The sequence below is a fragment of the Paenibacillus sp. J22R232 genome (assembly GCF_056269165.1).
On record NZ_JBWDNK010000006.1, the window covers coordinates 1 to 230,686 of the forward strand.

The 230,686-nt window shown below is 48.9% G+C and carries 170 protein-coding genes (1 of these 170 cut by a window edge); 38 read left to right on the forward strand and 132 right to left on the reverse strand.

What is annotated here, in order from left to right:
* Window positions 1–854: 854 nt before the first annotated feature.
* The gene (locus tag AC0YN3_RS19040; RefSeq protein ID WP_475776792.1) at window positions 855–1,532 is read left to right on the forward strand and encodes a Crp/Fnr family transcriptional regulator; all 678 of its coding nucleotides are present in this window, start codon (window positions 855–857) and stop codon (window positions 1,530–1,532) included.
* Window positions 1,533–1,756: 224 nt separating this feature from the next.
* On the opposite strand, the gene AC0YN3_RS19045 is transcribed toward AC0YN3_RS19040, so the two are convergent.
* Window positions 1,757–2,299, reverse strand: a complete 543-nt coding sequence (locus tag AC0YN3_RS19045) for a hemerythrin domain-containing protein (RefSeq protein WP_475776551.1) — start codon at window positions 2,297–2,299, stop codon at window positions 1,757–1,759.
* Window positions 2,300–2,390: 91 nt separating this feature from the next.
* Complete coding sequence (gene mobA, locus AC0YN3_RS19050; RefSeq protein WP_475776552.1) at window positions 2,391–2,993, reverse strand: molybdenum cofactor guanylyltransferase; 603 nt, start codon at window positions 2,991–2,993, stop codon at window positions 2,391–2,393.
* Between the two features lie 469 nt (window positions 2,994–3,462).
* Between mobA and AC0YN3_RS19055 the strand changes: the two genes are divergently transcribed.
* Both AC0YN3_RS19055 and AC0YN3_RS19060 read left to right on the forward strand, forming a co-directional pair.
* A complete protein-coding gene (locus AC0YN3_RS19055; RefSeq protein WP_475776553.1) occupies window positions 3,463–3,894 on the forward strand; it encodes a hypothetical protein in 432 nt (143 codons plus the stop codon).
* Between the two features lie 12 nt (window positions 3,895–3,906).
* Window positions 3,907–4,443, forward strand: coding sequence for a hypothetical protein (locus AC0YN3_RS19060; protein ID WP_475776554.1), 537 nt, complete (start codon window positions 3,907–3,909; stop codon window positions 4,441–4,443).
* Here the strand turns inward: AC0YN3_RS19060 and AC0YN3_RS19065 are convergent.
* Together AC0YN3_RS19065 and AC0YN3_RS19070 are read right to left on the reverse strand one after the other, a co-directional pair.
* Window positions 4,430–4,723, reverse strand: coding sequence for a hypothetical protein (locus AC0YN3_RS19065; protein ID WP_475776555.1), 294 nt, complete (start codon window positions 4,721–4,723; stop codon window positions 4,430–4,432). The two genes, AC0YN3_RS19060 and AC0YN3_RS19065, sit on opposite strands and share 14 nt — an antisense overlap.
* Before the next feature lie 28 nt (window positions 4,724–4,751).
* Entirely contained in the window at window positions 4,752–5,105 is a 354-nt protein-coding gene (locus AC0YN3_RS19070) for a hypothetical protein (RefSeq protein ID WP_475776556.1), read from the reverse strand.
* Between the two features lie 289 nt (window positions 5,106–5,394).
* Between AC0YN3_RS19070 and AC0YN3_RS19075 the strand changes: the two genes are divergently transcribed.
* Together AC0YN3_RS19075 and AC0YN3_RS19080 are read left to right on the forward strand one after the other, a co-directional pair.
* The gene (locus AC0YN3_RS19075; RefSeq protein WP_475776793.1) at window positions 5,395–6,195 is read left to right on the forward strand and encodes a polysaccharide deacetylase family protein; all 801 of its coding nucleotides are present in this window, start codon (window positions 5,395–5,397) and stop codon (window positions 6,193–6,195) included.
* Between the two features lie 264 nt (window positions 6,196–6,459).
* Window positions 6,460–7,320 carry an arylamine N-acetyltransferase family protein gene (locus AC0YN3_RS19080; protein WP_475776557.1) on the forward strand — a complete coding sequence of 287 codons (861 nt, stop codon included), beginning with the start codon at window positions 6,460–6,462 and terminating at the stop codon, window positions 7,318–7,320.
* 62 nt (window positions 7,321–7,382) lie between these two features.
* On the opposite strand, the gene AC0YN3_RS19085 is transcribed toward AC0YN3_RS19080, so the two are convergent.
* From AC0YN3_RS19085 to AC0YN3_RS19095, 3 genes are all read right to left on the reverse strand, one after another.
* Window positions 7,383–7,655, reverse strand: a complete 273-nt coding sequence (locus tag AC0YN3_RS19085; protein WP_475776558.1) for a DUF2277 domain-containing protein — start codon at window positions 7,653–7,655, stop codon at window positions 7,383–7,385.
* Between the two features lie 348 nt (window positions 7,656–8,003).
* Complete coding sequence (locus tag AC0YN3_RS19090) at window positions 8,004–8,780, reverse strand: Imm51 family immunity protein (protein ID WP_475776559.1); 777 nt, start codon at window positions 8,778–8,780, stop codon at window positions 8,004–8,006.
* Between the two features lie 106 nt (window positions 8,781–8,886).
* Window positions 8,887–10,785 carry a beta-L-arabinofuranosidase domain-containing protein gene (locus tag AC0YN3_RS19095; RefSeq protein WP_475776560.1) on the reverse strand — a complete coding sequence of 633 codons (1,899 nt, stop codon included), beginning with the start codon at window positions 10,783–10,785 and terminating at the stop codon, window positions 8,887–8,889.
* Between the two features lie 145 nt (window positions 10,786–10,930).
* Here AC0YN3_RS19095 and AC0YN3_RS19100 point away from each other — a divergent pair, with 145 nt between their 5' ends.
* Complete coding sequence (locus tag AC0YN3_RS19100) at window positions 10,931–11,809, forward strand: helix-turn-helix domain-containing protein (RefSeq protein WP_475776561.1); 879 nt, start codon at window positions 10,931–10,933, stop codon at window positions 11,807–11,809.
* Between the two features lie 91 nt (window positions 11,810–11,900).
* Here the strand turns inward: AC0YN3_RS19100 and AC0YN3_RS19105 are convergent, their stop codons facing one another.
* Complete coding sequence (locus tag AC0YN3_RS19105; RefSeq protein ID WP_475776562.1) at window positions 11,901–13,031, reverse strand: glycoside hydrolase family 88 protein; 1,131 nt, start codon at window positions 13,029–13,031, stop codon at window positions 11,901–11,903.
* A gap of 178 nt (window positions 13,032–13,209) precedes the next feature.
* On the opposite strand from AC0YN3_RS19105, the gene AC0YN3_RS19110 reads away from it, so the two are divergent.
* Window positions 13,210–14,055 carry an AraC family transcriptional regulator gene (locus AC0YN3_RS19110; protein WP_475776563.1) on the forward strand — a complete coding sequence of 282 codons (846 nt, stop codon included), beginning with the start codon at window positions 13,210–13,212 and terminating at the stop codon, window positions 14,053–14,055.
* Window positions 14,056–14,069: 14 nt separating this feature from the next.
* Here AC0YN3_RS19110 and AC0YN3_RS19115 read toward each other — a convergent pair whose 3' ends face one another.
* The 3 genes from AC0YN3_RS19115 to AC0YN3_RS19125 all read right to left on the reverse strand — a co-directional run bounded on the left by AC0YN3_RS19115 (window position 14,070) and on the right by AC0YN3_RS19125 (window position 17,437).
* A complete protein-coding gene (locus tag AC0YN3_RS19115) occupies window positions 14,070–15,293 on the reverse strand; it encodes an MFS transporter (protein WP_475776564.1) in 1,224 nt (407 codons plus the stop codon).
* 27 nt (window positions 15,294–15,320) lie between these two features.
* Window positions 15,321–16,352, reverse strand: coding sequence for an ROK family transcriptional regulator (locus tag AC0YN3_RS19120; protein WP_475776565.1), 1,032 nt, complete (start codon window positions 16,350–16,352; stop codon window positions 15,321–15,323).
* Between the two features lie 158 nt (window positions 16,353–16,510).
* Entirely contained in the window at window positions 16,511–17,437 is a 927-nt protein-coding gene (locus tag AC0YN3_RS19125; RefSeq protein WP_475776566.1) for a nucleoside hydrolase, read from the reverse strand.
* 141 nt (window positions 17,438–17,578) lie between these two features.
* Here AC0YN3_RS19125 and AC0YN3_RS19130 point away from each other — a divergent pair, with 141 nt between their 5' ends.
* A complete protein-coding gene (locus AC0YN3_RS19130; protein ID WP_475776567.1) occupies window positions 17,579–18,343 on the forward strand; it encodes an AraC family transcriptional regulator in 765 nt (254 codons plus the stop codon).
* Window positions 18,344–18,441: 98 nt separating this feature from the next.
* Here the strand turns inward: AC0YN3_RS19130 and AC0YN3_RS19135 are convergent, their stop codons facing one another.
* From AC0YN3_RS19135 to AC0YN3_RS19160, 6 genes are all read right to left on the reverse strand, one after another.
* A complete protein-coding gene (locus AC0YN3_RS19135) occupies window positions 18,442–19,335 on the reverse strand; it encodes a carbohydrate ABC transporter permease (protein ID WP_475776568.1) in 894 nt (297 codons plus the stop codon).
* A gap of 26 nt (window positions 19,336–19,361) precedes the next feature.
* Entirely contained in the window at window positions 19,362–20,273 is a 912-nt protein-coding gene (locus AC0YN3_RS19140; RefSeq protein WP_475776569.1) for an ABC transporter permease, read from the reverse strand.
* Window positions 20,274–20,351: 78 nt separating this feature from the next.
* Window positions 20,352–21,971, reverse strand: coding sequence for an ABC transporter substrate-binding protein (locus AC0YN3_RS19145; RefSeq protein WP_475776570.1), 1,620 nt, complete (start codon window positions 21,969–21,971; stop codon window positions 20,352–20,354).
* A gap of 287 nt (window positions 21,972–22,258) precedes the next feature.
* Window positions 22,259–23,641 (reverse strand): ABC transporter substrate-binding protein, encoded by a 1,383-nt coding sequence (locus tag AC0YN3_RS19150; protein ID WP_475776571.1) that lies wholly within the window; start codon window positions 23,639–23,641, stop codon window positions 22,259–22,261.
* Between the two features lie 21 nt (window positions 23,642–23,662).
* Complete coding sequence (locus AC0YN3_RS19155; protein ID WP_475776572.1) at window positions 23,663–25,519, reverse strand: sensor histidine kinase; 1,857 nt, start codon at window positions 25,517–25,519, stop codon at window positions 23,663–23,665.
* Window positions 25,520–25,537: 18 nt separating this feature from the next.
* The gene (locus AC0YN3_RS19160; RefSeq protein ID WP_475776573.1) at window positions 25,538–27,142 is read right to left on the reverse strand and encodes a response regulator transcription factor; all 1,605 of its coding nucleotides are present in this window, start codon (window positions 27,140–27,142) and stop codon (window positions 25,538–25,540) included.
* 339 nt (window positions 27,143–27,481) lie between these two features.
* Between AC0YN3_RS19160 and AC0YN3_RS19165 the strand changes: the two genes are divergently transcribed.
* Complete coding sequence (locus tag AC0YN3_RS19165; protein ID WP_475776574.1) at window positions 27,482–28,024, forward strand: NADPH-dependent FMN reductase; 543 nt, start codon at window positions 27,482–27,484, stop codon at window positions 28,022–28,024.
* An 86-nt stretch (window positions 28,025–28,110) separates the two neighbouring features.
* On the opposite strand, the gene AC0YN3_RS19170 is transcribed toward AC0YN3_RS19165, so the two are convergent.
* From AC0YN3_RS19170 to AC0YN3_RS19205, 8 genes are all read right to left on the reverse strand, one after another.
* Complete coding sequence (locus AC0YN3_RS19170; protein WP_475776575.1) at window positions 28,111–29,217, reverse strand: Gfo/Idh/MocA family protein; 1,107 nt, start codon at window positions 29,215–29,217, stop codon at window positions 28,111–28,113.
* Window positions 29,218–29,683: 466 nt separating this feature from the next.
* On the reverse strand, window positions 29,684–32,704 hold the full coding sequence (locus tag AC0YN3_RS19175) for a GAP1-N2 domain-containing protein (protein ID WP_475776576.1): 3,021 nt from the start codon (window positions 32,702–32,704) through the stop codon (window positions 29,684–29,686).
* The gene (locus AC0YN3_RS19180; protein WP_475776577.1) at window positions 32,704–33,963 is read right to left on the reverse strand and encodes a TRAFAC clade GTPase domain-containing protein; all 1,260 of its coding nucleotides are present in this window, start codon (window positions 33,961–33,963) and stop codon (window positions 32,704–32,706) included. Before AC0YN3_RS19180 ends, AC0YN3_RS19175 begins: the two co-directional genes overlap by 1 nt.
* 14 nt (window positions 33,964–33,977) lie before the next feature.
* Window positions 33,978–34,613 (reverse strand): beta-mannanase, encoded by a 636-nt coding sequence (locus tag AC0YN3_RS19185; RefSeq protein WP_475776578.1) that lies wholly within the window; start codon window positions 34,611–34,613, stop codon window positions 33,978–33,980.
* Window positions 34,614–34,632: 19 nt separating this feature from the next.
* A complete protein-coding gene (locus tag AC0YN3_RS19190; RefSeq protein WP_475776579.1) occupies window positions 34,633–35,922 on the reverse strand; it encodes a vWA domain-containing protein in 1,290 nt (429 codons plus the stop codon).
* Between the two features lie 58 nt (window positions 35,923–35,980).
* On the reverse strand, window positions 35,981–38,383 hold the full coding sequence (locus AC0YN3_RS19195) for a transcription initiation factor TFIID (RefSeq protein WP_475776580.1): 2,403 nt from the start codon (window positions 38,381–38,383) through the stop codon (window positions 35,981–35,983).
* A 2-nt stretch (window positions 38,384–38,385) separates the two neighbouring features.
* Window positions 38,386–41,775 carry a tubulin-like doman-containing protein gene (locus tag AC0YN3_RS19200; RefSeq protein WP_475776581.1) on the reverse strand — a complete coding sequence of 1,130 codons (3,390 nt, stop codon included), beginning with the start codon at window positions 41,773–41,775 and terminating at the stop codon, window positions 38,386–38,388.
* Window positions 41,776–41,799: 24 nt separating this feature from the next.
* A complete protein-coding gene (locus AC0YN3_RS19205; RefSeq protein ID WP_475776582.1) occupies window positions 41,800–43,578 on the reverse strand; it encodes a vWA domain-containing protein in 1,779 nt (592 codons plus the stop codon).
* A gap of 303 nt (window positions 43,579–43,881) precedes the next feature.
* On the opposite strand from AC0YN3_RS19205, the gene AC0YN3_RS19210 reads away from it, so the two are divergent.
* Both AC0YN3_RS19210 and AC0YN3_RS19215 read left to right on the forward strand, forming a co-directional pair.
* Window positions 43,882–44,832 (forward strand): hypothetical protein, encoded by a 951-nt coding sequence (locus AC0YN3_RS19210; protein ID WP_475776583.1) that lies wholly within the window; start codon window positions 43,882–43,884, stop codon window positions 44,830–44,832.
* A gap of 409 nt (window positions 44,833–45,241) precedes the next feature.
* The gene (locus AC0YN3_RS19215) at window positions 45,242–45,640 is read left to right on the forward strand and encodes a hypothetical protein (RefSeq protein WP_475776584.1); all 399 of its coding nucleotides are present in this window, start codon (window positions 45,242–45,244) and stop codon (window positions 45,638–45,640) included.
* A gap of 90 nt (window positions 45,641–45,730) precedes the next feature.
* On the opposite strand, the gene AC0YN3_RS19220 is transcribed toward AC0YN3_RS19215, so the two are convergent.
* On the reverse strand, window positions 45,731–46,459 hold the full coding sequence (locus AC0YN3_RS19220) for a ThuA domain-containing protein (RefSeq protein WP_475776585.1): 729 nt from the start codon (window positions 46,457–46,459) through the stop codon (window positions 45,731–45,733).
* Between the two features lie 196 nt (window positions 46,460–46,655).
* Between AC0YN3_RS19220 and AC0YN3_RS19225 the strand changes: the two genes are divergently transcribed.
* Window positions 46,656–47,603: a helix-turn-helix domain-containing protein gene (locus AC0YN3_RS19225; RefSeq protein ID WP_475776586.1), complete on the forward strand. Its 948-nt coding sequence runs from the start codon at window positions 46,656–46,658 to the stop codon at window positions 47,601–47,603.
* A gap of 12 nt (window positions 47,604–47,615) precedes the next feature.
* On the opposite strand, the gene AC0YN3_RS19230 is transcribed toward AC0YN3_RS19225, so the two are convergent.
* On the reverse strand, window positions 47,616–49,706 hold the full coding sequence (locus tag AC0YN3_RS19230) for a beta-galactosidase (protein ID WP_475776587.1): 2,091 nt from the start codon (window positions 49,704–49,706) through the stop codon (window positions 47,616–47,618).
* 125 nt (window positions 49,707–49,831) lie between these two features.
* Between AC0YN3_RS19230 and AC0YN3_RS19235 the strand changes: the two genes are divergently transcribed.
* Complete coding sequence (locus AC0YN3_RS19235; RefSeq protein ID WP_475776588.1) at window positions 49,832–50,689, forward strand: AraC family transcriptional regulator; 858 nt, start codon at window positions 49,832–49,834, stop codon at window positions 50,687–50,689.
* Window positions 50,690–50,842: 153 nt separating this feature from the next.
* Window positions 50,843–51,220, forward strand: coding sequence for a PH domain-containing protein (locus tag AC0YN3_RS19240; RefSeq protein ID WP_475776589.1), 378 nt, complete (start codon window positions 50,843–50,845; stop codon window positions 51,218–51,220).
* Window positions 51,221–51,346: 126 nt separating this feature from the next.
* Here AC0YN3_RS19240 and AC0YN3_RS19245 read toward each other — a convergent pair whose 3' ends face one another.
* From AC0YN3_RS19245 to AC0YN3_RS19260, 4 genes are all read right to left on the reverse strand, one after another.
* Window positions 51,347–52,171 (reverse strand): ABC transporter permease, encoded by an 825-nt coding sequence (locus AC0YN3_RS19245; RefSeq protein WP_475776590.1) that lies wholly within the window; start codon window positions 52,169–52,171, stop codon window positions 51,347–51,349.
* On the reverse strand, window positions 52,168–53,202 hold the full coding sequence (locus tag AC0YN3_RS19250; RefSeq protein WP_475776794.1) for an ATP-binding cassette domain-containing protein: 1,035 nt from the start codon (window positions 53,200–53,202) through the stop codon (window positions 52,168–52,170). The genes AC0YN3_RS19245 and AC0YN3_RS19250 overlap by 4 nt, the downstream gene beginning before the upstream one ends.
* 121 nt (window positions 53,203–53,323) lie before the next feature.
* The gene (locus AC0YN3_RS19255; RefSeq protein WP_475776591.1) at window positions 53,324–54,028 is read right to left on the reverse strand and encodes a response regulator; all 705 of its coding nucleotides are present in this window, start codon (window positions 54,026–54,028) and stop codon (window positions 53,324–53,326) included.
* The gene (locus tag AC0YN3_RS19260; protein ID WP_475776592.1) at window positions 54,021–55,184 is read right to left on the reverse strand and encodes a sensor histidine kinase; all 1,164 of its coding nucleotides are present in this window, start codon (window positions 55,182–55,184) and stop codon (window positions 54,021–54,023) included. The genes AC0YN3_RS19255 and AC0YN3_RS19260 overlap by 8 nt, the downstream gene beginning before the upstream one ends.
* Window positions 55,185–55,596: 412 nt before the next feature.
* Here AC0YN3_RS19260 and AC0YN3_RS19265 point away from each other — a divergent pair, with 412 nt between their 5' ends.
* A complete protein-coding gene (locus AC0YN3_RS19265) occupies window positions 55,597–55,950 on the forward strand; it encodes a response regulator transcription factor (protein WP_475776593.1) in 354 nt (117 codons plus the stop codon).
* 153 nt (window positions 55,951–56,103) lie between these two features.
* On the opposite strand, the gene AC0YN3_RS19270 is transcribed toward AC0YN3_RS19265, so the two are convergent.
* On the reverse strand, window positions 56,104–56,994 hold the full coding sequence (locus AC0YN3_RS19270; protein ID WP_475776594.1) for an ROK family protein: 891 nt from the start codon (window positions 56,992–56,994) through the stop codon (window positions 56,104–56,106).
* Between the two features lie 208 nt (window positions 56,995–57,202).
* Here AC0YN3_RS19270 and AC0YN3_RS19275 point away from each other — a divergent pair, with 208 nt between their 5' ends.
* Window positions 57,203–58,000 carry a Nif3-like dinuclear metal center hexameric protein gene (locus tag AC0YN3_RS19275; RefSeq protein ID WP_475776595.1) on the forward strand — a complete coding sequence of 266 codons (798 nt, stop codon included), beginning with the start codon at window positions 57,203–57,205 and terminating at the stop codon, window positions 57,998–58,000.
* A gap of 137 nt (window positions 58,001–58,137) precedes the next feature.
* Here AC0YN3_RS19275 and AC0YN3_RS19280 read toward each other — a convergent pair whose 3' ends face one another.
* The 3 genes from AC0YN3_RS19280 to AC0YN3_RS19290 form a co-directional block, all read right to left on the reverse strand.
* A complete protein-coding gene (locus tag AC0YN3_RS19280; RefSeq protein ID WP_475776596.1) occupies window positions 58,138–59,109 on the reverse strand; it encodes a proline dehydrogenase family protein in 972 nt (323 codons plus the stop codon).
* A 78-nt stretch (window positions 59,110–59,187) separates the two neighbouring features.
* Entirely contained in the window at window positions 59,188–59,994 is an 807-nt protein-coding gene (locus AC0YN3_RS19285) for an AraC family transcriptional regulator (protein WP_475776597.1), read from the reverse strand.
* 12 nt (window positions 59,995–60,006) lie between these two features.
* Window positions 60,007–60,621: a TetR/AcrR family transcriptional regulator gene (locus AC0YN3_RS19290; protein WP_475776598.1), complete on the reverse strand. Its 615-nt coding sequence runs from the start codon at window positions 60,619–60,621 to the stop codon at window positions 60,007–60,009.
* A 237-nt stretch (window positions 60,622–60,858) separates the two neighbouring features.
* On the opposite strand from AC0YN3_RS19290, the gene AC0YN3_RS19295 reads away from it, so the two are divergent.
* Window positions 60,859–62,343, forward strand: coding sequence for a DHA2 family efflux MFS transporter permease subunit (locus AC0YN3_RS19295; protein ID WP_475776795.1), 1,485 nt, complete (start codon window positions 60,859–60,861; stop codon window positions 62,341–62,343).
* 283 nt (window positions 62,344–62,626) lie between these two features.
* Here the strand turns inward: AC0YN3_RS19295 and AC0YN3_RS19300 are convergent, their stop codons facing one another.
* The 8 genes from AC0YN3_RS19300 to AC0YN3_RS19335 all read right to left on the reverse strand — a co-directional run bounded on the left by AC0YN3_RS19300 (window position 62,627) and on the right by AC0YN3_RS19335 (window position 71,853).
* Entirely contained in the window at window positions 62,627–63,754 is a 1,128-nt protein-coding gene (locus tag AC0YN3_RS19300; protein ID WP_475776599.1) for an SGNH/GDSL hydrolase family protein, read from the reverse strand.
* A 211-nt stretch (window positions 63,755–63,965) separates the two neighbouring features.
* Window positions 63,966–65,225 carry a glucuronate isomerase gene (locus AC0YN3_RS19305; protein ID WP_475776600.1) on the reverse strand — a complete coding sequence of 420 codons (1,260 nt, stop codon included), beginning with the start codon at window positions 65,223–65,225 and terminating at the stop codon, window positions 63,966–63,968.
* Between the two features lie 145 nt (window positions 65,226–65,370).
* Window positions 65,371–66,801 carry a nickel pincer cofactor biosynthesis protein LarC gene (gene larC, locus AC0YN3_RS19310; RefSeq protein ID WP_475776601.1) on the reverse strand — a complete coding sequence of 477 codons (1,431 nt, stop codon included), beginning with the start codon at window positions 66,799–66,801 and terminating at the stop codon, window positions 65,371–65,373.
* A 1-nt stretch (window position 66,802) separates the two neighbouring features.
* On the reverse strand, window positions 66,803–67,477 hold the full coding sequence (gene larB / locus AC0YN3_RS19315) for a nickel pincer cofactor biosynthesis protein LarB (RefSeq protein ID WP_475776602.1): 675 nt from the start codon (window positions 67,475–67,477) through the stop codon (window positions 66,803–66,805).
* A complete protein-coding gene (larE, locus tag AC0YN3_RS19320) occupies window positions 67,474–68,289 on the reverse strand; it encodes an ATP-dependent sacrificial sulfur transferase LarE (protein WP_475776603.1) in 816 nt (271 codons plus the stop codon). The genes larB and larE overlap by 4 nt, the downstream gene beginning before the upstream one ends.
* Before the next feature lie 26 nt (window positions 68,290–68,315).
* On the reverse strand, window positions 68,316–69,821 hold the full coding sequence (locus AC0YN3_RS19325) for a gluconokinase (RefSeq protein WP_475776604.1): 1,506 nt from the start codon (window positions 69,819–69,821) through the stop codon (window positions 68,316–68,318).
* On the reverse strand, window positions 69,818–71,095 hold the full coding sequence (locus AC0YN3_RS19330; protein ID WP_475776605.1) for a nickel pincer cofactor-dependent isomerase, group 22: 1,278 nt from the start codon (window positions 71,093–71,095) through the stop codon (window positions 69,818–69,820). The genes AC0YN3_RS19325 and AC0YN3_RS19330 overlap by 4 nt, the downstream gene beginning before the upstream one ends.
* Window positions 71,092–71,853 carry an SDR family oxidoreductase gene (locus tag AC0YN3_RS19335; RefSeq protein WP_475776606.1) on the reverse strand — a complete coding sequence of 254 codons (762 nt, stop codon included), beginning with the start codon at window positions 71,851–71,853 and terminating at the stop codon, window positions 71,092–71,094. The genes AC0YN3_RS19330 and AC0YN3_RS19335 overlap by 4 nt, the downstream gene beginning before the upstream one ends.
* Before the next feature lie 170 nt (window positions 71,854–72,023).
* On the opposite strand from AC0YN3_RS19335, the gene AC0YN3_RS19340 reads away from it, so the two are divergent.
* Both AC0YN3_RS19340 and AC0YN3_RS19345 read left to right on the forward strand, forming a co-directional pair.
* Window positions 72,024–73,016 (forward strand): LacI family DNA-binding transcriptional regulator, encoded by a 993-nt coding sequence (locus tag AC0YN3_RS19340; protein WP_475776607.1) that lies wholly within the window; start codon window positions 72,024–72,026, stop codon window positions 73,014–73,016.
* A 1,205-nt stretch (window positions 73,017–74,221) separates the two neighbouring features.
* Complete coding sequence (locus AC0YN3_RS19345) at window positions 74,222–74,872, forward strand: hypothetical protein (RefSeq protein WP_475776608.1); 651 nt, start codon at window positions 74,222–74,224, stop codon at window positions 74,870–74,872.
* Window positions 74,873–75,365: 493 nt separating this feature from the next.
* On the opposite strand, the gene AC0YN3_RS19350 is transcribed toward AC0YN3_RS19345, so the two are convergent.
* Both AC0YN3_RS19350 and AC0YN3_RS19355 read right to left on the reverse strand, forming a co-directional pair.
* Window positions 75,366–76,004, reverse strand: coding sequence for a hypothetical protein (locus AC0YN3_RS19350; RefSeq protein ID WP_475776609.1), 639 nt, complete (start codon window positions 76,002–76,004; stop codon window positions 75,366–75,368).
* Window positions 76,005–76,532: 528 nt separating this feature from the next.
* Window positions 76,533–77,369: a phytanoyl-CoA dioxygenase family protein gene (locus AC0YN3_RS19355; protein WP_475776610.1), complete on the reverse strand. Its 837-nt coding sequence runs from the start codon at window positions 77,367–77,369 to the stop codon at window positions 76,533–76,535.
* A 142-nt stretch (window positions 77,370–77,511) separates the two neighbouring features.
* Between AC0YN3_RS19355 and AC0YN3_RS19360 the strand changes: the two genes are divergently transcribed.
* On the forward strand, window positions 77,512–78,411 hold the full coding sequence (locus AC0YN3_RS19360) for a helix-turn-helix domain-containing protein (protein ID WP_475776611.1): 900 nt from the start codon (window positions 77,512–77,514) through the stop codon (window positions 78,409–78,411).
* Between the two features lie 243 nt (window positions 78,412–78,654).
* Here the strand turns inward: AC0YN3_RS19360 and AC0YN3_RS19365 are convergent, their stop codons facing one another.
* The 15 genes from AC0YN3_RS19365 to AC0YN3_RS19435 all read right to left on the reverse strand — a co-directional run bounded on the left by AC0YN3_RS19365 (window position 78,655) and on the right by AC0YN3_RS19435 (window position 105,023).
* Window positions 78,655–79,458 carry an ABC transporter ATP-binding protein gene (locus tag AC0YN3_RS19365; protein WP_475776612.1) on the reverse strand — a complete coding sequence of 268 codons (804 nt, stop codon included), beginning with the start codon at window positions 79,456–79,458 and terminating at the stop codon, window positions 78,655–78,657.
* Window positions 79,458–80,489, reverse strand: coding sequence for a FecCD family ABC transporter permease (locus AC0YN3_RS19370; protein WP_475776613.1), 1,032 nt, complete (start codon window positions 80,487–80,489; stop codon window positions 79,458–79,460). The genes AC0YN3_RS19365 and AC0YN3_RS19370 overlap by 1 nt, the downstream gene beginning before the upstream one ends.
* Window positions 80,486–81,457 carry a FecCD family ABC transporter permease gene (locus AC0YN3_RS19375; RefSeq protein ID WP_475776796.1) on the reverse strand — a complete coding sequence of 324 codons (972 nt, stop codon included), beginning with the start codon at window positions 81,455–81,457 and terminating at the stop codon, window positions 80,486–80,488. The genes AC0YN3_RS19370 and AC0YN3_RS19375 overlap by 4 nt, the downstream gene beginning before the upstream one ends.
* A gap of 61 nt (window positions 81,458–81,518) precedes the next feature.
* Complete coding sequence (locus tag AC0YN3_RS19380; protein WP_475776614.1) at window positions 81,519–82,595, reverse strand: iron-siderophore ABC transporter substrate-binding protein; 1,077 nt, start codon at window positions 82,593–82,595, stop codon at window positions 81,519–81,521.
* Between the two features lie 298 nt (window positions 82,596–82,893).
* Window positions 82,894–83,724 (reverse strand): carbohydrate ABC transporter permease, encoded by an 831-nt coding sequence (locus AC0YN3_RS19385; protein WP_475776615.1) that lies wholly within the window; start codon window positions 83,722–83,724, stop codon window positions 82,894–82,896.
* Window positions 83,721–84,587 (reverse strand): carbohydrate ABC transporter permease, encoded by an 867-nt coding sequence (locus AC0YN3_RS19390; protein ID WP_475776616.1) that lies wholly within the window; start codon window positions 84,585–84,587, stop codon window positions 83,721–83,723. The genes AC0YN3_RS19385 and AC0YN3_RS19390 overlap by 4 nt, the downstream gene beginning before the upstream one ends.
* A gap of 84 nt (window positions 84,588–84,671) precedes the next feature.
* Window positions 84,672–86,030 (reverse strand): ABC transporter substrate-binding protein, encoded by a 1,359-nt coding sequence (locus AC0YN3_RS19395; RefSeq protein ID WP_475776617.1) that lies wholly within the window; start codon window positions 86,028–86,030, stop codon window positions 84,672–84,674.
* Between the two features lie 151 nt (window positions 86,031–86,181).
* On the reverse strand, window positions 86,182–87,690 hold the full coding sequence (locus AC0YN3_RS19400) for a response regulator (RefSeq protein WP_475776618.1): 1,509 nt from the start codon (window positions 87,688–87,690) through the stop codon (window positions 86,182–86,184).
* A complete protein-coding gene (locus AC0YN3_RS19405; RefSeq protein ID WP_475776619.1) occupies window positions 87,683–89,452 on the reverse strand; it encodes a sensor histidine kinase in 1,770 nt (589 codons plus the stop codon). Before AC0YN3_RS19405 ends, AC0YN3_RS19400 begins: the two co-directional genes overlap by 8 nt.
* 243 nt (window positions 89,453–89,695) lie before the next feature.
* Window positions 89,696–90,733, reverse strand: a complete 1,038-nt coding sequence (locus AC0YN3_RS19410) for an S-layer homology domain-containing protein (RefSeq protein ID WP_475776620.1) — start codon at window positions 90,731–90,733, stop codon at window positions 89,696–89,698.
* A complete protein-coding gene (locus AC0YN3_RS19415; RefSeq protein WP_475776621.1) occupies window positions 90,730–95,856 on the reverse strand; it encodes a glycosyl hydrolase in 5,127 nt (1,708 codons plus the stop codon). Before AC0YN3_RS19415 ends, AC0YN3_RS19410 begins: the two co-directional genes overlap by 4 nt.
* 24 nt (window positions 95,857–95,880) lie before the next feature.
* Entirely contained in the window at window positions 95,881–97,431 is a 1,551-nt protein-coding gene (locus tag AC0YN3_RS19420; protein ID WP_475776622.1) for a glycosyl hydrolase, read from the reverse strand.
* Window positions 97,432–97,719: 288 nt separating this feature from the next.
* The gene (locus AC0YN3_RS19425) at window positions 97,720–98,616 is read right to left on the reverse strand and encodes a nicotianamine synthase family protein (protein ID WP_475776623.1); all 897 of its coding nucleotides are present in this window, start codon (window positions 98,614–98,616) and stop codon (window positions 97,720–97,722) included.
* A gap of 212 nt (window positions 98,617–98,828) precedes the next feature.
* Window positions 98,829–99,908 carry a glycoside hydrolase family 172 protein gene (locus AC0YN3_RS19430; RefSeq protein ID WP_475776624.1) on the reverse strand — a complete coding sequence of 360 codons (1,080 nt, stop codon included), beginning with the start codon at window positions 99,906–99,908 and terminating at the stop codon, window positions 98,829–98,831.
* Window positions 99,909–100,745: 837 nt separating this feature from the next.
* A complete protein-coding gene (locus AC0YN3_RS19435) occupies window positions 100,746–105,023 on the reverse strand; it encodes an S-layer homology domain-containing protein (RefSeq protein WP_475776625.1) in 4,278 nt (1,425 codons plus the stop codon).
* Between the two features lie 151 nt (window positions 105,024–105,174).
* Here AC0YN3_RS19435 and AC0YN3_RS19440 point away from each other — a divergent pair, with 151 nt between their 5' ends.
* Window positions 105,175–105,321 (forward strand): hypothetical protein, encoded by a 147-nt coding sequence (locus AC0YN3_RS19440; protein WP_475776626.1) that lies wholly within the window; start codon window positions 105,175–105,177, stop codon window positions 105,319–105,321.
* A 9-nt stretch (window positions 105,322–105,330) separates the two neighbouring features.
* On the opposite strand, the gene AC0YN3_RS19445 is transcribed toward AC0YN3_RS19440, so the two are convergent.
* The 8 genes from AC0YN3_RS19445 to AC0YN3_RS19480 all read right to left on the reverse strand — a co-directional run bounded on the left by AC0YN3_RS19445 (window position 105,331) and on the right by AC0YN3_RS19480 (window position 114,202).
* A complete protein-coding gene (locus AC0YN3_RS19445) occupies window positions 105,331–105,834 on the reverse strand; it encodes an MgtC/SapB family protein (RefSeq protein ID WP_475776627.1) in 504 nt (167 codons plus the stop codon).
* A 13-nt stretch (window positions 105,835–105,847) separates the two neighbouring features.
* Window positions 105,848–106,900, reverse strand: a complete 1,053-nt coding sequence (locus tag AC0YN3_RS19450; protein ID WP_475776628.1) for a LacI family DNA-binding transcriptional regulator — start codon at window positions 106,898–106,900, stop codon at window positions 105,848–105,850.
* 57 nt (window positions 106,901–106,957) lie between these two features.
* On the reverse strand, window positions 106,958–107,995 hold the full coding sequence (locus AC0YN3_RS19455; RefSeq protein WP_475776629.1) for an ABC transporter ATP-binding protein: 1,038 nt from the start codon (window positions 107,993–107,995) through the stop codon (window positions 106,958–106,960).
* Window positions 107,992–109,035, reverse strand: a complete 1,044-nt coding sequence (locus AC0YN3_RS19460) for an ABC transporter ATP-binding protein (protein ID WP_475776630.1) — start codon at window positions 109,033–109,035, stop codon at window positions 107,992–107,994. Before AC0YN3_RS19460 ends, AC0YN3_RS19455 begins: the two co-directional genes overlap by 4 nt.
* Before the next feature lie 32 nt (window positions 109,036–109,067).
* Window positions 109,068–110,213 carry an ABC transporter permease gene (locus AC0YN3_RS19465; protein WP_475776631.1) on the reverse strand — a complete coding sequence of 382 codons (1,146 nt, stop codon included), beginning with the start codon at window positions 110,211–110,213 and terminating at the stop codon, window positions 109,068–109,070.
* Between the two features lie 4 nt (window positions 110,214–110,217).
* Window positions 110,218–111,216 (reverse strand): ABC transporter permease, encoded by a 999-nt coding sequence (locus AC0YN3_RS19470; RefSeq protein WP_475776632.1) that lies wholly within the window; start codon window positions 111,214–111,216, stop codon window positions 110,218–110,220.
* A gap of 93 nt (window positions 111,217–111,309) precedes the next feature.
* On the reverse strand, window positions 111,310–113,277 hold the full coding sequence (locus AC0YN3_RS19475) for an ABC transporter substrate-binding protein (protein WP_475776633.1): 1,968 nt from the start codon (window positions 113,275–113,277) through the stop codon (window positions 111,310–111,312).
* Between the two features lie 397 nt (window positions 113,278–113,674).
* The gene (locus AC0YN3_RS19480) at window positions 113,675–114,202 is read right to left on the reverse strand and encodes an HAD family hydrolase (RefSeq protein ID WP_475776634.1); all 528 of its coding nucleotides are present in this window, start codon (window positions 114,200–114,202) and stop codon (window positions 113,675–113,677) included.
* A 294-nt stretch (window positions 114,203–114,496) separates the two neighbouring features.
* Here AC0YN3_RS19480 and AC0YN3_RS19485 point away from each other — a divergent pair, with 294 nt between their 5' ends.
* The gene (locus tag AC0YN3_RS19485) at window positions 114,497–115,165 is read left to right on the forward strand and encodes a hypothetical protein (RefSeq protein WP_475776635.1); all 669 of its coding nucleotides are present in this window, start codon (window positions 114,497–114,499) and stop codon (window positions 115,163–115,165) included.
* A 117-nt stretch (window positions 115,166–115,282) separates the two neighbouring features.
* Here AC0YN3_RS19485 and AC0YN3_RS19490 read toward each other — a convergent pair whose 3' ends face one another.
* The 5 genes from AC0YN3_RS19490 to AC0YN3_RS19510 form a co-directional block, all read right to left on the reverse strand.
* Window positions 115,283–117,397 (reverse strand): DUF5054 domain-containing protein, encoded by a 2,115-nt coding sequence (locus tag AC0YN3_RS19490; RefSeq protein WP_475776636.1) that lies wholly within the window; start codon window positions 117,395–117,397, stop codon window positions 115,283–115,285.
* A gap of 394 nt (window positions 117,398–117,791) precedes the next feature.
* Complete coding sequence (locus tag AC0YN3_RS19495) at window positions 117,792–118,853, reverse strand: metallophosphoesterase family protein (RefSeq protein ID WP_475776637.1); 1,062 nt, start codon at window positions 118,851–118,853, stop codon at window positions 117,792–117,794.
* A 118-nt stretch (window positions 118,854–118,971) separates the two neighbouring features.
* Window positions 118,972–119,715 (reverse strand): glycerophosphodiester phosphodiesterase, encoded by a 744-nt coding sequence (locus tag AC0YN3_RS19500; RefSeq protein WP_475776638.1) that lies wholly within the window; start codon window positions 119,713–119,715, stop codon window positions 118,972–118,974.
* Between the two features lie 379 nt (window positions 119,716–120,094).
* Window positions 120,095–122,140, reverse strand: a complete 2,046-nt coding sequence (locus tag AC0YN3_RS19505; protein ID WP_475776639.1) for a hypothetical protein — start codon at window positions 122,138–122,140, stop codon at window positions 120,095–120,097.
* Entirely contained in the window at window positions 122,140–123,540 is a 1,401-nt protein-coding gene (locus tag AC0YN3_RS19510) for a glycoside-pentoside-hexuronide (GPH):cation symporter (RefSeq protein WP_475776640.1), read from the reverse strand. The genes AC0YN3_RS19505 and AC0YN3_RS19510 overlap by 1 nt, the downstream gene beginning before the upstream one ends.
* Before the next feature lie 114 nt (window positions 123,541–123,654).
* Between AC0YN3_RS19510 and AC0YN3_RS19515 the strand changes: the two genes are divergently transcribed.
* Window positions 123,655–124,902 (forward strand): helix-turn-helix domain-containing protein, encoded by a 1,248-nt coding sequence (locus AC0YN3_RS19515; protein WP_475776641.1) that lies wholly within the window; start codon window positions 123,655–123,657, stop codon window positions 124,900–124,902.
* Window positions 124,903–125,049: 147 nt separating this feature from the next.
* Here AC0YN3_RS19515 and AC0YN3_RS19520 read toward each other — a convergent pair whose 3' ends face one another.
* The gene (locus tag AC0YN3_RS19520) at window positions 125,050–126,087 is read right to left on the reverse strand and encodes a glycoside hydrolase family 88/105 protein (protein ID WP_475776642.1); all 1,038 of its coding nucleotides are present in this window, start codon (window positions 126,085–126,087) and stop codon (window positions 125,050–125,052) included.
* Window positions 126,088–126,236: 149 nt separating this feature from the next.
* Here AC0YN3_RS19520 and AC0YN3_RS19525 point away from each other — a divergent pair, with 149 nt between their 5' ends.
* From AC0YN3_RS19525 to AC0YN3_RS19535, 3 genes are all read left to right on the forward strand, one after another.
* Window positions 126,237–127,076 carry an AraC family transcriptional regulator gene (locus AC0YN3_RS19525; protein ID WP_475776643.1) on the forward strand — a complete coding sequence of 280 codons (840 nt, stop codon included), beginning with the start codon at window positions 126,237–126,239 and terminating at the stop codon, window positions 127,074–127,076.
* A gap of 155 nt (window positions 127,077–127,231) precedes the next feature.
* Window positions 127,232–127,594 carry a hypothetical protein gene (locus AC0YN3_RS19530; RefSeq protein WP_475776644.1) on the forward strand — a complete coding sequence of 121 codons (363 nt, stop codon included), beginning with the start codon at window positions 127,232–127,234 and terminating at the stop codon, window positions 127,592–127,594.
* A 70-nt stretch (window positions 127,595–127,664) separates the two neighbouring features.
* Entirely contained in the window at window positions 127,665–128,150 is a 486-nt protein-coding gene (locus AC0YN3_RS19535; protein WP_475776645.1) for a nitroreductase family protein, read from the forward strand.
* A gap of 68 nt (window positions 128,151–128,218) precedes the next feature.
* On the opposite strand, the gene AC0YN3_RS19540 is transcribed toward AC0YN3_RS19535, so the two are convergent.
* Together AC0YN3_RS19540 and AC0YN3_RS19545 are read right to left on the reverse strand one after the other, a co-directional pair.
* A complete protein-coding gene (locus AC0YN3_RS19540) occupies window positions 128,219–129,205 on the reverse strand; it encodes an aldo/keto reductase (protein WP_183568612.1) in 987 nt (328 codons plus the stop codon).
* Between the two features lie 351 nt (window positions 129,206–129,556).
* A complete protein-coding gene (locus AC0YN3_RS19545) occupies window positions 129,557–131,578 on the reverse strand; it encodes a beta-galactosidase (protein ID WP_475776646.1) in 2,022 nt (673 codons plus the stop codon).
* 187 nt (window positions 131,579–131,765) lie between these two features.
* Here AC0YN3_RS19545 and AC0YN3_RS19550 point away from each other — a divergent pair, with 187 nt between their 5' ends.
* On the forward strand, window positions 131,766–132,623 hold the full coding sequence (locus AC0YN3_RS19550) for a helix-turn-helix transcriptional regulator (protein WP_475776647.1): 858 nt from the start codon (window positions 131,766–131,768) through the stop codon (window positions 132,621–132,623).
* 146 nt (window positions 132,624–132,769) lie between these two features.
* On the opposite strand, the gene AC0YN3_RS19555 is transcribed toward AC0YN3_RS19550, so the two are convergent.
* The gene (locus AC0YN3_RS19555; protein WP_475776648.1) at window positions 132,770–136,546 is read right to left on the reverse strand and encodes a polysaccharide lyase family 8 super-sandwich domain-containing protein; all 3,777 of its coding nucleotides are present in this window, start codon (window positions 136,544–136,546) and stop codon (window positions 132,770–132,772) included.
* Between the two features lie 439 nt (window positions 136,547–136,985).
* Between AC0YN3_RS19555 and AC0YN3_RS19560 the strand changes: the two genes are divergently transcribed.
* Window positions 136,986–137,876, forward strand: coding sequence for an AraC family transcriptional regulator (locus AC0YN3_RS19560; RefSeq protein ID WP_475776649.1), 891 nt, complete (start codon window positions 136,986–136,988; stop codon window positions 137,874–137,876).
* A gap of 4 nt (window positions 137,877–137,880) precedes the next feature.
* On the opposite strand, the gene AC0YN3_RS19565 is transcribed toward AC0YN3_RS19560, so the two are convergent.
* From AC0YN3_RS19565 to AC0YN3_RS19575, 3 genes are read right to left on the reverse strand one after another with little or no spacing between them, the layout of a single operon-like run.
* Window positions 137,881–138,741 (reverse strand): proline racemase family protein, encoded by an 861-nt coding sequence (locus tag AC0YN3_RS19565; protein ID WP_475776650.1) that lies wholly within the window; start codon window positions 138,739–138,741, stop codon window positions 137,881–137,883.
* 17 nt (window positions 138,742–138,758) lie between these two features.
* Window positions 138,759–139,778 (reverse strand): proline racemase family protein, encoded by a 1,020-nt coding sequence (locus AC0YN3_RS19570; RefSeq protein WP_475776651.1) that lies wholly within the window; start codon window positions 139,776–139,778, stop codon window positions 138,759–138,761.
* Window positions 139,747–140,967: an NAD(P)/FAD-dependent oxidoreductase gene (locus AC0YN3_RS19575; protein ID WP_475776652.1), complete on the reverse strand. Its 1,221-nt coding sequence runs from the start codon at window positions 140,965–140,967 to the stop codon at window positions 139,747–139,749. Before AC0YN3_RS19575 ends, AC0YN3_RS19570 begins: the two co-directional genes overlap by 32 nt.
* Window positions 140,968–141,051: 84 nt before the next feature.
* On the opposite strand from AC0YN3_RS19575, the gene AC0YN3_RS19580 reads away from it, so the two are divergent.
* Window positions 141,052–142,062, forward strand: coding sequence for a sigma-54 interaction domain-containing protein (locus AC0YN3_RS19580; protein WP_475776653.1), 1,011 nt, complete (start codon window positions 141,052–141,054; stop codon window positions 142,060–142,062).
* Between the two features lie 36 nt (window positions 142,063–142,098).
* Here the strand turns inward: AC0YN3_RS19580 and AC0YN3_RS19585 are convergent, their stop codons facing one another.
* Window positions 142,099–143,193: a M24 family metallopeptidase gene (locus tag AC0YN3_RS19585; RefSeq protein ID WP_475776797.1), complete on the reverse strand. Its 1,095-nt coding sequence runs from the start codon at window positions 143,191–143,193 to the stop codon at window positions 142,099–142,101.
* A gap of 180 nt (window positions 143,194–143,373) precedes the next feature.
* Between AC0YN3_RS19585 and AC0YN3_RS19590 the strand changes: the two genes are divergently transcribed.
* From AC0YN3_RS19590 to AC0YN3_RS19600, 3 genes are read left to right on the forward strand one after another with little or no spacing between them, the layout of a single operon-like run.
* The gene (locus AC0YN3_RS19590; protein ID WP_475776654.1) at window positions 143,374–143,637 is read left to right on the forward strand and encodes a (2Fe-2S)-binding protein; all 264 of its coding nucleotides are present in this window, start codon (window positions 143,374–143,376) and stop codon (window positions 143,635–143,637) included.
* Window positions 143,634–143,990, forward strand: coding sequence for a (2Fe-2S)-binding protein (locus AC0YN3_RS19595; protein ID WP_475776655.1), 357 nt, complete (start codon window positions 143,634–143,636; stop codon window positions 143,988–143,990). The genes AC0YN3_RS19590 and AC0YN3_RS19595 overlap by 4 nt, the downstream gene beginning before the upstream one ends.
* A complete protein-coding gene (locus AC0YN3_RS19600) occupies window positions 143,987–145,198 on the forward strand; it encodes an NAD(P)/FAD-dependent oxidoreductase (RefSeq protein WP_475776656.1) in 1,212 nt (403 codons plus the stop codon). Before AC0YN3_RS19595 ends, AC0YN3_RS19600 begins: the two co-directional genes overlap by 4 nt.
* A gap of 76 nt (window positions 145,199–145,274) precedes the next feature.
* Here the strand turns inward: AC0YN3_RS19600 and AC0YN3_RS19605 are convergent, their stop codons facing one another.
* The 18 genes from AC0YN3_RS19605 to cyoE form a co-directional block, all read right to left on the reverse strand.
* The gene (locus tag AC0YN3_RS19605; RefSeq protein ID WP_475776657.1) at window positions 145,275–147,488 is read right to left on the reverse strand and encodes a LamG-like jellyroll fold domain-containing protein; all 2,214 of its coding nucleotides are present in this window, start codon (window positions 147,486–147,488) and stop codon (window positions 145,275–145,277) included.
* Window positions 147,489–147,586: 98 nt separating this feature from the next.
* Window positions 147,587–148,903 (reverse strand): RNA polymerase factor sigma-54, encoded by a 1,317-nt coding sequence (rpoN, locus tag AC0YN3_RS19610; protein ID WP_475776658.1) that lies wholly within the window; start codon window positions 148,901–148,903, stop codon window positions 147,587–147,589.
* Between the two features lie 24 nt (window positions 148,904–148,927).
* Window positions 148,928–150,364, reverse strand: coding sequence for an aldehyde dehydrogenase family protein (locus AC0YN3_RS19615; protein ID WP_475776659.1), 1,437 nt, complete (start codon window positions 150,362–150,364; stop codon window positions 148,928–148,930).
* A gap of 26 nt (window positions 150,365–150,390) precedes the next feature.
* Entirely contained in the window at window positions 150,391–151,263 is an 873-nt protein-coding gene (locus AC0YN3_RS19620) for a dihydrodipicolinate synthase family protein (RefSeq protein ID WP_475776660.1), read from the reverse strand.
* A gap of 40 nt (window positions 151,264–151,303) precedes the next feature.
* Window positions 151,304–152,374: a M24 family metallopeptidase gene (locus AC0YN3_RS19625; RefSeq protein WP_475776661.1), complete on the reverse strand. Its 1,071-nt coding sequence runs from the start codon at window positions 152,372–152,374 to the stop codon at window positions 151,304–151,306.
* A gap of 13 nt (window positions 152,375–152,387) precedes the next feature.
* Window positions 152,388–153,212 carry a carbohydrate ABC transporter permease gene (locus AC0YN3_RS19630; RefSeq protein WP_475776798.1) on the reverse strand — a complete coding sequence of 275 codons (825 nt, stop codon included), beginning with the start codon at window positions 153,210–153,212 and terminating at the stop codon, window positions 152,388–152,390.
* A gap of 20 nt (window positions 153,213–153,232) precedes the next feature.
* Window positions 153,233–154,135 carry a carbohydrate ABC transporter permease gene (locus tag AC0YN3_RS19635; RefSeq protein ID WP_475776662.1) on the reverse strand — a complete coding sequence of 301 codons (903 nt, stop codon included), beginning with the start codon at window positions 154,133–154,135 and terminating at the stop codon, window positions 153,233–153,235.
* Between the two features lie 100 nt (window positions 154,136–154,235).
* Window positions 154,236–155,645 (reverse strand): ABC transporter substrate-binding protein, encoded by a 1,410-nt coding sequence (locus AC0YN3_RS19640; RefSeq protein ID WP_475776663.1) that lies wholly within the window; start codon window positions 155,643–155,645, stop codon window positions 154,236–154,238.
* Between the two features lie 146 nt (window positions 155,646–155,791).
* Complete coding sequence (locus tag AC0YN3_RS19645; RefSeq protein ID WP_475776664.1) at window positions 155,792–157,369, reverse strand: response regulator; 1,578 nt, start codon at window positions 157,367–157,369, stop codon at window positions 155,792–155,794.
* Between the two features lie 9 nt (window positions 157,370–157,378).
* Complete coding sequence (locus AC0YN3_RS19650; protein ID WP_475776665.1) at window positions 157,379–159,190, reverse strand: cache domain-containing sensor histidine kinase; 1,812 nt, start codon at window positions 159,188–159,190, stop codon at window positions 157,379–157,381.
* A 34-nt stretch (window positions 159,191–159,224) separates the two neighbouring features.
* Entirely contained in the window at window positions 159,225–161,183 is a 1,959-nt protein-coding gene (locus tag AC0YN3_RS19655; protein ID WP_475776666.1) for a glycoside hydrolase family 127 protein, read from the reverse strand.
* 328 nt (window positions 161,184–161,511) lie between these two features.
* The gene (locus tag AC0YN3_RS19660; RefSeq protein WP_475776667.1) at window positions 161,512–161,862 is read right to left on the reverse strand and encodes a hypothetical protein; all 351 of its coding nucleotides are present in this window, start codon (window positions 161,860–161,862) and stop codon (window positions 161,512–161,514) included.
* A gap of 132 nt (window positions 161,863–161,994) precedes the next feature.
* Window positions 161,995–162,498, reverse strand: a complete 504-nt coding sequence (locus AC0YN3_RS19665) for a DinB family protein (RefSeq protein WP_475776668.1) — start codon at window positions 162,496–162,498, stop codon at window positions 161,995–161,997.
* Between the two features lie 122 nt (window positions 162,499–162,620).
* Window positions 162,621–163,160 (reverse strand): DinB family protein, encoded by a 540-nt coding sequence (locus tag AC0YN3_RS19670; RefSeq protein WP_475776669.1) that lies wholly within the window; start codon window positions 163,158–163,160, stop codon window positions 162,621–162,623.
* Between the two features lie 166 nt (window positions 163,161–163,326).
* Window positions 163,327–163,812, reverse strand: coding sequence for an NUDIX domain-containing protein (locus AC0YN3_RS19675; RefSeq protein ID WP_475776670.1), 486 nt, complete (start codon window positions 163,810–163,812; stop codon window positions 163,327–163,329).
* A gap of 73 nt (window positions 163,813–163,885) precedes the next feature.
* Window positions 163,886–164,392, reverse strand: coding sequence for a GNAT family N-acetyltransferase (locus tag AC0YN3_RS19680; protein ID WP_475776671.1), 507 nt, complete (start codon window positions 164,390–164,392; stop codon window positions 163,886–163,888).
* A gap of 89 nt (window positions 164,393–164,481) precedes the next feature.
* Window positions 164,482–165,204 carry a metallophosphoesterase gene (locus AC0YN3_RS19685; protein WP_475776672.1) on the reverse strand — a complete coding sequence of 241 codons (723 nt, stop codon included), beginning with the start codon at window positions 165,202–165,204 and terminating at the stop codon, window positions 164,482–164,484.
* A 236-nt stretch (window positions 165,205–165,440) separates the two neighbouring features.
* Entirely contained in the window at window positions 165,441–166,361 is a 921-nt protein-coding gene (gene cyoE / locus AC0YN3_RS19690; RefSeq protein ID WP_475776673.1) for a heme o synthase, read from the reverse strand.
* A gap of 299 nt (window positions 166,362–166,660) precedes the next feature.
* Between cyoE and AC0YN3_RS19695 the strand changes: the two genes are divergently transcribed.
* Window positions 166,661–170,809 carry an S-layer homology domain-containing protein gene (locus AC0YN3_RS19695; protein ID WP_475776674.1) on the forward strand — a complete coding sequence of 1,383 codons (4,149 nt, stop codon included), beginning with the start codon at window positions 166,661–166,663 and terminating at the stop codon, window positions 170,807–170,809.
* Between the two features lie 118 nt (window positions 170,810–170,927).
* Here AC0YN3_RS19695 and AC0YN3_RS19700 read toward each other — a convergent pair whose 3' ends face one another.
* The 6 genes from AC0YN3_RS19700 to AC0YN3_RS19725 all read right to left on the reverse strand — a co-directional run bounded on the left by AC0YN3_RS19700 (window position 170,928) and on the right by AC0YN3_RS19725 (window position 179,092).
* Complete coding sequence (locus AC0YN3_RS19700) at window positions 170,928–171,932, reverse strand: AraC family transcriptional regulator (RefSeq protein WP_475776675.1); 1,005 nt, start codon at window positions 171,930–171,932, stop codon at window positions 170,928–170,930.
* 19 nt (window positions 171,933–171,951) lie between these two features.
* Complete coding sequence (locus AC0YN3_RS19705; protein WP_475776676.1) at window positions 171,952–173,529, reverse strand: response regulator; 1,578 nt, start codon at window positions 173,527–173,529, stop codon at window positions 171,952–171,954.
* Between the two features lie 23 nt (window positions 173,530–173,552).
* Window positions 173,553–175,412, reverse strand: a complete 1,860-nt coding sequence (locus AC0YN3_RS19710) for a cache domain-containing sensor histidine kinase (protein WP_475776677.1) — start codon at window positions 175,410–175,412, stop codon at window positions 173,553–173,555.
* 87 nt (window positions 175,413–175,499) lie between these two features.
* Window positions 175,500–177,164 carry an extracellular solute-binding protein gene (locus tag AC0YN3_RS19715; RefSeq protein WP_475776678.1) on the reverse strand — a complete coding sequence of 555 codons (1,665 nt, stop codon included), beginning with the start codon at window positions 177,162–177,164 and terminating at the stop codon, window positions 175,500–175,502.
* 67 nt (window positions 177,165–177,231) lie between these two features.
* Entirely contained in the window at window positions 177,232–178,116 is an 885-nt protein-coding gene (locus AC0YN3_RS19720; RefSeq protein ID WP_475776679.1) for a carbohydrate ABC transporter permease, read from the reverse strand.
* 16 nt (window positions 178,117–178,132) lie between these two features.
* Window positions 178,133–179,092 (reverse strand): ABC transporter permease, encoded by a 960-nt coding sequence (locus AC0YN3_RS19725; RefSeq protein ID WP_475776680.1) that lies wholly within the window; start codon window positions 179,090–179,092, stop codon window positions 178,133–178,135.
* A gap of 292 nt (window positions 179,093–179,384) precedes the next feature.
* Here AC0YN3_RS19725 and AC0YN3_RS19730 point away from each other — a divergent pair, with 292 nt between their 5' ends.
* Entirely contained in the window at window positions 179,385–180,959 is a 1,575-nt protein-coding gene (locus tag AC0YN3_RS19730) for an alpha-L-rhamnosidase-related protein (RefSeq protein ID WP_475776681.1), read from the forward strand.
* Between the two features lie 66 nt (window positions 180,960–181,025).
* On the opposite strand, the gene AC0YN3_RS19735 is transcribed toward AC0YN3_RS19730, so the two are convergent.
* The 9 genes from AC0YN3_RS19735 to AC0YN3_RS19775 form a co-directional block, all read right to left on the reverse strand.
* On the reverse strand, window positions 181,026–182,732 hold the full coding sequence (locus AC0YN3_RS19735) for a sensor histidine kinase (protein WP_475776682.1): 1,707 nt from the start codon (window positions 182,730–182,732) through the stop codon (window positions 181,026–181,028).
* Between the two features lie 79 nt (window positions 182,733–182,811).
* Window positions 182,812–183,693, reverse strand: coding sequence for a carbohydrate ABC transporter permease (locus AC0YN3_RS19740; protein WP_475776683.1), 882 nt, complete (start codon window positions 183,691–183,693; stop codon window positions 182,812–182,814).
* A gap of 15 nt (window positions 183,694–183,708) precedes the next feature.
* Window positions 183,709–184,599, reverse strand: a complete 891-nt coding sequence (locus tag AC0YN3_RS19745) for an ABC transporter permease (RefSeq protein ID WP_475776684.1) — start codon at window positions 184,597–184,599, stop codon at window positions 183,709–183,711.
* 85 nt (window positions 184,600–184,684) lie between these two features.
* A complete protein-coding gene (locus AC0YN3_RS19750; RefSeq protein WP_475776685.1) occupies window positions 184,685–186,367 on the reverse strand; it encodes an extracellular solute-binding protein in 1,683 nt (560 codons plus the stop codon).
* Between the two features lie 97 nt (window positions 186,368–186,464).
* Window positions 186,465–188,015: a response regulator transcription factor gene (locus AC0YN3_RS19755; protein WP_475776686.1), complete on the reverse strand. Its 1,551-nt coding sequence runs from the start codon at window positions 188,013–188,015 to the stop codon at window positions 186,465–186,467.
* 75 nt (window positions 188,016–188,090) lie between these two features.
* Window positions 188,091–190,538: a glycoside hydrolase family 38 N-terminal domain-containing protein gene (locus AC0YN3_RS19760; protein ID WP_475776687.1), complete on the reverse strand. Its 2,448-nt coding sequence runs from the start codon at window positions 190,536–190,538 to the stop codon at window positions 188,091–188,093.
* Window positions 190,539–190,806: 268 nt separating this feature from the next.
* The gene (locus AC0YN3_RS19765; protein ID WP_475776688.1) at window positions 190,807–191,730 is read right to left on the reverse strand and encodes an ROK family protein; all 924 of its coding nucleotides are present in this window, start codon (window positions 191,728–191,730) and stop codon (window positions 190,807–190,809) included.
* Between the two features lie 12 nt (window positions 191,731–191,742).
* Entirely contained in the window at window positions 191,743–193,488 is a 1,746-nt protein-coding gene (locus AC0YN3_RS19770; protein WP_475776689.1) for a class I mannose-6-phosphate isomerase, read from the reverse strand.
* Window positions 193,489–193,563: 75 nt separating this feature from the next.
* On the reverse strand, window positions 193,564–194,337 hold the full coding sequence (locus tag AC0YN3_RS19775) for a DeoR/GlpR family DNA-binding transcription regulator (protein ID WP_475776690.1): 774 nt from the start codon (window positions 194,335–194,337) through the stop codon (window positions 193,564–193,566).
* 176 nt (window positions 194,338–194,513) lie between these two features.
* On the opposite strand from AC0YN3_RS19775, the gene AC0YN3_RS19780 reads away from it, so the two are divergent.
* From AC0YN3_RS19780 to AC0YN3_RS19790, 3 genes are read left to right on the forward strand one after another with little or no spacing between them, the layout of a single operon-like run.
* Entirely contained in the window at window positions 194,514–195,986 is a 1,473-nt protein-coding gene (locus tag AC0YN3_RS19780; protein WP_475776691.1) for a spore germination protein, read from the forward strand.
* Window positions 195,987–196,012: 26 nt separating this feature from the next.
* Window positions 196,013–197,071: a Ger(x)C family spore germination protein gene (locus AC0YN3_RS19785; RefSeq protein WP_475776692.1), complete on the forward strand. Its 1,059-nt coding sequence runs from the start codon at window positions 196,013–196,015 to the stop codon at window positions 197,069–197,071.
* A complete protein-coding gene (locus tag AC0YN3_RS19790; protein ID WP_475776693.1) occupies window positions 197,071–198,165 on the forward strand; it encodes a GerAB/ArcD/ProY family transporter in 1,095 nt (364 codons plus the stop codon). The genes AC0YN3_RS19785 and AC0YN3_RS19790 overlap by 1 nt, the downstream gene beginning before the upstream one ends.
* A gap of 144 nt (window positions 198,166–198,309) precedes the next feature.
* On the opposite strand, the gene AC0YN3_RS19795 is transcribed toward AC0YN3_RS19790, so the two are convergent.
* From AC0YN3_RS19795 to AC0YN3_RS19810, 4 genes are all read right to left on the reverse strand, one after another.
* Window positions 198,310–205,611, reverse strand: coding sequence for a DUF5695 domain-containing protein (locus AC0YN3_RS19795; protein ID WP_475776694.1), 7,302 nt, complete (start codon window positions 205,609–205,611; stop codon window positions 198,310–198,312).
* A 36-nt stretch (window positions 205,612–205,647) separates the two neighbouring features.
* Entirely contained in the window at window positions 205,648–206,517 is an 870-nt protein-coding gene (locus tag AC0YN3_RS19800; RefSeq protein ID WP_475776695.1) for a carbohydrate ABC transporter permease, read from the reverse strand.
* The gene (locus AC0YN3_RS19805) at window positions 206,514–207,437 is read right to left on the reverse strand and encodes a carbohydrate ABC transporter permease (RefSeq protein WP_475776696.1); all 924 of its coding nucleotides are present in this window, start codon (window positions 207,435–207,437) and stop codon (window positions 206,514–206,516) included. The genes AC0YN3_RS19800 and AC0YN3_RS19805 overlap by 4 nt, the downstream gene beginning before the upstream one ends.
* A 72-nt stretch (window positions 207,438–207,509) precedes the next feature.
* The gene (locus tag AC0YN3_RS19810; protein WP_475776697.1) at window positions 207,510–208,904 is read right to left on the reverse strand and encodes an ABC transporter substrate-binding protein; all 1,395 of its coding nucleotides are present in this window, start codon (window positions 208,902–208,904) and stop codon (window positions 207,510–207,512) included.
* Window positions 208,905–209,521: 617 nt separating this feature from the next.
* On the opposite strand from AC0YN3_RS19810, the gene AC0YN3_RS19815 reads away from it, so the two are divergent.
* On the forward strand, window positions 209,522–210,412 hold the full coding sequence (locus AC0YN3_RS19815) for an AraC family transcriptional regulator (protein ID WP_475776698.1): 891 nt from the start codon (window positions 209,522–209,524) through the stop codon (window positions 210,410–210,412).
* A 225-nt stretch (window positions 210,413–210,637) separates the two neighbouring features.
* Here AC0YN3_RS19815 and AC0YN3_RS19820 read toward each other — a convergent pair whose 3' ends face one another.
* The 14 genes from AC0YN3_RS19820 to AC0YN3_RS19885 form a co-directional block, all read right to left on the reverse strand.
* Window positions 210,638–212,461, reverse strand: coding sequence for a hypothetical protein (locus AC0YN3_RS19820; RefSeq protein WP_475776699.1), 1,824 nt, complete (start codon window positions 212,459–212,461; stop codon window positions 210,638–210,640).
* A 952-nt stretch (window positions 212,462–213,413) separates the two neighbouring features.
* On the reverse strand, window positions 213,414–216,560 hold the full coding sequence (locus AC0YN3_RS19825) for a polysaccharide lyase family 8 super-sandwich domain-containing protein (protein ID WP_475776700.1): 3,147 nt from the start codon (window positions 216,558–216,560) through the stop codon (window positions 213,414–213,416).
* A gap of 21 nt (window positions 216,561–216,581) precedes the next feature.
* The gene (locus AC0YN3_RS19830; protein ID WP_475776701.1) at window positions 216,582–217,475 is read right to left on the reverse strand and encodes a carbohydrate ABC transporter permease; all 894 of its coding nucleotides are present in this window, start codon (window positions 217,473–217,475) and stop codon (window positions 216,582–216,584) included.
* Between the two features lie 19 nt (window positions 217,476–217,494).
* Window positions 217,495–218,385: an ABC transporter permease gene (locus AC0YN3_RS19835; RefSeq protein WP_475776702.1), complete on the reverse strand. Its 891-nt coding sequence runs from the start codon at window positions 218,383–218,385 to the stop codon at window positions 217,495–217,497.
* A gap of 71 nt (window positions 218,386–218,456) precedes the next feature.
* Window positions 218,457–220,163: an extracellular solute-binding protein gene (locus AC0YN3_RS19840; RefSeq protein WP_475776703.1), complete on the reverse strand. Its 1,707-nt coding sequence runs from the start codon at window positions 220,161–220,163 to the stop codon at window positions 218,457–218,459.
* Between the two features lie 128 nt (window positions 220,164–220,291).
* Window positions 220,292–221,710, reverse strand: a complete 1,419-nt coding sequence (locus AC0YN3_RS19845) for a response regulator transcription factor (protein WP_475776704.1) — start codon at window positions 221,708–221,710, stop codon at window positions 220,292–220,294.
* Window positions 221,703–223,439 (reverse strand): sensor histidine kinase, encoded by a 1,737-nt coding sequence (locus tag AC0YN3_RS19850; protein ID WP_475776705.1) that lies wholly within the window; start codon window positions 223,437–223,439, stop codon window positions 221,703–221,705. The genes AC0YN3_RS19845 and AC0YN3_RS19850 overlap by 8 nt, the downstream gene beginning before the upstream one ends.
* 194 nt (window positions 223,440–223,633) lie before the next feature.
* Window positions 223,634–224,059, reverse strand: coding sequence for an ATP-binding cassette domain-containing protein (locus tag AC0YN3_RS19855; protein ID WP_475776706.1), 426 nt, complete (start codon window positions 224,057–224,059; stop codon window positions 223,634–223,636).
* A 48-nt stretch (window positions 224,060–224,107) separates the two neighbouring features.
* On the reverse strand, window positions 224,108–225,166 hold the full coding sequence (locus AC0YN3_RS19860; protein ID WP_475776707.1) for a Gfo/Idh/MocA family protein: 1,059 nt from the start codon (window positions 225,164–225,166) through the stop codon (window positions 224,108–224,110).
* A gap of 158 nt (window positions 225,167–225,324) precedes the next feature.
* Window positions 225,325–225,711 carry a cupin domain-containing protein gene (locus AC0YN3_RS19865; RefSeq protein ID WP_475776708.1) on the reverse strand — a complete coding sequence of 129 codons (387 nt, stop codon included), beginning with the start codon at window positions 225,709–225,711 and terminating at the stop codon, window positions 225,325–225,327.
* A gap of 130 nt (window positions 225,712–225,841) precedes the next feature.
* Complete coding sequence (locus AC0YN3_RS19870) at window positions 225,842–226,858, reverse strand: glycoside hydrolase family protein (protein ID WP_475776709.1); 1,017 nt, start codon at window positions 226,856–226,858, stop codon at window positions 225,842–225,844.
* Between the two features lie 158 nt (window positions 226,859–227,016).
* Window positions 227,017–229,311 (reverse strand): chondroitinase-B domain-containing protein, encoded by a 2,295-nt coding sequence (locus tag AC0YN3_RS19875; RefSeq protein WP_475776710.1) that lies wholly within the window; start codon window positions 229,309–229,311, stop codon window positions 227,017–227,019.
* 141 nt (window positions 229,312–229,452) lie between these two features.
* On the reverse strand, window positions 229,453–230,583 hold the full coding sequence (locus AC0YN3_RS19880) for a glycoside hydrolase family 88 protein (protein ID WP_475776711.1): 1,131 nt from the start codon (window positions 230,581–230,583) through the stop codon (window positions 229,453–229,455).
* Window positions 230,584–230,604: 21 nt separating this feature from the next.
* A protein-coding gene (locus tag AC0YN3_RS19885) for a carbohydrate ABC transporter permease (protein ID WP_475776712.1) crosses the window boundary here: on the reverse strand, window positions 230,605–230,686 show its 3' end. Its footprint extends 794 nt past the window's final position; 82 of the gene's 876 nt are visible here — the last part of the coding sequence; the start codon falls outside the window, past its right edge; the stop codon is at window positions 230,605–230,607.

Below are 230,686 nucleotides of genomic sequence, written 5' to 3' on the forward strand. Positions count from 1 at the left end.
TCCAGCCGTTATTCGCTCATATCCGTGATTCTGCTGCACTTTGTACAACGTAGCTTCGCCAGTTGGCTGCCATGTTAGGTTTCTATTGCATTTATTGCAACGTACGCTTCATGCCATAATTGATTGGCAGTTGCCACAAAACTATTCGTTCTACGTAGAACCAAACACGCCATAATCGATTGGTGAGTACAATTGGGCTATCCACCATACGCGAGACCAAGCTACGCTGCACTTTATACACTCTATTCGTCGCTTATGTAACCTCTCTCTTGCTACGCTGCAGTTTCTGCAACAGAATGCTGCTTTTCCAGCCGTTATTCGCTCATATCCGTGATTCTGCTGCACTTTGTACAACGTAGCTTCGCCAGTTGGCTGCCATGTTAGGTTTCTATTGCATTTATTGCAACGTACGCTTCACGCCATAATCGATTGGCAGTTGCCACAAAACTATTCGTTCTACGTAGAACCAAACACGCGATAATCGATTGGTGAGTGCAATAAGACTATTCGCCATACGTGCTACCAAGCTACGCTGCACTTTGTACACTCTACTCGTCGTTTAAGCATCCATTTAAGCTAGCACCCATTAAATTAGGGAAAACCCTGATCCCCCTATCAGGGTTTTCTCCTAGTAGAAACTCCATGCTATAAGGGAATTAACTGTGATTTTCATCACACTCTCGTAAGAAATTTCAAAAGATCAGTAAAACTCCCGATAAACAATAGCGGCTCATTCCACTATGATTAAGGTAACAAGAAACGTTGAGGAGTTGGTCCACTTGGCCATTCAATTTCCGTCACAAGAAGATAAACCAGCATCTAATCCAGCAGATGCCCTTCGTCATACAGGCATTATGGCCTTTTTCTCGGAAGCAAACTTCGATAAACTAAAAAGCATCATGTACCCGAAGCAAGCAAAGAAAGGCGAACATTTGTACAGGGAAGGTGACACCGCGGATAAATTATTCTTTGTCATGCAAGGCGGGGTTCGCATCACGAAAATGTCGGAAATGGGTAAAAGCTTTATCTTATATTTGCATCAAGCGGGAGATTTATTTGGCCAAATTGACCCTTTTCAAGATTCCATTCAAAGCTTTAGCGCTGAGGTTACCGAAGATAGCGAAGTAGGCGTTATTTTGAGAAAAGACCTAGAGGTTCTATTATGGCAGCATGGCGATTTAGCGATCGAATTCATGAGATGGATGGGCCTCGTTCATCGCATGACCGAATCCAAATTCCGCGATCTAATGATGTACGGAAAACCAGGCGCGCTATGTTCGTTGCTGATCAGGTTGAGCAACTCCTATGGCGTTGCAAGCGGCGAGCATGTGCTAATTGATTATAAAATCAATCATTCGGAACTGGCTGACATGATCGGCTCGACTCGCGAAAACGTGAACCGGTTGTTAAGTGACATGCGCAAAGAAGAGGTGCTCGAGCTTCAAAATGGCTATATCGTAATTAAAAACGCTGCCTACCTGCGCGATATATGCCATTGTGAAAATTGCCCCATGGGGATCTGCAGAATGTAAGCCTATTTTTCAATGCAATCGTTCCGAAAGCAAGTACACTAATTAAACCTACTCGATTAGTGCTTTGTTTTTGATTAACATCCGTTTTTTAATTTAGCTTCAGCTTTGTTACTTCGGCTTTGTATTAATTTAGCTTCAGCTTTGTTTCAGACTAACTTCGACTTTGTTTCACATTAACTTCAGCTTTGGTTGTGTGGTTCCGATCAACGTCTTATCCGTATCTTCTAAGAAAAAAACGATTCTAAATCCATGAGTACCTTCTCCGTTAATGGGAAAATAACCTGTTCCTCCATCGTGAAATGGTCATTCAACAATAAACAAGCCTGAACCAGATGAGCTGCGGCTTCCGCAAGCTGTTTTTTGACGGCAACCGGCTTAAACGCATGAACCTCTTCGTTAAACGAATGTATAAACGAAACACTCAGCTGGAGATCCTTCTCGAGCACCCATAAAGAAGGCCGTATGGTAGGAACGGGCTCCCGATTGAAATACGATACGAGGAACGGAAACAAATCCGCTTTTTCCCATTCAAAATGCTGCTCCAGCTCACGCATAAATGGTATCAAATCACGGCTAAGCTGTTTTATGAGCTGCAATCCTTTATGCATATCATCAGTCAGGCTGACTTCTTTGGCATGCGATTCAAATGTCTTTAATTGATTTCGCAAATGCTGGTGCTCCTCCTTCAAGCGGTCGGTAGCAAAAGAAAGCACTGCCGGGTTAGATGATGCAAGCCCTGAACCATTGCGTAAGACATTTACCTCCATTTCAAATCCCTCCGATTACCCAATTGAATTTTCTTATTCACTTAAGTATATCCGCGCGGGCTCACGCTGCCTGTGCGCTACATCACACTCGCTATACTTTTAAACGCTGCATGGCCTCGTAATCCGCAATCGTTTTTATGCTGGAAACCAAATTCAGGTCAACGCCGTTCTCGTCCAAATACCGATCATCCAGCTCAATCCAGAAAACATACTCTAGCAAAGCTGAAAGCTGCGTTTCTCCCTGCTGTAGAAGCGGAATGATACGTGCGGCACATGCTCGGTCATAGATGCCGTGCAAAGGATAAATTTCGCCAGCAATCCGCGGAACGGCCGCTTCAAAACCATTCCGTTTCCTCTCCAGCAATAACCGCGCTGCTTTGCTAGAAATGAACGGCATGTCGCACCCTACAACCCACACGGATGCATGCTTGGCGAGAGACAATGCTGCATGCATGCCCCCCAAAGGGCCATGACCATCATAGAAGTCGGTAATAATGCGCACAGACCGATTCACGATATTTAAAAACGGCTTAGGGTCATGGGTTACGACAATTAATTCATCGCATATTTCACGCATCCTCTCCAATTGCCACGCAATCAATAGTTGTCCGCCAAAAGGAAGAAGTGCCTTTAGCTCTCCATTGATTTGACGGTTCGAGCCGCCTGCCAAGACCACTCCCGAGAGCATCGCCATCACTTCCCCTACCCTATTTTGTTTAAATAAACTATAGACAAACGAACGCGTTTTGTAAGTGAAAAATGTCACACTTCGTGCAACCAAATGAATTCAAGCGAATTTCCCCATTCACATAAAAGCATCCATCACCGGAACGCCTTCCTCTTTAACCCGTTTGGAACATACCACCAACCAAGCAGCAAGCTGCAAATTTCAAAAAAACAAGCAAAACCGCCGAGCTTGTACACTCGGCGGTTTTTATAAGGTTTAACGGCAGGCCACGCAGCTTACTACTCTCCAATTACGCCTAGCAGATCTCACAACCTCTTCGCAATCTCTTCACGAGATACATTTGTCATAAACATAGACATAGATACGTTAATCGTCGCCTGGCATGGCATAAGTCCAAGTACTCATTAGGATCTTCCATATACTGTCTTGAGCTACTGCAGCAATCGGGTCATTCAAAAATAACGAGGTGAGTACTGTGGGCAAAGCAGCACTGAAAAAACGGGCTTCCCGAGCTAAGAAAACGGTATCCAAATGTCCGGTTAGGCGTTGCAGACCTCGCCGGCTAACGATTACGAGACAAAAAATGATTGTTTTATCTCAAATCTTGCAATCCTTGAATGGGCAGCTTCAGTCGGGCATTACTAATCTGAGTGCCGCTAGAATTGAAGAGCTGCGGAATGATTTAATCAACCTGCGCGCTTTTTTATGTTCCATTAACGTAACGATCTCTATCCAAGCAGCTTTGGTTGAGTTGGATTTGGCAAGAAGCAATGCTCCTGATTACTCGCCGTTTGCACTAAGCCTTGCACTGAAAGAGATTTATTATCAGGTTGATAGCCTCATTCGTAGCTTTCAATTATCAAGCGCAGTCGTCGAGGAGTTAACTACAGCAATTAGAACGATTTAGATTGAATTAAATTTGGTGCTGCAACAGTCGCTCCAAGGTCCACCAGAGCCGCAAGGACCAGCCGGACCGCAAGGGCTAGCAGGACCTGCCGGACAAGGAGGCCCAGCGGGAGCAACAGGCCCTCAAGGTCCTCAAGGCAATAGTCCCGTCTTAGAGGAGTTTGCCACAATTGACGGAGGATTTGTCGGCGATGTGCTTAATAATCAACCAATCCCATTCAATTTCCCGCCAGAAATCAATGGGACTTTCATCTCGCAGACGCCGCCATCTCCCGATATATTCCTAAAAGGTGGCCAAACCTACCTGATTAATCGTGAAATTGGCAATATTACAACGACCTCGGCTCCCGTGCAGTTCGTCTTGACCTTGAACGGAACAGAAATCCCTTATAGCTTTACCTCCGCCGTTCAGGCTTTGGGTTCTTCAACAGGGGGAACGAGTATCGTTACGACTCCTGCGGGAGAACCAAGCGTTCTCCAATGGGTGAATCGTTCAGGCTTTACGATAAATAACCTAGGAGCAACTATGACCATCGTTACGATTGTATAGCATTGCTCTGTATGGCCAGTACAGACTTAGAAAGAACGTATAATTTAGCCAAGGCCTCCCCCCGTTTAACCGTGCACTTTCGCAATGGTTCAAATGCGATCGGTAAACCGAGATGCTGCTGGACGGATTTCATGGAAGGTCCTGCGAGCAGACCGGGATGTACGATAAATTTCGCTTCAGCCATCTCTATCGGTTGGATAAGAATTAGATAATCCTCGGGTACATCGACTGTCCAGCCTAATCTCCACTCCAACGTTCCATCACCATTCGGTATGAACATCGAACGGTAACGATCCTCGTATGCATATTCATGTACCTTGTACCAAGCCGAGGGCTTGACGCCAAGCCGAGGGCTTGACGCCAAGCAGAATATCGTCTTTTTGAACCCATTCATCCATATCGGTCAATTGCTTGAGTCTGGCGAACTCTTCCGGTTTATCAAATATGGTTTGAATCTCTTGGAGGGGATGGATCTCCACGTCAATAGGAGAATAAATCGTCCATCCCAATTCCTTTGCACTCCGATAAGGCAAGCAAGCACCTTTGATTCTGCGATTCTTGACCCATCTCGCTTCGGCATCGTTTTTGGGCGGGAGCATTATTTTATCCTTGCTTGGGAGAAGCGCTGCTTGTATTAGACGCTGAAAGGTAACAATCTCCACGTTAAACCTCTCCTATCGTTTGGATACTTCACATCAATGAAGCATGCGGCTGAATGAATTCCCCAAAAAGAGATACAACGGATTGTTTTACATAAAATGCACGCTTATCCGTTACGTTACGCTTGAAATACCAGTATATGTATGAAAATCCAAACGGTCACTAAGAGGGCTGCTGCCTAGGGCTATTCTCATAATCATGGATTTGTTCATTGACCAAATAATACGGAGAATAGTACCCTTGTGTAGAGACCGATTGGCTATCCTAATGAAGAAGGTGACCTACTTGAAGGTGCAATTAAATTGTTTTCCTGGCGGGCGATTCAAAGCGCTAACGATGAGTTATGATGACGGCAAAGAGCATGATAGAAGGCTCGTCGAAATATTCAACAAGCACGGGATCAAAGGTACGTTTCATTTGAATTCGGGCAATCTCGGTCGCGACAGCTTTGTCTCGCCTGACGAGATTAGCCAACTATTTAACGGTCATGAAATATCGGCCCATAGCGTAACGCATCCGTTTCTTGACTTATGCACGAGGGAACAGATCGTCATGGAAATGATGGACGACCGCAGAGCGCTGGAGCGCCTTGCCCGCTATCCCGTTCGCGGCATGTCCTATCCATACGGTACATATAATGAAGAAATCATTTCGATTCTAGCAACAATCGGCTTTCGGTATGCACGCACGACGCAGAAAGCTGTTAATTATGACCTGCCTAACCAGCCCTTAGCGTGGCATCCAACCTGCCATCATAAAGAAATGCTCGAGCAAGGTGAAGCTTTTCTGAATTTATCTCCGCCATCATGGAAAATAATGCCTCAGCTTCTATACGTTTGGGGTCATAGCTATGAATTCGAAAATGATCAAAATTGGCAGGATATTGAGCGTTTTTGCCAATTGATAGGCGGCAAGTCGGACATCTGGTATGCGACAAATATTGAAATTATCGATTATATGGATGCGGTCGCTAGGCTTCAGTTTACGCTGGACAACTCCGTCGTCCACAATCCTAGCAGTATAGCGGTATGGATTACTGCCGAGGGGCAGCCTGTTGAGATCGCATCCGGACAAACCGTGCAGCTCGATTGAATGATTCAAAGCTATCAAAAAGCCGAACAGGCTGTCACTTCCTGTTCGGCTTTTTATGATGCAGTTTCGTTCCTGTTGGCGAACCTTACATTCGCCGAGCTGTCCTCCTTCAAAACCAAAGACAATAAATCCCGTTAAACTGTACCGGTACAGATTAGTCTTTTACCCATTGTTGCTTTCCTTCTTATCGTTTACGCTAGACCTACCAGCTTCAGCGAACGACCTGCTGTGGCGTAACTAGTGAATCCGGCGAGGTGGCCCAATATGATTACATTGACTGCGCAAGAAATACGAGCTTATTTAAACCGGATTGGTATCGCCGACATCAAGGCTCCCACTCCATCATTTTTATTCGAGCTTCACAAAGCGCATGTGAGAACCTTATCCTGGCAGACTGTCGATATCTACGGCGGTAAGCCTGCTTCCATCGATGTCAAGCAATCGATTGCGCTTATCATTGGAGGCCGCAGTGGATATTGCTTCCATTTGAATGGGGCGTTCAGCGCTCTGCTGCATGCCTTAGGCTACGACGTTTCGCTCCACCGGGCAGGCGTGCAGCCGATTGGAACGGAGCCGCGCATCAATTCTTTTCATCTCGGCGTATTGGTTAGACTGCTGGATAAAGCCTGGATTGTTGACGTCGGGCTTGGCGATATGCCTTACGAGCCCTTGCCACTGATTTATGGGACATACGGGCAAGCACCTTATGAGTACCGAGTAGAATCGTCCCCCGTTGCTCCAGACGGCTGGCGTTTGGCTCATGACCGGGATGCGTCCTTTGTCGGTGTGGATTTCGACCCAAATGTCGTAGAGGATATCGGAATTTTCAAAGAAAACCATCATTTTTATAGCACCTCGAAGAACTCTCCGTGGCATAACATTTTCCTGCTTAGGAACCGGAACGAAAAGGAAGGGCATGAGCTGCGCGGATGTATTTGGAGAAAACGCGACAAAGATGGTATTCAAATGACGGAATTAAATCAGAAATCGCTCTGGCTTGACGTCATGGCTGAGCAGCTAGGCGAGACACTTGCGCACTATAACGCCATGGAGAGAGAGGAGTTATGGAAACGGGTTCGCGAGGATCATGAAACGTGGAAAAAACAAAATAAGCAAACCATATGAACAGTGGCGGGTACTGTGCGACATTCAGCGGCCCGCCTTGCAATTGCGGTAATAGCTTACGCTTATACCGAGCCGAATCTTTTCGCATTTCGGATACGGGCGCGTTCAAGCTCTATTTCACGGTCGCGCGGCTCAGCGTTTGTGACCAATGAATCCAATAGCTTCTGTGCCGCAGCCGTTACTTCAAGAACCGCGAGCTGGAAAGCTGCTTCATTGGCTTTGGACGGCGCTTGAAACCCGGACAGCTTCCTTACGAATTGCAGCGAGGCTGCTTCTACCTCGTCTCCCGTAGCCGGCGGTTCGAAGTTGAATAACGTTTTGATATTTCTGCACATAGCCTATCTCCTCCTTCATCCGAATAGGTTTTTTATAAATTATAAAAGCTAGTGAAAGGATTAGCAACCACGTGAATCACCTTCATTCTATCAAAAAAAGCTAAAAACGCAGAGCTCGCGGCTCTGCGTTTTCGGCGCTTATTATCATTAGGTCCGTATAAAACCATCGTAACGGCCTACTTCCCACGTCGAGATATCCGCCATTAGCTGGACGCTGGCTCTTCTATTGCGGCAATACGCTACGAGATCCGATAATGGCTCGCCACTCGGTCTTACCCGATGAGTACTATCAGCCGATCGCATCTTGCATTTCGCTATTTATCTTCAAGCTTCAAAGGAGCTTCTCGTTCAGTCCAGCTCCGCACGCGAGAACAAATCGCCGATTAGCGCGTCGTTATCGCAAGCTTCCTTAAAAGCTAGCGCGAAGCTGATCATCGCTTCTTTATTGTCCGTGTAAGCTGCGAACATACCCGCTTCGGGATCAAACTTTATGGCATCAGCCAGCTCAGGCTTCTGTTCCTGCAGAAATACAGCGGCTAGCGAAGCCCAATCATAGCCGTTGCCTTCGAAGCCCTCTTCTGCCCTTGCACCGAATACCTCGCTTTTGTAGCTGCCAACGTTTAAGATTAGCGAGATGCTGCCGTTATTATGCGAAACCAGCTGAAAAGGGGCCAGCTTTCCTTCCTCCGGAAAACCCGCTTCCTCTGGCATATTCGCTGAAAACAGATGCTCTGGTTGCTTGCCCGCGGCATTGCGGCTCAGCCTCAGAAACATCTGGCTGTCCTGATCTTCAGGATTCAGCTTCAAAGCCTGCTCGAAAGACGCCTCCGCTGCTTCCGGCTTGCCTCCGTAATAATACGCATAGCCCAGTCGATAATGCCAGAGTGGATCGCTAGCTCCCTGTTCTTCCACAGATAGAAAACAAGCTATTGCTTCCTCATAGTTGTCTAAATTATTCCATGCCCTGCCGAGGTATGAGACAAGCGAATAATCCCGTTCCGCCACCGGAATGTCCGAAATTGTATGAATAATGTTCTGGTGCTTATCCTTTTTATGCCATAGATCAAGCTGCTTCTTAAGCTCCTTCTCCAAATCATTGCCCTCATTTCTATCATTTTTTTCCAAAACCCCACTTAACTATAAACGCAACTCGGACTAATTAAAACAGCCATTAGCACCAATTCAGGCATATACAAGAAGAAACGCCTGACGATATCACCGGATGCCCGAGCTAGTCAATCCGCTCTCCATTAGGCTCAATCGGGAAATAGACGCTATAGCACTCATCCTTTATTTCGTACAACGGAATGAAGCGCAGTCCCCGCTCCTGACCTTTCGTACGATAATAACCCGGATTCCACCAGCTGTGATTGCGTTCCCGATCCGGCACCAGCAGCTTGCTCGCCTGCTCGGGCTGACCGGCTAGCCGCCTTTCCTCATCCACTAACCCGGCAAGAACGATTGGCCCGTCCATAAAAGCGTACATGCCCGCATCGCCTGGCAGCGGTACAGCTATGAGCTTTTTCTTCATCTCAACGCGTACGCTATCGCCATCCGACCATTCGCGCTCAAGCTCGGCATAAGCTGACGGAAGCCAATCCCCTTCCTGCTGAACGCCATTTATAGCAATGATCGCACTTCCATCCATCCACCATGGCAAACGCAGCTTCAAATGGAATGACTTGCTGGATGCCAACGAAAGCTTGATTTCGTAAATAAAGCAATCCGGCCGCCGAGGCGGAATTGGCGGCATGTCCACCTTTGTAATGGCCGTCATTCCAGCCACGTTCCAGCCATCAAGCGGGTAAAGCCCGTTTTGCCCATCTTGATGCATGGCGATTGCGACAGGGAAATCATCAATCCTTGCATGGAGTGTCGACGGCATCCACTGCATAATGGCGATTCCATCCCCATCACGCAAATAGATTTGTTCTTGATAAGCGGCATTTGCCTGCAGCAGCGTACCATGACAGCACCAGAAATGCTGCGTCGGGGAGCCCCATTTTTTTTTGCTCCCTGCTCCGATGCCAAGAAAATACGATATCATGCCTGTTTCGCTATGCTGATGAGCAAGGACGCCGTTCAGAAATCTTCTTTCCCAATAATCAGCGTAAGCTGGATCACCGGTCCAGCGAAGCAGAACATGCGCGAGACGCATCATATTGTAATTTACGCAATGTTCTTGGCCTACGCCCATTCTTGCCATCTCGCCTCTCGGCATCCAAAGCTCCGCATCGTCACCCGCTCCTGTTGCAAGGTACCCGCGGTCGTCAACCGCAATTTTCCAGAAGGCTTCAACGATTTGACGGTACCGGGACTCGCCTGTTACCTCCCAAGCCTTTGCAGCACCTAATATTTCAGGAATTTGCGTATTCGCATGCTTATTGGTCACGACATCCTCGCCAGACAGAAGCGCATTGAAAAACCGGCGCCGATCATACCGCTCAATTAACTCACGGTGCTTCTGATCCTTGGTTAACTCATAAAGATCAGCCCAAGTCTCAAGCATCCCGCCTGTCTCCTGGTCTAGCAAATCATCCATTTGCGTTCGGGAAAATGTGCCTGTCCAGCGATGAAACCACGCTGCCATATCAACCATCATTTTCAATGCTTGCCCATTCCCGGTGAGGACATGCATCTCGCTTAGACCCATTAACAGCTTATGGACTGTATAGTGGGGTGCCCATACCCATTTGCCGTTCATGATCCGATGCATATAGGTTTCTGGGAAAGCCGCTAAAAATCCCGTGCCTACCGCTTCTTGGCATCTTGCAAGCTCGGCGACAATATAATCAGCTTTTACCTTAACCATGCTGTCACCCGTTTGCTTAAAAATTCGGGCTGCGGCTGATAACCAGTGACCCATGATATGCCCACGCAGCTCGCAGGTTGGCGATTCCCAGCCCCAATGCCAGCTATCCGGTCCCTCCAAGCTCGTTGTGGTCGCGCTAGTCGTTCCCCCGTTTCCGCTATAGCTCCATAAGCCAGCCTCTAGATAAAAGCTGCGCAGCAGGTTTTCGTTAGTCAAGCTCATCACATAGTTTTTGTTCAACTGAAACCGAGCTTGCAGCGGGCCGGAAGATAATCGGCTGCTTCCGGCTTCAAATTCATGAAATGCATACCTTTCCATCTTATAACCTCCCCTTTTTTTGTTTAATGAGGTTATCATATAATGAATGGATACAAGGTAAAATGCACGAAACCACAGAAAACATATCTTTTTTTCATGTAATGGCTGCATCATAACCCAACTTGAATGGGCGGAGTTGATTGCTATGGATTATAATGTATACTTGTGCGCAGACCGACTCCCTCTCGTCAGAGACATCGGAATGAATAGAACCGATACCGTCTATACGCACCCTAACCGAATCGCGGATTTCGATGTTTTTCTATTTGTCTTGCAGGGCTGCATGCAGGTCATCGAGGAGGGAAAAGAATATCAGGTACGCGCGAATGAGCATTTATTTCTCAAATCAGGAAAGCATCATTGGGGACTTCCCGCCACTTCGCCGGGGACCACATGGCTTTGGATTCACTTTCATATTCCGTTTGATCGCAACGGCGACTACCGCGAGCATATGCCGCTCCCCGAAATTGACTATTACCAGCTGGATCATTACAAATACTTGATCCCGATGCCCAAATACGGCGTTTCTGCCTTTCATTCCGCAATGGAGCATCGATTGAAAGCGTTAGCCGCAGATTACGCGATACCAACGGAACACGGAATGACTCAAATTAGCATCCGGGTATTTCAGTTATTTCTGGACCTGCAGAAGGAGCTCGCGCTGCAAAGCAACGGGAAGGAAAGAAAATCGGGTAGCTCTGAAACGATTTCCAAGCGTGTCATGGCTTATTTGATGGAGCATTGCGAGCAGGATTTTGATTCTACGCGCCTTGCCGGCCATATGAACCTCAACTATAGCTATCTTTCCTCTGCATTTAAAGCACAGACAGGCCAAACGATTGTAGATGCGCATGCCAGGCTCCGTATAGGCAAGGCCATAGATTGGATGCGCAACACCTCGCACAATGTTTCCGAGATCAGTGAACGGCTGGGCTACAGCAATCCCTACTATTTCAGTCGCGTGTTTAAAAAGGTCGTAGGTGAATCGCCCTCTGCTTATATGCGCAGCCTTTATAGAACGTAGTGCTTGCATTGCATGTACAGCAGTAAAAAATGCCCGCGCGGCCCAATGCTATATGCATCGCCACACGGGCATTTCATTCAAAGGATCCGATTTATAATTCTTTCTTCAGCTTGCGGATTGCTTCAACGAAATAATAATCGCCATAGATCAATGCTCCGTTCTGAACGGACGCCCTCTGGAAATCACCGTCAAAATAAGCAGATGTCCCATCGGTCAACAGGCATGCGTCCGAATCATCCCACACCGCGCATTTCTCATCCAGCGCCTTCAACATAAGGAGCGCCGATTGCAAATACAGATTTTTTTCCGAATCCGGCACCGCGTGGGCAATTTCGATCAATCCGCAGGCCATGATTGCACCTGCGCTGCTGTCAAGCTTCGCAGGCCATGCGGGCTGCCTATAATCGCAAGGAGGCACATAGCCGGTTAAAGCCAGCGATGACAAGGCATAATGGGCGATTCGCTTGGCGGCATGCAAGTATTCCGGTTTCTTCGTCCAATGGTAAGCCTGCACGAAGCCATAGATCGCCCAGCTTTGTCCTCTTGACCAAGAGGATCCGCTCTCGTATCCCTGTCCCCTCGGCGTATCCAGCACTTCGCCGTTATTCTCGTCGAATATGACGATATGATTAACCGATCCGTCTTCACGGACGAAATCCTTTAATGTTTTGTCGGCATGCATGATGCCAATATGCTTGAATCTTGCATCGCTGCTCTGCTCGCTTGCCCAGAAGAGCAGCGGAATATTCATCATGCAGTCAATAATCGCCCAGCCTCCATTGTCTCCGTTCCATGCGCGAATATAACCTCCGGCAATATTCGCTCTGGCAGACAGTACGTTTGCAGCAAGCATCGCTCGCTTTCTCGCTTTCTCGTCCCCAGTCAGCTCATTGTTCATGACACTCGACAATAACCACATAAATCCCACGTCATGATGCAGCTCGTCATAGCCGTGCAGCACTTCATCCATCTTTTCTTCAATGCTTTGCGCGTACTGCTTGTACGCATCGTCTTTGGTTTCCGCGTACATATGCCATAGTATTCCTGTCCAGAACGTGTTGGTCCACCACGATGCATGATCCTGCCAATCGTCATAATGGCCATCGCGCGTCGTGTAAGGCATGCCATCCTTGATTTGCTTAGAGGTTTTGGCTAGCTTAGCTTCGATTTTCTCCCACGTATGCTGAATAAAGCTCTGATTCTCCTGTAAGATGTTTCCCATTCCTATCTCCCCCGTCACCTTAAGTAATGAAAACGATCATTGACTTGTACACAAGATTAGTATAATTTGAACGCAGGGCAGTCGATATGGCGTTTCTTGCGATAAACATTGCATAATTTGTTTTTTGATTTTAAGTTTAGCGAAAAATTTTTCACCATCGAGAACAGGAGACTTTGCGATGAACGAAATTCTAACTCACATCAACCTTCATCACGGCTCCTTCACCTATTTGCATTCACTCACCCGTTATCCGCATGACGATCAGCATTCAACATATATGCAAAATGTTTACGAAATCTATTATTTAATATCGGGCAGCGTCGTTTATCAGGTTGAAGATCAAAGCTACCCGCTTAATCCCGGAGACTTGCTCATTATTAACAATATGGAAATGCATAGGCCTTATTTCACCTCTGACTCCAGCTATGAGCGGATTATTATCTTTTTCAAGCCTGATTTCTGCAGTCACTATATTCAGGAGGGGTACTCCCTTCTCCAATATTTCGATCGCAAAAAACCAGGCAGCTTTAATCGCTTGCCTGGTCCTTTAGTCGAGCAAGCCCAATTAGCTGCCCATTTCATGGATATCGAGGAGCTTCATCGCAGCCAATTGCCCGAAAGCAGCCTGCTCATTGAATTAAGCTTCATACGCCTGTTAGTCAAGATCAATCATATGATTGCTTCCCATATCGATAGCTTCGAGCTTGAAGGCAACGTCAATGCCAAGATCGAACAAATCATTGCCTATATCCATGACAATCTCTATGGCTCGCTGACGCTGCAACATATTGAGCATGCTTTTTTTGTCAATCGGTACTACTTCTCGCACCAATTCAAAAAAATAACCGGCTGCAGCTTCAAGCAATACGTCATCCAGAAGCGTATCACCAAGGCTATTGAACTGCTGAAGCTTTCCGTTCCGCCAACCGAAGTATGCAGCATGGCCGGCTTCCAAGACTATTCCAATTTCTACCGCGCCTTCAAACGCATAACAGGCGTCTCCCCTGCGAATTATGGTCAATAAGCCGCAGTTTAGGACTAATGCTTAACCGAAACTTGATTTTGATTAGGTTTGCTTTTCAAAAAGGCATTCAACTTTTCCGAGAACAGGAGCATAGCCCCTGCAGATAGGACGAGAAAGACCGGGAACACGCCGATGGTTGACGAGGCTGCAAGAAAGCCGAGAAAAGGCGGCATAATCGTGCTTCCCGTATAGGCAACCGCCATTTGGTAGCCCATGATGGTCTGAGCGTGGCTCTTCCCGAAGCGTACCGGCGTTTCATGCAGCATGCACGGATAGATCGGCGCGAGCCCGAACCCTACAAGCATAAAACCTGCTAGCGAGAATACAGGCGGGAGCGGCAGCAGCATGAGCACTGCGCCGGCTAGTGCTGTTAATTGACCCGTGCGAATAAGCATACGGTTGTTTACCTTGAACGTAATAAACCCGCTTATAAACCTTCCAACCGTAATGCCTGCATAAAACAAGGATACCCATTGCGCGGCGGTTGCTGCTGGCAATTCCTTTACGTTCACGAGAAAGCTGCTCCCCCATAGCCCCATCGTTGCTTCCACGCCGCAATAGAACAAAAAGGACGCGAGCGCCAATTTAACGCCCTTGATACGAATAGGATTTACGGGATGTTTGCTAACGTCTGCGGCTTCCGATTGCGTGTCTTCGCGTTCGGCTTGCTTATCCTTGTGCTGGCTGACGGCTGCCTTTTTCCATAAAGGCAGCGTTACGAAAAGCAAGATTACTAGTCCGAACTGAATGGCGGCAACGGTCAGATAACCATCCCTCCAAACGTTTTGACCCGTCATAAACCGAGACATGACGATAGGACCGAGCGTTGCTCCTACGCCCCAAAAGCAATGCAGCCAGCTCATATGATGCGCTTTGTAGTGCTCAGCGACATAATGATTCAAACCCGCGTCTACCGAACCTCCCCCGAGTCCAAGCGGAATGGCGCATATGACTAACCATATCAATGAAGGCGACAAGCCGAAGCCAAGCAGCGCGACGGCAGTCATGATGCAGCTGACAAGAGTAACTTTACCTGTCCCGAACCGCTTCAGAACGGCACCGCTTGCCAAGCTGGATACAATCGTGCCGGCAGCTATCGTCATATAGAGCAAGCCTGCGGTCTCAAGCTGCGCGTCAAAATCCTTTTGCATGACAGGCCATGCCGTTCCGAGCAATGAATCAGGCAAGCCTAAGCTGATAAAAGCCAAATAAATGATGATCAAAAAGAATGTTGCCATGTTGTTTGCTCCTATCCAAGCTGCTCATTAGATTGTCTCTCCCGCGAGCATGAGATCAAGCCCCAGCCTCTGCAATCCGAACAAATAATCTTGCTTCCAATCGCTTATCACAAGCATAGGGAGATGCTCTTGCGGCGCATAAGTAGCACTCCTCGAGGCGATCTGGGCGATCGCGGAATCGTTCATTTCATCCTTGCAAAAAATAATCGCATGCGGGTTAATGATAGCAGTGAATGAAGCGACCAGCCGGCTAATGGCATCCAACCTGTCATGCTCGGCGGAGTCTGAACGCCTGCTAGCCTCTCCTATGTTCAATGCCTCCCCAAAATTCATACCATCATATTGCGGCACGTAAGAAACCTCTCCGGAGAAAAAAGTGCTGCCTCTCAGCACCTGCCCGTTAATGATGATGCCCGCACCAGGTCCATTCTGTCCGAAATACAAGTAAATGAACGACTTCTGGCCTTTACCCGCTTGATGAACGTTATAGCCCAGAACGGCTGCGTTCATGTCATTCTCTACTACAACTGGCATGGAGAAGCGCGTCTCCAAGTATCCTTTCAAATCAAAATCATGAAAGTGCCCATAGCTCGGAATATGAATAATCCGTCCGCTGTTTACCGAGCCTGGCACGCCGATGGCAATCGATTTGACCTTCGGATATTTAGCAAGGATCGCTTCGATATTGCTAGCTAGGCTTTGAACGTCATCCGCGATGGCAGCATGGGAGCTGCCCGTCTCCTTCACTTCGCCCAAGCAATTAAATAGCCAATAATTCATTTCTGTTTTTTCCAAAAAAACGGCAAGTCCGAGCATATGCTCGGGATTATACGCATAGCGATTCGCTCTACGCCCGCCGCTTGAATGATCAAGCCCTACGATAAGCAGCTCGCCCTCTTTGTCCATCTCGCTTAAAAATTTGGATACGGTAGGAAAGCTAATGCCCAATCTATGGCTGAGCTCGGCTTTCGTTGCGCTGCCAAGCATAAGCAGCGCTTCACGGATATTGTGCAGAATGACTTTCTTCATCTCTTTCGCCGATGAAATCCGATCGCTCAAATCAATCACATCCTCCCTGCAAGCCACTTATTAAATTCGTTTAATAAGTCTAGTTGATAATAGCAGATTGCTCAGCAAATGAAAAGTCATTTAACTGCTGTACAATCTGCTGCTAGGTGCACAATATCCGTATTCGCTTAATGCCTGCTTGCTAAGCTTCAGTTTGAGGCTATTTTCAGCTTCGTAAATAAATCATGAAATACAGCATCGCGGTCGATATAGCTTGCGCAGCGAATCAAATGCCGGGTGGAATCGATGCTCCAGCGACAGTCTGCGGATATTCTTGGGCTCGGAATAAGCCTCGATGGAACCGTATTGGATTGATCAAGCCAAGCGATAACCGAGATGTCCCAAATCACTCTGGAGTAGGCAAAATGATCATCCTTGCAGTTTTTGTAAGTCTCATAAAGATAAGCGCCGATAGCGCCAGAAGGCAGCACGTAGTCCCGAACCTCCGACAGGGTGGTTCTAAGATTGGATGCAACGCCCATGCAAGGAATCAGCATGAGCGGAACGCCGCTGTCCAATATCACCCTGGACGCATGCAGGTCCTGCTCAAGATTAAATTCACGGGTATCATGCCAATCGATCGCATGGCCGCCGAGCCACACCACAACGATTCGCTCTATGATGCGCGGCTCCAGAAGGATTGCACTGGCAATATTCGTGATCGCTCCGATTCCGACAACGTACAAGGGATGTGCTGGATCGCATGCCATTGCACGCTCTACCAGATTATTGGCTGCCTCGCTGTTGACAGGAGTATGCGGCGCTGCCAAATAACTCTCCGATCCCCGGTAAACCGGGACATCTTCCCGATCCATCAGCTTCAGAATTCGGATTATTTCCTCATAGCTTTTCTCCATTCCGTCCTTCGGTCCCGTTGACAGATCATTATGGAAAGGAGCGGCATAAAGCGCCTGAAGCTCGATTCTCTCCGGCGAGAGCAGTGCATAGATAACCGCGAATTGATCATCAATTTCATTAAACGTGTCCGTATCGAGCACCATTTTAATCTGGCCAGCCGGTGGTTCAAGCTTGCGGACCCGCTCCCCGTCTGTCATTGCTGGATAAATGATTTCCATAATGAATTCCTCCGTCTATATAATGAATTGGTTTTTCAAGCATGCTATACTACAATCATTCTATAAGTATCCCTCTACTTTCTGTAGCATTAATCGGTTATCCTATATCACGAATTGGCTATATTGAAAGGAGTTGCATCGATGTCCGCTACATTGGACTTCTTCTATCAGGAAACGCGAGCTAAGCATGAGTATATCGCGCTGCACAACCATCAAAGCTATGAGCTTGTCTATTACGTAAGCGGACAGGGAACGACCCGAATTGGTCAATCTGATTACACCTTCAAAGCGGGAGACTACGCCATTATTGCGCCGCGCACGCTGCATGATGAACGACACCAAGTACTAGCGAAGGTCCTCTTCGCTGGTTTCAGCAGTCGGCTGTACCCCTCACTAACCGAAGGAATCTATCAAGATTCGCCGGCGAGGCTCGTCTTCGCGCAGATGCATGCCATGGCAAACGAGCTTCGCGACAAGCAGCCCTATTACAAGCAGATGCTGGATTCTCGCATTTCGCATCTCTATGTAGAGCTGTTGCGAGCCCAGCCCGCTCAGGAAACAGACAGCCGCGCAAGCATTGTTCAATTCGCCAAAACCTATATCGACGAGTACTACATGCACAAAATCGACTTTCAGGCTTTGGCGGATCAATCCGGCTATAGCTATGACCGCTTTCGTCATTTATTCAAAAGCAAGGTCGGACTCTCTCCAAGCCAGTATATTTTGCAGCGAAGGATCGAGCAGGCCCAATCGATGCTCCAGCAAACGCGGTTGCAAATATCTACCATCGCGATGGAATGCGGTTTTTCAACGGACGCGCAGTTCTGTAGCTTATTCAAGCGGGAAACCCGGCTAACGCCTAAGAGCTATAGAGAGCAAACCTTAGCTGGCGTTATTAGAGCGTAAGCTCATCCCATTCATTTTCTTGCGGAATGGCGAAAAGCCGATACCGAGCTTACCTGGTATCAGCTATTCGTGCGCCATGAGAAGGGCAGCGGGATCAATCAGCCTTTGACCGAGCCGATCATGACCCCTTTCTCGAAATACTTCTGCAAGAAAGGATAAAGCATCAATATTGGCAAGGTTGATACGATAATGACGCCGTACTTGATCTGGTCCGCGTATTTCTGCGCATAGCCGCCTGCGTTCCCGCCCGACCCGGCACCATTCTGGAATACTTGGTTGGACAGCAGAATGTCTCTTAGAATGATTTGCAGCGGCTGGAGATTATTGTCCCGAATATAGATCAAACCGGTGAAGAAATCATTCCAATGGCCAACCAAGTAGTAGAGCCCGACTACGGAAATCAATGCTTTGGACAAAGGCAGCGCGATTTTGATGAAAAATCCGAAATGCGAGCAGCCGTCGATTGCCGCAGCCTCATACAATTCCGAGGGCAAAGATGACTCAAAAAACGTTCGTGCAATAATAAGATAAAACACGTTGACGCAAAAAGGTAAAATAAACATCCAAATCGTATTCGTCATATGCAAATCCTTCATCAATAGATACGTTGGAATTAAGCCTCCGTTGAAAAACATCGTAATGACAAATACGAGCATGATGATCCGTCTAGCCCGGAATTCACGTCTGGACAGCACGTACGCTGCGGGAAGGGTAACGAGTAAATTCACGAGCGTGCCTGCGAACGTGTAGAATACCGTATTTCGGTAACCATTCCAGATCCGGTTATCCTGGAATATTTGGTCGTAGCCGAAAAAGCTAATGTTCCGCGGCAGGAACAATACCTTCCCGGTCGAAACAAGCGTTGAATCACTGATTGAGGCGATAATGATGAAATAAAGCGGATATACGATCGCCAGAAAAATGCCGGCGCATATGACGAACAATACAAGCCGGAAGACCCATTCACTACCGCTGACACGGTTTCGCACCATACCTACCACTCCTCCTTGCAGCCTGCTTAGAATAAGCTCGTATTGGAAGCTTTTTTGGCGATTGCATTCATCGCAAATAAGAAAATAAAATTAATCAGCGTGTTAAACAAGCCGATAGCCGAAGCATAGCTGAACTGGTTGGAGACAATCCCGATTTTGTACACATACGTGGCGATAACCTCTGAAACGGGCAGGTTTAATGAATTTTGCATCAAAAATATTTTTTCAAAGCCCGTGCTGAGTATGTTCCCCATGCTGAGAATGAACAAAATGACGATCGTCGGAATCAACGCCGGAAAATCAATATATCGGATCGTCTGCCATCTGCTTGCGCCATCCATCTTGGCTGAATCATATAGCTGCGGGTCTACTGTAGATAGGGCCGCTAAGTAGATAATGCTGTTCCAGCCGCAGTGCTGCCAAATATCGGACACGATATTGACAGGGATGAAGGTCGAGGTGGAGGCTAATAAATTGATATCCCCAAAACCGATAGATTTCATGAAATATCCGACAATGCCCGTTTCCGGCGAGAGCAGGACATTCATCATACCCACCAGTACGATAATCGAGATGAAGTGAGGCAAATAAACAGTGGTCTGCATCAAGGTTTTAAATTTTTTTCTGCGGATTTGATTCAGAACGAGCGCCAATATAATCGGAGCAGGAAATCCGATAATGATAGCTGTGAAGCTGATTAGAAACGTATTGGTCATCAGATCGGCGAACAGGAAGCTCTCGATAAACTGCTTGAAATAAAATAATCCGCGCCATTCCCCGCCCGTAAGCCCCTTGCTGAAGTCGAAATCCCGGAACGCAAGCTGAATGCCGTACATAGGGATGTAGTTGAAAATGATAATGGCTGCTATAGCCGGGAAAATCATCACCCACAATTGAAAATCACGTTTGAAGGCATTGAAGACCGTCCTTGTGCCCATAGGAATTCCCCCTTTCTCTTATAAAAAGAAGCTATGCCCTGCTTGTGAGCGGCATAGCTCCCTTTCATGCGCAGCCTATTATTTGCTCATATACTCATCATAATATTTTTGCATGATTTCGAGATTTTGGTCTAAGCCCGCTTTTTTGCTTTGATTCACATATTGCTCCCACTCTGCTTCGACGCCGCCTTTGGTTACCCATTTGGCAAAACTCGTGTTCGCGAGGTTCATAATATTCGTATTGCTTAGGCTCATCGTGTTATTATCTGCCGTTGTGTATTTGATGAACATGTTCGGGAACACATCCTTCTCCGTATCAACCGTCAAGGCGTCCTTCAGAGGCTCTGACTGAACGAGCACCTCCTGCATATCCTTTCCAAGCGTCAAATTAAGGGTATCCGGAAGATACAGCGCTCCGTTATCGGCCCATGTAGAGGTCCATTTCCATGTGCCTGGATCCATTTTGGAATCGGCTGGCGGCAGCACGCTATAAGAGCCGTCTCCGTTGTCCTTAATATTCGTTCCGATTGAACCGAATAGCACCTGCATGCTTACTTCTTCTTTGTACAGCTCGTTAATAAACCGCATAGCCGCTTCTTTGTTTTTCGTTTTCGCTGACATGACGATTTGATTTACCCCGTAATTCAGCGTATCGAAATCGTAGCTCCACGATACTTTGCCGGAGAATCCAGCCGATTCCTTAAGCGGGGACATCGATGCATATTGCGGCGCCAGCTGCTCACCGAATCGGTCAGACGCCACCCAGCCCCATGTAAAGCCAACCTTCGCATTGTCGCCTTCGCCGCGGGCAACCGACTGGAACTTCGTATAATCATGGGTAAAGACCTCTGGATTGATCAATCCCGCTTTATAGAGCTTGCCAAGGAATACGACCATTTTTTTGTAGCGCTCATCGGTCAAAAAGTTTTTCACTTGGCCATCTTCTACGAAATAGCCTTGCCCGCTTCCGTCCGTTAAGGTAATGCCTAAGCCTCCAAGCAGGACAGCCGGGTTAAAGAAGCCGCCGATACCGCCTGGCCAGTCCATTGGAATTTCATCGCTCGCGTCTCCGTTGCCATTCGCGTCCTTCTCTTTGAAGGCAACTAAAACGTTATAGAGCTCATCCCATGTCGTAGGCATGCTCAGACCCAGATTGTCCAGCCACGTCTGATTAATAAATTGCCGAGTGGCGGATGCCGGCCAGAATCTTTGGTATTTCGGCAGCCCGTATATCTTGCCGTCCGGCTGCGTCGCAATGACCTTTGTCTCCGGCTTCGTATCGAACATGCCCTGCACGTTTGGCGCACCTGCAACCAGCTCCGTCAGATCTTGAAACAATCCTTGGAACTGAGCGAAATCGGCATCCGTAATTACATTGGGTCCGACAAACAGATCCGGCGTATCACCGCTTGCGAGCATTGTTCCTTTTTTCTGAGCCCAATCCGCTGTAATTTCCTGCCACTCAATATCTACACCTGCGGCATCCTCCGCTTTTTGCAGCCATTCCATCTCGGCGAGCGGTTTCGTTAAAGGATGCTTGGTTATAATCGCGGTTAGCTTTACCTTCTCCCCACTGGAACCTCCTTGATTAGTGCCGGCATTCGGGGATGCTTGATTATTGTTGTTGCTGCTGCAACCTGCTATAAGCAGTGAAGTACATAAGCATGCTGTCAGAACGAGGTTCAACGATTTTTTCATTCGACATCGACTCCCTTTTCTTTTCTGATATCACTTACAATACGCTATGCAATCTCTATGGCACGTTGCCAGCTCACTGGCTTAATGTGCTTGTCTATCGCTTGTCTTTCGCTGCAGCTCCTGACAGCCCTAATGTTAGCAAGCGTTTTCATAACGAACAATACGTAATATCATTGGATTTGGGTGACTATCATTAGGTACATCCTTATGACGGCATGACCGTTGTTTTCGTTGAACATACAGAAAAGGCCTCCGGCAACAGCCGAAGGCCTTACGTCTAGCTCTCATTACGGGTACGTGCCTTTGAAAGCGGCGTCGATCTTCGCGGCTACGCTCTCGAAAGCTTCCTTCACGCTTTTCTTGCCCAGCCACACTTGGTCTAACGCCGGATTTAGAATCGCGGTAATATATTCGTTGTTTTTGAGATAGAAGTCGTAAGAGTTGACTCCATTCTCGATCGTCTGCCGCATGACTGCATCTTGATAGCCGCTCGGATGGCCAGGCTTCACGTCCGCCCAGCGTGCGATTAATTCAGGCTTCTCGTAGTAATCCTTAAGCAGCGGCATCCATAGGCCGCTGGCATGCAAATCGATGGAATTCGCGGAATCCAGCTGCCATTTGTAGAACAGCCATGCTTCCTTCGGATGCTTCGTCGTAGCGGACATCACCAGAGGCTCCCCGAATTGCACCGTTTTGCTCGACTTCAGCTTAGGCAGCACGCCGACCCCGAAGTTGACGCCTGCCGCTCCGAGATCGAGCTGCACCCATTGACCGTCAAGGTCCATGGCGACCTTTCTGCTCTGAAGCGCAAGCGCAGGCTGCGGCAGATTCTTCTCTTGCACCGGCGAAGGCGAAACATGATGGACATAAATAAGGTCGGCTAGCTTCTGCACGGCATCAATGACAGCCGGATCATCGAGATTCATGCGGCTTCCGTCAGGGGTGATCACGCTCGTATTGTTGGAAGGCACCATTAAATGCCACATCCATGTGTTGAATCGCACGCCAAACTGGACAATATGCGCAGCATCGAACTCCGGACTAAGCGCGTTGCGCCCATTTCGGTCCAATGTCAGCTTCTTCGCCGCCTCTAGAAACTGGTCCCACGACCATGCATGCTCTGATTTGGCCGGAGGCAGCTCTACCCCCGCTTCATTAAAAAGGTCGGCATTGTAATAAAGAGCGAATGCCTCCTCCGCAACTTTGATGCCTGCAACCTTTCCCTCATCCCAATACATGACCGCGTTCGGAATAAGGGTTTCCTCATTGATCTCCGCATCCTCCTCCAGGAAGCTTTTCAGATTATAGAACTTGCCTTGCTCCGCCCACTGCAGCGCGGTATGCTTGTACATCATAAAAACGTCGGGCGCTTTGTTGCTCGCATACATCGTCGTAAGCTTTGTCGTATAATCGCCGGGCTCATACATGTACTGAATCGTAATCCAAGGATATCGCTCCATAAATTTCTCGATCATCCGCTCCTTGGCTTGCTTCTCGTTAGGGGAGCCCCAAGAAGCATACGTTAACACGACTTTATCTTTGTTCCGTTCAGCCGATTTGTCACGTAGATCAGCGCCGGACGAATCCGCACCGCTTTCACTGCAGCCCGCTAACAATAATATTGCGCATAGGAACAGCATAAAAGACAATCCGCTCCTCGTTCGGTTCATCCGTTAGCCCCTCCTCTCCGCTCACTTTATTTCCACCATGTCACGCCTGCTGGCAATCAAGCCCATGCGAATATGAACAGTCGTACCGCCGTCTTCACTGGAATGTATGTCAACGCCATACTCGCTGCCATACAGCAGCTTAATTCTTTTATCCACATTCGGCATGCCCGTCGAATTCATCTTGCCAGTCTTTAACTGGTCGATAAGCGCTTTATCCATCCCGCACCCATTATCCTCAACGGAGAAATAAACCATCAGGCTATCCGACCAGCCATTAATCACGATCGTTCCGTCCTCTTCTTTCTCCGCAAGGCCATGGATAATCGCATTCTCGACAAACGGCTGCAGAAACAGCTTCGGGACTTCCATGTCCATAAGCTCCTCTGCCACATCGATTTGCACATGAAACACATTCTCGAAGCGGCTGGACATGATGTATATATATTTGTTGAGCCAGTCCAAATCCGTTCGAAGCGGCCACGTTTCCTTTTTGTTTCTTGTCGAGGTCTGAAGCATATCGGCCAGATTATGGATGATCAAGCTCATCTCCTGCTGATTGTTCTCGACAGCAATCCAGTATAACGTCGTAAGCGTGTTATATAGGAAATGGGGATTGAGCTGCAAATTCAGTGCCATAAGCTCAGCTTCCTTCTCCCGTAGCCTTGAAGCATAGTTCTCCTCGATTAGCGTCTCTATCCGGCCATTCATATGATTGAACGTACGGATCAAATGGCCGAATTCGTCACGGCCATGCTCGGGTATATGGATATGGAAATTACCCCGCTCCATCAGCTTCATGGCCTTCTTCATCCGACTGATCGGCTTCGTGATGAACACGGACATGGCGTAAGCCAGAATAATCGAAACGATAAGCATGATGATTAGAAACAAAGTCGAATACCTGCGCAGCGCATTCAAATCCTGCAAGGCGTCCTCTACCGGAATTTCGATATAGGACATCCAACCCGTGCTCTCCATGCGGCTAAAGCTAATGACGACCGGTTTGCCGTCAATGACCTTCTGTATGCTGCCATTGTTCCTATCCGCGGCTTCTTCCAACCAGACAGGCGGATTATGTTTCGCGATTAGCGCCTCGTCCGAATGGATGACTACCGCCCCTCCTTCATCTACGATTCCGTAGGCCAAATGACGGTACTCGCTATGCTGCGCGTAGTCAGCGAATAATCGCCCGATATAATCCGTCGTCAAATTAACCATGAGCACCGGCTCGGGGATCGTGTCCGGCAGCGAGTGAAAGATCCCCTTCTCGTCGACAAAGGTGAGCTTGAGCTGCTTTACCGCGGAAGCGAGCTTATTGAACTCGAAATTCAAGCCGGACATATCCTTTTCACCGAGCGTTTCGGCATAGCGATACGTTGGAATCCAGACGAGATTCCCCTTCCCTTCAATTGACTTGCGATACAAAGAGGATGCCAAAAAACCGTCAGGCATGACGAACATTCTTGCCGTGTTCCCGAAATTATAGGATGGAGTCACTATAAATGAAGCGTAAATATCCATATCGCCGCCAAAATATTTGAATAAAATTTGCGTAATTTTGCGGTCTGCCTTCAGCAGCGACTCATTGTCCGTCGCATCTGTCTCGGTAATGACGCGATACAGCTCATTGTCGATGGGGAGCATTTCGCTTTTGTCCCGAATCGACTGCAGCTTCTCATCAAGCAGCTGATTATTGTTAATAACGACGTTGCCTAGGCTCTCTTTCACGTTCGACAGCATATTTCTGGCACTAATTTGATAATAGGCAAAGCCTAGAATGAGGATGATAAAGCTTACCAGCAAGAAATAAGAGACCAGCAGCTTGATTCGAAATTTTGCATTGGCAGCCATATCTGCCATTTTTCCCAGGATGCGCATCGGTTTGGCCTCTTTTAATTAGGATGAGAACATTCTTCGGAATTCTTCCGGGGAATACAAGAACGTTTTTTTGAACACCTTGTTGAAATATTTAATGTCTTTATAGCCTGACTGCCTGGCTATATCCTGCACCTTCAGATCCGAGTGCAGCAATAAGCCGCGCGCTTTCTGCATCCTCATTTTGACGAGGAAATCAGTAAACGATACGCCGACGTTATTTTTGAATAAAATACTGAAGTACGACGGGTTATAGAAAAACTTTGTCGCAACGAGCTCAAGTCCCAAATCCTCGTGCAGGTTATCCTCGACAAACTCCCGGCATTTCTGCATGATCAGGTCGCTGCGCGAAGACTTATCCTTTTTCATCTGCTTCGTCATATCCGCAAGCAGCTGCGCCGCGATATCTTTCATGGACTTGAAGGACTTCGCTTCAAATAGCTCCTGGTCGATTCGTCCCGCAAGCAATCGGTATCCTTCCTCATCAATGACCAGCTGAGCCCGCTTCAGACAGGTCGAAAGCAGCTGAGCTGCGCTGCATTGCAGCCGGAACGGGGCTGGATATCCCACAGCCATCCGTTCGAGCAGCGATACTAAGGTCGAGACCGCCAGCTCCGTTTGAATCTCTGCGACCGCCAGCTCCATATCGTCAATGTCCTTGGCGGTTAGCGGTGAGCTGTGCTCTTTGCCTTGAAGGCTTCGCAGCTCATTCGCCGAGAGCCACATGCCTTCCGGGAAGTAATACAAATACTGCAGCGCATGCTTAGCGCCGTCGCAGCAGTGACGCATATCAGCTTCGATGCTCTCCGTTTCTTCTCCAATGCCAACGCTGATTGACCTGCCATACAGCATTTCCAGCTGGTTTAACGCTTTACGCAGCTGCTGCAAGCACGCCGTTCCCGTCGTCCCCGCTTTCCATGCAGCCATAATATAAAGGCGGTCTTTCTCATGCTCCGGTGCGACAATGACCGCATCCGCACAGCTCGATAAAGCTTGCGTGACGGCCCGTTTCAGAATGCTTTTCCATTCGGCATCATGTTGTGGACGGCCATCAGAGTTGGATTCTAGGATCAGCACCGTTCCCTGGCCGCTTAGCGCGCAATGGCTTCGCAATTCGCTGCGTTCGGCTGCCTGAAGTTCTTCCGTCAAGCATTTGTACAGCAAATGCTCGAGATAGACAGGCTTTGTATGTGCAAGCTGATCACTCAGCCTCTTCTTCTCTAATTGAAGCGCGCTCTCCTGCAGAAGCTGCTGCTCCAGCTCGCATATAATCGGCTCCAGCTGCTCGGTTATGACCGGCTTGACCAAATAGTCTTTTGCACCAAGCCGAAGTGCCTGCTGCGCATAATCAAACTCATGGTATACGCTTACAAAAACAACTTTTGGCATGTCCGAGCCTTGATTGTTTAACGCTTTCAAAAAATCGATCCCATTCACCAGCGGCATCTGAATGTCCGTAAATACGATATCCAGCACACGCGTCTCAGCAAGCTCCAGCGCCTCTTTTCCATTTTTTGCCTCATGGACCTTATACTCCGGCCGAAGGGAACGTACCATTGCCGCTAACCCGCGGCGCTGCTTGGGCTCGTCATCCACCACTAGAATTTCCATTCGATTCGAAATCATAATCACATCCCACTAGCGGTATGGTTAAACGATTGTCTACCTTTATTGTAGCGCCTACACGCGAAATTGGGAATGAAGCTAAAGGAGAAAATAGTTGGATAAGGGGAATCCTATTAGATCATTGTTGCATACATAAAGAAGCTTTTATACAAACTTTTTGTAAGTAGCTTGACATTAGGTATCCTGACCGCTATCATATTTGTCGTACAAGCAATTGGAGAATAAAACCAACGCTTACACATTGTATCGCAACATCCTGCATAATTCTAAGAGCTGGTTGACCATTCTAATGCTTGAAAGACTATTTAGAAGCAAACTACTTTAGAGGAGGCAATAACAATGTCAAAGCTAAATATCGGTATTATCTTGGGAAGCACCCGTCAGGGTCGCTTAAGCCCGCAAGTCGGCGAATGGGTGAAGAGCGTTGCTGACAAGCGCGATGATGCCAATTACGAGATCGTGGATATTGCGGAGTACAAGCTTCCTTTGCTCGGCGAGGAAGATGCGACTGTGCAGGCAACGGCATGGAATACCAAGCTGGCAAGCTTGGACGGCTTCGTATTCATCGTGCAGGAATATAACCACAGCATCTCGGGCGCCTTGAAGAATGCGCTTGATTATGCGCGTGATGCTTGGAACAATAAAGCAGCTGGCATCGTTAGCTACGGATCGGTCGGAGGCGCTCGCGCCGCTGAGCATCTCAGAGGCATACTTGGCGAATTGTCTGTCGCAGACGTTCGCGTGCATCCTGCGCTTTCCCTGTTCACGGATTTCGAGAACGGCTCCGTGTTCAAGCCTGCTGACCTCCACCTTACGAATGTCAACGGCATGCTCGACCAAGTACTCGCTTGGAGCGGCGCGCTAAAAACACTGCGTTCATAATGAAAACCTCGGCTCTTTAAAGAGCCGAGGTTTTTTTGATTACATATCCTTACATTTTACAATTGCCCATTTAAATCTTGCATATGCTATTCCTCCGTTAATTCAACCGTTTTCCCGGTTTCCGCCGATTCGTAGATAGCTTCCAGTATTCGAGTGACCATATACGCTTGCTTCGGCATAACAACGGGATCGGTATCCAGCATGATCGCATCGATCCATTGCCCGATTTCGCGGTCTGCAATCGTCTCTTCCTCCGGCGAAATATACGCTATGCCTGCTGCGGTTTGCAGCTTCGTTTCGACCAAATTGCCGAACATTTCACCGTTAAACACGAGCTCATCGGTATTCGTCAGCGCATTTCTGCGCATCTCCGCCCCGCCCCGGGTGCCGGATAGCGTCGTCATGGCTTCACGTTCATCAAGCGTATTGAGCGCCCAAGCCGCTTCCAGATAGATCGTCGCGCCGTTCTTCATCTTAATGAAAGCAAAAGCCGATTCCTCCACGTTGAAATCCTCAGGCTCCCAAGGACCGAACGGATTCGCCTCGTTCTGTTCCCTTAATTTATTGTGGGTTACTCCGGTCACCGATTCAACTTCATAGTTGTCCATTAACCATAACGTCAAATCCAGCGCATGGGTTCCGATATCGATGAGCGGGCCTCCGCCCTGCAAATCCTTGTCCATGAAAACGCCCCAGGTAGGGACGCCCCGGCGGCGCACCGCATGGGCTTTTGCCACGTAAATTTCACCCAGATCTCCCCTTACGCAAGCGTCCTTTAACAAGAGCGAGTCTTTTCTGAAACGGTTCTGATAGGCAATCGTCAATTTTTTGCCGGTGCGCTCCGCAGCATCCAGCATTCTTTTCGCTTCATGCGCATTAATCGCCATCGGCTTCTCACACATGACATGCTTGCCGGCTTCAAGCGCGGCAACCGCCATCGGTGCATGATGCACGTTAGGCGTGCAAATATGGATGACATCAATGTTGGCGTCCTTGACCATATCCAGATAATCCGTATATAAGGCAGCCTGCGGTGCATACTCGTCCGCCGCTTTGCGAATCGTCTCCTCGTGCCTGCCGCAGAATGCGACCAGCTCTACTTTGTCGCTGAGCTTTGCAAGGGCGGGGAGATGCTTCTCCAGCGCGATGGCTCCGCAGCCAATGATTCCTACTCTCAGTTTGCCCATATCCATATGAGCACCTCCTTTTTGCTAAACGCTTCGTTTTCACGCGACCGAATGATTCTGATCCCATTGCGTTATACTGTATTTAACCGATTTAGAGGCTACGTAAACTTCTAAAAATGATCGCTTTCTCTTTTCGCCTGCTTGCGAAAGCACGGCATTCCGTTCATCCCCCATGGCAGCCAATGCTTCCGGAACAGAAAACTTCTCTGATGAAATAATAGGCATGTAAGCAAGTGTTATTTGGTTCATCACGGTTATGAACGGAACTGGTATAAAAAACCTGCCCAGCCGAATGAATTCGACTGGGCAGGTTTGCTGTTCTATGACTGGATCATTACTCTAATAATGAACGAGTTCTCATACTCATAAACTCGTTTACTCAACTACGGAAAGAGAATAGTCAGCTCGAATGTTAGACAATCCGATTCGCCGATTTGCGCTACTCCTTTAGGGGAATGCTGCAAAGCCTTCATTAAAGCTTAGTCAGCCTATATTCCGTCTCACCAATCATAATTTCGCTATCGTCAGGAAAATCAACGAGTTTGCCAAGCTGTATGACCACCCGGCTTTCATAATTTGCGAACAGCGTGTCCGGCGTACCGCTCGGCGAAGGCTGCGGACTCGTGTCTGTGGCGCTATCCGCCGTGCCGCCAGCATCGGCTTGATTGCCTGTAGCCGAAGTTCCGTCCGTAATAGGCGTTTCCGAAGGCGTTACCGCCGGGGATATCTGAGCTTCTGTCTCAGTAGGATTAGATCCAATCGATCCTTCAGTTCCATTTAATCCATCAGAGCCATCTGATCCATTCGTTTCTTCGGTGCCTCCAGGATTAACCGTATTCAAGTCCGCATCAGACGTGTCCGCGCAATTCGCAAGCAGCTCCAGCTCCTTATACTCAACCGCCTCCGCGCTTGGCGCCTGAATCTTCAACGTGTTTGGCGCAAATGCGGCGCATGCTGCACCGTCCTTGAACAAAAATACGAGCGAGGTAGTCGCATCTTCCCCTTCGGCCGCCTCACTATCCTCCGCATATACAAGCGTATCCGGCTCGTCGGAGCCCGCTTCGGCCGTTGGCGTAGCTCCAGGCAATATGGCTCCTTCGTTTTTCGAATCTCCCTTATCGGATAACGAAAACATAATGCCTGCGGTTACCAGAACAACGCCGATAGCAGCTATTGAAGTAATCAGCGTCCCTTTGCGGTTCTGCTTGAAAAGCTTGGCAAGCGGAGAGGCGAGCTCCCGCTCCGCCTGTTTGTATACGGCCTTTAAGGCTGGGCCAGCCTTTTCGAAAAAGAGCTTCCGATTCATGCGTTTTTTGAACGCATTCCGATCATGCTTTTTGAAGTAGCCGACAACTGCCGCTGCATAGGCCGGCACAAAACCCCTTGCCTTAATAAAGTCAGGCTCCTTCTCCGTCCATTGGAAGAACCGGTAAATCAGCTCTTTGCTTTGAGCGTGCTGCTGCCAGTAATCAATCAGCCCCGCGTAATCGACCGCTTCCAAATCCGAGCTGTTTAGAAAGGCCATAGTAAGTCTTGGAGCTTCCTTCAGCTCCAGCTGATCGGACAGCATCCGGCGGCCAGCCTGCTGAACACGGTCCACCTCCGCGGGCGCCAACCGGCCGAAAAGGTCGGCACTTGGCTCTGGAAGCATCAACCAGTCATATAGCGAAAGCAGCATTTGGGCTGACGATTTCTGCCTTGGATCACGCAGCTCGCTCTCCCACTGCTTAAGCTGATCCTTATGGCTAAGAAAAGACGCTTTGCCGAGCTGTTCCTTGGTCAGCTTATCCAGATTGAGCTCCGTCAGCATGCCGCGGTATACGGCTAGCTCAAGCAGCTCATACAAGTCGGCTGCGGGATAAGCCGCCGGTTGCTTTCTTGACTGCGCTCGCGCCTCCCCAGCCAGCTTGCTCAGTTGCGTCAATACGCTGCTGCTCGCCGTAATCGAATAGCGCTCGCGTTCCAGCTTTGAAGCGAGCTGCTGGCGGGCAAGCTCTTGAAACGATTCATAACCGAACAACGCCGGGTGTGTGCTTCCGAGGCTTTCCATTTGCTCAAGCAAGCTCTTTGCGCCGGTCAAGGCGCTTAGCTTCTTCTCGATAAAAGGCAGCAACAAACGATCAGCCAGCCTCTTATCGAACAACAGCTTGGCGAAAAACGCCTGGCTTAAAGCGTGGTTGCTTTCGACGGCAGCATAGATGGAATCAATCGTCTCCTGCCCGTTTCGCTTTGCCGCATCATTAAGCGCATGGACAAAATAGGTTACGAGCTTGCTTTCGATATTCGGACGGTCAATCGCATAATAGTCCTTAAACGCCTCAATAATAAATGCTTCCGGCACTAAACCTTGCCTAACCCTGTCAAATTCATAATCAAATCGCGATAGCATCAAATCATTCAGGCGGAGCTTGTTATCAAGCGCTCCTGCCGGTCGCAAATAATCGAGCAGCACGCGAAGCACCATCGGTTTATGCGCTTCATACAGCGCTTCGTTGCCTTCCTCGATCTGATACAGCACGCTAAGCTCATGATAGCTCGCAGCTGCAAGGCGACGAGCCGGATCCACGCCAGCGAGCATCGACTCCGCGAATTGAAAGAAGCGGTCCGTATGCTCGGGATTGTCCAAATGGTTCCAGACATCATCCAGAAACGGATGCTCCGCGCCGTCCAGCTCGACATTCGATATACGCCCGCTTACGAAATCGAACGTATAATCCTTCTCGATGCTTCGGTCTCCCGGGCGCAGACTTCCTTGCTCCACAAACGTAAGATGGATCGATTTACGGCTCTGGGGTTCCTTCGCATAGGTAATGAAGCCGAGTTGGTTACGGTAAGCATACGGCAAGCTTGCATAAAGCACATGCAGCAGCTGCACGGCCTTCTCAGGCAGCTGCCCGATCGGAACGTCAAGCGAAACATACATTTTCTTCTTGCCGCTGACCGCTGACATCACCGCGTACAGCAGCTGCTTAAACGGCTTCTCCCCGATGTTCAGCAGCGACAGCAGCGAGCGATTCGACGGTTTGACCGCAGAGGCCGCATGGACCGGAAGACTGCTGAGCTCGGAGAGCTCCATTCCCTGATCGATATCATAGCTATTCGAGAATTCGGCTTTCAGCCAGCTCTTATAGTCGTTAGCAGATTCACGGCCCGTCTCATTCGGAATCAAGTAGTTATGCGTATAGAAAGCGCTGCGCAGCCCGGTGAAATCCGCTGCTTGATAGATGCTGCGTCCGAGGAGGACATCGCCATTGTCCAGATGAAGCAAGTGCATCGTCTCGGGATACAACGCTTCGTCTTTCTCGCCGCGAGCAGCCAGCTCGGTCGGCGCATCGTACACGCAATAAGGATGGAACATTTTTTTAACGAAAGAAGGGTCTAAGCCGCTTGATTTGGCAATCGTATCGTACCCTTCCGTGGATCTGAAAATACCGCGTCTCTCCCGTGCGTACATCTGCTGCTGGATCATCCTGCGGGGCATGGAATCGCGCACTATTCTCTTCTCCCTTCAATGAAATTCAGCTTGTAAAGCAGCCAGATGAAGGGCTCGTCCACGCGGATCGGGCTAACGACCGTTTGCAGCTTCTGGTCAACGGGATTGCTGCCGAGAGCCGATACCGCATAATAGGCCGTATCCTTGAAGTAGACGTCCATTGTGCCTTTGAAGGGCCGATCGACCTTCTCTATGAAACGGCGGATTTCCCCATCGATATTTTCGAATTCCGTCAGATTGAAATAATCGCGGTGGACCATATTATTGAAAATATTGCTGTTGGATTTAATATATTCGCCATCCTCATCCTTTAGGGAATGAAGCATATCGCTTTTTGTAAGCACTACGGCTGTCGGAATGTCCGTTTTGTTATTGTCCTGGTAAGCAATAAAGTCGCCGAACATCGTCAGCACGACGTCGCGCGGCTCATCATATTGGGAAACCCACTCGCCCGGCTTATCGCCCAGCTTGATACGGATTTTTTCCCGAATGGAACGGATTTGGAGCGGATCAACCATGAGCAGGATGCCAGCCGAATTTTTAATATGCTGGCCATGCAGCCCAAGATAATCCTGTTCGACCATGCCCTCGCCCGCGACATCGAAAAAAACAAGCGTAAGCGGAGGCTTCGATTCATCCTTAAAGACGAATTGGAAAATAAACGGCTCCTGCATCTTTTCTTTCTGCGTGGACGCCAGCAGATCGCCGCGCTCGAACAGCGGCTCCTCGTAATTGGTGCGGAACTTGCGGCTGATCTCCGCATTCAGCGGCATGCAAGCCGCATTGAAATGGTCGGCTGTCGTGTTCTGAAGCGTATGGATCAATGCGGTCATATAAACCGATTTCCCGACTTGGGATGCGCCGATAATCGAAATGATGTTGCTTGGCACCTTGCCTGCCGTTACCGGAATTTCATTATGGCATTTCGGGCAAAGCCTTCTTCGCGTCAGCTCCCCGTAGCGATCATTGATTCCGATCAGCACATGATCCGAATATACCCGGTGCTCCTCAGGCACGTCATGCGGATAAAGAACCGCCTCCATGTCATGCACGGAATCGAGGCCGAAGCGCTCACGGTATTTGTTCAGCTCCTCATCCTCGCCTAGAGCATAATCCTCGTCATCCTCACGGGAGTGAGCAGCGCGGAATACGACCTCGTCCGGCGTGAATTTACTAAAGCAGTAAGGGCAGACAATATCGTAATACAACGGTCGCTGCTTCGTTTCCGGCTTTTTTTTGAATAGATCGAACAAGCCCACGCAATCTACCTCCTTTAAACTGAAATCAATTCATACAATTGCCCGTATACTTTGCCGTCCGTGAAAAATAGCCGAATGTAATCCTCTTTGCCAATCTCTATGGCAGGCAGCGTGTTTTTGCCCGCGTCAAAAGGGGCTACGAATGGGTATGCCATGCCATCTTCCTTATTGGCGGGATAGCCGCCTTGTTTCTTGACGTAGCACAGGACATCCTTCGCGATCGGCACTTCAGCCGACACTTGGATGTGTACCGTTTTGAACTTGCGGAACAATCCGATTTTGCTCATGACCGAATAATGGATTTTGGCTCTGCCCGCACTGATTTCGATCCGATTCTCGCGGTTAGCCTGCTGGACAAGCAGGGGGCCGCCATCCCCCTCTTCATAGGCATACACCGTAAACGCTACTATGCCGATTCCTTCTATCCGGGTATGATAGCCGTTATTCGCTTTATACTCCGCCCTCGTGTAAAGCTTGGGCTCGCCTTTGCTTCCCAAACCGTCCGCGGATTGGTCGGCAGCCATTTTCCCAATATATACGGCATCTATGCCGCTTGGCCAAATCCAGCGCAGCGTGCAGCGATCCTCCTCCATGAAGCGAGTCAAGCCGGTGATGGCCGGAGAACCGTCCTCTGCATCAACAAACCGCATCTATATCCGCCTCCCGCTTCTATTTAAATCCATGGCTGCGGCTATCTTTCTTCCGCCCGCCGATGCCTGCCGAGCCGGTTCGATCCAAACTGCTCGTTCTGCCGCCCCCGCGCGGCTTGGATACGTTGTTGTCTCGAATCGGTACGACTAACGTAAACAAGCCAATGATTGCCGCGAGCACAAGCACGGCAATGAGCCTGGACATCGCATCTGTTAGCACGTGGCCGGACAAACCCGCATCCAGGATAATACCGGCAAGCAGACCGCCAGCAGCGCCTCCACTGCCAAAGCTTATCGCCAAATACCTGTTGTCGAACAACAGCCCTAGAGCTACTCCGATGGCTGCACCAATGATCACGAGCGATACGATTCGCAGAATCGTATAATACGTGCTCTCGGCCGCTTCGCCAGTCCGCTCTGTCAGGAGCGTCTGCTTGTCGAGCTTATCGTAAATATTTTGAAAAACGAGCGATATCCCATTCGCTTCCGAAACGTCATAGTAACTGCCGCCAGTCGCGGCAGCTAATTGCTGGAGCAGCTGGGCCCCTCCGCCGTTCAATACGCTAAGTCCAACCGTATTCACGGCGACTTGCTTCTCTTGAAATGCCGCAATCTGCTCGTCGAGGCTGGATTCGCTAAACCCGTCTGACAGCAGGATGACCATCGTGCCGCGTCCCGGGTTCTCTTTGCTTATGATCGTCTTCATTGACTCCGCCAAAGCAAGGCTGAAGTCCGTTCCGCCATTCGTTGGCTCAAGTGAATCAATAGCCGCGTTGACAAGATTTTTCTCGGCTTCGCTTCCTACCTTGACGAACGGCTGCAGCAGCTCCGCCGTATCATTAAACACGACTACCGCTACCCGGTTATCGCTCTCCATGTTGCTGATCAGCTGCTTCGCAGCTATGTAACGCTCATTATCCGGGTCTGTCTCGGACATGCTGCCGGAATTATCGATGGCAAGCACGATGTCCTTCACGGGCTTAGCGCCGCCGAACTGCATGCCGTAAATAAGCTGAACCAGCCCTCCCACGACGAACAGCAAAGCTAGCGTAGACGGAATCAGCAGCTTCCAGGATAAATCGGTGTAGCGCTGCCGCCATGAAACCCCGTTCAAACGCGGAGCTATTAATTCCGCGATTAAACATGACAATCCGATACATAGAGCAATGATTCCGAAATATAGGCCAACAACGACGAAGCGCGGCCATCCTTCCGACAGCTTGCCCAGCGTGAATTCTCCGATTGCAAATCCGGCTGCCCCTCCGACTAAACTAAGCAAGAGGAGCAGCGCATTCATTTTCCGTTGCATAATTGACAGCATCCTTTCCGCTTGCTAGTGGAGCGCTCTGAATATCCATGCAAACCGTTCAACGAAGCTCCGGCAGAAGCGCTTGGTCGACCGCATGGAATTCATACCCGTTCTGCTGGTAGGTTTCATAATAAACCTTGCCGTTTCTGTAATACATCAAATCTTCCAAGTGAAAGCCGCCCATCAGATTCAGTTTCTCCACGCCGCTGCTGCGCTTCTCATGCACGCTGCCAAGCTTGTAGATGCGGGTTGTTTCGTCAACCCCAATCGCGTAGCGGATAAAGTCGCTTTCTTGATCCCCGAATACGTATTTCTCTTCATAGCGGTGCTCATGCGTATAGTCGAGAAGCCGGATATGGATAGCCGCCTGCTCCTCCAGCGTTCGGTACAGCTGGTGAAACAGCTCATCCTTGGACAAAGCTTTGCGATTGCTATAGGCAACGGATACGTTGGCGCGCAGCAGCAGCTCCTGCTCGAAGCTCTGATGGAACGGCTCCGCGCGCAGCACGTACTTGCGGCATACTTCGGTCAATCTCTCCAAGAAAGCTTGCTCCCCTTGATCGAGCAGCCCCGACACATTGCCGAGATACCTCTCTTCGAAAAGAAACGAAGCGCCGCGTTTTTCTTCCGTTTCGAGCATTACGCCATGAGTGACCCGCTCATAATATTCAAAAACGTTTTGACCAATGTAATCATCGGCTGAACGGATGCTCTGCAGCGCCGCTTCCTTAAGCTCGGACGCCAGCCCGTTCATTTGAAGCACTCGAAGCCGAAAGGACTCATGAAGCAGCTCAAGCTCCGCGACGAGCCTTCGGTGCAAAGCAAGCTCTGTCTCCAATCGGAACAGCTGCCATTGCTGACGGTAGACCGTGTCGAAAAAAGCACGAATAAAAGCGCGAAGATTTTGCTTATCCATAAACGGCAGCCGCTGAAATTTCAAATCCTCGACGCGCGAGTCACGGATGCGTGCAAGCTCCTCGCCGGCTAACGCAATTTCTCTCGCCAAATCTTTCATCCGCAAGCGAACCATATTCAGCACGCTTCCTTCTTTGTGCTCATCGGTCCAATCAGAAACCTGATAGAAGGTGACTAGCGTCTGTTCGCTCATATGACGGGCGACCGTACGGCGTATTTCATCCGTTGCCTTAATCTCGCTAAGCCGCAAATCGGTTGGTTCCACGAAATGCCTTTGGAAAAAGACCTCGCTGCTATCGCCGAATAGAACGCCTTCTGCCTCGCTGAGCGACATTCGGCGAAGCTGCTCATAGCGAACACCGCTCGTTAATAGACCGGTCATGTCCGTCAGTCTCTCTTCTCCGGGAACCAGCTCCGCGATCCTGGCATCCATCGCCGAGTTGTCGAGACCGAAAAAGGCTAGCTTCGCTTTGCTGTCAAGCTCAGGCTCGCGCTGAAGTCGCTCGGTCATATGCTCGAATAAGTGATAAAGCACGGTCAATGCAATGGAATAAGAAGGACGCATGGCCTTGGCTAGCCCCGCCGAGACGAAGCCTTGCCTGCCAGATTCCGCAACCAGGCTGTTTCTGAACGATGAATTGTTATAGCTTCCGTCGTTTGCATGAAGCGGACTTTCCTTCCGCTTCCTGTTCTTAAGCAGCAGTATGCGGCAAATCATTTCATAATTGTCCTGCATGCCGTTTGGCGTAGTCATACCGCGTTCGTTGCGGTCAGAAAACAAGTAGACGAGATCAAATAAAGGAGCATGCTTGTGCTCTACCGGAATGGCAAGCCCATCTCCGGTAACCTGCAGCTTAGCTGAATACGAATAATCCGGCTGCTGCATGCCCTCGAGCTCGCGGAGGAAGCTGATCCCTGCAGCGCCCGCATAGCCGAAAGTCTCCGATTGGTCACTCTCTTTGATCAAAGCGTATAAATCCATCTGCACCGATTTGAACATCTGCTCAAATATCGATTGCGCGAGCAGCGAAATTTCCGGTATAAGCACATTCATCGGATCGTCGGCTTGCGTAATGACCGCAAGATGCAGTCGATCGAACGACGCATAAAGCCGACCATAATCAGCAATGGTATCGCTGACCTGCCGCAATGATTGATTGAGCTTGCTCAAATGGCTGCCTTGCTTATGGAATGCAATGCTTATTTCCTTGCGAATGGACCGTTTATCGCTATCGGCTGGCACAAGCCCATGCAAGGCTGAAACCCAAATCTTCGATACGTGACGCTCTTGCATGCCGATCCCGTTCGACGGCGACTCTATCGGAGCAGCTGCCCTCGATGATACATGCAAGTAGATAACGCCCGCATTGTTGTCCCATTTCTGCTCATTGGAGCGCATCATCGGCTCTATCGCATGTCCGGCTTCATCACCCACGAATAGAAAAACGGTTGGATAGTGAATGCTGCTCTGATCATCCTCAAGCCCTTTTAATTGATGCTCCGAGACCGAATAATCGGTCGCGAAACGATTCAGCAATTCTCTCATCTCTATTTCAACTTTCTGCGGATTTCATTTAGTTTGGAAGTCATTTCTTTATAGAACCTATGCAGCTCTTCGCCGTTCGCAAGCTCCAGCTTCTCGTATTCAAGACGCTCGCGCGCATCAAGGAATTGGCCAAATAGCTCCTCCAGCTTATGAAGCAATAGCTTCGTGTCCTCTGTTGCCGTGAGCTCCGTCACTCTTCGCGACGCTTTGCGCATCAGCGTGCTGCGGCTTTTCTCGTCCAAGCGCCGGAAGCTCTCGAATACCTCATGCTCCACATAGCTGCTGCTTTTCATTAGATTGGCGAATGGCACCCAAGCCTCTTCTTCCGGATCACGGTCGTACACGTAAAGCGCGCCTTTTTTGCAAATCGTATCCGTATAAAGCGCCTCGATAAACTGGTCAAACCATTTCTCTTCGCCTTGATGCAAGAGCAGAAGCTGTTCAAGCTCATCCGATTTGGCTGCAATCCGCTCGTATTTGGCTAATTCTTCGCGAACCCGCATCAGCTGCTCCGGTGATCGAATCAAGTTTTCTTGGGCAAGCTCCGCGGAGAAGCTTCCGAAAATATCCTTGGTCGACTCCAGTTCCAGCCCTTCTGCCAGCATGCGTTTCAATTCAATCAACGCCCGTTTCACCTCGCCCAAATTCGGCTTCGCCGCATCCAGCTGCATATTGAATGGTTTCAGATGCTCGGAGAGCGTAAACGGCTTCGTGAAGCGAACCGAATAACGGTTGCTCGTATTGTGGTCGACGCCCTTCTCGGCAATGATCTGATAGCTCTCCGCTTTCGCAAACTCGGCACGGACTCTAGCGTTATAGCTTTGCACCCGAGCATTCACATACGTATCTCCCCATGACTTCTCGGGAATCGGAGACGGCAAATACGTCCAGTTGTTGCGGTCGGTCTGCACCAAATGGCGACCGATGCCTTCCTTATCCAGAATCGTGCGCTCATAGCTTTCCTCGTATACCTTAAGCGGCGTATATACGAACAATGGTACGCCATTCCTCGTATTCAGCCAGAATATCCGGTTTTTCACTTCGCTTTCCTTAATCGTGAAATGTGATTTGCCGATCGAGTTGTTCTGGTAGTTCCGAATGCCGCGCAGTATGCTCGGTGCTTGTACGGGAACCGAAACGAAGCCCCATGACGGTACATGCAGATTGCCGGAGCTGTTGCTCAGATGAAAGACGGGCACAGCCTCTTCGTCCAGCTTGCTTGCGATGTGGCGCTCAACGAATTTTTCGATCGACTCATCGTTCCCGTACTTCATGACAAGAAATTCTTCCATCGATTTCATAATGAGATCGCCGAATTTATCGGTCAAAAACTCCGAGATCGAGCTGACGATATCAATTTCCTGCTCCTTCACCCAAAGGTTGGAATGGTCGAGCAGCTCCTGCGTGAAATCGCGGATGAGATCGTCGCCGTCTTTCTTGTCCATCATGCGGCTAATCACATCGGATATATCGGGCACGCCGACAATGTTCCAATAATACGTTTTGTTTCCCTTATGATCCGCTTGCTCATCGCCTTGCATAAGAAGATCGCCGTTTTTCGCAAAAATGGCATTAAGCGTATTTAAAATTTCGGTAAATACGTTGTAGATCCGATTGTTCTCGTTGTTCAGAAGCTGATGAAGATCCTCGTAAAATTCGATTAATTGCTCCATGCGCTCGACGTCGGCATGCAGCCAGTACTCATTGATTTTTGCTTCGATATAGTTATTTTTCTTTTTATCCTTCGACACGAACGCGCTTTTGGCATCGCCCATGCGCTCATCGGCCTGTTCCTTTGCCGCTTCGATTTCACGCGGAAGCCTTAGCAAGCCCTCGCGCAGCGTCTCGATATAAGAAAGCAGCATTTTTAACAAACAGAATCCTTTCTCGGTATAGAGCAGCCGCGACACATAGAAAGGGCCTTGCTCCGGATGCAGGAACGTTCGCCGGATTTGGTCAGTAAATTGCCCAACGATTTCGCCGGGCAGCTGTTTCTTGGCCTTAATGTACTCCTCACGGGCTCTTGCAAGGAAATTCTGCTCCAGCTCGGTGTCCATGTTGACCGCTTGCAGCTTAATTACGTTATTGTAATTCAGTCGTTCGCTGTTCTCGAAGCCAGGAAGCGGCTCTGGCACGCGCGAATCGAAAGTTTTCATCATCGTTTCGAGGTCGATGCCAAGCTTGCGCGCAAACTTCTCGACATCATCCTGGCTCGGCGCTTTCTCGAACATCTTATCCATTTTATTGAACAGTCGATATGCCAAGTACGTCGTCATTTCCTCGATTGGCAACACTGCCGAGGAAGCTCCGATAATATTGTAATCGTAGTTGGCCGGGTACATCTTGTTCATTTGCGCGATGTTCGTCCGGATGTTGCTGATATAGTCATGTATGGCGAATTCTTCGCCCGACTGCTTTTCTTCGCTTGAGATGAAGTTCGTAATATTCTCTGCCGTTACGTTCATGCAATAATCGTATGCATTCTCAAGCAGCTTGCCCTCCGCGTTCGTGGCAGAGATAAGATGGCATAGATTAAACGGCGGAAGCGGCGAATTAACAGATAGGATACTGCCGTACTGCTGCTTGAACCGCTCGCCGCGGCCGTCCACGTTCATCCAGTAGTCGAGCTCCTTCAATGCGGCGTAGCCATTCTTTTTAATATACTCGCGCGTATGGTCACTCAAGCTTTTGTTCGCCAGATTGATATCCGGCGTGAACAGGTAGCCCAGCGTATTTACGCGGTCAATGCCTGCGGAGCCGTGGTCGCGCTCGATGATCCCTCTTACGATATACGAAATATCGAGGAAGCATCCGCTGCCCGTGCCTCCGGATAATCCGGTCAACAGAAATACCATTAGCTTCTTGTTCGTACCGACAGACAGCGTTTTAATTTTCTTGTCGATGCTCTGCACGACTTGGTTAATCTTCGTGAACAGCAGCAGGCGCCCAGCCTGGCGTACGCCCGCGGCACCGTTCATCCCGTCCGTAATGCTCAGCTCGGGTGACAGCCAATCGGTAATGTAAGGCTCCAGGATGCTGCGGTTTTGAAGGAGTCCCCCAACCTCGGCATTGGACAGCAGCACGAATTCATTAATCGGATCGAGTCCGATCCCCTTGTATTTTTTATTGCGGTCTTGTTCATTTGTTTCAAAAGCAAGAAATTCAACGTTATCCGGCTTATCGCGTTTGCGCTTGGAGATTGGATCCTCCGGCAGCTTGAACCGGCGGTTAATCTGGTATTTCAGGCGCAGGAGCGCATCGATGCCGGTACCCCCGAGTCCAATAATCAGAATCGGGTTGTCGATGGTATCAACCCGGATTTTCTCGCTGACGATGCCTCCGCCAAGCGATACGTCAAGCTGCTGTATATGTTCTCTTACGATCGGTTTCATGTTTATTTCCCTCCAGGGCTCTATTTATACCAAATATTCAATGAATATCGTTTTGTCCACTTGCTTCAGAGACACCGTGATGCGGTCTCCGCTTTTCATTTCGAATGCATGGGATGCATCGATGGTGCGCCCTGCTTTCTCGATCGTGCATAAGGAGCCGTTTTGCAAAACAATACGATCGTTGCTGCCTGGCTTGAATACTACCTTCTCCGTTTCCTTAAGCTCAGGTGCGAGCTGCAGCAGTTGATGAAGCAGCAGCTTGCCTTTAAAGGCGGACAGCTTCTTGTACTGAGGCGACGTTTTGTCACCGGTGTTCTCGTCCCTAATTTCTATAATAAGCTGCCCAACGAAGCCTCTGTTCGCCTTTTTCAGAAGCCGCAGGATGAAAAACGCTGCCGCAAGCACAGCTGCGAGACCAATTACACCTAATATGACAGGTACGACCGGAAACGGCTTCTTTTCTTCAACGGCAGGCTGGTCCGGTGTTGTCTGCCCTGATCCTGCCCGTTTAGCCGTAATCGCGACCGCCTCGGTTTCACGGAAGAAGCTCTCTTCTTCCGCCTTCACTTTGATTTCGTAGTCATGTTCATCCTCGATCTTGTACGTTCCTTCGAAATGGTCGCCTCCATTGTCCATAGGCACTTCCTTCGTCGTTCCCGTATCCAAATCCTTAACGAGCAAAACCGCGCTCATGTTGCTGTACTGCTCTTCATCCTTCAACTTTTGTCCGCCGCTGATCAAATAAGAACGGACTGTAACGGCATCCCCCTTTGAATAGGAGGTTTGGGCAAGGGGATCTATCGCCAAACCCAGATCGTAGTTGAAAATAAGATTGATATCGATTTTGTCGCGGTTAACGCCTTTTACTTGCAGCGTCCAATCACCTTCGACCGGTGTAAGCAGCTTAATCAATGAATAGATCTTTGACTTCGACAGCAGGATATCATCCGATGGAATGGCGACGCTGTTGCCAGACGGGTCGATTAGCTTCGCTTCCACGGGCTGGGATGACATAATCGAAATATTCGCTTCCAGCACGTTCGCGTTGGGAACGGAGATTTTCACGTTTTGGTAGTTTCCGTCCGCCGTAAAAGAATCCACCGGAACGACATTCAAATCGAGATGGCTGGCAAATATCTCACTCAGTATTTGCGGCAGATCATCCGCCGAGTCGGTGGAGAACGACTTGCCTCCGGTCATATCCGATAGCTCGGCGAGTGCCTCCTTATTCAATTTCCCATTCGCATTCAGCCCAATCGTGTAGATCGGCACGCCGCTGTCGTTCGCTTCTTGAATGGCCTTATCCATGTCTGCATCAGACTGTGCTTGCGTTCTGCCGGATGCATCATTGAAATCGTTGTTTCCATCCGCCAGCAGGATAATCATTGGCTCATGTGCAGGATCAGCGCCATCCTCCAATATTTGCACGGCTTCCTTAACCCCAACGGAAACGTCAGTGTAGGCACCGCGGTTCAATTGGTCAATGAAGCCTTTCAGATTCGTTTTATCCGCAGCTGATTCAATTTCCAGCAATGCCTTCTCGCGCTGAATCTCATCCGTATAGGCAACGATTCCGACCTGGTCACCCTTTGTCGACAGCATGTCGATGAACATCTTCATCGCTTCGTTGCCGATTTTGCCCGGATCGCTCGTGCTCATGGAATTGCTCACATCAAGGACCAGAACCGCGTCGATTCGCGACGTTCCCTGCGCTGCCTGAGCAATAGAGAGACTGCTGAATGAAAACAAGCATATTGCGGAAGCCAATATAAGTTGTCGTGTAACTCGTTTAAGTCTTTTCATGTTTGTACTCCTTTGTAGTGGGACGAACGGGCCCGATCTGCTAGTCCTATAGTCGCTGTTAGTCATGGCTCCCAGTAAGGTGGTATACTACTAAGTAAGTATACCTGATAGATTTCCATAAATCACTTTTACTGTAAGAGAGGGACCATACATGGTTACATACGTCTGCCTAGGGTTATTGTTTCTTTTTGTCGTCATCAATGTCATCCGATATCGTTCCAAACAAAAACAGGCCCCATCTCCGGAACAGCTTAGCAAACTGGTCTTATCTATTCTAAAAAGCAGCGGGCAGCGTGACCGCGAATGATAAAAAAACAGCCGGTGCTCCTTACTCCTTATATTAAAACACGCTTTCCTTACAATAAGCTTAAAATTTGCCGCAGCTGCAATCACTTTACCGTTCTTGGCGAAGAAAAATGCCCGGTATGCGGCAAATCGGCACTGCAGCAGGTGGAGAAACGAGCCGCTTCCACGTTGCGCCGCTCGCTATGGGGATCGCGATTGATCGTATTGCTGCTAATAGCAATCGGCCTCTTCATGAGCCAGTCTGCGATGCAAACGACATTGCTCGCTCTAGGAGGCATGTCGCTACTCGCTCTATTATGGACGATGCAAAGACGGTCGACCCCTGCACTTTTGCAAATAGAACTTGAAACATTATTTCGCAAGGAGGCATACCCTCTCATAGCGGGGCTTGCCCATGACCGCGAAATGGCCATTGGCGTCTTTCAGAGCGGCAACAAAACGCTCGCTTACGAGATGCTCCGGGAGATCGGGGCTCTCGTTCATACGGACCAGCTTCGTATCGAACAAGTCTTGCTGCTCCAGTCCTTTGTGCTGCGCAAGGACATGGACTTAATGCTGGATCCATTGCTTATGGACCAATTCGATCCCGATCTCGTCGAATATATTGGCGAGCTCGCCAAAATTAGACGCGACCTGCTGAAAGAAAATACGTTCCGGTACGTATTGCTCCATGAGTCGCAAATTCTAAAAATGGAGCATGGCGAGAGCATCCTTGTGAACGTCGCAAGTGCTGCAGTGCGGTTGAAGAGGTATACGACACTCTATCCCTATTTGATTCTTCGGTATGCGCGCAAGCTGCCAAAAGACCGCTTCCTGCGGCTGTATCGAATGCTTCAGAGCAATGCGCAAGCCAGCAATGGGCCGTTATATGAAGAGGTCATGGCTATTTATAACGAAAAGTATACATTTGACGAGGATTTCCAGCTCGGCAGTCGGAATCGCGACTAAACAGAACGATCGAATGGATTTGAGCCATAATAAGCGATGGGAATAAGCCTAAACGGCTGAAGCCGTCCTCTGGCGGCTAGCTTACGTTTCGCGGAGAAATATAGAAAAAGTCGGCAAAATCATATGCTTTCCTATATTTCAAAGAAAATGGCTGTACAGGCGATCTATCCTGTGCAGCCATTTTGTGTCTTCTGGTGATTTCTATTAAAAGCAGCACAAGGCTAATGTCGTAGATTAAAAGTCTCGGTAACAAATATCCAATCATAGCACGAGGTCCGTACATATGTTAAATAAAATACGAAAAAGGAGGTACAAATAGCCGCGAGAGAATCAATTCCGCTAGCTATAAGCTATCCAAATCGTTTAGAAGCTTTGACGCAAATCATGAAAGAAAGGAAAGTGATGGATAGTGAAACGAATAAAAAAGGCTCGTACCAGCGCTATTCTTCCAACAGGAAGCGAGTCACTGATGGATATTACCATGTCACCCGTATCGCCCGCATTGCCGGCAATGCCTGTAGCACCTGCAGCACCTGCAGCGGCGCTTCCTGAAAGCGAACGCCCTTCCTTTTCCCGAATAGGCGTTTTTGGCGGCCTCGACGGAATGATGTCCATGATGAGCAAAGTCCAGCAATTTTTCGGCATTTTCCAGCAAATGCGGCCTGCACTCAAAATGGCAGGCAATCTATTCGGTGCAAAAGCTTTCGTCAAAAGCGTGCCTTCTCCTTCAAAAACGACTAAAAAACAAAAACATAGATCAAGAGCCGTCGCGGCATCACGCAGTAAAGCCAATCGAAAACGCCGCTAACCGATTAAGCCTCCGGACATTTCCTGGAACTAAAAAGGCTGCACGCCACCGATGTCGGAGGCATGCAGCCTTGCAGCTTGCATAATACGTTTAGTTGTCTTTAGCCGAAATTTTCTCTAATGGCTGTGCATTCCCATATACGGGACGCTTGCGGTCAACCGGCTTTGCCCACTTCACGGCATTGACGATGACGCGCTGAATGTCTTTGTTATAATAGGTAGGATACGTTTCATGGCCGGGCCTGAAATAAAAGACTTTGCCGTTTCCGCGGGTGAACGTACAGCCGCTGCGGAATATCTCGCCGCCTTCGAACCAGCTCGTAAAGATAAGCTCATCCGGCGCAGGAATATCGAAATGCTCACCGTACATTTCTTCCTTCTCCAGCTCGATATACTCACCAATGCCTTCCGCGATCGGATGGCTCGGAGCCACTACCCATAGACGCTCTTTCTCGTCCGCTTCGCGCCATTTCAAATCACAGCTCGTGCCCATCAGCAATTTGAAAATTTTCGAGAAATGGCCCGAATGGAGAACGATCAAGCCCATCCCGTTGAGCACGCGCTGTCTTACTTTTTCAACCACTTCGTCCGTAACGTCTCCGTGTGCTAGATGCCCCCACCAAATCAATACGTCCGTATCGTTCAAAACATCATCCGTCAGGCCGTGCTCCGGCTCATCCAGCGTTGCCGTCCCGGCATCAAAGCCCGCTTCTGTTAAAAAACCTGCAATGGCGCCATGTATGCCGTTAGGATATAATTCACCGACTAGCGGATTTTGTTTCTCGTGGCGATTTTCGTTCCATACCGTTACCTTTGCCATTCTGTTAGCACTCCTTATTAGCTCGATTAGTCTCAGTATAGGAAATCCGCCTCTTCAGAGAAAGGCTAAATCATGCCGATTTTATGTTCAAAAGTGTCTTCCTATTCGAGAATCTCTCAAAAAATGCACAATAGCCGTCTTTTTGATGCTTCACTCATCTCCAAAAATGATATACTCCGAATAGGAGGTTGTACCGATGACTATAATTGAAACGACTGCTTCCGGTGTAACCGAAGCGATAAATGAAGAGGTCATTTATCAGAATCCCCTGCTCTTCCTGAAAATATGGGAGATCACCGCCGACGCTCCCCTGACTAGCGGCATGGAGAAGCATCCCTGGCATTTTCACAAGGAAGTGGAATTCCTTGCTATTCTGAAAGGCCATCTCGGCGTACAAAGCAAAAATGATTATCGCATCCTCGGACCTGGCGATGTAATTGTGCTAGGCGCTTCCCAGCCTCACCGAACGCATAAGCCGGTTGCGGAAGCACTGCATTATATCGTGTTTCAAGTCGATTTGGGGAAGCATTTTGACCAGAGCACGATGCCCTACCTTTACTGCTTCTCGGAGCTGACTGAGCCGCTTGACAAGCTCAACTATATATTCGGTCTCAGCGAGGCAGCCAAACGCGAAACGCATTCTTTCATACTCGACATATTCGCAGAATCCCAAACAAGGCTGAAAGGCTATGAGATATCCATTAGCTCGACGATAAAGAGAATGCTGCTCCTATTGTTAAGAAACGATACGCGCAACGTGCTGAACTATACCGTCGAAGCCGAAATTAACCGCTTGCGCCCGGTGCTTGATTATATTAACAACCGCCTGAATGACAAGCTCTGCGTAGAGGAAGCCTGCGCCATGCTTAATTTGAGCTACCACTATTTCATCAAATATTTCAAAAAAACGATGGGCGTCTCCTTCGTAGAGTACGTCAACTATAAGCGTATCAAGCGTTCTGAGCTGCTATTGCTGACGAGCGATCTTAGCATCATCGAAGTAAGCCTTGAAGTGGGCATATCCAATATGGCTCAATTTTACAAGCTGTTCAAACGGCATAATCAGTGCTCGCCGCGGGAATTCAAGCTGCGCATGCGAAGCGAGTCCAAAGTCGCGATGGAAAGGATACAAGCCGTTCTCTAATCGCTCATTATTTTAACCGTACGGGGCAGACTGCTGCGAGCTTCTGTTTGCTTCTCGCTTTAAGATCTGGATCCCGTGTGTCTCCAGCACAACGTTTCGGGCCATGGCCTCGCTTGACTCCATATCGACGTAGAGCCTATCATCCAATCGCACCGTTTGCCGTTGACCGCTAAAGTTCATCAGGAATACATAATCAAACATGCCGTCCGTTCGCGCTTGCGCGGTTACGCCTGGAGGAAGCTCCGTGTTCATAGCCTTCTCCAGACCGGTATCTTCCGCTAATTTACTGTAGAAAAGAGTTAGGAAATCCTCCTTCATACGTGTTGCCATATAATAGGCTTGCCCCATGCCTAGCCGATTGACGGTTATCGCAGGCTTTCCCGCGTAGAATTCATCCCTGTATATGCCTATGATCTCGGCACCTTCGGTGTGGATTACCTCGCAGATCTCATGCGATTCAAAGGTTCCTGCTAGTCCCAACGCATGAGACTCGATCAGGGATACCCTATTCGTATCTTGATCGTATAAGCCCTCAATCTCCTCTGCCCATATGCCTAGCGTCCTTCTTAACGGGCCAGGAAATCCCCCCAGATGGCATAGATCATGTTCGTTTACGATCCCTGACCAATACGTCGTAACGAGAGTGCCGCCATTTTCCACGAATTTCTCCAGCTTGCGTCCAGTCTCCTCGGTGCATAAGTAGAGCATTGGCGCTACGATTAACCGATACGGCGAGAAATCTTCTGCTGCTCCAATGACATCTACCGGAATGCCCTGCTGCCAGAATGCCCGGTGATGCATGAGCACGGTTTCCTCATAATGAATGCCCGTATTGCGCGGGCCAGACGCATCGTTAATCGCCCAGCGGTTATCCCAATCAAATAGTATCGCTGTCTCGGAAGGCGTAACCGTGCCTGCAACCTGTGAAATATCCGCTAACGTATGGCTTAGCTCCGTTACGTCCTTGAATACGCGAGTGTGCTCATGTCCGGCATGATCCACCACAGCACCATGGAATTTCTCGCTAGCCCCTCTGCTTTTGCGCCATTGGAAGTATTGCACCGAGTCTGATCCGTGTGCGACCGCTTGCAAGGAAGAAAGCTTATGCATGCCTGGCCGCTTCAGCTTACTGACTGCCTGCCAGTTCGTCGCGCTAGGAACGCTTTCCATCAAGAGAAACGGCTTTCGCTTTAATGATCGGTACATATCATGGTGAAAGGCAAAGGTTGACCCCAGCTCGCTATCGTCTTTATGTTCATGCCACATCGGATAGGCATCCCAGGAAACGACGTCTATAATGGCTGCTAGCTTTCGATAATCCAGGCTGTCGATCATATGCATATTTGTGGTGACGGGCAAGGTGGAATTCATCGCTCTTACCGCTTCGATTTCATGCCTGCAGAAATCGACGGTCCGATCCGTGACAAACCTGCGCCAATCGAGATTATGCCCATGCATCGCGAATTCGCCGTGCGGTGCCGGTGATTCAATCTGCTCCCAAGCCGTAAACGTGCGTGACCAGAACGAAGTCCACCAAGCTAAATTCAGCGATTCCAGCGTTCCGTATTTCACTTGCAGCCATTGCCGGAATTGTTCCTGGCAAAGCTCGCAGTGGCACTCGCCATGGTACTCATTGGAAATATGCCAGCCAATGACCGCCTCGTGGCTCCCGTATCGTTCGGCCAGCTTGCCGTTCATGATGGCTGTCTTTTCCCGGTATACCGGCGAAGAGTAGCAATGGTTATGCCTCATACCATGCAAGTTGCGGACGCGGTTCGCCTCTGTTCGCAGCACTTCTGGATATTTCATGGACATCCACGTCGGCCGTGCCCCGCTCGGTGTCGCTAGCCAAGCATACAGCCCGTTATCTGCAAACGCATCCAACACGCGGTCCAGCCATTCGAATGTAAAGCGTCCTTCCTCCGGTTCAAGCGCCGTCCATGCAAAAATGCCGATAGCCATCACATTGCATCCCGAAAGCTTCATTAGCCGAATATCCTCCTCTAATATACCCGGCGCATGCAGCCATTGGTCTGGGTTGTAATCGGCGCCATGCATGAAGAATGGGATCTTCTCGCTTATTGGCGGGTACTTTTCAGTCATCTGTTTCCGCTCCTTCTACAATCGTCATTTTCTCTCATTAGCTTTATCATAGTTCACGATTCCTTTATACTGATAGGATAGAACGCTCCAATAATCGTACGATCCTAACGTGGAGTTGAACGCCAATGATGCCTTTTTTGCTCGCAGAGTTTGCGAACCGCGAGAAATTTCTACCGCTCTACGTCTGCTGCGTTGGCAGCCATGAACAAAAGCAGCTGACCCGCCCGGTCGGGCATTCAGCGCACCAGCTGTTCCTATCCAGAGGCGGCACAGGCGTTTTCCGTATCGAAGGCTACCCGGATCTCGTCATGACCCCTGGCACGGTTCTTATTCTGCCTGCCAACATTCCGCATTCCTACTTCCCTCAGTTATCCGGCAACGCGATGTGGGACCTAGGCTTTATCGCTTTCCAGGGACAAGCGGCCGCTCCTTTGCTTGAGCAGATGAACGCGTTCGTTCTAAAAGTGCTGCACGCGCCTAATTTCCAAGCTTTATGGAATCAGCTCTCTTCCCTTTGGCATCTCATCAGCTTAAATGGCGAGCATGCCTATTGGGAAACCTCAAAGCTGCTTTACGATATTACGCTCACTTTGCTGGAGGGCCAAACCAAGTTCAATAAGGATTACACCAGCCCTTTGCCCATTTCGCAGCCGAACAGGGCTCTCAATTCGGCTATTAAGCTCATTCATGACCATTACAATGAGCGGTTATCACTCTCGAACGTAGCCAGGGCGGTCGGATATTCCGTCCAGCATTTCCACCGCTTATTCGTCGCAAGCCTCGGCATTACGCCGCAGCAATATATTTTGCAGCTGCGCATGCGCAGCTCCATTCAGCTTTTCCATGACCATCCGGGCATTACGATCGAGAGGGTAGCAGAGCGGGTAGGCATGGATACAAGCTATTTCATTCGCATGTTTAAACGGACGTATGGCTCCACGCCTAAGCAGTATGTGAAGGAGAACGGCAGCCAGCTTCTTTAATAGAAGAATTTAATTCTCATTTCTGGAATCGATCATACAATGTAGTCTACAACGGGGCACATACTAAGGTATAATGAATGAGCAATACATAGAAATATTTGTCAGCTGGGCTCAAATGGATGGATCAATCGTAGTCAGTGGAGGAATGGAATTATGGGATTTTTAGACGGTTTGATGGGAAATGCATCAGAATTGAAAATGGAAGAAGTGCATCGGGAGTTCAATCACTTGCTAGGAAGCACGGAAAACTTCGAGAAGGCGTACAAGCTTATCAGAGATTTGTTTATTTTCACGAATAAGCGGCTTATTCTCGTTGACAAGCAAGGACTCACAGGAAAAAAAGTCGAGATCCATTCTTATCCGTATAAGAGCATCACGCATTTCAGCATCGAAACAGCAGGCACATTCGATATGGATGCCGAGCTGAAAATTTGGATTTCGGGAGCGTCGGCGCCTGTCGAGAAAAAATTCAATAAAAGCCTAAACATATACGAGCTGCAGAGCGTTCTCGCCGATTACGTAATGAGATAAGGAATGGGCCACTCTTTCTCGGTTTTATAAGCTAGATAAGCATAAACAAAAAGAAATGCTGCCGGCTCTGACTGCCGATAGCATTTCTTTTTGTTTGTTCCGCCTTTCCTGTTAAAGCAGCATCCTTTATGTTCGGCGCATATAGGCACGAACCGTAATCGGAGCAAAGATCGCCACAATGACGGCTGCACCGATCAGGGAGATGCCGAGATCCCAACCTACGTGGCCCGTGTTGGCAAGATCGCGTACCGCCGTAACAAGATGCGAAACCGGATTAATGTTAACAAACCACTGCAGCCAATTGGGCATCGTGTCTACAGGCACGAATGCATTGGAGAGAAACGTTAGCGGAAACAGTACAAGCATGGATATCCCTTGCACGCTTGAAGCCGTGCGTGCAATGACGCCAAAAAACGCGAATATCCAGCTGATTGCCCATGCGCACACTATGACGAGGATGCCTGCAAGCGCCACATGCTCCAGGCCGCCTTCAGGCCGATACCCCATAATATAGCCCATCGTAAAGGTAAGAACCGTCGCAATGGTATACCGAACGGTGTCTGCAAGCAAAGCTCCCGCGAGCGGGGCAATGCGTGCAATGGGCAATGACTTGAATCGGTCAAACACGCCTTTATCCATATCCTCGCGCAGCTGGACACCCGTGACGATAGAGGTGGTAATGACCGTCTGTACAAGGATGCCGGGAATGATAACGGGCAAATAGCTACCGATATCGCCCGATATCGCTCCGCCAAAAATATAGGTGAACATTAAGGTGAATATAATGGGCTGGAGCGTAACGTCGAACAATTGCTCTGGCGTACGCCGGATTTTAAGCAGGCCGCGGTAAGCCATCGTCAGCGAGTTTCGCAACGTCTGCCCGAAGCTTGTATAGTTTTTCAGTTCTCGCTCCGCGCCTGGTTTAATGGAAGTAATGGCATTCGTTCTCATATGCTTGCCACCTCTGCTTTCTGTGGTTCACTAGGCGAGGAACCCGCGTCCTCCTGCACGCCATGGCCTGTGATCGTTAGAAATACCTCATCCAAAGTCGGCTTCTGCACGCTGATCTCGGCCAGATGCACTCCTCTTTCGCGCAGGGCGTTCAGTACGTCAGTAACCACGTCCACATTGGTAATCGGCGCAGTCATTTTTTCGGTTTCTTGCTGCGATACCTTTAGCTGAATACCGAGTACCTTCTCAATAGCATTGCGCGCGACTACTGCGTCATCCGGATTCTGAACTCGCAATTGCAAGGAAGAGCTGCCTACCGATGCTTTCAATTCATCGACTGTCCCCTCTGCAGCGACCTTGCCGCGATCGATAACCGCAATCCGGTCGGCAAGCTGGTCCGCCTCTTCCAGATATTGCGTTGTAAGCAGCACAGTCGAACCCGTCTTCACCAGCCGGCGAATCGTATCCCACATCTGCGCACGGGTTCGAGGGTCCAGACCGGTTGTCGGTTCATCCAGAAAAAGCAGCGGCGGCTGTGCAATCAGGCTTGCTGCCAGATCCAGCCTGCGCCGCATGCCGCCTGAGAAGTTTTTGAGCGGCCGCTTCGCTGCTTCCGTTAATCCAAACTCTTCAAGCAGCTCCCCTGCTTTTTTCCGTGCCTCGGCACGTCCAAGCCCGAGCAGCCGCGAGAAAATAATCAGGTTCTCGGTAGCGCTGAGAGACTCGTCAACTGAAGCATATTGCCCCGTCACGCCGATTAATTGACGTACGATCTGCGATTCCTTTACGACATCATGACCGAAGATCGTTGCCGAACCCGCATCGGGCCGAAGCAATGTTGCCAGCATTCTAATGGTCGTCGTCTTGCCTGCTCCGTTCGGGCCAAGCACGCCATAAATCATCCCGGCGCGCACGTTCAGATCCACATGATCCACCGCCCGGAAGCTGCCGAACGTTTTAACAAGCCCGCTCGCTTGGACCGCCCAATCACCATTGTTAGGCTCTATCTTCTTCTTGAGTCCGTAATCCATTGCCATTCCTCCATTATGTGATGATGTAGTCATCCTAACTCACCTATTTAAACGGAATATAAACGACATGCTTATGAACAAAAAAAACCACATGCAGCCTAAACCCGCATGTGGTATTCGCTCACCGCTCCTCCTCTTTCACATCATGAAGATAGGCCATTGCTTCCGCTCGACTTGCAACATTCAGTTTTTTGTATATTGCGCTTAAATAATTTTTCACCGTACCCGTTGTTAAAAACAATTCAGAAGCTATCGCTTGGTTGGAACGCCCTTGTTTCAACTGGATGACAATATTCCGCTCCCGTGAAGACAAGCCGTTCAACCGGTCGTCCTGCTGTGGATCAGCATAAGAATCCGTTGCTTCCTTCACTGATTGTTGTTCAATTTGTTCAGAGAAACGCAGTGCTTGCACAAGCCTGGTTTGAATGCGGCTGGGATAATTGATTCGTCCTTCTAAGCAGTCCTGGACAATCGAGAAAAGCTTCTTCGTCTCGATACCTTTCACTAAAAACCCGCTGGCACCGTGACGTATCGCCTCCCATATGTATTCCTCATCCTCGAACGTGGTTAGAATCAACACTTTTATATCAGGAAATTCCGATTTGATCTGCTTCGTCGCTTCCAATCCATCGAGCTTAGGCATATGAATGTCCATCAAGACGAGCTCAGGGCGATGCAACCGTACTTGAGCGATCGCATCCAATCCATCGCCGGTCGTAGCTACTACGTCATATTCCTCCTCCATGCCGAGCATAGCCGCCAATCCATCGCGAATCAAAGGCTGATCGTCTGCTATCAGAATGGTTCTTTTTGAAATGTTAATCACTCCGTTCCATCGGTTTCGTTGGGAAAGGGATGCTTATATCTAATGTGACACCACCCGCTGATGTATCGTTCATAATCATTAGCTCACCGCCAATCTCCTTCACCCTCTCGCTCATGGCCTTCAAGCCAAAGCCGGGGGCAAAGTGGGAAGGGGCCTTGCCATTATCAGATAGCCTGAACTGGATATGCCCATCGCGATAATTCAGCAAGAAATGAAAAGCGGTGCTGGCGCCATGCCTAATGCCATTTGTCAGCCCCTCTTGCAAAGCCCGGTATATCGTTAACTCCGTCATTGGCACTAAATCTGGCAGACGCGCGTCAATCTCGCAGGTAATATTCACCTGTGTCTGCAGCTTCGTTTCATCGATAAGCTTCATAAGCTCGGGTATGAAAGGCTGATCCAGCCTATGCTCATGAAGCAAATGCACGGAGCTGCGCACATCGTCCAAACCGCTGCGAATATACCCCTTCGTTCTATCGATCATATCTTTGGCTATGGCATAGTTGTTTTTCTCTATTGCATAGGTTGCTGTTTGCAAGCCCGTTAATGCCGCTGTTAATGTATGTCCTACCGAATCGTGAATTTCGCGCGAGATTCTGGTCCGTTCTTGTAATTTTGCTTTCTTTTCCAACTCGATAGATGCAATTCGCAGCTGTTCATTGTCACTGACCAACTGATTTTTTTGCTGAACAGCCATTTTGGCAAGCAGGCTTATGCCAAATATCGCAAAGTATTCGACGATACGCGGCAGCAGATAGAATATCTCTTGAAAAGGTGGAAATTGACGATACACCAACAGGCCTAAAACGCAGCTAACGTAGCTTGCCATAGTAAAGAGCAAAGAATGGCCTCTACGGTGATGAAAGCTGAATTCTCCAACGAGGACTAAAATATAGATTTGCGCAAAAAAGCTTTCCGACCCTATCGAAATCAAAGAAGCCAACGACAGCTGAACGATTAAACATAGCATGCCGACCTTGCTTTGCAGATTGACCTTCAAGACGTAGTTCCGAACGGAAACCGTTAATACGTACGCGCATAATAGTAAAAATAGCCCAGCAGAGTATTGATTGGTATGAAACAACAAGCAAATTGTTGCACCGATTACGATGATAAACAAAATGTGAGTCATTCTTTGATTTAATTGAACATCCATATTAAGTCCCCGCAGAACATGATAGATTTACCAAACATTCTATCATAAACATGACTTTAGTCATATGGATTAGCATGATTCGCCATAATTCTACGGAATAATTGTCTTTTTAGTGAGCTTCTTCATCTAGAATAAGTCTTAATCATTATTTATAATGGATAAAAGCAAGGTGAAATGAGACCTTTGAACTACTTATGCAACAGCTCCACTCATCCGCCGTGAAACAAAAATTAGCTATTTATTGGAAGAACCAAAAGGATTGGACCTTACTTATCTTCTGCAGATGAGAATAAAACTTCAAGGGAGAACCTAACGACATGCTATGGATACTCTGGAACGTATTAGGCGGCTTCCTGCTCCTCTCAAGTATTTTTTTCTCCATCCGTTTGATGCTTGAAAGCAAGCATAATAGATGAAACTCACATATGAAGACAAGAAAACATCACATGAAGAAGCGATAGTCAAAAAATGCGGAGCAGCAAATGATGCCTTGGAGCATTCTGCTTCACTAAAGCTGAACCGCGCAATGGAAGAATTTGCACGGACTTACCGCCTGACGCAACGGGAATCGGAGATGCTCAACTTATCCGTTATCCATGGTTTTTCTAATCGCGAAATTTCCGAGAAATGCGTCATCAGCGAAAAAACGGTCAAAAACCATCTGGCCAATCTCATGAATAAGATTGGTGTTCATTCCATGCGGAAATTGTTCTCCATGCTGCTTCACCATGCACTATCCTCAAAGAAAAATCATTCAGACGTCTAACCGTTTCGCGCATATCGTCCAAGCTCCTGTACTCCTGCCAGCCAACAGCCACGGACCAAAATAGAAAATAGCGGCACAGGAATAGATACCTGTACCGCTATTCGTTTATCTTCTACTTCTATCTGTTTTCAACAAGCTATCATACCAAAGTGCTTATTTCGATTGGTCCTTATTCTCCCATGCAGCAAGGCCAAGCGCGAGTGAGCCGCACAAGCCCGCATTGTCGCCAAGTCCAGGCAAAACGATATATTCGTTCAATCCGGTCAACAGCTGCGCTGCGCTGACGTAACCATTTAGATTTTTGCTTACCTCGCTACGAATCATTGGTAGCAGCTGCTTTTGATGCATAACGCCTCCGCCTAGAATGACCCGCTCCGGCGAGAGCATCAGAATCGCGCTTGTCACAGCTTGACCTAGATAATAAGCCTCCATCGCCCACGCAGGATGATTAGCATCAAGCTCGCTGCCCTTCACTCCCCAGCGCTTCTCAATCGCAGGACCTGCCGCCATCCCCTCCAGGCAATCGCCATGATATGGGCAGTTCCCCTCATAGCGGTCGTCTGGATGGCGTCGCGGCAATATATGTCCGCCTTCCGGATGAACTAAGCCATGAACCAGCCTTCCTTCGGAATAGACGCCAACCCCAATTCCTGTCCCGATCGTGAAATACACGCAGCTATCCAGTCCCTGAGCAGCGCCCCAGACTGCTTCTCCATATGCTGCGGCATTAACATCCGTATCCCACCCGAACGGTACATGAAATTCACGCTTTAGCGTATCCAGAAAGGGATACCCCGACCAACCTGGCTTTGGAGTCGTCGTAACGCTGCCGAACGTCGGGCTCTTACGGTTGATATCAATCGGGCCAAAGGTGCCAATGCCTATCGCTTCCGGGTTTTTATTTTTAAAATAGGAAATAACCTGCTCCATTACCTGTTCAGGTTTCTCCGTCGGAAAGCTAATCCGGTCCTCGATCTCACCGCTTTCGTTCCCGATCCCGCATACAAATTTCGTGCCGCCTGCTTCAATTGCTCCAATTCGCATGAGTACGCCTGCTCCTCTATTCGTATTTACGCCTTAACGTAATCGTTTTTCTGATTATAGAAGCTTCGTTCATTTCTCGTCAACCTTTCACGCTCCTTCGTTTCGCCCTACCTATCGTCAACTAGATTCCTTCTGCGAAAGGAGTATGCTTCCTTCTATCGAAGTGTATAGGGAGATGGTGTTCACTCATCCAGAAGGGATTATATCTATGACAATAACGATTAGAAATGTGGTTGATGCCATCCGTTCCTCCGTCCGTTTTATTGAGAATACGGTCGATGGATTGGAGTTTGGCTCCCCCGATACGGAAGTACGCGGAATTGCGACGACGTTTATGGCAACCCAGCAGGTCATTGATCAAGCTTTGTTATTAGGCGTGAACTTGCTTATTTCCCATGAAGCCGCCTATTATAGCCATCGAAAGATCGACGGGCTGCTGATCGGCGATCCGGTATATGCGAACAAAACAAAGCGATTGCAGCAGGCGGGGCTTGCTATCTATCGACACCATGACTATTGCCACAGAGCACAGCCTGATCCGATTATGATCGGCCTGCTTCAAGATTTGAAGCTGGAAGCCTGCGTAGAGGACATGCTGCCTACAGCTGCTGTAATCCGTATACCCGGCGAAATGCGTGCCGGTGAGGTTGCCGAATATGTCAAAGCAAAGCTAGCTATCCCCTATGTGCGTTTAGCCGGCGACCCGCACATGATTTGCAGGCGCATTGGCATCCTTGTAGGCTACAGAGGCGGAATAGCTAACGCCATCCCGCTCTATCGCGACAAGGGAGTTGATTTGATCATCTCCGGTGAAGGGCCTGAGTGGGAAACACCCGAATACGTGAGGGATTCTGTCAGTCAAGGCATTCCAAAGGCCTTAGTAAGCATCGGGCACGCAGAGAGCGAAGAGCCCGGCATGCGTTATCTGGCCGAACAGCTGAGGAACGCATACCCGGGACTGCCTGTTCACTTTATGCCGTCTAAGCCGGTATTTCATGTGCTGTAAGACGTCCCTCATCACTTTACATCTATTTTCTCTCCTCCTACATTGACCGCATCTGACGCATTCATCACCGTCTTTAGTGATCAAGACGAACTAAACCCGCCGGATATTCGGCGGGTTTTAATTCGGCAGCATTGCTTTTACACATACGCTCGAACAGACTCTACTTTCTTTTTGCTCACCATGTCAATGAAGGCTTGGAAAAGGTTCGGAGGGTACTCAGCAATCCGGTGGCAAAGATACAAATACCATTCATGGCCATAAGTCACATAAATTCGTACGGGATACCCCTCAGCTTTCAGCCTGCTGCCGAGGTCCGGGCGGATGCCGTACAACATCTCGAACTCTGCACTTGAGTTGATCAGCCATTTCTGCGCAAGGAGTTCTTCAACGATGCGTTCATCATGTGTGGCAATTGACACGCGATGCCCATGGCGAATCGAGCTCTCAATAAGCTCGACATACCGATCATTAAGTTCGGAAGAACGAGGAATCACGCAGTCATCCGGTTCTTGGTAAGCGCCTTTGACGATCCGGATTCGACGAGGCGTGGCGTGCAGAGCGGCCAAATCCTGAGGCGTTCTTATTAACTGCGCCTGCAACGTTATTCCGATATTCGGATACGTTATGACAGCCCGTTCATAAATAGAGAGAATCCTCTCCGTCTTCGAGGATTCCTCCATGCTAATGAATAGCTCAACGCCAGCCTTCTGTGCTTGATAAGCTAGATTCATGAGATGCGAAAAAGCTAGCTCGGTATCCAGCAAAAGTCCGATATGCGAGAGATCGAAAGATACTCGCGCCGACACCCCATTCTGGCCAACATCATGAATCAAAGCCAGCAGCTCCATAGCTGCTGCCTCGCATGCAGAGGCATCGGCCGTGTTTTCCCCAATATACTCAACGGATGTCTCGTAGCCTTTGGCGACAAGCTTCTCTGCTGCTTCGAGACCATCTTGACGCGCTTCACCTGCGACATACCTAGCAGCCGCAAGCTGCAGCATATGCTTCAGCTGCGGTGTATTCTCCGCGTAAGACTTAAGATCTGCACGTCGAGCCATTGTTTTGAGCGCAGCGGTAAATGATCGATCCAATTCTGTTCCAAGATACATGGTTCTACCTCTCCTTCTTTCAAGTAAACCTAGTTTACAAGCTAGATAGGAGACGGTATTGTAAAATATTGCTCAAATTCAAAGAGATAACGCGTATTTTTGCGGGGTTGTCCCCACTATTTTAAAAAAGGCTTTCGCAAAGTGACTTTGGTCATAAAAGCCTACTTCTCCCGCTACATCGGCAATGGGTCTTTGCTTCGCCAGCTCTGCCTTAGCATGATTGATTCTTAGCAGGATTTGATAAGCATGAGGCGGAAGATGGCTCCATTTCTTGAATAACCGTACGAGATGAAATCTGGTAATACCCGTTTCATTCTCCAGCATCTCTAATGTAACTTGCTCGGCAAAATGCGCGTGCAGATATTCTTTTATGCTTTTGACATATTTTTGGTCGTTGCTGCACGGGACTTTATGTTCGAGATCGGAAGCATTGTGGCTTACGAGGGCATGTAGGAGCTCGACTACGATCGTTTCAATTTCAAGAGGTGTGCCTTTTCTAGCGATTGCATCCATCGTACGGTTTAAACGCAAACGGCAAGCTTTGTTTTTACCCTGTTCCAGCAAGTAAGGGATATAAAGCCGATCAATCTCTCGCTGCTTCAGCCCTTGAAACCATTCGGGCTTGATATACAGCATTTTGTACTCCCAATCTTCAGCTTCTTGAGGCTGGCAAGCATGTATCATCTTCGGCGGAAAACTGATCAGTCTCCCCTCTTCAACCTGAAGCAGCTTTCCGTCGCACCAAGCGTTCGTTGTCCCTTTGTCAATCAACCCAATCGAATATTCCTCATGGAAATGCTTATGATAAGCAAGATCGCTTCTGCTGCTGTGCTTCGCTTCCAAAAAAGGCAGCAATGGATCGCGGTGAAAGGCCACTACTGACATAAAGATGCCCTCCTATTTATTCGGATTTACCGACTTCGCAGATGTTGTCCGCAGCAAAACAAATTGTTTGGCGAGATAAAGCGGCGTATACGGCATATCGTTGCGAAGCCAAGCGATAATCGTACCGATCAAAGCCGAAGATCCATACCAAATGGCAATGTCCTTCTGAATATTCAACGAAGAACGAACGGAATCGATCTCCTTTTTTTCAATTCTATCGGTTACTAATCCCGCAAGCAGCTTTAACAAACGGTCAGAAAAGATCGTCGTTCGATGCGTGGCGAGAATGACCTTGTAAAATTTCGCGTGCTTGGAAAGATGCTCGAGCAGATTCACGAGCAATGGCCAAGACTCCTCCTCGTTCGAATTCGGATTCAGATGAAGCGGCGTATCGTTCAGAACCTGTTGAATGTCCTCGACCATCTCATCAGCCATTTTCTCCAGCATATCCGGAATATCCCGATAGTGCAGATAAAAAGTAACACGATTGATGGTGGCACGTTCTGCCAGCCGGTTGACCGAAATTTTCTCAATATCGATTTCCTGCAGCAGCTCAATAAAGGCGTCCCTCAGCAATTGTCGCGTTCGCACAATACGAGGATCTGTTCGCGGTGTTGCATGCTCCATATCTTTCTCCTTTCTGATTACAAACTACACATTCCGTCATTTCGTAGAACATTTCAAAGATAAGCCACAAATATACTTTAGTTGTAAAGTAATTTACACTTTCCGCAAATTCTGTCGCTTGTAAACCTATCGATTCTGCTTATAATCTAATTTATACATTGTCCATTATATAACACAGTGTAAATTAAGTACACAAAGAGAGAAGATTGGAAAGGATGGCGTACATTGAGTAAAAGCATGGCAGAAAACAGCAGCTCGATAAAAAAGGGGCCGATCTTGTTCATTATGATTTTGGGTGCCTTTCTAGCGACGCTGAATCAAACCGTTATGAGCGTTGCTACCCCCGAATTAATGATGGATTTCAACATTTCGGCCGCAACTGCACAGTGGTTGACTACGGGGTATATGTTGGTAAACGGCGTATTGATACCGATCACGGCTTATTTGATGCAGCGATTTACCACGCGCGAGCTTTTCCAAGCTTCCATGTTTATCTTTCTTGCCGGAACGATTGTATCGGCGCTTTCGTCAAGCTTTCCAGTCCTGTTGACAGGCCGTTTGATTCAAGCAGCCGGCGCCGGCATTATTATGCCACTGCTCATGACCGTTATTTTAACGCTCTTTCCTCCGAATAAAAGGGGAGCAGCGATGGGCATGGTTGGTTTCGCTATTATTTTCGCCCCCGCCATTGGACCAACGCTTGCCGGTTATATCCTAGAACATTATAAATGGGAAACGATGTTTTACGGCATGATTCCACTAGTTGTTATTGTAATCATTTGCGGGTTTATTTATCTAAGGAATGTCTCAGAGCGCATTCATGCAAAAATTGATATCATGAGCGTCATCCTGTCTACAGTCGGATTCGGTGCTGTGATGTATGGCTTCAGCCGAGCAGGCAGCTTAGGCTGGTCTAGTGCTGAGGTAATCACGTTCCTGATAACGGGGATTCTTTCCCTCGTTCTATTCACCTGGCGGCAATTAAAATCCGATAATCCGCTTCTGGATTTGCGTGCTTTCAAATACAACATGTTTTCGCTTACTACCGTCATAAATATTGCGGTTACGATGGTTATGTACGCGGATATGATGCTGCTTCCCCTTTATTTGCAAAATGCCCGAGGCTTTACGGCTCTGGAATCTGGCTTATTGATGTTCCCGGGCTCGCTGCTTATGGGCCTAATGATGCCAATTACAGGCAAGCTGTTCGATAAGTTCGGAGCCAAATGGCTGTCCATAATTGGAATGGCGATTACGATTATCACTACTCTAGGCTTTATTAATTTGACGGACGCAACCAGCTATTCCTATCTGGTCCTTATGTCGACAGGCCGTCGTTTCGGTATGGCCATGCTCCTCATGCCTATCACGACCGCTGGTTTGAATCAGCTTCCAGCTAGGCTGAATGCGCATGGCACCGCCATCTCCAATACCATCAAGCAAGTAGCAGGTGCCGTGGGTACCTCATTGCTCGTAACCGTAATGACCAGTCGTACCACCACTCATATGCAGGAGTTGCTGACATCAGGCGGGACTGAAGGAGCAACGCAAGCGCAAATGGTTACAGCAGCTTCCATTCAAGGCATCAACGACGCCTATCTCGTTATCGTTGGAATTGGCATAGTCGGCTTGCTGCTTTCCTTCTTCATTAAGCGTGCGGATCAACCCGTTGTTGAAGAAACGAAAACGAAATTAAAATTGGCAATCGTCAAAGAAACATAAAGATTGCGCAGCGTATTCAGCTGTCCAAGCTTTTTCACGATCTACATTCCCTTCTTTCCATGCTATATCTGAACTACTATACACAAAATACGAGAAAGAAAAAAAGCTCCGTTTTAAAGCATTTACTTTCAATTTTTAATGTTGACAGCAAAATACTAGCTTCTGGAGCACCTTTTCCAATAACTAAATAAAAAACGAGCCAACTCGAAGGTTGGCTCGTTTCTTATTTACTGTAACTATCGCCCATATTTCGCAATTCGAACGGATTTGTCGGGATTCGCTGCTATCTTTCCGACAAAATCTCCTTCACATACCCCGATAATGCTTTGGCCGCATGCTGGTGAGCTAAGATGCCTGGATGGTTTCTTGCGCCTACGGTTTCATCCGTGGTAGTCGGAAGCTGGAATACGGACACCTTGCGATCGCCCGATTTCTTCGCATATGCATCCACGGCGCGGCAAATTGCGGGCATCATCGGAATTCCCAGCATGCCGTATGCCCATACGATATGCGCGTCCTTGTTATATTTTCTAATTTTCACGAGAAAATGCTCGGCTGCCCGTTCAAAAGCTTGAATATCCTCTTCCATGTAGCTGCCGTCTTCATTGAGCCGTTGTTTATGGGTTTCTCCCGTTAACTCATCTCTCCATTCCGGCGTACGGAAAGCACCGCCGTCATTTGTACCAAGATTGACGACTACGACATCCGGCTGCCAAGCGGCAAAGTTATTTTCTTCAAACGCGCCTAGAGCCTTATTTTTTTCTCCGGCAAGAAGACCGCAAACCTGCTCATAATAGTCGGGAATATTGGCATGCGGATTATTATCCCAGCTTGTCAGCACGCCCCATCCGCTTTGCGAGATAATCCGGTATTCCGCGTTCAGCGCCTCTGCGGTTATCGTGCTGTAATTATGAATCGCGCTAAACCACATCGGAATCCAATCCTCTTCGGCTTTTGCCCCTACGGCGCCTTCGCCGGAGGTAATGCTGTCTCCGATGAACTCCAGCTTATAAGGCTGGTCCTTCACTGGCATAAATTCGCCGTCGCTCTTCACGGCATGGATCTGCAGCGAACTGCCCGGATCCGCGTTCATCGCCTGCACGTCTTTTACCACCCGCACGTTTTTTAAAGCGTTCCCATTCATCCCCCTAAATAAGCAAACCCAGTACCTTCCGGCTATTAGCATCTGTCTGCTTACGGGGACCTCGTTAATTAAAACGCTCACCCAAGGCTCGTAATGATCATAATCAACCTCAACTTCAATCCATAGCTCTGAACCTGTAACATTGCATTCAATTGCGCTTCCCGTCCAAAACAACGTTAAAGGAGAAAGGTTACCCGTCGTTCGGCCATGAACCTTTATATGCTCGGTCTCTGATAGCAGATGCACCTTCAGTCTAGTATCAATCATTGATTTTCCCTCCTCGTTCCTCTCATTTGACAGATGAATCCATTATACTTTCATTGACGCGGCAACTTCTACTTTTAATATCGTTGGGCGTCTAGCCCAAAATAAAAGACAGAGGCTGGGGGAAACTCCCCCTGCCTCTGCTCACGCGTACGGTTGATGCTTATATGCTTCATTATCGAGCCCCAGCCCATGCTTCTACGCTCACATCTGATTACGCTTTGCCAAGAAAGCGCCAGAAATTCCGGTTCAGCAAATCGTCCAGGTCTCTTTGAATTTCTTCTTCCGTCACGCTCCACCCGCTGTGATGCAGCTTCTCGTATTTATCTGCGAGCACATTCCCGATGATTTTTCTGGAATGTTCCCATTTATAGATTAACTGCTCGAAGACGCGGCAATCAGAGTGCTGCGGAATCATCGAAGTGCCCAGAAGCTCTAAACGGAAACGCGTCATTTCTTCGACCATTGACTCGATGTGAAGAAACCACCAGCAGCCGAAAATCATCAAATTGCGGAATTTCCGGGCAAGCACCGTGAGTTCATGCTGGTTTTCTCTTGCCAGCATCGTGATAAGAAACTTCTGATCGGGATATTGGCGGCATAACGCTTCCACTGAGGAAACGTCGGCTTGCATGCTCATATCCCCAGCCAATCCAAGCGAGGGGTTCACTTTTCTTCGAACGCCGATCATGAGTGCAAACGGAATATTTTGCTCCTGGCATACCGGAATCATGACCTGATCTATCATTTTGTTTCGATGGTCATCCGCTGGATATTTGAAATCGCCTGGCATAGAAACCGCAAGGTACAGAGCGTCCATGCGAATGATCCATTCCGATAGAAACCGGCGTGTTTCCTCTTTTGTTCGCTCTGTCCACTCTGCCTGTACGTCATAACCTAGGCTTTGAAGCTCGTTTACGGCATGTGGCCAGTCATTTAGCAATGTATCCACACGCAGCGCAGCGTAAAAACGGGGGTCCGTTTTACCTTTGCCGGATTGCCAGACAGGACGTTCAGCAGCGTCAAACGGGTCGTTTGTCATGACGATTTTCTCAATTCCCGCAATCTGCATGACCGTATTTACTTGCTCGTGCACCGTGCGCTTCTCAAGTGCCTGACGATAATCGTCCAAATTCCGCGAGGAAACGTCAAGCCCTAGCCGCTTGAGAATCGTAATGAAGCCGGATGCCGCTTCGCTTACCGGTGAATGGTCCAGGAAAAGAAGCTTCCAGATCCAGTCCGCTTGCTCCCTTTTGGACATGGACCAGAAGTGGCTGTATTCTTCCTCCGACCACCGGAAGGATTCTGAGATCAAATAATGGTAGGTCAATAAATCATCAATGCCCCATAATAGCAAATCTCCAAATTCCGGCGCATACAAATGCGTATGCATGTCGGTAACCGGCGTGTTAAGTGCCAAACGTTCAACCGTCTTCCTGAGATCAATTAAACTCAAATCCAGCTTCGTGTTCATGATCAATTCCCCTTTGCTAAGTTATTCCGTTCATATGGTTATGAAAAAGGCTATTGCACATTCGATAGATAACAACGTTGGTAAAGATGGCCAACATGCTTCTCTATTCAAGGTACATGAAGCCTGCTAGGCTAGATTCCGATTTTTATTCATTGAGCTGCTTATAAACTTCGCGGTATACCGCCTCCAGAGGAACGCCGAACGATCTTGCGGCTTGGGCAGCATCCTCGTATTCCGGCGATTGGCGCAGTATTTTTTCTCCTTCAAGAGCCTGTTTCACTCTTACCGGTCCGAAAAGCGTTTCCGCCTGAACCCACCGGCGCGCAAGCGCCCTGCGCTTCCATTCGGTCCTGCGTACGCCGAACGTCGATGTTTCTGCAAGCATCGTCTCCTCGCAGCGCGCGCTGCTTGCCGGATGGCATAGTACGGTGACAAGGACGCCGGGACGGTTCTTCTTCATATAGACCGGCGTATAATACACATCCAGAGCTCCCGCTTCGAACAGCCTTTCCATTGCAAAACCAAGCGTCTCACCGGTTGAATCATCCACCTGCGCTTCTAGTACGACTATCGTTTCATACCATGCTTTTTCTTGCTCCTGCTCGTATAATACCGCTCGGACAACGTTAGGATGCTCGAAGTTTTTTGTGCCTGCGCCGTATCCGATTCGCTCAATCGTTCCCGCGGGCAATGGCCCAAAGCCTGAGGCAAGCGCTTTGACGATCCCTGCGCCGGTCGGCGTCGTCAATTCCCCTTTAGCCGTGAACTCGGCTAATGGGACCCCGCGCAGCAGCTCTGCCGTAGCAGGAGCCGGAATCGGATATAGACCGTGAGCCATACGTAGCTTGCCCGTTCCTGTTGGCACGGGAGAAAAGATGATCGTCGAAGCATCCAGGCTCTCCAGTGCAAGACACACGCCAATCACATCCAAAATGGAATCCATCGCCCCTACTTCGTGAAAGTGAACGTCGGCCGGGTCCATGCCATGAATCTTGCCTTCCGCATCTGCTATTAATCGAAAGATGGACAAGCTTCTCTCTTTCACGCGATCCGGCAGAGCTGAAATCCGGATCATTGTTAAGATGTCCGACGCTTTTCGATGTACATGCGAATGGTTATGGCTGTGATCGCGTGGATGGTCATGCTTGTGATCATGAGTATGCGTTTGCATATGATGGTCATCATGGCTGTGATCATGTTGATGGTTATGTTTATGGTCACGCGCATGATTATTGGCGTGGTTATGGTCATGCTTGTGATCGTGGTCGTGATCATGTTGATGGTCATGCTTGTGATCGTGGTCGTGATCATGTTGACGGTTATGCTTGTGATCGTGGTCATGATGAAGTTTATAATCAGGTCCCTCACCATTCTCACTATTATCAAAGCTGAGCTTCAGCCAGTTCGCGGTTATACCTCGTCGGTCTACCTTAACGAACTCCATCGTGAAAGGATCGATCGGCAGCTTTGATAAGTGGTTAACGATGTATTTCTCGTCTGCGCCCAAGTCAACGAGTGCGGCCAGCGCCATATCTCCTGCGATGCCTGAAATACAATCCAAATAGACCGTTCTCATGTTATGTTCCCTCCGCTACCAGTTGTAAAATCATTGCTGCTTGAAAGCCTGCTCCGAAGCCGTTATCGATATTGACTACCGTCACGCCCGCTGCACAGGAGGTCATCATCGCCAGCAGCGTCGTAATTCCTTGAAGATTGGCGCCGTAACCAACAGAAGTCGGTACCGCAATTACCGGCCTGCGCACAAGCCCTCCGACAACGCTGACCAACGCGCCTTCCATCCCTGCTACCCCAATGACGACGGATGCTTCCCGTATCCGTTCCTTATGGCTAAGCAGCCGATCAATGCCCGCTACTCCGACGTCGTAAATCCGATCGACCTCACAGCCCATCCATTCCGCCGTTCCTGCCGCTTCCTCTGCTACCGGTATATCCGTAGTCCCGCCGGTCAGCACCGCCACTTTTCCTGGGAGCTTGCGCGCGGATTGGCCCAGCGAGATCAGGCGCGATCCATTCTCATAGCGTGCCTCAGGATACTTCGCCATTACCCGCTCCGCCATCTCGGCTGTTGCCCGCGTGACAAGCGCTCTGCCATGAATCTCTACGAGCCGAGTGAAGATCGTCTCCACCTGATCCACCGTTTTCCCCTGTCCAAAAACGACTTCCGGATGACCTGTCCGCTCATATCGACCCACATCCAGCTTGCAAAATCCAAGATCCTCGAATTCGTTCATATCGCGGAGCCCCCAAGCTCAAGCACTTTATTCATACTCCCGCTGCGGTAACCGGCAAGATCCATAGCCACATAGATAAAGCCTAGCTCTTTCAAACGGTCCGAAATAACGGTTGCGTGACTAATGAGCTGCTCCATCGCTCTCGGTTCTACTTCGATCCTCGCGATATCGCCATGGCTCCTGACCCGAATTTGCCCGAAGCCTAATGAACGAATATAGCGCTCGGCTTCTCCGACACGTCCAAGCTTCTCAATCGTAATCGTCTCGCCGTATGCTATCCGTGAAGAGAGACACGCAAAAGATGGCTTATTCCAAGTGGGCAGTCCATGCTCACGAGACAGATCACGGATTTCATCCTTATAAAGACCCGCTTCCTGCAAAGGCCCCCGCACGCCCCGTTCCTTCGCCGCCTGAACGCCAGGCCGATGCTCATTCATGTCATCAGCAATGAGCCCGTAGACGATCTGACGATAAGCTCCTTCGCGAACGAATGGCTCAATATGCTCGAATAAACTCTTCTTACAGAAATAGCAACGGTTTGCATTATTCTCTTTGTAGCCAGGAATGCTTAATTCAGACGTCTCGATCACATTATGTGTCGCCCCGATGCTCTTCGCCAGTTGAATCGCCGCCTCAAGCTCTTCCGTTGGATAAGTTTCCGAGTCGGCCGTAACCGCCAAGACCCGCTCGCTTCCCAGCGTTTTAATTGCCGCATCCAGCAGAAAGGTACTGTCTACGCCACCTGAGAACGCGACCACAACCGATTCCATTTCCGTCAAAATAGTCTGCAGCCTGCTGTATTTATCATGCATAGTAATGACACCGCCTCCAGTTTAATTCATTCAACCGACGTATGCTGCAGCTTCGATATTTCCCTCATGGGCTCTTTCAATCGATCGTATAAGCTTAAATATAACGGCAATATTTTTTGATAAAGCGCATGATAGGCCAGATCAGGCTCATAAAGGCTGCCCTCCTGCTCCATCCACCTCAGCAGCGGACCATTGCAGCCATCCATGGCGTATAACCCAAGCTGAGCGGCTCCAAGCCCTGAGCTTTCTACTGATTCGGGCACCCTTACGGGCACGCCAAGCATGTCTGCCAACATCTGGCACCATAGGATAGAACGCGCAAATCCCCCGGAAGCTCTTACCTCTCTTGGCCGTTGGCCTGCTTGCTTCATTAAAGACACGATTGCCGTAATCTGATATAGCACGCCCTCCAATGCCGCGCGAAGCATATCCGCCTCCTTATGCGCCAGCGTCAACCCGAACATGACTCCTTTGGCCTCGGCATCCCAGAAAGGGGCCCGTTCTCCCGACAAAAGAGGCAGAAAAAGCAGGCCGTTTGATCCAGGAGGAACGGCAGCAGCCAATGGCAGCACCTCGTCTATCGATTTCCCCGGGTATAGACGATCCGAAATCCACCTCGCCACGATAGCGCCATTGTTCGATGGACCGCCTACAATCCAATGGTCATTCGTCAACGCGTAGCAGAACAGCTTTCCTTCCTCATCGAAGGTAGGCTGTTTCACGGTAGTCCGCACCGCTCCGCTCGTGCCGATCGTAACGGCAAGTACGCCTTCCTCTAATGCGCCTATCCCCAGATTAGCTAATACTCCGTCCTGTGCGCCAACAATGAACGGCGTATCCGCTGCAAGCCCCATGCGATCAGCCGCTTGCTTTTTGAGCCCAGTCATTCGCTCGGTAGACGGTACAAGCCGTGGCAATTGATCCTCGCGAATGCCTGCTACCAATAACGCTTCCTCATCCCAAGTTAACGTTCCGAGATTAAACAACCCGGTAGCGCTTGCGATCGAATGATCCATCAGCATGATTCCGAATAGCCTATTCAAAACATATTCCTTTATCCCTACAAAATAATGCGCGGATTCGAACAGATCCGGCCGCTCCTCTCTCATCCATACCAGCTTGACGAGCGGTGACATCGGATGGATCGGCGTGCCTGTTCGCGAATAGATCGATAAGCCCGATCCATCCTTTATTAACCGTTCTGCCTGTGCCGAGCTGCGCAGATCCGCCCAGGTGATGCTCGGCGTGAGCGGTACTCTATTTGCATCTAGCAGAATTAGGCTGTGATTGGCTGAGCTGAAAGAAACACATTTTATTTGGCCAGCCACTTTTCTTGCAACTTGGCCAACACTATCCATAACAGCCTCGCAGATGACATCGGGATCCTGCTCGGCATAGCCTTGTATGGGCGTGTGAAGCGGGTATTCGATGGAGTGGCTGCCAAGTATCCGTCCGTTCAGGTCGACTGCCAACGTCTTTGTGCTAGTCGTTCCGATATCTATGGCGATGACGATTTGGGGATCCGTATTCATTTCGGCAAATATCCTTCCTCATCGAACTTCCACTCATAGGGCCCTTCCAAAATCTCGATACGCGGATTTTTTTTTGCCTCTTCAAGCAGCGATTCGGAAATCTCGATCGTACCCAGATGCAGCGTATCCCGAATGCGTACCAGCTTACACGTTGTATAATCTAGAATGTTACAGGTTTTGATCGCAGCCTTAATGGCATCACGGTCATTCTCGAGCGTTGTCGCTTGTTTCGTCGGCGCACAGACCGTAGAGGTTAAGCCATTCGCATATGTAGCAGGCCAATCTGTCTTGCTTACTAATCTGCTTGTCGTGAAATCGGCTGTGCCTACCCCGTTTGCATTGCCCTGGGACTCTGGCGTTAGATCGAGAACAACCATTTTGTTCACCTCAGGGCCACCATGCGCGTAAGGCGTCGGATACCTGCCCGTAATATTCGGATCCGCTCCGTCACCGCTGATGTTTTTACCGATATAGTCAATGACAAGAACGTCGAGATCGGTGAAAAAGATTTGTGGGAGCCGGCTTTTCGCTTCTATTAACAGCTCCTTCTCCCTTTCCTCCATCGTATCCGTTCCGAGTACTTCAACCCGGCAGATTTGGTCATACGCGTTTTCTACGATAGCGACCCCGAACCGGATGGGCAGCTTATTAATCATTACCCGAGCCATTGCCGGTACATTCTCGGCCATATATTTGAAGCCCAGCTGATGGCAGGCTTCTGCTCCTTTTTGCTTGCCTAGTCCGATCGAGATCATTTTTAACATGCCGCTTTCAACCGTCCCGCGAAAAGCCGTATGCGGTTTTATTCGGTTGATGACAATAATCGCATCCGACTCCGTAGCGGTGATTCGATCACAATAAATCGGCAACCCATTCGGCAGCCGATCAAGCTCTACGACCTCCATTGACGAACGGACCGGGCAGCCCATTCGCTCCTCGTCTATGCCAAGATGGGCAAGCACCTCCGTTTGCCCTTCTGCTGTCGCCCCTCCATGGCTTCCCATGCATGGCACAATGAAAGGCTCCGCCCCGATTCTTTTCAACTCGTCAATAACGGTCCTCGTTAGCTCGTCGATCCGAGAAATCCCCCGGCTTCCAACGGCCACCGCAACCTTCTGCCCCGCAGCAATCCCAATCATCGCATCTGCGGTACGCAGCCGCGCGGTCAACTCTCCAATGGGGTCCGCCAGGATCGTGTCATCGAACGACTGGCGAATTTTCACCAGCTTCGGAATCGGCGTATGTTCGACTAATCTGCGCAGTAAATCACTCATATCGTCATCGCTCCAAATCCCCCGTCAACCCGGATCATGGCTCCGGTGACAAATGATGATGCTTTGGCTGATGCCAAATAAACGATCGTGCCCTTCAGCTCCTCCGGATCTCCGAAGCGGTTCATTGGCGTATGCTTCATAATCGATTCCACTCGATCAGGCGATAAGATTTTCTTGTTCTGCTCTGCCGGGAAAAAGCCAGGTATGATCGCGTTAACTCTTACCTTGCTTGGCGCCAATTCTCTGGCTAAATACTGCGTGACGCTATTTACTCCCGCTTTCGATACGGAGTAAGTAAATACCCGCGAGAGCGGAGGCGCTGACGATACGGAAGAAATGTTGATAATGGAGCCGCCTTCCCCCTGCTCGACCATTTGTTTGCCAAAAACTTGGCTGGCGAGCACGACGCTTTTGAGATTAACATCCATAATTCGATCCCATTCATCCATCTCGAGATCAAAAAATGGTGTCGCGCTATTCGTCCCCGAAGCATTCACGAGCGTATCGACACGGCCGCCCCATTGAAGCACATCATTCAAAACCGACTGCAGCTCCGCTTTTTGTGTCGCGTCCGCCTTCAAAGCCATTGCCGTTCCGCCATTGCGTTCAATCTGCTCGCAAACGAGCCGGGCCTTCTCCATGTCTCTGCCGATGACCGCCACTTTCGAGCCCGCTTCTGCAAGCGCAGCAGACATGGCACTGCCTAATACGCCGTTTCCCCCAATAACAACCGATACGGTATTGTGTAATTCAAACATGAATAGGCCACCTTTACATTCAAATTAACAACGTTGTTATTTTATGATATCCGAATAATCCGTTGCTGTCTATACGATAAATATGACGCTTTCATTTGCAAAAAAAGGATTCTGTGATAAAGTGAACGTCATCAATTAGAACTCGGACTAGTGCCTTCCGGAGGGAATCCATGGTAACGATTAAAGACATCGCAGACCGAGCAGGCGTCAGCTTCTCCACCGTCTCCAAGGCGCTCAGAGATAGCCCGCTCGTACAGAACAAAACAAAACAGCATATCCTTTCGATTGCAAAGGAAATGGGCTACCAGCCAAACCTTGCTGCACGAAGCCTCGTCTCCAGAAAAAGCGGGGCGATTGGCGTCGTTTGGCCATCTATTGAACGTGCAGCGCTTTCCTCTCTCATTACGAAGATCAATGAACAGCTTGAGAAAAAAGGGTATATTACCCTACTCTCGATAAGCCACTTGGAATCAGCGGTAGAAATTTTCCGCCGATACCAAGTAGATGCCATCCTCGTCTTTGGAGACAGAGAGAGCATTTCTAGCTTTAACAGCATAAGCCCGCTGCAGATCCCTATCCTCACCTACGGCGCTGCCGGGTATACACCATTCTCCACAGTAGACGTGAACCGAGGCCAAGCCGTTCGTCTTGCCGTTCGTCATTTGGCTGGGCTGGGGCACAAAGATATCGCTTATATCGGCGAACCCGAGACACAAGATCCGTTGCAGACGGTCAAGATCGAAGCCTTTCGTGACGAAATCGTCCGTCTGGGCCTGCAGGTCAGAGACAACGCGGTTCTACAGATGAACGGCTTGGAGTTTCACGATGGATACCTGGCCGCACGCGCGATGCTGGGGCAAACGCCTCGACCTACAGCCGTCATCAGCGGCGGCATCGATCTGACACGCGGCATTCTTCGTGCCATAGGGGAGCATGGACTAAACGTGCCGCAGGATATTTCCGTTGTTAGCTATGACAATCTGCCTCAAATGGAAGACATCGGCGTACCGATGACAGTCGTAGGCGTCGCCATAGCAACCATAACCGCACATATTACAACGGCCATTCTCGAGCTAATCGATCAGCCCGAATCGCTTAAAACGGTATACTTGGAACCAGAGCTGGTTGTCCGCGCATCTACTTCTCAGCTGCTAATGGAATGAGCAGTAATTTAGACATTCATTAACATTTTTTGCCGCCTAAAGCGCAGCTGTTACACGAAATCTTTGCTACTAGCTACGCTACATAATTGGGCCAGTCCCTAGGTTATACAGCAAGCTGCGCTTTCGAATGTTCTTCCGGTCGCCATTGCTCGGGGATTCCTCTTTGATAGCTGCGCTGCATAGATGAAGCCCCTCCTAGGTTATACAGCAAGCTACGCATTCGAATGTTCATCCGATCGCCATTACTCGGAGATTCCTCTTTGATAGCTGCGCTACATAGATGAGGCCCTCCTTGGTTATACAGCAAGCTACGCATTCGAATGTTCATCCGATCGCCATTACTCGGAGATTCCTCTGAATCAACCAGCTAAGGTAGGAATCCCCTCACAAAAGCGAACGCTAACGCTTCTCCAGAATCATTCGAATTGCTCCGCCTGCCATTAACCTCTCTTCTACATGCAAAAAAACACAAATAAAAATGAAGCCTATCCTTATTAAAATAGCGGTGCCGTCTAACTATTTTTTTAAAAAAAGATTTTTTATTTACATTCCTGATGGTGGAATCGTTTTTCACTATGAGCGTTGATTCTTCAGCCAGCTAACGCATGAAGTCTTTGCTAGCTGCGCTGCATAGATGAGGCGCCTCCTTGGTTATACAGCAAGCTTCGCATTCAAATGTTCTTCCGATCGCCATTGCTCGGGGATTCCTCTGAATCAACCAGCTAAGGTAGGAATCCCCTCACAAAAGCGAACGCTATCGCTTCTCCAGAATCATTCGAATTGCTCCGCCTACCATTAACCTTTCTTTTTACATACAAGAAAACACAAATAAAAATGAAGCCTTTCCTTATTAAAATAGCGGTGCCACCTAACCATTAAAAAAGAGAGCTTCTTATGTCGCTTACTTATTGAAGTAGCGTTAACCGTTAGCTGCTGCGGATCGCATTTCCTCCATGATCCACTAAACTAAAGAGAGAACTCCCCGTAACAATAGTGAGATTCAATTCTTTTGCTTTTTGTTCCATGTACTATCACTTCAAAATTCGAGATAAATTTCACGGGAAATGCTTTTTTACTTATTGGAACTTCTAATGATTCTATTTCTATTAGTGGTTAGGGCTTTCTAGTTCATCACCCACACCGATTCTTTTGGGTTCACATATGTTGTGAGAGTACACACCAATCGAATCGAGGAAGTGATAGCTATGCCCGGACTGCTACGAACAGTCAACGGAACGACTACCCTTTGTGCAACAGCAAGCATAAAATCCAAGCAAGAAGGCGTCTTAAGCGCGAACATCGAATTGGTTTTAAACGCCCGTCGTGGCGTCTCCGACATCTTCCTAAACATCACGCAGAATGCATGTAACTTAGCAACGTTCAAAATACAATCTCTGAATCGCACAAGCAGCAGACTCACTGCCTCCTTTGGAAAACAAGTGAACGGCCTCTCCAGTGCCAACATCCTTCTCCAAGATAAGAACAGCAATATTACTGCTAGAGGATTCATTAATAAGAAGGCAATTATTCCAGTTAGTTTTGAAAGCGGCTGTCAATGTGGCTGCTCTTGCAAGCGTTCAAAAAAAATAAGCTTCAAAGACGGCACAATATTAAAGATCAGTATCGACAAATCGCTCCAACTTGCCCTCAAACGGCTATTTACTAAGCTTGAGCGTGTATTAAAAAGGCTAACACCGCAAGGACGCAAAGGCGCGACCGCTGATCCCGAATGCAATGCAAGATGTATTCGTATCGGAAACTCTTGCCGGGCTGCATGCGGTATCTTCGCTATCTTATGCACTCCAATATGTTTGAGCGCGCAGGCGGTTTGCCTTATTAGCTGTTTACCGACGTAGCTATTGAATATCAATCATTGCCTATTGGGTTGGTTATAACACGTAAAAGACCAGCAGTAGATCACTTGCCCAAACGCTGTCATACTTGAGCTTCCATCGAAAATCATTATCTCCTCTATTCTTATCTTACTTATAGTGATAGGCTTATATTTTGCTACTCCTTTAGAGTAATATGAATTAAAAGAGAAGTTCGACCCAAAGAAACCACTCTATTGGCAAGAGTGGTTTTGTCTTTAAATGCTGATATTAAAATTTTGGTCAAAATAACCTTTGCGCTTAGATACATTACGATGACCGTTATGACAATAATGTTAATTGGTCCTTCCACTATGCTCTACTGCCATTTAGCTAAATGAAGTATAGTCAGTCCACTACTTTATTTATTAGACTAGAATTTATTTTCTTGTGACAGTAGACTCGTTTTTCAAAATGCTAGCTAATTCATCAGTGAACTAATTCACGAAATCTTTGCCAACTTCGACACCTCTAATATTTAAATATTATTGTTTAATTGCATTTCGTTACATGTTTCAATTGGGAGACAACTTGAAACATTTCTTTGTTTATCGATAAAGATTTGAACTCCCCTTCCATTTATATGATCTGAGAAACTTATTTTCATATCGCCAAAAGGTAAGTATTTAACAACATTCTGAATATCTTCTTTTGTAAGTTGTTCATCTGTGTATTTAAGTACCATAATGGAAATATAACCGTTATCTTTCGATAAACTCAAACTTTCTTTTTCAAAAATACTAAACGGCAGGTTATGATCGTTAATCATTTTACTAATAGTTTGAATTTCCTCTTTATGGTTAGTACGTAACATTCTCTGTATGTCATCAGGAAAACTAATAATTGCTGGTACAATAGACGGGGTTCCTATTACAAATATAAGAGAAATGAATCCACTCATCAAAATTATTTTCTTATCTGATACTTTAATTATTAAAATCGTATACAATAATAAATCAATAGCTAATAAAACAGAATATAATCCCATTTTTCGAGAATCTTCTTCAACAAAAAGAAATCCACTAAACGAAAAAATAAGAAATATTAAAACACAAGTAAAATAAACTAAAATGAAGCCCAGAAGCCCAAAGAGAATATCCATTTTCTTTTTATTCATCGCAGTATTATCTCCCACCTTAGTGTAAGTTTTACAACATATACCATTATAAAGCAGGATTCATTCACGTCATTACATATAACGCTTCCCGATATACATGTTAGTACATATTCTAGTTGATGTTAGTGCATTACAATAGTACTATTTTCACATAGTACCAAAAAATCTCAATAGAATACAAAAAGACAAACCTTGAGAACCCCTTCGGCTACTGCAGTCAGAATTGCCTACTGCGCCCACTCCGGAATATTATCCTTGTCGCCAAAAGTCAACGCACTATCTTCTTTGCTTATCAATGTCCCAGACATTGCAGCCTCACGCGAAATCGTTAGCGTATACGGTTTGAGATTAGCAGGTTCAGATCCTGCCTCGGCAACCAACTTACCATTCTAGCACGTTACAAATATGAAAATACCACTAAACCGCTGAATGAGCGTTAGTGGTATTTTAACTTCATTTGGTTCAATCCCATTTCATACATATCAGGGACTGGCTGACTCTGTCTCGGCAAACCTAGCGGGACACCAACTATCTCTTGAATAGAACGGGAAAGTAGTCGTTCGCAAAAGCTTGGCCATGATTGGGCCGAGGGCCTAGCAAACGAATGTTGTCATGTCGTTGTATTCCCGCCCGGTAGCTGGTACCGCCTTTCATTACGTGAGCTACAATGGACAAACGCGGATCATTCGTACGGTTAGCCCCGGAACCGTGAAAGGTGAGACCGTGATGGAAGCTTGCTTGACCCGCCTTCAGAATACATGGCTCTTCTATCCAATCATGTCCCCCCGAATATTTCTCCTTCAGCTCCTCCATGTTCTGATTAAAGAAAGAGTTGCTGTCAGGAATCAGCCCCCACTTATGAGAGCCAACAATCGTCATCATTCCGCCGTTCGTCAAATCCGTGTCCTGAAGCGCGATCCATACCGTAATCATGTCCGGTGAATCCGAGCATTGCCAGTAGCCATAGTCCTGATGCCAGCCTACGTTGCCTGCCCCGGAGATTTTGTCGCCAATGCCCGGTTTGTAAATGACTTGATCATGCCACAGCCTTATTTCATCGGATTCCAGCAAATCCGCGGACAACTCACCGATAAAAGGATCGGTTACGACCTTTCTCACCTCGTCGTTAATCCACCAGCCATTATCTAATTTCCGCAGCGCGTCTGGATTATCGCTGAGACGAAAACCGTTCATCGGTATTCCGTCCCCATCGTAATCGCCAGACCATATACGCTCATGCGCCTCTCGCAATTTCTCGATCTGCTCATCGTCAATTAGCTTTGGGCTAATCCAATAACCGTCCCGGTTAAAATCCTCCTTATCCTTTTGCGTAATCCGATACTGCCGTTCTGTTTTGAAAGTCATCGACAAATCCTCCTTTTTTGTGGTTGCCACCATCTTAACCGAAGTAGATGCGGTTTGACGTTCAAGTGATCACGAAGTAGGATTAGAAACATAGACGATAATAGAAACAAACGAGAGGACAATGAAAAGGATGAAACCGCATGTGGAAACCAGTAGAATACATGCACTTGAAACCGGGCAAGCCTCCCATTCCCACAGTGCGCGCTGGACCTTCGATATAGAAAACGATCCGCTTATTCGCGGTGTACCGGAGCTAGTCATGCTCGGAAGCGATGATTTGCGCAAAGCATCGCCACTCTTTGAGCATGATCATCCTGGCTGCTATGAATTCGTCCTCATTGAACGGGGAAAAGCGAGATGGGAGCTCGACAGCTGCATCTATGAAACCCATGCTGGGGATTTGTTTCATACCCGCCCGGGGGAGAAGCACCGCGGAGGCTTTAACGTCATTGAGCCATGCAAATTTTGGTGGTTTATTGTGAAAGCTCCGCTTATCCAAGATTGGCTAAGTCTGCCGCTTGAGGAGATTAGGCAATTGGATCAAGCCATGTTGCAGTTGCCACGCGTGAAGAACATTGGCTTAACGCCTGTTGAGACTTTCAAAAAATTCAAAACCGCTCTCATGGGTGATTCTCCGCTCAAAAGCACGGTTGTTCGAAGCGCCATTCTCGAGCTTCTCATTGCCTTTATTCAGCCAAGCGGCGGCACTTCCGCTATCGCACCGGATTTGCTTAGCCAATATAGCAAGCTAATCGATAAAATGGCTAAAGAACCGGAGTGGCGCCCAACCGTTGATGAGCTGGCTTCTTTTGCGGGAGTCAGCGTATCGCATTTCTATCGAACCTTTCAGGATTATACGGGTGAACCGCCAATTACTTTTGTCGAACGGCTTCGTATTAGAGCTGCCTGTAGTCAGCTAAAGGAATCCCAAGATAAAATAACGGATATTTCTCATCGGTTAGGCTATCAATCCAGTCAGCATTTCGCGACCGTCTTCAAGCGCTTCGTAGGCGTAACGCCATCTGAGTGGCGCTGCACTTGAACTCCATTCCGCTTCTTGTGATTAAACACCGATACATCTAAACTGCAGATTACCGTTCACACGAAGAATTCGCTTAGCTGCGAATCAAAGGTTTCCTGTCACTTGTATCTCTCATATCCCTTTATCCCACTATGCAAAACGCCCCAATACCGATTTGGTATTGGGGCGTTTTGCAACAACGATAGGAGCGCCTAAAAGGCTCCTCGGGAATGTTAATATCCGAATTCCCTTCCAAAAAGCGTGTTAGACATTAACATGATAACGTCCTTTCGGCACAACCATGGGCGAACCAGACACCGGATCTTCAATGACGGTGCAGTCCAGCCCGAAAATGTCTTTTACGAGAGTACTCGTTACGACCTCGGTCGGCTTGCCTTCGGCGACAAGCCTGCCTTCATGCAGCGCGACAATATGGTCGGCATATCGCGCAGACAAGTTAATGTCATGGAGCACCATGACGATCGTGGTGCCGTGTTTGCGGTTCAAGTCGGTGAGCAGATCCAGTATTTCGACTTGATACGTGATATCCAGAAAGGTCGTAGGCTCATCCAGGAATAGAATATCCGTCTCTTGCGCCAGTGCCATGGCAATCCAGACGCGCTGCCGCTGACCGCCTGACAGCTCATCGATATTGTGATTAGCGAATTCAGTAATCTTCATCGTTTCCATTGCCTCTGCTACTGCCGCATAATCTTTGTTCGTCCAGTTGCCGAATAAGGATTGGTGGGGGAACCTTCCTCGCCCAACCAAATCCGTCACGGTAATGCCCTCAGGGACAATGGGAGATTGAGGCAGTAGTCCGACAACCCGTGCCAATTGCTTGGGCGAGATCTTGTTTAACGGCTTGCCGTCTAACGTGATGGTGCCCGAAGCGGGCTTGATCAGTCTAGCCAGCGTTTTAAGAAGCGTGGACTTACCGCAGCCGTTTGAGCCGATAATGACGCTTATTTGATGGCTGGGAATGACGAGATCAACGCCATGGATGACGGTTTTGTTCTCATAGCCTGCTACGATCCGTTCGGCCTGGAAGTGATGCGTCGGCTTCATTATAATTCTCCCTTCCTATTCATTCGGATTAACAAGAAGATGAGATAAGGCGCTCCGAGCAATCCGGTAATGACGCCAACAGGAAATCTGTACGGGAAAGCGAATTGTCCGATGAGATCCGCCGCCAGCACCAAATTAATACCCACTAGCCCCGCTGGAATGATGTTCGATAAACCGATTCCGACTAACCGAATCGCAATTGGCCCAGCTAAAAATGACACAAAGGCGATCGGACCCGTTGTGGCGGTTGCGATAGCAATCATGCAGACAGAGCTCACAATCAGTACGATTCGAGTCTTGTCCGTATTTATGCCCAGGGAAGTAGCCGCTTGCTCTCCGAGCTCCAATAGGCTCAGCTGCCTGCCAAGTACGAGAAGAATAGGCGTGCAGATCAATACGGTTATCATCAGAGGCGGCAATCTGTCCATCTGAGCGCCGTTAAGGCTGCCCGTGAGCCATCGGATCGCCGCAGGAAGGTCTTGCTCCGCGCTGACCAGCATCAGATAGGATATAACGGCATCAATCATGGCTTGTATGCCGATTCCGACCAGAATGAGCCTTCCGATTGAGAATGACTTGCCTCTGGATAATAGATAGATCAAGATGACGGTGGCAAGTCCTCCAATGATAGATGCGACCGAAATAACGGCTCCGCTAGCTTGAAGAATAATAATGCAAAAAACAGCCGCCACGCTGGAGCCTGACGTAATCCCGATCACGTTAGGGTTAGCAAGGGGGTTGCGCAGCATGGTCTGGAACGTATACCCGGCAATGCCGAAAGCGAATCCGGCGAACAGTCCCGCTAGCATTCTCGGCAAACGGATCGTATGGACCGCGAAGGAAACGCCTTTGAGCTGCTCGCCTGAAATCGCCCGAATGACGTCTTGGACAGGATAGATGGTATTGCCAAGCAACAGCATGGTACAACTCAATATGCATGCCAAAACCGCCAGCAAGCTGGTCACGAGTATCCATCGGCGGCGCCTATGCTGCCGGCCAGCTTTTATTCGTTTAATAGTTGGATTGGTCATAATGAACGCACTTTCGATCTCATAGCGACTATGATTAGTATTGGTGCTCCGATAAACGCCGTAACCACACCAACCTCAAGCTCTCCGGGACTGCCGATCAGCCTGCCGCCTACATCCGCTATGGTCAGAATGATTGCTCCGGCAATAGCGGACATCGGGATGACAAACCGTAAGTCAGGCCCAAGAATAAGACGAATGACATGAGTGGACAATAGCCCGATAAATCCAATTGGCCCTGCCAGCGCAGTCGTCGCTCCGCATAACAGGACGCCTGCAAGCGCTGCGATAAACCGCAGTTTTCCCGTCCGAACGCCCAGTCCGGTCGCTGTATCATCTCCGAGCGCCAGCGCATTCAGTGCCGGAGCTACGAGAAAGCCAATCAGGAGCCCGACGACTAAGAACGGGACGAACGTGCCGATACCGCCCCAACTAGCTGAGCCGACGCTGCCGACTTGCCAGAACCGGAACTGATCCATGACGTAAGAGCGCGGAATCATAATGGCAGTAATTAGAGACCCAAGAGCTGCGCTCGTGGCTGCTCCTGCCAGAACAAGCTTAATGGGCGTGGCACCGCCACGCCCCATTGAGCCGATTCCGAACACGAATACTGCAGTAATCGCAGAGCCTGCCAAAGCTAGCCATATATATTGATTCGCGGTGCTTATGTTCCAGAACGCGACGCCACACACCACGAACAAGGATGCGCCCATATTGACACCCAATATGCTAGGGTCGGCTATGGGGTTGCGAGTGACTGATTGCATTAGCGCTCCCGACACGCCTAACGCTGCTCCGCAGAATAGGCTGAATACGGTGCGGGAGATGCGCTTGCGAACGATGTTGGCCGTGTAAGAGTCCACGTCCTGACGGAATAATCCGTCCATCAGTTCGTGAAATCTTAAAGGCCGGGAACCGAAAGCCAGCGAAGCGCATACGCTTAAGGCAAGCAAAACCAGGCACAGAACCATGACTAAAGCGAAACGATTGGGGACATGCGCTTTTATCCTGCCCGTACCCGTACCCGATAAATTACTCATTGAGTTTATCGATTGCTCCGCCGATTAGTGCTAGGTATTCATCAAGGGTATAGGCAATGGATAGCGGATTTGGGTTACCGGAGGCAGCCAGTGGCGTGCCGTTGCCGATGAACACGACGGAACCTCTTTGGATCGCCGGAATTTTGCCTAGCAGAGAATCTGCTTTCACCGCTTCATACAAGCTCTCGTCGCCATAGCCGATGATTATATCGGCATCGTTCAGCGCTTCGGCATTCTCGGCGCTCAATTGCAAGGAGTAGCTAGTTGGGTCAGTAATCTGGCTCGTGATGCTCTCCGGATATTCCATTCCTAGCTCGATCAAGAATGCGCCGCGCGGGTCAGCAGGCGTATACAAGTGCAGCTTGGACATATCTGTCGCCGAGAAGTTGACCCAAACGACTTTTTTGCCTTGCATCTGAGGATATTTGGCAGCCCCTTCTTTCACTAGAGCTTCCGTATCCTTGACGAGCTGTTCGCCTTCCGCTTTCATGCCCATACCTTCAGCTGTGAACAGAACTTGCTCGCGCCATGTGGTTGCCCAAGGCTTCGTTTGGTAAGCGACGACAGGAGCGATTTGGCTAAGCGTGTCGTAATCTTCCTGCGTGATACCGGAATAAGCGGCAAGAATAACATCCGGATTCGCATCCGAGATCGCTTCGAAGTCCAAGCCGTCCGTATCTTGGAAAATATTCGGCTTAGTTTCGTTAAGCTCCTTAAGCTTCGCTGCCGTCCATGGCAGAAGTCCGCTGTCGTCCTGAACGCCATAGTTCGCTGCCGAGAACCCGACAGGAACAACGCCTAGCGCGAGAACGACATCATGGTTCGCCCATTGGACGGTAACTACGCGTTCCGGCTTGCTCTCGATAACCGTTTCGCCAAGCGCATGTTTGATTACGATCGGATATTGCGTATCGTCTTGGGAGGCTGGTGCCTCGGTAGCCGGCGCTTCGGCGCTTGCTGTCGGAGACGGAGTGGAATTATTGGACTGGCTGGAGCAGCCAACCAACGCAATGACTAGAATAATGGCAACAAGCAATGTTGCAAATGAGTACTTACTTTTGTTTTTCATGAACGTACCTACCTTATCCTGAATTGTGTTTGTCGTCGATAATGATTATCAACATCAATCACTATAATATTTATCTATACGAATGTCAACGCAATAACGGTCTGATTTCACAGGTTAATCAGCATTTCCTAAGCCAAGTATGCTTGACGGGACCTGCCCCGCAGCATATGGCCTGTCCTTAGTCTCGGCTTGACTCTCGGTCCCTCCATCGCAAAGAACTCCTCCAACTGGCGTTGACGCGCCTATTGGAGGAGTTCTTTGCGATTCAACGCCTATTCACGAAAGAATTCGTATTTAATTAGCCTTTGACAGAGCCCGCAGTCATCCCGGCTACAATTTTCTTATTGAAAAAAATGAACAAAAGCAGCGGCGGAATGGTGATGATCAGAATATTCGTAAACAATAAATTCCATTGCGATACGAACTGGCTAGTGAAATTATAGAGCGTTAATTGCACCGTTGCGTTTTTTGATCCAGGGAAGAAGTACAGCGGATTCGTAAAATCATTAAAAATAGCAACCGATGAAGTTACAATTACCGTAGCAGTAACGGGCTTAAGCAGCGGGAAAATCATTCGGAAAAACAAACGGTAGCCGCCAGCCCCGTCTATAATTGCCGCTTCGTCAATCTCTCTTGGGATACCCGACATAAACCCTCTATAGAGCAATACGCCAAAAGAGAATCCTAGCGCAACCTCCACGAATACGATGCCGGCAAGCGTTTTGTATAACGCGAGTCCATCCAAAACCCAGATCGTCGGTACGATTGCAGGGGGAATGATAAGCCCGGCAAGAATGAAAAAGCTGATCCAAGGCGTCGCTTTATCCCGTCTGCGCTGCAGCACGAACCCTGTCATCGCACAGACCACAACTAATATCGCAATCGATAAGACGGTAAGAAGCGTACTGTTATAGAATGCGCGCATCAACATATAATCCCGGGCAGAGACGACTTGCGATACATTATCCCAAATATGATTAACGGATGGCCACGAAAGATTCAGAAGCGATGCCTCTTTGGCATCCTTCATCGCATTGACAATGATGAAATAAAACGGGACCCAGAAGATTACGACTGATAAAATAATGGCGGCCGCTTCAACGCTGAAGCTTCGAAATCTCCGGCTCATAGGTCAACCTCTTTTCGATTTAAAAATGAAGTCAGCGGATACACCAATATGGTTACAACTAGAAATAAAATAACGTTGCCTGCTGTGGCTAGTCCGTAGAAACCGCCTTGATATTGCTTATAGATGACCGACGCAAGCACATCCGTCGTAAAACCTGGGCCGCCCTTGGTCATCGCCCAGATCAGATCGAACGAGCGCAAGCCGCCTATGAAAGCCAATATGATGACAGAATTAGTAGCCGGACGGCTGAGCGGGACGATAATATTCCAGAACTTATTAAACGCATTGCCTCCGTCGATTTGGAGCGCCTCGTAATACTCCTCCGGAATGGACATAATGCCTGCAATATAAATGACCGTTGCAAAGCCTACGCCTTTCCATACGTCCACGAACGCTACCGACAATAACGCCCAGCGCGTATCGCCAAGCCAATCGGGCCCGTTGATGCCCACTGTGCTCAATGCCGTGTTAATGAGACCTTCGGACGGGTGCATCATCATGCTGAAGGTAATACCGATAGCAATCGTACTAACCAGAGTGGGGAAAAACACGACAGACCGAAGATACGATTTCACTTTAATTTTCGTCGTCAAAAAAACGCCGAGCAGCAATCCTAAAGTAACTTTTAGAACACAGGTCACTACCGCATAAACAAACGTATTCTTGAAGCCAATCGTCAAGGAAGGCTCCTCGAAAAAGGTAACAAAATTATCAAAACCGATAAATTCATAATCAAGCAATGTCCATCTCGTCATGCTGAAGAAGAACGACATTACGGTAGGCAGCAAAAAAATAATAAAATAAATGATAGCTCCGGGCAAAAGAAAAGTATAAGAATAATTCCTTTTCCACACCTTGTTCATAATGTCTCCTCCTGTTCCTTCCAGTAAATCGGCCCTGTATCATTCACAGGGCCGAATTCGTGCAGTTATAAAGGAATGATAAAGTTACCAGCCCTCAAGCCCAAGCTGTTGTGCCTGCTTCTCAACATCCTTGTCATAGAGCTCCGCGCCTTCTTTGGCCGGCCTAAATCCTGCCCCGACCTCTGTTGTAATTTGCGGCAAGCTTGGTCCTTTAATCGGAGAAACGAATTCAAGAGCCGGAGCCGTTTTGTTATTGTCGAAGTATGGAAGCATATCCTTTACGACTTGAGCGACATCATCCGGAATGGTCGCGTTTTTGATTAAATACGGACCTGTAGGTTTTGAAGCCTTCGCCCATTCAACCATGCCCTCTGGGGATGCGATAAATTCCACCAATTTCTTCGCTTCTTCCAAGTGCTCGGAGTTTTTATAGATGTATGTCCCGCCTGGCATCCAAATCGTCAAGCCGTTCTCGTCCGCATTGTCACCAGGCTGTGCAAAGAAGCCGATATCATTGATGGCATCCGGATAGTTCTGTTCGAATACAGGAACGGCAAATGTGAGCATGGGGTAATGCGCCCCTTTGCCTTCCGCCAGCATTTTAACGCCGGCATCATACGTTGTAGCTTTAAAGTCTTTATTCATATAGCCTTTGTCAAAGACCTCCTGCAGCTTCTCAAACCCTCTCAAAGCAGCTGGCGTGTTTGCGAATTTTGATTTATTGGCCGTATAATCGTCTGCGAATGTTGGTGATTGCGCTTGCACGTTGTAGTAATCAGCAAGCAGGATCAACTGGCTGGTCCAATCATCCTTATATGTGCCTATGACTGGCGTGATTCCAGCAGCCTTAATTACTTCGCTGTTTGCCATCAGCTCCGCCCATGTTTGGGGAACGGACAGACCAAGGTCTGCATACACTTTTTTATTATAAAACCAACCTCCACCCATGGCTGCGCCTGCCGGTGCCCCGAAAATCTTGCCATTGGACGACACGGTAGTCTTAAATGAATCAAGTACATTGGCCATGAAAGGCTCATTCGTCAAGTCAACCAAATTTTGCTCCGGATTCAATGCCTGCATGAGCGAGCCGGAATTATAGATGAAGACATCATTCATATCGCCTGTGGACAGTCTTGTTTTTACGAAGCTATCCCCTTCTCCGCCGCTTGGGCGCGTCTCATGCTCTACGGTAATGTTTGGATATTTCACTTGGAATGCTTCAATGATTGCTTTCGCTGTATCAACGGCGTCCTGCGTGTTATCGGTGAGAAGCGAGATTGTCACTTTCTTGTCAATGGCTTCATTGGTAGCGCTTGAAGCGTTTTCGGTAGCTGTTGCAGCCGTATTATTGTTATCCGTATTCGATTTGCCGCATGCGGCCAGCATAGTTAAACATAAGACGATGCATGAAAGCATAGCGAGCATTTTTCTTGTTTTCGGCATTTCATTAATCCCCCTGAACATTCATTTTTTATTGGAACTGAAGGGACCGGTCCCCCTGTGCTTTCATTATAAACCGGTAGGGGTCATCGCTTGCACTGCTTCATTTTATAGTTTCGCGTCCGTTTTTTTTGGATTTCGCGAAAAGAGGGAATCACGGGTGACTCCCTTGATTCCCTCTTTCCTCTTTATATTGTCCGGGCGTTAATCCGGTAGATTTTTTGAACACCTCTGAAAAATGCCTGTAGGTGTGATATCCGACCTTATCGCTTACTTCATTCACTTTCATTCCTCGCAAGAGCCATGCTTTGGCTTTCTCCATCCGGCAACGAGTCAGAAATTTAATATAAGATTCTCCGACTACGTCTTTGAATAGCACGCTCAAATAAGTCGCATTCAAGCCTACATAGTCCGCCACCTCTTGTAGAGACAAATCCCGATACAGGTTCTGTTCAATAAATACCCGAGCCTGATTTACTGTCGAATGCTTTGTCTTCTCGCGAGATTCAATCGAAAGATCCGCAATGGTATGCATTTGACCACGAAACCATTGCAAGACCTGACCTCTCACGGCAGCTTGCTGAATTTCCAAATGAGGCATGTAACGGCTTTGAAATTCATCAGCTTTATTATTCAAGCCTGACTCTCTTGCTGCTTGCAGCGCCATATAGATAAACTTCAGCATTTCTCTCTCCACAATCTCGGGATCTGGCTTTTCCAGCTGTACCCAACGAATGAATTGCTCGATCTGTTCCATAATTCCAGCCTTATTGCCAGCCCTTATGCTCAGGAGCATGGACTCTTCCCACTCCAGGCTTCCTTTGGGTACCGTCATCGTAACTCCGAGCTCTTCGAACCGTACGATGCCCGTTGTATCCAGCAAACTCGCCGATCTTAAAGCGCGAATAGCTTCCTTATAGCTGTCAGCTGCCTTTCCCGGCTCCTTGTAAGTGCTTCCAATTCCCATTGAAGTATGCGTTTGGTCGAATTCATACTCAAGCTTATCCCAGATTTGACCCGCAGGCGCTCCAAAATGAAAAACTACGATCAGTCTTTCCTGTCCGTAGCGAATGTTTATGGCATCATAATCTTCATGCTTTGACAGCATAAAATGTCCGGAATAAGCAATCACGGTTACGCCTGTCACTTTCTTTGCATCCTCCCCATAAAACCCCGCCCATCTCGGCACCGCGTCATCCCCGAGAAGCAGCAAATCCAAAATCGACTTTTCGAGCAGCTCCAGATGGCTGTCATCCCATCTTCGCTTAATCGCAAGCGTTTGCTGCCGTTCGGTAAATTTTTGTTGCACTTTTCGAATGGCTTTCTCAATGCTTGCGATGGTAATCGGCTTATCCAAATAATCGGCTACGCCTAATTGGATGGCACGCCGGACATACTCGAATTCATTAAACCCGCTGAATACGATGCAATAGGTTTCCGGTGCTTCTCGCATCACTTCTTCAATTAATTCTAGGCCGTTCATGCCTGGCATGCGAATATCGGTCAATATAATGTCAGGCCGAACCTCGCGAAACAGCGCGAGCGCCGAAAGGCCGTCGCTGGCCGTTCCCTGCAGCTCAATCCCGAATAAAGACCAGTTGATCATGGTCTGCAGGCCTTGCAGGACAATATATTCGTCATCAAATACAACCGCCTTAAGCATGTACGGGTCCCCCTTCTTTGCGAAGCTTGAATCGGAGCTCGATCCTCGTGCCTGCGCCTATCTCGCTCGTTATTCGAATAGAGCTTGACGGTCCGTAATACAGCCGTAATCGCTCCTTGACATTAGAGAGCCCGTAGCCCTGCTCCGTCCTGCTCATATCGGCAATCCCTACCCCGTCATCTTCCACGATGAACAAAATGAACTCTCCTTCAATTCGTCCCGTCAACTGGATCTTCCCGTTTCCTACCTTCGGTTCTAATCCGTGATAGATAGCGTTTTCAACTAAAGGCTGCAATAATAGCTTCAAAATATCCATGCCCATAATCGCGTCTTCAATGCTCTCCTCATACACAAACCGATCCTTATACCGAATATTTTGAATCGTCATGTAGTGCTGGATATGCATTAATTCTTTATACACGGATATGGTTTCTTGGCCTTTGTTCAAGCTCAGCTTGAAGCTTTCGGATAAGGAGACAGCCATCTGCGCGACATCATGATTATTTTGAATCGTAGCCATCCAATAGATGGAATCAAGCGTATTGTACAAGAAATGGGGTTTAATTTGTGCTTGCAGCGCGCGCAGCTCCGCATCCCGCTCTTTCAGTTCGGAGAGCAGGAGCTTCTCGTTAAGCTCCTCATTCACCGATGCCATCCGCTTAAAGGATTCGCCGATTGCACCGACCTCGTCATGCTCGAAGGTCTCATCGAAAGCTCTAATGCCTTTCGTCCATTTCACCATCATTTTTTTGACCTGCAGCAACGGTTTGGTAATGCTTCCTGAAATAATGAATGAAATGACAAGCGCAACAAATGAAATAATGGATGCGATAATTCCCGTTGCCCAGCCGATTTTTGTAGATTCCTTCAGTAAATCCCTTAATGCTACGACATGGATAAAAATCCAGCCTGTTGTCTCATTTTTGTATTTCACACTCAAATATCCTTGCTCCTGCAGCCTGCCGTAAATAGCCGCTAAGTTGTCATCAATGATATGCTGCATGATGCGTGATTCTTGCGGATATATGAGCTGTACCTGGGAGTTTGAAGAATCGATAGCCAAAAACTCGCCGTTGCTGTTGCTCCCCGTAAAAATCGTATCAAAGATGGATTTGGAAATATTAATGATTAATAATCCGATCGGATCGCCGTCAATCGAGTCCGAATCGCGATATAGCTTGGCGGTTGAGAACGTTTTGGACCGATCTCCCAATACGTTTTGACCAAAGAAAACGATGGCCCCTTGTCGCTGCAGCGTGGACGCATACCAATTCGCTTCCGTAATCGGCTCCTTCTTATCCGCTCCTTCATAGATGCCCGTATCGTCGGAACGCCCCAGACAATAAGCTTCGAAATGCAGGTCAAACACGCATATGGAGTCAACATATCTGGAATCCAGAAAATTGTTGTTAATCATCTTTTGGAGCTCGTCTACCGTACGGTCCTTGATTAGGCTTTTCTCTTCTGCCGTGGCGGAGATGCTTGTCCTCAGGTCGTCCCTGATTCTTTCATTTAGAACAACGGAACGATTGAGATTAATAACGTTGCGGAACATTAAATCGGCAACCTCGCTGGACGTTCGCAAATGGTCCTTCGTTACCTGTTTGTTCGTTTCCAATAATGCGTCCTTTGATATATTAAACGAGATATATCCAACAAGCGCGAGTGGAGGAACAGACAATAAGATAAGCGCTGCTAAGAAACGACTTCTAATTTTTCGGAAACGGAATTTACGTATCCAGTCGAAGAGCCACTTCTTCATCAAATCCCGCCTCAAAATAGTCTGTAATCTAATTATTCATCCATATTACTTCACTCCTTCTACGATGCACAATAGAAGTTTCGCCTGAAAGACGCCGACCTAAATAATCCGGACATAAATCCAAAAAATCCGTACATGTAACGATTCGCCTTCACGAGCTTTTGGATTCGCTGCACGAGCAAAAAAGACTGTCCCCATCACCGAGATGAGGGGACAGCCGCTTTATAGGTTCGGATTAACTTTTCATGTTGAGCTTTTCTGCATAAAAGAGAGAATCATAGTGACGGCCTCTGCTCTGGATGCATGGTGAAGCGGTGCAAACTGACGACCGCCCTTCCCAGCGATAAGCCCCGCTTCAGCCGCAGCCTTTATTGTTCCCTGTGCATAAGCCGGAACCGCGCTTGCATCCACGAAATCCCGAGCTGTGAGCCCGGAAGCCTGCGGCTCCAACCCGAAAGCCCGGGCAAGCATCATTACCGCTTCGGTACGCGTCAGCTTCCTATCGCCGCGGAACATGCCATCCTCATAACCGGTCACGATTCCCGCAGCGTAAGCGGACTTAACCGCCGGCTTTGCCCAGTCTGGAATGCTGTCAAAGTCAGTTGGCAGCCGCTGGTCTTCGCTATTGCTTGGAAGCTTCAAAGCCCTCGCCAACAAGACGACGAACTCAGATCTCGTTACCTGCTGATTGGGACGAAACGAGCCGTCGGCATAGCCGGACACAAAGCCGAGTAAGGCAGCTTTCCGGATCGCGGACTCCGCCCAATGACCGGTAATATCGGTCAATGAGGGCTGCCCGATATTCACGGAGGCCCTGGTTTCAGGCTTCAATTCGATTACTTTCAAGTCCGACTGAACGAGCTTCACTTCATTCAGGGCGATGAATGCCTCTCCTCCCCCTGCGGCTTGAAAACGTATGCTCAGCAACGCTTTTTTTCCGCTCTCGCCAGCCGCTTCTCCTACCTTCGTATGCGCGAACCGCAGCTGGCCAGCTGCCTGCGACTTCGGATTGACGCTAAAGCCTGCCAGCTCGGATTTCGCCTCCAGAACCGCGAGACGCTTGGCATCGTAAGTTATCCCTATTTCAAAAGCATATACATCTTGAAGATCCATCCCCTCGATCACAACCTGGAACGTTTGGTTGACCTTCGGGTTCCCTTCCACTTGCAGATGGAACGATGGACCTGCTGCAGCTCCTGCGATCCCGGCTGTCAAAGTCATTGCATAAATCATGCCCGCCAATACAAGGATGCCTGAAAATAAAGTCCGAAGTTGTTTCATGTGTTCAACCACTCGCTTATGATCATTTTGGCGACTGCCGCTAGAACTTGGATATCAATCTCGCCTTTATTAAACAAATCAGCCGCTTGGACAAACTGCCAATCGGGATCGGATGACCGCGCCCCGTAATATTTGGCGATGATGGACAGATCATTGATCGTGATGCGAGCAGCCCCTCCCACGAGCGAAATAAGCGTTCCGGCAAAGTGCTGAACGGATGCCCGAAGCCCGTTCGCTGCGGCATCTACTTGCGACTGGCTGGCGTAAGGGTTGTTGCGGACGGTTTGTGCAAGTTGAATCGCTTGCTCCAAAGCCGCTATCGAAGCAGCCGGATATTGACCGATTTTGTTGCCGGGTTTTGCCGCGCTCAGACTAAGCTTCGCCTTATCGATTGCTTCGTCTAGAGCGGTTTTGTCCGTTATGACCGGAACGGCCGGATTCATCGAGCTCTTAAACGCCTCGACGCCTTCTGTCAGCTTGCCCAGCGCATCCGCTACCTCTTGCTCCGTAGATCCCGCAATGTTTTTGACAGCTGTCGCCGCTTCAATAATCGCTAACAGCTTGGATTTCGAGCCGACCGGATATTGTCCGGCATGGCTGCCTTCTACAGCTGCGTCCAGCCTGCTTTGCGCCTCGTCGATTGCAGCCGCCAAAGCCGCTTTATCCGCTATCACAATCGGTAGAGTAAGCGTGGAATCTGCGGCGTTTGTTGACAACCCCTCATAGGATAAAACAACATCAGAGAAGGTCAACTGCGTATCGCCGGCCGAAGCCATCGACCCTATTCGCAGATGAAGCGATAATAGATCACCGCCAACTCCTGAAAAACCGCCATTGTCATGGCTAGCTAGAATGAAAAGAATTTGGCCGGCTTCGACTTTAACAGCCGTACCCAAAACCATGAAGTGCTCCGCTAACGGCTGGATCGCGTTTTCCGCAAGTGACAGCGAGCCGTCTGCATTCGTAACGGTGTCGAAGCTCACAACGGCCGGATCGTATTTCAGAACCATCTGCATGGTCGTGAAACGGTTCGGCATTCCGTTAATTCCCATTGCGATCGTCAGCGCATGGCTTGGATAAACGTAATCGGGACCGCTAATGGTCGAGACAGGATCGATGTCAGCTTGACCGCTGATCGACACGATTAGCTCCCCAGTAATGCCCGAACCGTCTTTTGCGGCAGCGACAACCTTCACCTGTCCGTCCTTATGGGCAGTAAGCTTGCCGTCCTCTGAAATCGAAGCAATCTCGGTCTCCTCGCCGTTCAGGCTAAAAGCATGCCACTCGACCGCTTTCTCGTATGCTTGAGCAGGCAACACTGCAGCGGACATTTGGAGCACGCCGTTCTTAACTGCGATAGCAGCCGATTGTCCTTCCCCGCTGACCGAGATAGACTGAACGAGCCGTTTGACCGGGCCAAACACGTTGAGCTCATTGATTGACCATCTCCAGAATCCATCATGGGCCGTCTGCGTGATTTTGACATATCTGGCCGTTTGAGGCGACCATGACTGCTTCAGCACCTGCGCGCCTCCTGCGCCTTCGGCAGCTTTTGACCAATTCATTCCATCCAATGACAGCTGAATTAGGTATCCCCTGGCGTAATCGTAAGGCGCGCCTGCTCCGGTATCAAGCTCCACGCCGCTGACGAGCTGCGCATTGCCCAAATCCAATTGAAACCATTCTCCGCCGGTTTGCCCGGCTTCCGTTGACCATTGCCTGCCTGTATCTCCGTCAAAAACGAATTGGGGCAGCGTTCCGAAGGCCGTGGTGGAAGCTGAAGCGCTCCAGCCTGTTCTAACCAGCTTCTCATCCGTCACTGGCTCGGGTACGCTGTATGGATTTTTGAACGCCTGCCCGACTGGCGTTAGGGAATCCTCGCTGTCATACAACGTGGTGTAAGAACAGCCTTGATCATGGGCACAGTTGTCACCGAACCATGCATAGCGTTCGACAAACGGCAGCCCTTCAAGCATTGGAACGAGTTCCTTTAAAAATTTCACGGCCATTGCTTCTGAAGGCGTTTGGTAAGTCGTCCCAAATGGAATAGCGCCGATTTCGGTAATCCAGATCGGTTTTTCGTATTCGCCGTAAAGGGCCTCGAGCGTGCTCTTCAGCTTCGAAACGGCGCCCGGGTCTGTGAAATCAGGATAAAAATGCAGCGTGATAAAGTCGACGGGGTAGTGTTTAATCTCTATCTGCTCCATAAACTGCTTAAGCCAGTCTTTGCCCGCTGCATAGGAATTGTCATACGTATAGGCTACCGCGGGACTGCCCAATCTAAGTTCCGTCTCCATTAATCGCGGCCAGTCTTTAATCGCGTCATTGACGCTTGTATTCGACTGCTGCACCAATTCCGGCTCATTGTAGCCAAGCAAGCTGTCATATCTGCCTTCTGTTTTCCCTTCCTTAAGCTTATCGATCGTTTCATCCGTTATTGCACCCGGTCCCCACAGCATGGGCACGTAATCCATGGCTAGTGCGTCCCCCGTATAATCAATGGACCAATTGTACGTCCAGCCTAATCCAAGATCCGCCAGCTTGGAAGGTTCCGCAGCTAAATATTTGATGGCTGCCGCTCCTTTCTTATTGGCAATCGGCTGCGGCTGCTTCTCCCCTTCGGCAACGGTAATCGATGCCTCGGCTGTTAGATCCCCATCAATCGTTCTGACTGTAATGATAGCGCTTCCTGCATTTAACGCGGTGACCTTCCCTGTGAGGTCAACGGCCGCAACGAATGGGTTGCTCGAGCTCCAGCTGACGGATTTATTCGTCGCTTCCGCGGGAGTCACGTCTGCCGTTAACCAAGCCGATTGCCGCTGCTTCAGATTCAACGTTCCCGGCGAGACCGTAACCTTGCTTACTGCTGCAGCAGGCTGTTTGACGGAAACATTTAATTCGTTCAACGACCACCAATTCGAAGCAGCCGTCCCCGTCTGTACGATGCGCAAATATCTAGCAGTCCGTTTCTCAAAGGTTGCAACGGAAGCAGCCGAGCCTGTCCCTGAAGCTACTTCAGACCAATTTAATCCATCGTTAGAAATTTGTATGAGGTAGCTGCGGGCATAATCGCCTCCGGACTCCATTCTGACGGTATCGAAAGCAGCAGTCTTCCCCATATCGATTTGAAACCATTGGTTGCCTGATGGATTCTGCGCTTCTTGATTCGCCCAGCGCGAGCTTGCGTTTCCGTCTATCGCACTCGCTGGCGCAGCGTCTGAGCCTGTTGGCCTATATGCAGAGGCCGTCCATCCTGACCGATCAAGCACAAACTCGACCTCACCCGCTTCTTTGCCTCCGTATTCCGAAACGGTTTGACGGACATTGCCCAGCGTTGCCGCGGAACCCGTCTGGTTAATAACATGGGTTATTTCGCCGTTTCCGGCTAGGAATATGGATGTCGCGTGATGAATTTTCACGCCAGGCACATCTGGCACCTCGATTGCGCTATGCGCTTTCACGTTGGCATCCCTAAAGTAAGAATATACGCCTAACCCCCATGCTTCGTGGGTTTTAACCGTATCTGCCACCTTATAGGAGGCGTATCCATTCACAGTTCCCCCATTACTCATCCAGGATGCCTGATCGGGAACCTCATACGGAATTTCGGACTGATAGAAGTACAATCTGCCGCCTTCTCCGTTCCAGACCGTCTGGTATTCATTGTGATGCTCATTGAACAAGCCATAGATGGTGACGTTATCGCCGTTAACGATTAATCCGTTCAACGAATCGTTTGTCGCCCAGCCGCCGGCGCTAGCGCCATGGTCGGCACGCCATATCCAGAAGTGGTCGCCGATGACATGATTGCTGTTGATCTCGAGATTATTATCCGTCGTTCCCGCATGCGCTCCTCCTACGCGGAAGAACAGGTCATGTAGCGAAGCCGGATTGCTCGAATGATCCAGCTGGCTCCCTCTCGGCCCAACCTCCAGCAGGACGGGAGAAACCTTTTCGCCGGCATCGAATAGAAGGCTTGCGATGACGATGCCGTCAACGTCTGCGGTCGTCATCACCTTCTGTCCATGATCCGGAATCAAAGTCGCAAAGCCGAGCCCCATCACTACCGTATCAGGCTTGGTAACGTGAATCGTGTCCGACAGATGATAGATTCCAGGCGTGAACAGCACATGCTTCCCTTGCTCCAAAGCTTCATTAATGGTTGCCGCGCTCGCGCTTTCCGGCATTGCAATGTAGAACTGCTCAATCGGAATGGATTTGCCAGGCGTTGGACCGTTTAGCCAGCTTATGCCCTTGGCATCCTTCTGCAGCGACGGAACGAATACTTGATAGTTTCCGGCGTTGTCGATATAGAGATAAGGTTTTTCCCTGACAAGCGGGGTTTTCTCTACAACCGTATAGGGAGAAGCCGGGAAATCTCCCGATGGGGGCTGCTGATCGCCAACGAATACCATATTCCATACGCCATTAGACCAGCTGGCATACTGGTTGTTTCTTGAAAACCATTGCTGCTGGGAAGCCGGAACGATTCCTCCGTCCACTTTTGTGTCGGCGAGAAAACCGCCGCTGGCATACCCCGCGTTCCACGACGAGTCGAAATCGAACAATTCCAGCTGGCCTTTAATATGCACGCGGCGCATGGGGGCAGCCTGCGCAACCGCCCATTGCGCGGATGAGCCGCTTGGCGGAGCCACGCTGAAGTTTTCGGCTGACCGCCAGAAATTGACTAGCGCGTTCCCATTATTCCAATCCGCATTCGAGTTCACGGAGCCCCGGATCTCAACGTCATCGGGATTCTGCCCAAGTCCCGATACTTGCGTATAGAAGCCTACCTTTACGTTTACCTGGTCATAAATTCCCGGTTTGAATAGGATCGCATGTCTCTCTGCGCTAAATTCGCCTCTCTCTTGCGCGGTGAATATGGTGCCCGCTTCGGCTTGAATTTCGGATGTCGGCATGGAAGGATCCATAATATGAACATTAGGCCCAAATGGGTGATTGGCGGTCATGTCGGTAGATTCCAGATCAATTACCGGCGATTCAGCCGCTGACACAGCATTCCTTGCTGGGATAACAACCGCGAGTGAGAGAATAAGCAATAACGATAAAACCAGGCGGAACATCCTTCGGCTTGCCTGCAAACGGTTCGAATGGTGCAACATGGTCATGCCTCCTGAAATATGGATTTAGTTATAGACGTTGAGCTCGTGCACGGACCAATAATTAGCCGGAGCTGAGCCGGTCTGAACGATCTTTATATAGCGGGCGCTTACTTGAGGGAAGTCAATGGTAATGATAGGACCTGCTCCCGCTCCGCTGGCAATCGGGCTGCCCCAATTAACGCCATCGCTCGAAACGTAGACCTGGTAGCCTCTTGCGTAGTCGCCACTCCCGTTCGCATCCATCACGATTCGGCTAAAATGGCGTGCTCCAGTCATATCGACTGCAAAATACTGTCCCGTCGCTTGTGCCTGGCCCGTACTCCAGCGCGTCCATAAATCGTTGTCAAACATGTTCGCCGGCACGTCTCCGCTGGACGTACCGGACGTAGCGGTCCAGCCGTAACGGAACAACGGCGTCATCGATAACGATTTGTAGGTACCTCCAAGTACCGTCATATTGTCACTGGAATCGTAGAGCGTCGTATACGCGCATCCCGGATCATTCGAGCAATTATCATCGAACCAAGCATATCGCTCGACGAAGCTCAGGCTCTCAAGCATAGGAATCGCATTTTGCATAAACTGCCGGGCCCCCTGAACCGTTGGAGCGGATGACAACTGACCTGCATGAATTGCGCCAAGCTCTGTAATCCAGATGGGCTTCTGATATTGATTGTAGAGGTTGGTGAGCGAGACTCTCAGATTCTCAGCCGCATTCGGATTCATGAAGTCCGGATAATAATGTACGGCAATAAAGTCAACGTGATAGCCCCTCCCGGCTGCTGCATTCATGAAATCCTCTAGCCAGGTCTGTCCGTATGCGTACGTTTCGGCAGATAATGCGACGGCAGGACTGCCTAAGCGGAGCCCCGTATTCATCAAGGTTGGCCACAAATCGATTGCCGACTGTACGGTCATCCATGATTGCTCGTAAATATCCGGCTCATTAAACGCAAGCAGGTGTTTGAACTTCCCGGCGGCTTTACCTTGCGCAAGGGTGTTCAGTGTCGCCGAGGTGACGGCCCCCGGTCCCCAAATTTGAGGCACATACTCGATTGAGGTATGGTTTGTGCCCGTGTAGTCAATGGACCAGTTATAGGTCCAATCCACATCAAGATTGGTCAATTTGGAGAAATCAGCTTGTGGCAAGCCGCTCGCCAAATATTTGGAAGAGCCTACCCCTTTTTTCGACGCCGAGACTACCGGCACCGGAGTCGTCGTTGCACCGGTCGTTTTGCTGAATGCCGATTCATTGCCTGCTCCATCCTTCGCTTTGACTGCATAGCTATAGGCAGTCGAAGCCGTCAGATTCATGCTGCTGTACGAAGTCGTCGTTGTGGATGCAATTTTTGTGCCGTAGCGGTACACGTCATATCCCGTTACGGCTACATTATCCACAGATGGAGCCCAGCTTAAGTTGATTTGCGTTCCCGATACGGCCGAAGCCGCAAGATTCGTCGGCGCAGTCGGCGCTTGCGTGTCGGCTGCCAAGACAACCTGATATCCATCCTGTTGAACAAACAAACCTCCCCATACGAACATGAATGTGAAAAGTAGCTTAATGCCACGCTGCATTTCATTGCCCCCTTAAACGAAATGGATCATGCATTTATAATGTATACGTTTTCATTTTTGGGAACAATTGCTTCATTCTTTTGATTGATGTGCTTATTTTTTGGGTGGTTCCCTCTACGTCCTTCCGAAATACTAGAAATTAAAAAAAGGAGAACGCTGCCGGTCACAAGTGACGGCTGCATTTCTCCTAATTCCGTGCATACTATTTCGCATTCCCTTCCGGATCAATGAATCCTGGAGGCAGCATAGCTGTAATTCCATTGCATTAAACGCCATGTAATGATCAGTCTAACTATCCATCCTATTAGGATTAATATCGCGATCCATAAACAAAGTGGAATTGATCACGAGATGGCCATCCGGACAAGTTTTTCCCACAATCCGCCATCCTTGCTTATTCAACTGTGATTCATCAATCGCTTCATACATAATTTGTCTCATTCCCTCGGCCGTACGAATAGCCACAAGCGGACTCGAGGCCGTTCGAGTGATTTGTTCAAGCACCGCCCGTTTGTTTCTTACGAGACTAGCTACAAAAATCCGGTTATACGAGCCGTAATCGAACTCTGCTCCGTTCTCCATAATGACGTTCACTTTAGTCCTTAAGCCCATTTTTTCGAGGAAAGAGCTGGATGCTTCACAAGCCGCAGCATCGATATCGAGACAAATAACCTCAACGCCGTGGAATAGATGAATCATAATCGGACTTAGCGGCATTGGCCCGCTGCCAACAAACACTATCGGCGAATGCTCCGTCTGACCGCCTTCCCGAATCAGCTGCCTTAGCATGGACAGCTCCTCGCTGACCAAGGCCAAATATATGGACCAATAAGGCAAACGTGTGACAATATCCATGATGGAATCTCCCGCTCTGCAAAGCGACTGAGAATCAGCCAGCTCGACTTGGAATTCGGCTTTTGACAGTTTATCCTGCAGCGGTCGCTGGTTGAAAACCATATAATCATGGCTTAGAACCGCCTTCACCTCCTCGGGCGAGTAATAAGTGCGTAATTGCTGCGAAAGGCGCCCGATCATGCTCGTCACCCGTTGATTGGCAGGAGAGAGATCTTCTTCGATGTGAAGAAGTTCATTTAGCTCGCGAATAAACGCGATAAAGTCATCCACCTTTTGCAGGCTTGGGCTATTCCTTGTTTGTATAGCGGCAGCGTTAGGAAAAATCTCCATTTGCCCACTTCCTCCTTCATACAGCATCCTCGTTGTTCTCTCTTCGAATATATTCGTAAGGTCGACAATCTAGACGAGTCCTCTGATTGGATCACTAGCGAACGTTGCTGAGCGAACAAATGGGGAATGCGTATACTCAAAGGTTAAAAAAGACGATGAAACGGCCATACACAACAATCGCCCCGCTTCCATGCAAGGAAACGGGGCGATGATTAAATGATTTCGAGCTCATCAATGCCCGGCATGGCCCTATGTGGCGAATGCGGCTCCAGCTGGTACCAGTACGCTACGGATGCAATATCATCCTGCAGCGGTAAATATCGGCCGTGGGAGCGCCAGCCAAGAGCCTGTACCGTTACCTTCAGATCCTCATTGAAACGAATCGGATCCATGACATGGAACCGGTACATCCCGAAGCGTTGATTGGCTTTGTACAACCCATCGGGCTTAATCGCTTGATGCATGCCAAGAAACGCGGTCGAATACGTCACATATTGTCCGTTCATATCCCAGTTCCAAGCGCCACCGAAATAATCTTCCGTTCCTGTTCCGCAAATGGTTGGGTATTCCTTATCGCCGTCCATGAAAAACTTCAGTTCGCCTTCGCCCCACCAGTTATTGCTGTTTACTTGCCAGGCAAGGTAAGTGCCCACATAATGGCCTTTCCCCTTGATGCCGTCAACGATGGTATGAACGTCCTTGTATGGAACCGGGTTGCTGCGGCGCCACTGTGCATGGAAATAAGCCATGTCGCCCGGCACCTCCGTCAGCGTGTAATTGATTTGGTAATAGAGCTGCGTCGCTTCATGTGAAATGTTTTCCATTACGATGCGCGCTTTTTTGCGGAACGGCATTTCCCAATAGCTATTAAAGCCGCCTGCCGGGTTCACGGCAATCGGAAGTGCGTTTACGAGCGCCCGCTCGCCCCAGCCGTTGCAGAAGAAGTCGCCTACCGGCACGTATACGGAAGGATCCGTTTCATCATCCCAATATATTTTGAAAATCAATGAGCGGACCGACTGATGCGGACAGGTTAGCCAAATGTTTTGGATAACGCCTGGACCGTCCATTTCCGCCATCGTAAATGCAGTATTCCCTTCTATTTTTACCGACGGGGAAACCTTCCAGCCCACGCCTAGATCACGAGCCGCTTGCGCACCCGTACCATCGGCAGCCATAGCTCCCTTCCCTTTCTCGCCCGTGAAGTTTTCAGGCGATATCGATCGCGTCAGCGCATTCGATACGCGCGCCAAATTGCCTAGCCCCATTCCGAGTCCATTAAAATGATTCATCTTCTATTCCTCCTGGTTTGTTTATTTTCACCACCGGTCATTCACTTGTACTCTCGCTTTAGATGATCATGTAAGCGCAACCATATTTCCGGGCGGACCATTCATTTTCCGTTAACGTCCGAGCGTCGACAACCATCAACTAAACCGTGAAGAATATCCTTATCGCACCAGCCAACGTTTTAAACCACTCATCCCATGAATCCCTTTCAAAAAGAGAACGGCATTTCCTTCGGCATCACCTTCCTATTATGAGCAGGAGCCACGACATTAACATTAACTTTAAAGTTAACCTAAAAACCAATTTGCTATTCAATTCATTAAAAATATGCACTTTTCTATGATAAATGATGTTGTTATCAGAATGGAAGCCCCTATAAGACTCATATTTTGAATGTTCAGGTTAATGAATGCATTCCAGCGTTTTTCTAAATCATTATGTCTTGGCAAAAACGGCAAAATGGGCTGCCTAATAAGTCATTCATTTAATGATGGAATATCCCCTTTGTTATTTAAGGTAAAGAGCAAACTGCACATAAACTGCACATTTAAATATTCTTCCGATCGCCATTGCTCAGGGATTCCTTTGAATCAACGAGGATAGGCCCCAATCCCTTCACAAAAACGAACGCTGACGCTTCTCCAGAATCATTTAAATGCTCCGTTTACCATCATTTGCTGAAGAGATCAGCAACAGACCAAAATTAAAAAAAAGCGTTGCAGGATAACCTTCTGCAACGCTTTGTTTCATGGAATTTAGTTCTTATTTTCGATTGTTAGAGCTGTTTCTTTAGCGAGCGGATACCTTTTGAGTCAGCCTCATCCTTTATTCCGTCATGCTTATTTATTGCTGTGAGCCAACACTTTAAGCAGAACAGTCACTGCTTCGGCTCTTGTTGCAAGGTCTTTAGGAGCGAATGCATTATTTCCTTTTCCTTGCATAAGCTCTGATTGCTTCATGAAAGCTATGCTGCCTTTTGCCCAAGCCGGAATGCGTACTTCATCTGCAAATCCGGTCACAGCATTCGCTTCGCTTGCATGACCTAATGCGATTGCGATCATTGCTGCCATCTCGGCACGTGTAATCTCGGCATTCGGACGGAAGCTTCCATCTTCATAACCGTTAATTATACCTGCTTGCAAGGCTTGTCCAACCGCTATCCGAGCCCAGCTTCCAATACTCGCGGCATCCGAGAAAGACAACGCCTTTCCATCACCTTGCGGCTTTAACGCATTCATCAGCATGACGACGAATTCCGCACGAGTTACAACTTTAGCTGGTTTAAACGTGCCGTCTACATACCCGTTTACGATGCCGCTGTTCACTGCCTGCTTAATATTTGCCTCAGCCCAGTGACCGGAGATATCGCTAAAGTTAACGTTTACCGGATTAGCATCGACTGCTAATACTGCAAACTTCGTAAAGTGATCAACGGTTACGGTAATTGTATTGCCGCTTACTTTGCTGCCGATGACTTCCACCCAAACCTTGTTCGCTTCGTCATAGTAGAATATGGCAGCTCTTTGATTGCTCGTTACGCTTGTCGGATCGAACGCTAAGCTCAATGATACCGGTTTTTTGAAGTTCCCCGTTACATTTTTCAGAAGCTCGTACACCGAGCTGAGTAACATTTCTTGCTTCGTTAACAGACTTTGAGCATTCTGTATTTTCTCAATCGTAACCTTCAGTTCTTGATTTACCGAATCTGCCGGAATAGTCACTTTAATGTCATCCGTTAAGCTTACCTCGCCTGCACGACCTACTGGCACAGTGATAGCGCCATTTGTAGATGTGATGATGTTATTTGGCGTTGGCGTAGTTGACGGTGATGATGGCGTTGGAGATGCTGTTGGACCGTCTGTTGGCGGCGCAGCATTTACTGTCACCGTATATGTGACTTTCGTAGTTCCATCCTGTGCCGTCACAATCACTTTCACGCCTGTTGCCAAAGCTGTTGCTACGGTTGCCCCGTCCGCTTCGTACACGCCGAACGACGCATGTGCTGCTGGCGATATCGCATTCGAAAACGCAGTTAACGTCGTTCCGAACGGTATGCCCGTAATCGTCTCATTCTCTGATCCGCCTGTGCTTACCGTACCTATTGTCGAAATCAGCGTTGCTGCCGAACTCGCTGGTTCCGTCGCTGGGAATACCGCGGTTACAATGCCTGGATTCACTGCATTCGTTGCTAATGCACCAGCTACTGTAAAGCTATTCTCTTCCAAACCTGTTAATGTGTATCCTGCCTTCGGCGCGATCGTGATCGTTGCTGTATACGCTGTATTTGGAGCAAAATGCTCGCCCTCTGGCGACCAACTGATTGCTGCTGCGTACTCCGTTGTATCCATTAGGGTAGTTACTGGTGCTTCTTCATGGACGGGTACTGTTACTCCAGTTATCGCCGTGGCCGTAATGACTGCTGCTGTTGCAGGGAATACCGCGGTTACAATACCTGTTTCTATATCATTTGATGCGGATGTCGCTCCGAATACGGTATAGAAATCTTCGTCAACGCCTGTTAACGTGTGTCCTGGCTTAGGGTTAATGGTTATTGCTGCTGTGTATACCGTATTTCCAGCGAAAGTACTGTCAGCAGGCAACCAATTAATCGTCGCTGTATAATCATCCGTTTCCGGCAGCACGGCTACTGGTGTTTCACCTGTTACTGGCACTGTAACGCCAGCAATAGCCGCTGTCGTAATCGTCGCTGCTGTTTCTGGGAATACCGCTGTAACAACGCCTGAATCCGCATCATTCGTTGTCGTTGTTGCTCCAGATACCGTAAAGAAGTTTTCTTCTACACTCGTTAATGTGTACCCTTCCTTTGGTGTAAGCGTTATGGTCGCCGTATAGGCTGTATAAGTTGAGAAAGTGACGGATACAGGTGCCCAAGCTATTGCAGCCGTATATTCGTTAGTATCTGCCAAGACGGTTACCGGAGCTGCTCCTGCCTCAGGTGCCGTTACGCCAGCAATGGCCGCAGTCGTAATTGTCGCTCCTGTCTCCGGGAATGCTGCTGTTAAATCTCCTGAACCCGTTTCATTGGAAGCTTGTGCCCCAGCAACGGTATAATAGTCGTCGGTTACACCTATTAATGTGTATCCATCTTTAGGAGTAAGCAAGACAGTCGCTGTATATTCTGTGCTAGGCGCGAAGGTTGCATGGTCTGGTGACCAGCTGACCGCAGCACTGTACTCATCTGTATCCAGCTTGGTTACTGGCGTTGCGCCAGCCACTGGCACGGTTACTCCAGTAATGGCTGCGACAACCGTTGCATCTGTTGCTGGGAACAATGCTGTAATTACGCCTGCATCCGTATCATTTGATGCAGCTGCTCCAGCGACTTTGAATACGTTTTCCGTTACGCCCGTTAATGTGTGACCATTCTTCGGCGTAACCGTTATTGTTGCCGTATAAGCTGTATGGGTTGCAAATGTGGTATGAGCGGGCAGCCAAGCGATTGTTGCCGAATACTCCGTCGTATCCGCTAACGTTGCTACCGGGGCTTCACCTGCTGCTGGCACAGTTACTCCATCAATCTCAAAGCTTGTAATGGTGACAACCTTGATATGATCTGCAATGACATTTAACAGTTGTTCATAAGATGCCGGCTGGTCGCTTGTTTCCGCTGTTCGGACATAAATTTTATCTCCTGCACTGACAAGGATATTGTCCACGCTTATTTCATTTGCGTTAACCATTGTGTATGATCCATTATTGATCTTATACTCCAGCTCATCTGTCACATCTATTAACATCGTTGTTCCCGGATTTGTTCCGGCTTCCAGATCTGCTTCTGGTGCCGCTTCCGGCTTGATATCCGCTCTGCTTACCGTAAATGTTTTTGCAACTGTATGATTTGCTGTTAACCGTACAATAATTGTGTCGTTAATACTAACGCTAATATCATCTGAAGAACCTGCGAAAGGAATGTAGGTACTACCATCCGTAGAATACTCCATGCCAGTTACAAAGTAGTTCAGCTTTGCCGTTCCGCTTTCCGTTCCTTGCGACAACGAACCTTTCCATAATTGAGGGTACTGACCTGATACAAAATACCAAATCGATTGATCCCAACCGCCGAATGTGGCAGCATCTTGCATTAGGGCGGTTGATTTAGGATCACCTTTACCCGTATCCGATCTTCCTGATGTTGTGCTGTTATAGTAGCTTCCGTTAAAAGATGTAGATCCTGGATAAATCCCTAACAAGCCGCCAACATCATAACCAGTTCCGGTTACTACGCCTGTGGAATAGCTGTTGACGACTGTCCCGCCAAAATAACCGTTATTTAATCCAGCCAACCCGCCTACATTATTTGTACCTGTCACACTTCCAGTGGCATAACTGTTTCTTATCGGACCTTCCATATTGTAGCCGACTATTCCGCCTACGTAATCTTCTGTTCCCGTTATATTCCCAGTGGCATAGCTTTGGCTAATCGTACCTTGGTTTTGTCCAACCAGCCCTGCTACATATCCGAGCCCCGTAACATTAATGGTCGTAAAACTGTCTATTATCGTTCCATTGTTCAGCCCTGTTAATCCTCCAACTCTATTAGCGGGGCCTGCTCCAGTGACAACGCCTGTTCCGGTTACTTGGCTATTACGAATCGTTGACCCGTAGTTATTTCCAACCAGGGCACCAACAGCACTACCCGTTTGATCCCCTTTCGAACCTTTAACATTCACGTTCTCCAGGATCATATTGCTCAAGGAACCGCCTTGTATAATTCCGAAAAGCCCTACCTGGTTAGCATCTCTATCTATTTTTAAATTTTTAATTTTAAAACCATTGCCGTCATAGTTTCCTTGAAACATTTTATCATCATACCCATAACCATTGAAGACATGATACCCGATCGGATCCCAGTTTGCGTATGCGCTTAAATCAATCTCTGCGGTCTGTTTAAAATAAAGACCCCAATCCAAATAAGTTCTCATCTCGTCAAGTTGAGCCGCCGTTGCGATCAGATAAGGGTCGTTTGCCGTTCCTGTCCCCCCTGCAAATGCTGCCGCATGCGCCTTGTCGCCTCCAACAAACAGCCCGCTAACCCCGCCTAAAACCATCAACATGACTAACGTGATGGACATTCCTTTCGTAAACCTCGTACTCAATACTGTTCCTCCTCAACATTTTTACTCACAATCCAAAACAAGCATAGCAAACGACAATGACGGGGAAATGACAAGCTTCGACAAAAATAGACTTTCGTTATAGATTGACTAAAGCATACTAATCCAAATAATAAAAATGGAGCAAACATGAATGAAGAGACATGGCATTGGCATTGTAAAAGAAAAAGAAGCAATTCAGGCAATGCAAAAATCCCGATTACAAAAATGGCGCGGCATGCGCGTTTTTTGTAATCGGGATTTATTGATTCCCAGTAGAACCCTCAAACTATTTAATTGAGGCTCCTCTTTATGCCGACAAGTCGATATCGTCTTTGGCATGGAGCCGGTCATGCTCCTTCTTCTCGATCCACCCGCCTACGCGGATAAAGAAAAAGGCGGTAACGATCGTGAAAATGACGATACCGTAAAATCCTGCCCCAATGCCGATTCCAACCCCGCCAGCGAATAAGATCATTGCCGCTGAAGTAAGCCCTTTTACCTCGAAGCCTGTTTTCATAATAAGTCCCGCGCCAAGAAATCCAAGACCCGAAACAATCTGGGCGGTTAAGCGCATCGGGTCCATCATCGTTCTTTCATGCATATGGCCGTATCTCGCTACGCTCTCAATCGATACGATCGTGATAAGCGCGGAAGCGACAGTCACGAACGTATACGTCTTCACGCCAGCAGGCTTGTTCTTGTGCGTACGGTCGAACCCGATCAGCAGCCCTAGGATCGCGCTGATCAAAATACGGAAATACATTTCAAACTGGGTAAAAAAATCAACAATAAATGAAATAATCTGTGTCATTAACCCGCCTCATTTACTTAGAAACACTCCCGTTTCCACCGGAAACCGGCGAACACGAGCTTCGTTCAATAATTTTGCTGCTTACCGTAACGTGGTCCGCATAATCGCCTTCAAGCACGCCGAGCTTATGCATCAGCTGTTTGACCGATTGCGACCCAAGCTCCGATGGTTGAAGATCCATGCCCGTAAGGGATGGCGTAACTTGGTGCATCATCGACAAATCGCCGCATATAACGAATAGCGAAATGTCCTCGGGTACGCTCAAGCCTAGCTCATTAATCGCATTCAATACGCTGAATGCCGTGCGGTCATCATCGGCGATTATGGCCGTCACCTTTTCTTTGCGTTCGCCTAGCATACGGATAGTCTCATCATAGCCATAAGTCATATATTCATCGGAGTGAATGTCAGGCTTATAGTGTACCATATGCGGCTGCAGCCCAATCTGATGCTTCTGCATCGCTTGGGCAAACGCTTTTGTTCGCTCAATGGAAACCGTCATGTTCCTTCCTGCGTTGAGGAACATCAGGTTACGGTGACCAAACCCGATCAAATAGTCGCAAATATCCAAAATAATCTTGTTGTTATCGTTGTTTACCGTTGTCGCTTCATGCAGGCCGTCGTTGATGATTTGGCCAACCGTGACGAACGGTACCTGGTTTTGATGGAGAAGATTGATGCGCTCATCCTGCTCCGTCGGTCCAAGGACGATAGCACCGTCAATCGGATAGCTTGCTAGCGACGGCGTTTTGACCTCCTCGATCGGAATCATGTCCAATAGGACGCGATAGCCGTAGATGGAAGCCTCCAGTACGACGCCATTGATAAATTGGTTATGGAATACGCTGAAGAAAAAATTTCCGTGCGGTATCGTAAGCCCGATCGCCATCGTTTTTTTGGTGACCAGGCTGCGTGCAATATGGTTTGGAACGTAATTTAGTTCCCTGGATACCCGCAGCACCTTTTCAGTAACCGTTTTGCTGGTGCGTCTTTTCTGGCTGAACACATTGGAAACCGTACCTTTTGAGACGCCCGCGAGCCGGGCGACATCATCGATTTTTGCCATTTTTGCCTGAACATCCTCTCACAGCATGCTAAACCTCGTCCCCACAAGCAGCCTGAGTCAAGCCTCGTTTGCAAGCTCGTTGTGAACGCCTTTCAGCTTCAATTCCTCCGCGTAATGACAAGCTGTGAAATGATTATAGCCTACTTCGCGCAGCTCGGGAACTTCTTTCACGCATTTTTCGGTACGATAGGCGCATCTTGGATGGAAATGGCAGCCGCTGGGCGGATTAGCCGGATTCGGAACCTCCCCCTCCAATATGATCCGATTTTTTTTCAGCTCCGGGTCGGGCTGCGGAACGGCAGACATCAGCGCTTCGGTATAAGGATGCTTAGGCTGTCCAAACAGCGACTCGCTGGTCGCTAGCTCTACGATTCTCCCTAGATGCATGACGGCTACCCGGTCGGATATGTTCTGCACGATGGAAAGATCATGCGAGATAAAAATGTACGTAATGCGGAATTGCTCCTGCAAATCCTTAAGCAGATTGATGATTTGCGCCTGAATGGATACGTCCAAGGCAGATACAGCCTCATCGCATACGATAAGCCGCGGCTGCGTAATAAGCGCTCTGGCGATGGCAATCCGCTGCCTTTGCCCGCCGGAGAAAGCATGCGGATAACGTCTTAAGTAGCTCACGTTCAAGCCTGTTTTCTCCGCAATTAACGTAACCTTTTCTTCCACCTCGGATTTGCTCAGCTTGAAATTAGCGATAAGCGGCTCGGAAATGATGTCGAAGACGCTCATCCGCGGGCTAAGCGAGGAATAAGGATCCTGGAAAATCATTTGGATTTCCCTGCGATAGGTTTTCGAGCCCTTGCCCTTCAGCTTCAAAAAATCGATTTGCTGCCCGTCCTCCGTATGGTAGATGACTTGGCCCGAGGAAGCGTCCATCCCCCTCACGATGCAGCGGCCCAGCGTAGTCTTGCCGCAGCCGGATTCACCGACGATGCTGAGCGTCTCTCCCTCAATCAGCTCGAAGGAGATATGGTTAAGCACCTGAACAGAAGCAGGCTTGCGGAAAAGCGCGGTTTTGGATTTCACTTGGAAATCCTTATTCATATCGACGACATCTAAAATAGGCTTAGGCTTGGTCATTGCGCTGCTCCTTCCTGACGGTCCGAGTACAGGAAGCATCGGACGGAATGCTGGTCCGTAATCCGGGTCTTCGGCACGGCGCTCTTATTGCATACGCCTTCCATTCGATCGCTGCAGCGGTCGTAGAACCCGCACATCGGCGGCATGTTGATCGGAATGGGAACCGATCCTTCAATCGAATCCAGCCTCTTGGTCTTGTCGCCGCCTAATCGCGGCATCGACTTCAGCAGCCCCTTTGTATACGGGTGCTTCGCATTGGCGAAAATCTCTTTTACGGGTGCCTGTTCAACGATTTTCCCCAAATACATGACCGCAACCTCGTCGCACATTTGAGCGATGATGCCCAGATCATGGGTGACGAGCAGAATTGCCATACCGAACTCGGACTGCAGCTTTTTCATCAGCTCCAGCACTTGTGCCTGAATCGTTACGTCAAGCGCTGTCGTCGGCTCGTCGGCGATCAGGATTTCCGGGTTGCAGGATAAAGCCATCGAGATCATTGCCCGCTGGCGCATCCCGCCGGAGAACTCATGCGGATATTGGTCGAATCGTTTTTCTTGATCGGAAATGCCGACCTTCGCAAGCATTTCCAATGCGATTTTTTTCGCTTCTTTTTTATTTTTCGTGCGATGGATTCGGATTGCTTCCATCAGCTGATTCCCGATCGTGTACATCGGCGAGAACGCGGTCATCGGTTCTTGGAAGATCATAGCGATCTTCCTGCCGCGAATCGAACGGATTTGCTTGCCGTTTGGATGGAGCGACAACAGGTTCAGCCGATTGAGCGATGCTTCCGACTCCGAATGGTATACGATGTCCCCGGTCGTTTCGCATTCTTTCGGGTTGATGCTAATAATCGCGCGGCTCGTAAGGCTTTTTCCGCAGCCAGACTCTCCAACGAGGCCTAAGGTTTTGCCTTTATGAATCTCGAAATCGACCCCGTCTACCGCGTTCATTATCCCATTGTCCATCTTGATTTGAATATTCAGGTTTTGTACGGACAATAAAGGTTGCCCGGTCTGAGCAGCTTGAGCCGTCATGCTATCCCCTCGCTTGCCTATTATTTAATCGCTTATTTTTTGTAGGGATCTGCGGCATCGCGCAATCCGTCGCCAAGGAAATTGTAGGTTAACACCGTTAGAATGACGATTCCCAGCGGAAATAGCTTCCATGGGTACAATGCGACATTTTCGATCTTCTGGGCTTCTTGCAGCAATACGCCCCAGCTCGTTGCCGGAGAACGGATACCGAGTCCCAGAAAGCTCATGGCCGTTTCGGCAAGGATCATGCCGGGTATGGCAAGCGTCGTCGCCACTACTAGATAGCTGATAAAGCCGGGCAGCAAATGCTTGACAATGATTTTCGTGCTGCCAACGCCTGCAATTTTCGCAGCAATCACGTAATCCTCGTTTTTAAGCGAGATAAACTTGCCTCTGACTACCCTCGCCAGATCCGTCCAGCCAATAAAGGCGAAGATAATGACAATGTACAAATACATCGTAACGACAGGTATGCGCGGCGGTATGGCAGCGGATAGCGCCATCCATAGCGGAAGCGTAGGAAAGGAACGAATAATCTCAATTATCCGTTGGATAAGCGAATCAAGCCAACCTCCGAAATAGCCGGATATGCCTCCGATGATCAAGCCGATCACCAGACTGATGCCCACCCCAACAAGCGGGATGCTAAGCGAGATTTGGCTTCCAAGAATGATGCGGGAAAATAAATCCCTGCCCATGCCGTCCGTGCCTAGCAGGAATACGCGTCCCGGCTCTTTTACGCCTATTAAATGAATCGATGTCTTGATTGCGCCGAGAAACTTATATTCCTCTCCCTTGACGAAAAACTGCAGGGAATGCCGCTTTTCCGTGTCCGGCACGAATATTTTCCGCATCGTTTCCGGGTCGCGCGTCGATTTCAGCTCATAAACGAATGGCTTGATATGGAACTTGCCGTCCGCGTCTATAAATTTAAACCCCATTGGAGGCACATTCACATATTTGCTATCGTAGCTTTGCAGACCGTACGGAGCGATGAATTGCGCAAACAGCGCAACCGTATAAAGCAGCGCCAATATAAACAAGCTGATCTGCGCTAATTTATGCTTTTTAAATCTGAGGTACATCAGCCGCCATTGCGAGCTGTAATTGGCATCGGTGTTTTTCTTGGGACGAAGGGTCTCCGGCTTTTGCCTTTTGAACGCAGGTATTGTTCTCATCGTATTAATTACCCCTGAATTCTGTACGAATTTTTGGATCCAGCCATGCGAGTAGAATATCCGAGATTAACGTTCCGAGTACGGTGAGCAGCGCCATGAACAGCAGCCACGACCCTGCCAGGTACATATCCTGACCGAGCAGGGCGTTATACATAACCGGCCCTTGAATCGGTAGATTCAATACGATTGCCGTTATGGTGGAGCCCGTAAAAATCGAAGACAACGACCAGCCAATCGTACTCACGATAGGGTTCAATGCGGCGCGTGTCGGATATTTGAGCAAAATCCGCGTTTCGGACAAGCCTTTCGCTCTCGCCGTCACCACGTTCGGCTTGTTCAATTCATCCAGCATTTGCCCCCTCATGACCCGGATCAGGTCAGCGGTGCTCGCTAGTCCGATTACGATGACAGGGATGACCAAATGCTTCATTAAATCGACCGCCTTATCCATCGACCATGGCGCGTTCGCGTACTCATTCGAGAACAGGCCAAGCAGCGGATCGCCAAACCAGGTATAGGATAAAAACATTAAAATGATGGCTAACAGAAAGTTAGGCGTGGCCATCCCGATAAAGCTGATGCCGGAGAAAAAATAATCGCCCGCCGAATACTGCTTGACTGCCGTATAGATCCCGATCGGAATCGCGACCACGTACTGAAAGACCATCGTGACGATTGATACGACTAACGTCAGACCCATGTATTGCTTCACGACTGCAAGCACCGGCTTATTGTAGTTGAACGAGAAGCCGAAATCTCCGTGCAGCACGATTTTTTTCACCCATACCAAATACTGCTCGTATACCGGACGGTCCAAGCCTAGATTCGATCTCATTTCATCCATTTCCACCTGCGTCATAACATCGCCGGCAGCCGACATCTTTGCGGAATAACTGGAAACATAATCGCCTGGCGGAAGCTGAATGATGTAAAACACGACAAAGGAAATAAACATGACAACGGGTATGACCAACAGAATTCGCCTTATTATATATTGAAGCATCTCATATCCGTCCCTCTCCGCTACAAGCTGAATCTTAGTACGGCAAAGGCAGGGAAGCAGCTTCCCCGCCTTTGCCGCTGACAGTGCTGCAACTTATTGTTTAATGAAGAATTGCGATGGATGTCCTTGGCCGAGTGAACGGTATTCGTCTGCCCATACCATGTCGGTAGGGATGTTGTGAATGCTGTTTGAAGCGGTAATCAGCGTTGGCGTAGGGCCAGCATAGCCGATAACCCATTGGTTTTTCATATGCAGCTTAATAATCTCATTGCTGTATTGATCGATTTCCTCTTGCGTTTTGCTTGCTTTGATCTTTTCCCAATTTTCAAGAATCAAGGCAATGTCGCCTTCCGGCTTCACGCCTTCTTTCCCGCCTGATTGCGTATACAAGCCATAATGGCCGAACCATGGAGTGATCACCCGAAGCGGAACGATCGCATCCGGACGGAACGCCACGTTGGCAACTGAAATATTTTCGGTCGTGATTGGAATTTGGTTGGCGTATTTCATATCGAAATGCGTACCGCCGTCAACAACCTTCAGGTTCGTTTTCAAGCCCATGTCTTCAAAATACTTTTTCAACAGCTCCAGGAAGGCAGCCGTGTCCGTACTGGATTCAATAATAGTCAACGTCAGTTCGGAGCCATCGGCATTTAGCCGGAAATTGTCCTTATCGCGTTTTGTCAGGCCAAGCTCATCCAAAATTTGGTTTGCCCGCTCCGGATTGAATTCCGTCCACTGATCTTTCCAGCCCTCCTGATAGCCCATTACGCCTTCCGGTACGGATGCTTGGATCGGCTCGCCCAATCCGTTCGTTACGATCTCGGATATTTCGACGCGGTTCACCCCAATGGATAATGCTTCTCTGAAGCGGATATCCTGGAACAGCTTCCGAAGATTCGGATCCGGCGTCGTTTGGTTTAATTGAATGCCTGCGCTGCTCCATGCCGGCTGCGTCCAAGGTATGATGCGGTAATCGCCTTTTTTCTCGTTTTCCTTCAGAACCGTGAAGTCATTAGCGCCAAATACAACTAAGTTGTAGTCGCCAGCCAATGTTCCGAGCACTTTTTGACTCGGGTCTTGGATTTTTGTTGCCACTAAGCGATCGATATATGGAAGCTGCTTGCCTTCGGAATCCGTCTTCCAGAAGTAAGGGTTGCGCTCCATGACGAACTGGTCGCTGTTCGGATCGGTTGTCGGCATCCATGCCCTTAGCGTCGGAATTTCCTTGTGCAGCCAATCATAGTAGCCCGTTTCGACCAGGAATACTTTCGGATCCTCGTAGCCCCATGATTTCGTAATTTCCAGCGTTTTTGCATCGCCTACGAATTCGGGAAGAATCGTTTCGTGGAAATGCTTAGGCGCGAAAAACCATTTGTTATCGATGGCCACGCGCTCCAAAAATTGAACGCTTGGATATTTGTGCGTAACGGTGAACGTGTAGTCATCAACCTTTTTCACTTCTGCCAAGGCTCTGTCGCCGCTTACCGGATCTACCGAGTAATAAGCGTCATAGATTTTTTTGCCGAACGTTTCTTTTTTCAGCATGTGCTCCCAGTAGAAGATGACGTCTTCCGTTGTAAACGGCACGCCGTCCGACCACTTCATGCCTTCCCTAAGGTGGATCGTAAACACGGTCGAATCGTCGTTCACTTCATAGCCTTTAGCTACGTTCGGTTCGACTTTATTGCCTTCTTTGTTGAAACGGAAGAGCGCTTCCTCAGTTGGCTGGCCTACTCCCCATTTGTCGGAAGGGCCATTCCAAGGCATTTTCCACTCGCCTCCGTATTGGCCGATTTCATCAACGACCTCTTCGATTTTGATGTCCGCCGCTACAGGCATGCGATCCTCCAGCTTCGGCAATTTGCCGTCTTTGACAAGTGCGGCGAACGCCGGAGCTTCCTTTGCTCCCGCTTGCGCGTTGTCTACCGGCGCTACCGTTTCCGTCGGCTTTTCTTTCGATTCGTTCGTTGCTTTCGGACCTGAATTGTTGTTCGTGCACCCTGCGGCAATAATCGCGATCATAACGAATAAGACCAACATCATTTTGCTTCGCTTCAAATTTACCCCTCCAAAAATTGATTAGTCATTTTGAATCTTTGCAACGGCTCTGTGTCTAAAGACGGACTTAAACCGGTTTAAAGGAGGGATTTACCGAATCCCAGTTATGTATGCTACACGTATCATGATGATTAAACCGGTTTAATAAAGCGTTAAAATGTAAGCGCTTAATGTAAACGCTTTAGTTGTATGATACATTGGATAATTTATGTAATCAAGGGGTAATGTTAAGAATTTGTAAATTTTTTTTGGTGGCTTGTTTTATCGCTTGCTTTGCCTTTAGGCATCCTGTTCCGTATTCCGCTCGCCGCCCGAAGACAGGGAAATAGCCCTTCAGCCAGCCTGAAGGGCTTACATATTGCTCCATAAAAATAATGGCGATGCTTCGCTGCGCGTACTAGGAAAGCTCGGCGTTCAGCCGCTCGATTAGCTCCACCAGCTCAAGCGGTTCGCGTACCGTGTAAGTAGGACGCTCCGACTCGTCAGCAGGCAAATGCGGGTAGCGCGTCGTCCAGCTTTGGAAGATGCTCGTAATGCCCAGCGCATTCGCGCCTTTCATGTCCCGGCTTAAATTGTTGCCGATCATGACGATGCGCGGCAAATCCGCCTCCGACAAATCCAAGGCGCCAACGGCCGCTTTGAACATACGGGGACTCGGCTTGCTTGCTTTCACGGTTTCAGAATAAATCATCGTCGTAAAATAATCATAGAGCCCGTGCTGCTTGAATACGTTCTTGAATGATTGTGCGTCGCCATCAGCGACCAGCGCAAGCGTATAGCCTTTGTCATGTAACGTTTTGACCATGACGTCAGCGCCCGGAATGACCTCTGCGCGCAGCACGATCCCCTCATCGTCCCTTACTTCCGTTGATTCATCGATAATGGTGTCGCCGCTGTCCAAAAATACGATTAATTTTTTCTCCATGTGTCAACAACCTTCCCCCATATAAGTTTGCCGGCATACTCGTCGATTCTGAGACGATCAGCTCCGGCCGCATGACGATCCTTTACTTGTTCTCGGCCATAGTCTTTATGGAACGGATCAGCAAATCAAATGCCAGCTTGTTCCTTTGGTCCATCTGCGAGCTAAGCGCTATTCATATTAGCGCTTTCAAAATAACCAATTTTAATATTATAATAACAAGGTAAAGCGCTTAATCTATATATTACATATATGCACAGCGCAAATCAATCCTAATTTATGGAGGCCTTTTCCAACATGACTAATTCCGTTCTACAGACGCACTGGGATACCGTGCTTCAGGTTTCACCCCTTCTGTACTTGGATCGTCTTGAGCCGTTCTTGCCCATTCGCGTCGGCGTTACCGTATTCGAAACTCCAGCGCCTTCCCCCTCATTCGAGCGCTTCGTCCAGTTCGATACGACCCGCATACGCACCGTCATCGAATATGCGATCTATTGGGATTACGACATCCAGCATATTTACGATTTGGAGCATGTGTGGATCTACATCGATCACGAAGGGGCAATTGCCTCTTGCGAAGCCAGCTTCCATGGCCGATATTTCCTTAGCCTGCTTCCCGATCGCAGCAATTTAGCGGACGGCAAGCAAGTCAAGCTATTCGTTCAGCCTGGAAAACATGCGATGATTCCCATACAGGACGTTTTCCGGTTGCTGCCTAATGTCGATAGCTGCTGCCAATCGGAAGCCGGCATTGACGGCGTACTGGAGCCTGCCATGTTCGGCGGCCAGTTCAAAAGGGGCCAAGACATCGATCAACTTGCCGAAAAGCATTTGCGTGAATTTAGCTTCCAGCCTAGCTTTGAATACATCCCCTTTGAATGGGCTTCGGACGCATTCGTCCCGTGGGCAGAACTGGCCGAGGAAATTCCGATTCGGATGCGAGCATTGCTCGCCGAGCTTTAACGCTGCTTAAGGATTAGTCTCCGAAAAAAGATACACCCCTGCCTTAGACATCGGAAAAACCGCTAGGTTAATCCGTTACCAATCTACGGGGTGTATTTTTTTCTGTTTAGCCCATGCTTATTTCCGATTCGATGTTAGTCTTAGCCGGAACCGGAATTTCGCATGATCTCCATACCACATCGGAAAATTGGTTCCCCAAATATTATTATGCAGATTGAAATGCCATCCCGTATCCAACGAGACAAAGGAATTGTCGAATTGAAGCAGTCTTTTTTGGCCTGGAGCGACAAGCGCGGAGTCAAGCGGTACGATCGCAGCCGAACCATCCGTGCCTTCATAGGCAACGCCGTTATTCAACGCATGCAGGTTGCGATTGCCGTCCTTAACGACCCGTAACGGCGAAACCGCGTATCCAAGCTTGTCCATCGTCCATAGGTTCGGATTATCCAGCTTTAGCGCGCAGCCGAACCAGCTTGCTTCAGGCAGACGGTTCGCGTCTTTGTCGAACCACTGCAAACAAACGTCGATTTCCCCCGTCTCGTGGAACGCATATTCAAGCTCCAATTCCTTCGGCGCACCGTATTGTTCATAAGCCGGCTCCGGCATCCGGAGCCGAAGCGTGTAGCGTTCGACAGATTCGCCGCCGAGCCACCGAAGGTCGATTACTTGCGGATGGAATAGCTGGTTGCTTGGAAGCGGCCTTACGAATTCAAAGCCTGGCTTGCTGAAATCAGCATCCGCCCATGGATGCGTGACCGGTAAATTCTGCATATAAGTGCGGAAATAACGTCCATAATCGTCCGTACCGAAATTTTCGTATGCATAAGCGCCAAACGGATGGTTCTCGTCTACCCATTCCTTGCCGTTGCTGTCCGTTAAACGGATCAACGCTCCGTTCTCGCCGAACGCCAGCTCATAGCCTCCGCTGGAATACGTCTGGCGGATGCTGCGCTGCTCCAAGCCCGATACATCCGTCTTCGAAGGCACTAACTGCTCCAGTGCACGCAATGCTTCCTGCTGTTTGTCCTTCTCCAGATGCGAGACAGCCTGATCGACATACTGCCGCTGCTCCTTCCAAGAGCTCTCGATCATCGAATAGGAGCGCACGCTTTGCTCCGCGGAGAACAGATCGCTGGAATGCCGATCGAACTCGTCCATGGCGAACGCGCCGATATAACCGAATTTTGCAGGCATGTCTTCAAGGTTCACAATGTCTATGCGCCTTGCCTCGTTGAAATCCGCTTTCGAGTAGTTTCGGAAATCGGGAAGCCATTTCTTAACGTCCAGTCCCCACGTATGCTCGGCAACGAGCATGAGCGCCTTGCTCATCTCTTTGTATTCCGGGTCAGATACCTTCATCCGTCCCTGTGCCAGCCATTCCTTGCGCAGGCGGAGCAGCTCCCGGTAACGGGCAAGCTTCATCGGGTCCGTGCCGGCCCCGTGAATCCATGTATCCCCTAGCTCTTCGCGAACGACAGGCAAGCCCCCGCTTACCGCAAGCAAACGCTCGGCGAAAGCATCCATCGTCGAAGCGGCGACCTCAGCGCCAGGATACGCCTTGCGGAACTGCTCGAACTGCTCGCGAATCTCTTCTGTGCTAGGCGGGCCGCAATTGTCGCCCGTATGCGCGAATACGAGTACTTCGTCCAGCTCGTCCAGCTCCAGCGCTTCGCCATATGTACCTGCATAGTTGACAATGATTTCCGAGCCGTCATCCGCCTGCCATCGGAATAGACGGGGCACATCAGGGCGCTTCGAAGCCGGATTGACGCCTAAGTGAAGGTAGCGCAAGCCAGCCTGCTGCATATAGGGAACCATGCCAATCGTATGCCCAGGCACATCGGTCATTTTGGCTGCAATCGTCGTTTTGCCAAAACGCGCGTCCAGCTCTTGGCTTAGCGATATCCCGAAGTTCAATAGCTCGGGGTCCATAAGCTCCGTATGCGTCGTAAAAGGCAATCCGTGCCAAGCGATATGCCCCTTGGCAATCGCGTTCTCCATGCGTTTTATTCCCTCGGGGGAAGCCGCTTCGAGATAATGGTGGATGAGCCACGAGCCAGTGGTCCATACAAAACGTTCGCTTCCGCCTGCCGATTCCAGCTTTTCTGACAGCTCGATGGCTTTCGGAATGTATTCCTCCATGTACTGCTTAATGACATGCTCAGCCAAATGAGTGAAACCGATATCCAGATGCGTTTTAAAAATGACATGTACCTTCTTGATCTTTCCCATGCTGTTTATCTACCTCCAAGGTTCTTAATTTCTTAGCCCCGAACGAAGCCGACTCATTCATTAAACCGGTTTAAAATTTGTCCGTAATCGCCCCCGTTGACGTGGAAGGCTCGGTCATGAGTCGCTCTTGGACGTCAGGCTTCGTAAAAATCATGCAGAGCAAAGCCTCTTCCTACATCGTAGGATAAGCTTGTTTCCGCAAATAAACAAGATCCCTGCCCAAAAAAAGTTCCCCCATAAATGCTGTACGAGCCATATTACCACTATCCGCGGTGTACGAATCGGTTAACCAGCATGCATTTTGCTGCCTATCGTAATGCAATGGACACCCCCCTATGAAACGTTTTCAAAGAAAAGCACGCAAATCGGTAACGCCGCCATACACAAGCTGGAATCAATAAACGATCATGCGGTGCTGGCCCGCTCCTACCCTGTAAGCCTTGATGCGAGACTGTTCTAAGTCGACGGCCATGATGTCAAAAGCAGTCTCTGATTCCGTGCCTTCCTCGCGTTCAGGGGATTCGGCAAACTCTTTATGCGTACAAGCGTTTAACGATGAAACCATAGGTATTTCATCCCTATATACGATCTGGTCATGATGGACATGTCCGAAAAAGCAGCTTATGACCGTTCCAATGCCTTGTCCAGAGAAATCGGCAGCCACTTGGTAAGTGAAATCCCCTTCTCCGCCTTCCGAAATGAAGCTTCCCCCTTCACGAAAAGCTTTAAGGATTCCCCAAAGCGCGCTTCCGTTGCGCACCGAATGGTCAGCTCCGAATATTCCGTCCTGTGTAATGGCAATATGTGACGCCACCAGCACTCGCCAGCCAGCATTACCTTTAAGTGCAAGCGCTTCGTCCGCCAACCAATTCATTTGGCTATTGGAAAACGCATAATCCCATTGTCCAGCATACTTTAATGTCCCATTATCCGTATGTGCGTAAGGAATATCGGTACAATCCAGCACGATCACTCTCGTTTTTTTATCAGGGAAGTCCATATAATAATATAAACCGGACGGTTGATTGCGATTAAATTTGGCCTTGCCCTGAACCGGTGCGAGCGTAATCTCGCGAAATTCATCCGGGTACACGACATTTGCCGCGCTTCCGCTGCGAAGCTCGCTGTCATAGATCGAGTTGTCGTCATGATTCCCTTTCACCATAAGGAAAGGGGCATCGGAGGCTGCCAGCGCTTCAACGATTTCCTTCTGGGCGGCGATAACCTCGGACTTCGGTCCGTTGATGCTGATATCGCCACCGCAAAGAATAAAGTCGAGTGGCATTAGGCTCGCTACTTGCTGAATCATAGTTGCTGAGCGCAGCATATTGCCGCCTTTCCGATGATGCAGGTCGGTAATAAAAACAAAATTCAGCGTATTATCGGTCAGGCAGGTTGATAGTTCTTGGACGGCTGTGTCAACGAAATTCGAATAGATCTCCTCAATGTTTCCCATTTCCATTGTCCCCTTCATCATTTATTGACGTACAAGCAGCATTTATTTCAGAAATGGTATGGACTCGGCTGCTTGCAGCAATGTCACGGGTCTAGCAATCCACTGCTTGTGCCCCGCTTCAACGGCCCGGCTTGAGCCCCATCGCCAAGTCTACGCGGCGGGTCGTAATGGAGCGAACGCCGCTCGCGGCCAAAGCCGCCATTTGGTCGGAATCGTTAACCGTCCACGTGTAGATCAACAGTCCGCGGTCACTCGCAGAGGCGAGCAGCTCTTCCCGAACGTAGCGGTGCTGGATGTTGATTCCGAAGCAGGCTGCGGCCATCGCGTCCTCAATTGTCCGCTTCACCGCTTCAGAATACGCCAGAGCATCGAACAAATCAGCGTCGGCATTGAGCAGTCTCGGAAGCCAAGGTGCCTCGGCTTTCGCCAGAAGCGCACGGTTCGCGCCGCAGCCGCTCAGGAAAGCTCGCTCTTCCAGACCGAATTTGCGCACGGCGGCGGCTGTCGGGGAGATGGCTTCGTCTACTTTGATATCCAGATTCACATGGCAGCCGGCGCTGTGAACGATTGCAAGAAGCTCGTCGAGCGCTGCGAGGCGGATCGTCTTGCTGCTTGCGCCATGCGCCGGAATGATGTCCAAATGGCGAAGCTCGTCGTAGGTTGATAATGAGATGCCTACCCGATTACCATCCTTCAGCGATATCCATTCGTCATGGAACAGCACGGGAACGCCGTCCCTCGTAACCCGAATATCATCCTCGACAATATCGGCCCCCAGTTCGATTCCAGCCAGGGCGGAGCCAGCCGTATTGTCCGGCTCGCCCATGCAGCCGGTATGCGCGGTAATCAAAGGAAATGTCATTACTGATTTACTCCTCTCTTTAATATGCCGCTTAGCAGCAGCAACTGCAGCTTGGCGTTGCTGTCTGTTTCCCTGCATGATTGAAATAGAAAAACATCACTTGGTTTCGCAAGGAAGAGTGCCGAATTCCACGCTGCCGTACAGAAGTGATGTCGTCACCATCATAGAACAAACGTACATCTTGATCAACTGCAAAATGTTAAACAACCGTTTTTTCAACCATTACGGTTTTTCAAGAATCAAACGACATGCTTGCTTCAACGAGATGGTATTTTACACAGATGCCACATCTTTCATGTTTGATCATTTCTAGACAAACAAAGGCCGTTAGATATGGCATGAACCATATCTAACGGCCTAGTCTTACAATTTTATCGGCTTACTTTACTACGACGCGCACTCGGCATAAGTTCGGCACCTGCGTAAAGTGATCGCTGCCGCTCCTGTTCGAAGCTGCCCGCAATACGACAAAATACGTGCCTGGCTTGGAGAATGCGTACGTTCCTTCAATGACGGCTTGCGATCCCTCTTCGTTCAAATGGCGTATATGGGCCTTAACCGGGAAGTCAGCCTTCCCTTCAAAATCCCATTCCGCGGCAACGATCCTACCCGTATTCGGCGGAACTTCGACTACCGCTTCGAAATGAACGGTTTCGTGAACCAACGCTTCTGCACGTTCACTGCCATTGGCCGTGAGGGCTATGACGGGTTGAATGCCTTTGCGGTCCGCCGCGCCGGAGGGAACCACGACTTGTCCGTCTACAACTTCGTAGTTGGTGCTGGCTGGAGGAACAATGCCCCGCTCCACCCAATCGCTCAAATCCAGAAGCGCCTGATGCAGTGCCGGTACATATGTCACGATATGAAGCCCGTCTAGCGCGCCGTTCGAGCTCGTATCCGCGTGCAAAGCGTGATCCACATACCAGAGCCTGAAGCTTTCATCCAATTTCTCGCCTAAATGTTCTTGTACTTTGCTGCGATACCAGTCCGCTTGCCAAGGGAATGCGCTCTCGTCCAAGAGTGTCTGCACGACGATCATTTTTCCTTGAAACCGGCCGCTTTGCACGGATCCCGCGCCCCCGAAAGCAACGGCCGGCCCCACGAGAAACGAACGCTGCGGATACAACGGATCGCCGTTCTCATTCCTGAATTGATCCCATACCGCATAGTCGCTGGAAGGAACCTGGTGCCGGTGATAGGTTTGAATGGCGATGTAATCCGAGTTGTCGAGCACGATTTCGTCGCCTGCTTTCACGGCTTCCAAGGCTTGAACCGACGCGAAGAAGCCGAATGCCGAACCAATCGTGACAACGTTCCCGTCAACCCGACCGAGCGGGATTTTCAGACCTGCCGCCTCACCTGTAGTGACCCTGATGAACGCGCCATCGAGATAAGCCTCCCCACCCGGTACGCTCTCCACTTTAAAATAAGGAATGCTCTCCTCCGCTTCCGTCAGCATTTTCCAAGCTTCGTCAACCCCCATATTGCTCGCTGAAGAGGACTCCGGCGTCCCTTGCTTACGCGGTCGCACAACCTCTGATATGACCGTCTTGAATTGGAGCCGGGCCTTTGAAGCCGAGCTTTCGGGATCGGCTCCAAGGTACCCGGGAACAGTCCAGTACTCATCGAAATAGCCTGCATCCATCTTCATCACGGCAGGCGTCAGAACCTTAAGGGCGCCGTCCCCAATCTCTTCGTGAGCAAACCATGCTTTGGGAGGAAAGCCCAATCGCGTTATTTCTTCAAGGGCTTGCCGTTCTTCCTCGTTCAAGTCGGCATACATGTCCCCGCTGCCTCCGGGCTCGATCGCGTCGATAATGCCAGGGAATTTATTTTTGAGAATTCTCATGGCGTGGACGCGAGCCGTGAACACGTTGGGGATCGCCATAGGCGTCCCGATGACGAACGGCACGGCACCGTCCCATATGCCGGTCGTATTTTCCAAGAAGCTCATCGTTTTGAATCCGCCGCCGCTTCCGCCATAAATGTAGCCGTATGGACGATGCGGTCCGAACAGCTCTACCGCTTTCACCCGCGAATATAGCGCCACCGCAGCGCTTGCTCGATACACGAGCGTAACGTCAGAGGATGCGCCGCCCATATTGGTTTCTACCAGGTAAGAGCCGCTGGTTATTGCAAAGCCAATTTTGTTGTCAATGCCTTCCACCTGGGATTGAGCCGCGTTCTCGCTGCCTTGCACAGGATAGACCGGTTGAAAGAATCGTTCCTTATAGTTCTCTTCGAGCGGAAAATAAAACGAAAACCTCGTTTCGGTGCCTGTGAATCCGCCATGCATATACCGGTGGCGCACGGGCTCCTCCCTCCACTCGTCAATGTCGACATAAGGACTCTGGAATTGAGGGTTCTGTTGACCGTCATATAACGTATTTTGGTTGTTTGCTTGATTCATATCATGAATGGACATTAAGCATTTCTCCTTCTTTCCGCCAGTTCTTTTGAAATACGCGACTGCTTCTCCTCCGTCAGATCAAACCAGACCATGCATATGGCGAATGCGCCGAACAAGGCAGGGAGCACCCCGATCAATATTTTCAGCCCGAACAATGTTCCGTCGCTTTGCACCACGTCCGGCACGTATCCGATCACCGTCAGCGCTCCTGCCGCGATCGCCCCGGACAACGCCGTCGCAAAGGTTTGGATAAAGCCGTTGAATGAGCTCATAAACGCATTTAAGTTCAGCCCGCTCTTCCACTCGGTATAATCGATCGCCGCGGGCATCATCACTCCCTGCGCCGGGCTCGCGAATCCGCCGATAAGGCTGGTGATTACAGATACCGCAATAAGCATCACGAGGCCGGTCGTGCTGGATGGGATAAATAAAAAGACTGGGCATGTTAGGAGATTGATGAATACGCCTGCGAGTACCGTATTTCTCAGTCCGAAGCGCCTAATTACCCTTTGGCTGAACGCTACTCCGAACAGCGTAGGGATGAGGACAACGATTCCTATGATCGCCATTAAACCTTCATTGTTGAAAAAATATTTGTAAAAATGAATTTGGACCCCGGAACGAATACCGGAGGATATGGCGCTCGAGAACAAAAAGACATATAAAATGATCGCGTATTTGTTCGAGAACGTAGCAGCAAACATCTGCCTGAAAGAAGGCGATTTTTTATCTTTTTTTACGGCTACAAGATATCGTTCCTTCACGCGTACCGATTGGAAAACGGATATCGCAATGGTTATGGCTGCCGCTGCTGCCATGAAAACGGAAAAGCCCTTGCTATCATCTCCTCCGCCTAACGCTTTGTACAAAGGAACCGTTCCCACCTGCACAATTAGCGCACCAATGAGAATGAACAGAAAACCGAGCTGGGCGATCGTGATTCGCTCCTCGATTCGCTTGGTTACGGCCGGCACCACGGCTTGGCTGGGGATCGTTATGACGGAAGCGAACAAACTATAGATCACATAGGTCACGACAGCGTAGACCATTTTGCCGGATTCGCTTAAATCGGGAACCGTAAAGGTTAACCATCCTGAGATGGCGAAAGGTACGCCCAGGATAAGAAACCAAGGCGTATATTTCCCCCATGGCGTGGTGATTTTATCCAGCATCGCTCCAAAAATCGGAGCCAGCAGCGCATCCGCTATCCGGGAAATAAGGAATAAGGCCGCTATAAAAGCCGGATTGATTTTCATAAAATCCGTGTAGAAAAACAATAAGTACATTTGAATCATTTGATAATGAAACGTATTGGGCGCATTCCCGATGACCAGCCCAATCTTCTCGCTTAATGTAAGCCTCGGCCGTTCGCCGCCATCGTCAATCTCTTGTCCAATTACCTCAGCCGCTGCCATAAATCTCCCCCTCATGATGCATTCATGTAAGCCTTTACATTTGAATTATGCCACATGCAACCTTTCAAGTATGGTATGTTACGTATATTAATTGTACGAAATGAGGATGAAGGAATGGATTCCGCGGGAGATTTAACTGAACTGGGCTACTTGTGCAAATACGTTCATGAAAGCTTGCAGCTGCCTGTTTTCTGCAAACGGACGATCGACAACCAGCAGGAATTCATCTGGAGCGCCGAGCTTGCCGCTCATCCAACGTATCCGGACTCAGCCGATCTCTTCCGGTTGGCCGCAGCGAAAGGAAAGAAATTAAACCGCCCGATTATTTTCGAGACCCATGATTTGGAGCAGTTTGCCGTAGTACCTGCGATGCGTAATGGGCAATGTCTGGCGGTCATCGTCATAGGTCCGACCATCAGACGGAATAACAGCGAATTAAACCGCGATTGGTTGATAGAGCACGGCATCCCGGTCCAGGATAGGCCGAAATGGGTGGAATATCTCACGAGCCTCCCGCATGTCGACCACTTTCGTTTCCTTCATATTTGCGTATTGGCGAACTGGATCGTGAATCGCGAGCCTCTTGACATTACGGACGTTATCCAGTCCACCATGCAATTCAGACTAACTGCTCAACAGCGGGAGAAGGAATTGGAATTGGCCGACCGGCGGGAGTATTCTATTTTTCATGATGGAATCGCTGGCGTGAATCAGATGTTGACACTCATTAGGCGCGGGGACAAAAAAGAGCTGATGAAACAATTGGTGAAAGCGACCAGCGGGAACAACCCGGTTGGGGTTCAGTCGAAACGAAGCCATATACGCAGCGTCAAAAACCTAGCGATTTGCGGAATAGCCTTAAGCAGCCACGCGGCCATCGAAGGAGGCGTGTATCAGGAGCTGGCGATGACGTTATGCGACCTGCATGTTCTGCATATCGAGGAATTGAACGAATTAGGCGCGATCGAGACCGCTGTTTTCACTGCCATTTCGGATTTTGCCGATCGAGTCAGCCAATGCCGGAATAGCAACCTGTCTAAGCCGGTCCAGATATGCAAAGAGTATATTTATTTGCATATCTTCGAGGAAATAACCTTGCAGCTGTTATCTGAGATAGCCGGACTTAACCCTCAGTATTTGTCTCAATTATTCAAGAAGGAAACGGGCTTGGCTCTGATGAGCTATATCCAGCGGGAACGAATCGAGGAAGCCAAGAAGCTGCTCGACCACTCGGGCGACACGATGTCGAGAATCGGTGAGCGACTAACCTTCTACGACCAAGCTCATTTCGTCAAAGCGTTTAGAAAGCATACGGGCATGACGCCGAAGCAGTACCGTAACCGCCAGCGGTTAAACCAATAAGGATGGCCGCTTCTTTATCCGCATGCAGCGCAAGACATCCTTCAAACGACAACAAGCCCTGCGCGTCACGCAGGGCTTTCTTTGGAGATTGCAAGCGAACAATCATTGATGCTAGATGCGGGAAAAGCGTGGCACGAGGTCCGATCGTCAAGCCTTGTCCGATTCTTTATTAATTTCGTCGATAGCCGAGGCCAAGAACGCTAGCCCAAGTCCCTGCCCCCAGCCCTGCGCCCATTTCCGGTCGATGCCAAGGTAGCCGGCGATATCGTTCATAACGGCGGTGCCGCCTGATACGTTCTTTACGCGGCCGTTATCCGCGATGTTCGCGAGTAAGCCGTCAAGAGCCTTCTGCACATGCTTCCCATGCAGCGGGTTTCCTTGCGTGATCATTGCCGCCGCGATGCCCGCCGTAGCTGACGCTTCCCCATAGGCTTCCGGATAATCAAGCACGGTGCCCCAGAGCCCGTCTTCCTTCTGCAGCTTCTTAATCGCAGCCAGCTGATCGCGCAATGAGCTCCATATATGCATCATCGGAGGATATAGGTAAGCTTCCGGCAATATGTTGGCCGCTCTGGACATCGTATAGGCCGCCCACGCGTTGGCTCGCGCCCAATACATGCCGGACATGTGATCCTGTTTGATATGGTTGTAGCCGTGATACCACAACCCGTCGTTCTCGTCCTGCAAGTAATTGATATGCCAGAAAAATTGATGCAGAGCGTCCTCTACGAGATGCTTTTTGTCAAACATGATACCCGCGCGCAGCATGAAATACGCCGCCATGAATAACGTATCCGCCCAGCACTGCTCAGGGAAATCGTTTTTGGCCGACACCGTGTGCTGGAGCACCCGGTCGCCGAAACGCAATGCTTTGTTTTCCAGATAATCGATTTTGCTGAAAATGAGCTCCGCATACCGCTCGTCCTTCGTTTGCTCGTATAAAGTGAGCAGCATATGTCCCATCGCGCAAGTATTGACCGTCCATACCGGAAGTCCAGCCTCGATGTATTCGTCCACCCAAGCGATCATTCGATCCAAATAAGCTTGTTCTCCCGTCACTTCATATGCCCGACTGACGCCGTAGTAGGCGACTCCGCCCGGCCAGTCCCATGTCAGGTCCATGCCGAACGTATACTCCGCCACGCGTCCGACGATTTGCTTCAAGTCGCTTTCTTTTGCGTTCATTTTCAACTTGACCATCCCTTCTTAATCAATACTTATGTTTAATTGATTTGTATGATAAAACCGCAGTATACTTTTTCATTGTAAACCTTAATTTAATGCGGTCCCATATAAAAATACAGAAATGGCATATAAGAATATGGAGGTTTCTCATGAAAAAACGAATCGTTCCGCCGTCCCCCGCGGAGCTGCTGCCGCTGCAGCTCGAATCGATTGGGGTCAGTCCCAAACAAGAGATGATGGACCGCCCGAATGGCTACCCCTATTTTCACTGGCTTCAAACGCTGGCAGGCGAAGGCGAGCTATCGGCGAATGGACGAATCTGGAAAATGACGGAGCACTCAGGGATACTGCTATCTACGGGAACGCCTCATCGCTACGAAGCAAAAAACGGCTTTTGGCATACCGGATTCATAACGTTTCACGGGAGCATGGCAGCAAGCTTCGTCCAAACTTTCGGATGGAAAATAGCGGAGCGCTTCCAGTGGGAAGCCGGCAATGACCGAATCTCGAAATTATTGGCACACATGCTAGTGACCGCCGAGTCTGGAGGCGACCCGTCGGGATGGCAATTTTCATCGGATTTGTACCGTTTCCTAACGCTGCTGCGAACCGATGCCCGAACGGATAACCGGCCGTCTATATCGAAGCGGCTGGAGCGGATTCAAATTTTGCTGGACTGGCTTGAAGCAGAGTTCGCCGATCCCGGAATCGGCTTGGCCGAGATGGCAGCCTTGCTCGATATCGGCGAGAGGCAGCTGAACGAGAAGTTTCGGGAGCTGTTTGGCCTGACGGCCTACGCGTACTTGATTCAACTGAGGATCCGGAAAGCGAAGGAATGGCTTCCATCCCATCCTGACTGGACGATACGCCGAATTGGCGAAGCGGTCGGGTTCCGCGATGCGAGCCATTTCGTGGCGACGTTTCGCCGGAAGGAAGGCATGACGCCTGAAACGTATCGCAGGCTGTATGGTACGGAGACGAATTCATGACTCCATTGCGTAAAACTAGCTATACTTGGTCAGATCATGATTGGCTATTGACACAGACGTATTCATTGGTATACATTTGTATACATATATACAAGGAAATGATCAGATCTCTTTAAAAAATGCATTCACGTTCGAAAACAGGAGGTTATACTCTCATGAAACTTGATGAACGTCACGATCACAGGAAACGCGGAAGACATCACGATGGACATGGCGGCAAGGGACATAAGCATGCGGGAGCTCAGACATTTCGCCGCGGGCGGGCGCTTGAGTTTTTGCAGAGGTTGGACGTGAAGCGCACAACATTAATCCAACAGCTAGAACAGCCTGAATTGAAAGCTATCCATCAGGTTATAGCCGGAGAGTTAAAAGCAATTGAAATGGTACGGAACGAGTTTATCGATCTATTTGGCCTTCATGATGAGAACATAATCGTCGGAAGCGAATTCGATGAGAACCAGTCATCTGCTGCTCCACATCAAGGTGAATCGGAAGCAGGAAACGGGGAAAGCGAATAAATCCCTACAAGGCGCTAACCTGCAGGATCATATTTTTAAAAAACACGAAACCACAAGGAGGTTCTTTAACTTGGATATTATAGAAATCATCTCATCCCGCCGCAACATCAAAAACTTCAAATCTGATCCGGTGAATGTAGAACAAATGAATACATGGCTGCAAGCCGCCACAATGGCTCCTAATCATAAACTGACCGAGCCATGGGAAGTGTATTGGGTCGGTGAGGAGACAAGAGCAAAGCTCAATCACAAAACCAATTTCTTCAATGCCCCTATCGTTATTGTCATAGTCTCTAAGCATGGCGCCAACGAAATGGAAACGAAAGAAAACGCGATTGCCACTGCTTGCTTCGTGCAAAACTTCAACTTAGCCGCATGGGCAGAAGGAGTAGGGACATTCTGGTCCTCCATGGCAATGGCTCCAAAAATGCGGGAAATTCTAGGTGTCCCAATAGACTATGAGGTTATCGGGATATTTGGTGTAGGTTATCCAGAGGAACTCAATCCGCCAAGAGAGCGCATAGCTATTCAACAAAAAATGAAGCACCTTTCGTAAAATAAACAGGAAAAACGCCCTTGGACAATAAAAGGGCGTTTTTTGTTATTTTATATGCCAGGCCATCCTTACATCCGAATAGCTCCAACGACAGCATGCGGAACGTACGTCTCCTCCAGCGAAGCAATTTCCTCTGGTGTCAACGTTATGGACAGCGATGCAACCGCATCTTCCAGATGGGACATTTTCGTTGCGCCGAAAATCGGAGCCGTTACCGGTTCCTTCTGCAATAACCAAGCAAGGGAAATTTGAGCGCGGGGAACACCGCGTTTTTCTGCGATTGCTGCAAGCCGCTCTACTACGGATCTGTCTGTAGGGGCAGCCGCATCGTACTTGGATTTTTGGGCTAGATCCGTTTCGGAGCGGTATGTCGATTCCGACCAATCACGCGCCAACCTTCCCGAAGCGAGCGGGCTGTAAGGAATGACGCCGATCTTTTCTTCCTTGCACAGCGGCATCATCTCTCTTTCTTCTTCGCGGTAGATAAGATTTAAATGGTTTTGCATGGATACAAACCGGGTCCATCCGTTTTTTTCGGCTGTAAACAATGCCTTCTGGAACTGCCAGGCAAACATGGCAGATGCACCAATGTATCTGGCTTTGCCAGCCTTCACGACATCATGCAAAGCTTCCATCGTTTCTTCAATCGGGGTATGGTAATCCCAGCGATGGATTTGATATAGGTCTACGTAATCCGTCCCGAGTCTCTTAAGGCTCTTATCTATCTCGCTCATAATTGCCTTGCGCGAGAGGCCGGCGCCGTTTGGACCTTGATGCATGCGGAAATGAACCTTCGTCGCAATGACGATTTCATCTCGGTTCGCATACTCTTTCAAAGCGCGGCCAACGATTTCTTCGCTTGTTCCGTCTGAATATACATTCGCGGTATCAAAAAAATTAATGCCAAGCTCAAGCGATTTTTTGATAAAGGGGCGGCTCTGCTCTTCGTCAAGCACCCAAGGATGCGTCCAACGCTCCGCTACGCCATAGCTCATGCAGCCAAGACAAAGCCGAGATACGTCCAAGCCTGTATTTCCGAGTTTCACGTATTCCATTTCATTGTTCCTCTCTTTCAACTTCCTATTTTTTTCGTCAATTGCCGCTACCCGTTCCCTCGACGATCGTGTTTTCTAAGTCATAGATGTAATGGCGGCAAAACTTGTTCGCAATAGCCATCTCTTCCTGCACCTGCGCACCTCCGGAATCATATGTCGCCTGCCGTTGGTATATAGTACCACTAATGCTGCAAGTGTCAATATTTTTTACCTTCCTGCTAGAGAATATTACGTTCGGTCTGCGAGCAGCTTTGTTGCGACAAAAAAGAAGAACTACCCTTTACGGATAATTCTTCCCGGAACTATTAGGAAAACGCCATGCCATTGCGCAATCAAGCCTCCTATTGCTGCTTATGCTACAGGGATTATGCTTTCCTCTACAATGGCGAACCCCCATCTGTCTAACTCGATTTGCTCGCCCGAAATGATGTTCCGGCCTGACAGCAGCTCTATCCCGTTCCCATGAGGGTAAGGGAAGGACTTTGAATCGCTTGAATAGTTAAAGTAATATCGGATGGTCCGCCCCGCTTCATTCACTCCGCTCTTGACGATCAACGGGAAGCGAAGGTCCTGGTCAGGACCGTATAATCCTGCCGCTTTGCAAGCTCTCTCTAACACCTTGCCCGCAACTTCAGGACTTGGCATGCAGCCGATGTAAGTAGCCGTGCCAAGGCCGTGCCGGTTTTCCGTTATAGCCGCATAAGTCCCCCAGTGGGGATGGTCATACCATGCGAGGACCTCCGCCGTTGTTGGCGTAAGAAGCTCCATCCACACCTCGACGCGGTTTGACTCCTCTACGACGTCAAAAGGATTTCCCTTTAGCGAAACCTTGTTGGGTTGCACGAACTGACTATACCGAACGCCGCAAGCCTTCTCTATTATTCCGGGCTGCATACCCGTCCGGACCTTAATATGTTCGTTAGCGAACCCGCTCTTGAACGTGTATACGACATGGCCGCCATTCTCCACATATTGGTTTAGCTTCTCCAGAAGATTATCTGAAGCCGCGTAAAGCGCCGGCACGACGATCAGGTCATACTTCTCAAACCTTTCGGCAGAACTTGGATTCAATATATCGCAGCCAATATTCATCTCATACAGCCGGTCATAGAGCAAGCGTACGATTTCGTTATAGCCTACTTCTCCTCCTGGCAGCTTAAACCATTCAATCGCGGTTAACGCTTCATTGCTAACCAGCAATGCGGCACGGTTTTCCTTTTTCAAATGAATGAGCTGGGAAGACAGCCGCTTGAAATCCCGGCCAATCGTTATCGCTTCTTCATAAGTCGGATTCGTGCCCATGTCATGGCTGAGCAAGCCTTTCCAATACGTTTCGATGGAATTATGAATCGAATGCCAGTGCCAATATTCGACCATATCGGCACCGGAAGCCAGATGGCTAAAGGCTTGAAGCCGCAGCTGTCCGGGATACGGCGTCCAATTCGGAAAGGCTTGCGCTTGTGTCTCAAGCACATAGTAATTACTCCCCTTCAGGGAACGGGTAGAGTCGCCTCCAAACGAGATTTCCTTGCCTGTCAGCTCATCCTGCGAGGGATGATAAATATCTACGCCTGCAATATCGAGTGCCTTCGCCGCTTCGAAGTGGTCTACGTCCTTCTGGACGCCAAATGAATAGCCCCGCCAGTCAAAATCGAAGTTATGCGTCACAAACTGATCAGAACGTTTATACTCATTCACAATGGAAACTTGCCATGCTAGAAATTCGGTAACCAATTGACGCTGGAAACGGGAGAACTCGGCACCGAGACTGCCATTGATCGTACCGACGGCAGACGGGAAGTCTTCCCAGCTATTTATTCGGTTGCTCCAGTAATCGAGGCCAAAATGCTGATTCAGACGCTCTACCGTACCGAACTTTTCTTTCATATATTTAATGAACCGAAATTGAACATTAGGGCCGCTCGTCCCGTAATGCTTCGTTTCGTTGTCCACCTGATAACCAATAACCGCGGGATGGCTGCATACCCTTGCAATCAGCTTGCGAATGATCCTCTCCGCATAAAAAAGATAAGTCGAATTGATGATGTCCATGTTCTGTCTGGCGCCATAACGGCCTGGTCCGTTCGGCGTCTCGGCGAGAACGTCAGGATGCTCTTTAACCATCCATGTCGGCACGGCATACGTCGGCGTTCCGACGATAACATGAATGCCAGCCTTATACATAGCGTCCAGGACGCGGTCAACGCTCGTGAAGTCGAAGATCCCGTTTTGCGGTTCGTGAGTGCTCCATGTCGATTCAGCAATGCGCACGAGATTAATGCCTGCGGCCTTCATCATACGAATGTCTTCCTCAAGCCGCTCATAAGGCATATATTCGTCGTAATAAGCTACGCCGTATAATAATTGTTGCATTTTCCGTCTCTCCTTTTATGGCATCTTATTTTTTGGTCACTTTTATTTTAATGGATGATCGATCGTGTATAAATGACAAAAACATGCGACCTCTATTAAAATATTGTCATTACTATCATTCTAATCAACTAATGAATAGTGTTATTATTAGTAATCATATAAAATATTGCGATACAAGGAGATCGTCATGAACGAACATATCTTTCTGCCTAAGCCGCTATTCACAAGGCATGTTTGCTTTCCAGATTATATCGGCGGTTTCAGCGATTATCCCGATCATATCGTCAACCGTGAATTTCAAACCAAAGAATTTGATCTCCATCGCAACTATAATTTGCATATCGTGCTGGGTGGCAAAGGTTACCTGGTCACGGAAGGTAAACGTTATGAGGTAGTGAAAGGTCAAGGCTTTTTATATGGGCCCGGCATGCGGCAACGATATCATTCGGATACCAGCGAGCCTTGGAGCATTCGGTGGGTTCATTTTTTCGGGGAACGGCTAGAGGAGCTTTTAGATGGCAGAGGCCTTGACGAGCCTTGGTTATTTTCCTTAACTGACTTATTGCCCATCGAGAGCTTAATCCATACATTGCTAGCATTAGGCAGAACGTATCAGATTGATGATGAATATGCCGTAGCTGCTGCTTTGTACGAGCTTTTAACAAGGCTCCAAACAACCTCTGACCGACTGAATGTTCCGATTAATTATGCTTCCGATAAAATCCGTGCCGCAGCCAATTACGTTCGGACCCATAGTCATGAATCTTTCTCTATCGAAAAAGCAGCCGCTCTCGCCGGATACAGCACGCATTATTTCAGCCGTAAATTTGGCCAGACGTTCGGGCAATCTTTCCCGGATTTCTTGCTGGAATCCCGCCTTATCCAAGCTAAACGCCTGCTTGCTTCAACCCGGTTATCCGTTAAGCAGATCGCACTCGAAACAGGCTTCTCCCAAGCGAGCTACTTTAGTTCCTGCTTCCGACAGCTTGAGGGAATGACGCCTTTAGACTTTCGAAGCATGCATCTTATCGGCGAAGAGCAATAGCGAACGACAAAAGAAGCGGATGTCTGAGACGATCCGCTTCTTCATTAAGAAAATGGTAAAAACAGTTATTGCACGCATGCTTTTCGCAATCATTTTAAGACATGGTAGGCTATCGTTTTAAGCTTTTTTTCAAATATTGCTCGCTATTACGTTGTTCCGGCAGCTTTACTTGTAATGGTAACTTTTCCTATTTGCGGATTCCAAGCGTTGGTCGTGTTTTGCATGAAAACAATTTTCAGGTACTTGGTCCCCGCTGGCAGCGATTCATTAAAGCTTGCTTTATTCCAATTTCCAGATGTGCCAAGCAATTCATTTTTTATAGGTGTAATTTGCGTGTAGGTGATATTATCCGGCGACGAGTAAAAGTGAAAGTCTGTGATTGGCTCACTAGGCAAATACCAAGAATCTATTGCAAACTTTTCCATGTCCAGGTTTGCAAATGACTTGTAGACGATATGCTCATTCAAGTTTTTATACCGTGCCACCCTGGATGCGTCGCCTTCCATCCTATGCGCATTTGCCGTGTCAAACAACAGGCTTGCCGTGCGGGAAAATATATTCGTGTAATCATTCAGGTCATCGACTACCGTCACCGTACTGATCGGCGGAGAAGGCGGTGCTAACGGATCGTACTGAATGGATAACTTATGGGATCTCCCATCCTTAACTTGTGTGTTAACTTCGAACTTGAGCGTAGGACTGAGCTGCAAGATCGTGACTGACGGGTCTTTTGCAAGAACAGAAATACCGGATTTGGCAACTTCGTACGTAACCTTGTTCTGCAAATGCGTCGGATCGGAAACGGCGATATCCAGTACCCCCGCTTGCTCCTTCAGCATGATAGAGGAAGCATTATACGCGACAAGATCGCCAGCAATGCCTGCCGTCCAGAAATTAGCGCCCGTAACACCCAATGCTTTATCCTTCACCGCTTGCACATTCGGATCATTCACGATAATTTCAATATCCGGATTGCTGCTGTAAGCGGCCGTTTGCGCTGCATTCTTGTTCGGCAGAAGGACGTAAGCATAATCCTTATTGACAGGGTTAACGCCGTGATCAAACCAAAGCGTCGCATATTTTTTGGTTACGAAACCGAGTCCCGTGTTGCTTATGTCCAGCCAACTGCCTTTTCTGGCTTCTCTCAGCCCTTTAATTGCCGCAGGCTGCGGGAAATAATATCCGCCTGTGCCTTCCAAATACACGGATGAGACAACGGTCATATCCTCCTTCCAGCCGAGCCCCGCCGGTTTGGCCACTCCATTAACGACCAGCTCCTCGTTCCCGTTATATTGGACCGTATGATGCAATGGATTCAACACCGCTCCAAGCGGATTAGGCGCATAGAATTGAATTTCTGAGAGCCGGTTGTAAAGATCGGCATCATTCCCGTGGAATACGATTTTCATATATCTAGCCGTTGTATCCGGAAAATCATAAGCGACTATTTCCGAGGTCAACACATTGTTCTGGCCGCTGAATACAGTCGTCCATGTGGCGTCATCGGTAGAGGCTTGAATGTCAAAAGAATAATGCCTTGATAGGCCAGCAAAAAAGCTTATTCCCGCATATCCGACCTGCATGCTGCTGCCAAGGTCATATTTCAAAAACTGTCCATCGCCTAACGATGAATACCGCGTAAAAATATCGGAATCGATCGTTTCTAGACGGTTCGTCGTAGACAGCGCGGTCAAAGGGGCCACCGAAAGCGGGATAATGACATTCCCCTGCGTATTCGGAGCATAAATATGAAGCTCGTTCATGTGGATAAAATCGTTCGATGTATTTCCATAGCCAATAACCTTTACGTATCTGGCCTGAGTGTCAGGGAAATCGTACACGTTCATATCCGCCGCGCTTCCCCCTGTCGTTGACTCGCCGCTAAAGACCGTGGTCCATGTGGTATTGTTGCTCGACACTTTGATATCGAATGTGGTTGCTCTAGCTGTCTGGCTGAAGAAGTTAATACCCAAATACCCGATTGGCTGCACTTTGCCAAGGTCATATTGGATCCACTCCCCTTCGCCTAAGGAGGACCATCTGGAATCCAAGTTGTTATCCAGCGTATTGTGCGGCAGATTGCCATCGTTTCTGCTGTCGCTTACGGCATATACTTTATGCCGCAAAGGTTCATTTGCGATTGGAGTAGACGCTGGAGAATAAATATCAATTCCCTTGGCCGTGCTCGCTTTGTTTAGCATCCGATTCTCAATCGTCGTCTCGATTTTCCTGCCGTCCGTGCTGTTGATTCCACTGCCTAGGGCGACAATTTCATCGTCAAACATAAACCAGGATTTTTTGGCTTTCAGCGAGTTGCCTGCCGCTTTCAAGTCCATTCCGGCGGTTGCGTAGGATTGGAGCAGCTCCGTTCCCCCTGTCCATGTATTGGGGCTTAAATAATTCATGTTCGAATTATTGGCTCTCGTCATCGTATCCACCGTTGTGCCGGGCAAACGGTACAAGTTAACCGTTGGCCAATAATCGGTATATTGTATGAGGTCTTGATTATATAGGTATGTCATGCCTTCGCTCGTATACCAGCCCTTTTTATTATCGCCGATGCCATCCGTTGAAATGACGGATTCGTAATTGGCCATACGTTTCGAGGACATGCTGACACCGAATCCAAACCCCTCCTTCAGATGGACCGCTCTATCCATCCCCGCGAACACTTTCGTCAATACCTGCTCGCCTCTCGGAGTGACATTCGGGTCATTCAACACGGACTTTGCCAATAGCATAATGCTCAAATTCAGATCTTTATAAAATCCGACCAAGCTATTCTGCTGCATCCAATACTTCACCATTTCTTTCATTCTCTGTCCATCGGCAGGTGGCGCTGACTCCGATAACCGCAATATCGCACCCATAATTCTATGTCCCGTCACCTGATCTTGATTGTAGGATCTAGCAATCTCCCGGCCTCTAACCATATCCATCATGGCACCTTTGTATATCAAAGGCTCATACGAGTCATATACCCATTGGTACACATTGTCTAGTCCCGCGTAAGTCGGATACCATTGCGAGCCGCTCAGCAGGTAGATGATATTCGAGATATCCTGAATCAGGGCTGCTCCGTACCCGCCATTATAAGCAAAATTCAAATGCTGCACGAAAGAGCCGTCTTTGTAAAAGCCGTCTCCTGATGTGACGTAATCCATCACTTGGGATAACGCATCCCTTGCGTTCGACAATTTGGTATCCGATTTCAGAATAATGCCTTGCACGGCGAGATAGGAAGCTTTCCAGACGCGGTTAGCGCCCGTAATTTCCGCACTCGGAACATTAGGATTATGCATCGTAACCTTGGTATGATCCGGCGAGAAATGTTGAATCATGCTCATGTAATTGGTTATTCTCTCCGGTGTCTCCATCAATTCATCATACATGAGCAATACGGCATCCGAGAGCTGTATCGGCGTACCAATCTCCAAGTCATACCAGTTAAGCCACGTATGCTCCGGATACACCGTTTCATTGTAACGATTCACATGCATCCATTCCAGAGCCTCGAGAATATCCGTTTTTAGTGCTGCATTGCCATAAAGACTTGAGCCGACGCTCTTATAAGCGATTGCCATCTCCTTGATTCGCAAATAGTTCTGCGTCAAATACTTTGGATTGCTAATTAAATTGGCTTCATGAATATCCTCCCACAAATAAAGCCTGTCAGGCGTCTTATTCAAGCTACCCCAGCTGGTTTGATCCAGCATATTGACTTTATGGGCCACGTCCGGATCAGAGGTATCATATCCTGTTCCTCCGGTCAGAGTAGCCATGTACTTGATTCTTAGTTCGTCGTATGCGTCATTCGTGTCTGCGCTTACGCTTATATTCAATGTACCCGCTTGTCCAAAAACCGAGAAGATTAGAGCCAAAATCAAGAGAATGCCTAGCCTTGGCCAGAATTTTTTCAACATACGAAACACCGTTCCTCTCAAATTAAACGATTCATCATTTTTAGTGCTCCTAACATCTTCCGCGCTGTTTTGTCTGCAGCCTTAATTTGAATGCGTTTTCATTTTGCGTGAAGCCTATTCGTCATCCGTACACCCCCTTTCGACTTTCATTATTTCATCCAATATGAGGATTGAACATGGCTGCTTTTCAATAACATGAACTTATATTAGCCATCATGAGCAATGAAAAAGGGAATCCATTATATGGACTCCCTTTTTCATTGCTCATGTATCTCAACCAACCAACTTCTACGCTGTTCCGTTTATGCAATTAGTCCCCGATAGGCTCGTACGTAAAGACAGACGCCTGGAAGGGATTTCAAGTAAGCAGTGTCGAATATGTAAATGGCAGATCCCTTGCTCGAAACAGCTTCAAACCATCCGGAAGGAGTGATCCTACTTGCGGTTCCTGAGAGCGGATATTCGCCAACCGTTAGCATTTATTTCAGCAGGACATTTGCATTCGCGTCGCTCTTGGACACATTCCCGCCGCGTGATCGACAGCTTCGAGATTATAATCGGCGTCAAGGGAACGCAGTATATCCAGCAGCAGAACGATCGTTTCGAAGTCGGACCGGGAAACGCGCTGCTTATTTTGCCAGGCGAAACGCATTTCGGTTACCAGCCGAGCGAAGGTGAGCTTACGTTCTACTGGGTGCATTTCCTATGTCCCGGGAACGCAATCATTTGCAAGGAGGAGGAGTGGCTGGAGGATAGGATCCAGAGGGAGTCCGAAGGGCAGCATGCGGTCAAAAACGAATATGCGTATTTGCCTCTATTTTTCCGATGCGGCCATCCAGACAAAATTGATATCCTGTTCCACCAGCTTCAGCATTTGGCCAATTCCAAGCTTATTCACCATTCTGCCCTGCACTATAGGATGACTTCTTTATTTTTGGAGCTTGCAGAGCAGGCGGATTCGGGCCATGCAACCGGCGCCCTCATACCGCCTGATCCGTTGGTTGCCGAAATCGTAGAATGGATTCGCATCCATACGGCGGAGCCGCTTACTGCTTCCATTATCGCTGACAAATACGGCTACAACCGGGACTATCTTTCCAGACAATTCAAGCGCTTTTTGGGCAGAAACCTTCATGAGTATATTTTGGCGCAAAAATTGTTCAAAGCAAAGTCACTGCTGGCCGGAACCAACCGTACCGTCAAGCAGATTGCGCATGACGTAGGCATCCCGGACGAAAAATACTTCATACGCCTCTTTCGCAAGCATGAGCATCTTACACCAACCGGATATCGCAATGCCTACTATCTGAAACATATGAACGTCGAATAAACGCTCATCGCAATAGAAAGCCTTCGCCAAGCTCATCCAGCGGATCAAGAATGAATTCGCACGACGCGACCAATCTCGCGCGTGCGGTCAAAACCAAGACTAATTCCAGGTCACGTTCTTCAATACCGTCTGTTGATAAGATCATGCATTCTAATAACCCGCCTGCAGGACCAAAGAAGCGATGGGGGACATTGCAATTCGCCCCTTCCCCGCGAAGCTTAGCGAGCATCGCTCCGATCGCGGCCATGTGTGGAGCGCGCACTAAACTACCATCGCGGCCGATCGCAGCGAGCACCCATTCCATGCCATTCTTCTCCTCCGCGAGCACCGTTGTTTTACCTTCCGCGCAGCTTCCTATATATTTTTCGATCTCATAAGCGTTGCGGGGATGAAGCGACAATCCGGCGTCAAGCGCCCGAACAACCCTGTAGGAAGCTAGCTCGGACGAAGCCAACCGGTAAACGGCAGACCGTCTGGTTTCACTGTCCGTTGGACCAACTGCAATCGATCCGCCCTTCGTCTCAAATACGATTCCGTCCGCGTTTGCCAATAACCCGGTTTCCGTCATAGCCAAAGCTGCGCAGAGCGCATCCATTCCGTCAACCAGGCAAGTGCCTTCCGAATCGAATACCATCAAGCCGTAATCGCCTTTTCGCGATGAAGTCACGACACCGATTCGCATTGCAGCATGCCCTCTCGGCTCATGCTGCAGCCAGCGAAGCGGCGAACGTTCCGCTTGCCATAACCGCAAAGCTTTTTCCGACAGCGTTTCTGCCTCGCGGTATTCCGCGACATCGAACAGGACCCGCAGCGGCCAGCCAGCGACATGTACGTCCAACGATTTGGCCATTCTACTAAATTTCATGTTTGGGCATTCTCCCCTCAGTGATCGTTTGGAGGTACGAACAAAAAACCTTCGTTCAACGGATCTTCCGGATCGGAATAAAACGTGTGCATGCCCATCATCCTTGCCGAACCGGCAATTTCCGTTACGACGGCCTGCTGCCTGCCGATCATCGTCTGCTCCAACACCCTGCCTTTGAAAAGCGAGCCGACAATGCTTTCGTATACGAACGTCTCGCCAAGAGCGATTTTCCCCTGCGCAAACAGCGCTGCCAGCTTAGCCGAAGTGCCCGTGCCGCAAGGCGAGCGGTCGATGCCTCCCGGAGGCACGACAACCGCATTTCGTAAATCCGCGTCTGGATGACTGGCATCGCCATAGAACTCGACATGCGTTACGCCTCGTATAAACGTAGATTCCGGATGCTCAATGACCAAGCTCTTGTTAATCGCTTGCCGAATGTGAACCGCTTGCCGGATAATAGCCGCCGCATTCGAGGGTTCAAGCTGCAGCCCGCATGCGCTGGCGTCTATAATCGCGAAGAAATTGCCGCCGTAAGCAATTTCGCATGCCATGTCTCCGAGACCCGGAACGTAAACGCTGCTTACGCTGTGCAGGAATGCCGGTATGTTACGGAACGCTACTTGTAGAGCGACCCCATCCTTAACCGTCACCTCCGCGCGAACAAGTCCAGCGGGCGTATCCAGCCTAATAACCGTTATCGGCTCCTCTACCCGTACAAGTCCGCATTCGACCAATGCCGTGCAAAAACCGATCGTATCATGCCCGCACATCGGCAAGTAGCCGCCTGTTTCAATATAAATGACGCCTACGTCTGCTTGTTTATGACAGGGCGGCACCAGGCATGCTCCCGACATCACCTCATGCCCGCGAGGCTCGTTCATCAGCAGGCGCCGAATGCCGTCATGATTTTGTTTCATATCGAGCATCTTTTCCGCCATCGTTGCTCCTTCAAGCTTCGGCATTCCGCTAATAATCGTTCGGGTCGGATTGCCTCCAGTATGGGTGTCAATGGTGCGATACACTTGCGCTGCGTTCATGTCCGCCATCCCCTTCTCTCTTATTGAACCGGCCGAATCTCAAAGGCTCCGCCGGAATGCATGTCGTCTTGGCAGCCGTGAGCAATTCCGCCATAAGCTTACCGGTTACGGCAGCCAGGCTGATGCCGTCTCCTTCGTGTCCAGCCGCAATATAGAAGCCTGGCAACTCTTCGACCTCTGATACGATCGGCAAATGGTCGGGCGTCCAAGGCCGCAAGCCGGTATACGTGCGTATGATTTGAAAATCGGACAGTGCGGGATAAAAACGGAGCAGCCGCCTGGCCATGCAGGCGATGACCTCCGGCTGTACTGTCGTATCGAAACGGGCAAACTCCCTGCTGGAGCCGATCAGAAAGTTCTGGCTCTCGGTCGGCTCGAAGACGAGCGCCACGCCGTATTGTTCCGTCAAGCGGTCGACTTGACGGGTGCCGCCGAATTTGGACATCAAATAACCGAACTCCATTACCTTTCGCATGCCGACAGGCTGCTGCCTGGAGGCGACAATGAGATGCCCCTTGCGCGGAGTTATCGGAACGTCTACACCGACCATCCCTCCGATCGTTGGTGCCCAGCAGCCAGCAGCGTTGACAACCTTGTCCCCGACCCACGTGCCTTGGTCCGTTTCGACAGCATAACCATTTCCGCTCAGTTTCGTTACGTTTTGCACGGTCGTCCCCAAACATATTTCCGCTCCGAGGCGCCTCGCCCCGTCGGCAAGCGCATAGGTCAGCAAATAGGGATTTACCGTCGAATCGGAGCCGCATTCCAGGCCGCCGGGCAAATCGTCCGCGAAATAGCCCGACTCCTGGCGTATTTCGTAACGGTCGAGCATCCGGAACGGGAGCCCCAGCGCAGCTTGCCTCGCCACCCAGCTTCGCGCTGCTTCCATTTCCGCTTCATTCTCGCATACGAACACGCTGCCGGGAGCCCGGTATTCGAACGGCTGCGCAAGCTCCCGTGCCAGCTCCGCAACGATGCGCTGGCTCTCGATCGACATCAGGCTATCGAATCCGGGCTCCTTGTCGATGACGAGAATATTCCCGTCACATCGCGAAGAAGTACCTTGCGCAAGCTCACCCCGTTCTAGCATGGCGACGGACAATCCAGCTTTGGATGCAAAATAAGATACGGACGCACCAATAATGCCGCCTCCCAAAACAAGCACGTCCGCATGCCGCTTAATAGTCATGAGCTTCACCTACCGATACATATATTTACACTTTCTGTTTACAGTGTAATAATTAAGATACACTCTTCAAGGGAGGGACCCTCGTTGCAACCAACCGCTTCCGCGCATAATCAGTTAGATCCATTCCATGATCTGATCGGAGAAAGTCCGGCTTTGCTCTCTGTTATCGATTTGGCGCGCGGCCTCGCCCATACTGCTGCCACCGTCACGCTAACGGGAGAAACCGGCGTCGGCAAAGAAGTGTTCGCAAGGGGAATTCATTCTCTTCGCGAAGCGGCCGGCTCCCCGTTCGTTGCCGTCAATTGCGGCGCAATGATGGCTAGCCTTGCCGAAAGCGAGCTATTCGGCTATGAGAAAGGCGCGTTCTCCGGAGCAGATCCGCGGGGCAAATCCGGCAAGGTCGAGCTCGCCCGCGGCGGCACGCTATTTCTGGACGAAATCGGGGAGCTGCCGCTCGATTTGCAGGCGAAGTTGCTGCGTATTCTCGAACACCGCGAATATTATCCGGTCGGCGGAACACGCAGCCTCCACTCAGACTGCCGATTCATTGCGGCAACGAATCGCGATTTGGCCCAGCTTGTGGAACACGGAAAGTTTAGGGAGGATCTGTATTACCGGTTAAATGTAATTGAGCTGAACATTCCGCCCCTTCGTCACCGTCCCGAGGATATTCCGCTCCTCGCCGAGCTGTTCGCGAGACGGTACGGCTGCACCGTGCCCTTAGACGACGGATTGCATTTGCTGCTTGCTCAGCATCCATGGCCAGGCAACGTCCGCGAGCTCCGTAATGCGATCGAGCGCCTATGCGTGTTGTCCGCAGGCGGCTCGCTTAAAGCCGAGCACCTGCCTCCCGCTGTACTGCGCAGCGCCGCTCATTGGTCGCCGCCCTCCGAGGCGCAAGCCAACCTAACCCCTTCGTTGCCAAAGCAAGGTGCTTTATCCGATTGGCTGGCGGATTATGAACGCCGTTTTATCGAGTCCGCGCTCCAGGAAACAAGCGGCAACAAGCAGGCAGCCGCCCAACTTCTAGGCATTTCACGTATGACGCTCTATAAGCGCATCCGCTCGCTGTTCGGAAACGATTCAGCGCACTAAAGGCGTATTAATTGTTTCGGTGAACGATTCAGCGCACTAAAGGCGTATTAACCGCTTCGGAAAACGGGTAAGCTGCTCTGCGAAGCCATCCTTATTTACATAAAGATCATCTTCAATCCGAACCCCTCCCAAGCCGGGGATGTAGATACCCGGCTCGATCGTCAGCAGCATACCGCTGACGACGGGCTGTTCATTCCAGCCGTGTACGGAAGGCGGCTCGTGGATCTCGATGCCAAGGCCGTGGCCGACGCGGTGAGGAAATCGCTCTCCGTAGCCGCGGCTTCTAATCCACGACCTTGCCGCTCCATCGACCGACGCCAGCGGTGCTCCTACCTGCAGCGCGGCAATCGCCCTCCGATTCGCCTCCAGAACCGTTTCGTATATCCGCTCCTGCTCCGCCGTCCCTTGACCGACAAGGAATGTCCGAGTCATATCCGATAAGTAGCCTTTATGAACGACACCCATATCAACGAGCAGAATATCGCCCTCGACGATTACGTATTCCGAGGTTTCTCCATGAGGCAGCGCAGACCGTTCGCCTCCTAGCACGGTCGTCTTGAAAGCAGGGCCATCCCCTCCTGCCAGCATAATCTGCCTATCGATTTCCTCCGCAAGATCCCGTTCCTTCATCCCTCGGCGAAAAAATCGTAAAGCGGCTTCAAGAGCAGCGTCCGCGAAGCCTGCCGCTGCCTTCACGAAATCCGCCTCTGTCCGCGTCTTGCAGCCACGCATCTGCCCAATATCTCCGTCGATATCCACGAATTCAGTATCCGGCCACAAATGAATCAACTGTTCAGTCATTTTCCAGGTCAGTGTTTCTTTTTCGATGCCGCAGCGCCGAAACTGCCCGCCGCAATTTCCACTTAACGCTTCGGTCGCAGGCTTCCCGTCTGGAATGGGCACTAGCCTATCGATTCCTTGCGCCATGCTTGCCTTTGTCTCATCCAATTCGGGAACAAACAATATCGTCGTTCCGTCAGTCTTTATCCATAGCGCCATAAATCGTTCCATAGGATCCGATCGGAATCCCGTCAAATAAGCGATAGACGCCGGCGATACCACGAGTGCCGCCCCTATGGCCTTCTTCTCCAGCTTCTCCAAGAGCATGCTCCTTCTGCTTCGGTACAGCATATTCAAATTGAATCCCACCTTATCAAGCGGATTGAGACGGCGTCGGCCCTCGTCATATTAGAAGCTGCAAAAACGATGCCACGGGCTCTACTATTGCGAACTTTTCTATATCTTTTTGGGATGGCACGAAATTTGCATCTTCTTAAAGTATCCAGAGAGATCAACAAGGAGGCTGTCTACATGAACGAAGCATCGATTATCGTTTGCAGATGCGAAGAGGTTACATTGGAGCAAATCCGTGAGACCATACGCCAGCATGGCTGCTCCGCGCGCGAGACAAAGCTGCGGACGCGTGCTGGCATGGGAATATGCGGCGGCCGTACATGCCGGCCTTTGCTCGATCGATTGGCGATTAAGCCTGGAGGAGACTTTCCTTCCAATCTGCCGCTAAAGGTCCAGCCGCCGGTTCGACCGGTATCTTTTGCCGATTGGGGGCAATCATGATGAGCTACGGCAGAATCGAACACCATCCCGTTCTCGGCCCTCTCCCACCCGCGGAAACCGTCTCCTTTTCCTTTGATGGGATATCTTATAAAGCGCGCGAAGGCGAGAGCATCGCCGCCGCGCTGCTTGCTGGCGGCATTCGGACGCTGAGGCTCCACGAAGAGCACGGATCGCCTAGAGGCATTTACTGCAACATCGGACATTGCATGGAATGCCGGGTAACGATTGGCGGCAAAAGCGGCGTTCGCGCTTGCCTAACGCCGGTTAAGGACGGCATGGACGTTCGTTCCGGGACCGTCCTTCCAACGCCGTTCCGGCGAATGGCGGAGGAAGAGAGGAGCCCTTCCATATGAATTCCGTCTATGATCTTATCATCGTCGGCGCGGGACCAGCAGGTTTGGCTGCAGCATGCTCTGGTGCACAAGCCGGATTGAAGGTGCTCCTGCTGGACGAATTCATGAAGCCCGGCGGGCGCCTGCTCGGCCAATTGCATCAGGAGCCTGGCGGTGCCTGGTGGAACGGCATTCGGGAGGCTGAATTGCTCGTGCTCGGTGCGCGGGATGCGGGCGCGCATATTCAAAGCGGAGTGTCCGTAACCGGTTTGGATCGGACGAGTGATAATGGTTGGACGGTATGGACGAACCTAGGCTGTTATCGTGCGCCTTTCGTCCTCCTCGCTACCGGCGCTGCCGAATCGGCAAACCCGCTTCCGGGATGGACGCTTCCCGGCGTGATGTCAATCGGGGCCGCGCAGGTGATGACGAACGTACAACGCGTTCGCGTCGGCAATCGAGGCGTCGTCATCGGCATGAGCGTACTCGCCATGGCCATCGTGTCCGAGCTTCGACTTGCCGGCATCGATTTGGCTGCGATCGTACTGCCGCCCGGCAATGCGCTTAGCGGCAAAGCCTCCGATCCCGAAGCCGTACTCGGCTCGTTGCTGCGCTTCGCGGACTTAGCGCCAAGCGCGATGCTCAAATATGGTGCGAAGCTTCTGCGGAACAGTATGCTGCGCAAGCTCGCGTTGACCTTTTTCCCTAAACAAGGAATACGTATGCTAGGCGTGCCTCTTCAGCTTCGCCGCTGCGCGATCGAGATTGTCGGAAGGGACGCCGTAGAAGGCGTCCTCATCGCTGACGTCACAGCGAGCGGAGAACCTATTGCCGGCAGCGAACGTTTCGTGGAAGCCGACTTCGTCTGCATCGCTGGCGGGTTGTACCCGCTTGCGGAGCTGGCCGCGGTCGCCGGCTGCCCTTTCCGTTATGTGCCGGAGCTCGGCGGGCATGTTCCGGTGCATGGCGAGAATATGCAAACGCCGCTTCCCGGTCTCTACGTCGCCGGCAACATTACCGGTGTAGAGAGCGCCAAAGTCGCGATCGCGCAGGGAACAGTAGCCGGCTTATCGATCGCAATCAACGCTTCAGCCGAGAAAGCTCCCGGTGAAGCCGAAGTCAAAGATGCCATGGCGCAAGTCAAACGGACAAGAAGCGAAGCACTCATTCAGTTCCATCCTGATATCGCCCGCAGTCGAGCGAAGCTGTACCAAACCGAAAACGTCTAACGACCATGCAAATAAGCCGCCTCAGGGTTTTTCAACCCCAAAGGCGGCTTTGTCATGCTCTTCGTAATGCTCTTGGTCAGCTATTAAAGAGTGCGGTGATTTCCGACCCGCTCAGCGCCCGGTTGTAGATGCGGAAATCGTCTAGTCCTCCATTCAAATAGGCGTCTCCTGCATATTGCGATCGACCTAGATAATTGAGTGTCGTATTGCCTAAGTTCGAAGGCTTAATCGTCATATTCGCATTCGTCGCTACGGATACGCCATCCACGTATAGCGTGCCCGCGGTCCCGTTCAACGTCACCGCAACATGCTTCCACACGCCCGTCGGGAATGCCGTCGCCGTCGATAGCCGCTGCTCCCCGCCGCTGCCGCTCGTCGTAATCGCGAACCGTAGTCCAGCTCCGCCCGGTCGCGGCGTGAGAAACATATTCGACGTAGATCCGGTCCCGAAGTCAAAAATCCGAGTCCAGTTCGATGTATTGTCCACTTTGACCCAAGTGGCGATCGTGAAATCGTTTAGCCCGCTGACGATACCGCTAGGCAAGCTGCCGTAGCCAGTCGTTCCGTTAAAAATAGCAGCATTGGCGGAATGGCCGGCAGCCCATGTTACGCCGCCGCTCAGCGTCGTGTTAAAGCCATTGCCGGAAGCGTCGGCCGCTGTCGTACCGCTCGTTTCATTAAATAGGTATCGTGCAACCAGATCGGTTGGCGGCTCGGTACCGTTCAAGCTAATCGTAAACGTCTTCGTGACCGGCACGCTGAGCGTATCGTAGTCCCGTAGCTGCACCGTGAACGTATAGCTGTTCTGGGGCGCACTGCCCGAGATTGTTCCGCTAACGGTTCCCTTGAAGCGATCCAAGGTCAGTCCCGGCGGAAGCGAACCGCTTGTTATATTCCAATCATAGAACGGTACGCCGCCTTTCGCCGAAAGCGCCTGCGAATAAGCCGCGCCCTTCGTGCCGCCCGGCAGCGATGTCGTAACGATGGACGGAGCAACAAATGGCGTTAGCGTTTTTTTGAGCTTCCAGCCTGCATTCTCCGCAATGAGCAAAGAGAGCTTCGTCATCATCCATCTCTTCGGATGGAACATATGGCTGCGCCCGCCGCTTTGTCCGCTCAGCCGATCCCAGTTCTGGGAACTGGCTTCCGGAATGTGGTAGCTGGTATCGAGCGGCACCGCGTTGCCTTGATAGGCGATCACTTCGGAATCGTTCGTTCCGCCGCTTGCGACATATGCTGCCATACCAGGCCAGTCGCTATGGAAGGCGACTGCATGCCCGAATTCATGGGCGATCAAACCCAGCAAATCGGTTTGGCAATTGGAGGTGCAAGTAGAGCCGGGCATCTGCGTCAAGTAATAATCTTCATCGTTCAACGAGGTAAACGGCGTAAAGCCCGTATAGAAATCTAAAATCGTTGCGAGTGAACGCGGAATCGGTCCCGGCACCTGAACGCCTGCGCGTTTGTGGTAATTACCGTTGATGGAGGGAAATCCGGTAGAATATGGATCATTAATCCCGCGCAGGAAGATCCACATGCCGTTATACGCGGCGTTATTCGTGACCGATATGGAGTTCTGCCAGTTGTCTCCCGGAAGCGACATCTGTTCCGCACCGGAAGCGACTGTATCATATGGAGCTTCGTCGAAAAAGTAGAACCAGTCCTTGATCGCCTGCTCCGTGGCGGCTTTCACCCCGGCGTCGCCGAATATATTCGTGATCGTGTCGAAGCGGTAATCGAATTTGAGCGGCATCGTTGGCTCGGCATTGTCATCCTGATCGAGCACCCGAATCGCAATGGATTGTGTGCTGGTCGCATTGTTTCCTTGAACCACCTGCAAAGTCAACGTATGATTCTCGATTTCACCGTTGCCGCCGACCCGGTCAGGGTGGATAGCCAAGTTAAATTCTTGCGTGGATGCTGCATTAGCGAACGTCAACGTTTTGGCCGCACCTGTCGCTGACATTGTACTCGGCCTGTTCATCATTAGGCGGGAGGTGCCTTGGGTCGTTAAGTTGACCGTAACAGGGAACACCGCGCTAGTCGGCGGCTTGACCGTGAGCTTGATATACGGGTTGGCAAGATAACCCTGCCAGTCCACAAGCTCGATCCCGTTATCGTTCACCGTCCGGCCAAAAATATCGACGACCTCGGCGTAACTCGCCGCGGCATGAACCGGCCTCGGCGGACCTGTAAAGAGCAGCGCGACCAGAAGCACCGCGATCAATATAGCAGATACGGCTGCGGTGATCGTAAAGCTCCGCTTTCCTTGCATGGTTCGTTGTTCCATTCCTTGAGCCTCCTCTTCGTTTTTCATACTCGAAGCACGCTTCCCATCGCCTACCTGCGGTTACATGGGTATCTCCCCCCTTCATGAACCGGGTACGATTACAGCGGCATGGACCGGAAAGTCGACGGCAGAATGCGTTCCTCTTCCCGGTATTTCGCGACGGTACGCCTAGAGATGATCAGCCCTTCCTCCTGAAGCAATGCGGCAAGGCGCGCGTCCGTTAACGGGCGCTGTTTGTTCTCCCCTGCGATTAGCCCCCGGATGCGATGCTTCACCGCGCGCGAGGATACCTCTTCTCCGCTGTCACTTTCGACACCATTGGAAAAAAACGCATGTAACGGCAGCACGCCAAACGGCGTATCTACGTGCTTTCCTCGAACTGCCCTGCTGACGGTCGAGAGATGAAAACCGGTCTCGGAGGCGATCTGCTCCAGCTTAAGAGGCCTTATGGCTGCCACTCCTTCATTCAGAAATCGCTGCTGCTGTAAGGCGATAGCAGAGGTCACAGCAGTTAGCGCTCGCTTTCGGAAACGTAGCATCCCCTGCAATGCGCCTGCTTCTTTTCTCTTGGCCGCAACCCAATCATGCCACTCGCCAGTAGCAGCACCTTTATCCAGCCCGAGAGCATGAAAGCTTATCCGGAACGGAGCAGATTCGCGAATTACGAAGCCTACACCGTCATCCGCCTTTCGCAGCTTGATCTCCGCTATCGCATATAAACCGTCCGAATTGCCGTAGCGAAGCCCCGGACGGGGATTGAGACTCCGCAAATACCGGACGGCGCCTTCTATTTCCTGCTCACTTATTCCGAGCGATTTGCCGATGATCTTCCAACGCCGCTTGGCGACATCTCCGAGATGGCTTTGGATCAGCTCCTTGACAAACCGAGGTGCGCTGTTGTCGCGAGACGCCTGCAGCAGCAAACATTCTTTCAGCGACGCGGCAGCAGAGCCTGCGGGTTCCAATGTATGCAGCAGCCTAAGTCCAGCACCGACGACATCCATCTCAAGCCCCGTGCAGGTCGCCGCCTCTTCAAGTCCAATAGCCAAATAACCGGATTCATCCAAATTGCCCGCCAAAAAGGCGGCAGCCCGTTTCTCCGGTCTCGGCGCGTTAGTTAACCTGACCTGGGCGAGCAGTGCTTGCTCGAGCGTTTCCTTCTCCATGCGGGCTGCAGCCAAGCCAGCACCTTCCGTTCGATGGCCGACCGCTCCCCTTTGCTTGCCCGCGTAGGATAACCACTCCGCCTCCTCGAGCTGTATCAACGGATTGTCCTGCTCGGCCTCCCGCAAATAGGAGAACAGATCCGCTGTCGTCATCTGCAGCAGCATGAGCGATTGCCTCAGCTCGGGAGCAAGCGCGCAACGCATCTGCGGCAACAAGAGCATATTCAAATTCGGACTCGCCATTGTCATTGCCCATCCTCCCTTCATCGCGCTTTAACGGTATTGAATCGCGCATGTTTTCAGATGGGAATAGAAATCGAGAGCCGATTGGCCCTGCTCCCTGCTATGGGAGCTGGAATCCTTCATCCCGCCGAAGGGTGCCTGATATTCGACACCTCCTGTTTCCTGGTTGACGCGGACCATGCCCGCTTCGGCTTCCTCGAGAAACCGGAACGCGCTGTTCAAATCCCGTGTGAATACGGAGGCGCTAAGCCCAAATACAGTCCGATTAACGAGCCCGATCGCGTCGTCGATGTCATCCGCAGGTAGCATTACGGCCAACGGGCCGAACACTTCCTCTTGGACGAGTCGATGATCGGCTCCTACTCCCTCAACAAGCAGAGGGGAGATATAATACCCTTCTCCTTCTCCCTCGGCATTAGGGCCAACAGCGATCGTTCGCGCCTCCGCAAGGGCGGTCTTCACGAACCGGTTAACCGACTTGAATTGCTCCAACGAGGCGACTGGACCGAGGTACGCCCCTTCGGTTCTTGCATTCGCCATGCGCAGTTTCGCTATCGCTTCACTCGCTTTGGACGAAAACTCATCGTAAACCGCCCGTTCGACGATAACCCTGCTCGTCGCCGTGCATTTCTGCCCCGCCGAGCGAAAGGCGCCGCTAACGACGGCCGCAACCGCTATATCGAGATCGGCGTCGCGCAGAACAACGGCCGCATTCTTGCCGCCCATCTCCGACTGGTACTTCAAATTCCGCGCAGCGCTCGCTGCCGCGACGCGTAGCCCCGTTACGGAGGAACCGGTAAAGCTGATCGCGTCAATCTTCGCTTCCTCCAGCAGCGCCTCGCCAACGACGCTTCCCTTTCCGATAACCAGATTAAGGGTACCGGCAGGCAATTTAGCTTCGGCGAATATTTCCGCGAGCTTAACCGCAGTCAGGCAGCCGTTCTCTGCCGGCTTCCATACGACCGTGTTGCCGCATATTAAAGCGGGTGCGATCTTCCATATCGGGATAGCTACCGGAAAGTTCCAAGGCGTTATGACCGCAGCTACTCCGAGCGGGACGCGAACCGAATACTGCTTCACGTTGGCGAAGGCCGAAGGAATCATCTGTCCGTTCGCACGGACACCTTCCGCTGCGTAATAGCGAAGCAATTGGACGCCGCGTGCCACTTCCCCGCGCATCTCGGCAATTGGCTTGCCCATTTCTCTACTGGCCAGATTGGCAAGCTCTGCCCCGCGAGACTCAAGCAAACCGGCCATGTGATAAAGATAGTCCCCTCTTGCGGCTCCCGTCATCGCTGCCCATTTCGGCTGCGCGCACCGCGCCGCATCGACTGCCGCAAACAATTCCGCCTTGCCCGATAAGTGAACGAATCCCACCGTCTCTGCTAATTCGGAAGGATTGCGGACTTCGAGCGTGCCCGCTTCCGGCTTGCTCCATTCCCCGCCGATCCAGTTGCTGGACTCCATGCTGCTTCCCCCCTTCTGAATTTCAACTATTCGCTCGTGGCGTACTCATACGCCTCACGAATGTCGTTCTGCTCCGCCTCCGTTAGCGGCAGGCGCGGCGGGCGGGTCAAACCCATCGGCCGACCGGCCAATTCCATACTGTATTTGATCGCCTGAACGAGGCGGGGATTCGCATCCCAATGGAATAACGGAAGCAATTTGCGATAAATAGCGATCGCCTCATCCAGCTTGCCCTGCTGAGCCAGCTTGAACAAGCGGACGCTCTCCGACGGCAATACATTCGTAAGGCCGGCGATCCAGCCCGCTGCACCGAACAGTCCGCCCTCCATAGCCAAATCATCTACGCCGATCATGATCTGAAGATCGGTCAGCCTCTGAATATCGTGTACTCTCCGGATATCGCCCGAAAACTCCTTGACGGCGACAACGTTCTCGATGGCGGACAGTTTTTGCAGAAAGGCTGGCTTCATGTCAGTCGGGTAATCATGCGGGTTGTTATATACGACGATAGGCAGCCCAACCAATGATAGCGATTCGTAATGATGGATCACTTCGGCTTCGGATGGCCTATAACTGATCGGCGGCAATGCCATAATCCCCGCTGCACCGGCCTGCTTGGCATGCTCCGCCCATTGCACGGCCATTCCCGTGGAAGGCGCAGCCGTTCCGGCAATGACAGGCACCCGGCCTGCCGCCGCGGCAACCGCAGTCTCGACTACCGTCCTTCGCTCTTCTGCCGACAAAGTGGCGTACTCCCCAACTGAACCGGTCGGGACGATGCCGTCGACGCCTTCCCGGATCAACCAATCGACATGGTCCTCTAAGCGGGTAACATCCACGTTCAGCTTGTCGTCAAAAGGGGTTACGATAGCGACATAAACGCCTGAAAATAAACTCATGCTTGCTTCCTCCTCGATACGACGGCTCGAGCCGTCCAATTTAGAGCGCGATTAGCGCTTTGGGACTTGTTGTGAGGACGTCCACGCCATTCGGCGTTATGAGCACGTCGTCTTCGATGCGAACGCCTTCAACATTGGGAATGTATATGCCCGGCTCAACGGTCAGCACATTGCCCGGTTCCAGAATCGAATCGCTTTGCCGCGATAAACGAAGCTGCTCGTGGATTTCCAAGCCGATGCCATGACCGAGTCCATGTCCGAAATATTCACCGAAGCCTTGCCCGGCAATGATATCTCGGCCTAGCGCGTCCCCCTGCTTGCCGTTCATGCCGGGGCGCAAGCCGCGAATCGCTTTCTCATTTGCCGCAAGCACAACATCATAGATCTCGCGCTGCCTCGCATTCGGCTTGCCCACGAATACCGTTCTTGTCACATCCGACATGTAGCCGTTCACGATCGCTCCGAAATCGAGCGTAACGAATTCATCATTGCCGATTTCCTTAACGCTAGCCACGCCGTGCGGCAGCGCCGAGCGATAGCCCGAGGCGACGATGAAACCCGGCCATCCGCATTCCGCGCCGAGCAGCCGGATACGGTATTCCAGCTCCGCGGCAACTCTTCTCTCGGACGTACCGGGCCGAATGAGCGGCAATATTTGAAAAAATGCCTCGTCCGCTATGCGGGCTGCTTCCCGGAGCGACGCGATTTCGGCTTCATCCTTGACGTTGCGAAGCTTATCTACGATCTCCTCGGTCGTTACGCATGCAATGCCCGTTAATTTCTCTTGCAGATGCCCATATTGCGCCATGCTCAACCGATTTCCCTCGACGGCCAGCTCTCGCACGCCAAGCTTCCGTACATGCTCCGCGATTGACGCCAAAGGCTGATCACCATGCCGCACCACAACAAAGGTCTCCGCCTGCTCCGCCGCTTGCGAAAGGTAGCGGAAATCGGTTAGCAGAAAGGCACGCTCGCCGGTTACGAGCGCATACCCGGATGATCCGGTGAATCCGGTCATATACTGGCGGTTAGGACCATGCGTAATAAGGATGGCTTCGAGCCGCTTCTCTTTCATCACCGACCGCAGCCGTGACAACCTGGCATTCATCATCCGATGTTCCCCCTTAGCCTTTAATGCCCGTAAGCGTAATCCCTTCGATAAAGTAGCGCTGCGCAAGGAAAAACAACAAAATAATCGGAGCAACCATCGCGGCAGACGCTGCCATCAGATACCCCCATTGCGCATTGTAAAGACCTTTGAACGAAGCCAGGCCAAGCGCCATCGTAAACTTGGACTCCGAGCTGAGATACAAGGTTGGCTCCAAAAACTGGTTCCACACGTCATTGAACGAAAACACGGTAATGACGAGCAAAGCAGGCTTGGAGAGCGGAAGTACGACCCGCCAGAGCACGGTCAACGGGCCCGCTCCGTCCATGTAGGCTGCCTCATCGAGCTCGCGCGGAATGGAAAGGTAAAATTGACGCATCAGAAAAATCGCGAATACGCCTTGCCCGGTATAAACGCCTGCTCCGAACCAGGAGGGCAGCGCGAGCGGAACGAACGAATCAAGCGCCCCCACTTCCCGCCATAAGACGAACATCGGAATGAGCGTCGCTGCTCCCGGCAGCATGCCGGTTGCCATCAGCACGCCGAACACGATATTTCGGCCCGGCCATCTCAGCCTTGCGAATGTATAGGCGGAGATGATCGTCGTGACGAGGACGCCGCTGACCGTGAGCAATTCAAGCGTCATCGTATTCAGGAAGAAGCGGGTGAACGGAACGGCCGTTAGCGCCTCTGGATAATTGCTCCAACGGAAAGGGCTCGGAACCCACTCCGGCGGGAAAATGAATATTTGCGCATTATCCATCAAGGAGCTTCTGACCAGCCATATGAGCGGTAAAATCATCAGCAGGCTAAGCACAATGAGCGTTATATAAGTGAACATGCGGGGATTCGTTCTGCTCACTACTTTCCTCCCCCTTCGTAATACACCCATTTGCGCGAAGTCCTGAACGTAATGAGCGTCAGCACGACGATAATGATAAACAGAATCCAAGACAACGCCGATGCATATCCGATTCTCGTCTCCGTGAAGGCCACTCGGTACAGATAGACGACATAGAGCAAGGTGGCGTTATTCGGGCCTCCCTGCGTCATGACGTACACGCTGTCGAAGCTTTGGAAAGCTCCGATTTGCATCATGACCATGTTGAAAAATATCGTCGGCGTCATCGATGGCAACGTGACATGGTAAAATTTTCGCCACGCGCCTCCCCCGTCCACTTCAACCGCCTCGTACAAATGCGCGGGAACGGATTGCAGCCCCGCCAAAAAAATAATCATATAATTGCCGACGCCCCACACGCTCATAAGCGCAATCGATGGAATCGCGGTTTCCTCCGCATAAATCCACTGACTTCCGGGCAATCCAACGAATTCAAGCATCGAGTTAAGCAATCCGAAGTCCGGATTGAACAGCCATAGCCAGAGCATCGTGCTTGCGATCCGGGGGACAATGGACGGCAAAAAAAAGATCGTTCGGAAAATAGACAAGCCTTTTACCTTGCGGTTAAGGAGCATCGCAAGCCCGAATGCGGCAATAATAGCCACCGGAACGGTTGCAAGCACATAATAGATCGTCACGAACAGTGACTTCGTAAATACCGGATCCTTCGTTAAGATCGTCTCGTAGTTGTTCAATCCGACAAAAGCGGATTGACCGCCGATTTGCCAATCGGTCAAGCTGAAGGCAAAGGATGCTATGATCGGTCCTATGGCGAAAAGGATCAATCCGAGCGTGACCGGAAGCGCGAGCAGCATGCCCCAGCGGCGTTCCATCTTGAGCAGTCCAGATTTGTTGCGTTTCATATTGACTCCCTCCATCCGGAATAGGTGAGCGATGCGGCAATCAGGGGACGGAAGCGCAGCCATCCGCCGCCTTCCGCCCTTTGCTCTGATCGAATGCCGATTATTCGTTCGGATATTCCCCTTGAATGAGAGGGTCAATCTGCGGCTTCAGCTCGTCGAGCGCTTCTTGGGCCGTTTTCTTATTCGTCCAGATAAGATCGAGTCCCGGCGTAAGCTTGCTGTTGATTTCAGGCCAGTTTTTGATCGCCGTAGACGGGGATTTGACCGCATAACCTTTCGTATATTCAATGCCTGCCTGCAGAAATTCCGGTGGATGCGCCGGATTGTCGGTCCACTGCTTAATGGCCGCTTCCTCCGTGTAGTATTTCTCCTCCGTTGGCATCCATAGGCCAGTCCGGTACAGATCGACCTGATCCGGGTTGTTGTGGTACAAATAAAACTCCAGCGCCTCGGCAGGATGCTCCGTTGAGTTGAATACGACCGTTGTGCCGGCTAAAATGACTGTCTTTGGCTCCTTAAGCTTCGGCAATACGCCGATGCCATAGTTCAGCTTTTTGTTGTTCGTCAAGTCGAGCAGCGCCCACGTTCCGTCAAGCACCATAGCGACTTTGCGCGTTTGAAGACGGACATGGTTATCCGGCATGTTTTGTTGCTGTATGAGATTCGGAGAAACGTGGTGGACGTATATCAAATCCTGCAGCTTTTGGAACACCTCGACGGATTCCGGCTCGTTAAGCGCATAGCTTTTGCCCGAATCGTCCAGAATGCCCGCGCCGTTGCTCTCGAGCAGCGGACCGTACGTACCGCGGTCAGTACCGAATGAAAAGCCGTAGGTGTCGATGTTCTTCTCGTCGAAGTTCGGGTCTTCCGCATTCCTTCCTTTGGTATCCTTTGTCAGCTTCTTTGCGACGGATACAAACTCATCCCACGTCCAAGCTTGCGCCGGATCGGAAGGCGGGAGAGCTATGCCTGCTTCCGAGAAAATATCTTTGTTGTAATAAAGCACCATGATTTCAAGCGCGGTAAAGTTGGCAACCGCTTTGCCAGGCTCCGTGAACAAATACGAAGCTTTCAGCTTGTTCTGCAGCTCCGGGTAGCTGTCGTAGTAAGGGCTGAAATCAAGCAGCTTGCCTTCACTTCCCCATTTGTTCGTTAAACCGTCTCCCAAATAGGCGACATCCGGCAGCTCGTTGGCCGCCATCAGCGTATTCATCTTCGTGTTGTAATCGCCCGGGACATGCTCGCCGGTCACTTGAATGTGCGGATGGGATGCATTAAACGATTTGATCATCTGCTCCATCGCTTTCTTCTCGTCCGTGCTGCCCCAGTACATGAACTTTAGCTTGACCGTTTCCTTCGGCGCATCGTTTGTACCAGCCGGCTCCTGCGAGCCGCTTGGTAACGAGGTAGCCTCGTTGTTGCTGCCGCCGTTCGAGCTGCAGGCTGTAAGGAAGGCAATCAGCGCTGCTAAAAATAGGAAAAACCACTTTCGTCTGCGTATCGCCATCATGTAGGGATCCCCTCTCCATATGGAAATATATCTTACGAATCCATTATCCCGCTTTTCGGCTGCTGCCTATATAAGGTTGCTCCATGTCCTCTTTGTTTTGGTTCGATTGTTTCCGCCTCTACAAACAAAATCGATATCTCTGTTGATCAGAGATACCGTTTGCGAAATTCCGAAGGCGTGAGGCCCATATTCTTTTTGAACGCTATGCTGAAATAATTCGTATCGGTATACCCGACCGCCTCCGCGATCGCCGATACCTTCTGACCTGGATCAAGCAGTAGCTCCCGAGCGCGCTCGAAACGGACGCGGGTCAGGAAATCGGCGAAACACTCGCCGGTCACCTGTTTGAAGCGCGAGCTGACGTACTTTGGGCTTAAGTGCAAATATTCCGCGAGACCGTTCAAACTTGCCTCCTTGTGCAAATGCTCGCGTATCCAATGCCGCGCGTCCTCGAACATTTTGGGAACGGCAAACTCCCGCGATTCGCGGATCCATTGCCCGACCTTTTCGAAGTAATCGGAGATGAAGGCTACGATCTCGCTTCCGCTCGTCATGCGCGACATTTCGAGCAGCGGATCCCGGCAGAAACGCCCGCCCCGGTCCGGCAGCGGGAAATCCTGAACGACGCGCATGACATACAGCACGAGCTGCGTCGCCATGAGCTTGACCTGCCGAGACGGGAGGCCGGCGAACTGCTCCTTCCATTCCTGCAAAATGGAGCCAACCGCCCCATCGTTTCCCGCGCGGATTTCAGACAGCAGAATCAATTCCTTATCGAGCATAGTACGGCTGTTCGTTTCCGCGATTTGCACGCTTTCATAAGGGATGATCTGACCGTCCCCCACCCACCCCTTGTGCTCGGCAGCATGCAGTGCTTCCTTGTACGCCTCCGGCAGCAGCTTTAATTCGAGTGCCAGTCGGCTAACGCCGATCGTAATCGACACGTCCATATACGATTGAACGGCGGCACGCACGCTCTTGGCTGCCTCAATAACGGTCTCCCTGCTGGCGGCAGCCAGCACGATGAGCATCCGGTCGGGAGAGATGGCTGCCCCGTATGCCTCAGCGCGGTGCTGCGCCGCTTCCGATGAGAGCTTGGCAAAAGCGACTCCGTAAAGCTGGCGGTCATCGGTCGTCGACAGCCGTGGCGGAATGACGTCCATCTCACAGCAAAGCACCGCGAAAGGCGGCTTCGCTTCCGCTAGCGGTGCATGGGCGGCGCGGAGCGCCTCGAAGGCATCTCCCCACGACCGCCGCTGCAGCAGCAAATCCAATAGCCCGTATTCCTGCATGCGGTGACGCTCCCGGCTCCGCCTTGCATCGCCGCTTTCGTCGAAGCGCCCGCGCCTCGACAGACGCTCCTCCGCCCGAATCAAGCCGGAGGCAAGCTCTTCCTTGGTAATGGGCTTCAGCATATAATCAACGGTTTCCAGCGTAATGGCTTCACGAATAAACGCCATGGAATTATAACCCGTAAGAAACAGCAGCTGGGTCTCCACGTCTTTTGCCCGAATTCGGCGCGCCACGTCCAGACCACTAATATCCGGCAGGTTGATATCCAGCAGGATAATGTCCGGTTTCAGCTCCTTATAAAGAAGAATCGCCGTTTCTCCGTCTTCGGCAGCTCCAACCACCTGAATAGGAAACTCCATTTGGGCAATCAGATGTTTCAAGCCTTCGCGAATATAGTGTTCGTCATCAACAATCAGCAATCGACGCATCATAGCCCCCTTCTAGGATCGCTCCTCACGAATTGGAACGTACAAAGTAACCGTCGTATATTTTCCTAGCTCGCTAGTGATTTGAACCCCATATTCGGATCCATAATGACGAAGCCGTTCATGTACGTTTCTTAGGCCGAAGCCGATTGCGCTACCCTCCGATTGCCGCCCGTCCAGCGTTCGCACAATCTCGTCAAGCCTTTCCTCTGCTATGCCGTTCCCGTCGTCGCTTATCGAGAAGCGCAAACGCCTCTCCTCACGAGCGCCAGTCAGCATCAGAAAAACAACGTCTTTCCTCTGTTTGGCTCCATGATAAATTGCATTCTCCACGATTGGTTGGAAAATCAGCTTTGGCACGCGGCAGTCCAGAATATCCTCGTCGATCTCCGAAATCCATTCCAACTTGTCCTTGAATCGGAATTGCTGGACGCGCACGTATGCGCCGGCATGCTCCGCTTCATTAGCGACACGAATTTCCTCGCTGCCTTGGCTCAAAGCTATTCTAAAAAATTTGCCGAGCGCTCCAACCACCTCGGACATCTCGTTCTGTCCGTTCGTAAGTGCCAGTCCGTTCAGCGATTCCAACGTATTATAAAGAAAATGGGGGTTGATCTGTGCCTGAAGTGCCCGAAACTCCGCTTCCTTCCGCGACAGCAGCGCTTCATATATCCTGTCGTGCAGCTCCTCATTTTCCTGCATCATTCGCTCAAACCGATCCCCGATTTGGCCTACTTCATCAAGTGGATCGAAGGGAGGGAGCACCAGTGCCTTGCCTGTCGTCGAGCCCATCAAGCGCCGCAGGCGGCGAAGCGGACGCCTGATCGTATCGCTCACCCGGTAAGTGACGATCCAACCGATCACGAACACGACGAGAAAAATTTCCAGCGTCCATCTGCCGATCTGATTCGCGTCCCGGAACAATGCATCCGCATCCGCCAAGTGAAGCAGCGTCCATTGATTCGCCGCGAGCGGCGCATAAGAGACCATCGTTCGTTTGCCGTTCCAGCTCGTCCACCCTTTATTTTTTGTCGGAGAAGCTGCGGCATCTACCGCAACCTTATGAAGGGCGCGATAATCCGCTCTCGTGTCTTCCGGCATATGAAAAACCGGATTCCCTCCGCTATCCACGATCCAATACTGCTCCTTCTCGTTCGGGTTCAACACGGATATGCCGCTAAAAAAATGCACCTTCTCGATTTCCAGCATGAGAAATCCAAGGTCATCGTAATTTCCTTCGGTTTGCCTCAGCAGCTTGCCGACATACAGATGCTCTTCGCCGGCTAAAGCGTCTCGGGCACCTTCAAAGGGGGAACCATCATGCCACATGATGCGATTGTCGCTTCGAAGCTGATCATAGTAAATGCGGGCTTCCAACTCAGTAGGGAGACCCCCGAAGCGGATCGAATCGTTGCCTTGATAAAACGACTGATGCTCGCCGCCTCCGGGGGCATATATAAGTGTGGATATAATGTAGGATTTCGTCTGCGTTTGCGCTCGAATAATTTTATTCACCCGGTCTACGTTGCGAAGAAAATCATAATCGTCCTCTGGACGCAGCTGCAAAATCGCTTGTACTTCGGGGTTGCCTAAAATGGCGTTAGTCATATCGTGCAGATCGGCAATGGTGCGGTTCAAGAAGCTCTCGCTCATCTGCCTCGATTGAGTGGCGCGCTCCTCCGCTTTGCCAACGAGGGAGTGAACGGCTATGCGGTGGAAAGTAAAAGTAAGAACGAACATCGGCACGACCGTAAGCAGCAAGGTAAGCATCAGAAATTTGCCGCGTATCGTACGGATTTTCCAAACGTTCCCCTGCCGTATTTTCATCCATCGTCCGCCTTCCTTGTCGTTTAAAGGCTGTTTATTCGTATCCTCGCTCCCGTTCTCGTATCCAAAGCGCCATTTCTCCTTCCTCGCGGTTAGCCCACGCATAATACGGCACAAAAACAGCTTTCACTTGTTTCTTGTTATAGCGTTTTATCGTATACAATTCGGCGGATGCCACGTCATAAGCCGTTCTCCAGGCATCCTTTGACTCGATTACGTAAATCCCTTCCAGCAGATCCGGCATGAATTTCCCTTCGAATGCCGCATCCGAGGACAGCTGCAGATCGCGGAGATTGGCCCCGTTATCCGCTTCCTCCAAGCAGTAGAGAACCGGTCCGCGTTGTACGGCTATTTTGCCGCTTGCTTCCCGAAGCTCGGGATGCGACCGTACCATGGCGACGCTCATGTCCAGCTCCAATTCGACGATGTCGCCTTCGCTCCATATGCGTTTGATTTTCGCATAACCTTTTTCGGTAATGCCAGAAGCCTCCATTTCGATACCGTTCAAACGCAAGACCGTACGCTTTGACCATGAGGGAAGCCGAAGCGCAAGCGCGAATTCCGCCGAACCGCCGGATATCTCGAGCACAACGTTACCCGACCAAGGATACTCCGTCTGTTGGTGGACGGTGATCTTGCCGCCATTGAACGCCTGCTCCGTACGGCTGCCGATATACTGGTGCACGTAAAGCTCATTCTCGTTCACTGAGTAAATATAACTGCTTAACGAGGCAATAAACCTGGCGATATTCGGCGGGCAGCAGGCGCAGCCGAACCAAGGCTGCCTACGCGTTCTTGCGCTGGGGATATCGTCCCTGCGACCGCTGACGACGGGCCAAACCTCTAGCGGATTAACGTAAAAATAGCTTCGTCCGTCCAGCGAAATGCCGCTTAGCAGGCCGTTGTACAGCACCCGCTCGATTACGTCGGCGTAGCGCGAATCCCCCTCGATCTGGAGCAGGCGCTGCCCCCAGTTTAGGAAACCGATCGCGGCGCAGGTTTCGGCGTATGCGCGATCGTTCGGCAAATCATAGTCGAATGAGAACGCTTCGAAATAATCCGAAGAACCGATGCCTCCCGTTACATACATTCTGCGCTGTACGACGTTGTCCCACAGCGACTTGACCGCTTCTAACAAAGAATCATCGTTATATTCGTCGGCGATATCGGTTGCTCCGGCGAACAAATATACGGCACGCACGGCGTGTCCGTCCGCCGTCCGCTGTTCGCGAATCGGCGCATGCGACTGGAAGTAGTCCATCGGCCTGCGGTCAACGCGTTCCTTGCGGCCGGCGGCCAGCCGCTTCTCCAGCTCGACGTCGAAATATTTCGGTTCCCGTCCTCTTTCCTCAACGAAAAACCGAGACGTTTCCAAATACGATGGATTGCCCGTCAACCTATACAGCTTGACTAACGCAAGCTCGATTTCCGGATGGCCGCAGTATCCGGGGAGCTGCCCTGCCCTAGCTCCGAACGTCGCAACGATATGATCTGCGAATCTGCACATGATATCGAGTATTTTTTGATTGCCCGTCGCTTCGTAATAGGCGACCGCGGCTTCCATAAAGTGTCCGGCGTTGTACATTTCATGGTCATCCCTAACGTTCTCCCATTGCTCTCCCGGTTTCTGGAGCTGATAATACGTGCCGATATAGCCATTGTCCATCTGTGCGCTGCCAATCAGCTCGATTGCTGCGTCCGCCAGCTTCTCAAGTCCTTCGTCCCGATGCTGCTGCAGCACAAAACCAACCGTCTCCAGCCACTTCGCCAAATCGCTGTCCTGGAATACGAAGCCATGGTGTCCGCCTATTTTTCCTTCCGCTGCGGCGCGAAAGTTGGCGATCGTTCCGCTTTTCTCTGCCCCATCAATGGAATCATTAAGCGCTTCCCACTGATAAGGGACGACAACATTCCTCACAAGATCCTGCCTAGCACTCCAAAATCGATCTATGATGGTCACTTTCGAGACCGCTACCGGATTCATCTTTCTCATGGGTTTATCCCTCCGCCGTTCATGGTATGCCTGACTCTTTCAAATTAACATGCGGAGAGGACTGTGTCAGTCCGTCAAAACAATACAATTGGTAGATAAAACCGACTTTTCGTGTTTAAGCCTAATTGTGCCTGCATCGTTTGCTGCGTATTATTTGAAATAGGAAAGATTACTGCTAAGAAGCTTCACAGTCCTACCGGGTTTGGTCAGCCTTCCGATATGCGAAGGGCGGATATTCATCAATGAACTCGGAGGAATTAAGAAATACAAAAAGCCGCGTAACATAGACGCGGCAATGGGTTCTGTTATGTGGGTAAAAGACGTCACTCTAAATCACTTCGAATTCAAATGCTTGACAATAAAACGCAAAGGAATCTTCCTCCTCTTCTTTAACCTTATAACGTATTCCTTCCAATTGGTCATTGGATATATCAACAATATCGATATACAAGTTCAAGATACCCCAAATATTCCCGATTTTTAATTCGAATACATTCAAAAAAGTTACTGCTAATTTTTGATCGTTCTCGCAATACGGATAATCGCATAGAGTAATATTGAAATTTTGCTCTATACCGCCGTCTTCACTAAACTTGCGAGAGTAATGGTAGGAATGTAAATACCGAAACTTATCATGAAGAACATTAAAAGCTGAGATTAATTCCAGTGAATTCCCCATCGGTTACACACTCCATCCACACGAATTCCGCATGATCAAATCTATGCCTTAAAGGTAAAAATATCGCACTTCATTATAAAAGGCTTAAAAATCCCGCTTCAGCCAAACGGCAAAGCGGGATTTAGCCATACTCTATATGACAGGAGCCGGAGCACCAAATTCAGCCCACTGCTCTTTCGTCGGTCCGTACAAATCCGGCACGCGAAGGCCGGCCTGACGCATCAGAACCGTCATTTGGCCGCGATGGTGAATCTCATGCTTTATAAGAACATCCAGCATCAAGCCGTTCGGCCATTGATCGCCATACATATCGCTCATGACAAGCAGATTCTCATCCTTCCAGCTGGATTGTACGGCCTCAAGAAACGCTTGCGACGTCCGCTTATAGAACGCAGCAATATCCGCTGCCGAAGCTGGTACCGACATGGATTCGCTCGGTCCTTCAAACGATAAGCCAGTCCGCGACGGCATTTCGTGAACCGTTTGCACAAGATGCCAAGCAAGACGTCCAAGCGTTCGATGGTCGCTCGTTATCTGTTGACCAAGCGACTCGTCCGTAAGCGCCTCAAGCGTCCGCAGCGTTGCTGCCGTTTCATTGCTCCAAGCCTCGGTAAAATCATCGATTTGTTTAAACATATCCAACATCTCCCTTTAAATGGATTCACGCCATTATATCATTTCTTATTTCCATATTTGCAAATGGGCAAGAACACAATCACTATCCTATCCTTCACGAAACTATACAAATATTAATGGTTCTAATTAGCAGGTGCTGCTGGCATGCTCGTTTTTGCTTCATCCTGATACATAAAAAGTCCGTATTCCGTCATGACTGAGGAATGACCCAGTTGACGAAGCATAGCAGACAGATTTCCGCGGTGGTACGTACCATGATTCGCAACTTGTATAATAAATTCTGAATATCTCGTGTTCAAAATCCCAGCATAAGGATTATCCAAGACCACCTCTTTCTCAAGATTCTCATGTTCGTTAATGCAAGCTTTGAATCTCATGGACAAATCATCGTACATCGCTTCCAATTCCTCAAGACTTTTAGCTTCTGCATCCGCCTCCATGTGATTAGATGCTTGCATCGCTTCATCCATGCTTTTACCCATCAGAATATCCAGCCAACAGCAATCAACCTTGTAGATATGGACCATGACCTTCGACACCGAAGAAAACACGCTTTGAATCTCTTGCTTGTACACCTGATGCGGAAGCTGCTTTAATCGATTAAAGATGATTTTATTCGCCCACACATGATAGTCATACAATCTCGTACTATGGTTTGTCATTTGAGTTACCCCCGGTTTAAGTACGTATTTATGTATCCATCATACAACGGCTACCCTGACAACTGTATGTCAGGGTAGTCATACAAACAGCGGCTGCCTTGGACTTAGAAACAAGCCCTGGACCGCCGCTGTTTGTATGAACTTTCTTTACCCGATTTCTTCGTGGCTACCCAAGCAACGTAAGCTTATCTTCAACCAAGCTTTGACTATCTTCATCCCATACGACTGATATCTCAAAGGTTCCTTTTTCGAATAACAGCGGCAATCTACGTTTAAACCATGACTGCATCGGCAAGTTTATGGCATCATTGATATCCGCCCAATGCAATTCGCCTTCAGGTGGATTCGCAAGCAATTCCCCTTCAAATTTGGTAACCAAATAATTGAAAACCATATATCTGTATTTCGTTTTAGACACGACGTATTCGTCTATCCCTTTAAAAACCAAGTCCTCCGGTTTTGCAATCAATCCGGTCTCTTCCCTAAGCTCACGAACAGCCCCTTCGGTAAAGCTTTCAGGAAATTCTACTTTTCCTCCGGGCCCCAGGTACCCTGGAAACCCCAGTTTGTCAGGACGATTGATTAACAAAATTTTGTCTCCGTCTTGCACGATACACATGGTATATAAACCGCAATCATTGTTTACAGCCATTTTTCCCCTCCATTAATTTCACCGTCCTGTATCCAGAACGTTCCCTTGAACCTGCGTATATCAATCTTTTTATTTATGTCATCGAAATTTCTTTCTCCATTATGAAATCATCCATGACAAATCCATTTCCGATATCCGCAACTTGCTCTTGTACGATCTGAAAGCCTTTTTTCTCATATACCGCAATAGAGGATTCGTTATCACGGTTAACCGTCAGCCAAATATGGTTGAGATTTCGGTCTTTGCACAGCTGCTCAAGGAATGCCGAGGCTCGGCTCGCATAGCCCTGTCCCCGGTGCTCCTTGCTGATATAAAATTTGCTCAGGAAGAGCTTCTCCTCTTCTTCCCTGACCGACATAAACCCAACCGCGGATTCACCGTCATGGATGAAATAATATTCGTAGCCCTGATGATGAATCTGATCCGTTATTGCAGAAACCGATTGAAATTTGCCGATCATGTATTCAATCTGTTCAATTGTAATAATGGATACATAATATTCGCGCCATATAGCTGCCGCCAATTGCGCAACCTCAGCGATTTCTTGCTCCGTTTTCACTTGCGGGAATATCAGCTTCACGACTTGTGCACACCTTTCCTTGATTTCTCGTTTCATTCTTCTGATAGAATATCATAAATTCGGATTGAACATGGCTCCGCTTCTACCGCTCAATCCTTGCTCTTTATATTTGCAAATGTATATTCCAATTGATCGCTAATGATTAAAGCATTCAGCTGATACCCGAATTTGATGCCGCCATCGATACCAATCATTTGTTTCCCGAACCATGGATTAAATTCTTTTGAATGACTCAACCTAGCGGTTACCTCATGTCCGAATACGATCTTTTTAAAGATCGGCAATATCCCATCATGTGCATGGAACTTGCCTCTAATCCAGCGAAAATCCTTCGTGGAAGTATGCCGCCAATGCGATAATTCCGGATCGATACCCGCATGTACATAAATATGGTGCTGATCTTCTGTAAAGTACTTTAAATTCCGAAGGAAATGAACATCTGCAGCATGCTTCTGCTTTATATATTTTCGCGCCTTCTCATCATCTAACTCATCCACATACCAAGGACAGAACGAACGGATCGTTTGCATGCCTCCATTACGTGCTGAGGTATATGGCGAGAGGATATAATCCCGATCATCCAGCCAATTTAAAAACATATCGTCATGGTTACCGCCAATGCAGCTTACCCCGCTTAATTTGGCTAATCCTCTTACATGCTGCACGACCTTTAGAGACGAAGGACCGCCATCAACGTAGTCGCCAAGCAAAACAAGCCGGTCCTGAATAGCGTTGTATTGAATCCTATCAAGTAACGATATAAAAGTCTGATAATAACCATGAATGTCTGAAATAACAATGGTTCTCCTCATTCTCCTGCGCTGACCTCCTGATCTGCTCGACCATGCCTCTATCATTGTACTCATTGCTGTCTCGCCAAGTCTACCATGAAAATGAATGAATTCCCATGTGCGTAATCCGCATGCTTGAACTAGAAATAAAACGTCTTGCTCATAGCAAAAGGCCGCTCCTAACGGAGCAGCCCTTTACCCTTTCATCTCTTGCCTTTTCACCTTATCAAACGCAGTCTCTCCAACCTATCATTCCATTACAACAACGGAGCGCCGATGGAATAACAGACGATCATCAACAGCAGAACCGTAATATGGTTCAACGAGAAAATGAACATCGAACGTGCCCACTTATCCTCCTGCTTCCGGCGGTAGCCGTTAATGCTTAGAATCAACCAGCCCAAGCTTAGCAGCGCATTCGCCACAGCGATGTACGGATTAAAGGACCAGAACAAGAAGCTGCATAAGAACAAGGCAACCAAGTACACGTTCATCTGCAAGTACGTCCTGCGAATACCCTTGGCGACCGGCAGCATCGGGATGTTAGCCGCCCGGTACTCCTCCATGCGGCGTATCGCTATCGCGTAAAAGTGAGGCATTTGCCAAATAACCATTAATAAAAATAATGCAATGGCACCCGGGTGCAAAACGTCAGGCGAGATAGCGGCCCATCCGATCAGCGGAGGCATCGCGCCTGACAAACTTCCTACCTCCGTATTGTAAACCGTTCTGCGTTTCGTCCACATGGTATACGGCACGACATAAAGGAATAATCCCAGAAACCCGAAGATAGCAGACAGCGGCGAAGCCATAAACAGCGCGACAAGACCGCCGACCGCGATCCAGATCCCCATGATCAGCCCGCTCCAGACGTCTATGATTCCAGATACGGTCGGCCTATTTTTCGTCCGCTGCATGATGCTGTCGATATCGCGGTCGTACAAATTATTAAAGATGCCTGCTGCTCCGATGACCAAGGACGATCCAATCAAAGCCAGCACTATATTGCCAATCTTATCGAAGAACGGTATATGATGAACAAACGTCGCCATACTTAGCCCTGCGACCATGGCGATGAGATTCGATTTAATAATGCCAATCTTTATGGTTTCGAAAAGTACCTTTGTGACAGAAGCCGGAAATCGTTCGATACTAATCGCATTGCTTTGGTTTGGCATGACCACGACACTTCCTCTCAGTAATTTCACTTCTATAGGTTACCATATTGCGCCGTTGACGTGCTGCTCCTCGACCAACCCTCATCATTTTGTCAAAAAACTATGTCGCTTTCGTGAATTATCCGGTGGCGGGCCCTTGACGCTTCTAGCTTTCCATTACCTCGCAACAGGTATCCGCATACGGCTACTTCTTAAATAACAACACTTCACCTTAAATCTAGTACCTATATTACCCATTTGAAAGCGGATACAATAAAAGTCAAGCTTTTATACAACGCGATCAAGAAGGGGGAATTTTTTTGAATAAGCGGTTATCGCTCACGTTGGTGTTTTGCATGTGCTTATCGCTGTTGACTGGCACCGGCGGGTTGACAACGGTATCGGCTGCGACGGAATACGAAGAAATCAGCACGGTTACCGGTAATGTCTATTACGGGGATTTCGTCTGGGGGAGCTGGTATTTCGATTGGAACGAAGAAAGGTCCAGAAAACTGGCCAATGGCCATTTACAAGCTGAAGGCAACAACGCCTCGCTTACGACAGAACAAGCATACACACATGGAGATCTGGTTATGATTGGCATGGATCAAGCGGAAACCATTAAGAAAATACAGTTAAAGTCGTCTGCAAACGGACAGATGCCTTACACTTTCAGGCTGGAGTATTCCAACTCGGCTTTGTCTTCCCCCCCTGATGTTCCTTCATCCAAAACGACAATTCGCGAGTTTACAGGCTATAGCGTTGAAGGAGATACGATTACGATCGAACTAGAGGAATCGATTACCGCACGCACCGTATGGCTTCAAGCCTTAACGAACGGGGCTGATCAAGAGCCGGGCGCTGCCCCGTGGTCTGTTTCCGAAATACATTTTTACAAGGAGAATTTTAATATCGTGCCGAATGCGCCCATCAATTTAACAGCGGAAGATAGTCAAGAGCATTCCCTCTCTTTCAAATGGTCAACGTCAAACAACAATTACTCAAGCTTTGATATCTACCGCTCTGACAACGAACATGGTGAATATGTGAAAATAGGCTCGACAACAGGAGCTACCCTTTTCACGGATGATACATTAATGCAGGATGTCACTTATTATTACAAAATTAAAGCAATCAACCCTATAGGCGAATCAGCGTTTAGCGACGTGCTCGCAATGAAAACGAGGCTCGCCGTGGCTGATTTGACGATTAACGAAGCCGATGGCATCGTCACGCTTTCATGGTCAGGGGCGGAAACGGCATCCAGCTATGAAATCTATCGAGCGACAGGAAAATATAGCACCTATTCGCTGTATGGAGATTCGGAGACTGCATCCTTTACCGATGATGTAGCTCGTGAGAAATATCGTTATTATTACAAGGTGCGCTTTGTCAAAGAGAATGGCGATAAGTCAGACTTTTCCGAAGACGTGTCTTTGGAAGGAAAACTGTTTGGGGATTCGATGACCATCTACAGCCCAACAGACGACAATGCAATCATCAATAAAATGACAGCCGAAACAGCCGCGAAAATGAAACCGATGGCTTTGGCTGAATTTAGCACCGATCGATATGCTTACTTATTCAAGCCGGGGAGCTACAGCATCCATGCAATCGACGTTGGCTATTATACGTCTGTGTACGGTTTAGGCGCCACTCCTCTTGAGACTATCGTTCCCAAGATCCAAGTAGCTGCATCGGAATATAATTCCTTGACGAACTTCTGGCGTTCTGTCGAGAATATTGGAATCAATGCGGGGGATCCCGCGAACGAAGTGATGTGGGCAGCATCGCAGGCGGCACCAGCCAGAAGGCTTTATGTGAACGGGAAATTACAATTTGACGATAACCAGAAGTATGCGAGCGGAGGCTTCTTGGCTGACAGCTTGATTACCGGCCAGACGGGCTCTTATTCCCAGCAACAATATTTTTTGCGGAATAATACGATGACCGCCGGCTGGTACGGAGGGGTTTGGAACATGCTTTTTGTCGGCGTGGACAACGCCCCAGCTGAAACGGCAGACTGGCATACGGCGTCTTACGCGTCATATACCGTTGAGGAGAAAACGCCAATCGTGAGAGAAAAACCTTTCCTGTACTTGAACGATAGCAGCGGGGATTATGAGGTGTTCGTTCCAAGCATACGGAAAAACGCAGCTGGCGTATCTTGGTCAGAAGGGAATCCGGGAGCTGGCACATCGATATCCGTCAATGACTTTTATGTTTCAAGAGCGGCTGTCGATACGGCAGATACGATCAACGCAGCATTAGATCAAGGCAAGCACCTGCTCTTAACGCCTGGGATATACAAAATCGATAAACCGATCCAAGTAAACAAAGCGAATACCGTTGTATTGGGGATGGGGATGACGACAATCGTTCCTACGAGCGGCAACGATGCCATGCAGATTGCCGATGTAGGCGGCGTCACCGTTGCCGGCCTATTAATCGATGCGGGCGAAGCCGGTTCCGAGCACTTGCTGCAGGTAGGACCGGAGCATTCGTCTGCCGATCACAGCTCGAATCCGACGCTGTTGGCAGATGTATTTACTCGCATTGGAGGAGCAGTTGACGGCAAAGCGGACGTTTCCGTAGAGATCAACAGCAGCGACGTAATCGGTGACCACTTCTGGCTGTGGCGTGCCGATCACGGGATGAATGCGGATAGCACGGGTTGGACGAAAAACATCGCAAAAAACGGTGTCATTGTTAACGGTGACGACGTAACGATCTATGGGCTTTTTGTCGAACACTTTCAGGAATACCAGACGTTATGGAATGGCGAGAATGGGAAAACCTTTTTCTATCAGAGCGAGATTCCTTATGATCCCCCATCTCAATCCGATTATATGAGCCATGACGGTACAGTCAAGGGTTATGCAGCGTATAAGGTGTCTGACCATGTGAAAGCTCATTATGCCGTAGCGCTAGGTATTTATGATGTTTTCGTCAAAAATCCGGAATGGGTCGAGCTCGAAAATGCAATGGAGGTTCCAGATGGTACAACCGTGAAACACGCTGCTATCGTTTCTTTAGGAGCGAATGGCGGGACAAACCATATCATTAACGGCTTAGGAGAAGGCGTTAAGAAAGGGGAAGCGAAAAAGTCAGGTATCAAGCTATACTACGTAGAACGTATACCAACGCCTGAAGTTCCATCGCCTAATAACGGCGGAGGGAATGAAAACCCTTCCTCCCCTAGCGCAAATACGCAAATAGAAAATGCAACCGTTCTTGTTAACGGCAATGCCATTAATGCGGGAACTGCGACGACCGAACAGGTGAACGGAAAACAAAAAACGACGGTCGTTTTAAATGAAGAAATTATTGCAGAGCGGCTTGAAACCGGAGAAAAAGGCCTCATTTTCTCGATACCGGTAACAACCGACAGCGTTGTCATTGCAGGTCAACTAAGCGCTGGGCTCGTTAAGCAGATGGCAGCTAAACAGGCGATATTAGAGATTAGAACCAATCATGCTGTATTCACGCTGCCTGCACAGCAGATCAATATGGACGATGTTTTAAGTCGATTCAACAAAGAGGCTTCGCCGCAAGAAATTATAGTGAGGCTAGAGATCGCTGTCCCTGCTGCTGAGAGGCTCCGTGTTGTGGAGAACGCTGCGAAAGAAGGCGCGTTTAAGCTGCTGGTTCCCCCACTCGATTTCCGTGTGTTCGCTTCATATGGAGAACTTACAGAGGAAATTCCAACGTTTAACGAGTATGTGGAACGAGCTTTCATCCTACCTGAAGCGTTCGATCCAAGCCGAATCGCAACAGGCGTCGTTATGGAAACGAATGGGACGGTACGCCATATTCCGACTAAGACGGTCTCCATTAACGGAAAGTCCTTTGCTGTCATGAGCAGTTTTACAGGCGGCACCTACGCACTCGTTTCGTATCCAGTCCAATTTGCAGATGCGGAGAATCACTGGGCGAAAGCATCCATTAACCATATGGGTGCACGAATGATCATTAACGGAGATGGCAGCAATAGGTATAATCCGAACGGAAACATAACGCGCGCGGAATTTGCGGCAATGCTGGTGCGGTCATTAGGGATGAAGCAATCAGGCGGGGAAACCGTCTTTACGGATGTTGACGTATCCGATTGGTTCAGCAGCGTCGTTCAAACCGCTCACGATTATAAATGGATTAGCGGGTTCACAGACGGTTCCTTCCAGCCGAATGAGCAGATCACTCGCGAACAAGCCATGCTGATGATTAGTAAGGCTATGATCGCAACAGGGCTGAATTCGGAAGTCCAGGCTGCGGCTGGCCTTGAAACGCTTCAGCGGTATGCGGATCAAAGCGAGATTTCTCCTTGGGCAAAAAACAGCTTTATTGACGGTTTGGAAGCAGGCATGGTTACGGGAAGAACCGGTACCCTGCTTGCTCCAAAAGGCAACCTGACGCGTGCAGAAGCTGCCGTTCTCATCGAACGGCTACTTCAAAGGTCTGATTTGATCTAAGCTGCGCTGAAAAACCGTATCGTATGAGCGCAGCAATTGGGCCTCAATCACAAACAAAAAGAATATCATATGAAAAAGCGGTGCAGAGGGCTATCCCTGCACCGCTTTTAACCTACGCTCACCCCATAATCCCCTCAGCTTCCGATGATTTGCGATAACGATTTGGGGTTTGGCCATAATAATCCTTGAATTTCCGGTAAAAAAAACCTGGTGATTCATAACCGATTTCAAGTGCAATCTCATCGATGCTTTTAGTGGAATGCTTTAACAAATGTACGGCTTGCACCATGCGCTGGGTTTGAACCAAGGTTAGAAAGGTTTGGCCTGTTCGTTCCTTCAACATATTTCCTAAGTAATTCGCATTAAATCCGAACGCCTCCGCTAATCCGGTTAATGTGCAATTCCGGAAGTTCTGTTCGATATAGTGCAAAATATCAATGATGCTGCCCTGCCCGTCCGTATGGCTGAGCTCGAAATTTTTATCCGTACGATAGGCCCTCATGAGCTCGGTAAAGACCAGTGGCATATAGTAGCCCACCATATCCATGGACAAATCGTCGGTATCAAAGTATTCACACATCATGTCCTTGATCAGATGATGCAATTGATGCCGATTCTCCGAGTGAAACAATACATATCGGTCATGGCTCTGATCCTCCGATAATGCATGGGATAGGAAGCTGGACACGATGCCGGTTCGATTCAGCCAGCCTAATAATCTTGGCAATAGGGAATCCTTTTTGATAATGATATTAATAAGGATATCGTTTTCACCAAGCGGATAAATACGGTGAAGGACATCCTTATCCAGCATGCAAACCTGACCTTGGTTGATATGAACCAGATTTCCGTTGATCTCCTGCTTGCATTCTCCGGAATACATATAATTCAACTCGATAAAGGAATGGTTATGCAGCGGCATCGGCGCATAGCGGTGATGCTTGCTAATGAAAATCGACCCTTGATCAAAAAAATAATTCTCCTGCATGCGGAAAACAGCGCCGCCATTTTCCGCTCTCCTTTCATTCCCATCAAATTCATTCACGTTGGACCGCGTAACGATCTGAATTTTCTCTATCGAATCAAGCTGTCGCAAATATTGATCCAGTTGCAGATGATCCATGGCCTCTCGCCTCTCTATTTCATTTCTTTTTCAGGTCTCCCATTATGATCTCCTTCTGGTTTCGATACTCCATTGGGCTGACGCCTACGATATCCTTAAATACCCGATTGAAATTTTTAGTATTTTCGAACCCGACTTTCGCCGCTATTTCATAAATTTTACCGTTCGTTGTTTCCAGCAGCTGCTTTGCTTTGCCTATTCGATATTTTTTAATGTAGTTTACGAAGTTTTCTCCGGTATACTCCCGAAACGCCTGGCTAAAATAATAATAATTGAAAGAAACCATATTGGATATGATCGTCATATTAATGTTTTTATTGTAATTTTCATGAATATATTGCAGCGCGTCTTTGATTTCCTTATTGTCTATTTTAGCGGATTTAAGTGTTTTGATATACTCATTGACGAGCATGATCAGACCTTCCACTTCGCGTGAGTAATCTTGTAAATAGGCGAAATTATACATGTTTCCTACCGCTTTATAACGCTTCAAAATATCGACGGATTCTTTCCCGTATAAATGAAAGACATAATCAAACACAAACTCATTGAGCTTTTTACCGATTTCTTCGATATATTGGATATCAAAGGAAAGAACCTTCTGGATATCCAAAACCTCATGAAGGAGCTTGACCAGCTCCTTCTCCCGCCCTGCGCCTAGCATATTTGCAATGATTTTTATCTGATTGTCAGGAACTTCGTAATCACGGCTCCTGTCCTTGATGTCCTCAAACAGCTCCATTCCCGGGATTGATCGAAGAAAGGTGTATTTCAAGGCCTGGGCTGCTTCCTCGTATGCAATCGGAAGGTTCTCGATACTCGCATGGAAATCGCTCACGGCTAGCACATAATCGGCTTCGGAGTACGGTATCCGATCTGCCAGATCCTGAAAGGACAGCTCGCCTTCCGTGAGGATGACAGCCCGTCCGCTGCGGTCATAGAAACGGGTTATTCGGAAGCTCAATGCTGCCTTTGCTTTCTCTAATAGGCCATCCACTTGCGCTTTGAATACGCCGGCTCCGATGGTATGCAAATCGCCTGCATATCTGACGATCATGACCCGGAAGCCGGAATCGAGCCAATGGAGACCAAGAGCAGATAGCTTGCTCCTTGCTTCCTCCGCATCCGCTATCGGGCTTGTCGAATAAAAATACATCTGGCTTTCCTTGTGCTCTTCCATTTGCTGCGCCGAGGCAGACAGCACCTCTGACACTTTTTCTCTTTGCGCCAATTCTTCTTCTATCCGTTTAATTGTAAGGCTTAGTTCTTCGCGAACGACCGGCTTCAATAAATATTCCTTCACATCGTAATGAATAGCTGCTTTTGCGTAGGAGAAATCGTCATAGCCGCTAACAATGACGATAATGGGCTTCTTCGAATGATTCTGAAGCAATTTAATGAACTGAATCCCGTCCATCTCCGGCATAAAGATATCTGTTATCAGAATTTCGATATCCATCGTTTCAATCAGATGAAGTGCTTCTGGACCGCTTGAAGCCAGATAAATATCATATACGCTTTTATGCTCCCGTTCGATCATCGCTTTTAAACCTAGCCGAATGTTCTTTTCATCATCAACGATCAGCAGTTTTCTCATGTAATCGTTCCCTCCCCCGCTTATCATAAGGGCATTTTAACCGTCACTTTGGTGTATTTGCCCTGCTCGCTCTCGACCTGTATTCCGTTTTCGTAACCGTAATACATTTGAACACGCTGATTTACATTTCGAAGTCCAATGCCGTTGCTCCCTTGCTTCATCAAATGTTCTTCCCTGATCTTTGCGCTGAATTGCTCGTCATCAATGACCAGCTTTTCATGAAGCTTGCGCAGCTTTTCCTCCGATACCCCGATTCCGTTATCGGTCACCTCTACATAAAAATTTTCTTCGAAAATGAACGCATGAATGTGTATTCTTAGCATGTCTTCTTTCATTAGATCCGAATATAGGCCGTGCTTTACCGCATTTTCGACGATAGGCTGCAATGACATTTTCAATATTTCATGATCCATATGCATGTCCGGTATTTCTAGCTCAAGCATCAGCTTATCGTCATATCGAATGTTCATAATGGATATATAGTGCTCGATATGTTGGATTTCGTGCCGCAGCTGTACACGGTCATTGGTCCATCTAAGATTGTATCGCATAATGCTTCCAAGAGAGGTCAATGCATCTGAGATCGTATACTGGCTCTCGATCTCCGCAAGCATCTTCAGATTCTCCAGCGTGTTGTACAAAAAATGGGCATCAATTTGGTTGCGCAACGATTGTAATTCCGCTTCTTTGGTCGCTGCGCTTCGGTCCACTGCCTCCACGATCAGCTCATTGATTTTCTTCAGCATTTGCCTGAAATGATGGGCTAGCTCGCCGACTTCATCCCCGCCTTTGACCTGGATATCTACGTTGAAGTTGCCTTTACGTACTTTTTTCATAGAGTCGCGTAAAATATGAAGCTTCTTCAAGACAATCGATTGCATAAAAAACGTCGTAATCGCCAGAAGGATAAGCAGCATGGCGACAACTAGGATGACCGTGTTCCTCGTATGATCCACCTTGGAATAGGTAGCTTGCAGGGAAATGACATTGACAATATCCACGTTAAGCTTATCAATGTGCCCGATTACGCATAAATAATCTGACTGTTCATCCGAGAACAAAAAGGATGAGCTTCCTTTTTTTTGATGGTCCCTGACCTCCGCTATCATTTTATTCCGTTCAGCTACTGAAAACGTAGTCGTCATGTTCGTATATTGGCGGTCATGCTCGTCCAAAATGAAAAACGACGATTGCCGGTCGGAAATATTCGTATAGGCTCTGCTGAAAAAATCTTCGATTCTCATATCCACTTTAATGATTCCCAAATAGCGGTTCGAAGGATAATTAATTTTCCTTATAAAGGAGACATAGGAGTTGGTTTGCTTGCTCTCCACGGGATTACGGTCCAGTACATCCTTTTCGTCCATCAATATTTCCCACAGAACGCTTTCTTGTTCCTCAAAAGCCTCTTTGTACCAAGACCTTTCCTTGACCCTAGCCTCTTTATAGATCACTGGCCATATTTCATTCACGTATTGGTTTCGCACAAAAAAATGGATGTTGGCAATGTCTGGGTTATTGAACAACACGCGTTGGAGATACGAATAAGACGTTGATTCGAATTCCATTAATTCCGAGACGGGCAGATCTCTTTCCGTACTCGCATAATCAAGCAGTTTATCGTCGGAAACCGTCAACTGTGCCGTTCTTTCCATAATATCCATTTTGTTCGTCATTTCCTGTTTTTCGCTCTCCATTACGAAGTGGTTTTCTTTGATAATGTCTTTAATCGTATTTTCGTAAAATTCATTAAACAAATAATTCGAGAGGACAATAACGGGGACGAGGAAAACAAGGATATATGCTCCAATCAGCTTCATTTGTATGGAGAGGCTGTCATATGCATGCTTTAGCCGATCTAATAGATTAAGTAACCGCCTCATGGTTATATGCCACCTTCCATCGTCATCCCAATAACCAAACATGAAGCAGCCGGAAACCTGATGGTTTCCGGCACACTCCGCTAACGATTACTGGTTTAATTCTTCCATTTTTTTCTTGTTTTTTTCGATCTGCGCGTTTTGATAAGCATCTACTTTATCGTATCCTGCATCCTTGCGGAATTCGAGATACTCTGCAAAAATCTGATCGAATTCATTGTCCGTCTTGGCAAACATTAATTTCGGAAGCACTTTGCCCCATTGTTGATTCACTTTGTTCGCAATGATTCCCTCTTCCGAGGTTCCTGTCGGATTAATCCCATCATACAGGCTGAAGCTAACCGTTTTTCCTTTCGTCCAATCCTCGACCTGTTTGCCCGGCTCAGCAGCCGGAGGATCCCACTGCATCCTCATATTCGTGTCCATTAGCATCCAATATTGATAACTGACACCATACTTTTTCCCAGAAGCGGCTCCGTCTTTATTCATGAGCTCCACAACTTCGGGCTTCAGTTGGTCTTTGCCGTCAATTGAATCGTAAGTGACGCCTTTTTCGCCCAAAGAAGCATCCTTTTGTCCTTCTTCGCTAACCATATAAGACAAGAATTGCATGGCTCTTTCTTTATCTTTGACCTTTTTGGAGATCATCGTTAACGTCCAGCCGCCGATACCGGGACCAGAGAGTGTTGGTTGGTCCAAATTCGTGTTGGCCGGCCCGTCTACCGCAATGTAAACGCTGTTAGGATCTTGCTGATACAAGGTTGCATTTTGTGCTGACATATCCGTCCGTTGGTAAAGCATCGCGAAATAGCGTCCTTGTGCGATTTTTTCTTCCATTTGAGGACGCTTGTCAATGTAAATGTCTTTGGACAAGAGACCTAGCTCGTTTGCTTCCCGGAAGGTTTTAAGCCAAGTAACGTAGTCAGGATCAGTCGTACGGTCATAAACGTTACCGTCCTTCTCTCTCGGCAAAGCCAGGAAATTCATGAGATGGTCGCCAAGCGCGTTGTTACCGACATCGGTAAATTCTTGGAGGCCAAGCGGAATGAGCGGTTGCCCATTAACCTCGGGAAACTTCTCCTTCGCGGCTTTCAGCGCATTTAAAAAGCCTTCCGGCGTTCTCATGTCAGGGCTGCCGATTGCTTCATACATGTCTTTCTTCACAAGAAAGGTTTGAGCAGAAGTAAAGTTCTGGCCGTACTTCTTGAAATCCTCGGATGAAGAAGACGCATTCGGATATCCGTATACATTGCCGTCATCCTGCTTTAACCATGCCAGCTTGGCTGGATCGGCCACCTTATAGAAGTAAGGATCATATTGATCGGCTAATTGATTAAGCGGCAGTACCAATTCCCCTTCAATCATTTTCTTAACCGCGTCATTAGACACGTCAATCGTGATGAAGTCAGGCAAATCGCCGGAAGCAATCATCGTATTCAATTTTTCATTCTCATTGCCTGGAGGCACGATGAAGTTAACGCTTACTCCGGTTTTTTTCGTGATGTATTGGCTTGTCAAATCTTCGCCCCATTTGGCGCCAAACCATGAGAAATTGATGTACCAGTCAAATGTGATGGGATCGGTTTTGCCAGTCCAGCCCGGTACGTTAGGATCTGCTTTTACGGTATCCATGTTTTCATTAACCGTACCATTGTTGCTACTGCCGTTTTTTTCGTTGTTGGATGAACACGCAACGATTGTGAAACATAGCAGCAAAGTGAATACGACCATCAAGTTCTTTCGTGCTTTCCTCATCTTTCAGTCCCCTTATCAATCGTAATTTATATATTACCATCTTGTCGCGAAACAAGAAATGTAACCGTTAGCCTTTCACTGAACCAATCATCATGCCTTGCACAAAGTATTTTTGCAGGAACGGATATGCTGCTACGATCGGCATCGTGGTGATGACCATCGTCGCTAATTTGATCGATTGCGAAGTGACTGTTTTGTTCACGATCCCGGCATCGGCTGCCATTTGATTGGAGCTCGATTGCGCAATGATCCGGTACAGGTAGGTTTGAATGGGCTGCAAATCAGGATTATTAATGAATATCATCCCTGCGAAGTAATCGTTCCACTGGTATACGCCTTGGAACAAAGCGATCGTAGCGAGTACCGGCATCGATACCGGAAGCACGATTTTGACGAAAATGACAAAATCATTCGCTCCGTCAATTTTGGCCGCATCCTCTAATGCATCGGGAATTTCCCGAAAGAACGTCATGAATATGATGAGGTTAAAAAAACTAAACATGGCTGGAATAATATAAACCCAAAAGTTGTCGAAAAGGCCCAAGTCCCGGATCAAGAGAAAAGAAGGAATCAGCCCGCCGCTGAAAAACAAAGTCATTGTGCCGATTAGAAGGTAAACCCGGCCACCGATTAAATCTTTTTGCGACAAGGCATACGCAACCATCGCGGTAAACCATACATGCGTAACCGTGCCGAGCAGCGTCTTCGCAACTGTGACGCCCATCGCCGTCATAATGCCCGAATTATCGAATACCGCTTGGTAATTGCCGAGACTGATTACTCTGGGCCACCAGTAAATGCCTCCTCGCATCGCGTCGGTACCTTCGTTAAGAGAATTGACCAATACGTACCAGATCGGATAAAGCGTCGCAAAGCACACGAATAGCATCAGCAAAATATTGATGAAATCAAATGCCCGTTCTCCATACGTTTTTCGCTTTAATGAAAACATACTGCACACTCCTGCTCTAAAATAAGGATGTATTGTTTAAGCGTTTGGATACAAAATTGGCCGTCAGCAGCAAGATTAGCGCAATTATGGATTTGATCAGCCCAACTGCCGTCGAATAGGAATAACGGGCTTGCTGAAGGCCGACTTGATACACATACACGTCGATAACGTTGCTGGCAGACTCGTTAAGTTGATTTTTCAGTACCATGATCTGATCAAAATTGGAGTTCAGGACGCCGCTGACTGCCAGGATGAACAAAATGGATATGGTTCCTTTAATGGATGGCAGCGTAAGGTAAAACATTTTTTGAAATCTACCGGCTCCGTCTATCGTTGCCGCTTCATAGAGCTCAGGTGATATGCCTGCAATAGCCGCCAAATAGATAATCGCCGACCAGCCTAGTTCCTTCCAAATATCCGAAAGGATTGCAAGGCCCCAGAAATATTTGGGCTCTGCCAAAAAAACAATCGGTTCTTTAATGACATGAAGCCACATGAGCGCATCGTTGATAATGCCCACATCCGCAAGCCAAGTCGTCATAATGCCGCCTAAGATCACCCAAGACAAAAAGTGAGGTAAATATGAAATCGTTTGAATGGAACGCTTGAAGCGTATCGAACGAATTTCATTTAGAAATAAGGCGAACAGTATGGGAAGCGGAAAACCGATGGCTAGTTTAAGAAAACTCATGCCAAGCGTGTTCTTAATGACATATTTCAGGTTGTCATCTTCCAGAAAAGCTTTGAAATGATCCATCCCGACCCAAGGTGCTTCCGACATCGGCTTAATAATATTGAATTCTTTGAAGGCAATAATAATCCCATAAATCGGAATATAATTGAATATAATCATCCAAACCACCCCGAGTAACGCCATTGCTTGCAAATAACGCTGGTTTACAAGCTTTTTCAGGAATGGGTTTCTCTTCTTTTTAGGAAAAGAGCCTGGTACGGGAATACCTGCATTTGTTTCCATGTGATGTGCCTCCATTATGATTTTCCTCCAAACAGGCTAACTGAATGTCTTTATTGTATTTCATCAAAATCCTTTGCATAAGGCGGCAAATTACAGCTAGAGTTGCAGAATTTTAGATGTGCTCTCTTTTCAGAGCCTCTAGGCGCATGGAAGAATCCCATATTTAGCTAGGGAGAAGAAAATACGCAAGAACTGTAAAACGAATAGTTATTTCTGTACTGACATCATTGCTGAACGCGCAGGAAAGCTTTTAAATAAATAGTGAGATTATTGTCCGAGAGGGGAAGTATACGTGGCGAACATTCAAGTTGTTAAGGACCATACGATTATTAGAAACGAAGATTTTATTGCAAAAGCAGAACAGCTAAAACCGGAGCTCATCCATACGGAAGTCCATCCGGTTCATCTTATAGATGTCCTATCTGATGCCTCTGTCGTACATGGATGGAGAGCAAACGTCTTGGAGCCTGCAGAAGAGCTCCGCCATAAGAGCTTCGGCAAAGGTGATCAATTCATTCTGGACTATGGAACGCATCTTGTCGGGTATTTGGATGAAATCCATATTAGCCCTGTCGGCAGCCCACCGGATGCGCCTCTTCATCTCAAAATCACCTTCGGCGAAATGCCGATAGAGATGGCAGAGCCTTTCAGTTCTTATGAGGGCTGGATCAGCAGCTCCTGGCTCCAAGAAGCCGTATTCCACGTGGATATACTGCCAGGAGTAATCACCCTGCCCCGTCGTTACAGTTTTCGTTATGTGAAGTTTGAAGTGATCGCTGCTTCCCAGAAATACCGTGTTTCCTTCGACAAGATTGTGTGCCGCACGGTTACTTCCGCCGATGTCAGCAAGGTCACGCCGCTAAAGCACTCGGACGAGCTTATTCAGAAAATGGATGAGATCAGTATCAAAACCTTGCAGGATTGCATGCAGCTCGTATTCGAGGATGGTCCTAAGCGGGACCGCAGGCTGTGGCTGGGGGATCTTCGGCTTCAAGCACTGGCGAACTATGAAACCTTCAAAAATTACGATTTGGTGAAAAGAAACCTATATTTGTTTGCCGGCGTCCCTAATGACAAAGGACAAATTACAGCCAACGTATTTACGTTTGCGGATCTGATCGCAGATGACACGTACCTTCTCGACTATTCGATTTTCTTTGTCACCACCTTGTACGACTATTATGTTGTCTCGCAGGACCTGGAAACCTTGACCGAGCTATGGCCTTTAGCTCTCAAACAAATCGAGATCGCCTTTGGTTATTTGGATGAACGGCATCTTGTCCAAGATTCGAATTCTTGGTATTCCTTCATCGATTGGAATCAAGATTTGAACAAGCAAGCGCCTACGCAGGGCGTGTTGATCTACGCTCTTCGAATCGCTATCCGCATAGCCGAAATTGTAAGCCCTGATACCGTCGCAACGTTGAAGCAACAGCTCGATCTACTCCTAGCATCGGCTAAATCGCATTTATGGGATGAAGCAGCGGGCTTCTTCGTTAGCGGCGTGGACCGTCAAGTCTCTTGGGCCAGCCAAATCTGGATGGTTCTCGCGGAAGTATGGGAGCCTCAGAAAAATAAGGAGCTGCTTACCCGCTTATTGGAAGTAAACCCGGTTGTCGGAGTAACGACTCCTTACCTGTACCACCATTTGGTGGAAGCTCTTATTCTTGTGGGTGAAACAGAGGTAGCCATCAATCAAATGAAAGCCTACTGGGGTGAAATGATTAAGGACGGGGCCGATACTTTCTGGGAGCTGTATGATCCCAATAATAAATCCTTCTCTCCTTATGGCAATCCTATGATCAATAGCTATTGCCATGCTTGGAGCTGCACGCCGACTTTCTTGATCCGGAAGTATAACTTGTAGGCATTGCAAGCATTTGGGGTCGATTTCTCTAATCCTTTAATAAAGGGCTGAGGAATCGATCCCTTCTTATTTGGAATCATCCCGCAAGTGACTGGATATTCTCACTGTCACCTCTGTTCCTACTCCGAGCACGCTTTGAATGGCGATGCCGTATTCACTGCCATATTGCACTCTTATTCGCTCATGCACATTGTAGATGCCATAACCCTTGGACTGTTTAACCAGGATGTCTTCGGACAATTTCTTACCCATCCCTGGACCGTTGTCATGTACCGTGAATACAATTGCTTCGCCATCCAATTTGCCACCGATTCTCAGCTCGCCTTTTCCTGATCGCTTCTGATCAATACCATGTTCAATCGCATTTTCTACGATAGGCTGAAGCACCAGCTTGATCATCCGGTAATCGAGAATTTCGTCTTCCAATTCGTACATCACGTCAAAATCATGGTCATGCATAATTAGCTGCATTTCGAGATAGGACCTCGTATTTAGAAGCTCGTCTCTCACAGACATCGTATCATTGCCGCTATTTAACGTCGTTCGGTAGAAGGAAGCCAATGTCCCTGCTACGTTGCTGATGTCGGTTGCCTTGATTTCTATCGCTTTCCAGTTAATGATGGACAAGGAGTTGTAAAGAAAATGCGGGTTGATTTGCGATTGAAGGGCTCGCAGCTCCGCCTCCCGTTGAATGATCTTGCTTTTGTACCCTTCCTCGATCAATAGATTAATGCTAGTCAGCATTTTCACGAATCGAAGTTCAAGCTCTCCGATTTCATCTTGGGAATGTACCTTCAGGCTGATCGTGAATATGCCTTCTTCGACCATTCTCATCTTCGTATTTAAACGATGGATCCTTCGAACGAACACGCGCGTAAATAACCAAATCATCCCTAACAAAATAACGAAGCAAGCAGCTTCAATGATAATTGTAGCCCGTATAATTTTCCAAGGTTTTATCGTTAATGCCTCCGAGGAAGCGATGAGCGAGATGGTCCAGCCTGATTCTTTCATTGATCTATTGAGCCATATATATTGAGCGTTTTCGGTGTTCGGTTTTAGCTCCGATTGCTCGAGCAATTGACGCACTGCCGCCAACTGGGCTGGCGAATCATTGCTCGCATAAACAATATTCATTTGCGGATCCGTAATGACGACGGTGGATCCGTTCAATTCCGATGGTTTCAAGGAATTAAAGAAAAACTCGGGGATTAGCTCCATATAAATCAAGTTTTTCTTATCGTAGTTAATATCCCCGAATATCCGCCTTACGCCGAAAATTTTCCCTTGTTGCGCATACCAATGCGTATCCGCCGAGTTCAACGATTGTTTATACCAAAATTCATGTTCTACCTTCGATATCGGCATGATCGAATTCATTCGTTCCGTTAAATTATTCTCCGTATAAATCGTAATCCGCGCGATATCGCTATTCAAGAAAAGCGCCGTATTAAGCAAAGGATCCACCGTTTCTTGCAAATCGACATACATATCGTAATAGCTCTTATATTCCTCATTGAAAATATGGGAGAAATTCGGGTTGTAGCTGATCAATTCGATCGCCGCGTTAAAGCGCTGCAGCTTATAGGTAAGACTGTCCTCCATCTTCTTCAAGCTGTCTTGAAGAACGATATTCGATTGTTGGACCTGGAGTTGTTTGGATTGCTGATAAGAATAAATGCCCAATATCATAAGCGGTATCATTATAACGGTTATATAGGATATAAACAGCTTATGCTTTATTTTCCACTTATTTTTAAAGTTGATTTTCATTGTAGGTCCGCCTTCTTTCCTTCCATATAGACTTATTATAGCAAGACTGCTCTATATGGACAGGAATCCAGCAGCAGGTTTATTCTTTGACAGCGCCAAGCACGATACCGCTGACAAAGTATTTCTGCAAGAATGGATAAATGAGCATGATCGGAACCATAGATACCATGACCTTAGCTGCATTAAGCAGCTGACTCGACATATTGGACAAGCGCTTGATTTCTTCGGGATCTGTCGTATTCATGATCGAATTGACGCTAATGATTAATTGTTGAATGTACGTTTGCAGCGGCCAATTTTCTTTATGCTGCATAAGAATCATACCATCGAAGAAGGAATTCCAATGCCCTACGATGGAAAATAAAGTAACCGTAGCAAGGGCAGGCGTAGAAACGGGAACGAAGATAAGGATTAGCGTCTTCCAAGGACCTGCACCATCGATATTGGCCGCATCCTCAAGCTCCTTAGGAATGCCTTTGAAGAAATTCATCAGCAGTATGACGTTAAATACGGGAACGGCAGTCGGCAGCACGAGTGCCCATATCGTATCAAGCATTCCGAACGTATAGATCGTCATATACCACGGAATCAAGCCACCGCTGAACAGCATGCAGAAGACGATAAACCACATATAAATATTCCGTCCCGGGAAAAACTTCCCGCTTTTGGATAAAGGATAAGCCATCAATATCGTAATGAGAAAATTGATCGCTCCTCCAAGCAGTACTCTCTTGATCGAGACGCCGAATGAAACGAAAAAACCTCGGTCGCTAATAACGGATTTATAAGCATTCAAATTAAAATCGACCGGCCAAAAATATACCTCGCCAGACATCGCCGCTATTTTTCCGCTGAAGGAGATAGCAAGGGTATTCAGGACCGGAGCCATTGAAAGAAAGGCAATAAAGGCAAGGAATACATAGATCATCATATCAACGGCACGGCTATTTCCTTTAACCATAAATCTTCACTCCTGTCAGAAAATACGATAGTTGGCAAATCGGGCTGCAAGTACGTACGAAATCGTAATCAGCAAAAAACTAACCAAAGACTTGAGCAGTCCGACTGCTGTTGCCAGACCATACTGAATTTCAAGCAAGCCGGCGCGATAAACATACGTATCAATAATATCGCCAGTTTGATAAACGATAGGATTGTATAGATTAAGAATTTGCTCAAAACCGGCATTAAGCACATTACCTAAGGCTAGCGTAGCCAGAAGTATAATCGTTGTCATTAAACTAGGGACCGTAATATGGCGAAGTCTTTGAAACCGGGTAGCGCCATCGATGGCTGCTGCTTCATAAAGGTTCGTGTTAATCGATGTCAGTGCCGCGATATAAATGATCGTACTGAATCCGAATTCCTTCCATACGTCACTGGAGACGATAATGGCGCGAAACCAGTTGTTGCTTTGCAAGAACATGATGGGGTCGCCACCGAACCATTTAATCATCTGATTAATTAATCCGTCCAAGCTTAATAGATTGACAAGAACACCCGATAGAATAACCCATGACATAAAATGGGGCAAATAAACGATCGTCTGAATCGTCCGTTTGAATTTTACGTGATAAACCTCATGAAGCAGCAACGCAAATACAAAAGGAACGATTAGGCCTGCGGCTATTTTCATCAATGCGATCGTCAGCGTATTCACAAAAATGAGCTTACTGTCTGGCAAGCTGAACATATACGCGAAATTATCCCATCCTACCCATTCCGAATGAAAGATTCCGAGAGTAGGCTGAAAATCTTGGAAAGCGATAGCGATTCCAAACATTGGAATCACACTGAACGCAATGAGCAATAAAATTCCCGGCAGCAGCATGACATGGTAATTCCATACAAAAGATCGACTTCTCATAGCATCTCCACCTAAACATGGTATTAGTAAGAGGGGCATTCCTGCTTAGCAAGATGCCCCTCACTCAACGGTTGTGATTATGGCATTATTTGCCTGCGATAGCGTCAGCAATTTCTTTCGTTATTTCATCGCCGCCAATATTTTTCCACGTGGAAACGAATTTATCGAATTCATCGATCGGTGCAGTTCCCGTAATGATTTTTAAGAACGTTTCATTCTCGAGTTTTTCTAGATTTGCGCCTTTTTTGAGCATAGTAGCCGTTTTACCGTAAAAGATCGGATCGATTTTTTTGATTTCTTTGGCACCTGTCACAGCGGCACCTGTATAGAAAGCAAGCGAATCCGCGTATGCCGGAAGATCCTTTTTCGGGTCTTTATTGTTTTTCAGTACGGAATTTACCCGTGGAACAATACGGGCAGGCAATCCAGCTGAAGTATTGTCCTTAATCGCCTGGTCATAAACCGGAATGTCACGGGCAAGCGAATCCTGGTAATCAAGCTGCAGGTTCAACGGGTAATTTTGCCAGCCTACGCCAAGATCCTTGTAAAGCTCTTGCGAAGCCGGATCGATAAGACGGATGCCTTCGTATTCCACGTTAAGCATTTTGATAACCGCTTCCGGATTTTCAGCTTTTTTGTTCACGACGAGGAACATGCCCGATGGAACCGAAGGTACGATATTGCGATTTCCCTCTCCATCCAAAGGCACGGCCAGCGGAATCCAATCCGCGTTCGGATTCGTCTTCACCGCATCGGATAATGCCCAGCCCGCGAACCATGGCGCGAATAGAATGCCCGCTCTGCCGCTGGATACGAGACCTGCGTTGTCTTCCCACTTTCTTGTTAGAAACTCTTTGTCGATGAGGTCTGCCGCATACAGATCGCGTAGAACTTTAAGCGCTTCTTTGGTCTCCGGCGTTGTCGAGCCATACACGATGCTGCCGCTGCTGTCCTTGAACCAGTTCTTCGGATAGGAATGATTTACGTTGAACACAGGATCAAAGGTAAAGAATCCGCCATCGGTAACGACTGATTTTTCCCCAAGCAACCCTACCGTATCTGCCTTATTGTTGCCATCTGGATCTTGCTCCTTAAACGCTTTCACGATGGCGGTTACTTCTTCCATCGATTTCGGAGGCGTAAGCTTCAGCTTATCCAGCCAATCTTTGCGAATCCAGAGCAGCTGGTAGCTGCCATCGATGTTCGTATTCGGAAGAGCTAGAAGCTTGCCATCAATTCTTCCCGTATTAAGCACTCTGTCGTCGGTATATGAACTGTAATATTCCTTGATTAATGGCGAGGCATATTGATCGTACACATCTGTAAGGTCAGCCAGCATTTTCGCTTGCGCCATGCGCTTGAATTGCTGCTCGTCAACAATCATGACATCCGGCGTGTTATTGCTTGCGATAGCCAATGTCACTTTTTGGTTATAAGCATCCAGATCCTCAACCGAGAAATCGTACTTGACCTTCACATTTAACCGGTCTTCCACGTATTTCAGAAATTGATTGCTTTCCAGCGTATCGCCAGTTGGCAAATTATTGCCGGAAACGCCTTGTCTTCCAAGCGTAATGGTAACGGTTTCATCGTATTTCCCGAAAGGTTTATCGACTTCCGGCTCTGTATTTGTTTCTGTTTGCTGCGGCGTTTTGTTTCCTGCGTTTGCAGAATTAGTAGCATTGCCGTTAGCGCCGCCGCTGCTGCATGCCGTTAACCCAAATACCGTAACCGCGCAAAGCAAGGCAAGTATTCTCTTTGTTTTCATGACCATCCTCCATTAATTCGTTCTATCTTGCTCCTCTATCATAGCAACAGCCACTAGGTGACTGATATCTCACATATTTGTGATATAGATCGATTTTTTACGAAGATGATTCCCGGAATTTCGCAGGGGTGACCCCATAGTAGTTCCGAAAGGTTTGGATAAAATAAGTAGAGCTTCTATAGCCCAGCAACGTATACATATCGACGATTTTCATATTCGATTCGGTCAGCAGCAAAGCCGCTTTCTCCATCCTGACTTGCGTGATGTACCGGATCAGGCTTTGACCCGTTTCCTTCTTGAATAGATAGCTCAAGTAACTTGGCGTCAAATAAACCCGCTCTGCAATGCCTTCCAACGAGAGATCTTCACCGTATTCCTTTCCGATCAATTCCCTTATCGTCCGAATTAACTTAAGGTTAGAATCGTCCTTTGCCTTCATTTCCGTGCTAATATCAATTTTATCGAAAATCGAAAACATAAAATCCTTCAAATCATGCAAAGAAACCGTTCTGTAAATGCTATCCAAATATACGTTCATCTCGGTAAATTCAAGTTTATTTTCCCTGGTTACGGCTTTCTTCATAATTTCCGAGCATATAAATTTGGTATACAACGATGAGAATTGGCCTTTCGTCTTCAGATAAGAGAAAAGCAGCTCTAAGCTGTATTTTGCCACTTCAATATCGTTGTATTCCAGACACTGGTAAACCTTCTCCAATATTTGATTCAGCTCGATGTCATTGAAATTGGCTTGGGTGAATTGCTCGTCGGAGAACAGAATCGCTTGATCCTCCATAAAAAACCTAAATTCGAGCATCCGCTCCATCTCGCTATACAAATCATGTACCTGATCCAGCCGGTCAACCGCTTTCCCTACGACAAGGCCGAGATTCTCATGCATGGCCTCCCTGGTCTTCCGTATGATCGATTCTCCAAGCCCTCTTAGTGTTTCTTTATCGATTGGGCGGTCATGGTTGATGAATAAGGCGCTTTGATTCTCATCCATATTGACGTAATCGAATGCATAGGTAATTATCTCTGTTAACAGTGCAGTAAAAGTATCATGGTGAATATCAAAAAATTTCCTGCCGCTATCGACAATAATCAAATGAATCCATTTGTTGTCGGAATGATATTCTAATCGGTCAAGTGCACGCGAATGCGCAGCATTCGATTTACCATGCAAGGCATCCAGCAGCATTTTTTCCTTCTCGTAAAGCAGTCCCCGATTATACCCCTCCAGCAATTGATCCGTGCGCATGTTTTGCGCTGCTAGCTCGTCGCAGGTTCTGATCGCTTGGTTCAAAACGGTGAGAAATTCTGTAATTTGAATCGGTTTGAGCAAATAATTTGAAATATTCGCGCGCAGCGCTCTTCTTGCATATTCGAACTCATTAAAAGCACTATAAATAATGATTTCAATATTCGGATTCAGCTTGCTTACATGCTCTGCCAGCTCCAGTCCATCCATAAAAGGCATTTTAATATCCGTAATCACTATATCGATCGGTTGATTTTTTATGATTTCCAGCGCAACCTCGCCGTTCTCGGCTAATATCGTCTCAAGCTCCAGCTTATGGGCCTTTATTAATTGCAGGATACCCTGTCTTTCGATACGCTCGTCATCAACAATCAGAATACGATACACAGCTGCTTTTCCTCCTGGATAAGAGCAAAAAAAGGGCATCTTTAATAAGATGCAGCCTTTTTTTGGTTTATCGATTTATTTTGCTCGAAACGCTACCGTTCCTGCATTTACGCTGTGGCACAGCTGGATCGCTTTCTCCGCTGTATTCACGTCGCCGCCCCATTGCAGCATATAACGGAACTCGTAGAAGCCGCCTAACGTCGCCTTGAAATTCGTCTCCCAATAGTTCGTCAAAACCCATGCGTACAGTGTTTTCTTAGCACCTGCTTGTTGCTGGCCTTGAACGAGCCTTTGCCCATATTCCAAGGAACCGGTCTGCATTAGCGGCGTATCCGGAGTTGCAATTGATAGTCCCCCTTGTTCAGATACGAGAGCAAGTCCCTCTTGTACGCAATAGAAATCCATGCCAGTGCCCGGTATTTGATCGATGCCCGGTCTCACAAGCGCTCCAGCTTTTTCAAGCCACAGCTCCCCATTTTCTGCTTTGACGAAAGGCAAAGAAATGTAAACGTTTTCCGGGTCCCAGACGCTGTCTTTGTGGATGCGTACGGAAACATCAACTCTCGGCTGCGCCAAAAACACTTTAAGGAATAACGAATAATGGCTCATGCCCTGCACTTCATATTTCAATTCGATGATGCTATAAATCGGTCCGTCCGTTATGGTCTTCACACCCGTAAGTACGCCGATAGAACGTTGTACGTTCATCCCTTTTCGATTTCTTCCCATAATCCTTCTCACATTCATCTGATCGCCATGATCGCCGCGAGTCACTTCATAGACAGGGGTGAATGCCCCGCAAAGCTGCTCCTGATCGATAAGTTCCTTGCCTGTCCCTTTCTCGATCCATGATATGATGCCTTCGCCAGCTTTCCAAACAATCCGCACGTGACGGGATTCAATGCTGTTCTCAGCCATTTGCATCCGTGGCATATCTTCCTGTACAGGAGGCAACAAATCTTTAATATCATGAATGCGATCGGCTCCGCGTAAACGGGTGCTGCTAGTCGTAATCGAAGTAACCTGCGCAGCGTCACGGATATGAAATCTTTTTTCTTCCTTTGCGCTAAGCTTTACCATAATGGCAATTTGATATCCTCTGCTTACCTTCTCCTGTTGGTGTGCAATCACCTGTCCCGATTGCTCGTCAACTACCTCGAATCCGTTTCTATAATAATCAGCTTCCCATTGCTCCTCAAGGTAGAAAAATGCCAAATCTTCTATCGCATAATCGAAGGAATTGACCACTTTATAGGTGAAAGCCCTGTTTGCTCGCAGCAGCACATCGCCTCGTCCCTCCAGCACATCATCCAAAGAAACGTATACCAATCTGCTAGCGTTTGCGGCGTAGGCTTCCTTTCTTACGGCGAGCTCCTGCACCATCATATGCCACGGCTCCGATATCGAGGAGTGATAGCCCCAGGTATGTTCCGCATACATGATTAATTGCTGTTCGGCTTCAGCCATTCGTTCCGGTTTCACATAGCTCGCTTCCGGATCCAATCGTTTGACCGCTTCAAGCGTACGTTGGGCGTTTCTGAATATTTGCGTATGCATCGCCGTGGAAGCAACGCCGTCGGACCACCAGTCCGGCCAATCCCCTCTGTACACGGGGATGTCTGCATCCTGCTCTTTCACAAGATCGAAGAAACGGTTCAACGTCGTCATTTGGATTTCCACGCGATCCCCATGCTTCTCGTTCCATTCCTGAATGAAGCTCATAATTCTGCCATTCGGAGCCGAGTTATCCCGGAGAAGTCCCATCACGTTGACCAAAATGAAATCAAACGGATAATTTTCTTTCTCAAGCTGCTCCAGGTACCGAGAAATGCGGGTTTCCGCATGCGTCCAGTGATCCTCAGCAATGCCCCATACCGGATTCTCATCCCGAATGGTGTAGGAGAGCGTGCCGTCCGGATTAATGCCCAGATCATTGCCCATCATGTAATGCTCGCCGCTCCAAACTAATATTTTATCGCCTTTTGGAGTTTCCCAGTAAAACGGATGCTGCTTGCGGCCGATCGCGAACATGCCGTGGTGCGTGTGAATGCAGGAAAGCAAATTCTCGATTCCTGCGTCTGCCAATGCTTGCGCGTATCCCCAGCTATACCCGTTAATATCAGCCGTCATGGCTGATCTTACTTGAAGGCCCAGCGGCTTCGCAAACTTCCCTGCTCTTGCCAGCATATTGCTCAGCAGCTCGAAATTGATCAATTCGGTCATATTCAAGTATGTGCCGGATAATTCGATATCTCCCCGCTTTAGTGCATCCTCGAACGCTTTTTGTTCTTCTTCCGTCGCTTCTGTAAGAAACTTCTCAACAGCCCAGAAGGTTTCGCAAGTCCATTTAAAACCTTTCCATTCACTACGTTCCTCCGTATGGGAAGCACGGCAAATTTCAATGGCTTGCCGAATGAAATCTACCTGATACTGCTCGATTTTTTCTTGTCTTTCTGTATAGCCGATATCGGTATGCGAATGATGAATCACATGAATTTTCCAATTCTTTTTAAAATGGTTCATAGGTTCGTTTCCTCCTTGGTTGCACTGCTTAATTCCGAGTGTATGACCATTATAATCAGGACGGGAAAACGAGGGCTATATTCCATTTTTTCGAAACATATCACTTTTTTCCGTCCTTGCGCCGCCTGCTAACCGCTCGCTCGTCTATCGGCCTGCGCGCCATTATATTGGATTTGCTCACTATAAAAAGCTTACCCGGAATATTTATCCCGAATAAGCTTCTGGGCTGCTTGTCCTTATCTATGCAGGCGCAACCAATAGGACGCATTTATTTGACGAATTCGTAAATGCCTTTGAATGTGCTCTCGAGCGTATCCTTGCTGATCGCAACCTCAGTATTTATATCCATGGCCGCCAGTTTATTTTGAAAAGCCGGCACAAACAAATGGCCGCTCTTGGAAATCTGGCCCCCTAATACGATTAAATCCGGCTGATAGGCACGCAGGGACTGCTCCAAAATAACAGCCATTCGCTCGCCGAAAGCAGCAAAAAGGTGGATATATGCCGGATCCCCCACGTCTGCTAACGCAGCGAACTCATGAACATCCTTTCCTTTCCCATCCAGCCCGAGCTCTGACGCGAGCTTACGTACCCCTCGTCTGGAAACATAATCGTCCGCGATGCCATTTTTATAGGGAATCGTGTACAACCAGCCATTATCAGGCACGTCAAAGCGATCCTTCACTAACTGCCCATTCTCAATAAAACAAGAGCCAAGCCCTGTCCCGACTGTGAGAAATATCGTTCGTTTAGCTCCAAGCGCAGCCCTAGTAACGGTCTCACCAAGACCGAACAACGCGGCATCGTTCTCAAAGCGGATCCGAAATGCCGGAGCCATAAGGTTCTTCAAGGAGACTTCCTCCCGCATGGCTTCCTCGAGCAGATTGCCGAAAGGAAGACCGTACAGCGATTCGTATTTCGCCAAACCTTGAATACGGCTAATTCCGTTCTCGTAATCGAAAGGGCCGGGGAATGCCATTCCAATTCCTCCAATCGGGTTATCGACTGAGCCCGCCTTTAACAGCACATCCGAAGCAATCGCTACGAAACGGGCAATGATCTCGCTTGCGCTTTGGTCCGAATGGGATTCATAATGCCCGACGGATGGCTTGATGATGGAGCCTCTGATGAGCGCCGCAGCTTTTATTTGCGTGCCCCCGACGTCAAAGGCAAGAAAAATAGCGGAATTCATATGGTACCCCCTCTATATTCGGACGTATGCTTTAATGGTGCCAATGGTTTTTCCTTCGCTCGGACCGCTTGGCCGAATCGTATAAGAAGCAATATGTGCTGGAATGACGAAGGTTTCCGCATAATGTATGATGAAGGGCTCGAAGGCGCCATCCGGGCTTTCGATTGTCGCTTCTTCGCCTTCGACCAAATTCAGCATATGAACGCTTCCGTTTGACTCGTGGCTAACTGGAGCAGAGAACCAATGCCTGCGCGTCTCGATGAATTCAAGCGCATGAAGCCCCGTTCTCTCTTCGATCCAGCCCTGTCCCTCCGCAATGCGCTCTACCCTGCCGACACATTCCGACGTAGTCCATTCGGTGTCCCGGTTCCATTGAATTACCTTGCTGCCATGCTCGACATGGACCGGCCGCGGCTTGCCGTCAAGTCCAAGGCGTTCCCAATCCCACAGCTTGAAGGTGAAAATATACGGCGTCGCACTGATCTCCAGCACCATGCAGCCCGGTCCCGAACAGTGAACCGTTCCCGCCGGAATTAAAAAATGATCATGCTTGACGGCTGGATAGACATTGATATAATCATTTGCCGGGAAGCTGAATCCGCCTTCCTGCGCCTTGTTTAGATCAGCGATCATGGCTGCCGAGTCGATGCCTTCCTTTAGACCAAGATACACCTCTGCGCCTGGTGTCGCCTCGAGAATGTAATAGCTTTCATCCTGTGTGTAAGGCATCCCGAATTGTTCCTTTATATATTCATTTGTCGGGTGGACCTGCAAGCTCAGGCTTTGCCCGCCAATGGTGTCCAGAAAATCGAAGCGAATCGGGAATTCGGCACCGAAGCGCTCGTAAACTTTCTCCCCCAGCAGCTTAATCGATTCGAAGAACACGAGATTGATAGCGGGAAGCTCAACCCTGACCGGACCGTATTGGAAATAGAGACTGTTCTCCTCCGGCACTCCGTCGAAGCCCCAAGCATAAGGATGCTCTCGTTTAGGCAAGCCGATATTCGCCTCAAGCCATGTGCCTCCCCATACGCCGGGATCAAAATAAGGGACGAGACGGAACGGGCGATTCACCGTTTGCTCAAGTCCTGCGAGCAATGCACGCTTCGATACCATCTTAGGCTCGTCTTTCGTATTCGTATCTAAGTAGTAATCGATACTGCCTAGCAGTGTTTTCTTCAAGTTGTCAGCCATTCGCCATTCGAAGAAAAATCCGCGTTTGTAGCGGCGAAGCATATCCTCTTCCGGGTGGCTCGTTCTCCAATTTCCGATCTCCTTCGAACGAAGGCGCAGCTGGATTTCCCAACGTGCCATGTCTGCATAGATAAGAACGTCTCCCGCCGCAACAAGCGAAGCGCCGAATCCGATGACAACGATAATACCGCCGGATATCGCTTCGATCTGGCTTTGGAGGGAATCGAGTTTAGCTTGATCATAAAATTCATTGATTCGAAAGGAGGTCATACATCCGAAAACACGGTCATCAGTCAGAAATCCGTCAACTTTGCGATCGACTTCTGTAGGGTCGAATGCCGCTTCTTCTGCCCGAAAGATCGCAGCCGGGTTCAAAAAGCGGGAAATTCCCGTTAAAATTTCCTCTTGCCTTACGCCGGGATAACATTCGATGACGACAACCGTTTTCTTGCTGACTCTTGCTCTATCAAATATCGTTAATCCAATTGCCTTATATCCGGACCAGGCTTCCTGTTCCCAGTTTCGAATAGAGATGGAAGGCTCTTTGTTATACGCGGCTACCATGTTAAATTCACAACTCCTTCGCATTAATTTATCATAATATATCATAAATTAACACAAATGAACATCGTGAATTTGTTACACGATATAAAGCTCAACGCCACTTGCTTCAATGAACCGTCTGTCTTCATCCCGCAAACCGGTATCCGTCACGAACACATCGATATCAGACAGCTGCGCTACCGTTGAGAAGTATCGGTTGCCAACTTTGGATGAATCCAAGAGCATAACCACCTTCTTGGCGGAGCTAATCATCGCCTTCTTCACTTGCGTATCGAGCAGGTTCGGATCCGTAAAGCCATACTCAGGTGAATAGCCCAGGGCGGATAAAAACAACGTATTCGCATGGTAAGCGGCAAAAAATTGTTCCGCCACCGGTCCGACAAACGTTCCCGACACTTCCCTCAGCAGCCCGCCGCAGCAAATAATCGCATGTCTCTCCGAGACATGCGGGCGAAACCGGTTTAGCGTTTCCAGCCCATTGGTTAGCACGGTCAACTGCCCAAAGGAATCTAGAAAATCCGCAATCCGGGATACCGTCGTTCCGTTTTCCAGAATGAGGACATCCTCTTCCTCGATGAAATGTTCGGCGGCGAAGGCGGCCAATCGCTCTTTAATATCTTGATTATTGGCTTGCTTGGAAGCCAGATCCGGTTCTTGAGCCAGATTGGAGTCTTGGTAGATAACGCCCCCATGGGAACGCTGCACATGGTTCTCTTGCTCCAGAGCGTTCAAGTCTCGACGAATGGTCATGCCCGATACGCCAAAATGGTCGCTAAGCTCTTTCATCGTAGCGGCGCCTCGTTCGGATAGATAGGATAATATCGCTTGTTTTCGTTGTAATGGCAGCATTCGTTCACCTCTTTTTCACTCATTTTAACACAAATGATCAAATACGATCAAATAATAGCCGAGTTGTTACACAAGAGGGTTAGTAACCTCAACGCTCTTCCTCGTAGCAGGGAATAACTTCTAAATCAGTAGTTCATAATAAGACGAATTATTTCTCTTGGACTGGTGGTCGACGCATGCTCCCAAATATACATAAAGCATTAAAAGAGATCTCAAAATCAAATGATTTTTCACAAACAACCATTGATTTAAAAGGTATGCGCCTTCATTTTTCATACTATAAAACGCTTATAAACCATGAACAATTTCACCATGATTTACTCTCCTTTTTTCAGCTATCGAATGGAGAAATCGAAAATTTGCATGATTTAAAAGCCTTGATTCCCATTGAAGCAATCAAAGTATTGTCAAACGTGGAAGAAATCGTGCAAAGCTTGGCTCACGGTTCAATCTTTATTCAAATGGATCCCTCACTAAATGAAGGACTCATGGTAGACATCGCGGATTTAAAACTGGGCCATCGTGGTTATAATGATACCGAAAATGAATACAGCGTAATCGGTCCGAAGGTCGGTTTTGTCGAAAATATAGATACCAACCTGACTTTGCTGCGAAGAGGGCTTGTAACCGAAAAACTTATATTTGAGGAGCATATCGTTGGTTCACTTTCAAAAACGAGGATCGTTATCGCTTATTTAGAGGATATTACTAATCCGCAACATGTAAATACGGCAAGGCAGAGACTCTTGGATCTAGAATATGACGTGGTATTTGAAACCTCTCTTCTGGAACAACTGATTACCGACAACTCAAATTCTCCTTTCCCGTTATTTATGTCAAGCGAACGCCTGGATAGAGTCATGTATTCGATGCTGAACGGGGAAGTAGCCCTTCTATGCGACGGCTCTCCCATAATAATTACGGGACCCGTTAACTTATTTAGCTTTATCATTTCGCCCGAAGATTACTATTTGCCATGGATTATGGGTTCGTTCTTTCGTCTCATCCGTTATTTTGGAATCGCGTTTTCCATTTTGGCTACCTCTTTTTACGTTGCGATTCTTACCTTTCATTACACCGTCATTCCCAGGGATCTATTAGGACCGATTATCGAATCAAGATCCAACGTCCCCTTCCCTCCTTTGCTTGAAGTGCTGTTCTTGGAAATAACGATCGAGTTGCTGCGCGAAGCCGGGTCCAGATTGCCTACAAAAGTCAGTCAAACGCTCGGCATTGTAGGTGGAATCATTCTTGGGCAGGCAGCGGTGCAAGCCGCTTTAACCAGTAATATTTTGCTCATCATCGTTGCGCTTTCGGCATTGGCTTCCTTTACCACGCCTATCTTTAAAATGTCCAATACGATACGGTTTTTGCGTTTTCCATTGATTGTCTTGGCATCCTTGTGGGGCGGGTTAGGCATAATGATTGGTTTAATGTTCATTTTGGGACATTTATTGCGTTTGAAATCGTTGGGCTCGCCTTATATCGTGCCCCTGTTCCCTTTCCGCCACAAAAGCTTCAACGATAGCTTTATCCGCTCATCCTTTACCCTTCTATCTAATCGATTTGAATTTACGCGTCCGCTATCGACAAAAAGATTTAGCGTGCAAAAAAACAAGGACATTGGCGACGACTATAATAATGAATAGTGTTGTGCGGATTGGAGGATGAAATAATGAAAGGTCATATCCTAGCTCTATTCTGCTGTTGCCTATTATCCGGTTGCGCGCAAGCGAGGACCGTCGACCGGATTAATATCATCCAAAGCATGGGCGTAGACCTCGAAGGGGAGACGATTAAAATGACCGCTTCTTATCCTTCATTTATAAAAGCTTCCCAGCAACAATCCGAAACCCCGATCACAGCGGAATCGAAAATCATGTACGGGATTTTCACGGCCCTAACTACAAAGTCTTCTCAACCTGTCGAATTGGGACAAATGCGTACATTGGTCATTAGCGAGAAATTCGCAAGGGGCTCCCTCTCTGAGCTCGCCGAAATCATCAATCGAGAATTCATCAAAAGCAGCAATGCTACCATTGTGATAACCAAGCAACATGCAAGCTCCATAATTTCCGAAACTTCAAAAAAACCGCCCTTTTTCTTGTCGGAGCTTATCGAACAGAACATGAACCACGGGAATACGCCGGCGACAAATTATCATACATTCGTCAATCAGTATTACGGGGAAGGCCAGGATGTTTATTTACCCGTGATCCATAAAGATCAGGGCTTATTGCAAATGGATGGTGTTGCCGTCTTTAAAGGAGATGAATTAAAACTTTGGTTAACGGGCGAAGAAGGTTTATATTTGAAGTTTCTGAAAGACAAGGCTCTGACAGGCACCTATGATTTCATGACCGGTCCAAAAGACATGTATTCTTTTTTCATTCTGCGCGGAAAGAGCGATATAGCGATTGCGCAAAACGGAAAGACAACGATATCCCTTAAATTATACATAGCGCTTAGGGAAATTCCGAAACAAATGAACATACAGAATAAAGAAGAGTTGCAAGCAATAAAGAAGCAAATCGAAGATAAACTATCATCAGGAATCAAAACGATGCTAACTCGGTTACAAAAGAACAACGCCGACCCTATCGGCTTCGGTGAGCGATATAGGTGGAAGCATAGAACGTATAGCGAGAACAAATTTTATGGAGAAATCTATCCTATTATGGATTTCGAAGTAAAAACGAAGCTTATTATTTTACACTCAGGGGTTGGGCATTAGTGCAGAATCACGTAAAGGAAAATTACACGATATCCGGATACTTTGTATTTTTCTTAATCGGCGCTCCCCAAGCTGCCGCTGGCATTTTGAATTTTCAAAGTCTTGTCCTTCGGGATGCCGGCCAAGATTCTTGGATATCGATTATCCTCGTCGGTTTGGCCCTGCATCTCATCATCTGGATGGTTTATAAGATGCTCGGCAATCCCGCTAAAGACGTCATTGACTTACATCGATTGATTTTCGGCAAACTCATCGGCAATGCCGTTTCTCTGTTATTAGTCGGTTACTATTTCATCATGGCTCTATTTTATTTCCGAGCTTACATTGAAATCATTCAGGTGTGGGTATTTCCAACCGTTAGAACATGGGCGATGGCAGGGCTCTTGATTTGCATGATCTATTATGTCGTATCCGGCGGATTCAGGGTTGTATCCGGGTTTAGCTTTTTTTACATGGCTCTAATCCCTCTGCTCTTTCTGCTTTACTTCCCGCTTCGGCAAGGCAATATCCATCAATTATTGCCGGTTCTCAATCATTCCTTTCTTGATCTGCTTAAAGGTTCAAAAACTTCCAGTTTCATTTTTTTCGGACTCGAAGCTTTGCTTATTTACTTTCCTTTCTTAAAATCCCCCGAAAAAAACGTGAAATGGGCACATTTCGCCTTGCTCTTCACTACATTCAAATATACGGCAATGATTATCGTAACCCTGATGTATTTTAGCCAGGGACTGCTGAAGCATACGCTCTGGCCTACGTTGGCAATGTCCAAAATCATAGAGCTATCCTTCGTAGCCAGGTTCGAGTATTTTTATATTTTCATGTGGCTTTTGGTTATCATCCCGACGGCTTGTATCCCTATTTGGTGCTGTACGAGATTAATGAAAAGAGTTGCTGCGCTTCAGCCTCGGCTGTCTTTGCCTTTTATACTGGCAGCCCTATTCATCGTCGCGCTAACGGTTAACGAACGCATACAGATCGACGTATTAGAAAAGTTCATAAATGAGATCGGATTTTATTTCATCTTTGCCTATATTCCGTTACTATTTATCATCACAAAACTTAGATTAAAGTCCGTATCCCGTGTTGATCAATAATTCAAGTAGCGGTTCAGCAAGTGGCTTGATAGCCGGCTAATCCATTCCAATAGGAGTGTTCGGTTGTCCATGCTTACATACGGGGACATGAAAAAAGGTGCGGAAAAACGCCATGTTTTTCCGCACCATTTTCATATTAGGGGCTTATTGCGATGATGACCATGGATGCGAATAAATGTTAAACAAGATCTGCGCAGCCTCTGCTCTGGTCGTCGAACCTTTAGGACTCAGGACATTATTGCCACGTCCGTTAACGAAGCCCATCTTAACCATTGCAGCCACATCATCTGCCGCGTAGGCTGCTAATTCTTTTGCATCCGCAAACTTGTCGAGCTCTTCGGTAGTACCGTCCAGCAATGTTTTGTTTGCTGCCTGCAATGCGCTTATCGTCAGCATAGCCATGTCCTGCCTTGTCAATTCGGCTTCGGAATTGAACTGGCCTTTGTAACCGACGGTTATGCCAAGCGCTTTGGCTATCCCGATTTCGTCATAGTACTTGCTAGATGACTCGACATCATTGAAGTTCGTGTCGAATTCCGCCGTAAGTTCCATCGTTCTTACAAGCCACGCCAAGTACTCCGCTCTTGTCACCTTGTTGCTAGGACTAAACTCTGCAGCCGACGTACCGTCTATAAATCGCTTGGACGCCATCATCTCGACTGCTTTTGTGTACCAGGAATCCTTTGTGACGTCGCCAAAGCTTTTCTTGCTGTAAGCAACTGCATAATGGCCTGCCCCACTCGTCGTGAATACCATGGCTTTATCAGCAGCATCGTATTTAACATTTTTCATTTGCACGGGCTTTCCATTTGCATCGATATGCCAAACAACAAGGTAATCTAAATCTTCCAATTCATCGGCAGTAGCTGCATATGGTATTCTAATCTCTACCGGTGCTTGCAAGCGATTTGCTTCTCCTGCCGCTCCACCTGTGTCGACTCCCCATTTGATGACAGGTCTGCTGCCAATGTCTTCTTGCGTTTGAGAATCAAATAGGGATGAGTCAGCATTTCCAATCGTCAGCTCTATGCTCTTCGCATCCGTTGCTGCATGGTTCAACCCATTTGCAGGCACAACGATTGTTCCGAATGGTGTGTCAATCTCTACCCGTACATCGGCTTTATCCGAAGTTAACGCGGTTTTGGGAAGCCCGACGGCATATGCGCTTGCTCCCTCCGTTTTCGGAATTTCCACCCGAACCGTCTTTACTCCGTTGCTGTCTGCTTTCGCGTTTTCCAGTGCTCTACGGATGTCATCCTGACTAATCGATTCCGATCTGGCTATGCCAGTCTCTTTGTCCACCATTGGCGTCGCAACCTTGATCGTATCTCCTACAACCCTATTCGTTGCTGTAGGCTGGGTAGGCGTTGACGTTGGAGACGGAGACGGAGTGTCGGGATAGCTTATGATAACCGTCAGAGAAGCACTCGCATGATGAGCCGAAGTTTCCTTGTATCTGACATAATAGGTTCCGGCATCAAGCTCAGTAACCTCTACACCTGCGATGGCAGTCCAGTCGCTCAACTCAGTCCCCTGCTTCTGGTATTCCATCGCGGAATCCACGCCTGTTATTTTCCCATCCCTAGCGCCAATTACGCTGACATTGACACCTTTGACAACCGTGTTGGAGGGTGGATTCTGTTCCTGCTTAGTCCCGTCAGGAACGATAACGATAATCGCGGGACTTGGATTCGCGGTATCTGTCTCCGCGTACCTGATTTCATAACGGCCCGCTTCAAGGTTGTCGATGCTGTTTCCGTTAATCGCAGAATACGCGCCGCCATCCGCCTTCCGATATTCCATGCCGACAGTCACGTTCCCGATCTTCCCATCGCTTCCGCCTGCTATGGAAGCCGGCGTAACGACCAGTTCATCCGCGTTTGGCGCATCTTGATCTGCCTTCGCTTCATTACGAATCTCCACGGTTACCGGCTGGCTTGCATGTGATTCATCTGTAGCCGCATAGCGGATTTGATAGCTGCCAGGCTCCAAGCTCTCAATACTCGTGCCATTGACGCGCAAGTAGCTCTCATCGCCCAGCTTCCGGTATTCCATCGAATCACGGACGCCTTCTATCTTCCCGTTTGTTTGGGTATCGGAATTAGCATGCGTAATCGTCCATTCGCTTGGTTCCGGCGCTGGCTGATCCTGCTTCTGCCCTTCCGGCATGACAACCTCCTTATCCGGGCTGGCATTCAGAGAGGCGGTTTTCATATACCGGACAAAATAGTTCCCGGCGCTCAGACCCGTAATCTCAACGCCAGTAATTGCGGTATACACTTCTGCCCCTTCCTTCCGGTACTCCATTGCCGATGTTACGCCTATAATTTTACCGTCGTTGCCAGTTACAGAAGTCGGCGCCACCGCAGTCGGTGTTGTCGGCGCTTCCTGCTCCTGAATGGCATCCGACTTAAGCACTTCCCATTCCCATAAGCCGACGCCAACTCCGCTTCCTGCTGATTGCTTCGTCATCGTAACTCGCAGCGCTTTCACTTTCAGCCCCGAATCAAAATCAACCAGATTGGAGGAGCCCACAGGCGTGTTATTCACCAAGGTAATACCTTCGGTAATGGTTTTCGCCGTCAACCATTCATTTGTACTGCTATTCAAAGGAATGTAGGAATACTCGTATTTCGTAGGTGCTAGTATGCCGCCTGCATCTGACCATAGCACCAAGTTCGAGCTATTGATTGTAACGCCTTGCGGCCATTCATATTGCACCCATTCTGCAGCTCCCGCATTCCCCCAAGTTCCCCAATGCGGGATGTTCGCTTCTGCTTTTCTGCCGTCATTCACGGAAGCTAGATTCTCCCAAGGAGAGGTGTAGCTTGCGGATACGCGGGCCAAGAACGCCATATTGTTATCGCGCGGACGTAGCAGCTGCACATCTGTCAGCAGCTTACCGAGCGCCTGCGCAACTTCCTCATCTGTTGCATCCATTTTTTGAATGACGGCTGCCGCGTTTGCCTTTGCCTCATCAATTGGCGCAAGACCTTGATCGATAAAGTTCGAAGCGTTCAAAGCATTGATATAGTTATTAACGCTAATGAGCTCCGACTTGTCTACCGTTCCCGTATAGCCGTTTACCTTCCATTCCAGAATACCGCTTCCGTTTGCGGTAGGCCTCATGTCTATACGGACGCCTGTAATATAGGCAGGCTCGAAAGTGGTCGTGTTGTACTTATCCAGTTCATTTGCAAGTCCGTTAATGGCTCTTGGCGTATACCAAGTTCCGTTCTCATCGCGAAGCTTGAGCTGCATATCCTTGGGACGGAAATTCCCTCCGCCGTCTTGGAAGACGTATACGTCCATCGAAGAGGCAAGGAGTGGTTGAAGCCATTCATACGTAACCCATGCCGGGTCTCCTTCTCTTCCCCAGTTGTGCCATGCGCTGTTCGGTGCCGTGCGAGAAGGCGAGAAATCTCTAGAATTTCTCGGCTCAACGCCGTTATTCATCGCCTCGGGATACCCGTCACCGCCGGAGTAACTGGCAGAAGCTTTTGCTGTCAAAGCAGCGTTTTGAAGCGGCACGCTAACGACATATACAGTGGCGCGAACCTCTAGATCGCTGTCTGACACTATACCGCTTACCTCGAAGCTGCCGATCGTTTCATAGTGGCTTGGATCGATATCGTTCCATTCAATCGCGCTCTCTTTGTACCCGTCATCGAACAAAATCTTCATGACTGGCGGAAGAGACGGCGCCGTTCCCTTGCGTGTTACGGTATTGATTGCCCGGTAGGCGTCTTCGGTATCTGCTTCAATCACGATCGTTACATCTTTGCTTGCTGTCTTGCCTTCATCGGCAGCAGTCAGCGTGAATACATAGGTACCCGCCTTGCTTACGCGCGCATACGCGGTTGCTTTGTCGCCAGCGACAAACGTGATATCGCCTGCGCCATTCGGCTTCTCCTTGACGGTCCACGCGTACGTCATGTCGGGCTCAAATTCCGCGCTATGGATCGGATCCGGGATTACCGTACCGGATAAAACGACTATGCTTTCATTCGTTCCGTCTTGAGCGGCAGTTACTTCGCTGATCTGCGGAGGCTGTTTCTCCGGCGGAGCAGCCAACTGGAAGGTTAGCTCGTCAGAACCGCTCAGCTCCCCGTCATTAGCGCTAAGTTTTACTGTATAGGAGCCTTCTTTTGTTCCGACGGCTTGTGTAATGCTTGCCCTAGGATAAACAAAGCTCAGCTTGCCGCCTTGCGGTGTGCTAATCACTTCCCACTCGTAAGCCAGCGTTCCGTCCGGTGCGCCGTCATCACTCACAATGCCGTTTAGCATAAAAGGAAGGAGTGCCTGCGGGTTTGGCGTTGCTGTCTCTGCATGAACCTGCGGGGCTTCATTCTCGCCCGAGTCTAGCTTTTCGATGGTCAACTGTGCTGTCTCGTCACTGTTCATTTGGAACCGAGCAAGACCCTTGTTGTTTCGTACATAGAACTGCCCAGCTGCCTCATTATTCAGCTTAATGGCATAATAGCCATTTTCCAAGCCCGCTCCGTCTATTGCAATTGTTGAAGCATGCTCTTTTTTATCCAGATTGGTGAGCGTCAATTGAAATCGTCTGCCGTCTTTTTGAATTTCGGCGCTTTCCATTTTTTCATTTTGAGAGACTAGGTATATTTTTTCGACAATTAAGTTAATGCGCTTGCCGAAACCGTCCTTCGGGGTAATCTCGTAGCTGCTGCCCTTGTCGGAAACCAGTGCCCCATACCCGAATAGTCCGAACACCGGATCGGTAACAATGTCCGAGCTGATGCTTAGCAGGGAGCCGTAAATGCCCTCATCGGCTTCGCCGGAAAAATCGTTCCAGCCGTTGTTCATTACGCGGGTACCGCCATCGTACACGTCTTTGGTACCGGTTCCGCCCTTGTACATGGAATATCTCCAAGAGGTGCTGCCTACAGACTGTGCAGAAATCTGTCCCATGTTAATGGCGTTAAAGTTCGAAATCTTCGCCGCATAATTGCGCTGCTGTGCAGTGGCGGTCTGAGCGGCAGTTCTGCCGTTATCCTGATAGCGAATCCAGTCATCCATAATATATCCCGCTAGTGAAGCCGTATATTGGAAGTTCCACCAGCCCTCGCCTCCGCGAAATACCGGTACGGAATAATGGTACCAGGTTGGCTGTATGCCGCGCATAGCACGGGTTTTCCAGTCTGCCATCTCCATGCTTTTCTCAGCCGCTGCTGCCTGCGCGTCCTGAGGGTAGTAAGTGCGCAGCGCCTTGGCAGCCGCATAGGCTCCTTCTTCGCCGGTATTGTCATACTCAAATTCCGAGCCGTATGGATAAGCAGCGAATGTCATATTCCGTCCTTTATCTAAGGCGAACTTTCGCTTCAGATTATCAAACTCCGCCTGCATGCCCTCTTCTTTCAACGCCTCGATCATATCCGGAATTTGCTGTTCGCCATAGTATCCGATTGCTCCGCTGGAAATTCGGTTGTAGTAGATGCCGTAAGCCTTTTCCAAATAAAATTGCGGCGATTCGCGGTACTCGATCAGATGGGGATACGCCTTTTGGATCCGATACATGTTGAAAAAGCCGGTGGCTGCCATCATTTCGGAGAATTCCCGTGTATAAGGCTTGTCTTTATCCGTATAGGAGCCAGAATCCCTTAGCCAGTTCGCAACGATAAAGCTATCCTGCGTATGCTTCATAAAGCGTTCCCACATAAAATCAATGAGGTAATTTTCTATCGATTGAATCTCTTCAGGGCTTGGATCCAAATAGTTCTTCATGGTTATGGAGTTGATATTATCATGGCCCCAGTCATCGCCCCAATGGTTGATGTTGGTGTCGAGACCATCCTTAAGATACCAGTCAAAGTAGTTGCCGTAGGTAGGGCTTTGCGGGTCCTTGTCCTGCGTTTTTTCTACCATGAATGCAGTGTGGGTGCTCAACGTTTCGTCAAGCTCGGCCATTACATTGAATTCATATTGCGTAAATTTATTGACCCACTCATCGCCAACCTTCAGCTCGTATTCCACACGGACGCTGTTATTGCCCAGATCGCCGAACTCGAGCGAATAAATGTGGTGCTGTTCGCCGTTTACAAGCTTGGTTTCCAAAAATTGATAGCCTTTGGCGTAGCCCGGGTTCGAGTCAGCAAGTCCGCGCCCTGTGCGAGAATTGTTGACCATCTCACTTCTCTGCCTGCCTGGCTTGATACTCGGGATATGCGCTTCATCATATGGGTCATTCTCGTGAACCGATAGAATATCAATCGACGTTACTTTAATTTTGCTGTCATCATAATGCAGAGCCAGCTTAGTCGGCATATTAATGGCAGTCTGGAAGCCAGGCACCGCTACCGCGTCAATCATGCCTGATCGGTACAAAATAGAGCGGAGGTTTTTCTCGCGCTCCTCCACGGAAACGGAAGCGTTATTTGTGCTCTGAGCACTTTCCTGCGGCGTATTGTCGCCTGCGCGTACTGCCGAAAATTTAAACTGATACGTTTTTTCTTCATTCGGTCCCAATACTAGGCTGGAGGCATCGGAAAAATATCCACGGCCCGTTTTCTGTATGTCCTTAGAGTGGATATACAGCACGTTCAGCCCAGGAAACCAGCCGCCGCTGTCGCCGGTCCAGTTAGTGAAGGTCTGTCCAGCACGCAGCTCGCCCTCTTCCTGCATCCAGTAATCCACGTATTCGATGCGAGCGCCGCTTTCCGTCACCGGGGTAAACAGCATGTAATTTCCTTCCCCGCTGGTCCGAATGGCATAAGAATACCCGCTGTCGGCCCCGGCAAAGTTATGTATCGTTAAACGATTGTCATACGTATCCGATACCGATCGGTATTTATTATTCCAAGGCATCGGCAAGCCGATATCGCCGAATTCCATGTATTTGCCGCTTTTGTTTTTCAAGGTTATTTCCCATAGCATGGAACCGTCATCCGTCTCCATGTCGAACACAGATTTCACGTCAAAACCTTTCATCGCACGATTCGTTGTGGAGTTCAAATCCTGGCCAATAAAGTTGACCTCTACTTTCTTGCCCTCCGTGGATACCGTTCTATCGAAATATTGGTTATCGGGATTGATATTGGAATAAGTTGTTGAACCGCCGGCTGCAAGCGTTTTGTTTGTGTCCACTTCTACAAAGCCGTCCCTGCTCGCAGGGAATTGTTCATTATCGCCGGTGCGGTAAGAAAAAAGCATCTCGCCCATCCATTGATGCTGGACGTTGTTCTGCGGAGACGTATTATTCGGCAAAACAAAATTGATAGGAGCACCGTTTCGATTTACTGGGTTATTTTTGATAAACAGCTCTTCAATTTGTCCTAAATCACCAATTTTTGCGGAAAGGCTAGCATTGGAAATATCATCCGCTGCTGCAGCTAACTTGGTTAACGAGCTCGAATGAAGCTGTAAAATTTGAAAGATCAACATAAACGCGATCGTCATCGACACAAGCCTTTTTGTAATCGTTTTCATAGTAACCTCCTGATGGCTTAGTTATCCAAGACCGGACTAGTTTTTTAATCCGGTAAGCGTAATGCCTTCTACAAAATACCTTTGACCAATGAGGTAGAAAATGACGCCTGGAGCAAAGGACAAGCAGGTTGCTGCCATCGTCATCGACCAGTCGCTTTTTAGCTGGCCCCTAAAGTTGGTTAGCCCTAGCGCGATCGTAAATTTATCGCTTGAATTAATATAAATCATCTGCTGGAGCAGATCGTTCCATAATCCGATGAAGATAAACAACGCGACGACGATCATAGCCGGTCGGATGGCTGGCATGATGATACTGAATAAGATGTGGAAGTATCCGGCACCATCGATCGTCGCTGCTTGATCTAGCTCTCTCGGTATCGACATAATGAACTGACGGATTAAAAAGATGTTAAATGCGCCGCCGCCGCAAAAATAAGGCAAAATTAACGGCCAATAGCTGTCGCTGATTCCTAGGCCTCTCGTCCAGCCTATATACAGCGGTATAAGCGTAACCATGGCAGGCAGCAGCATGGAGCCGATGCAAAGTGACCAGATCAGGTTTTTTCCGCGAAACCGCAGCCTTGCAAAAGCGTAACCGCACAAAGTTGCCGTGAATGTCCCAGCCAAACAGGAGGGAACTATAATGAGCATCGTGTTCCACAAATACTTCCAAAATTTGAATATTTCTAGCGTTTTCTCATAATTGGAAAATAACCATTTGTCCGGAGTTAGGGCTGGCGGATATCTGTAAATCTCGGCATTCGTCATGAGAGACGTGCGGAAAATCCACCAAATCGGGAACAGCGCTAAAATGGCAAAAAAAACGACGGCGACTACCGTGATGATGTTCATCGTTCTGGTTCTGCGTTTTTTGCTTCTTAGTCTGCCATATGCTAATTCGCTCATTTGTCATCGCCTCCTTCATTGTAGATCCACCGGTTGGACGTCTTGAACAAAACAACTGTGAAAACGGCAAGTATAGCAAAGATTATCAAGGTAGTCGCGCAAGCATAGCCGATCTTGTAATTCACGAATGCTTGATCGTACATCAGATAAGTCAAGAACCGTGTAGAATTCCCCGGGCCGCCATTGGTCAAGGCAAGCGCCGGCGTTACGACTTGAAGGTTGGCGATCAAGCTCATCAACAGGTTGTAGAAAATAATCGGCGTCATACATGGCAAGGTGATATGCCGGAATCGCTGCCAACCGTTTGCGCCATCCATTTCGGCAGCCTCATGGTATACATTCGGTACGTTCTGTAGCCCGGCCAAAAAGATGACGATCAAGTTGCCCGCAAGCCAAACCGAAATCAGCGAGAGAGATGGGACTACATAGCTGGAATCAGCGATAAAGTGGATTTTATTCAACCCTACCTCGGAGAGCAGATAGTTGAAAAAGCCGAAATTGCCCTCGTAAAGCCAAGACCAACCTACGTAGATCGCTACAGCCGGCAAAACATAAGGGATATAAAAGACCGCTCTAAAAAAACTTCTGGCTGGAATTTTACGGTTCAGCATCATCGCAATAAAGAGGGAGTAGACCATGCTTCCGATTACCGATAATACCGCAAAATAGATTGTCGTAATGATAGAGTCCTTAATGTAAGGATCAGAGGTAAATAGCTTGATATAATTATCGAATCCGATGAACTCCGGCGGTTTCAACCCCGTCCAATTCGTGAGACTGATTCCGAGCACACCGAGAAGAGGCAAATACGTCAGAAAGATTAATCCCACAAAAGCGGGAATCAAGCATATATACGCAACGCGCGCCTCGCTTGAATAAAAACGGGAACGGCGCTTCGGCAGTTTATTAACGGTTTCCATATCTTGCCCCACTCCTTATGAATAAAGGATGACCGCCACCGTTGCAACGCTAGCGGTCATCCCTTCTATCTATTATTTGCTGCCTGCATGCGCTGCTTTCAAAGCATCGAGATTTTTGGTAATCGCTTCTTTAGCGGTAGTCTTGCCGGTCCAGACATCGCCTAGAACCGACCCGAGCAACGTGTTAAAGTCTGTTGTATAGTTCGTATAGAACCACGCAGCCGGCCTTGCAGCGTCGGATTGCGCATAGTCAACGACTGCCGACTTGTATTCCTCGTACGGCGGGAAGTTAGGATTCTCTACCCATTTGCGAGTGAACGTTTCATCCTTATACCACTTGTCTAGCGTCGGCATCCAAATGCCCGATGAAATAAGCGCCCAGTTGTTTTCTTCGGAGTTGTACCATTTCAGCCACTCCATTGCTTCTTCCGGGTGTTTGGTCTGAGAGAATACGACATTCGCGCCGCCTGTATTGAGGGTTACCTTATCCTTCAAATAAGGCAATACGGCTACGCCATATTTAAGGCCCTCCTCTTTGGCCGTATTCAAGCTTGTTCCTATGTTCCATTGGCCATTCGTAGCCATAGCGACCGTACCGGCAATAATCGTACGCTGAATGCCATCATCGGTCTGTCCGACGGACAACGGGGCAACGTGATCCTTCAAGTACAGATCAGCGACTTTCTGAATCGCTTCGATGCTAGCATCTTCTCCGATTCTAACCTCCGTGCCATCTTCGGAATAGAAACCGCCGCCATTGCTGAGCGCCCAGGTTTCGAGCTGCCATGAAAGATTCTCGACGGAAGTGCCGTACTGAACGATGCTTTGCGCATCAAAACCTTCCTCGCCAGAATGCTTGCCGTTCTTGTCAATCGTCAACTTTTTGGCAGCCGCTACGAATTCATCCCATGTCCATGCTTGGTCCAGTGCAGCCGGAGGGTAGGGAACATTCGCTTTATCGAACATATCTTTATTGTAGTAGAGCAGGAGAATTTCATTGGCAGCCGCATAAGCAACGGTATTTCCCTCATGCTTGTAGGCCAGACTGTCCAGCGGCTTGCTGTCGCTTCCCTCATACATCGCGCTTACGTCATTCAGCATGCCTTCGCCTGACCATTGGATAACGCCGCCTTCCTGCAGCATCCCCGTATCCGGCAATTGGCCTGCCGTTGCAAGCGTATTCAATTTTGTCATGTAGTTTTCCCATGGAATCGCTTGCACTTCTACTTCAATTCGATCCTGCGAAGCATTAAACTTGTCAGCCACCGCCTGAGTCGTGCTACCTTCTTCCGCGCTTCCCCACATCGAGTATATAATATTGACCTTTTCTGTCTTTGCATCCGCCGGTTTGTTCGTAGCATCCGATGCCGGTGACGCTGAGTTGCCTCCATTGTTCGCGCATCCGATGGCGCTCATTGCCAATGCAGCTATTATAAAACCTACTCCAAGTTTCTTGCCTGTTCTCATTGCCCCCGTCTCCCTTCAAAATTTGCTTTCGTTTGTATGTCTATCCATTTAACTCCATCGCTAGAGCATACAAGCGATAAGTTAAACGTTTAGCAACATTTACAACCAGATTGTGCCATAAAAAATAATGAAAGGCAATAAGATATTTCAACCTGTTCTTTCGATATTTCAACCCGCCGCCAATCACTTTTTAAACAATATTCGATTTGGCACCTCCCTTTGAAGGTATTTGCAACATTTAATTAATCGTTTAACCAAATAAATTCACGGTATGAGGTAACCTGCATTCTCTTCACACCAATAGAAAACGCTTACTTTATTGTATCACCCATTGTTTACCTTGAAAAACGATTATTTCAACCTCTATTTATGATATTTCAACCTATATTTTTTTGTTTGAAAAGTATTGGGGATTGTGTTACTTTGATATAAAAGTCATTGATTTGCTATGTAATCGGACAATTTCACATAACAAAATATCATTTTGTGAAACGTTTAAATGTTTATGTTATCTTATGTTATTTCACTATTGTAAAAACATGAATGTGGCGCTAATGAGCTCCATTTCAACCAAATTGATCGTACCACTATTACGGCGTAAAGTGAGGCGGATCGTTGTGTCTGATATCATCATGCATTTTGTAACTCCACCTATTCCATATTTTATCGACAATGGGAAGCATTCTTTCCTGCCAGGAGAACGGCATGTCAGCCGTAATTCCATTAGCGTATTCGATATTATTATCGTCACCAAGGGCAAGCTGTTCATAGGAGAAAACGATAATGAGTGGATGATAAGCAAGGATGAAGCCATTATATTAAGACCCGATGCCTATCACTTCGGCACGGCCCCTTGCGAAGAAGAGACGGATATTACGTGGATTCATTTCCAAACATTCGGAGCCTGGGATGAAATGAAAAGCATCAGCGATTGCTATGACAATCAAATTGCATTATTCGAAAAGCATAAACAGCAAGCGTATCTCAACCATTGCGAAGTCAACTCGATCTTTATACCCAAGAAATTCAAGCTGTCGAGCCAATCCATGAACGATCTAACTCCATTTTATTCCTTGGATAAGGACCCGCGTTCGCTTCGCAATTGGAGGAAGCAAACCGCCTTCCAGACCTTCATGCAAAACATAAATCATGATTCTGCGCATTCAATAAATTCAACTGCCATACATCTCGCTGAAAAAATCGAATTATTCATTCGTCAAAACTATGCCGCAAAGATTACGAATTCCGTGCTGAAGGCCGAATTTAATTATCATCCCAACTACTTGGCCAAATGCATGTTATTGGTGTACGGTGTCACCCCCATTGATTACTTGCTGCAATATCGGATCGAACAGGCGAAAAGACTTCTCTTCCAAACCGACTGGTCGATTGCCCGAATAGCCGATGAATTAGGGTTCAGCACTCCTGCCTATTTCTCCTCCGTTTTTACCAACAAACAAGGCAGTTCTCCAGCAAATTTTCGAAAAAAAAGAACCTCGGATTTTTGAAAGGAACTGGATATGCTGAAACGTATAGAGAAAGTAAGAGCCCCCCTATGCTTGCCTACACGTCAAGAAGAAACGGCTGTCGCCGTCCTCTGCAAGAGGAGGTTATCCGTTTCTCGTATAAATTGAGGGATACTTTATTGCGTGAAACATATACACTCTTATATTTATTAAAACGAAAGCCGTCGCTAATTGCCGGCTTTCGTTTTTTTTGTCCGAAATAGCTTTTTAACGATTAACTTTTGCACTTTCAAACGTACCATCCATGAATAATACGCTCCTCGCGAGCTCACCTGCTTCTGCAACGAACATAACTCCTTTCTCCCTCATGACATATTTAGTTGGGTATGCGGCGTAGCTTGTAATTTCCCATCCCTTATCCCTCGGCTCAATAAACCCGTTTACACAGCTAAGCCCGCCTTCTTCATCCGTATAAAGATACGTCGTCGAACCGAAACCAAGCATATAAGCCACGAGTTCTTCTCCCATATCCCAATCGTCGCCTTCAATATCAGAAAACAGGCTGCTGAATAATGGATCGCTCGACTTTTTAAATATGGATTGCCCAAAACGATTTCTGGAAATCTCGGGCATATTTAAATTCGGAGCCGCAATGCTGTACGTAGAAGCTGCCTCACCGGGCTTTAATTTGCGGGTAGTCGAGTAAACATTCCAATCGTAACAATTAAAAACAGCCATCGTCGCTCGATAGCCTGCTTCCAGCAACCGCGTGTCTCCAATCGTTTCATAAGTAGCCCGAGCAGCACCCGCTACCAGTCCTCCCCATAAGGAGTGCGTCATAAATGACAATGCCTCCCACCACCGATCCGGAGCATTCGCTCTATAATCGTTGCTAAATCCGATATTCGCAATTATGAGCGGGGCATACAATTCCGCTTCATCCGTTAATTCGGCTAAGCATAACGCTTCACAAGTAAGACCAAATCCTGCATTATCATAGAAATGCTCCGTCACTGCCCCTTGGTACCCTTGCGAACCTTGTTTTAGGCCTTTTATGAATGCAGTCCATAGCTTGTCAAGCTTCTCGTGCCAATACAGGCATCCGCTATTTTTTAAACTTTGTAACAAGTCGCCAATATATAGAATAAATACGCCTACAAGCCCTGCTTCTTCTTTTTCGCGTTTGTTTTGGTGACAATCCGGATCCAGCCGCATACACATGACTTCAGCAGCCCAACCTAAATACGTTTCCGGTTTTCCATAATGCAACAGCGATTCATCAAATTGAGATAATAAATAAAATACATGTCCAATGTAATCAAAGTCATACATTCGGTAAAAAGATCCATACAGCGGTATAGGGCTCATAAAATCCCCATCCTCAAACCAATGGTGTTTTAGATCATGGAACGCAGACCTTTCAACTTTGCTGATTTGTTCCGGCATTGGAGCAGAAAGAAGATTTTTCATAAGGATAAAAGATAGCTTGCCAAGCGACTCTCCTTGATTAGATAAAGGTAAACAGGCATAAGGCCGCGTTTCTTGGAACGTATTAAAACTATGGTTGCATAACCACGCTGCCCTCTCCTCGAGTATCTTATGGACGGGTTCAAGCACATTTCCTACCAACACATCATATTTTCCGTTGTCGAGTTTAGCTACTATCTTGATCTCTCCAGCTATACTTAGCGGGAGCACCGCACGTAAACGTTTAGATTTTCCATCGGAAATCACATGAAATGCCTTTGAGATGTCGATCTCCTCAACGGCACCACCTTCTTCTCTTACGCTCAAAAGCTTAACTCCGAGCAAAGAATCGTTTTCCGGCAGTATCACTTCGGCAAAAAACTTTCCTTCCGTAGTCGTCACGGGCGAATAGTTCCAATGCGGATGCCCGTACTTTTTCGCCTTTTTATAAAAATCCTCTTGATGTTGGAATGGAGTAAAAACAAAGGACCATGTTCTTTCGTCGCTAGGATCAAGCGTCACAGACGAATAATCTCCGCCATAAATCCAATCGCTGTCCGCAGACTGCCCCATGGAGCTTCCATCCTCAACAAACGACAATCGGTGGTACAGCATTCCATCCAATGACGGAGAGACCTGCTCCAAAAAACGGTTCACATAACTGCAATACGTACCGAAAGCGCTAACCCGTTCGCCCGTGCTGTAGATGGCAAGATGTGGAGCCTTGTGGCTTCTCCGCATGGCTGCAAATTTGGAAAAATCCCCTCCCAGATGCGGGAATACCGCGCAAGAGTGATTCATATTCCTCAAAACATCATGATCACGGAACATAATATACGCAAGAGAAAACCAGCTATGAAATCCCTTTACAACGATAGGATCATTAGTTGGGTTTGAACAGCGAATCGACCATGTCCATTCACCGTTATGATGAAGCAGGTACTCATAGCTAACTTTAAATTTAGCGTGCAAAAAAGTAACGATAGCCGATTGATCGTCCATAACTTCCATTTGCGGCTGCAGGTTAACGCTTTCAATCCTTTCATCATCGATCTTCGCGCTCCAATGTCCAAAACGTTTATCCTGATTTCCATATCCAGCGTCCTTTTCGTATTGCGCATCGATTACCCAGTTCATTTTTTCGGGGTCGTCTGCCAATATGATGGATTCCACGGTGCCTTGTGGAGACAGGCCTATTTCAAAAGTATCATTGCGAAGCCGTTTCAAGCTCTCACTCCTATCATTATAATTTAAACGTTTAGATAATAAAATCATATTATCATAGTGGCATAACTCCCATCAAGCACTTTATGCTTTTATCCAAAAACTCAGTGAAATCAAGAGATTTCATTCCTAATTACTCAAAACACAAAGGCTATTAAGAATAATGAAATGCTTTCAAGAATATGAGTTTAAAGTTAATCGTTTTTCTTATTTATGCTAAAAAATGACCGTATTGTTAGTAAACACGGTCTCTCTTTGCATCTACGGCATCTTTGGTTGAACAGCATGCGCTGCCCGGAAAACAAAAAAAGAGCCGCAAGTGGGCTCTCTTTTTGTCTTGATGCATTCATTTTTAATAAACTTCGAATTCCCACAGCGAATAGGGCCAATTCGTGTTAAACCTTTGCGTACCGTCTATCTTTATATATCTGGTCGTTACCGGCGTGAATTGAATATCATCCAATGTTCCGTCTCCCGTGGTTGTTGAGTATACATCTGTCCAGTTCGTTTCGTCATTCGATACCTGTATGCTATACGATTTGGCATATGCGGCTTCCCAATGAAGTTTAACTCTGCTTACGTTCTGGCTGCTGCCCAAATCAATGGATATCCATTGAGGATCAGCCGCAAGCGAAGCCCATCTGGTAGTCATGCTTCCATCTACTGCCTTGGCCCCCGTATTGGAGGATTGTACGCTTGAAGTCGTTACCGTCTTATTCAGCGCTAAATTGGTTTTAGCCGTAAGCTTAATATAGTCGGTCCGTATTTTCCCTGCTTTCGTGCCCGTATTCGTAAGTCTGAATACGCGATCCCCAGGCCCCGCAAACGTATAGTCTCCTAAATTCACGTCAAAATAGTTGGCTGCGGTGGAATAAATATCGAACGGCGCCCCATGATTCGTATTGCCTATTTTGAGCTGATACATGACGGAAACCGTTGATTTATACAGCCTGAGCGTTACATTATACGTTCCTGCCTGCGGCACGTTTACTTTATAATCGATATAATCGTTCACCGCGTTGGCATTGAGCATATCATCTTTGCCGCCGCTCGCATTCGGATTATTAACAATCGTATGACTATCGGAAGTGGCTAATACGGGAAGTGTCTCCGCTTCGATAATCAATGGATTGGCCGCCGGAGTACTCGGCAGAGGTATAACCGTTCCAGTCGTCGCGAATTTCGCTTTGAATGCCTGCCCCTTTGCTCCTACAACGCTCACCGATAGCTTGATCGTCGGTGAGAGCTGCGTAACGACAACCCCGCTGTCCGCGGATATCAAGCTGGTTGCACTTTTGTTTATCTCGATGTCGATCGTATCCCTGCCTGCCTGGGTGGGATCGGAGACAGATATTTCTATGTCATTCGCGCTTTCCTTGGTCATAACGGAGGCTTTGCTATTCGACGTAATACGGTCAACGGTCTTTACCGCATCATTCCAAAAGTTGACACCTACGACATTGAGGCCGTTTTCCTTCACCCCCTGGGCGTCAGCGGAGTTTTCCAGAATGGTGATATTGGGATTGCCGGCATAGGCGCTTACTTGCGTGTTCGTCTTATTGGGCAACAGCACATAGGAATAGGCAGCGTTGGTCGGGTTAACGCCATGGTTGAAGCCCAAGCTCAAGTAATTGCGGGTATGTGGCGTGCTTGAAGCATCCGAATTCCCGTCAATTTCCTTCCAATTTCCTGTTCTCGCCTCGCGGAGTCCTGTAAGCGCTGCGCCCTCTGGGAAATAGTAGCCAATGTCTGAATCGGGTACGTTTCCGGCCAAATGAATGTAATTGACGCCTGTCATATTCTCTGTCCAGCCAAGCGCCGTGGATTTAGCCGATCCGTTTACCGTCAATGCGTTATTGCCGCTGCTGTTTAGTTGTCTGTTCTCGGCTATCGTTTCTACCTTAATTCCATCCGTGCTGGTAATCCCGGAGCCGAGTGCGACAACTTCGTCATCGAACATAAACCAGGATTTCTTGGCTGTCAGGGATTGGCCAACCGGATGCAATTCCATCCCCGTAACCCCGTATAACCCGGAAATGCTCGTGCCTCCAACCCAATCCTTATCCGAACGGCCGCCTAGGACGGTAGTATTCTGAAGGACAGTCGTTCCAGGAAGCCTGTAAGAATCAATAGTTGGCCAGAAATGATTGCGGTACTGGGCCAAATCGTTGTTGTAAAGGAAGGTCATGCCGTCACCGGTATGCCAGCCTTTCTTGTTTTCGCTATTAATAGCTTCATAGTTTGCGATACGGCTGGAGTGCATGCTAATGCCAAAACCGAAACCGGGTCTTAGCTGAACGGCACGATCCATACCCGCAAACTGATTGTATTCGACAAGCTCATCCCTTGGGGCAATCGAAGAATCGTTCAGAATGGCCGTAGCCCATTCAATGATTTGGATGGAAGGATACGTTAATAGGCTGCTGTTCGTGTCCGTCTGCATCCAGTACTTGATCATCCGTTTGAATGCCGCCGCGTCTGTGGAAGGAGCAATCTCGGATAACAGAAGGATCGATCGCAACGCCCTGTGGCTATCTTCCTCCCACGGTTTAACGATTTCCCTCGCTCTTACCATATCCATGACAGCCCCTTTATAAATAACAGGCTCATAGGAATCATAAATCCATTTGAATACGTTCGCTTTATCGGGATCCGTAATGTCATGAGAAGATCCTGCAACAAGATACATGAGGCTGCTAATGGATTCAATAAGTGATACCCCATAACCGCCCGTGTAGGCAAAATAGGAGTGTTGGACAAAGGAGCCATCCGAATAAAATCCGTCGCTTTTCGATACATAATCGAATATGTTGCTTAATCCGCCTGTTGCATTTGCTATTTTTGCGCTATCTTTGACGATCACGCCTCTGACTCCGATAATGATGGCCTCCCATGCGCGGTTTGCGCCAGTCATGCCTACCGAAGGCTGGCAGGAATCAACTGCTGCCATGTAATTAGCAATTTGCGTAGCCGTTAAATCGTCATACATTAATACGGTTATATCGTTGAGATACAGCGGCGTGCCGATTTGCCATTGCCACCAATTCTGATACTGGGATACTCCGGCATAATAGACATGTTCATTCATCCAATCCAAACCGCTAATAATATCATCTCTTAGCAGCGTGTTTCCTTCCAAGCTTGAGCCTCTTGTCGAATAGGCAAGCGCCATCGTTCTGAGGTTTCTATACGTTGCCGTTATCGTAGACGGAGTAGCACCGAAGTTGTAACCATTCCAAAGCGTTGGCCGATTGGCCGTTTTAATCATCGAATTCCATAAATGCTGGCCATCAGCGGATATCTCATTGATACGGGCGGCAATATTGGGGTCCGTTAGGCTGTAGGCCGATCCTCCGGTTAACGAGTTTTTCCATTTTTCTCTTAGCGTGTCATATTCATCGGCCGCCGAGACGGGCTGCGCGTAAACGACCGCTAGACCGAAAAACAGGGTGACCGAAATAAAGAAACACATCAATCTGCTGACAGCATTTCTTGACATGATTGATTCCCTCCATTTTGTTTATTCTTTTACAGAACCAAGGGTTAAGCCATGAATGAAATAACGCTGAATAAAGGGATAAAGCAAAATAATCGGAATCATGGATACGATAATTTTGGCGGCATTAAAGGTTCGATTGGAAATTTTCATGAGACCGACAAGCTGATCTGTCGACATCGTTGCCATCATCTCGGCATTGATCTTCACGACAAGTGTCTGGATATACGTCTGAAGAGGGTAATTGTCCTGGCTGTTCATTAACACCAATCCATCAAAGAACGAATTCCAATGGCCAACAATACTGAAGAGCGTAACGGTTGCTATTGCCGGCAAGGACAAGGGAACGAAGATGCGCGCTAAAATGTACCAAGGTCCCGCACCGTCGATTTCCGCCGCTTCCATTAGCTCCTTGGGCAAGTTCCGGAAAAAATTCATCAATAGAATAATGTTGTAAACAGGCACTGCGCTTGGCAATACCAGCGCCCATATCGTATCGAGCAATTCCAAATTTTTAATGGTCAAATACCAGGGAATGAGTCCTCCATGAAACAGCATCGTGAACACGAAAACCCACATGTACACATTGCGCAAGCCGAAAGCCTTGGTCTCCCTCGACAATGCAAAGGCAGCTAATATGGTCAGCACGAAGCTGATGGAGCCGCCTAATAACACACGCTGCACAGAGACTAGGAACGCACGGTAGAAATGCTCGTCCTCCAGCACCTTCTCATAGCTGGCCCACGTCAAGTTGACGGGCCACAAAAATACTCTTCCCGCCTCCGCTGCCGCTTTGTCGCTTAAGGACATGGAGACGGTATACAGAATCGGAATAAAACATATAAAAGCAGCTGCAACCAGCATGACCAATATCGTAGCATCGGTCAGCCGATTGCCGAACGTATTTCTTCCTACCATATCCCTCACCTGCTTCTATCTAGAATATTCTGTAATTGGCAAACCGGCTTGCCAGCTGATACGAAACGACAATCAACAGAAAGCTGATTACCGATTTAAGCAGCCCGACGGCTGTCGCCAAGCTATACTGCAAGCTTAATAGTCCAGTCCGATAAACATACGTGTCGATAATATCCGACGACTGGTACACAAGCGGATTATACATATTGAATATTTGATCGAAATTGGCATTCATAACATTGCCTAGCGCAAGGGTAGCCAATAGTATTACCGTTGTCCTGACTCCTGGCAGCGTGACATGAAAAAGCTGTTTGAAACGGCTTGCGCCGTCTATGCTTGCTGCTTCGTACAGAGCCGGATTGATGCCGGCAAACGCAGCTAAATAAATGATCGCTGCAAAACCGAATTCCTTCCACACGTCCGTTGACACCAGAATCGCGGGAAACCAGGAATTGCTCGCAAAAAACAATATCGGCTCCGCTCCGAATAGGCCGAGAAACCGGTTAATCATGCCGCCCATAGAGAAAACATCGAAGAAGATGGTCGCCAGTAGCACCCACGATAGAAAATGAGGCAAGTACACTATCGTTTGAATCCACTTCTTGACGGCCTTCATGCGCAGCTCGTTCATAAGCAGAGCGAATAGCAGCGGAACAATCAGGTTCGCAATGATCTTCAATACGGACAAGAAAACGGTGTTAAAGAAGATTTGTTTGCTGTCCGGCAGAAGCATCATATATTTGAAATGGTCCAGCCCCACCCATTCGGAGCCGAAAATCCCGCGTGCCGGCCGGAAATCCTCGAATGCGATGACCGCGCCCAATATGGGAACAATGCTGAATAAAATTAATAGAATCAGGCTTGGCAGTACCATGATGTGATAATGCACTGCGTTCTTTCTTACTCTCATATTCATGACCACCAATACTGTCGATTTAGTGAGAGACACCTAGCTCGGGTTCAACTAGGTGCCTCCGTTCATTATTGTCCGTTTATGGCCTTTTCGATTTCTTGCGTAATTTGATCCCCGCCAAGCTCCTTCCACTTTTTAACGAAATCGTCGAAGGCGCTGATCGGTTGGCTGCCTACAATGATTCGGAGGAACGTTTCGTTCTCCAGCTTATCGAGCGTTGCCCATTTGGATTCCATGGTTGGCGTCACGCCGTAATATAAGCTGTAAACCTTATTCATGGGCTGCGCAAGCACGGCTCCGCCTTGCATGACTCCGGTCGCTTTTGTCCACGCCGTCAAGTCCTTCTTCGGGTTCTCCTTTTCCTTCATCACGGCATCGTATGTGGCTTGGATTTGCTCCGTAAGATCGTCGCGGGTCAGTTCGCCGTTTTCCACTTGAAGTATCGTATCGTAGCTGCGTTTAAGGGCATCGCTGAAGTCCAGCAGCAAGTCGAAAGGATAGAAGCTTCGCGGGTCGATGTTCTGACTCTCGCGATAAGCTTGAATCTGTGCCACATCTTCCTGGTTTGGATCCTGTTTGCGCTCCAAACGGGTAAATACATTAAGCAACTTCACGATGGCTTCCGGGTTTTTCATGCCTTTCTTGACCACCAGATAGCGGTCAGTGACTGGCGCCATATGGGTAGTGAATTCGCCGTTACTATCCAGGGGCGCCGCATGAAGCTTCCAATCCGCCTTAGGATCATTCTTCACGGCATCCGGCAGCGGATAATACGGTGCCCACCACGGACCGAAGAACATGCCGGCTTTATTGGCAACGATCGTTTCCTGCGTTTCTTTGCGAAGCGCGAACTCTTGATCGATAAGTCCATCCTTGTACCACTTTGCAAGCATGGTCAATACCGTCTTATTCTCAGGGGTAATCGAGCCATAGACGACTTTGCCATCGGCTCCTTTTACCCAATTTTTAGGGAAAGCGTTGAAGGAATTGAAAAGGCCGTCGTATCCGTTCAGCTGTGTCTTGCCGCCGAAGTTCACCATTTTGTCTCCAGGCAATCCAATGGTGTCCGCCTCGCCGTTCCCGTCCGGATCCTGTTCGATAAAAGCCTTGGCAATGTTGGCAATATCCTCAACCGTTTTCGGCGCAGCCAGCTTAACCTTGTCGAGCCAGTCTTGCCGGACCCAGAGCAGCGTCGGCGCATCCGCTTCGATGGCAACGTTAGGTAGCGCATACAGCTTGCCGCCGAATGTAGCGTCCTTTAGCGCAAGGCCGTTTGTAGAGTCATAGATATCCTTTACCAGCCGAGAACCGTATTGTTCATACACGGCTGTCAAATCTTCCAGCATATCATTCTCGATCAGTTCGCGAAGTTGATTTCGGTCGACGACCATCGCATCCGGAATATCGTTGCTTGCAATGGACAGGTTCACTTTCTGCAGATAGGCTTCGCCAAATTTGGCTTCCCACTCATGCACGACTTTAATGTTCGTGAGCTTCTCCATATAAGTCGTCACGATATTATTTTCGTTTGTGTCCCCGTCTGCCAGCTGCCCGTTCTCATTCGGAATAACCCACCCGATGTTTACCGTTACGGGCTCCTCGTACTTGGCATATGCCAGCTCCTCGGATGACGCGCCAGCTTGCGTCTGCTCTGAAGCCTGTGGAGATTGCGGATCGGTCGTGCCGCCTGGCGTTGAAGAGTTCGTACTGCTGCATGCCGTAACCAAGATAGCTAAAACCATAAACATTGACAGCGCTTTCGCCTTCACTTTCATTCCCCTTTTCCTATTTGGTTGCTACACGATTATCATAAAACATTCTCGCTGCACACCGAGATAGAGAACGGATCCCGTTATGCGGACGAAAGTTCCTATGCGTATACAGAAATCTACCTCATGCTGACCTAATTCAACCTATGGCTTGCAGACCGGTATTCCGAAGGCAGCTTCCCCGTACGTTCACGGAATGCCCTGCTGAAATATTTATCATCCTGAAAGCCTGATTTCTCTGCGATAACGGAAATAGACAGCTCGGAATGCTCCAGCAGCTCTATGGCATACGCGAAACGCAGGTTGCGGACAAAATCTCCAAACGGCTCCCCGATCAATTGCTTGAAGCAACGGCTGAAATAACTCCGACTCATATTTATATAAGCAGCCACCTCATGCTGGTTTAGCTCAACGCCCGGATTTTTTTTAATGTAACGAATGGCTCTCGGAAGGCTGATCACGACATCCGGCGAGAACGAGCGGTCAAACGACAGCTGCCAAATCAATTGCGTGAAATCCTGCAGCCATCTCTTCCAATCCGTCCAGAAGAGATTAGCGTGCAGCGAATTTTTCATCACGGCAAACGCGGGAAAATGTGACATCATCGGTTCTACGTCCTCAACGAGATCCACGGCAAGCCTTGTGAGATATTTGGCGTCAGGACGGGCCGACTCTATCTCTTCCAGCAGTCTATCCCACTCTTTTCTTAGATAGAGCCACTTATATTGATACCAGTGCTGTTCCAGCGACTGCCTCTTGTCATCTGCATGGCTTGGACTGCGTTTGAGCTCGCTGCCTGAAACCCGAAAAAGCCCCGTCTCCGTTCCATGGGCATATCCATAAAATAGGTATTGCTGCAGCCTTGACGGAATCGTCACGATCCATTCTTGCTCTGTGCCACATGCCGCCAGATCCGAAACATAAATCGGCAGCCAGTGGGCTATTGGAGCACGGTTCCATTCTTGCTCCCATTCCGCAGCGCTCCACTCCGCTTTGACGGGAAAGAACCATCCGCCGCCTTCCGTATTTAACATAGGCCCGTGACCGACCGGCTTAAGCAGCTGCGTGCTTTCCAGCCGAAGCCCGGATTTTAATGGGAAATAATACAAGCCTGCTCCATAAGTTTGCAGCTTCGACGTCTTTTCGCTAGAGGAAGCTGCATGTCTGGACTTATTCTCCGCAATGAGGTTGACGATGCGGTTCAAGATGACGTCGATATTGTCCAAGTCGAGCAAAGTTTTAACGAAATAGTCGATTGCTCCCAGACGCATCGCCTCCTGCAAATAATCAAAGTCATGATGGCAGGTTAAGACAACCGTATAAACCCGCGGCTCCAGCTTCTGCACTTCACGAATCAATTCAAAGCCGGACATATTCGGCATCGTAATATCCGTAAACAGCAAATCTATAGGTTGCGATTGAAGCGCCGCCAAGGCGCTTTTCCCGTCTGCAGCCTCGCCGACGATTTCAATTCCGTAGGAAGACCAGTCAATCATGGATATAAACCCTTTGCGCACTAACTTCTCATCATCGACTACGAAGGCTTTAAACATCCTCAAGCTCCTCTTTGGTTCGAATTGGTATTTTAATTTGGATCGTCGTACCCTTGCCCACTTCGCTGCTGATTTCAAGCCATTGCTCTGATCCGAAATATTTTTTCACTAACCGATTCACATAATGAAGTCCGATCCCGAGGCCTCTCTTCATCGTTTCATCCTGATTCATTAGCGCATCTATCGCTTCCTCGTTCATTCCTTCACCGTTATCGGTTACTCGCAGCAGCGCCTGATCCGCCGAAATGCGGGTGACCGTAATGGCTATCGATCCATTGCTTTCACTGGAGCCATGATAAATGGCATTCTCTACCAAAGGCTGGAGCAAAAATCTTGGAATGGGAACTTGATCCACCGAGGGCTCGACTTCTATGCTGACCTCGAATTCATAGTCGTATCTGATCTGCTGCAGTTCAATATAATTTCGCAGCGCCTCGATTTCTTCCGATAGGGGCACAATGATGCTTTGCTTACCCAGATTATAGTGAAGCACTTTGGCCAGCAAAGTGACCAGTCTATCAATTTCTTTCTGACCATTCATGCGAGCGAGCCATTGTACCGTATTTAGAGTATTGTGCAGAAAATGGGGATTGATTTGGATCAGCAGCTTTTCAATCTCCAATCGGCTCTTGTTTTTCTCGTTCTGCATGACGGTTTCAATCAATTCGTCGACATGCTGCCTCATCTCCCAAAAATTGCGCAGCAGCAAATCGAACTCCGACACATGGGTGTATTGAAAATTGGTTCTTCGATTATCACGCATAAGGATAATTTCCCGGTTCACCCTTCTCAGAGGACGGTAAATCATCTTCCATATCGCATAAGCAATCAACAGGGACAGGAACAAAGATCCCGCCATAAGCATGCCAAAACGAATGAGCCAGCGATTAATTTCACTGTGGAATTCCGTTGATTTTACTGCAATCGTGAGTTCCCAGCCCTGCGCACTTGGAAAACTGAAGAGCATGTACCCTTTATGTCTAGAAGAATGCGTGCGAATCGCTTCTGTTAACTGCAGCGATTCCTGTGGATTCGCCGGCTCCCAGTTTTCCGCGTAGGTGATCTCCCCTTTGTTATTCGTTAATAAATGGGAGACTTCGATCCCATAGGCTTCGCGGTTAATCAATTTCCGAAACTGATTGAAATTGGTTTCCAAGTAGACATAGACATCACGGTCATTCACATTCACCCTACGCATATTCGAAAAGACCGTATTGCCTCCATCTCTGTACATCGTAGGATGCGGACCGTAATATACCCCGCCGTTGTAATCCGTAAAATGCGGCAGGTTCTCTTCGGAAAACTGCGGCTTCACGCTTAAATTTTCGAATAAAATCCGTTTCGATTCTTGAGGAACGTAATAGAACGTTAAACCTAGATAAGGATTCGTGAAATTTACCGTATTGATCACATTCTGAATTTCCGACATCGCAGCTGCGCGTTCATAAGAATCGGAATGAGTGAAATACGTTTGCAAGGTCTCCAAGATTCGTCCGTCAAGCGAAAATTGCTTGCTGGCAAAATCCATATTATTGATCGCATTCTCCAGCCCGGTCGCTTCTTGTTTGAGGCTGGCCGTAATTCCGCTTTGAATTTTATTCTCCAAGATCGAATACGTGGATTGATAAGTAATGAAACCCAATAACATCAACGGCAGCAATGATCCGATCAATAAATAAATAATTAATCTTCCTTTAAGCGAACCTGACTGGAACCATTTTATTTTCACGTCACAACTCCTTTTACTATAAAACGGAAGCGCTTGATTCGTAATTTCTAGTAAAAAATGGAGAATCCACTCTTCTTGTATGCTATCGTAAGTGAAAAGCTTATTTTACGCAATGCAATTCATAAAGGCTGCCTGATGGCAGATTTACTTATAAAAGAAAAAAGAGCCGCAAGAGCAGCTCCTTGAAATTCTTTCTATATAAGTTGAACTAGAAAATTGCGTTTTGGGCGCTGCGCGAGTAGGCTTGCTCCCCGCTTCCTGCTGGACCACCCCGATCTGATTGAGGAGCGTAGCAGCCTGACCCGCTGCAGGTCATGCCCATCGATGGGGACTACCCCGCTTGGCGCATATAGCTTGAGCAGTAAGTTAGCCAAGGTCGATTTCCCTAACCCGCTTCGGCCAACGATCGCGGTCGTTTGGCCTAGCGCCATGTCAAAGGTAATGTTCTGCAGTATATTTTTCCAGCCAGAAGCATAGCGAAACGATACGCGTTCAAACGTAATCGCCCCCGTAATCTTCGGCAGCGCTGTCAACCGGTTCGGATCGGCCTCCTCCACTTCCGTCTCGAATACATCGTCAAGCCGCTCCAAGGAAATCCGTACGCCTTGAAACTCATCCACATTCCGATTAAGCCTAGCGCAGCATTGGTAACGAGTGCAAATACCGCATTAAACGCCATCAGCTCCCCGACCGTCAAATACTCCCCTGCCTGCGTCAGAGGGTTGGTATGCAAGGAAGCATTGTGGTCCGGCATGTCGCAGTCCTTCCTTTGCCGGAAGTTCTATTGCCGTCCGCGTTCCGGTCTTGGCAGCCATGTTCGTATGATGGACCAGCGTCTGGGTCCGCAAATAGTCGCTAGCGCTTGTCTCGGCTTCCCTGCCCTCTGCGAGAGAGGCAAGAAATTCGCCCAAGGGATCGCTCTGCGGCATATCGCCATATTCCGTAACCATCCTATGCCCATCGTCCACATGTACATCAATGCTGCCATTGTCGAGGATTATGGCTCCCTTGGTTCCTTCAATGCGCCAAACTCCGCACCACGGAGTCATCGGCCCTCTGGACGCGATTGTCGCGGAATAATGGACCGGTATGCCCCCCTCCAGCTCGATAATCGCCATAGTCTGAAGCACGGCTCCCTCCTCCTGCCATCCACCGGAAGGATTAAACATCCCCGCCTGTACAGCGACGCCTTCGCGTCCCGTCAAATAACGCAGCAAATCCAAGTGGTGGACGCCAATATCGTCGAGAATCGATACCGCGTAATCGCGCTTCACCCGGTGATATCTCCGAAATGTAATATCGACCGTGGAAATCCCCCCAATTACGTCCCCTTCCAGCAAAGCCTTCAGCTTGCGAATGTATGGGAAATGCCGATAGTTCTCTGCAATCATAAAAGGAACTCCCTCGCGTTCCGCCCTTGCCACGATTTCCAGCGATTCCGCATAGTTGAACGAAATCGGCTTCTCGCAAAGCACCGGAAGCCCCCAATCGAATGCCATGTTGTTCACCGCCGTATGGGTGGCAGGGGAAGTGGCATTCACAACAAAATCCGGTTGTTCGCTCTTCAACGCCTCACACAGCGAAGTGTAGAACGGTACGGGATCGTCTCCAAGCTTCTCTTTTCGCGCAAGGTCCCTTTCTACAACGGCCAGCAGAAGCCCCCTGCTGCTCAAACGCTTATACCAGCCAAATCCCGCTTCCCCTAGCCCTACCAAAATAGCTTTCATGTTTGTCCATCCCCCTTTGCGCCCAGTGATGCGCTATGACTTTCTATCCGTCCGCACGCATGAAGCCCCAGCCTCCCTCCAACAAGGGAAACCGGGGCTGCAATGGTACAAGTTTCAAGTCGTGTTCCGATTTGAGCCTATCCCGTTCAAGCTTACGGCTATCGAGAGTCCTTCCGATTCGCCGCCTTGCGCTGGTTGGCGTGGCGTTCTGAACCGGCATGGCACCACAACGCCGCAATGGGCTCCGTCTCGCTCGAGCAGAGGTGGTGATCCTCACCGGGTTCAATGATAACGATGTCTCCCATTCGGACCTCATGCTTCACCCCATTCACTTCCATCACGCCACGCCCTTGCAAAATAACAAACGCCTCCCTGTCGGCGTGAACATGCCAATCCTTGCCGCCGGGACCGTCGTTCGTATGGCTCCGTTCCCCTGGCGCGGCGAAAGCGAGCGCTCCCGAATTAAGAAAATTCCCCGGCAGCAAGCCATTCAGGAAATGTCCGTTTTCCTCTGTCCGCAAATCACGCAACGAAAGCCTGATCATTTCCCTCGTTCTCCTTCCGTTGCTGCCTTACCGCAGCTATCCTGCGCTCTGCAGCAGCGATTACACGTCATCGTCGCATAGCGCACGCTTGTCGCCGCGTAGTTGCTTATCGTAGGAGTTGCCCCGTGTATCATTGCTTTAAAGGTATAACCATGTTCCATGTATCGGAGGCGTCCATAAAACCGTCGCTGCCGTCCGAGACTGCCGCGAACAAATGAGTCGGCTTGCCGTGCTGGAACAGGAGGAACGGCCGCTCCAGATTGCCCAGCGTCTGCACCGTGCCGTCATCCCAACGCACCGTCCGGGAATAGCCTTGCGGCTGCCCGTGCAAGCTCCACTTCCGCCCGTCCGGCGACTCGGCGCAGATGCCGCCGTATTTTTCCCCGCATAGATGCCCTTCCATATCTTTGGCGATCAATTTGTATCCTTCGGCTGTTTGCCAGATGAACGGGTCTTCGATATGGAACGACTCCGGAGGAAACACCGGCTCGTCGTCCAGCACCCGGTACGGCCCCTTATAGTAATCCGCATACGCGACGCCAATCGTCATGCCGCCATGCAGGTTGCCTTCGTAGCGGCGTGCCTTGTAGATCAGCAGCACGGAACCGTCCTCCCGGACGCACGGAGCCGGATTGGAGGTCAGAAAGCTGTCGAATCGGCCGGGACGCGTTGGCAATATCGGTTTGTCCGATCTGCGCCACGGTCCCAATACGCTGTCCGCGATAGCCAGACCTACCCGTTTGTTCGCCCGCGCCGCGATGCATTGCGGATCGGATAAACCGAAATCCCCGGGCGGCTCCGGATCGCGCAGCGGATGTGTCGATCCCGTATAATAAAGCAAATATTTGTTGTTGTGCTTGACGATATGGGGGTTGTGCGTGCAGCGTCCGTCCCAATATTCTGCCCCCCTCGCGGGAAGCGCCACCTCGCGGAACCGGTATGGTCCCTCGGGCGTATCCGAGTCCGCCCTGACAATCTCCGAAGCCGTCATCCAACCGGGGTGCATCGGCAGTGTCTTCGGCCAGCGCGATGCAAACATATGGAACTTGCCGTCCTCGCCTTGCACGACGGAACCGCACCAAACCCAATAACCTTCCATGCGAAAGCCGCCGCCACGCGGAGCCGGCAGCATTGCGCTAGCATGCATGTACCTTCACCTCGCCTTTTCCCGTTGCTCCATAATTGCTGCGAGCCATGGTCACCAATCCTTCCAGATGAATTGAATAACGGCCTCCTCCACTCATTTATGAATGGACATAGCCATGCCGGCGGAGCGACCGCTGGCATGCTTGCGAATCTATCGCCCTATGGCGTATTCAGCCCCACATCGCCGGACGCTAGCGGGCGATTCAGCAAAGGAGCGCTGGAATATTCGTCCGCCCCCACGTCCACTGTCACCCGCATTTGGCCGTCCACATCAGCCTGCACAAACGCGTATGTCCCTACCGCGGCGTCAATTGCCGGGCTGCTCGCGGAGAGGTTCTGGATTCCGCTCGCCGTAGTCAGCAGCGGATTGATATTTCGGATCTGCCCCGAGCTGCGCGTTACGTTGCTAATGGTACTGCCATAACCGATGTTGCCCTGGAACAGCGTATTCGTTGTCGCCGCCTCGTCATAAAGAGTACCGGTGCTATTGCGTACAATATTGTTCGCCACGACGGAATCCTGCGGAGCATACGCTTTGCCCGAGCCGATGACGATGCCGGTTGTGCTGTTTACAATCGTATTGTTGACGATAAGCGCCCGGTAAACTTTCCATTGTTTGCGCAATTGTTCCTCCGTCGGGCTTGGGGGGGAGCCTCCGGTGCCGCCGTCGAAATCGCCGTTAGGCAAATAAATTGCTTCCCCTGTCAAATTCTCAAAGTAGTTGTTATAAATCTTATGGTCATTGCCGAACATCCGGATCCCTTCTTGATCCGACTCCACGCCGTCTCCGAGGAAGAAGTTGCCGTATACGCTGTTGTTATGGCCATGCCGCAGCGTCAGGCTGCCCTTGGACGTGCGGAACGTATTAAAGCGTACCGTATTGCTGCTGCTTTTGACGGAAACGATTTCCGGCTCGCCGTCGCAATTCTGAAATACGTTGTACTGTATCGTATTATAGCCTTGGGAGAGCGTTAGGCCGGACAGGCCGAGACGGATCGTCTCTTTACCGTTGGCTACCCATGGGCCGACATCATGGAAATAGTTGTATTCAATCATATCGTATTGCGAAATTTGACCCGTGCCGTTCTGTCCTTCGTATGCGATCAGCGGGCTGGTGTCGCTCTTAGGCCCGAAGTCGTTGCGGTCGATGCGGTTATGATGGCTGTTCGTGCCTCGCACCTGCAGCCACATCAGGTCGCCTCCCGAGCTTGGCAGCGCAAACGTATTGCGGGTCAGCCGCACATGGCGCGAGCCTTCCAACACCGCTGCGGCATTGCTTGAGTTCGTAAACTTTAATCCGTCCAGCACCACATGCGAGGAGTTCTCGACGCGGAAGCCCGACGCTCCTGATAGGATGGCCTGGCCGCGGTTTTTCGCTTTAATGACGATTGGCGCGATGGCGGTGCCGTTTTTGTTCTGAACAGCAAACGGACTTGTATTTGAATACGTGCCGTTTGCCAGCACAATCGTTTTGCCAGCCGTAGCGGTTGAAAGCTCGGCAATTAACTGCGTGGATGTACTTACTTCGACGACCGTCCCTTCGTTACCGCTGCCGCTTGAAGCGCTGCCATAGATTTCGACCTCGGCAAAGCTGTTCCAGGCGTTCACCGAATTGCCGCGTCCAACGATACGAACGTAGCGGACGGGGGCAACGTCGGCAAACTCAAATGTCTGCAAGCTGTTGCTCAGTCTGCTGGCCGCTCCCGAAAGCGCCGTGCTGAAGTTGTAGCCGTCATAGGAAGTCAGGATATCAAAGCTGAAAATTCGCTCCGCACCGTTGGTGAAGGCGATTTTCACGTATTCCACAAGCTTGCTCGATCCAAGTCCGTATTGGACCCACTCCCCGTCGCCATTCGCCGACCAGCGCGTACCGAGATCGCCGTCGATTGTATGCGCGACGATATTGCCGTCATCTCCGCTCGCCATAAGCTGCGGCACGGCAACCGCCAGCTTGCTTGCGCCCGCCGGAGGGCCGCTCGCGGTGCCGTACAGTTCAACCTCGGTATAACTGTTCCACAGGTTGGAGGAATTGCCGTGCCCAACGATCCGCACATAGCGGGCAGGATCGACATCCGGAAAGTCGAACGTTTGCAGGCCCTCAACAAGGCTGCTCACGACTCCGCTGCTGACGGCCGTGAAGACGGAACCGTCCGTTGACGTCAAAATATCAAACGTCGAGGTGCGGCTTGATCCGTTCAGAAAAGCTATTTTGATGTAAGACACTTTTCGGTTTACGCCCAAATCGTATTGAATCCATTGCCCGTCGCCGCTTGCCGACCACCGTGTTAAGAAATCGCCGTCCACCGTGTTCGCCGGAACGTTGCCGTCATTTCCGCTCGCCGTTACGCCCGAGCTGCCAAATGTGAACTTCGCGTCGGCCGCCCCTACAGCCTCTGGCAATAACGCAACCAGCATACAGAACAAAATGATGCAAATCATACTTTTGGTTCTCATGATTCATTTTCATCCTCTCCGTTATGAATTGATGGTTATTGAATCATTCCTCTCGTTCCGTCCTCGTCTCCTCACAAGAATACGGAAGCCGGGAGAAGCTTCCTGTTCTCCCGGCTTCGTCATTACGGCCTATGGCCCCACTTAAAAAATGTGCCCGCTCCAGCCTTTGCTCTTCGCCAATGCTTCAATATAATAGTAATCGCCGTAAATCAGCGATACGTTGACGTTGCTATTGACTGGCTTATGCCCGGTAGCGCCTAACAGGATACCTTGGTACTCCGGCTGGTCGAGCGTACTGTAGTTGTTCGACAGCGAACGCAGAATGCGCGTGGCCGCGCGCTCGTATAAAGCGGCTTCCTCAGGAGCCACCTGCGACGCGATATCGATCAGGCCGGATGCCGCGCAGCTCGCCGCCGAGGTATCGCGCGGCTCGTCCGTCAGATCGGCCGCCACACGGAAATCCCAATGCGGCACATCGTCTTCCGCCAACGCGCTGATGAAATAATGCGCCACCCGCTTCGCCGCATTCAAGTAACGCGCTTCGCCCGTATAGCGGTAAGCGCAGCTCATCCCGTAGAGCGCCCAAGCTTGCCCGCGCGACCAAGACGATTGCGGCGCGAAACCCTGTCCGCCGTCGTAGCGCTCCACTTCGCCCGTCTCCGGATCGAAAATAACGATGTGATGCACCGAGCCGTCGTCGCGGATGAACGAGCGAAGCACCGTATCTGTATGGGCAACCGCCATATGCTTAAAGCGCGGATCGCCGCTTTCTTCGCTAGCCCAGAAAAGAAGCGGTAAGTTCATCATCGAATCGATGATCGACCAACCCGTCTGGTTGCGGGGCCAGGCCCGAATGAACGGTCCGGCCGGGTTGTAACGGCCAGCCAGATAGTTGGCGGCGAACAGCCCGCGCCGCCGTGCGTCCAGGTCGCCGGTCAGCTTGTAGCGGATAACCGATGACGGTAAGAACTGAAATCCGACATCGTGGTGGAAATGATTGTCCCGCAAGTAACATTGCTCCATGCGTTCGTCCCATGGCTCCGCAGCCTCCCGATAACGCTGCTCGCCGGTCATATCGTACAGAATCCACAGTATGCCCGGCCAGAAGCCCGAAATCCACTGATCCACTTTGATCTGGTCATACTGGCCCGCTGCCGAGACATGCGGCGCTTCCGTCCAGCCCGCTTCGATCATATGATCAACTTTAATCTTCGCTTTATCCCACCAAGCCGACAGCTCGGACAGTTCCTGCTTCACTTTTACATTTCCCATCTCTGAATTTCACTCCTTATCCTAACCTTTGATGGCACCGATCAAGGCGCCTTTCACGAAATATTTTTGCAAGAACGGGTATATCAGAAATATCGGAAGGGTC

Bases quoted from the DNA above. Each gene is read 5' to 3' on its own strand.
- AC0YN3_RS19040 (WP_475776792.1), top strand. From the start codon at position 855: ATGGCCTTTTTCTCGGAAGCAAACTTCGATAAACTAAAAAGCATCATG.
- AC0YN3_RS19045 (WP_475776551.1), bottom strand. From the start codon at position 2,299: ATGGAGGTAAATGTCTTACGCAATGGTTCAGGGCTTGCATCATCTAAC.
- mobA (WP_475776552.1), bottom strand. From the start codon at position 2,993: ATGGCGATGCTCTCGGGAGTGGTCTTGGCAGGCGGCTCGAACCGTCAA.
- AC0YN3_RS19065 (WP_475776555.1), bottom strand. From the start codon at position 4,723: ATGTTCATACCGAATGGTGATGGAACGTTGGAGTGGAGATTAGGCTGG.
- AC0YN3_RS19080 (WP_475776557.1), top strand. From the start codon at position 6,460: ATGATTACATTGACTGCGCAAGAAATACGAGCTTATTTAAACCGGATT.
- AC0YN3_RS19085 (WP_475776558.1), bottom strand. From the start codon at position 7,655: ATGTGCAGAAATATCAAAACGTTATTCAACTTCGAACCGCCGGCTACG.
- AC0YN3_RS19095 (WP_475776560.1), bottom strand. From the start codon at position 10,785: ATGGAAAGGTATGCATTTCATGAATTTGAAGCCGGAAGCAGCCGATTA.
- AC0YN3_RS19100 (WP_475776561.1), top strand. From the start codon at position 10,931: ATGGATTATAATGTATACTTGTGCGCAGACCGACTCCCTCTCGTCAGA.
- AC0YN3_RS19105 (WP_475776562.1), bottom strand. From the start codon at position 13,031: ATGGGAAACATCTTACAGGAGAATCAGAGCTTTATTCAGCATACGTGG.
- AC0YN3_RS19110 (WP_475776563.1), top strand. From the start codon at position 13,210: ATGAACGAAATTCTAACTCACATCAACCTTCATCACGGCTCCTTCACC.
- AC0YN3_RS19115 (WP_475776564.1), bottom strand. From the start codon at position 15,293: ATGGCAACATTCTTTTTGATCATCATTTATTTGGCTTTTATCAGCTTA.
- AC0YN3_RS19125 (WP_475776566.1), bottom strand. From the start codon at position 17,437: ATGGAAATCATTTATCCAGCAATGACAGACGGGGAGCGGGTCCGCAAG.
- AC0YN3_RS19130 (WP_475776567.1), top strand. From the start codon at position 17,579: ATGTCCGCTACATTGGACTTCTTCTATCAGGAAACGCGAGCTAAGCAT.
- AC0YN3_RS19135 (WP_475776568.1), bottom strand. From the start codon at position 19,335: ATGGTGCGAAACCGTGTCAGCGGTAGTGAATGGGTCTTCCGGCTTGTA.
- AC0YN3_RS19140 (WP_475776569.1), bottom strand. From the start codon at position 20,273: ATGGGCACAAGGACGGTCTTCAATGCCTTCAAACGTGATTTTCAATTG.
- AC0YN3_RS19145 (WP_475776570.1), bottom strand. From the start codon at position 21,971: ATGAAAAAATCGTTGAACCTCGTTCTGACAGCATGCTTATGTACTTCA.
- AC0YN3_RS19150 (WP_475776571.1), bottom strand. From the start codon at position 23,641: ATGAACCGAACGAGGAGCGGATTGTCTTTTATGCTGTTCCTATGCGCA.
- AC0YN3_RS19155 (WP_475776572.1), bottom strand. From the start codon at position 25,519: ATGCGCATCCTGGGAAAAATGGCAGATATGGCTGCCAATGCAAAATTT.
- AC0YN3_RS19160 (WP_475776573.1), bottom strand. From the start codon at position 27,142: ATGATTTCGAATCGAATGGAAATTCTAGTGGTGGATGACGAGCCCAAG.
- AC0YN3_RS19165 (WP_475776574.1), top strand. From the start codon at position 27,482: ATGTCAAAGCTAAATATCGGTATTATCTTGGGAAGCACCCGTCAGGGT.
- AC0YN3_RS19170 (WP_475776575.1), bottom strand. From the start codon at position 29,217: ATGGATATGGGCAAACTGAGAGTAGGAATCATTGGCTGCGGAGCCATC.
- AC0YN3_RS19185 (WP_475776578.1), bottom strand. From the start codon at position 34,613: ATGCGGTTTGTTGATGCAGAGGACGGTTCTCCGGCCATCACCGGCTTG.
- AC0YN3_RS19190 (WP_475776579.1), bottom strand. From the start codon at position 35,922: ATGCAACGGAAAATGAATGCGCTGCTCCTCTTGCTTAGTTTAGTCGGA.
- AC0YN3_RS19195 (WP_475776580.1), bottom strand. From the start codon at position 38,383: ATGAGAGAATTGCTGAATCGTTTCGCGACCGATTATTCGGTCTCGGAG.
- AC0YN3_RS19200 (WP_475776581.1), bottom strand. From the start codon at position 41,775: ATGAAACCGATCGTAAGAGAACATATACAGCAGCTTGACGTATCGCTT.
- AC0YN3_RS19205 (WP_475776582.1), bottom strand. From the start codon at position 43,578: ATGAAAAGACTTAAACGAGTTACACGACAACTTATATTGGCTTCCGCA.
- AC0YN3_RS19210 (WP_475776583.1), top strand. From the start codon at position 43,882: ATGATAAAAAAACAGCCGGTGCTCCTTACTCCTTATATTAAAACACGC.
- AC0YN3_RS19220 (WP_475776585.1), bottom strand. From the start codon at position 46,459: ATGGCAAAGGTAACGGTATGGAACGAAAATCGCCACGAGAAACAAAAT.
- AC0YN3_RS19225 (WP_475776586.1), top strand. From the start codon at position 46,656: ATGACTATAATTGAAACGACTGCTTCCGGTGTAACCGAAGCGATAAAT.
- AC0YN3_RS19230 (WP_475776587.1), bottom strand. From the start codon at position 49,706: ATGACTGAAAAGTACCCGCCAATAAGCGAGAAGATCCCATTCTTCATG.
- AC0YN3_RS19235 (WP_475776588.1), top strand. From the start codon at position 49,832: ATGATGCCTTTTTTGCTCGCAGAGTTTGCGAACCGCGAGAAATTTCTA.
- AC0YN3_RS19240 (WP_475776589.1), top strand. From the start codon at position 50,843: ATGGGATTTTTAGACGGTTTGATGGGAAATGCATCAGAATTGAAAATG.
- AC0YN3_RS19245 (WP_475776590.1), bottom strand. From the start codon at position 52,171: ATGAGAACGAATGCCATTACTTCCATTAAACCAGGCGCGGAGCGAGAA.
- AC0YN3_RS19250 (WP_475776794.1), bottom strand. From the start codon at position 53,202: ATGGATTACGGACTCAAGAAGAAGATAGAGCCTAACAATGGTGATTGG.
- AC0YN3_RS19260 (WP_475776592.1), bottom strand. From the start codon at position 55,184: ATGGATGTTCAATTAAATCAAAGAATGACTCACATTTTGTTTATCATC.
- AC0YN3_RS19265 (WP_475776593.1), top strand. From the start codon at position 55,597: ATGAAACTCACATATGAAGACAAGAAAACATCACATGAAGAAGCGATA.
- AC0YN3_RS19270 (WP_475776594.1), bottom strand. From the start codon at position 56,994: ATGCGAATTGGAGCAATTGAAGCAGGCGGCACGAAATTTGTATGCGGG.
- AC0YN3_RS19275 (WP_475776595.1), top strand. From the start codon at position 57,203: ATGACAATAACGATTAGAAATGTGGTTGATGCCATCCGTTCCTCCGTC.
- AC0YN3_RS19280 (WP_475776596.1), bottom strand. From the start codon at position 59,109: ATGTATCTTGGAACAGAATTGGATCGATCATTTACCGCTGCGCTCAAA.
- AC0YN3_RS19285 (WP_475776597.1), bottom strand. From the start codon at position 59,994: ATGTCAGTAGTGGCCTTTCACCGCGATCCATTGCTGCCTTTTTTGGAA.
- AC0YN3_RS19290 (WP_475776598.1), bottom strand. From the start codon at position 60,621: ATGGAGCATGCAACACCGCGAACAGATCCTCGTATTGTGCGAACGCGA.
- AC0YN3_RS19295 (WP_475776795.1), top strand. From the start codon at position 60,859: ATGGCAGAAAACAGCAGCTCGATAAAAAAGGGGCCGATCTTGTTCATT.
- AC0YN3_RS19300 (WP_475776599.1), bottom strand. From the start codon at position 63,754: ATGATTGATACTAGACTGAAGGTGCATCTGCTATCAGAGACCGAGCAT.
- AC0YN3_RS19305 (WP_475776600.1), bottom strand. From the start codon at position 65,225: ATGAACACGAAGCTGGATTTGAGTTTAATTGATCTCAGGAAGACGGTT.
- larC (WP_475776601.1), bottom strand. From the start codon at position 66,801: ATGAGAACGGTCTATTTGGATTGTATTTCAGGCATCGCAGGAGATATG.
- larB (WP_475776602.1), bottom strand. From the start codon at position 67,477: ATGAACGAATTCGAGGATCTTGGATTTTGCAAGCTGGATGTGGGTCGA.
- larE (WP_475776603.1), bottom strand. From the start codon at position 68,289: ATGCATGATAAATACAGCAGGCTGCAGACTATTTTGACGGAAATGGAA.
- AC0YN3_RS19325 (WP_475776604.1), bottom strand. From the start codon at position 69,821: ATGAATACGGATCCCCAAATCGTCATCGCCATAGATATCGGAACGACT.
- AC0YN3_RS19330 (WP_475776605.1), bottom strand. From the start codon at position 71,095: ATGAGTGATTTACTGCGCAGATTAGTCGAACATACGCCGATTCCGAAG.
- AC0YN3_RS19335 (WP_475776606.1), bottom strand. From the start codon at position 71,853: ATGTTTGAATTACACAATACCGTATCGGTTGTTATTGGGGGAAACGGC.
- AC0YN3_RS19340 (WP_475776607.1), top strand. From the start codon at position 72,024: ATGGTAACGATTAAAGACATCGCAGACCGAGCAGGCGTCAGCTTCTCC.
- AC0YN3_RS19345 (WP_475776608.1), top strand. From the start codon at position 74,222: ATGCCCGGACTGCTACGAACAGTCAACGGAACGACTACCCTTTGTGCA.
- AC0YN3_RS19350 (WP_475776609.1), bottom strand. From the start codon at position 76,004: ATGAATAAAAAGAAAATGGATATTCTCTTTGGGCTTCTGGGCTTCATT.
- AC0YN3_RS19355 (WP_475776610.1), bottom strand. From the start codon at position 77,369: ATGACTTTCAAAACAGAACGGCAGTATCGGATTACGCAAAAGGATAAG.
- AC0YN3_RS19365 (WP_475776612.1), bottom strand. From the start codon at position 79,458: ATGAAGCCGACGCATCACTTCCAGGCCGAACGGATCGTAGCAGGCTAT.
- AC0YN3_RS19370 (WP_475776613.1), bottom strand. From the start codon at position 80,489: ATGACCAATCCAACTATTAAACGAATAAAAGCTGGCCGGCAGCATAGG.
- AC0YN3_RS19375 (WP_475776796.1), bottom strand. From the start codon at position 81,457: ATGGTTCTGTGCCTGGTTTTGCTTGCCTTAAGCGTATGCGCTTCGCTG.
- AC0YN3_RS19380 (WP_475776614.1), bottom strand. From the start codon at position 82,595: ATGAAAAACAAAAGTAAGTACTCATTTGCAACATTGCTTGTTGCCATT.
- AC0YN3_RS19385 (WP_475776615.1), bottom strand. From the start codon at position 83,724: ATGAGCCGGAGATTTCGAAGCTTCAGCGTTGAAGCGGCCGCCATTATT.
- AC0YN3_RS19390 (WP_475776616.1), bottom strand. From the start codon at position 84,587: ATGAACAAGGTGTGGAAAAGGAATTATTCTTATACTTTTCTTTTGCCC.
- AC0YN3_RS19395 (WP_475776617.1), bottom strand. From the start codon at position 86,030: ATGCCGAAAACAAGAAAAATGCTCGCTATGCTTTCATGCATCGTCTTA.
- AC0YN3_RS19400 (WP_475776618.1), bottom strand. From the start codon at position 87,690: ATGCTTAAGGCGGTTGTATTTGATGACGAATATATTGTCCTGCAAGGC.
- AC0YN3_RS19405 (WP_475776619.1), bottom strand. From the start codon at position 89,452: ATGAAGAAGTGGCTCTTCGACTGGATACGTAAATTCCGTTTCCGAAAA.
- AC0YN3_RS19410 (WP_475776620.1), bottom strand. From the start codon at position 90,733: ATGAAACAACTTCGGACTTTATTTTCAGGCATCCTTGTATTGGCGGGC.
- AC0YN3_RS19415 (WP_475776621.1), bottom strand. From the start codon at position 95,856: ATGTTGCACCATTCGAACCGTTTGCAGGCAAGCCGAAGGATGTTCCGC.
- AC0YN3_RS19420 (WP_475776622.1), bottom strand. From the start codon at position 97,431: ATGCAGCGTGGCATTAAGCTACTTTTCACATTCATGTTCGTATGGGGA.
- AC0YN3_RS19425 (WP_475776623.1), bottom strand. From the start codon at position 98,616: ATGGAGATTTTTCCTAACGCTGCCGCTATACAAACAAGGAATAGCCCA.
- AC0YN3_RS19430 (WP_475776624.1), bottom strand. From the start codon at position 99,908: ATGAATCATTTTAATGGACTCGGAATGGGGCTAGGCAATTTGGCGCGC.
- AC0YN3_RS19440 (WP_475776626.1), top strand. From the start codon at position 105,175: ATGAAGAGACATGGCATTGGCATTGTAAAAGAAAAAGAAGCAATTCAG.
- AC0YN3_RS19445 (WP_475776627.1), bottom strand. From the start codon at position 105,834: ATGACACAGATTATTTCATTTATTGTTGATTTTTTTACCCAGTTTGAA.
- AC0YN3_RS19450 (WP_475776628.1), bottom strand. From the start codon at position 106,900: ATGGCAAAAATCGATGATGTCGCCCGGCTCGCGGGCGTCTCAAAAGGT.
- AC0YN3_RS19455 (WP_475776629.1), bottom strand. From the start codon at position 107,995: ATGACCAAGCCTAAGCCTATTTTAGATGTCGTCGATATGAATAAGGAT.
- AC0YN3_RS19460 (WP_475776630.1), bottom strand. From the start codon at position 109,035: ATGACGGCTCAAGCTGCTCAGACCGGGCAACCTTTATTGTCCGTACAA.
- AC0YN3_RS19465 (WP_475776631.1), bottom strand. From the start codon at position 110,213: ATGAGAACAATACCTGCGTTCAAAAGGCAAAAGCCGGAGACCCTTCGT.
- AC0YN3_RS19470 (WP_475776632.1), bottom strand. From the start codon at position 111,216: ATGCTTCAATATATAATAAGGCGAATTCTGTTGGTCATACCCGTTGTC.
- AC0YN3_RS19480 (WP_475776634.1), bottom strand. From the start codon at position 114,202: ATGGAGAAAAAATTAATCGTATTTTTGGACAGCGGCGACACCATTATC.
- AC0YN3_RS19485 (WP_475776635.1), top strand. From the start codon at position 114,497: ATGACTAATTCCGTTCTACAGACGCACTGGGATACCGTGCTTCAGGTT.
- AC0YN3_RS19490 (WP_475776636.1), bottom strand. From the start codon at position 117,397: ATGGGAAAGATCAAGAAGGTACATGTCATTTTTAAAACGCATCTGGAT.
- AC0YN3_RS19495 (WP_475776637.1), bottom strand. From the start codon at position 118,853: ATGGGAAACATTGAGGAGATCTATTCGAATTTCGTTGACACAGCCGTC.
- AC0YN3_RS19500 (WP_475776638.1), bottom strand. From the start codon at position 119,715: ATGACATTTCCTTTGATTACCGCGCATACCGGCTGCATGGGCGAGCCG.
- AC0YN3_RS19505 (WP_475776639.1), bottom strand. From the start codon at position 122,140: ATGTCCATTCATGATATGAATCAAGCAAACAACCAAAATACGTTATAT.
- AC0YN3_RS19510 (WP_475776640.1), bottom strand. From the start codon at position 123,540: ATGGCAGCGGCTGAGGTAATTGGACAAGAGATTGACGATGGCGGCGAA.
- AC0YN3_RS19515 (WP_475776641.1), top strand. From the start codon at position 123,655: ATGGATTCCGCGGGAGATTTAACTGAACTGGGCTACTTGTGCAAATAC.
- AC0YN3_RS19520 (WP_475776642.1), bottom strand. From the start codon at position 126,087: ATGAACGCAAAAGAAAGCGACTTGAAGCAAATCGTCGGACGCGTGGCG.
- AC0YN3_RS19525 (WP_475776643.1), top strand. From the start codon at position 126,237: ATGAAAAAACGAATCGTTCCGCCGTCCCCCGCGGAGCTGCTGCCGCTG.
- AC0YN3_RS19530 (WP_475776644.1), top strand. From the start codon at position 127,232: ATGAAACTTGATGAACGTCACGATCACAGGAAACGCGGAAGACATCAC.
- AC0YN3_RS19540 (WP_183568612.1), bottom strand. From the start codon at position 129,205: ATGGAATACGTGAAACTCGGAAATACAGGCTTGGACGTATCTCGGCTT.
- AC0YN3_RS19545 (WP_475776646.1), bottom strand. From the start codon at position 131,578: ATGCAACAATTATTATACGGCGTAGCTTATTACGACGAATATATGCCT.
- AC0YN3_RS19550 (WP_475776647.1), top strand. From the start codon at position 131,766: ATGAACGAACATATCTTTCTGCCTAAGCCGCTATTCACAAGGCATGTT.
- AC0YN3_RS19555 (WP_475776648.1), bottom strand. From the start codon at position 136,546: ATGTTGAAAAAATTCTGGCCAAGGCTAGGCATTCTCTTGATTTTGGCT.
- AC0YN3_RS19565 (WP_475776650.1), bottom strand. From the start codon at position 138,741: ATGAAATTTAGTAGAATGGCCAAATCGTTGGACGTACATGTCGCTGGC.
- AC0YN3_RS19570 (WP_475776651.1), bottom strand. From the start codon at position 139,778: ATGAACGCAGCGCAAGTGTATCGCACCATTGACACCCATACTGGAGGC.
- AC0YN3_RS19575 (WP_475776652.1), bottom strand. From the start codon at position 140,967: ATGACTATTAAGCGGCATGCGGACGTGCTTGTTTTGGGAGGCGGCATT.
- AC0YN3_RS19585 (WP_475776797.1), bottom strand. From the start codon at position 143,193: ATGCTGTACCGAAGCAGAAGGAGCATGCTCTTGGAGAAGCTGGAGAAG.
- AC0YN3_RS19590 (WP_475776654.1), top strand. From the start codon at position 143,374: ATGAACGAAGCATCGATTATCGTTTGCAGATGCGAAGAGGTTACATTG.
- AC0YN3_RS19595 (WP_475776655.1), top strand. From the start codon at position 143,634: ATGATGAGCTACGGCAGAATCGAACACCATCCCGTTCTCGGCCCTCTC.
- AC0YN3_RS19600 (WP_475776656.1), top strand. From the start codon at position 143,987: ATGAATTCCGTCTATGATCTTATCATCGTCGGCGCGGGACCAGCAGGT.
- AC0YN3_RS19605 (WP_475776657.1), bottom strand. From the start codon at position 147,488: ATGGAACAACGAACCATGCAAGGAAAGCGGAGCTTTACGATCACCGCA.
- rpoN (WP_475776658.1), bottom strand. From the start codon at position 148,903: ATGACAATGGCGAGTCCGAATTTGAATATGCTCTTGTTGCCGCAGATG.
- AC0YN3_RS19615 (WP_475776659.1), bottom strand. From the start codon at position 150,364: ATGGAGTCCAGCAACTGGATCGGCGGGGAATGGAGCAAGCCGGAAGCG.
- AC0YN3_RS19620 (WP_475776660.1), bottom strand. From the start codon at position 151,263: ATGAGTTTATTTTCAGGCGTTTATGTCGCTATCGTAACCCCTTTTGAC.
- AC0YN3_RS19625 (WP_475776661.1), bottom strand. From the start codon at position 152,374: ATGATGAATGCCAGGTTGTCACGGCTGCGGTCGGTGATGAAAGAGAAG.
- AC0YN3_RS19630 (WP_475776798.1), bottom strand. From the start codon at position 153,212: ATGTTCACTTATATAACGCTCATTGTGCTTAGCCTGCTGATGATTTTA.
- AC0YN3_RS19635 (WP_475776662.1), bottom strand. From the start codon at position 154,135: ATGAAACGCAACAAATCTGGACTGCTCAAGATGGAACGCCGCTGGGGC.
- AC0YN3_RS19640 (WP_475776663.1), bottom strand. From the start codon at position 155,645: ATGATGGCGATACGCAGACGAAAGTGGTTTTTCCTATTTTTAGCAGCG.
- AC0YN3_RS19645 (WP_475776664.1), bottom strand. From the start codon at position 157,369: ATGATGCGTCGATTGCTGATTGTTGATGACGAACACTATATTCGCGAA.
- AC0YN3_RS19650 (WP_475776665.1), bottom strand. From the start codon at position 159,190: ATGAAAATACGGCAGGGGAACGTTTGGAAAATCCGTACGATACGCGGC.
- AC0YN3_RS19655 (WP_475776666.1), bottom strand. From the start codon at position 161,183: ATGAGAAAGATGAATCCGGTAGCGGTCTCGAAAGTGACCATCATAGAT.
- AC0YN3_RS19660 (WP_475776667.1), bottom strand. From the start codon at position 161,862: ATGGGGAATTCACTGGAATTAATCTCAGCTTTTAATGTTCTTCATGAT.
- AC0YN3_RS19665 (WP_475776668.1), bottom strand. From the start codon at position 162,498: ATGTTTAAACAAATCGATGATTTTACCGAGGCTTGGAGCAATGAAACG.
- AC0YN3_RS19670 (WP_475776669.1), bottom strand. From the start codon at position 163,160: ATGACAAACCATAGTACGAGATTGTATGACTATCATGTGTGGGCGAAT.
- AC0YN3_RS19675 (WP_475776670.1), bottom strand. From the start codon at position 163,812: ATGGCTGTAAACAATGATTGCGGTTTATATACCATGTGTATCGTGCAA.
- AC0YN3_RS19685 (WP_475776672.1), bottom strand. From the start codon at position 165,204: ATGAGGAGAACCATTGTTATTTCAGACATTCATGGTTATTATCAGACT.
- cyoE (WP_475776673.1), bottom strand. From the start codon at position 166,361: ATGCCAAACCAAAGCAATGCGATTAGTATCGAACGATTTCCGGCTTCT.
- AC0YN3_RS19700 (WP_475776675.1), bottom strand. From the start codon at position 171,932: ATGGATCATCTGCAACTGGATCAATATTTGCGACAGCTTGATTCGATA.
- AC0YN3_RS19705 (WP_475776676.1), bottom strand. From the start codon at position 173,529: ATGAGAAAACTGCTGATCGTTGATGATGAAAAGAACATTCGGCTAGGT.
- AC0YN3_RS19710 (WP_475776677.1), bottom strand. From the start codon at position 175,412: ATGAGGCGGTTACTTAATCTATTAGATCGGCTAAAGCATGCATATGAC.
- AC0YN3_RS19715 (WP_475776678.1), bottom strand. From the start codon at position 177,164: ATGAGGAAAGCACGAAAGAACTTGATGGTCGTATTCACTTTGCTGCTA.
- AC0YN3_RS19720 (WP_475776679.1), bottom strand. From the start codon at position 178,116: ATGTTTTCATTAAAGCGAAAAACGTATGGAGAACGGGCATTTGATTTC.
- AC0YN3_RS19725 (WP_475776680.1), bottom strand. From the start codon at position 179,092: ATGGAAACAAATGCAGGTATTCCCGTACCAGGCTCTTTTCCTAAAAAG.
- AC0YN3_RS19735 (WP_475776682.1), bottom strand. From the start codon at position 182,732: ATGAAAATCAACTTTAAAAATAAGTGGAAAATAAAGCATAAGCTGTTT.
- AC0YN3_RS19740 (WP_475776683.1), bottom strand. From the start codon at position 183,693: ATGGTTAAAGGAAATAGCCGTGCCGTTGATATGATGATCTATGTATTC.
- AC0YN3_RS19745 (WP_475776684.1), bottom strand. From the start codon at position 184,599: ATGAGAAGTCGATCTTTTGTATGGAATTACCATGTCATGCTGCTGCCG.
- AC0YN3_RS19750 (WP_475776685.1), bottom strand. From the start codon at position 186,367: ATGAAAACAAAGAGAATACTTGCCTTGCTTTGCGCGGTTACGGTATTT.
- AC0YN3_RS19760 (WP_475776687.1), bottom strand. From the start codon at position 190,538: ATGAACCATTTTAAAAAGAATTGGAAAATTCATGTGATTCATCATTCG.
- AC0YN3_RS19765 (WP_475776688.1), bottom strand. From the start codon at position 191,730: ATGAATTCCGCTATTTTTCTTGCCTTTGACGTCGGGGGCACGCAAATA.
- AC0YN3_RS19770 (WP_475776689.1), bottom strand. From the start codon at position 193,488: ATGGTAGCCGCGTATAACAAAGAGCCTTCCATCTCTATTCGAAACTGG.
- AC0YN3_RS19775 (WP_475776690.1), bottom strand. From the start codon at position 194,337: ATGCTGCCATTACAACGAAAACAAGCGATATTATCCTATCTATCCGAA.
- AC0YN3_RS19780 (WP_475776691.1), top strand. From the start codon at position 194,514: ATGCTCCCAAATATACATAAAGCATTAAAAGAGATCTCAAAATCAAAT.
- AC0YN3_RS19785 (WP_475776692.1), top strand. From the start codon at position 196,013: ATGAAAGGTCATATCCTAGCTCTATTCTGCTGTTGCCTATTATCCGGT.
- AC0YN3_RS19795 (WP_475776694.1), bottom strand. From the start codon at position 205,611: ATGAAAACGATTACAAAAAGGCTTGTGTCGATGACGATCGCGTTTATG.
- AC0YN3_RS19800 (WP_475776695.1), bottom strand. From the start codon at position 206,517: ATGAGCGAATTAGCATATGGCAGACTAAGAAGCAAAAAACGCAGAACC.
- AC0YN3_RS19805 (WP_475776696.1), bottom strand. From the start codon at position 207,437: ATGGAAACCGTTAATAAACTGCCGAAGCGCCGTTCCCGTTTTTATTCA.
- AC0YN3_RS19810 (WP_475776697.1), bottom strand. From the start codon at position 208,904: ATGAGAACAGGCAAGAAACTTGGAGTAGGTTTTATAATAGCTGCATTG.
- AC0YN3_RS19825 (WP_475776700.1), bottom strand. From the start codon at position 216,560: ATGTCAAGAAATGCTGTCAGCAGATTGATGTGTTTCTTTATTTCGGTC.
- AC0YN3_RS19830 (WP_475776701.1), bottom strand. From the start codon at position 217,475: ATGGTAGGAAGAAATACGTTCGGCAATCGGCTGACCGATGCTACGATA.
- AC0YN3_RS19835 (WP_475776702.1), bottom strand. From the start codon at position 218,385: ATGAGAGTAAGAAAGAACGCAGTGCATTATCACATCATGGTACTGCCA.
- AC0YN3_RS19840 (WP_475776703.1), bottom strand. From the start codon at position 220,163: ATGAAAGTGAAGGCGAAAGCGCTGTCAATGTTTATGGTTTTAGCTATC.
- AC0YN3_RS19845 (WP_475776704.1), bottom strand. From the start codon at position 221,710: ATGTTTAAAGCCTTCGTAGTCGATGATGAGAAGTTAGTGCGCAAAGGG.
- AC0YN3_RS19860 (WP_475776707.1), bottom strand. From the start codon at position 225,166: ATGAAAGCTATTTTGGTAGGGCTAGGGGAAGCGGGATTTGGCTGGTAT.
- AC0YN3_RS19865 (WP_475776708.1), bottom strand. From the start codon at position 225,711: ATGATCAGGCTTTCGTTGCGTGATTTGCGGACAGAGGAAAACGGACAT.
- AC0YN3_RS19870 (WP_475776709.1), bottom strand. From the start codon at position 226,858: ATGCATGCTAGCGCAATGCTGCCGGCTCCGCGTGGCGGCGGCTTTCGC.
- AC0YN3_RS19875 (WP_475776710.1), bottom strand. From the start codon at position 229,311: ATGAGAACCAAAAGTATGATTTGCATCATTTTGTTCTGTATGCTGGTT.
- AC0YN3_RS19880 (WP_475776711.1), bottom strand. From the start codon at position 230,583: ATGGGAAATGTAAAAGTGAAGCAGGAACTGTCCGAGCTGTCGGCTTGG.